At 33.7% G+C, this 230,686-nt stretch carries 211 protein-coding genes, 6 tRNA genes, 1 other RNA gene and 1 riboswitch (1 of these 219 cut by a window edge); of the genes, 100 read left to right on the top strand and 118 right to left on the bottom strand.

All coding sequences use genetic code 11. The features are described 5' to 3' along the window. A protein-coding gene (locus AC1EU5_RS08980) for a pyridoxal phosphate-dependent decarboxylase family protein (RefSeq protein ID WP_480192044.1) crosses the window boundary here: on the bottom strand, positions 1 to 12 show its 5' portion. The gene continues 1,449 nt to the left of window position 1, outside the view; 12 of the gene's 1,461 nt are visible here — the first part of the coding sequence; the start codon lies at positions 10 to 12; its stop codon lies off the left edge, out of view. Positions 13 to 329: 317 nt separating this feature from the next. Here AC1EU5_RS08980 and AC1EU5_RS08975 point away from each other — a divergent pair, with 317 nt between their 5' ends. The 3 genes from AC1EU5_RS08975 (at position 330) to AC1EU5_RS08965 (ending at position 3,708) form a co-directional block, all read left to right on the top strand. Further along, positions 330 to 1,304 (top strand): Gfo/Idh/MocA family protein, encoded by a 975-nt coding sequence (locus tag AC1EU5_RS08975; protein WP_480192043.1) that lies wholly within the window; start codon positions 330 to 332, stop codon positions 1,302 to 1,304. An 871-nt stretch (positions 1,305 to 2,175) separates the two neighbouring features. After that, positions 2,176 to 3,405 (top strand): hypothetical protein, encoded by a 1,230-nt coding sequence (locus AC1EU5_RS08970; RefSeq protein ID WP_480192042.1) that lies wholly within the window; start codon positions 2,176 to 2,178, stop codon positions 3,403 to 3,405. 111 nt (positions 3,406 to 3,516) lie between these two features. Next, the gene (locus AC1EU5_RS08965; protein WP_480192041.1) at positions 3,517 to 3,708 is read left to right on the top strand and encodes a hypothetical protein; all 192 of its coding nucleotides are present in this window, start codon (positions 3,517 to 3,519) and stop codon (positions 3,706 to 3,708) included. 5 nt (positions 3,709 to 3,713) lie between these two features. Here AC1EU5_RS08965 and AC1EU5_RS08960 read toward each other — a convergent pair whose 3' ends face one another. Next, complete coding sequence (locus AC1EU5_RS08960; RefSeq protein WP_480192040.1) at positions 3,714 to 4,415, bottom strand: crotonase/enoyl-CoA hydratase family protein; 702 nt, start codon at positions 4,413 to 4,415, stop codon at positions 3,714 to 3,716. A gap of 177 nt (positions 4,416 to 4,592) precedes the next feature. Between AC1EU5_RS08960 and AC1EU5_RS08955 the strand changes: the two genes are divergently transcribed. The 4 genes from AC1EU5_RS08955 (at position 4,593) to AC1EU5_RS08940 (ending at position 7,151) form a co-directional block, all read left to right on the top strand. Continuing rightward, on the top strand, positions 4,593 to 5,366 hold the full coding sequence (locus AC1EU5_RS08955; protein ID WP_480192039.1) for a sulfite exporter TauE/SafE family protein: 774 nt from the start codon (positions 4,593 to 4,595) through the stop codon (positions 5,364 to 5,366). A 310-nt stretch (positions 5,367 to 5,676) separates the two neighbouring features. Further along, on the top strand, positions 5,677 to 6,018 hold the full coding sequence (locus AC1EU5_RS08950; protein WP_480192038.1) for an ArsR/SmtB family transcription factor: 342 nt from the start codon (positions 5,677 to 5,679) through the stop codon (positions 6,016 to 6,018). Further along, on the top strand, positions 5,999 to 6,454 hold the full coding sequence (locus AC1EU5_RS08945) for an SRPBCC family protein (protein WP_480192037.1): 456 nt from the start codon (positions 5,999 to 6,001) through the stop codon (positions 6,452 to 6,454). The genes AC1EU5_RS08950 and AC1EU5_RS08945 overlap by 20 nt, the downstream gene beginning before the upstream one ends. 238 nt (positions 6,455 to 6,692) lie before the next feature. Next, positions 6,693 to 7,151 (top strand): GNAT family N-acetyltransferase, encoded by a 459-nt coding sequence (locus AC1EU5_RS08940; protein ID WP_480192036.1) that lies wholly within the window; start codon positions 6,693 to 6,695, stop codon positions 7,149 to 7,151. Here the strand turns inward: AC1EU5_RS08940 and AC1EU5_RS08935 are convergent. The 3 genes from AC1EU5_RS08935 to AC1EU5_RS08925 form a co-directional block, all read right to left on the bottom strand. Next, positions 7,148 to 7,735 (bottom strand): glutathione peroxidase, encoded by a 588-nt coding sequence (locus AC1EU5_RS08935; RefSeq protein WP_480192035.1) that lies wholly within the window; start codon positions 7,733 to 7,735, stop codon positions 7,148 to 7,150. The genes AC1EU5_RS08940 and AC1EU5_RS08935 overlap by 4 nt on opposite strands. A gap of 246 nt (positions 7,736 to 7,981) precedes the next feature. Then, positions 7,982 to 8,203 (bottom strand): GIY-YIG nuclease family protein, encoded by a 222-nt coding sequence (locus AC1EU5_RS08930; RefSeq protein WP_480192293.1) that lies wholly within the window; start codon positions 8,201 to 8,203, stop codon positions 7,982 to 7,984. 239 nt (positions 8,204 to 8,442) lie between these two features. Continuing rightward, positions 8,443 to 11,664: a cytochrome c biogenesis protein gene (locus tag AC1EU5_RS08925; protein ID WP_480192034.1), complete on the bottom strand. Its 3,222-nt coding sequence runs from the start codon at positions 11,662 to 11,664 to the stop codon at positions 8,443 to 8,445. A 51-nt stretch (positions 11,665 to 11,715) separates the two neighbouring features. On the opposite strand from AC1EU5_RS08925, the gene AC1EU5_RS08920 reads away from it, so the two are divergent. From AC1EU5_RS08920 to AC1EU5_RS08900, 5 genes are read left to right on the top strand one after another with little or no spacing between them, the layout of a single operon-like run. Further along, complete coding sequence (locus AC1EU5_RS08920) at positions 11,716 to 12,477, top strand: Rossmann-like and DUF2520 domain-containing protein (protein WP_480192033.1); 762 nt, start codon at positions 11,716 to 11,718, stop codon at positions 12,475 to 12,477. Next, on the top strand, positions 12,461 to 12,988 hold the full coding sequence (locus AC1EU5_RS08915; RefSeq protein WP_480192032.1) for a KdsC family phosphatase: 528 nt from the start codon (positions 12,461 to 12,463) through the stop codon (positions 12,986 to 12,988). The genes AC1EU5_RS08920 and AC1EU5_RS08915 overlap by 17 nt, the downstream gene beginning before the upstream one ends. A gap of 6 nt (positions 12,989 to 12,994) precedes the next feature. After that, positions 12,995 to 13,909, top strand: a complete 915-nt coding sequence (locus AC1EU5_RS08910; RefSeq protein ID WP_480192031.1) for a YihY/virulence factor BrkB family protein — start codon at positions 12,995 to 12,997, stop codon at positions 13,907 to 13,909. Further along, a complete protein-coding gene (locus tag AC1EU5_RS08905; protein WP_480192030.1) occupies positions 13,906 to 14,334 on the top strand; it encodes a DUF2147 domain-containing protein in 429 nt (142 codons plus the stop codon). Before AC1EU5_RS08910 ends, AC1EU5_RS08905 begins: the two co-directional genes overlap by 4 nt. 18 nt (positions 14,335 to 14,352) lie before the next feature. Beyond that, positions 14,353 to 14,826 carry a thioredoxin family protein gene (locus AC1EU5_RS08900; RefSeq protein WP_480192029.1) on the top strand — a complete coding sequence of 158 codons (474 nt, stop codon included), beginning with the start codon at positions 14,353 to 14,355 and terminating at the stop codon, positions 14,824 to 14,826. A gap of 96 nt (positions 14,827 to 14,922) precedes the next feature. Here the strand turns inward: AC1EU5_RS08900 and AC1EU5_RS08895 are convergent, their stop codons facing one another. Next, positions 14,923 to 16,833, bottom strand: coding sequence for a TonB-dependent receptor plug domain-containing protein (locus tag AC1EU5_RS08895; protein ID WP_480192028.1), 1,911 nt, complete (start codon positions 16,831 to 16,833; stop codon positions 14,923 to 14,925). A gap of 93 nt (positions 16,834 to 16,926) precedes the next feature. Then, positions 16,927 to 17,156, bottom strand: a riboswitch (cobalamin riboswitch). A gap of 50 nt (positions 17,157 to 17,206) precedes the next feature. Between AC1EU5_RS08895 and AC1EU5_RS08890 the strand changes: the two genes are divergently transcribed. Genes AC1EU5_RS08890 through AC1EU5_RS08855 form a run of 8 tightly spaced genes read left to right on the top strand, consistent with a single transcriptional unit; the run spans position 17,207 to position 26,155 of the window. After that, positions 17,207 to 18,334 (top strand): ABC transporter substrate-binding protein, encoded by a 1,128-nt coding sequence (locus AC1EU5_RS08890; protein WP_480192027.1) that lies wholly within the window; start codon positions 17,207 to 17,209, stop codon positions 18,332 to 18,334. A 1-nt stretch (position 18,335) separates the two neighbouring features. Beyond that, positions 18,336 to 19,367, top strand: a complete 1,032-nt coding sequence (locus tag AC1EU5_RS08885; RefSeq protein WP_480192026.1) for a FecCD family ABC transporter permease — start codon at positions 18,336 to 18,338, stop codon at positions 19,365 to 19,367. Further along, positions 19,368 to 20,159: an ABC transporter ATP-binding protein gene (locus AC1EU5_RS08880; protein ID WP_480192025.1), complete on the top strand. Its 792-nt coding sequence runs from the start codon at positions 19,368 to 19,370 to the stop codon at positions 20,157 to 20,159. 32 nt (positions 20,160 to 20,191) lie between these two features. After that, positions 20,192 to 21,223, top strand: coding sequence for a M28 family metallopeptidase (locus AC1EU5_RS08875; RefSeq protein WP_480192024.1), 1,032 nt, complete (start codon positions 20,192 to 20,194; stop codon positions 21,221 to 21,223). Then, positions 21,224 to 22,597: an exonuclease domain-containing protein gene (locus AC1EU5_RS08870; protein ID WP_480192023.1), complete on the top strand. Its 1,374-nt coding sequence runs from the start codon at positions 21,224 to 21,226 to the stop codon at positions 22,595 to 22,597. It begins immediately after the preceding gene. A gap of 7 nt (positions 22,598 to 22,604) precedes the next feature. Then, a complete protein-coding gene (locus AC1EU5_RS08865; protein WP_480192022.1) occupies positions 22,605 to 23,435 on the top strand; it encodes an ion transporter in 831 nt (276 codons plus the stop codon). After that, positions 23,425 to 24,354, top strand: coding sequence for a tRNA (adenosine(37)-N6)-dimethylallyltransferase MiaA (gene miaA, locus AC1EU5_RS08860; protein WP_480192021.1), 930 nt, complete (start codon positions 23,425 to 23,427; stop codon positions 24,352 to 24,354). The genes AC1EU5_RS08865 and miaA overlap by 11 nt, the downstream gene beginning before the upstream one ends. Beyond that, positions 24,344 to 26,155, top strand: a complete 1,812-nt coding sequence (locus AC1EU5_RS08855; RefSeq protein WP_480192020.1) for an acyl-CoA dehydrogenase family protein — start codon at positions 24,344 to 24,346, stop codon at positions 26,153 to 26,155. Before miaA ends, AC1EU5_RS08855 begins: the two co-directional genes overlap by 11 nt. A 194-nt stretch (positions 26,156 to 26,349) precedes the next feature. Here the strand turns inward: AC1EU5_RS08855 and AC1EU5_RS08850 are convergent, their stop codons facing one another. The 5 genes from AC1EU5_RS08850 to AC1EU5_RS08830 form a co-directional block, all read right to left on the bottom strand. Further along, positions 26,350 to 26,904: a 1-acyl-sn-glycerol-3-phosphate acyltransferase gene (locus tag AC1EU5_RS08850; protein WP_480192019.1), complete on the bottom strand. Its 555-nt coding sequence runs from the start codon at positions 26,902 to 26,904 to the stop codon at positions 26,350 to 26,352. A 78-nt stretch (positions 26,905 to 26,982) separates the two neighbouring features. Continuing rightward, on the bottom strand, positions 26,983 to 28,851 hold the full coding sequence (locus AC1EU5_RS08845) for a leucine-rich repeat domain-containing protein (RefSeq protein WP_480192018.1): 1,869 nt from the start codon (positions 28,849 to 28,851) through the stop codon (positions 26,983 to 26,985). 178 nt (positions 28,852 to 29,029) lie between these two features. Then, positions 29,030 to 29,431, bottom strand: a complete 402-nt coding sequence (locus AC1EU5_RS08840) for an ester cyclase (protein ID WP_480192017.1) — start codon at positions 29,429 to 29,431, stop codon at positions 29,030 to 29,032. A gap of 75 nt (positions 29,432 to 29,506) precedes the next feature. Next, entirely contained in the window at positions 29,507 to 30,370 is an 864-nt protein-coding gene (locus AC1EU5_RS08835) for a helix-turn-helix domain-containing protein (RefSeq protein WP_480192016.1), read from the bottom strand. A gap of 94 nt (positions 30,371 to 30,464) precedes the next feature. Continuing rightward, the gene (locus tag AC1EU5_RS08830) at positions 30,465 to 31,907 is read right to left on the bottom strand and encodes an ATP-dependent DNA helicase (RefSeq protein WP_480192015.1); all 1,443 of its coding nucleotides are present in this window, start codon (positions 31,905 to 31,907) and stop codon (positions 30,465 to 30,467) included. Between the two features lie 107 nt (positions 31,908 to 32,014). On the opposite strand from AC1EU5_RS08830, the gene AC1EU5_RS08825 reads away from it, so the two are divergent. The 3 genes from AC1EU5_RS08825 to rsmD are packed head-to-tail and all read left to right on the top strand — an operon-like array spanning position 32,015 to position 34,102. Continuing rightward, positions 32,015 to 32,752, top strand: coding sequence for a hypothetical protein (locus AC1EU5_RS08825; RefSeq protein ID WP_480192014.1), 738 nt, complete (start codon positions 32,015 to 32,017; stop codon positions 32,750 to 32,752). Continuing rightward, positions 32,721 to 33,566, top strand: coding sequence for a DUF3822 family protein (locus AC1EU5_RS08820; RefSeq protein WP_480192013.1), 846 nt, complete (start codon positions 32,721 to 32,723; stop codon positions 33,564 to 33,566). Before AC1EU5_RS08825 ends, AC1EU5_RS08820 begins: the two co-directional genes overlap by 32 nt. Next, positions 33,566 to 34,102: a 16S rRNA (guanine(966)-N(2))-methyltransferase RsmD gene (gene rsmD, locus AC1EU5_RS08815; protein ID WP_480192012.1), complete on the top strand. Its 537-nt coding sequence runs from the start codon at positions 33,566 to 33,568 to the stop codon at positions 34,100 to 34,102. The genes AC1EU5_RS08820 and rsmD overlap by 1 nt, the downstream gene beginning before the upstream one ends. A 20-nt stretch (positions 34,103 to 34,122) precedes the next feature. Here rsmD and AC1EU5_RS08810 read toward each other — a convergent pair whose 3' ends face one another. The 9 genes from AC1EU5_RS08810 to AC1EU5_RS08770 form a co-directional block, all read right to left on the bottom strand. Continuing rightward, the gene (locus tag AC1EU5_RS08810; RefSeq protein WP_480192011.1) at positions 34,123 to 34,500 is read right to left on the bottom strand and encodes a hypothetical protein; all 378 of its coding nucleotides are present in this window, start codon (positions 34,498 to 34,500) and stop codon (positions 34,123 to 34,125) included. A 75-nt stretch (positions 34,501 to 34,575) separates the two neighbouring features. Next, positions 34,576 to 35,331 carry a LytR/AlgR family response regulator transcription factor gene (locus AC1EU5_RS08805; RefSeq protein ID WP_480192010.1) on the bottom strand — a complete coding sequence of 252 codons (756 nt, stop codon included), beginning with the start codon at positions 35,329 to 35,331 and terminating at the stop codon, positions 34,576 to 34,578. Positions 35,332 to 35,348: 17 nt separating this feature from the next. After that, positions 35,349 to 35,669, bottom strand: a complete 321-nt coding sequence (locus AC1EU5_RS08800; RefSeq protein WP_480192009.1) for a 2TM domain-containing protein — start codon at positions 35,667 to 35,669, stop codon at positions 35,349 to 35,351. Positions 35,670 to 35,681: 12 nt separating this feature from the next. Beyond that, positions 35,682 to 36,020, bottom strand: a complete 339-nt coding sequence (locus AC1EU5_RS08795) for a 2TM domain-containing protein (RefSeq protein WP_480192008.1) — start codon at positions 36,018 to 36,020, stop codon at positions 35,682 to 35,684. 5 nt (positions 36,021 to 36,025) lie between these two features. After that, on the bottom strand, positions 36,026 to 36,385 hold the full coding sequence (locus AC1EU5_RS08790; protein WP_480192007.1) for a 2TM domain-containing protein: 360 nt from the start codon (positions 36,383 to 36,385) through the stop codon (positions 36,026 to 36,028). Between the two features lie 3 nt (positions 36,386 to 36,388). Continuing rightward, positions 36,389 to 36,703, bottom strand: a complete 315-nt coding sequence (locus AC1EU5_RS08785) for a 2TM domain-containing protein (RefSeq protein WP_480192006.1) — start codon at positions 36,701 to 36,703, stop codon at positions 36,389 to 36,391. Positions 36,704 to 36,705: 2 nt separating this feature from the next. Continuing rightward, the gene (locus tag AC1EU5_RS08780) at positions 36,706 to 38,055 is read right to left on the bottom strand and encodes a 2TM domain-containing protein (protein ID WP_480192005.1); all 1,350 of its coding nucleotides are present in this window, start codon (positions 38,053 to 38,055) and stop codon (positions 36,706 to 36,708) included. Then, a complete protein-coding gene (locus AC1EU5_RS08775; RefSeq protein ID WP_480192004.1) occupies positions 38,055 to 38,486 on the bottom strand; it encodes a DUF2141 domain-containing protein in 432 nt (143 codons plus the stop codon). The genes AC1EU5_RS08780 and AC1EU5_RS08775 overlap by 1 nt, the downstream gene beginning before the upstream one ends. Positions 38,487 to 38,524: 38 nt before the next feature. Next, on the bottom strand, positions 38,525 to 39,529 hold the full coding sequence (locus AC1EU5_RS08770; RefSeq protein ID WP_480192003.1) for a DUF2141 domain-containing protein: 1,005 nt from the start codon (positions 39,527 to 39,529) through the stop codon (positions 38,525 to 38,527). A gap of 199 nt (positions 39,530 to 39,728) precedes the next feature. On the opposite strand from AC1EU5_RS08770, the gene AC1EU5_RS08765 reads away from it, so the two are divergent. Further along, the gene (locus tag AC1EU5_RS08765) at positions 39,729 to 40,424 is read left to right on the top strand and encodes a heparan-alpha-glucosaminide N-acetyltransferase domain-containing protein (protein ID WP_480192002.1); all 696 of its coding nucleotides are present in this window, start codon (positions 39,729 to 39,731) and stop codon (positions 40,422 to 40,424) included. Positions 40,425 to 40,500: 76 nt separating this feature from the next. Further along, positions 40,501 to 41,049 (top strand): hypothetical protein, encoded by a 549-nt coding sequence (locus tag AC1EU5_RS08760; RefSeq protein WP_480192001.1) that lies wholly within the window; start codon positions 40,501 to 40,503, stop codon positions 41,047 to 41,049. A 62-nt stretch (positions 41,050 to 41,111) separates the two neighbouring features. Here the strand turns inward: AC1EU5_RS08760 and AC1EU5_RS08755 are convergent, their stop codons facing one another. After that, positions 41,112 to 43,265, bottom strand: a complete 2,154-nt coding sequence (locus tag AC1EU5_RS08755; protein ID WP_480192000.1) for a TonB-dependent receptor — start codon at positions 43,263 to 43,265, stop codon at positions 41,112 to 41,114. 467 nt (positions 43,266 to 43,732) lie between these two features. Here AC1EU5_RS08755 and AC1EU5_RS08750 point away from each other — a divergent pair, with 467 nt between their 5' ends. Together AC1EU5_RS08750 and AC1EU5_RS08745 are read left to right on the top strand one after the other, a co-directional pair. Further along, on the top strand, positions 43,733 to 44,179 hold the full coding sequence (locus AC1EU5_RS08750) for a GNAT family N-acetyltransferase (protein ID WP_480191999.1): 447 nt from the start codon (positions 43,733 to 43,735) through the stop codon (positions 44,177 to 44,179). 80 nt (positions 44,180 to 44,259) lie between these two features. Next, a complete protein-coding gene (locus AC1EU5_RS08745; protein ID WP_480191998.1) occupies positions 44,260 to 45,213 on the top strand; it encodes an SMP-30/gluconolactonase/LRE family protein in 954 nt (317 codons plus the stop codon). A 164-nt stretch (positions 45,214 to 45,377) separates the two neighbouring features. On the opposite strand, the gene AC1EU5_RS08740 is transcribed toward AC1EU5_RS08745, so the two are convergent. Together AC1EU5_RS08740 and AC1EU5_RS08735 are read right to left on the bottom strand one after the other, a co-directional pair. Further along, positions 45,378 to 45,758 carry a hypothetical protein gene (locus tag AC1EU5_RS08740; RefSeq protein ID WP_480191997.1) on the bottom strand — a complete coding sequence of 127 codons (381 nt, stop codon included), beginning with the start codon at positions 45,756 to 45,758 and terminating at the stop codon, positions 45,378 to 45,380. A gap of 136 nt (positions 45,759 to 45,894) precedes the next feature. Then, positions 45,895 to 47,412, bottom strand: a complete 1,518-nt coding sequence (locus tag AC1EU5_RS08735; protein ID WP_480191996.1) for a M20/M25/M40 family metallo-hydrolase — start codon at positions 47,410 to 47,412, stop codon at positions 45,895 to 45,897. Positions 47,413 to 47,476: 64 nt separating this feature from the next. Here AC1EU5_RS08735 and AC1EU5_RS08730 point away from each other — a divergent pair, with 64 nt between their 5' ends. Continuing rightward, entirely contained in the window at positions 47,477 to 47,818 is a 342-nt protein-coding gene (locus AC1EU5_RS08730) for a hypothetical protein (protein WP_480191995.1), read from the top strand. Between the two features lie 2 nt (positions 47,819 to 47,820). Here AC1EU5_RS08730 and AC1EU5_RS08725 read toward each other — a convergent pair whose 3' ends face one another. Further along, on the bottom strand, positions 47,821 to 48,951 hold the full coding sequence (locus AC1EU5_RS08725; RefSeq protein ID WP_480191994.1) for a cysteine desulfurase family protein: 1,131 nt from the start codon (positions 48,949 to 48,951) through the stop codon (positions 47,821 to 47,823). Between the two features lie 82 nt (positions 48,952 to 49,033). Here AC1EU5_RS08725 and AC1EU5_RS08720 point away from each other — a divergent pair, with 82 nt between their 5' ends. Beyond that, entirely contained in the window at positions 49,034 to 49,897 is an 864-nt protein-coding gene (locus AC1EU5_RS08720; protein WP_480191993.1) for a hypothetical protein, read from the top strand. Here the strand turns inward: AC1EU5_RS08720 and AC1EU5_RS08715 are convergent. The 8 genes from AC1EU5_RS08715 to cysS all read right to left on the bottom strand — a co-directional run bounded on the left by AC1EU5_RS08715 (position 49,894) and on the right by cysS (position 56,759). Next, positions 49,894 to 50,448 (bottom strand): Smr/MutS family protein, encoded by a 555-nt coding sequence (locus AC1EU5_RS08715; protein ID WP_480191992.1) that lies wholly within the window; start codon positions 50,446 to 50,448, stop codon positions 49,894 to 49,896. The two genes, AC1EU5_RS08720 and AC1EU5_RS08715, sit on opposite strands and share 4 nt — an antisense overlap. A gap of 9 nt (positions 50,449 to 50,457) precedes the next feature. Continuing rightward, a complete protein-coding gene (gene ppk2, locus AC1EU5_RS08710) occupies positions 50,458 to 51,252 on the bottom strand; it encodes a polyphosphate kinase 2 (protein WP_480191991.1) in 795 nt (264 codons plus the stop codon). Between the two features lies 1 nt (position 51,253). After that, positions 51,254 to 52,126 (bottom strand): polyphosphate kinase 2, encoded by an 873-nt coding sequence (gene ppk2 / locus AC1EU5_RS08705; protein ID WP_480191990.1) that lies wholly within the window; start codon positions 52,124 to 52,126, stop codon positions 51,254 to 51,256. Positions 52,127 to 52,129: 3 nt separating this feature from the next. Further along, positions 52,130 to 52,606, bottom strand: coding sequence for a nuclear transport factor 2 family protein (locus AC1EU5_RS08700; RefSeq protein ID WP_480191989.1), 477 nt, complete (start codon positions 52,604 to 52,606; stop codon positions 52,130 to 52,132). 4 nt (positions 52,607 to 52,610) lie between these two features. Beyond that, entirely contained in the window at positions 52,611 to 53,852 is a 1,242-nt protein-coding gene (gene rocD, locus AC1EU5_RS08695; protein WP_480191988.1) for an ornithine--oxo-acid transaminase, read from the bottom strand. Positions 53,853 to 53,986: 134 nt separating this feature from the next. Next, positions 53,987 to 54,907 carry a prolipoprotein diacylglyceryl transferase gene (gene lgt / locus AC1EU5_RS08690; RefSeq protein WP_480191987.1) on the bottom strand — a complete coding sequence of 307 codons (921 nt, stop codon included), beginning with the start codon at positions 54,905 to 54,907 and terminating at the stop codon, positions 53,987 to 53,989. 75 nt (positions 54,908 to 54,982) lie between these two features. After that, positions 54,983 to 55,228 carry a membrane protein insertion efficiency factor YidD gene (gene yidD, locus AC1EU5_RS08685; protein WP_480192292.1) on the bottom strand — a complete coding sequence of 82 codons (246 nt, stop codon included), beginning with the start codon at positions 55,226 to 55,228 and terminating at the stop codon, positions 54,983 to 54,985. A 52-nt stretch (positions 55,229 to 55,280) separates the two neighbouring features. Continuing rightward, on the bottom strand, positions 55,281 to 56,759 hold the full coding sequence (cysS, locus tag AC1EU5_RS08680; protein ID WP_480191986.1) for a cysteine--tRNA ligase: 1,479 nt from the start codon (positions 56,757 to 56,759) through the stop codon (positions 55,281 to 55,283). Between the two features lie 141 nt (positions 56,760 to 56,900). Between cysS and AC1EU5_RS08675 the strand changes: the two genes are divergently transcribed. The 5 genes from AC1EU5_RS08675 to AC1EU5_RS08655 are packed head-to-tail and all read left to right on the top strand — an operon-like array spanning position 56,901 to position 64,599. Continuing rightward, entirely contained in the window at positions 56,901 to 57,611 is a 711-nt protein-coding gene (locus AC1EU5_RS08675) for a hypothetical protein (RefSeq protein WP_480191985.1), read from the top strand. Continuing rightward, on the top strand, positions 57,604 to 60,387 hold the full coding sequence (locus AC1EU5_RS08670; protein WP_480191984.1) for a TonB-dependent receptor: 2,784 nt from the start codon (positions 57,604 to 57,606) through the stop codon (positions 60,385 to 60,387). The genes AC1EU5_RS08675 and AC1EU5_RS08670 overlap by 8 nt, the downstream gene beginning before the upstream one ends. A 60-nt stretch (positions 60,388 to 60,447) precedes the next feature. Further along, positions 60,448 to 61,605, top strand: a complete 1,158-nt coding sequence (locus tag AC1EU5_RS08665; RefSeq protein ID WP_480191983.1) for a DUF4249 domain-containing protein — start codon at positions 60,448 to 60,450, stop codon at positions 61,603 to 61,605. A gap of 59 nt (positions 61,606 to 61,664) precedes the next feature. After that, entirely contained in the window at positions 61,665 to 62,891 is a 1,227-nt protein-coding gene (locus AC1EU5_RS08660; protein ID WP_480191982.1) for a DUF4249 domain-containing protein, read from the top strand. Positions 62,892 to 62,898: 7 nt separating this feature from the next. Further along, positions 62,899 to 64,599 (top strand): hypothetical protein, encoded by a 1,701-nt coding sequence (locus AC1EU5_RS08655; RefSeq protein ID WP_480191981.1) that lies wholly within the window; start codon positions 62,899 to 62,901, stop codon positions 64,597 to 64,599. Between the two features lie 70 nt (positions 64,600 to 64,669). Here AC1EU5_RS08655 and AC1EU5_RS08650 read toward each other — a convergent pair whose 3' ends face one another. Genes AC1EU5_RS08650 through AC1EU5_RS08640 form a run of 3 tightly spaced genes read right to left on the bottom strand, consistent with a single transcriptional unit; the run spans position 64,670 to position 66,834 of the window. Next, positions 64,670 to 65,752 (bottom strand): hypothetical protein, encoded by a 1,083-nt coding sequence (locus AC1EU5_RS08650; protein ID WP_480191980.1) that lies wholly within the window; start codon positions 65,750 to 65,752, stop codon positions 64,670 to 64,672. Continuing rightward, positions 65,733 to 66,293, bottom strand: coding sequence for a hypothetical protein (locus tag AC1EU5_RS08645; RefSeq protein WP_480191979.1), 561 nt, complete (start codon positions 66,291 to 66,293; stop codon positions 65,733 to 65,735). Before AC1EU5_RS08645 ends, AC1EU5_RS08650 begins: the two co-directional genes overlap by 20 nt. After that, positions 66,286 to 66,834 carry an RNA polymerase sigma factor gene (locus AC1EU5_RS08640; protein ID WP_480191978.1) on the bottom strand — a complete coding sequence of 183 codons (549 nt, stop codon included), beginning with the start codon at positions 66,832 to 66,834 and terminating at the stop codon, positions 66,286 to 66,288. Before AC1EU5_RS08640 ends, AC1EU5_RS08645 begins: the two co-directional genes overlap by 8 nt. Before the next feature lie 101 nt (positions 66,835 to 66,935). On the opposite strand from AC1EU5_RS08640, the gene meaB reads away from it, so the two are divergent. Continuing rightward, positions 66,936 to 68,033 carry a methylmalonyl Co-A mutase-associated GTPase MeaB gene (gene meaB / locus AC1EU5_RS08635; protein ID WP_480191977.1) on the top strand — a complete coding sequence of 366 codons (1,098 nt, stop codon included), beginning with the start codon at positions 66,936 to 66,938 and terminating at the stop codon, positions 68,031 to 68,033. Between the two features lie 13 nt (positions 68,034 to 68,046). Here the strand turns inward: meaB and AC1EU5_RS08630 are convergent, their stop codons facing one another. Genes AC1EU5_RS08630 through AC1EU5_RS08620 form a run of 3 tightly spaced genes read right to left on the bottom strand, consistent with a single transcriptional unit; the run spans position 68,047 to position 70,719 of the window. Beyond that, complete coding sequence (locus AC1EU5_RS08630) at positions 68,047 to 69,165, bottom strand: peptidylprolyl isomerase (protein WP_480191976.1); 1,119 nt, start codon at positions 69,163 to 69,165, stop codon at positions 68,047 to 68,049. Then, positions 69,162 to 69,698 (bottom strand): gliding motility-associated peptidyl-prolyl isomerase GldI, encoded by a 537-nt coding sequence (gene gldI / locus AC1EU5_RS08625; protein ID WP_480191975.1) that lies wholly within the window; start codon positions 69,696 to 69,698, stop codon positions 69,162 to 69,164. The genes AC1EU5_RS08630 and gldI overlap by 4 nt, the downstream gene beginning before the upstream one ends. Then, positions 69,688 to 70,719: a DHH family phosphoesterase gene (locus AC1EU5_RS08620; protein ID WP_480191974.1), complete on the bottom strand. Its 1,032-nt coding sequence runs from the start codon at positions 70,717 to 70,719 to the stop codon at positions 69,688 to 69,690. Before AC1EU5_RS08620 ends, gldI begins: the two co-directional genes overlap by 11 nt. Before the next feature lie 161 nt (positions 70,720 to 70,880). Here AC1EU5_RS08620 and AC1EU5_RS08615 point away from each other — a divergent pair, with 161 nt between their 5' ends. Continuing rightward, entirely contained in the window at positions 70,881 to 71,297 is a 417-nt protein-coding gene (locus AC1EU5_RS08615) for a nucleoside-diphosphate kinase (RefSeq protein ID WP_480191973.1), read from the top strand. Between the two features lie 83 nt (positions 71,298 to 71,380). Here the strand turns inward: AC1EU5_RS08615 and AC1EU5_RS08610 are convergent, their stop codons facing one another. From AC1EU5_RS08610 to recF, 3 genes are all read right to left on the bottom strand, one after another. After that, positions 71,381 to 74,875, bottom strand: a complete 3,495-nt coding sequence (locus AC1EU5_RS08610; RefSeq protein ID WP_480191972.1) for a choice-of-anchor D domain-containing protein — start codon at positions 74,873 to 74,875, stop codon at positions 71,381 to 71,383. A gap of 73 nt (positions 74,876 to 74,948) precedes the next feature. After that, entirely contained in the window at positions 74,949 to 75,248 is a 300-nt protein-coding gene (locus AC1EU5_RS08605; RefSeq protein WP_480191971.1) for a DciA family protein, read from the bottom strand. After that, positions 75,245 to 76,327, bottom strand: coding sequence for a DNA replication/repair protein RecF (recF, locus tag AC1EU5_RS08600; RefSeq protein ID WP_480191970.1), 1,083 nt, complete (start codon positions 76,325 to 76,327; stop codon positions 75,245 to 75,247). Before recF ends, AC1EU5_RS08605 begins: the two co-directional genes overlap by 4 nt. Positions 76,328 to 76,431: 104 nt before the next feature. Here recF and AC1EU5_RS08595 point away from each other — a divergent pair, with 104 nt between their 5' ends. The 7 genes from AC1EU5_RS08595 to AC1EU5_RS08565 all read left to right on the top strand — a co-directional run bounded on the left by AC1EU5_RS08595 (position 76,432) and on the right by AC1EU5_RS08565 (position 82,400). Continuing rightward, positions 76,432 to 77,196 (top strand): tetratricopeptide repeat protein, encoded by a 765-nt coding sequence (locus AC1EU5_RS08595; protein WP_480191969.1) that lies wholly within the window; start codon positions 76,432 to 76,434, stop codon positions 77,194 to 77,196. An 8-nt stretch (positions 77,197 to 77,204) separates the two neighbouring features. Next, the gene (ribH, locus tag AC1EU5_RS08590) at positions 77,205 to 77,678 is read left to right on the top strand and encodes a 6,7-dimethyl-8-ribityllumazine synthase (protein WP_480191968.1); all 474 of its coding nucleotides are present in this window, start codon (positions 77,205 to 77,207) and stop codon (positions 77,676 to 77,678) included. A gap of 114 nt (positions 77,679 to 77,792) precedes the next feature. Next, complete coding sequence (locus AC1EU5_RS08585) at positions 77,793 to 78,068, top strand: riboflavin synthase subunit beta (protein ID WP_480191967.1); 276 nt, start codon at positions 77,793 to 77,795, stop codon at positions 78,066 to 78,068. Then, a complete protein-coding gene (gene mutL, locus AC1EU5_RS08580) occupies positions 78,068 to 79,897 on the top strand; it encodes a DNA mismatch repair endonuclease MutL (RefSeq protein WP_480191966.1) in 1,830 nt (609 codons plus the stop codon). The genes AC1EU5_RS08585 and mutL overlap by 1 nt, the downstream gene beginning before the upstream one ends. A 10-nt stretch (positions 79,898 to 79,907) precedes the next feature. Beyond that, positions 79,908 to 80,519: a rhomboid family intramembrane serine protease gene (locus AC1EU5_RS08575; RefSeq protein WP_480191965.1), complete on the top strand. Its 612-nt coding sequence runs from the start codon at positions 79,908 to 79,910 to the stop codon at positions 80,517 to 80,519. Positions 80,520 to 80,533: 14 nt separating this feature from the next. Beyond that, positions 80,534 to 81,382 carry a rhomboid family intramembrane serine protease gene (locus AC1EU5_RS08570; RefSeq protein WP_480191964.1) on the top strand — a complete coding sequence of 283 codons (849 nt, stop codon included), beginning with the start codon at positions 80,534 to 80,536 and terminating at the stop codon, positions 81,380 to 81,382. Between the two features lie 16 nt (positions 81,383 to 81,398). Then, positions 81,399 to 82,400, top strand: a complete 1,002-nt coding sequence (locus tag AC1EU5_RS08565; protein WP_480191963.1) for an endonuclease/exonuclease/phosphatase family protein — start codon at positions 81,399 to 81,401, stop codon at positions 82,398 to 82,400. Here AC1EU5_RS08565 and AC1EU5_RS08560 read toward each other — a convergent pair. Genes AC1EU5_RS08560 through AC1EU5_RS08545 form a run of 4 tightly spaced genes read right to left on the bottom strand, consistent with a single transcriptional unit; the run spans position 82,387 to position 85,425 of the window. Continuing rightward, complete coding sequence (locus AC1EU5_RS08560) at positions 82,387 to 83,979, bottom strand: ABC transporter substrate-binding protein (protein ID WP_480191962.1); 1,593 nt, start codon at positions 83,977 to 83,979, stop codon at positions 82,387 to 82,389. The two genes, AC1EU5_RS08565 and AC1EU5_RS08560, sit on opposite strands and share 14 nt — an antisense overlap. A gap of 52 nt (positions 83,980 to 84,031) precedes the next feature. Next, positions 84,032 to 84,553: a DUF4442 domain-containing protein gene (locus AC1EU5_RS08555; protein ID WP_480191961.1), complete on the bottom strand. Its 522-nt coding sequence runs from the start codon at positions 84,551 to 84,553 to the stop codon at positions 84,032 to 84,034. A gap of 3 nt (positions 84,554 to 84,556) precedes the next feature. Continuing rightward, complete coding sequence (locus AC1EU5_RS08550; RefSeq protein WP_480191960.1) at positions 84,557 to 84,874, bottom strand: antibiotic biosynthesis monooxygenase family protein; 318 nt, start codon at positions 84,872 to 84,874, stop codon at positions 84,557 to 84,559. Beyond that, a complete protein-coding gene (locus AC1EU5_RS08545; RefSeq protein ID WP_480191959.1) occupies positions 84,871 to 85,425 on the bottom strand; it encodes a GNAT family N-acetyltransferase in 555 nt (184 codons plus the stop codon). The genes AC1EU5_RS08550 and AC1EU5_RS08545 overlap by 4 nt, the downstream gene beginning before the upstream one ends. A 42-nt stretch (positions 85,426 to 85,467) precedes the next feature. On the opposite strand from AC1EU5_RS08545, the gene mtaB reads away from it, so the two are divergent. The 4 genes from mtaB to AC1EU5_RS08525 are packed head-to-tail and all read left to right on the top strand — an operon-like array spanning position 85,468 to position 88,950. Further along, positions 85,468 to 86,802: a tRNA (N(6)-L-threonylcarbamoyladenosine(37)-C(2))-methylthiotransferase MtaB gene (mtaB, locus tag AC1EU5_RS08540; protein ID WP_480191958.1), complete on the top strand. Its 1,335-nt coding sequence runs from the start codon at positions 85,468 to 85,470 to the stop codon at positions 86,800 to 86,802. Then, complete coding sequence (locus AC1EU5_RS08535) at positions 86,802 to 87,461, top strand: alpha/beta hydrolase family protein (RefSeq protein WP_480191957.1); 660 nt, start codon at positions 86,802 to 86,804, stop codon at positions 87,459 to 87,461. The genes mtaB and AC1EU5_RS08535 overlap by 1 nt, the downstream gene beginning before the upstream one ends. 9 nt (positions 87,462 to 87,470) lie before the next feature. Continuing rightward, the gene (gene rfbC, locus AC1EU5_RS08530; RefSeq protein WP_480191956.1) at positions 87,471 to 88,010 is read left to right on the top strand and encodes a dTDP-4-dehydrorhamnose 3,5-epimerase; all 540 of its coding nucleotides are present in this window, start codon (positions 87,471 to 87,473) and stop codon (positions 88,008 to 88,010) included. Between the two features lie 10 nt (positions 88,011 to 88,020). Then, on the top strand, positions 88,021 to 88,950 hold the full coding sequence (locus AC1EU5_RS08525; RefSeq protein WP_480191955.1) for a lytic transglycosylase domain-containing protein: 930 nt from the start codon (positions 88,021 to 88,023) through the stop codon (positions 88,948 to 88,950). Here the strand turns inward: AC1EU5_RS08525 and AC1EU5_RS08520 are convergent, their stop codons facing one another. The 4 genes from AC1EU5_RS08520 to AC1EU5_RS08505 all read right to left on the bottom strand — a co-directional run bounded on the left by AC1EU5_RS08520 (position 88,951) and on the right by AC1EU5_RS08505 (position 92,822). Beyond that, the gene (locus AC1EU5_RS08520) at positions 88,951 to 89,796 is read right to left on the bottom strand and encodes a GIN domain-containing protein (protein WP_480191954.1); all 846 of its coding nucleotides are present in this window, start codon (positions 89,794 to 89,796) and stop codon (positions 88,951 to 88,953) included. Continuing rightward, positions 89,793 to 90,734, bottom strand: coding sequence for an NAD(P)H-dependent flavin oxidoreductase (locus tag AC1EU5_RS08515; protein ID WP_480191953.1), 942 nt, complete (start codon positions 90,732 to 90,734; stop codon positions 89,793 to 89,795). The genes AC1EU5_RS08520 and AC1EU5_RS08515 overlap by 4 nt, the downstream gene beginning before the upstream one ends. A 79-nt stretch (positions 90,735 to 90,813) precedes the next feature. After that, positions 90,814 to 92,001: a tRNA 2-thiouridine(34) synthase MnmA gene (gene mnmA / locus AC1EU5_RS08510; protein ID WP_480191952.1), complete on the bottom strand. Its 1,188-nt coding sequence runs from the start codon at positions 91,999 to 92,001 to the stop codon at positions 90,814 to 90,816. Between the two features lie 110 nt (positions 92,002 to 92,111). Next, positions 92,112 to 92,822, bottom strand: coding sequence for a toxin-antitoxin system YwqK family antitoxin (locus AC1EU5_RS08505; RefSeq protein ID WP_480191951.1), 711 nt, complete (start codon positions 92,820 to 92,822; stop codon positions 92,112 to 92,114). A 174-nt stretch (positions 92,823 to 92,996) separates the two neighbouring features. On the opposite strand from AC1EU5_RS08505, the gene AC1EU5_RS08500 reads away from it, so the two are divergent. The 10 genes from AC1EU5_RS08500 (at position 92,997) to AC1EU5_RS08455 (ending at position 103,342) form a co-directional block, all read left to right on the top strand. Further along, positions 92,997 to 94,391: a fasciclin domain-containing protein gene (locus AC1EU5_RS08500; RefSeq protein WP_480191950.1), complete on the top strand. Its 1,395-nt coding sequence runs from the start codon at positions 92,997 to 92,999 to the stop codon at positions 94,389 to 94,391. A gap of 219 nt (positions 94,392 to 94,610) precedes the next feature. Beyond that, positions 94,611 to 95,192 (top strand): hypothetical protein, encoded by a 582-nt coding sequence (locus AC1EU5_RS08495; protein ID WP_480191949.1) that lies wholly within the window; start codon positions 94,611 to 94,613, stop codon positions 95,190 to 95,192. Positions 95,193 to 95,261: 69 nt separating this feature from the next. Beyond that, positions 95,262 to 96,602, top strand: coding sequence for an adenylosuccinate lyase (gene purB / locus AC1EU5_RS08490; protein WP_480191948.1), 1,341 nt, complete (start codon positions 95,262 to 95,264; stop codon positions 96,600 to 96,602). Further along, positions 96,603 to 96,971, top strand: a complete 369-nt coding sequence (locus AC1EU5_RS08485; RefSeq protein WP_480191947.1) for a DNA topoisomerase IV — start codon at positions 96,603 to 96,605, stop codon at positions 96,969 to 96,971. It abuts the gene before it with no gap. 3 nt (positions 96,972 to 96,974) lie between these two features. Next, a complete protein-coding gene (locus AC1EU5_RS08480) occupies positions 96,975 to 97,748 on the top strand; it encodes a TerC family protein (protein WP_480191946.1) in 774 nt (257 codons plus the stop codon). A gap of 17 nt (positions 97,749 to 97,765) precedes the next feature. Next, positions 97,766 to 98,095: a hypothetical protein gene (locus tag AC1EU5_RS08475; protein ID WP_480191945.1), complete on the top strand. Its 330-nt coding sequence runs from the start codon at positions 97,766 to 97,768 to the stop codon at positions 98,093 to 98,095. Between the two features lie 76 nt (positions 98,096 to 98,171). Beyond that, positions 98,172 to 100,529, top strand: a complete 2,358-nt coding sequence (locus AC1EU5_RS08470; protein WP_480191944.1) for a TonB-dependent receptor — start codon at positions 98,172 to 98,174, stop codon at positions 100,527 to 100,529. 19 nt (positions 100,530 to 100,548) lie between these two features. Next, positions 100,549 to 101,118 (top strand): type 1 periplasmic binding fold superfamily protein, encoded by a 570-nt coding sequence (locus AC1EU5_RS08465; protein WP_480191943.1) that lies wholly within the window; start codon positions 100,549 to 100,551, stop codon positions 101,116 to 101,118. A gap of 126 nt (positions 101,119 to 101,244) precedes the next feature. Further along, a complete protein-coding gene (locus AC1EU5_RS08460; protein ID WP_480191942.1) occupies positions 101,245 to 102,714 on the top strand; it encodes a M28 family peptidase in 1,470 nt (489 codons plus the stop codon). 1 nt (position 102,715) lies between these two features. Further along, positions 102,716 to 103,342, top strand: coding sequence for a chromophore lyase CpcT/CpeT (locus tag AC1EU5_RS08455; RefSeq protein WP_480191941.1), 627 nt, complete (start codon positions 102,716 to 102,718; stop codon positions 103,340 to 103,342). A gap of 9 nt (positions 103,343 to 103,351) precedes the next feature. Here AC1EU5_RS08455 and AC1EU5_RS08450 read toward each other — a convergent pair whose 3' ends face one another. Genes AC1EU5_RS08450 through AC1EU5_RS08440 form a run of 3 tightly spaced genes read right to left on the bottom strand, consistent with a single transcriptional unit; the run spans position 103,352 to position 105,695 of the window. Next, the gene (locus AC1EU5_RS08450) at positions 103,352 to 103,960 is read right to left on the bottom strand and encodes a fumarylacetoacetate hydrolase family protein (RefSeq protein ID WP_480191940.1); all 609 of its coding nucleotides are present in this window, start codon (positions 103,958 to 103,960) and stop codon (positions 103,352 to 103,354) included. A 12-nt stretch (positions 103,961 to 103,972) separates the two neighbouring features. Then, a complete protein-coding gene (gene purU, locus AC1EU5_RS08445; protein ID WP_480191939.1) occupies positions 103,973 to 104,845 on the bottom strand; it encodes a formyltetrahydrofolate deformylase in 873 nt (290 codons plus the stop codon). Positions 104,846 to 104,855: 10 nt separating this feature from the next. After that, positions 104,856 to 105,695, bottom strand: a complete 840-nt coding sequence (locus AC1EU5_RS08440; protein ID WP_480191938.1) for a 1,4-dihydroxy-2-naphthoyl-CoA synthase — start codon at positions 105,693 to 105,695, stop codon at positions 104,856 to 104,858. Positions 105,696 to 105,784: 89 nt separating this feature from the next. Between AC1EU5_RS08440 and AC1EU5_RS08435 the strand changes: the two genes are divergently transcribed. Further along, on the top strand, positions 105,785 to 107,029 hold the full coding sequence (locus tag AC1EU5_RS08435; protein ID WP_480191937.1) for an alpha/beta hydrolase: 1,245 nt from the start codon (positions 105,785 to 105,787) through the stop codon (positions 107,027 to 107,029). Positions 107,030 to 107,085: 56 nt separating this feature from the next. Here AC1EU5_RS08435 and AC1EU5_RS08430 read toward each other — a convergent pair whose 3' ends face one another. The 6 genes from AC1EU5_RS08430 to AC1EU5_RS08405 all read right to left on the bottom strand — a co-directional run bounded on the left by AC1EU5_RS08430 (position 107,086) and on the right by AC1EU5_RS08405 (position 112,033). Continuing rightward, positions 107,086 to 107,499 (bottom strand): S1 RNA-binding domain-containing protein, encoded by a 414-nt coding sequence (locus AC1EU5_RS08430; protein WP_480191936.1) that lies wholly within the window; start codon positions 107,497 to 107,499, stop codon positions 107,086 to 107,088. Positions 107,500 to 107,568: 69 nt separating this feature from the next. Next, positions 107,569 to 107,904: a DUF2853 family protein gene (locus tag AC1EU5_RS08425; protein WP_480191935.1), complete on the bottom strand. Its 336-nt coding sequence runs from the start codon at positions 107,902 to 107,904 to the stop codon at positions 107,569 to 107,571. Positions 107,905 to 108,007: 103 nt separating this feature from the next. Next, entirely contained in the window at positions 108,008 to 109,669 is a 1,662-nt protein-coding gene (menD, locus tag AC1EU5_RS08420) for a 2-succinyl-5-enolpyruvyl-6-hydroxy-3-cyclohexene-1-carboxylic-acid synthase (RefSeq protein ID WP_480191934.1), read from the bottom strand. A gap of 27 nt (positions 109,670 to 109,696) precedes the next feature. Further along, the gene (locus tag AC1EU5_RS08415; protein ID WP_480191933.1) at positions 109,697 to 110,701 is read right to left on the bottom strand and encodes a chorismate-binding protein; all 1,005 of its coding nucleotides are present in this window, start codon (positions 110,699 to 110,701) and stop codon (positions 109,697 to 109,699) included. Positions 110,702 to 110,753: 52 nt separating this feature from the next. Then, positions 110,754 to 111,614, bottom strand: a complete 861-nt coding sequence (locus tag AC1EU5_RS08410) for an alpha/beta fold hydrolase (protein WP_480191932.1) — start codon at positions 111,612 to 111,614, stop codon at positions 110,754 to 110,756. Positions 111,615 to 111,619: 5 nt separating this feature from the next. Then, entirely contained in the window at positions 111,620 to 112,033 is a 414-nt protein-coding gene (locus tag AC1EU5_RS08405) for a hotdog fold thioesterase (RefSeq protein ID WP_480191931.1), read from the bottom strand. An 88-nt stretch (positions 112,034 to 112,121) separates the two neighbouring features. On the opposite strand from AC1EU5_RS08405, the gene AC1EU5_RS08400 reads away from it, so the two are divergent. From AC1EU5_RS08400 to AC1EU5_RS08330, 15 genes are all read left to right on the top strand, one after another. Further along, positions 112,122 to 112,631, top strand: coding sequence for an IS1096 element passenger TnpR family protein (locus tag AC1EU5_RS08400; RefSeq protein WP_480191930.1), 510 nt, complete (start codon positions 112,122 to 112,124; stop codon positions 112,629 to 112,631). 85 nt (positions 112,632 to 112,716) lie between these two features. Continuing rightward, the gene (locus AC1EU5_RS08395) at positions 112,717 to 113,616 is read left to right on the top strand and encodes an ABC transporter ATP-binding protein (protein ID WP_480191929.1); all 900 of its coding nucleotides are present in this window, start codon (positions 112,717 to 112,719) and stop codon (positions 113,614 to 113,616) included. A 6-nt stretch (positions 113,617 to 113,622) separates the two neighbouring features. After that, complete coding sequence (locus AC1EU5_RS08390; RefSeq protein WP_480191928.1) at positions 113,623 to 114,474, top strand: ABC transporter permease; 852 nt, start codon at positions 113,623 to 113,625, stop codon at positions 114,472 to 114,474. Between the two features lie 106 nt (positions 114,475 to 114,580). After that, positions 114,581 to 116,569 carry an excinuclease ABC subunit UvrB gene (gene uvrB, locus AC1EU5_RS08385; protein WP_480191927.1) on the top strand — a complete coding sequence of 663 codons (1,989 nt, stop codon included), beginning with the start codon at positions 114,581 to 114,583 and terminating at the stop codon, positions 116,567 to 116,569. 250 nt (positions 116,570 to 116,819) lie between these two features. After that, the gene (locus AC1EU5_RS08380) at positions 116,820 to 119,330 is read left to right on the top strand and encodes an OmpA family protein (protein ID WP_480191926.1); all 2,511 of its coding nucleotides are present in this window, start codon (positions 116,820 to 116,822) and stop codon (positions 119,328 to 119,330) included. Further along, a complete protein-coding gene (locus AC1EU5_RS08375) occupies positions 119,327 to 119,884 on the top strand; it encodes an N-acetylmuramoyl-L-alanine amidase family protein (RefSeq protein ID WP_480191925.1) in 558 nt (185 codons plus the stop codon). Before AC1EU5_RS08380 ends, AC1EU5_RS08375 begins: the two co-directional genes overlap by 4 nt. 101 nt (positions 119,885 to 119,985) lie before the next feature. Continuing rightward, on the top strand, positions 119,986 to 120,885 hold the full coding sequence (locus AC1EU5_RS08370) for a helix-turn-helix domain-containing protein (protein WP_480191924.1): 900 nt from the start codon (positions 119,986 to 119,988) through the stop codon (positions 120,883 to 120,885). A gap of 84 nt (positions 120,886 to 120,969) precedes the next feature. Next, the gene (locus AC1EU5_RS08365) at positions 120,970 to 122,286 is read left to right on the top strand and encodes a vanadium-dependent haloperoxidase (protein WP_480191923.1); all 1,317 of its coding nucleotides are present in this window, start codon (positions 120,970 to 120,972) and stop codon (positions 122,284 to 122,286) included. Positions 122,287 to 122,310: 24 nt separating this feature from the next. Beyond that, positions 122,311 to 123,978 carry a tetratricopeptide repeat protein gene (locus AC1EU5_RS08360; RefSeq protein WP_480191922.1) on the top strand — a complete coding sequence of 556 codons (1,668 nt, stop codon included), beginning with the start codon at positions 122,311 to 122,313 and terminating at the stop codon, positions 123,976 to 123,978. A gap of 19 nt (positions 123,979 to 123,997) precedes the next feature. Further along, complete coding sequence (locus AC1EU5_RS08355; RefSeq protein ID WP_480191921.1) at positions 123,998 to 125,047, top strand: hypothetical protein; 1,050 nt, start codon at positions 123,998 to 124,000, stop codon at positions 125,045 to 125,047. A 20-nt stretch (positions 125,048 to 125,067) separates the two neighbouring features. Next, positions 125,068 to 125,541, top strand: coding sequence for a hypothetical protein (locus AC1EU5_RS08350; RefSeq protein WP_480191920.1), 474 nt, complete (start codon positions 125,068 to 125,070; stop codon positions 125,539 to 125,541). Between the two features lie 129 nt (positions 125,542 to 125,670). Beyond that, on the top strand, positions 125,671 to 127,248 hold the full coding sequence (locus AC1EU5_RS08345; protein ID WP_480191919.1) for a M28 family metallopeptidase: 1,578 nt from the start codon (positions 125,671 to 125,673) through the stop codon (positions 127,246 to 127,248). A gap of 273 nt (positions 127,249 to 127,521) precedes the next feature. Next, positions 127,522 to 127,797, top strand: a complete 276-nt coding sequence (locus tag AC1EU5_RS08340; protein WP_480191918.1) for a hypothetical protein — start codon at positions 127,522 to 127,524, stop codon at positions 127,795 to 127,797. 48 nt (positions 127,798 to 127,845) lie between these two features. After that, positions 127,846 to 128,970 (top strand): lactonase family protein, encoded by a 1,125-nt coding sequence (locus AC1EU5_RS08335; RefSeq protein ID WP_480191917.1) that lies wholly within the window; start codon positions 127,846 to 127,848, stop codon positions 128,968 to 128,970. A 9-nt stretch (positions 128,971 to 128,979) separates the two neighbouring features. Next, entirely contained in the window at positions 128,980 to 129,441 is a 462-nt protein-coding gene (locus AC1EU5_RS08330) for a methyltransferase family protein (RefSeq protein ID WP_480191916.1), read from the top strand. Positions 129,442 to 129,506: 65 nt separating this feature from the next. Here AC1EU5_RS08330 and fsa read toward each other — a convergent pair whose 3' ends face one another. The 3 genes from fsa to ffs all read right to left on the bottom strand — a co-directional run bounded on the left by fsa (position 129,507) and on the right by ffs (position 131,309). Next, positions 129,507 to 130,160, bottom strand: a complete 654-nt coding sequence (gene fsa / locus AC1EU5_RS08325; protein WP_480191915.1) for a fructose-6-phosphate aldolase — start codon at positions 130,158 to 130,160, stop codon at positions 129,507 to 129,509. Positions 130,161 to 130,302: 142 nt separating this feature from the next. After that, on the bottom strand, positions 130,303 to 131,106 hold the full coding sequence (locus AC1EU5_RS08320) for an SDR family oxidoreductase (RefSeq protein ID WP_480191914.1): 804 nt from the start codon (positions 131,104 to 131,106) through the stop codon (positions 130,303 to 130,305). A 104-nt stretch (positions 131,107 to 131,210) separates the two neighbouring features. Beyond that, positions 131,211 to 131,309, bottom strand: an RNA gene (ffs, locus tag AC1EU5_RS08315) — signal recognition particle sRNA small type. 127 nt (positions 131,310 to 131,436) lie between these two features. Here ffs and AC1EU5_RS08310 point away from each other — a divergent pair. The 10 genes from AC1EU5_RS08310 (at position 131,437) to AC1EU5_RS08265 (ending at position 141,560) form a co-directional block, all read left to right on the top strand. Next, complete coding sequence (locus AC1EU5_RS08310) at positions 131,437 to 131,943, top strand: DUF4199 domain-containing protein (protein WP_480191913.1); 507 nt, start codon at positions 131,437 to 131,439, stop codon at positions 131,941 to 131,943. A 14-nt stretch (positions 131,944 to 131,957) separates the two neighbouring features. Beyond that, positions 131,958 to 132,905: a glycosyltransferase family 2 protein gene (locus AC1EU5_RS08305; protein WP_480191912.1), complete on the top strand. Its 948-nt coding sequence runs from the start codon at positions 131,958 to 131,960 to the stop codon at positions 132,903 to 132,905. 56 nt (positions 132,906 to 132,961) lie between these two features. Continuing rightward, a complete protein-coding gene (locus tag AC1EU5_RS08300) occupies positions 132,962 to 134,683 on the top strand; it encodes a phospho-sugar mutase (protein WP_480191911.1) in 1,722 nt (573 codons plus the stop codon). After that, the gene (locus AC1EU5_RS08295) at positions 134,680 to 136,506 is read left to right on the top strand and encodes an ABC transporter ATP-binding protein (RefSeq protein WP_480191910.1); all 1,827 of its coding nucleotides are present in this window, start codon (positions 134,680 to 134,682) and stop codon (positions 136,504 to 136,506) included. Before AC1EU5_RS08300 ends, AC1EU5_RS08295 begins: the two co-directional genes overlap by 4 nt. 10 nt (positions 136,507 to 136,516) lie before the next feature. After that, on the top strand, positions 136,517 to 137,149 hold the full coding sequence (locus tag AC1EU5_RS08290) for an NAD(P)H-dependent oxidoreductase (RefSeq protein ID WP_480191909.1): 633 nt from the start codon (positions 136,517 to 136,519) through the stop codon (positions 137,147 to 137,149). 7 nt (positions 137,150 to 137,156) lie between these two features. Continuing rightward, positions 137,157 to 138,608 (top strand): aminoacyl-histidine dipeptidase, encoded by a 1,452-nt coding sequence (locus AC1EU5_RS08285; protein WP_480191908.1) that lies wholly within the window; start codon positions 137,157 to 137,159, stop codon positions 138,606 to 138,608. A 50-nt stretch (positions 138,609 to 138,658) separates the two neighbouring features. Further along, positions 138,659 to 139,222, top strand: coding sequence for a hypothetical protein (locus tag AC1EU5_RS08280; protein ID WP_480191907.1), 564 nt, complete (start codon positions 138,659 to 138,661; stop codon positions 139,220 to 139,222). A 5-nt stretch (positions 139,223 to 139,227) separates the two neighbouring features. Then, positions 139,228 to 139,617 (top strand): hypothetical protein, encoded by a 390-nt coding sequence (locus AC1EU5_RS08275; RefSeq protein ID WP_480191906.1) that lies wholly within the window; start codon positions 139,228 to 139,230, stop codon positions 139,615 to 139,617. Beyond that, positions 139,618 to 139,857 (top strand): hypothetical protein, encoded by a 240-nt coding sequence (locus AC1EU5_RS08270; RefSeq protein WP_480191905.1) that lies wholly within the window; start codon positions 139,618 to 139,620, stop codon positions 139,855 to 139,857. 92 nt (positions 139,858 to 139,949) lie between these two features. Beyond that, on the top strand, positions 139,950 to 141,560 hold the full coding sequence (locus tag AC1EU5_RS08265; RefSeq protein WP_480191904.1) for a CTP synthase: 1,611 nt from the start codon (positions 139,950 to 139,952) through the stop codon (positions 141,558 to 141,560). 36 nt (positions 141,561 to 141,596) lie between these two features. On the opposite strand, the gene AC1EU5_RS08260 is transcribed toward AC1EU5_RS08265, so the two are convergent. After that, entirely contained in the window at positions 141,597 to 142,181 is a 585-nt protein-coding gene (locus tag AC1EU5_RS08260; RefSeq protein ID WP_480191903.1) for a peroxiredoxin family protein, read from the bottom strand. A 92-nt stretch (positions 142,182 to 142,273) separates the two neighbouring features. On the opposite strand from AC1EU5_RS08260, the gene AC1EU5_RS08255 reads away from it, so the two are divergent. Then, complete coding sequence (locus AC1EU5_RS08255; protein ID WP_480191902.1) at positions 142,274 to 142,732, top strand: YciI family protein; 459 nt, start codon at positions 142,274 to 142,276, stop codon at positions 142,730 to 142,732. 47 nt (positions 142,733 to 142,779) lie between these two features. Here the strand turns inward: AC1EU5_RS08255 and bioB are convergent, their stop codons facing one another. From bioB to AC1EU5_RS08210, 9 genes are all read right to left on the bottom strand, one after another. Further along, positions 142,780 to 143,877 carry a biotin synthase BioB gene (gene bioB, locus AC1EU5_RS08250; RefSeq protein WP_480191901.1) on the bottom strand — a complete coding sequence of 366 codons (1,098 nt, stop codon included), beginning with the start codon at positions 143,875 to 143,877 and terminating at the stop codon, positions 142,780 to 142,782. Between the two features lie 66 nt (positions 143,878 to 143,943). Beyond that, positions 143,944 to 145,053 (bottom strand): serine hydrolase, encoded by a 1,110-nt coding sequence (locus AC1EU5_RS08245; protein ID WP_480191900.1) that lies wholly within the window; start codon positions 145,051 to 145,053, stop codon positions 143,944 to 143,946. A gap of 26 nt (positions 145,054 to 145,079) precedes the next feature. Next, entirely contained in the window at positions 145,080 to 146,261 is a 1,182-nt protein-coding gene (locus tag AC1EU5_RS08240; RefSeq protein ID WP_480191899.1) for a beta-ketoacyl synthase N-terminal-like domain-containing protein, read from the bottom strand. A gap of 27 nt (positions 146,262 to 146,288) precedes the next feature. Further along, on the bottom strand, positions 146,289 to 147,554 hold the full coding sequence (bioA, locus tag AC1EU5_RS08235) for an adenosylmethionine--8-amino-7-oxononanoate transaminase (RefSeq protein ID WP_480191898.1): 1,266 nt from the start codon (positions 147,552 to 147,554) through the stop codon (positions 146,289 to 146,291). Positions 147,555 to 147,651: 97 nt separating this feature from the next. Further along, entirely contained in the window at positions 147,652 to 148,272 is a 621-nt protein-coding gene (gene bioD / locus AC1EU5_RS08230; RefSeq protein ID WP_480191897.1) for a dethiobiotin synthase, read from the bottom strand. Positions 148,273 to 148,351: 79 nt separating this feature from the next. Continuing rightward, entirely contained in the window at positions 148,352 to 149,512 is a 1,161-nt protein-coding gene (locus tag AC1EU5_RS08225; protein ID WP_480191896.1) for an aminotransferase class I/II-fold pyridoxal phosphate-dependent enzyme, read from the bottom strand. A gap of 16 nt (positions 149,513 to 149,528) precedes the next feature. Further along, positions 149,529 to 149,873 (bottom strand): hypothetical protein, encoded by a 345-nt coding sequence (locus tag AC1EU5_RS08220; protein WP_480191895.1) that lies wholly within the window; start codon positions 149,871 to 149,873, stop codon positions 149,529 to 149,531. Positions 149,874 to 150,155: 282 nt separating this feature from the next. Next, entirely contained in the window at positions 150,156 to 151,373 is a 1,218-nt protein-coding gene (dinB, locus tag AC1EU5_RS08215) for a DNA polymerase IV (protein WP_480191894.1), read from the bottom strand. Then, positions 151,373 to 154,345: a DNA polymerase III subunit alpha gene (locus AC1EU5_RS08210; protein ID WP_480191893.1), complete on the bottom strand. Its 2,973-nt coding sequence runs from the start codon at positions 154,343 to 154,345 to the stop codon at positions 151,373 to 151,375. The genes dinB and AC1EU5_RS08210 overlap by 1 nt, the downstream gene beginning before the upstream one ends. A gap of 69 nt (positions 154,346 to 154,414) precedes the next feature. Here AC1EU5_RS08210 and AC1EU5_RS08205 point away from each other — a divergent pair, with 69 nt between their 5' ends. Continuing rightward, a complete protein-coding gene (locus AC1EU5_RS08205; RefSeq protein ID WP_480191892.1) occupies positions 154,415 to 155,185 on the top strand; it encodes an XRE family transcriptional regulator in 771 nt (256 codons plus the stop codon). 209 nt (positions 155,186 to 155,394) lie between these two features. Here the strand turns inward: AC1EU5_RS08205 and AC1EU5_RS08200 are convergent, their stop codons facing one another. The 18 genes from AC1EU5_RS08200 to rpsU all read right to left on the bottom strand — a co-directional run bounded on the left by AC1EU5_RS08200 (position 155,395) and on the right by rpsU (position 170,453). Next, on the bottom strand, positions 155,395 to 155,709 hold the full coding sequence (locus AC1EU5_RS08200) for a DUF3467 domain-containing protein (protein ID WP_480191891.1): 315 nt from the start codon (positions 155,707 to 155,709) through the stop codon (positions 155,395 to 155,397). 6 nt (positions 155,710 to 155,715) lie between these two features. After that, positions 155,716 to 159,984: a DNA-directed RNA polymerase subunit beta' gene (rpoC, locus tag AC1EU5_RS08195; protein WP_480191890.1), complete on the bottom strand. Its 4,269-nt coding sequence runs from the start codon at positions 159,982 to 159,984 to the stop codon at positions 155,716 to 155,718. A 73-nt stretch (positions 159,985 to 160,057) separates the two neighbouring features. Next, positions 160,058 to 163,873, bottom strand: a complete 3,816-nt coding sequence (rpoB, locus tag AC1EU5_RS08190; RefSeq protein WP_480191889.1) for a DNA-directed RNA polymerase subunit beta — start codon at positions 163,871 to 163,873, stop codon at positions 160,058 to 160,060. A gap of 147 nt (positions 163,874 to 164,020) precedes the next feature. Continuing rightward, on the bottom strand, positions 164,021 to 164,398 hold the full coding sequence (gene rplL / locus AC1EU5_RS08185) for a 50S ribosomal protein L7/L12 (protein ID WP_480191888.1): 378 nt from the start codon (positions 164,396 to 164,398) through the stop codon (positions 164,021 to 164,023). 42 nt (positions 164,399 to 164,440) lie between these two features. After that, positions 164,441 to 164,956, bottom strand: a complete 516-nt coding sequence (gene rplJ / locus AC1EU5_RS08180) for a 50S ribosomal protein L10 (RefSeq protein WP_480191887.1) — start codon at positions 164,954 to 164,956, stop codon at positions 164,441 to 164,443. A gap of 20 nt (positions 164,957 to 164,976) precedes the next feature. Further along, the gene (gene rplA, locus AC1EU5_RS08175) at positions 164,977 to 165,672 is read right to left on the bottom strand and encodes a 50S ribosomal protein L1 (protein ID WP_480191886.1); all 696 of its coding nucleotides are present in this window, start codon (positions 165,670 to 165,672) and stop codon (positions 164,977 to 164,979) included. Positions 165,673 to 165,692: 20 nt separating this feature from the next. Then, on the bottom strand, positions 165,693 to 166,130 hold the full coding sequence (rplK, locus tag AC1EU5_RS08170; RefSeq protein ID WP_480191885.1) for a 50S ribosomal protein L11: 438 nt from the start codon (positions 166,128 to 166,130) through the stop codon (positions 165,693 to 165,695). 69 nt (positions 166,131 to 166,199) lie between these two features. Continuing rightward, complete coding sequence (gene nusG / locus AC1EU5_RS08165) at positions 166,200 to 166,751, bottom strand: transcription termination/antitermination protein NusG (protein ID WP_480191884.1); 552 nt, start codon at positions 166,749 to 166,751, stop codon at positions 166,200 to 166,202. 14 nt (positions 166,752 to 166,765) lie between these two features. Then, entirely contained in the window at positions 166,766 to 166,954 is a 189-nt protein-coding gene (gene secE, locus AC1EU5_RS08160; protein ID WP_480191883.1) for a preprotein translocase subunit SecE, read from the bottom strand. 16 nt (positions 166,955 to 166,970) lie between these two features. Beyond that, a tRNA-Trp gene (locus AC1EU5_RS08155) sits at positions 166,971 to 167,043 on the bottom strand. Between the two features lie 174 nt (positions 167,044 to 167,217). Then, positions 167,218 to 168,402 carry an elongation factor Tu gene (gene tuf / locus AC1EU5_RS08150; protein WP_480191882.1) on the bottom strand — a complete coding sequence of 395 codons (1,185 nt, stop codon included), beginning with the start codon at positions 168,400 to 168,402 and terminating at the stop codon, positions 167,218 to 167,220. A gap of 54 nt (positions 168,403 to 168,456) precedes the next feature. Further along, positions 168,457 to 168,528, bottom strand: a tRNA-Thr gene (locus tag AC1EU5_RS08145). Between the two features lie 10 nt (positions 168,529 to 168,538). Further along, a tRNA-Gly gene (locus AC1EU5_RS08140) sits at positions 168,539 to 168,611 on the bottom strand. 37 nt (positions 168,612 to 168,648) lie between these two features. Beyond that, positions 168,649 to 168,731 (bottom strand) — tRNA-Tyr (locus AC1EU5_RS08135). A 61-nt stretch (positions 168,732 to 168,792) separates the two neighbouring features. Further along, positions 168,793 to 168,866: transfer RNA gene (locus AC1EU5_RS08130), tRNA-Thr, on the bottom strand. Between the two features lie 109 nt (positions 168,867 to 168,975). Beyond that, positions 168,976 to 169,281: a ribosome hibernation-promoting factor, HPF/YfiA family gene (hpf, locus tag AC1EU5_RS08125; RefSeq protein WP_480191881.1), complete on the bottom strand. Its 306-nt coding sequence runs from the start codon at positions 169,279 to 169,281 to the stop codon at positions 168,976 to 168,978. A 6-nt stretch (positions 169,282 to 169,287) separates the two neighbouring features. Next, complete coding sequence (locus tag AC1EU5_RS08120) at positions 169,288 to 170,175, bottom strand: tyrosine-type recombinase/integrase (RefSeq protein ID WP_480191880.1); 888 nt, start codon at positions 170,173 to 170,175, stop codon at positions 169,288 to 169,290. A gap of 83 nt (positions 170,176 to 170,258) precedes the next feature. Further along, entirely contained in the window at positions 170,259 to 170,453 is a 195-nt protein-coding gene (gene rpsU / locus AC1EU5_RS08115; protein ID WP_480191879.1) for a 30S ribosomal protein S21, read from the bottom strand. A 129-nt stretch (positions 170,454 to 170,582) separates the two neighbouring features. Between rpsU and AC1EU5_RS08110 the strand changes: the two genes are divergently transcribed. Further along, positions 170,583 to 171,560 carry an endonuclease/exonuclease/phosphatase family protein gene (locus AC1EU5_RS08110; RefSeq protein WP_480191878.1) on the top strand — a complete coding sequence of 326 codons (978 nt, stop codon included), beginning with the start codon at positions 170,583 to 170,585 and terminating at the stop codon, positions 171,558 to 171,560. 105 nt (positions 171,561 to 171,665) lie between these two features. Here AC1EU5_RS08110 and AC1EU5_RS08105 read toward each other — a convergent pair whose 3' ends face one another. From AC1EU5_RS08105 to AC1EU5_RS08060, 10 genes are all read right to left on the bottom strand, one after another. Next, positions 171,666 to 172,136: a DinB family protein gene (locus AC1EU5_RS08105; protein ID WP_480191877.1), complete on the bottom strand. Its 471-nt coding sequence runs from the start codon at positions 172,134 to 172,136 to the stop codon at positions 171,666 to 171,668. Positions 172,137 to 172,231: 95 nt separating this feature from the next. After that, positions 172,232 to 172,888 (bottom strand): hypothetical protein, encoded by a 657-nt coding sequence (locus AC1EU5_RS08100; RefSeq protein WP_480191876.1) that lies wholly within the window; start codon positions 172,886 to 172,888, stop codon positions 172,232 to 172,234. Positions 172,889 to 173,069: 181 nt separating this feature from the next. Beyond that, complete coding sequence (locus AC1EU5_RS08095; RefSeq protein WP_480191875.1) at positions 173,070 to 174,233, bottom strand: acyl-CoA dehydrogenase family protein; 1,164 nt, start codon at positions 174,231 to 174,233, stop codon at positions 173,070 to 173,072. Between the two features lie 123 nt (positions 174,234 to 174,356). Next, positions 174,357 to 176,858: a zinc-dependent metalloprotease gene (locus AC1EU5_RS08090; RefSeq protein ID WP_480191874.1), complete on the bottom strand. Its 2,502-nt coding sequence runs from the start codon at positions 176,856 to 176,858 to the stop codon at positions 174,357 to 174,359. Positions 176,859 to 177,012: 154 nt separating this feature from the next. Continuing rightward, the gene (locus AC1EU5_RS08085; protein WP_480191873.1) at positions 177,013 to 178,680 is read right to left on the bottom strand and encodes a hypothetical protein; all 1,668 of its coding nucleotides are present in this window, start codon (positions 178,678 to 178,680) and stop codon (positions 177,013 to 177,015) included. 186 nt (positions 178,681 to 178,866) lie between these two features. Then, the gene (locus AC1EU5_RS08080) at positions 178,867 to 179,436 is read right to left on the bottom strand and encodes a hypothetical protein (RefSeq protein ID WP_480191872.1); all 570 of its coding nucleotides are present in this window, start codon (positions 179,434 to 179,436) and stop codon (positions 178,867 to 178,869) included. 116 nt (positions 179,437 to 179,552) lie between these two features. After that, a complete protein-coding gene (locus AC1EU5_RS08075) occupies positions 179,553 to 180,983 on the bottom strand; it encodes an SLC13 family permease (RefSeq protein ID WP_480191871.1) in 1,431 nt (476 codons plus the stop codon). 93 nt (positions 180,984 to 181,076) lie between these two features. Next, positions 181,077 to 182,774 carry a lysine--tRNA ligase gene (lysS, locus tag AC1EU5_RS08070; protein WP_480191870.1) on the bottom strand — a complete coding sequence of 566 codons (1,698 nt, stop codon included), beginning with the start codon at positions 182,772 to 182,774 and terminating at the stop codon, positions 181,077 to 181,079. 40 nt (positions 182,775 to 182,814) lie between these two features. Further along, positions 182,815 to 183,711 carry a tetratricopeptide repeat protein gene (locus AC1EU5_RS08065; RefSeq protein ID WP_480191869.1) on the bottom strand — a complete coding sequence of 299 codons (897 nt, stop codon included), beginning with the start codon at positions 183,709 to 183,711 and terminating at the stop codon, positions 182,815 to 182,817. Positions 183,712 to 183,812: 101 nt separating this feature from the next. Further along, entirely contained in the window at positions 183,813 to 184,874 is a 1,062-nt protein-coding gene (locus tag AC1EU5_RS08060; protein ID WP_480191868.1) for a helix-turn-helix domain-containing protein, read from the bottom strand. Between the two features lie 118 nt (positions 184,875 to 184,992). Between AC1EU5_RS08060 and AC1EU5_RS08055 the strand changes: the two genes are divergently transcribed. Both AC1EU5_RS08055 and lipB read left to right on the top strand, forming a co-directional pair. Further along, positions 184,993 to 185,151: a YqaE/Pmp3 family membrane protein gene (locus AC1EU5_RS08055; RefSeq protein WP_480191867.1), complete on the top strand. Its 159-nt coding sequence runs from the start codon at positions 184,993 to 184,995 to the stop codon at positions 185,149 to 185,151. 1 nt (position 185,152) lies between these two features. Further along, positions 185,153 to 185,863, top strand: coding sequence for a lipoyl(octanoyl) transferase LipB (lipB, locus tag AC1EU5_RS08050; RefSeq protein ID WP_480191866.1), 711 nt, complete (start codon positions 185,153 to 185,155; stop codon positions 185,861 to 185,863). Positions 185,864 to 186,022: 159 nt separating this feature from the next. Here the strand turns inward: lipB and AC1EU5_RS08045 are convergent, their stop codons facing one another. Then, positions 186,023 to 187,072, bottom strand: coding sequence for a nucleoid-associated protein (locus AC1EU5_RS08045; RefSeq protein ID WP_480191865.1), 1,050 nt, complete (start codon positions 187,070 to 187,072; stop codon positions 186,023 to 186,025). Between the two features lie 426 nt (positions 187,073 to 187,498). Here AC1EU5_RS08045 and AC1EU5_RS08040 point away from each other — a divergent pair, with 426 nt between their 5' ends. After that, complete coding sequence (locus AC1EU5_RS08040) at positions 187,499 to 188,233, top strand: LytR/AlgR family response regulator transcription factor (protein ID WP_480191864.1); 735 nt, start codon at positions 187,499 to 187,501, stop codon at positions 188,231 to 188,233. A gap of 8 nt (positions 188,234 to 188,241) precedes the next feature. Then, the gene (locus AC1EU5_RS08035) at positions 188,242 to 190,167 is read left to right on the top strand and encodes a tetratricopeptide repeat-containing sensor histidine kinase (RefSeq protein ID WP_480191863.1); all 1,926 of its coding nucleotides are present in this window, start codon (positions 188,242 to 188,244) and stop codon (positions 190,165 to 190,167) included. Here the strand turns inward: AC1EU5_RS08035 and AC1EU5_RS08030 are convergent. Together AC1EU5_RS08030 and AC1EU5_RS08025 are read right to left on the bottom strand one after the other, a co-directional pair. Next, positions 190,164 to 190,358, bottom strand: coding sequence for a hypothetical protein (locus AC1EU5_RS08030; protein WP_480191862.1), 195 nt, complete (start codon positions 190,356 to 190,358; stop codon positions 190,164 to 190,166). The genes AC1EU5_RS08035 and AC1EU5_RS08030 overlap by 4 nt on opposite strands. A gap of 104 nt (positions 190,359 to 190,462) precedes the next feature. Beyond that, entirely contained in the window at positions 190,463 to 191,062 is a 600-nt protein-coding gene (locus AC1EU5_RS08025; protein WP_480191861.1) for a ribonuclease HII, read from the bottom strand. 110 nt (positions 191,063 to 191,172) lie between these two features. Here AC1EU5_RS08025 and AC1EU5_RS08020 point away from each other — a divergent pair, with 110 nt between their 5' ends. Further along, a complete protein-coding gene (locus AC1EU5_RS08020; RefSeq protein WP_480191860.1) occupies positions 191,173 to 193,149 on the top strand; it encodes a putative porin in 1,977 nt (658 codons plus the stop codon). Here the strand turns inward: AC1EU5_RS08020 and nhaC are convergent. Further along, the gene (gene nhaC, locus AC1EU5_RS08015) at positions 193,146 to 194,645 is read right to left on the bottom strand and encodes a Na+/H+ antiporter NhaC (protein ID WP_480191859.1); all 1,500 of its coding nucleotides are present in this window, start codon (positions 194,643 to 194,645) and stop codon (positions 193,146 to 193,148) included. The genes AC1EU5_RS08020 and nhaC overlap by 4 nt on opposite strands. Positions 194,646 to 194,787: 142 nt before the next feature. Between nhaC and AC1EU5_RS08010 the strand changes: the two genes are divergently transcribed. Then, positions 194,788 to 195,369 (top strand): DinB family protein, encoded by a 582-nt coding sequence (locus AC1EU5_RS08010; protein ID WP_480191858.1) that lies wholly within the window; start codon positions 194,788 to 194,790, stop codon positions 195,367 to 195,369. A 68-nt stretch (positions 195,370 to 195,437) separates the two neighbouring features. Here the strand turns inward: AC1EU5_RS08010 and AC1EU5_RS08005 are convergent, their stop codons facing one another. The 6 genes from AC1EU5_RS08005 to AC1EU5_RS07980 form a co-directional block, all read right to left on the bottom strand. Then, positions 195,438 to 198,728 (bottom strand): VCBS repeat-containing protein, encoded by a 3,291-nt coding sequence (locus AC1EU5_RS08005; RefSeq protein WP_480191857.1) that lies wholly within the window; start codon positions 198,726 to 198,728, stop codon positions 195,438 to 195,440. Between the two features lie 87 nt (positions 198,729 to 198,815). Continuing rightward, positions 198,816 to 200,552 carry a RagB/SusD family nutrient uptake outer membrane protein gene (locus AC1EU5_RS08000; RefSeq protein ID WP_480191856.1) on the bottom strand — a complete coding sequence of 579 codons (1,737 nt, stop codon included), beginning with the start codon at positions 200,550 to 200,552 and terminating at the stop codon, positions 198,816 to 198,818. 4 nt (positions 200,553 to 200,556) lie between these two features. Further along, positions 200,557 to 203,733: a SusC/RagA family TonB-linked outer membrane protein gene (locus AC1EU5_RS07995; protein WP_480191855.1), complete on the bottom strand. Its 3,177-nt coding sequence runs from the start codon at positions 203,731 to 203,733 to the stop codon at positions 200,557 to 200,559. A 425-nt stretch (positions 203,734 to 204,158) separates the two neighbouring features. Further along, a complete protein-coding gene (locus tag AC1EU5_RS07990) occupies positions 204,159 to 205,487 on the bottom strand; it encodes a sugar MFS transporter (RefSeq protein WP_480191854.1) in 1,329 nt (442 codons plus the stop codon). A gap of 136 nt (positions 205,488 to 205,623) precedes the next feature. Next, positions 205,624 to 206,334 (bottom strand): LytR/AlgR family response regulator transcription factor, encoded by a 711-nt coding sequence (locus tag AC1EU5_RS07985; RefSeq protein ID WP_480191853.1) that lies wholly within the window; start codon positions 206,332 to 206,334, stop codon positions 205,624 to 205,626. Beyond that, positions 206,334 to 207,374, bottom strand: coding sequence for a sensor histidine kinase (locus tag AC1EU5_RS07980; protein ID WP_480191852.1), 1,041 nt, complete (start codon positions 207,372 to 207,374; stop codon positions 206,334 to 206,336). The genes AC1EU5_RS07985 and AC1EU5_RS07980 overlap by 1 nt, the downstream gene beginning before the upstream one ends. Before the next feature lie 277 nt (positions 207,375 to 207,651). Between AC1EU5_RS07980 and nagB the strand changes: the two genes are divergently transcribed. Both nagB and AC1EU5_RS07970 read left to right on the top strand, forming a co-directional pair. Next, positions 207,652 to 209,577, top strand: coding sequence for a glucosamine-6-phosphate deaminase (gene nagB / locus AC1EU5_RS07975; RefSeq protein WP_480191851.1), 1,926 nt, complete (start codon positions 207,652 to 207,654; stop codon positions 209,575 to 209,577). A gap of 38 nt (positions 209,578 to 209,615) precedes the next feature. Next, complete coding sequence (locus tag AC1EU5_RS07970) at positions 209,616 to 211,526, top strand: beta-N-acetylhexosaminidase (RefSeq protein ID WP_480191850.1); 1,911 nt, start codon at positions 209,616 to 209,618, stop codon at positions 211,524 to 211,526. 277 nt (positions 211,527 to 211,803) lie between these two features. Here AC1EU5_RS07970 and AC1EU5_RS07965 read toward each other — a convergent pair. The 8 genes from AC1EU5_RS07965 to AC1EU5_RS07930 form a co-directional block, all read right to left on the bottom strand. Next, a tRNA-Val gene (locus AC1EU5_RS07965) sits at positions 211,804 to 211,878 on the bottom strand. A gap of 58 nt (positions 211,879 to 211,936) precedes the next feature. Then, positions 211,937 to 213,148, bottom strand: coding sequence for a bifunctional folylpolyglutamate synthase/dihydrofolate synthase (locus AC1EU5_RS07960; RefSeq protein ID WP_480191849.1), 1,212 nt, complete (start codon positions 213,146 to 213,148; stop codon positions 211,937 to 211,939). 1 nt (position 213,149) lies between these two features. Next, positions 213,150 to 214,028 carry an energy transducer TonB gene (locus tag AC1EU5_RS07955; protein WP_480191848.1) on the bottom strand — a complete coding sequence of 293 codons (879 nt, stop codon included), beginning with the start codon at positions 214,026 to 214,028 and terminating at the stop codon, positions 213,150 to 213,152. A gap of 1 nt (position 214,029) precedes the next feature. Next, positions 214,030 to 214,416 (bottom strand): ExbD/TolR family protein, encoded by a 387-nt coding sequence (locus tag AC1EU5_RS07950; protein WP_480191847.1) that lies wholly within the window; start codon positions 214,414 to 214,416, stop codon positions 214,030 to 214,032. A gap of 9 nt (positions 214,417 to 214,425) precedes the next feature. Next, positions 214,426 to 215,127, bottom strand: a complete 702-nt coding sequence (locus AC1EU5_RS07945; protein WP_480191846.1) for a MotA/TolQ/ExbB proton channel family protein — start codon at positions 215,125 to 215,127, stop codon at positions 214,426 to 214,428. Positions 215,128 to 215,226: 99 nt separating this feature from the next. Beyond that, positions 215,227 to 216,627, bottom strand: coding sequence for a sodium:proton antiporter NhaD (gene nhaD / locus AC1EU5_RS07940; protein ID WP_480191845.1), 1,401 nt, complete (start codon positions 216,625 to 216,627; stop codon positions 215,227 to 215,229). A gap of 32 nt (positions 216,628 to 216,659) precedes the next feature. Continuing rightward, positions 216,660 to 217,892 carry a Glu/Leu/Phe/Val dehydrogenase dimerization domain-containing protein gene (locus AC1EU5_RS07935; protein WP_480191844.1) on the bottom strand — a complete coding sequence of 411 codons (1,233 nt, stop codon included), beginning with the start codon at positions 217,890 to 217,892 and terminating at the stop codon, positions 216,660 to 216,662. A gap of 142 nt (positions 217,893 to 218,034) precedes the next feature. Further along, positions 218,035 to 219,105, bottom strand: coding sequence for an anhydro-N-acetylmuramic acid kinase (locus AC1EU5_RS07930; RefSeq protein ID WP_480191843.1), 1,071 nt, complete (start codon positions 219,103 to 219,105; stop codon positions 218,035 to 218,037). A gap of 93 nt (positions 219,106 to 219,198) precedes the next feature. Here AC1EU5_RS07930 and AC1EU5_RS07925 point away from each other — a divergent pair, with 93 nt between their 5' ends. The 6 genes from AC1EU5_RS07925 to AC1EU5_RS07900 all read left to right on the top strand — a co-directional run bounded on the left by AC1EU5_RS07925 (position 219,199) and on the right by AC1EU5_RS07900 (position 229,505). After that, positions 219,199 to 220,341, top strand: coding sequence for an acyl-CoA dehydrogenase (locus tag AC1EU5_RS07925; protein ID WP_480191842.1), 1,143 nt, complete (start codon positions 219,199 to 219,201; stop codon positions 220,339 to 220,341). Between the two features lie 300 nt (positions 220,342 to 220,641). Continuing rightward, positions 220,642 to 221,664: an outer membrane beta-barrel protein gene (locus AC1EU5_RS07920; protein ID WP_480191841.1), complete on the top strand. Its 1,023-nt coding sequence runs from the start codon at positions 220,642 to 220,644 to the stop codon at positions 221,662 to 221,664. Between the two features lie 21 nt (positions 221,665 to 221,685). Then, the gene (locus AC1EU5_RS07915) at positions 221,686 to 222,024 is read left to right on the top strand and encodes a P-II family nitrogen regulator (protein ID WP_480191840.1); all 339 of its coding nucleotides are present in this window, start codon (positions 221,686 to 221,688) and stop codon (positions 222,022 to 222,024) included. 20 nt (positions 222,025 to 222,044) lie between these two features. Continuing rightward, positions 222,045 to 223,286, top strand: a complete 1,242-nt coding sequence (locus AC1EU5_RS07910; RefSeq protein ID WP_480191839.1) for an ammonium transporter — start codon at positions 222,045 to 222,047, stop codon at positions 223,284 to 223,286. 238 nt (positions 223,287 to 223,524) lie between these two features. Next, on the top strand, positions 223,525 to 228,033 hold the full coding sequence (gene gltB / locus AC1EU5_RS07905) for a glutamate synthase large subunit (RefSeq protein WP_480191838.1): 4,509 nt from the start codon (positions 223,525 to 223,527) through the stop codon (positions 228,031 to 228,033). Positions 228,034 to 228,035: 2 nt separating this feature from the next. Next, positions 228,036 to 229,505 (top strand): glutamate synthase subunit beta, encoded by a 1,470-nt coding sequence (locus AC1EU5_RS07900; RefSeq protein ID WP_480191837.1) that lies wholly within the window; start codon positions 228,036 to 228,038, stop codon positions 229,503 to 229,505. Here the strand turns inward: AC1EU5_RS07900 and AC1EU5_RS07895 are convergent. After that, the gene (locus tag AC1EU5_RS07895; RefSeq protein ID WP_480191836.1) at positions 229,495 to 230,619 is read right to left on the bottom strand and encodes a glycerate kinase; all 1,125 of its coding nucleotides are present in this window, start codon (positions 230,617 to 230,619) and stop codon (positions 229,495 to 229,497) included. The two genes, AC1EU5_RS07900 and AC1EU5_RS07895, sit on opposite strands and share 11 nt — an antisense overlap. Positions 230,620 to 230,686: the final 67 nt, after the last annotated feature.

Genomic DNA, 230,686 nt, shown 5'->3' with positions numbered 1-230,686 from the left:
AGTAGGTTTCATAGTGCAAAGTTATTCAGCGGGGTTTAGACCTAAAAAGATTTGACAGTATGAAACTACTAATTTAGATTCTTTTAAAATCATATCACGGCCGGATATTTTTCTAAAAAATTGTACATTGATACCAGAGATATTTAATGAATAGGCTAATCAAAATGGTTTTCCTTTTTCGTAAAGATTCAAGATCAAAACCGTCAGTTCGAGTTTTTTCTTTAGAAAAAGTATCGAGAACAAGGTTTTGATCATTCTAAAATTCTATTCTCGATGCATCCGCCTAGACGGCCACTCGAATTGACGAATTTTTAAAACGACACATCAACATGAATACAAAAATCAAATGGGGCATATTAGGCTCTGGAAAAATAGCGCATAAGTTTGCAGCTGATCTGGTACGTTCAGAACATGCAGAACTCTATGCCATTGCTTCACGAAGTCTTGAAAAGGCCCAGGTTTTTAGCCAGCAATTTCAGGTTCCTCATTACTATGATTCGTATGAGGCTTTGGTACAAAACCCAGAGATAGCTATTATATATATAGCCACACCTCATAGTTTGCATTGTGAAAATACCCTGTTGTGCTTTGAGCATGACAAAGCAGTGCTGTGTGAAAAACCCATGGGCATTTCTTCTGCTGAAGTGCAATTAATGGTACAAAAAGCTCGGGATAAGCAATTGTTTTTAATGGAAGCTATCTGGACGCGCTTTATGCCTACCATAGAAAAATTGACAACGCTATTAGCGCAAAAAGTGATTGGCGATGTTTTAACAGTGAATGCTGATTTCGGATTTAAGACACCTGTAAATCCTGAAGGGCGACTTTTCAATAAACAATTAGGCGGCGGTGCTTTATTAGACATTGGCATCTACCCTATTTATTTAAGTTTACTAAGCTTAGGAGTTCCAGAAACTATCGAGGCAACCGCCAGAATGACAAGTACCGGAGTAGATAGTTATTGCGGAATGCTATTTGACTATACCAATGGTGCTAAGGCTCTATTAGAATGCACTTTAGAAGCAAACACACCTACGGAGGCCTTTATTTATGGCACCAAGGGCCATATAAAACTACATCATAGATTTCATGAAGCACAGCGGATTACAGTATGTCTTGATGATGCAAAACCGAAAACATTTGAGCTCCCCTATTCAGGTAAAGGGTATCTGCATGAAATTGAGGAAGTCAATCAGTGCCTCTTAAACCGGGAATTAGAAAGTACTAAGCTACCTCTGCAATTAAGTTTGGATTTAATGAAAATCATAGACCGTGTAAAAGAACAGATAGGTCTGCAGTATTAATAACCATCATTGCGATCCGCCTTTGGCGGAGAAGCAATCTGTCTGATGGTAACTCTAAATAAACAGATTACTTTGTATACCCGCGCGGCAGGCTGGCCAGTTCACTAAAAACATCTACAAGATGTTTTCCTTACGTTCCGTCCCGTAATGACGATGCGTGATATGTATAGTCAAAATTAAACTATCATTGCGAGTTCTGATGTATCTGAACGTGGCAATCTAACTCCCAATGAGCTAATTACTTCATCTAGCCTGTCTTGAACAACAGTCGAAAGGCTCGAAGTGACGATACATGATATGCAAGGTCTAAATTAGAACAGTCATTGCTAGACTGTATAAAAGGAACCGCCTTTGCGAGTTCTGATACATCAGAACGTGGCAATCTGTTTATTTAGAACTCCAATTCAAAAGATTACTTCGTCACACGAATACTCTTGTTCCTCGTAATGACAAAAAGAAACATTATTGTGGAGCCAAGCATAAAAAATAGTGAATGTCCCCTTGAGGGGACGAGAACACTTTAGTGATCTAGGGGTGTAAAAACAAAGTCTTTTGATAAAAACAGGAAAAACACCCTAAAAAAACAGGATTTTCCCCCTTGATTGTTAATTTTTTTTATGGTATGAGCTATTTTGAAGACAAGGTTTGATTGTTTAGTTTTGATTTTAACATTTAGAAAACAAACAGTCAACCAATATTATAAAACTTGTTTAGAGCGGCATCCTTCTCGCCAAGCCTCTTTAAGATATTAGGAATTAAATGCTAGAGAAGGATGCTTTTTTACATTTCTGGTTAATTTGATAGGTCTATATTCAAAACAGATATATGTAATAAGTATACACATATCATTTTTAGTAGTTGAAAATAATTTATGGAAGAAAAACCAAAATTTGATGCAGAAATAGAAAATTTCTTAAACAATATTGAAAGCTTAAGAAGCACGCTTCCTAATTTTCTAAAAATCATAAAAGAACAAAGTATAAACGCTGTTAAAGAACACTCTAATTTTTTGCTATCGGAATGTGAATATATTGCAGAAAAACAACATTATCTGATTCCACCAGATAAAAACCGAAAATTCGCCAAGTTAAAAAAAGCGTCTACAAATGCTGTCATAGCTGAAAAATTATTGATTAGAAATTTTGTAGTTTCCCTTATAAGCCAATTTGACACATACATTGGCGAATTAATGGGATGTATCTTCATAATAAAGCCCGAAATCATTGATAACTCAGAAAGACAACTTTCTTATTCACAGTTACGAGAATTTAGCAGTGTTGAAGACGCTAGAAAATTTATTGTAGAAAAAGAGGTTGAATCCGTTTTAAGAGATAGTCATTCTGAACAATTTGCTTGGTTTGAGAAAAAAATAAATATAAAATTAAGAAATGATTTACCAGCTTGGAAAGATTTCATTGAGCTAACACAAAGGAGAAACCTTTTTGTTCATAACAATGGTAAAATATCGAATCAATATATAAATGTATGTAAAGAGAATAAGGTGGAAATTAATGACAATATAAAAGCAGGAGATGAATTAGTTACAGATTTAAAATATTTTGAAAGAGCTTTTAATTGTCTATATGAAATTGGTGTTAAGCTTAATCAGGTTTTAAGAAGGAAACTTTTACCAAATGAACTTGAAAGCGCAGATAATTCATTTTTAAACATTTCATTTGAACTAATCCACAATAAGCAGTATGAACTTGCTAGAGAACTCTATGAATTTGCAGATAAATATATTAGAAAATACTCAAAACAAGACTTAGAATACAGAATATTACTAAATAGAGCGCAAACTCATAAATGGATTGGTAATGATGACAAATGTAAGGAAATAATAAAGTCAAAAGATTGGTCTGCCTGCGGTGAACTTTTTAAACTTGCTAGTAATGTTCTAATTGACGAATATGATGAAGCTTGCAAAGCTATGAAAGCAATAGGGGACAATGATAAAGTGCTAAATAAAGCTCATTATAATGATTGGCCTATTTTTAAAGAATTCAGAGAAACTAAACAATTTAAAGATACTTTTATTGAAATCTACGGTGCTGATTCGAAGGTAATTGAAAGTAAAAAAGTTACAGAACATGATTCATAAAACATAACCAATTAGGTATCAGATCAAAAAGTTTCTCCTTATTTGCAAGGAATTTGTTAAAACACTTTTCTATAATTTTTCTACCTTCGTTATCACCAATCCAACTAAACCATGAAATATATCAACTTGATCTTAGGTATTATTGGCGTATTAAACGTACTTTATAGTTTTGTCTATCCTTCAGAAAACGCGAGCATCTTAGGCTTTGAAGTTAATATTTGGGTGTATCGCCTTTTTTGGACAGCCCTGGCGGCCATTTTAATTTTTGATCATATCAGAAAAAGAAATTTAGAAAAGGAATAGGCTAGTTACCCTTGAATACTAATGTGCGCATTGGCATCAGCTTCAATTCCCGCTGCCAATCTCTCTAGTGCTTCTTTGCGTACTTTTACTTTAGTTTCAGCATGTGCCCGTAAGTTTAATTGGCTAAAGAGTCCAGCAATCTTATTAGCTGTGGTCTCCAAATGTGCTGGCGCTACTACCCTATCTAAAAAGCCAACTGTAATGGCTTCTTGAGGGTTAAACAATTCAGCATTATTCACACTTCTGTCTACAAACAAAGGTGCCAAACGTGCTTGTGCCATGGCAATACCGGCATGATGCATGGTCATCCCAATTTGTACTTCATTCAAGCCTATTTTAAACTCGCCTTCTACGCCTATTCTATAGTCACTACCTAATAATAAAAAGGCACCTTTAGCAATGGCATGCCCATTACAAGCTGCTACAATAGGCAACGGAAAGGAAAGCATACGGTGTACCAATTTTGAGCCTTTGGTTACCAGCTCTATAGCTGCATCTGGCCCAGCTGTCATGGTTTTTAAATCATAACCCGCAGAGAAAATACCTTCTTTACCGGTGAGTACTACTACTTTTTGTTCATTCTCCGCCTGATCAAAGGCAGCGTTGAGTCCGTCTAGCACATCGTGTGAAATGGCATTTACTTTTCCGTTATCAATTGCAATGACGGCGTGGGTATCTTGAGAGGTATAATGTACTACAGTATTCATTGGTTTTATTTTGCCTTAAAAATAAGAAAACCCCAACGACCCACCCTATAATTTTAATAAAGAATTTTCTGGATTCCGTCCCGATAATTATCGGGAGCACGGGAATGACAAATTTTTGGAAACCCCAATGAGTTGCATTGGGGAGTTATTTGTTAGAATTTAACGACCTTCGCAATTATGGAGCTTATTTTAATATCATTGGTAGCATTTTTAGCAGCTATTCTAACTTTTTTTTCCGGTTTTGGTTTGGGCACCATGCTCACCCCAGTCTTTATGCTTTTCTTTCCGGTGGAATTGGCCATTGCGCTGACAGGCGTAGTCCATTTTTTTAATAATCTCTATAAGATCATGCTGGTAGGTAAAAATGCAGACAAAAGTGTGCTGTGGCGTTTTGGAATTCCGGCAGTGTTTTTTGCCTTTTTAGGTGCCTGGGTATTATTGCGAATTCCGGATATTCAGCCTTTGTTTAGTTATGAACTATTTGGTAAAACTTTTGAGGTGTACCCAGTTAAATTTCTCATTTCGCTCCTACTTATATTCTTTGCGTTGATGGATCTATTGCCTTATTTTAAAAAATGGGAATTTGACAAGAGCAAACTACCTATAGGTGGTGCACTTAGCGGATTTTTTGGAGGCCTGTCCGGTAATCAGGGTGCACTGCGTAGTGCATTTTTGATTAAAGCCAGCTTGTCAAAAGAGGCTTTTATAGCTACTGCAGTAGTAGTATCTACTTTTGTAGATTTTACACGTTTGGGTGTGTATGCCTCTCGCTTTGCGAATTCCGGGCTACAAGAACATATCACTTTGATTTTATGTGCTACCCTATCGGCTATTTCAGGTGCGTATTTGGGAAATAAGCTGCTGAAGAAAGTCACTTTAAATTTTATTCAAACTACCGTAGCAGTTTTATTGATACTACTTTCTATTGCTTTAGGTGCCGGATTTATTTAAAATCAAACGTCATTACTTCTCCCGATAGCTATCGGGAGAAGTAATCTGTTTAACCTTTGTCATTGCGAGCAAAGCGCGGCAATCTGTTTAATCGGAACTCCTATTTGAAAGATTACTTCGCCTAGCCTGTCTCAAACGACAGTGAAAGGCTCGTAATGACAACTATTAATAGCATTCAAAAAAAGAATTCACTAGTTCTCTATACATCTGCCTATGGTGGACACTCGAACTGACGTGAGTTTTTCAAAATTAAATTTGCGTAACCAAAAAGTTACATATATATTTGTAACCAATTGGTTACTTAACAAATATGCGAAGAGATGTTTTTCAAGCCATAGCCGATCCCATTCGAAGAGATATTATAGAAATGATATCAAAAGATTCATTGCCTGTTAATGACATTGCCAAGAAATTTGAGATCAGTCGCCCCGCCATATCAAAACATTTAAAAATCTTAAAAGAGTGCGGTATTATTGATTTTGATCAGCGTGGACGCGAGCGTTATTGTTTTATACAACCGCAAAACCTCTTGCCTGCTTTTTTATGGATAGAACAGTATAAAAACCTGTGGGAATCAAGACTAGATAATTTTGAAGACTATTTAAATACATTACAAACAAAAACAACAAAGCATGGACAAAACAACAAATGAAAACTGTGTAGTTACTATAGAACGAACGTTTAATGCACCTATACATTTGGTATGGCAAGCATGGACACAACCTGAGCATATTGCCCAATGGTGGGGACCAAAAGGTATGGAAACGCGTGTGCTTGAACATGATTTTTCAGTGGGTAGTGTTTGGAAATTTGCCATGGCCATGCCAGATGGTAATGATTTTATTTCTAATGGTACCTATTTAGAAATTGTTGAACCTACACTCCTTAGAACCACAGCTGATTTTAAGCCCATGACAGAAGGTGTAGAATTGCAAGTGCATCTTGAAGAAGTTGATAGTCAAACAAAGTTTACCTTTAAAGTTATTCATGCCACTGAAGCCTATAAAATACAACAGGAAAAAATGGGTATCTACAACGGTTGGGGTGGTGCCTTTGATAGGTTGCAGGTGCATGTTGAAATTGTTTAAAACAAAAAGCTTCGTCATTGCGAGCAAAGCGCGGCAATCTGCTTAATTGGAACTCCTATTCTAAAGATTACTTCGCCTTACCTGTCATAAATGACGATTAAAGGCTCGTAATGACAACTATTAATCACATTCAAAAAAGAATTCGTCAGTTCGAGTGTCCGCCGGAGGCGGATGTATCGAGAACACGTGATTTTCATGTGTTATTAGCATTATCTTTAATTTTGAGATATAAAACCAAATGACTCAAATAGTACCTTATACAATAAATCATCAGCCAGGAATTGATGCTATGATGCAAGAAATTGCTTTAGAGTTTACAAACCCTATCCTAGCGAAACCATCTAAAAATACACCAGTAGTTCCTCAAAATTATTGGGTGGCCCTCAATAATGAAAAAGTAATAGGAACAATTGGAATTATTTATTTTGAAGACTATGCTGTTTTAAAGAAAATGATGCTTAAAAAGTCCTTTAGAGGAAGAGAATTGGGAGTATCAAAATTATTATTGAATACAGCATTAATGCACTGTAAAAAAAAGAAGGTTTCAAAGCTTTATCTGGGCACGATGCATCAGTTCAAAGCCGCTCAGCTATTTTATCAAAAAAATGGTTTTAGAAAAATTTTAGAAAATAAATTACCTGATGGTTTCCCAAATAATCCATTAGATAAAGTATTCTTTGTTAAAGAAATAACCTAGCTTTTAATCCAACTGATAACAGATTCATCCGTAGGTAAGGTCTTAGGCGTAATGATCTTTTCTACCTGACCACTTTCGTTCACCAGGTATTTCTGAAAATTCCATTTTACCTTAGAGTCTTGAAAGCCATTCTTTTCTTTTTCAGTCAAGAACTGATATACCGGATGTTTGTCTTTTCCTTTAACAGAGATCTTAGCCATCATAGGAAAACTAACACCATAGTTTTGTTTGCAAAATGCTGCTATCTCTTGATTAGACCCGGGTTCTTGCCATAAGAAGTTATTAGCAGGGAAGCCTACAATCACAAAATCTTTGTCTTTGTATTCTTCGTATAAAGCTTGTAACTGCTCATATTGGGGTGTCAAACCACACTTTGAAGCGGTATTTACCACCATGACTTTCTTTCCTTTAAGTGATGCTAAATCAAATTCAGAACCATCTAAGGCTTCTACTTTAAAATCATGCAGAGTTTGCTTTTGAGTTTGCGCTGCTGTTGTAGCTGCTTCGGCAACTACCTGCTCCTCTTTCTTAGTGTTTTGGCAGCTCAAAAAAGCTATTGCTATGAATAAAACTAAAATTCTCATGTTTTTAAATTTAGTAGGTATAAAAATACAAAACTTTGAAGCATTTATACTTCTCATTGGCAGATTACTTCGTTACACTCGTAATGACAAAATGATAGGTCATTGCGATCCGACTTTGGCGGAGAAGCAATCTGTTAATTTGAACTCCAGTCAAAATACCGTTATCAATTTCCAACGCGGCAATCTGGCCCGTTCGCTAAAAGGTACGCTGTGCCCTTTATATCGCTCCGTCCCCTAGTAATGATGTCATACATCAAAAAGCCAGCCATCAGAAAGATCTAACCACTCAGGATTCATTGTATTAATAAGATCCTCTTTACGTTTTCTATTACCTGACTTTATTTGTTTTTCTCTTGCAATAGCTTGATTGATATCATCAAATTCTTCATAATAAACTAATTTATCGCAGTTGTATTTATAAGTGAATCCTTTATAAGATTTTGTCTTGTGTTCATAAACTCGCTTGATAATATTACTAGTTACTCATGCATAAATCACCGTGTTATTTTTATTTGTCATAAAATACAGATATGATTTCTTCATGAATAAAGCGTTGTTTTTTGGCAGATTACTTCGTCGTTCCTCCTCGTAATGACTAAAGGATACGTCATTGCGATTCGCCTTTAGCGAAGAAGCAATCTGTTAGATTTTAACTCCAATTTAAAAGATTACTTCTCCCGATAGCTATTAGGATCGTAATGATGGAATTATTTTTTATAATACCGCTTATTCTTTACATAAGCAAGTGCACTTAAAACAATCCCAATTGCTAACCAGGTCCAAATTTGATACGGTATGGGTGCCGATTCACCAGCCGCATATGAGTGTAAACCAGACAGTAAGTGATTCACACCCAAATAGGTCATTAAAATGGATGCGAATGCAAAAAACGCCAATACATTAAAAGTAAACCGTCCTCGTAAGCCAGGTATTAAACGCATGTGCAGTATAAATGCGTATATCATAATACTAACGAGTGCCCAGGTTTCCTTTGGGTCCCAACCCCAGTAACGTCCCCAACTTTCATTGGCCCACATGGCACCTAAAAAGTTACCGATGGTCAACATTACCAAACCAACGGTCATAGACATCTCATTGATAATTGTAATCTCTTTGATCTGTAAATCAATTTTCTTTTTGTTATTCTTAGAAGTCAACCCAAAAAGAATTAAGGCTATCAGCCCTAAGATCATGCTTAATGTAAAAGGCCCGTAACTGGCTACTATAATTGATACATGTATCATCACCCAATAGGAATCCAACACAGGAACTAAATTGGCAATGGCAGGGTCCATCCAATTCATATGGGCAAACATCAAAATCATAGATACCACAAAAGCAGTTGCAGCGATTGTTAGGTTTGATTTTCTTCCAAATGCCAGTCCAAAGAACATGGTAGCCCAGGCTACATAGATCATAGATTCATAACCATTACTCCAAGGCACATGCCCAGAAATATACCATCTGATACCTAAACCTATTAAATGATATGTAAACAGTAAAATGATAATCCATTTAAAAATATTGATCAACATTCTAACAACCTTTCCATCATTAAAAATCTGAACAATTAAAAAGATGAGCATTAACACACCTGCTAGCATGTATTGCCAGAATAGGTTTCTAAAAATGTCATATTTATTATAAAAGATCTCAAGATCAACCTTACGTTGACTTGGCATTACGGCACTGCCATACTTTTCCTGAAACTTATGAACGCCTTCAAGTAGTTCATCTGGCAACTTATAATCGCCATTTTTGGTTGCCTCCGTGATTGACTGTGCATAATAAGGCAAGATATTTTTAACAAATGCCGAATCTTCCTTTTTCATAATATCAGGTTGCAAGTCGGTTCTGGCAATCCATTTATTATTTTCATCACCTTCTACAGGAAAAAACCGAAATACATTTCCAAAAATAACTCCATACAATAGACTGGCGCGTTCATGTACACTTACGATGCTTTGCTCATATTTATTTTTGATACGCTTTTTATAAGCCTTCTCTAAATCCTCAGAAAGTTTGTATTCACCTCTGGGCGTTAGTAGATCTGTTAAGCGTAAATATTTTTGATCTAAAGGAACTCCTAAAAATTCCCTAGCCTTTGTATTGTTCTTGGTCATATAAATGATAGGTGCCGAAAACCACAAACGTGGATTTGTAGCCATAGAAATCGCTACCTGATTTGCATCCAACCCTCTATACGTATCTTTTTTACTGACCTTTCTAAGTAACTCAGAAGCATAGGTATGCACTGGCTTCATACGTCCGCCTTCATCTTGAATAATCAGTTGACTAAAACGCTCAGCATGTTCAGGTGAAACTTTCGTAGCGTTGAGAATAGAATCTAACTGTGCTTCTGTTATATGATTGTGTTGTGCAAAGCTGAAAAATGAAAACAAAATAAGAACTACAGTCAGCGCTTCTTTCTTTTTCTTTACTTTATCAAGCATGTTATCCAAATCTGCAAAACGTGTAGTTTTTGAAAACAACACAAAAGTCATGGCAAAAAATAATAGCACGTAGCCTATATAGGTAATCGTAGTACCCGCCATATCATGATTTACTGATAGATGTGATTCTTCTACCGCTCCGGTATCATCATAACTTGCTTGAAAAAATCGGTAGCCTTTATGATCTAAAATATTGTTCATAAAGATCCTGAAGTCAAAGTTCTCATCTTGATCAATGACAGTAATTTCACTAGCATAAGATTTTGGACTGTTAGAACCCGGGTAGCGCTCTAATTGAAAATCTCGTAACTTGATTGAAAATGGTAATTCCAATTGCTTTGCACCATAGCTTAACCTAAAATTAAGCCCATTAAGTGTGAAAATATGAGGTGGATTAATAGCATATTTATAGCCATACAATGTGACATTTTCTTTCTGCCCGTCTACATCAACCTCAACTTCTAAGAGATCATCAGGGTGCTCATCTTTATCTCCTGAAACAGTAACTAATTTGCCTTTAGCAGGAAGTGTAGGTATTACAAACTGCGTATTCGCAATGCTATACAATGATCGTAGATTAAAAGGTTGTAATGAGTCCTTTTTAATCTCACCTCTATTCTGAGTAGCCATGACCATAAAATTGCCATCTTGAGGTGATTTGATAAAAAGACTGTCATTTTTGGTAAGTATATTAACCGCACCTTCTGTTTCTTTGTCAAAGGCCACCAACATATTATGAATATTAGCTACTTCTCCTTTCTTGATGTAATGGTCGTGTCGTGAACCCCCGCCTGATTCTACAAAATGTAAAAAATCTATTCCCGTTTCGTCTTCTTGAAATTCTTCATAAACATTGGGTATATAGTTTACATAATTAATAGCAACCTCTTTTCCTTTAAAATCTGTTTGAATAGAAAAATCATTGCCTCCTCGAAGAGCGTTTAAAAATCGCGATGCCAAAGGTATAAACCGGGCTTCAGATGAAATCTTAGGGCTAAACAGGTATTTTCTATCAATGGTCTTTTGTACTTCATTATTATCTATGGTAGCCGAAAAATAAGTAGCTTCAGAAAGCATAGTATTTGAAACCGCACCCTCTTCAATAGGCATAAGACCTTCAAAACTAATATATCGTGTTATACCTGCACCAATCAAAATAAGGATAAAAGCAAGATGAAAGATCAACACAGACCACTTTTCTTTTCTAAACAATCGATATCGGAAAATATTCCCAATAAAATTGATCACAAATAAAATGTGAATCAGCTCAAACCACCAAGTATTATAAACCAGTGCTTTAGAGGCTTGTGTTCCGTAGTCATTTTCTATAAAGGTAGCCACCCCCATGGAAGCTGCATAGAGTAAAAATAAAAATCCGGTAAGTCGTGTAGAAAAGAGAAGGTCTTTGAGTTTTTTCATCAATTGAAATGCCAAAAAATAATCAGCTGCAAAAATACTCAAAAAAAGCCTGTTCATTCTTGTAATTAACACTTTTTTAAATACTTAAAACTTCCTTAAATTCGCCTCATGATTCAAGTGGTTTTATTGGGTTCTGGTAATGTAGCATCACATCTGGCAAATGCTTTTTTTGATGCTAAAAATGTAGAACTGATTCAGGTATATGGCAGATCAAAAAAATCACTGAAATCATTTGAAAACCAGGTAGATACAACAACTAACCTGAATGAATTAAAAAAAGCTGATCTCTATATTATTGCCATAACAGATGATGCTGTTGCCGAATTCTCATCACAACTACCTTTAACCAATCAACTAGTGGTGCATACCTCCGGTGGTGTAGCTATGGAAATTATTGATGCTAAAAATAGAAAAGGTATTTTTTATCCGTTACAAACCTTCACTAAAGATAATCCTGTTGATTTTGACAAGTTACCTATATGCATTGAAGCTGAAAAGAATGAAGACCTGCTTTTATTAGACAAATTGGCTAATACAATCTCTAACAATATTTATTTTGTAGACTCATCACAACGTAAAAGTTTACATATAGCTGCAGTGTTTGTCAATAATTTTGTAAATCATTTATATCATGTAGGTCATGAACTATGTGAAAGCAATAAAGTTCCTTTTGAGATTTTAAAACCTTTGATTCAAGAAACTGCTAAGAAAATAAATGTTCTAGCACCTTTTGAAGCGCAAACTGGGCCTGCTAAGCGAAATGATCAGCAAACCATACAAATGCATTTGGCAATGCTGACCAAAAAACAACAGGATATCTATTCAATACTAACCAAATCAATTCAAGATACCTATGGAAAAGAGCTATAAAGAAATCATGCCACAGATCAATACATTTGTTTTTGATGTTGATGGCGTGCTCACTGATGGCACCGTAACTATTTTAACCAACGGTGAACTCCTCAGAAAAATGCATACCAAAGATGGTTATGCCATTAAAACAGCCATTGATAAAGGCTATAAGGTATGTATTATTTCAGGTGGTAACAATGAAGGGGTCCGTTCTCGCTTACGCGGATTGGGAGTGACCGATATCTATCTGGGTGCTCATAACAAAGTAGAACAGCTTTATGAGTATTTTGATATCTATTCAATCAAGCCAGAAAACGTACTTTATATGGGAGATGACATTCCTGACTATCAGGTGATGAAAATGGTAGCACTTCCTGCTTGCCCAAAAGATGCCGTGCCGGAAATTCAAGATATCTCACTCTATATTTCTCAAAAAAAAGGAGGTAATGGCTGTGTACGTGATGTTATTGAACAAGTTCTCAAAGTTCAAGACAAATGGAATGGGAGCTATGATGCCAACTATGATTAAGTAAGTATGACCCCAGAAGAACGTTTGCTTAAAATTCCGGTAATCAGCTGGTTTGTAAAAATCTTTAAAAAGATAAAAGTCCCAGGACTTGAAGGCATGTCATTATATGATGTGCTTGAAATGTACATTATTGGTATTGTACAGGGTGCTTTAACTTCAAGGGCTGGTGCCGTTGCTTTTAGTTTTTTTATGGCACTATTCCCTTTCGCACTATTTATCTTGACACTTATTCCGTTTGTACCTATTGAAAACTTCGATGCTATTTTTATGGAATTTGTTAATTCAGCGCTACCGCCAAAAACTTCAGGAGCAGTTGATTCTGTAGTTAATGATATTGCAAAGAACAGGTATGGAGGTTTATTATCATTCGGTTTTATTTTATCTATGTTTTTAATGACCAATGGTATAAACTCTCTATTTGGCGGATTTGAATATACCTATCATAAATTGCAAACACGATCTATTGTAAAGCAGTATATGGTTTCATTAATGGTAACATTGATATTGGCATCATTGTTGTTTGCTACTGTTGGGGTTATTGTATATTTTGAAATAGCAGTAAACAACCTAAAGAACCAAGGTTATGTATCTAATGATTTGTTTTGGATACAAACAGGCAGGTATATTATTATATTTTTAATGCTATTGGTTACAGTTGGTATGTTCTATTATTTGGGAACAAAGGAGGGAAAGAAAATATCCTTCTTTTCACCAGGTGCTATTTTAACAACCTTATTAATTATTATTAACTTTAGAATCTTTAGTATTTATGTAAAACGCTTTGCACAGTACAATGAATTGTACGGTTCCATCGGAACATTATTGGTGTTAATGCTATTTATATGGCTAAATTCCATAATTTTATTACTTGGTTTTGAATTAAATGCAGCCATGATACGTTTAAAAAATAGAAATTTATGAAACAATTAGTACTTGTTAGTTTTTTAGTTATGGGTTTCGCTTTCGCGGAATCGCAAACTATTTTCGGTAAATGGAAAACCGTTGATTCTGAAACAGGAAAGACAGAATCTATTGTAGAAGTCTACAAAAAAGGTGATAAAGCCTATGCCAAAATTGTAGACATCTTAAATCCTGAAAGGCGCAATAAAAAATGTACAGAATGTAAAGGCGCCAATAAAGACAAACCAATTTTAGGAATGAATATTCTGACAGGCTTAAAGAAAGATGGTGATGAATGGAGCGGTGGTAAAATATTGGATCCTAAAAATGGAAAAAATTATAAGTGCTATATCGCACTAGATAGTAAAGACAAACTAAAAATACGAGGCTATATAGGCTTTTCATTATTAGGAAGAACTGAATATTGGTATAGAGCTGATAACTAGTAGTAAGAAAGAATAAAAATGAAAAAGATAAGAGTCATAATAGTCTTTATGATATTGCTTGCTGGTATATTTTCATTTGGCCAAAAAAAAGGTTATGATCTCAATTGGCAAACCAACTTTGAGACCGCTAAACAATTGGCCGAAAGAGATGAAAGGCTCATTCTTTTATATTTTACAGGTTCAGATTGGAGTAAAGCCAGTGAAAATCTTAATAAGGATTTTTTCTATACAGAGAAGTTTAAGAGGTTGGCAGATGAACATTTGGTACTAATTCGTGTAGATGCTCCCAGAAGAAAGAATTTAATCTCTGAATTTCAGTCAAGTTCAAATGATTCGTTAAGTAAAAAATACCATCAAAAAGTCTATCCTACCGTAGTACTTACTGATGCCAAAGGAAAAGAGCTGGGCAAAGTAGAAAGTTATAATTACCTACATGATACCAGTGAGCACTATAAACTCATTGAAGAAGAAATAAAAAAGCGATCTAAATAGATCGCTTTTTTAATGTCACCTTGAGCGCAGTCGAAAGGTCTTTCCTTCAATTAGTCTCGATTCCTATAGAACCAGCACTCTTAAAAAATATTCAACCTAAAAATTAAGCTGCAAACCTACTTTATAGTTTCTGCCTCGGGTTGAGAATCCTGCTAATTCCTGATAATCTTCATTAAATACGTTGGCAATAGAAGCGAATAAAGTTAATCTATTATCAATCAATTTTTGATTGATAAATACGTCTAACAACCTATAGGATGGTAAGGATACGCCTCCAAAATCACTGGTAGCATCTACAAACTTACCATTGATAAATAATCGCGTATTAGAGCCAAGTTTATAGTCAGCTGAAATATTCACTTTGTGTTTTGGTATTTTTAATAATAAGCTTTCTTCTCTATTTATGTAGCCATAACTAGCATTGAAAAGTAGTGCTTCAGAAACTTTAAAGTTTGCCTCTGCTTCTATACCTCTTGCATAAAAGGTGCCTTCATCATTAATCGTTTGAAAAGTAGTGAAATCAAAGCCAATTTTGTCTGTTTCCTCACGATAGAAGTATACGGCGTTGAATGAGAAAGCGTCCGATACTATCCAATCAAATCCTCCTTCAATGGTTACATCCTTTTCAGGATTCAATTCATCAATTGTGGGTAATTTATTAAATATTTCTTGCAAGGTAGGTGTTACAAAAGCTGTACTTACTGAAGAAAATAGTTTTAAAGAAGAGTCATCAGAAATTTCAAAATTATAAGATGGATTGATGTTGTAGACCCAATTTGTACCATATTCATCATGAACATTTATGCGAGCACCAGCATTGAAGTTAAATCCACCTAAATTTTGAATATTAAAAGATACATAGGGGTCAAAAAACGACTGCTCAGCACTCCCCTCTTCAATGCTCGAAAAAGCCGTACGTTGAAACATATCCTGATTTTGAAAAGCCACACCTGTTAATAATGAGAAGTGATCAGAGAACTTATAATTATTATAGAAATCAAAACCATAAGAAGTACCTTCAAAAGTATCATCAGACGGTGCCACATGTCTATCAATGATGTTATAAAACGTATTGAGTTTTAACTCGCCCTTTTTGTAAGTATAGGTAGGTGTTAGTCCCATTCTTTTCTGAAACGTGCTTGATGAGTTTTCAGCGTCTACAGTTGTATTGGTGAAAAAATCAAAACCATCAAAATCTGTATGATATTCGTCATAACTAGAAAATAGGCCTATGTGCAATTTATCAGACGCTTTAAACCCTAGTTTTACCAAGGCATTTACTCTATTAAAAGTATCATCTTCAAACTGATTCGCCTCGTTTTCACTTTCGGCAGCTGATAATCCTTTTGATTGCGTGCCATTTAAACTTACCAAGTAATTGAATTTATTTAAAGAACCGTTAAAATTAAAATTGGTATTCAATTCATCTAAGTTTAACTCTTGTTCTTCCTGAGAATTATTGGTACTTATGGAAGTGCTGAAAGAACCTGTAAATGATTTCTTGGATGACTTCTTTAATATAATATTTATGACGCCCGTAGCGGCTCCTGTACCGTGCAATGTACTGGCTGCACCTTTAACTATTTCAATAGACTCCACCTGATCTAGCGCAATTTGGCGTAAGTCAAAATCACCATTGAAAGACGATGGGTCATTTACAGGTATACCGTCAATCAAAATAGCTACTTGTCGATTTCTACCTCCTCTAATATAGTACCCTAGGTTTGTACCTCGGTTACTATAATTACCATTAATTTCTACACCCGGTACGTCATTTATAGCATCAACTACTGATTTTCCAGTACTTCTTGATAAGACTTCAGGTGTAATTTTGTACACTAATTTTCCAAGATTCTTTTTATTCGTGGGAATCTTAGTAGCCGTTACAATGGCTTCATCTAATTGTTCAACTTTTGTTGAATCCCGATAGCTATCGGGATTTTGCTGTTGCGCATTTACTAAACATAGCGTTAGTAAAGCCCCAATCAACAATAACCTTTTTTTCATTTTAGAAAGTTTAAATGATTAAAAATGGCTATTCGTAAGAAATGAGGAGCATGATAGAATATCACGAGCCGATACTTTTCCTCCGAAAGCGTTTATTACTCTTTGAAATTGGCAGGTCTCCTGGCTCGCATTTATTGTATGCCTTCCCATCCCAATCCCGATAACTATCAGGACTATGGAGACAGTGGCAAAGTGTTACAATAAATGCCAAATCAAATTTGGCACATGCTTACAGTTGCGGGGACAGCTTAGGTCTTTCACCTAATTCCCTTTTAATGGGTATACATCTTAATGAATACCCAACCAACAACATGGCAAATGTAGACAAAATCTTTAAAACAAAATCGGTACTTTTGCTTGATTTTTATCGTCTATGAGGATACTATTTATACTTCTATTGTCATTGTTAATTTTTTCCTGCAAACTTGATAAAAAACAAGTTTTAAATATTGACAAGCACACTTCAATTGAATATGCTAAAGGCTTTGAAATTCAAGAAGTTGACAATTACACGAAACTGATTATCACATCTCCTTATCCTGACGCCGTAGAATCTCATGAATACTATTTGATTTCAAAAAACCAGAAAGTTCCCAAAGGCATTCCAAAAGAAAAAATTATTCAAATTCCTATAGAGAACATTGTTGTAACCTCTACCACACATATACCTATGTTAGAAGCTTTGGGCGTTGAAGAAAAACTCATTGGTTTCCCTAACACAAAGTACATTTCTTCAAAAAAAACAGTCGCTCTAATAAAGGATGGACTAATTAGGGAATTAGGAATGGAAGAGCAGATCAATACAGAAGTATTATTAGAATTACAACCGGAGGTAGTTGTAGGCTTTTCTATGAATAGCAATAACAGAATGTTTGATAATATTGAAAAAGCGGGTATTCCTGTTCTACTTAATGGCGATTGGCTTGAAGAAACTCCCTTAGGCAGAGCGGAATGGTTAAAGTTTTTTGGAGTTTTATTTGATAAAGAAGCAAAAGCCGATTCCATTTTTTCTACTATTGAACGAGAGTATCAAGAAGCTAAAAAAATTGCTTTAAAAGCTACCAAGAAGCCAACAATTTTATCAGGAGTTCAATTCAATGACGTCTGGAATCTTCCTGCTGGCAAAAGTTTCGTTGCACAGTTTCTAAAAGACGCCAATACAAATTATCTTTGGAGCGATTCCAAAGGAAAAGGTAGCTTACAACTTAGTTTTGAAACCGTTTTTGACAAAGCACAAGAAGCAGATTTTTGGTTAGCACCGGGGCATTATACAACATTTAAACAATTGACCGAGGTTAATACACACTATCAAGAGTTTAAAGCCTTTAAAGAGCAAAAGGTTTTTTCCTTTAACAACAAAACAGGTGAAGGAGGTGGCGTTATTTATTATGAAGAGGCACCAACAAAACCAGATGTAGTATTAAAGGATATAATTAAAGTTGTACATCCGGAATTATTACCCAATTATACCCCCTACTTTCTGGAAAAATTAAACGATTAAGTTGCAGCAAAAAAAAACATACACCTTTACATTTATTCTCTTACTGGTTTGCTTGCTATGCTGTTGGCTTCTTAATATTAGTTTAGGCTCTGTGCGTATTCCTTTTCGTAATATCATGGATACTTTAACTGGAGGAAATACGACTAAAGAATCATGGCAATATATTATACTAAACTTTAGACTGCCAAAATCCTTTACAGCAATATTAGTAGGTTCAGGTTTATCTATTAGCGGCTTGCTCATGCAAACCTTATTTAGAAATCCTTTAGCAGGGCCTTTTGTTCTCGGTATTAGCTCAGGTGCAAGCCTAGGGGTAGCAATACTTATATTAGGAGTTGCCCTTTTAGGAGGTAGTATGGCCACATTTGCATTCTCAAATTTCGGAATGGTCATAGCAGCATGTTTCGGTGCTTTCTTAGTGCTCTCAGCAGTCATGCTAGTAGCCAGAACACTTAAAAATACCATGTCTATATTAATCATAGGTTTAATGTTTGGTAGCTTGACAGCAGCGGTGATAAGTGTATTGAGTTATTTTAGTAATGCAGAATTATTACAACAGTTTATTTTTTGGGGTTTCGGTAACTTAGGCAATCTATCATGGAATGAACTGGGTATTTTTTTCCTTATATTTTGTATTGCAATCACACTTGTAATCCTAGTTATCAAACCATTAAATGCATTACTACTAGGTGAGAATTATGCGCAGAGTTTAGGTATTAATTTAAAATATACGCGTAATATGATTCTTATTGCAACAGGATTGTTAACTGGTATTATTACTGCATTTTCAGGCCCCATTGCATTTATTGGGTTGGCCATACCACACATTACAAAGTTAGTATTTAGCACTTCAAATCACAAAACATTACTGCCTGCTGTAGCCATTATTGGTGCTATTGCTATGCTTTTGGGGGATACCATTGCGCAACTACCCACAAGCGAATATACACTTCCAATTAACGCAATTACTTCTATTTTTGGAGCACCCATTGTTATTTGGCTACTGGTTAGAAAACGTAAAATCTATGTATAAATGAACGAAAAGGCAATATATAGTATACAAACCAAAAACCTGGCAATTGGATATCAAAGTAAAAAGCATCGGGCGGTTATAGCAGAGAATATCAATATTGATCTAAAAAAAGGAAATTTTGTATGTCTCTTAGGTAAGAATGGTATTGGCAAATCTACTTTACTTCGTACCCTTACCAAAGTACAACCAAAATTAAATGGCGAACTCAGAATTAACTCAAAAGATATAACAACCATTCCTATCAAGGAATTATCACAAAAAATGAGTGTGGTATTGACTGAGCGAATTCCGGAAAGTAATTTGTCTGTCTATGAACTAATTGCTTTAGGCAGGCAACCTTATACTAATTGGATAGGCACTTTAACGGATGTAGACAAAGAACATATTTCAAATGCCATTCAGCAAACAAATATAAAAGCATTCGTCGACCAAAGACACAACCTGTTGAGTGACGGGCAATTACAAAAAGTGATGATAGCCCGCGCATTAGCCCAAAACACCGACTTGATTATTCTTGACGAGCCAACTGCTCATTTGGACATTCATCATAAAATAGAAGTATTTCAGTTGTTAAAAAGGTTGGTTACCCAATTAAACAAAACGATAATTATATCAACGCATGAAATACAATTAGCCTTACAATTGGCATCAAAATTGTGGTTAATGCATGAAGATACATTTGTAAATGGCGCTCCTGACGAATTGATAAACAATGGTGAATTGGCAACCTTGTTTTCTAATGAATGGGTTACTTTTGATGCAACCAGCAAGCAATTTATCTTGAATCAGTAGTAATTAGTATTTTTGATAATAAATATGTGTTTATGGAACGTGTGATTTTGACTTATCTATTTTTCTTTCTTTCATTTTTTTATACAAATCAACTTAAGGCACAGGCTTCAAATGTAGAAGCATTGATAACCGATAAAGTTGATATGATTACCAATTATGCAAATACGATTACACAAGAAGATTTGAAAAAAATAGTCTACAAATTAGCATCCGAAGAATTTCAAGGTAGAAGAACAGGTGAGACAGGTCAAAAAATGGCCGCTGCGTATATTGCAGGTTATTATAAAAATTTAAATATTGAACCTGCCGGTGATAGTACATATTTTCAGCGTATTCCGAAAGAGTATTTTAGAGGTAGGTCAAAAGATGACTCAGAAAATGTTATCACTATGATTAAAGGAGCTGAATTACCCGATGAGTATTTAGTGATTTCTGCACATTATGATCATGAGGGCACAAAAGGAAAAAAAATATACTATGGTGCTGATGATGACGCTTCAGGAAATTCAGCCATCATGGAAATTGCAGATGCTTTTAAAAAAGCAGCAGAAGCTGGTCACGGACCAAAACGGTCTATCATCTTTCTGCATGTTACTGGTGAGGAAGAAGGCTTATTTGGTTCTAAATATTATACGGAACATCCTCTTTTTTCATTAGATAAAACTATCGTTAATCTAAACATTGATATGATTGGCAGGGTTGATGAAAATCATTCTAAGAATGCCGAATACGTATATCTTATTGGAACCAATAGATTAAGTTCTGAATTACATTCAGTATCAGAAAAAATGAACAAGAAGTATGTACAACTTGATTTGGATTATAGATATAACGATAAAGACGACCCTAACCGATTTTATTATCGTTCTGACCACTACAATTTTGCCAAAAATGGAATTCCGGTTATTTTTTATTTTAATGGTGTACATAGAGATTATCACAGACCTACTGATACGGCTGATAAAATAAACTACCCTTTACTTCAAAAACGCACACAACTTATTTTTTATACTGCCTGGGAAATAGCTAACAGAAAAAACCGTTTAGTAGTAGACAAAAAATAATTGTACGCAATCATAGACATAGAAACTACCGGTGGTAGGTATAATGAAGAAGGTATTACCGAAATTGCCATTCATAAACATGATGGGCATCAGGTGGTTGATACCTTTATTAGTTTAGTCAACCCTGAGCGTAAAATCCAACCTTTCGTTGTGAACTTAACGGGTATTAATAGCAATATGCTTAGAAATGCTCCTAAGTTTTATGAGGTTGCTAAACGTATTATTGAAATCACGAGCGAATGCATTGTTGTGGCTCATAATGCTAATTTTGATTATAGGATTCTTCGTACAGAATTTCGCCGTTTAGGCTATGAATATGAGCGTAATACACTTTGCACCGTTGAGCTTAGCAAACGCTTAATTCCAGGATTACAGTCCTATAGTTTAGGAAAGTTATGTAGGTCTATTGGAATTCCGGTTTCAGATAGACATCGGGCTAATGGTGATGCCATAGCAACCACAAAATTATTTCAAATCTTATTGGATAAGGACATTGAAAAAACCATTGTTAGTACTGCTGTAAAACAAGACTCAAGAAGGCAATTAGAACCTAAATTATTAGACATCATAGAACAAATGCCTTCAACCACTGGCATCTATTATATGCATGACAGAGATGGTAATATAATTTATATTGGCAAGAGCAAGAATATTAGAAAACGTATCATACAGCACTTTACCAATTCTTCACATAAATCAAAAAAAATGCAACAATTGGTGGCTTCAGTAAGTTATGAATTAACTGGAAGTGAGTTGGTTGCCTTACTCAAAGAGAGTGAAGAAATAAAGCGTAATAAACCTATTTTTAATCGCGCCTTACGCAGAACGATTTTTAGCCATGCATTGTATAGTTTTATAGATGAAAATGGATATACCAACTTAAAAATTGATATAGCAGATGGACGAAAAAAAGCAATTACCACATTTTCAAACAGACAAAGTGCTAAAAGTCTTTTATTCAGATTTACTGAGGAATATAAACTCTGCCAAAAATTAAACGGACTCTATCAAACCAAGAGTAACTGTTTTGATTATACTATTAAAGCCTGTAATGGAGCGTGTATTGAGAAAGAGTCAGCTCAAGAATACAACAAACGTGTTGAACAACTAATCAATAAGCACAGCTTTGATAATAAGAGTTTTGCCATTATTGATAAAGGAAGAGATTATGATGAACGCAGTGCAATTGTTATTGAAAATGGAGTTTTTAAGGGTTTAGGGCATTTTAACCTCAATTATCAAATCAATAATTCTGATATTATTCTATCGTTGATAACTCCAATGGAAGATAATAGAGATGCGCAACATATTATTAAGAATTACTTAAGAAAAAATAAGAATCTAAAAATTATTAATTTAGACCAACCAAACTAAACTTCATTTGACTAATAAAAAAAGCTCATCTAACTGGAGATTCAAACTTCATGAAATCATTTACGAGGCTGACACCCCAGCAGGTAAGTTTTTTGATGTTATTTTATTGATAGCTATTCTCGCCAGTATTGTGTTTGTAATGCTGGAAACCGTTGAAGAGTTTGATAATAAGTATCATAATTTTTTAAATGCCGCAGAGTGGATCATTACTATTCTATTTACTATAGAATATATTGCAAGAATCATAGCGGTTAAAAAACCATCAAAATACATATTTAGTTTTTACGGAATTATTGATCTATTATCCACTATCCCTAAATATCTCTCTTTACTTTTTGTAGGTACTCATGCATTGGCTGCTTTACGTGCTCTGCGATTACTAAGAGTGTTTAGAATTTTGAAGTTGGCTCGCTATGTTGGTGAGTCTAATCGTTTGTTGGTAGCCTTGCGAAATAGTAGGGCAAAGATATCGGTGTTTCTATTCTTTGTACTTATTTTATGTATTATTTTAGGTACTGTTATGTACCTTATTGAAGGTGGCTCTGATGGTGGGTTTACAAGTATACCACGTAGTGTTTACTGGGCAGTAGTTACACTAACAACAGTTGGTTATGGTGATATTGCTCCTGTAACTGCCTTAGGTCAATTTATCGCTGCATTTATAATGATTTTAGGTTATGGTATCATTGCTATTCCTACAGGGATTGTTACTGCCGAGTATACGCGCAATAGAGATATTCATACGAATACGCAAAATTGCCCAAATTGCACAGCAGGAAATCATCGTGATAATGCTGAGTTTTGTCATAAATGCGGCCATGTTTTAAATGAAGAATAAGTACCTTATTACTGTTATTGGGCCCACCGCAATTGGTAAGACTTCTCTAAGCATTCAAATTGCTCAACATTTTAAAACAGAGATTATCTCTTGTGATTCAAGACAGTTTTATAAGGAAATGTCTATTGGCACCGCCGTACCATCCAAAAGTGAATTAAGTGCTGCACCCCATCATTTTATTCAGAACCGTTCTATTTTTGAAGATTATAGTGTTGGCCAGTTTGAAAAGGACGCTATCAATAAACTCGATATACTATTCCAAAAGCATGATGTATTAGTTATGGTCGGTGGCAGCGGATTATATGTTGATGCGGTTTTAAAAGGATTGGATGATTTTCCAAACGTTGATCCTAATATCCGTTTGGATTTAAAAAATCAATTGGAAAAAGAGGGTATAGAATCATTACAAAAACAACTTCAAAAATTAGACAAGGAAACCTATCAGAAAATTGATTTAGAGAATCATCAACGTGTAATTAGAGCATTAGAAATCTGTATTGGTACCGGAAGATCATATGCATCCTTCTTAACTGATAAACAATCAAAGCGTAATTTCATCCCTATTAAAATAGGATTGACAGCAGATCGTGAATTAGTGTATGAGCGTATCAATAACCGTGTAGATGAAATGATACAACAAGGTTTGATGGAAGAAGCTAAAGAACTTAGAAAACATAAGAATTTAAATGCCTTACAAACAGTAGGATACAAAGAGTTATTTAATTATTTTGATGGTCTTTGGGAACTAGATTTTGCAATATCAGAAATTAAAAAAAATACACGACGTTTTGCAAAACGACAAGGCACTTGGTTTAGAAAAGACCAAGAAATTAAATGGTATGATTATCAAGATGATCATAACCATATTATTGAGTATATTAATCATCAACTATTGAATACCTCTAGAAATGAAAAATGAATATGTAGATATAGACACTCTAAAATTTTTATTGTTTGATGTTCATAAGACAGATGTGCTTTTAAGTAAAGAGCGCTTTAGTGAGTATGACAAAACCTCAATTGATATATTTTTAGATTCTGTAAAATCATTTTCAGATACTGCCTTATTTCCATTTATCAAAGAAATGGATGAAAAGCCAGCCTATTTTGAAGATGGTAAGATTATAGTGCATCCTCAGTTTGAAACCATATTAAAAGCTGCTGGTGAAATGGGATTAGTGGGTGCCTTGTATGATTTTGAAGATGGAGGTATGCAATTGCCTTCTTCCATATTTCATGCCGCCTATTTCATTATGGAAGCTGCCAATAATCATGTGCCTGGCTATCTAGGTTTAACTGCCGGGTCAGCGAATTTAATTTTATCCTTTGGGAATCAATATCTTAAAGACACGTTTGTGCCAAATATGTTAGACCTTTCTTGGGGAGGCACTATGTGTTTAACAGAACCGCAAGCAGGCAGTTCACTATCAGATATTACGACTTCTGCAACTCCAACAGATCAAGAACACTATTTAATAAAAGGTCAAAAGATCTTTATCTCCGCCGGCGATCATCAATTTGCTGACAATTTTGTGCATCTAGTGCTTGCGCGTATTGAAAGTGCTCCTTCTGGAACAAAAGGAGTGTCCTTATTCGTAGTTCCTAAAAGTAGGCCTCTTGAAAATGGAAATTTGGAATTTAATGATGTAGCTGTAGCTGGAGAATTTGAAAAAATGGGACAAAAGGGTTATTGCACTACACATCTTGTTTTTGGTGATACCAATGATTGCAAAGGATGGCTTGTAGGTGAAGCCAATAAAGGGCTATCCTATATGTTTCAAATGATGAATGAAGCAAGGATAGCTACAGGAAGAATGGGGGCTGCTATTGCTTCTGCTGCCTATTACAACTCTATAAAATATGCGAATGAACGCCCTCAAGGAAGAAAATTAAATAGTACCGGACAGAAAAATATTGAAGAAGAGCAAACACTTATTATCAATCATCCCGATGTGAAACGCATGCTGCTGACGCAAAAGGCAATTATTGAAGGCTCGATGTGTTTAATTGTAGAAACTGCTAATTATGTTGATAAAGAAATGGTTAGTGATTCCGCTGAAGAAAAGGAAAAGTATCATTTGCTTTTAGAGCTTTTAACGCCCATCACCAAAACATATCCGGCTGAGAAGGGTATTGAATCAACAAGTAACGCTGTCCAAATTTTAGGTGGCTACGGTTTTTGCACTGATTTTATGCCTCAGCAATATTTTAGAGATATACGTATCATTTCAATATACGAGGGTACCACAGGAATACAATCTTTAGACCTCTTAGGAAGAAAGGTCACCATGAAAAATGGAAAAGCAGTAGAATTATTAGCTCAAGAAATTCAGCAAACTATAAAAAAAGCAAATGAACACACTAATCTGCAACCTTTTGCTAATATGCTTTTAGAAAATCTCGGTTTGACTCAAAAAGTGATTGCTTCTTTAATGCCACATGCTATAAGTGGTAATTATGAACGCTTTTTAGCTGATGCAACTATTTTTATGGACTTTTTCAGTGCTATTGTCATTGGATGGCAATGGTTAAAAGCGGCCACAACGGCCCAATATATGCTTATTGAAGATAGTGGAGATCAAACACATGGATTTTATGAAAGTAAAATACATACTATGAAGTATTATTATACCTACGAAATGCCGAAAACGAAAAGTCTGGCAAAAATATTAATGAATGAGGAAGGGCTTACCATCAAAGCAACTAAAGAATTGTTTTAAAGAAAGTTAGACATAAATTGAAACATCATCAAAAACCGTCAAATTGAGTGATTTTTAGAAATGAAAATGAGAAAAATTGTATCGAAATTAGGTTTTTGGGTAAAAATCACTTGTTTTCGATACATTTTTACTATGCAAAAACACTCAAACTGACGTGATTTCTTAAAGCGAACTCACATTGTTTTTAGGAAATTTTAGAATATTTCTTTATTGTAGTTCTCGGGGTATTTACCTTCAATATCCTTATAAAAATCCTCAATTTTCTGCATATCTACTTCAAAATCACCTGTGAGCTGATATACATCTCCTACACCAGCAATTTTCTTTTTATAATCTAAATAACCTAAGGATACCGGTACATTTGCATTTTTGGCTATGTGATAAAATCCAGTTTTCCACTTCTCTACCCTTCTGCGTGTGCCTTCAGCAGGCACCATTAAAACCAAGCCTTCAGACTCATTAAATAATTGTACTGAATAATCAACTAGATTATTATTTTTACTTCTATCAACTCCAATGGCACCTAGCCATTTAAAGAAAAAACCCAAAAAGCTATTTGTATAACTGTTCTTAATTAAAAATTTGGCGTCAATACCTTCTAACCAGTAGACAGCCAAAGCAAAGACAATATCCCAATTGGTTGTATGTGGTGCTGCTAACATGACCGTCTTGGGTACTTTGAACTCAGACTTATAAACAGCCTTCCAACCGAAAATAAATAGTATGAACTTAGCTACACGTTTTTTCATTAAATAGATTCTAAAACAAATGTAACGAATCTATATAGAAGAAAAATCCACCATTTAAACAAAAGTATTTATTATCAATTATTGGCAAACATCGGCTGGGTAAACAGAATTATTCCCATTATCCAAACTTACTATATAGTCCACATCTGTGTTTAGGTCACAAATTACTTGTGGAATAATTGTTGCCGGGTTTCCATATAACGATAGTTTTATCAAAAAAGTTAATTGAGACAATTCTGGTGGAATTAAACCATTAGAAATTTGATTATTTGCAAAAGATAACTTTTCCAATTTAACTAAGTTGCTTATTTCAGATGGGATGGCAGTAATTTGATTATCAGCAAAAGATAATTCATATTTAAGATTTAATAACTGGCCTATTTCAATCGGAATTTTAGTTATTTTATTATTACTAAGTGTTAAAAAATCTAAATTGGTTAGTTTCCCTATATCCTTAGGTATCGAAGTAATTTGATTATAATCAAAAGACATAGAATAGAGCTTTGTTAATAAACCAATTTCAATTGGAATTTGTTCAATTTTATTACCAGACATATTTAGATGTTGAAGATTAGTTAAATCTCCTATTACTTTGGGAATTTCATGGATATTATTACTAGGAAGGTATAAAGAACTAAGGTTTGCTAACATACCTATCTCATTTGGGATATCTATTATTTGATTTAAACGTAAGTCTAAATATTTAAGATTAGATAAATGGCCTATTTCATTTGGGATAATATTTATATGGTTTTTACCTAATAGTAAATATATTAGACTGGATAAACTACCTATTTCTTTTGGAACATCTATTATTCTATTGTGTGCTAAATCTAATAATTGAAGATTACTTAACTGACTTATTTCAGTTGGAATAGTTGTTATTTGATTTTCTCTTAGATCTAGTTTTTCAAGAAGAGATAGTTGGCCTATTTCAGGCGGTAGCACATTTATTTGGTTTCTGTCTAAGCTTAAACTTTTAAGACAAATTAGTTGTCCTATTTCAGGAGGAATAGATGTTATCCGATTTTCCCATAATTCTAAATTCTCAAGACACTTTAGTTGCCCAATTTCTGGTGGTATAATCGTCAAATTAGATATACTCAAGTTCAAACCCACAATATTTCCATTAGCATTCAACTCAATCCCCGAAAAAGTTTGTAAGGTGGTATCATTAAAATCCCAATCAAGTGTATTATTAGGATTAGTGTCATAAAAGATTTTTAATACATCATAGTCACTCAAGGAAGTATCGGTTAAATTACAATCACAGCTTTCATTTGCAACTGGATCTATAGAAGAAGTTGTTAGTAAATTTATTGGATCTAAAAGTACAATATTAGTATTAAAACATTCCCCGCAAATGCTATCATTTTCAAGGGAAACTGGACTTGGATGATATATATCATGCACATCCAAAAAATTAATATCATCTTCAAACTGTTTTAATTGATTAAACCTAAAAGGCAAATCTCTTAATTGATATATATCTGGGGAGCATAATATATATTGGCAAATTTCTGGAGTAATATTTAAATTAGGGATTTGCTTCAACACATGCAATAAATTATACCGTGCTTTAATTTCTGAACTAATTGGTTTAATAGCTAGGTAATTTTTTGTTTTTGACAAATCAGCACTCAACCTTTTAGAATCAAATTTGATTTTTGAAGGAATTCTTTTAATACCTCCTTTTTTATCTATTTCGTAAATTAAAATCTTCGAGTTTTCGTTTAATGTATCGATTACATTAGAAAAATCAATTTTAGATGTATTATGACTAACTTTAAATGCTATAAGTTCGTTTTCAATAGACATGTATTTTTTTGACAAATTTTCATCAATCTCTGCTTTTTTGATCCCACAAGAGATGAGAAAGGAAAGAGTTATTACAAATAAATAGTTTAATAATTTAATTAGACTAAGGTATCTATTATAGACTTTCATTTTTTAATTGCGCTGATTGTAATTTGTCAAACCATGTTTGTTAAACTAGGTTTAGTTTGCTAAGCTATTACCTAATCATTAAATGGTCAAGAGGATTTTTCCTATTTCTTATAAGGAAAAATCCTATTTTTTCTAACTTCCAACAAACCTAGAGGGTAGGAATTCAATTATTTGCAGCCTATACCACTTGCTGTTCTTTTTCATTTGACTGATTTACACCAAGTTGCTCTAATAATAGCACTTGATCTGCTATTAGCCAATGATCAACAATTTTCCCATCTTTAATAGTATAACGTATCGCAAAAGGTAAATCTACTGTTTTACCCGTAGGGGGTATACCATTAAATTCTCCGGCATGAACACCATTCATACGTGCTCGTACCAAAACTTTTTCTTCTTCTCCAATGAGCTCATCAATAAATAATTCATATTTAGGGAATGCTCCTTCGAAAAAATTGATATGCTCTATTAAGTGCTCATCAGACATGTATTGTCTACTTAACTCTTCCGTTTTTACAACACCAGACATGGCATTAAAATACCTAATGATAAATTCTTTGTTTTCTTTGATCTTGTTCATTTTGATAGTATTTTGTTGACCAAAATTATAGGCAAATGATATATAGTTTTTGACTCTTTGTTGCGATTAGTTGCCTTATCGTTGCATCTTTTTATAAGAAGATGGAGAAACCCCAAATTGTTTTTGAAAAGAACGGCTAAAATGACTTTTACTCACAAACCCAACTTGATAGGCAGCTTCACTAACATTATATCCATTCCGTTTTGTTTTTAATAGATCTCTAGCTACAAGTAACCTGAAGTATAATAAATATGCACTTGGTGACATCTTAGTCAGCACTTTCATCCTTCTAAAGAGCTGCGCTCTACTTAAAGCCATAGCTGAAGCCAGTGCGTCCACTTTAAAAGCATTATCGCTCATGCGAGATTGAATCACGGCATTTACTTTTCTTAGAAACACGCCTTCCTTTACTCCTTTTTCATCAGCAGCTGTCTGTAGATTTTCTATTTCTTTAAAGTAGGCAGATAGTTTGGTTTCAATCTCCTTATAATATGGAGTATACCCCAGGTTATTCTCACTTGTGATCTTTTGAAGTCCTTTAATCTGAGTAAACTCTCCAAACGGAACCTTTACCCAATACGCTGTACCACCTTTTTCAGTACCCTGAACAGTAATATCATATGTAATATCATTAATGATTTGCCGCATTCTATGAAGATTGATTCCTGTATTTATAATTTCTACAGATAATACCTCGCTGTTAAGTTCATTAGAATTCAAACAAACAGAAACACTCTGTATTTGTGGTGTATAAGAGATGATTCTCTTTATCAAGGTTGAAAACTGATCAAAAATTTCTTGAGAATTAAATGCACCTTCCAGGCTATTTAACTCATTGTGAAATTCAAGGTTTATATGTTGCTGAGCTGCATAATTCTGTAAACTACAAACTAAATCTCTAAATAAGTCAATGAGATTTACAGTATCTTTTGAATCCATGAAGCTTTATACAATGGTTGATCATTTTAAAATTAGCTAAAAAGAAACAGAAATACAAAAATAGTAGGTAGTAGCAGTATCAGCTTATAACAAACTAACCCTCAAAACTCTCATTTTTAAACCCAATTAAATACAATTTTTCTTGTGCTCTGGTTACTGCTGTATACAACCATCTTAAATAGGAGATATCTTGACCATTAGGCAAATAAGGTTGCTCAATAAAAACTGTTTTCCATTGCCCTCCTTGAGATTTATGACAAGTCATAGCATATGAAAACTTGACTTGCAGGGCATTGAAGTATTTATTTTTCTTTACAGAGAGTAATCTTTTATACGATGACTTTTCATTCTCATAATCTTTTTTGACTTCTTCATATAAACGATTAGAATCTTCATAGGATAATGAAGGCGTTTCAGAAGCAAGTGTATCCAATAATAACACGGTATCAAATGGTTTTTGATTGGGGTAGTCAACCATACGTATTTTTACCTCTGCAAATTTAAATCCATACAATTCTTGATACTTTCTTATTTCAAGGATTTCGCAGATGTCTCCATTCGCAATAAAACCAGCTTCAGAAGAGTCTTTCAACCAGAAATAATTATTTTTTACTACCATCACATAATCGCCCGTAGCAATTTCACTTTCTAAACCTCGAATCTTTGTTCGGATTTGTTGATTGTATTGATTTGCTCGTTTGTTTGAACGAACAATAAATGCAGTTTCCTCTACACCTTCATCAGTATCATAAGCAGTTTGAATAGCGTCTTGTATATCATAACCATCCGTTAACCGAATTATGTCAGGAAAATTGACATTGAATTTGAATTCACCCCGATAGCTGTCGGGGCCGCCTTCAGCTAAGTTCATCCTTAAACGCGTAGCATTATTCAAAATACCCGAATCCTCAGTTTGGCGCATTACCTCATCTAACTCTAGCTCTATTACTTCTTTATGGTAATTAAGTTCTAAAACATTGGCATCTAAAGCGGGACTCAACTCCAATTTTACTGGTGGTAACTGCGCTGTATCGCCAATTAATACTAATTTACAGTTCTTCCCCGAGTAGATATAAAACAAAAGATCATCTAACAAAGATCCATTTTCAAAGAGTCGAGCATCTGCAGCTCTATCAGGAATCATAGAAGCCTCATCAACAATAAAAACAGTATTTGTATGCTTATTATTCTGTAAGACAAAAGATACGCTACCATTACTTTTTTTACGAGGATGATATATCTTTTTATGAATAGTAAATGCTTGCCTATTGGCATAACCACCAATAACTTTTGCCGCTCGTCCTGTTGGGGCAAGCAGTACTGATTTCCTTCCAGCTTTCCACAAGGTATTAACTACGGTACTAATTGTGGTAGTTTTACCAGTACCGGCATATCCCTTCAACAGAAAAAGTTGCTTGTCATTAGTATTAAAAACAAATTCAGAAAGTTGTTGTAGTAAGATGTTTTGATTGGTAGTTGGGGTAAAAGGAAATTTCTCTAATAATGCCCCATAAAAAGCTTTTGAATCCTTAATCATCTAGCATTTCTAATGAAGCCCAAAGGTACAAATTGATTTATGCTTAAAAGTTTTAACCATTAAAAAAATTTTGTAGATTTGCCTATAACCAACAAATAAATTATATAATGCTGACAATCTTAATTATTCTAGGTGCTATTTTTCTTACCGGAGTTTTGGCCTATGTTATTGCTAATAAGGTATCTCCTAAAGCCAGACCGGTAATCTCAATTATCTTATTGTTACTGGCCGTATTTTTAGGTTTTAAGATCTACAAAGGAATTATGGGGCCTATTGAATTTAATAAAGAGAAAGTAGAGCGCTATACACCTGTGATTGATAATTTAAAAACAATTAGAGATGCGATGATTGCTCATAAGGAAGTAACTGGTGATTTTACCAACAAACCTGAGAATTTAATTAAGTTTATTGATACGGCTAAGTTTGCTGTAACTGAGACTAAAAATATTGTAGTTGAAGAAAATAAAGGTACTGCTTTTCAACCATTAATGGTAGAAGTAGAAAAACGTGTGGTAGATACCATAGGTTATAAGGATGTGCGTGCTTCTTTTGCCGGAAGAGATTATAAAAGTATGTTTAACGTTCCTGGTACGGATGCAAAATTTGACCTAGAGACTGGTTATGTTGAAAAAGTTGCAGGTGTAAAATCACCTGTATTCTTAGTAAAAGTACCTAAGAAAGTTATATTAGAAGGATTGTCAAGACATTTAATAAAACAAGAAGTAGAGGCTATTGCACCTGAAGTAACTGGAGAGTTTATTTCTGTAGGTTCTTTAGATGACGTTAAAACAAATGGAAACTGGCCTCAAATATATGATACAGGAGAAGCTAAAGATAACGAATAGTTCAGACGAAAAATCTGAATTCAACCACTTATCCATCCAATTTAGTTTGGGTGGATTTTCTTTTTGTGTCTTAGATAAAGATGAAAAAAAGTATACTACTTTACATAATTACCATTTTAAAGAAGACAGTTATACCCCACAAAAACTTATTGATAATTTAAATAAAGTTTTTGCAGATAATGAACTACTAAAACAAAAGTACGACAGTGTTACAATCACCCATACTAATAATCTCTCTACTTTAATTCCTAAACCTTTATTTCAAGAAGACAAAATGAGTGCGTATCTTGCTTATAATAACAAGGTGCTAAAGCATGACTATTTTGTTTATGATGAGATAAAAAATCATGAAATGGTAAACGTTTATGTACCCTATGTAAATGTAAACAACTTTTTTATTGATCATTTCAGTGAGTTTGAGTACAAGCATTTTTCAACTGTGCTAGTAGAAAATCTGGTAGATATCTACAAGTATAGTTTGATACCCCACATGTTTGTAAACGTTGGTAGTAGACATTTTGAAGTGATTGTAATATTTGATAGAAAATTGCAGCTTTATAATACTTTTGAATACAAAACTAAAGAGGATTTTATTTACTATATCCTCTTTACAGCTGAGCAGCTAAATATGAATCCCGAAAAATTTGAATTACAATTTTTAGGAAATGTTGAAAAAGATGATGAACTATACAACATTACATATAAATACATTCGTAATGTAAGTATGCTTGAAAACCGTTCAAAGTATAAGTATTCAGATTCTTTTACGGAGGAAATAAAACGCCAATTTTTCACCTTACTTCACCAATATTAATGCGTATCATTTCTGGCAAACATAAAGGTAGGCGATTCAATGCGCCCAAAAACCTTCCTACGCGCCCAACAACTGATATGGCTAAAGAAGCCTTATTCAATATTTTAAATAATCAGTATTATTTTGAAGGTTTAAATATTTTAGATCTATTTGCAGGAATTGGTAGTATTAGTCTTGAGTTTGCTTCAAGAGGAGTTAATCAAGTTACTTGTGTTGACAGGCACCCAAAGTGTATTCACTTTATTAATAAGACTGCTAAAGAACTTAATCTGAATATTCATCCAATTAAAGCAGACGTATTTAAGTACCTCGAAAAGACAAAACTAACATCTGACATTATTTTTGTCGACCCTCCATATGCGCTTGAAGAAGATAAATTTAAATGGATAATTAATCAAATTTTTGAAAAAAATCTTTTGAATGATGATGGCTTATTAATTATAGAACATACCAAGGATACTGATTTATCTCATCTTGTTAAATACGCCTACTCAAAGAGGTATGGCGGCAGTATGTTTAGTTTTTTTGAAAATTAAATAGATTACTCTTAATTTTTCTAGTTTTCAATCATTGCAATAGAATTGTCTTCAGTTAATAGTGCCGGTAAACCTATGGAAACTTCTGAGGTAATAATAAACTTTCTAGTGAACAGACGTATATTGTAATTACCTTTTGAAATTTTAGAAGTATCTAAAGAACAATGTTTCCCTCTATTAAAAGAACTATAAATAGCTTCACCCGTAGTTTTATCTAAAATTTCATATTTGTAGAAATCTGATGCTGAATCAAGTAACAAAGTATTTGTTATTGAATTTTCAGTTATAGTTAACGCCTCAGAACCATCAGGCGCTGTAGTGATATATTTCACATTTTGAGATTGCACACTACAAAATATAAATAGACCAAAAATGAACGATAAAATGAGCTTTTTCAAATGAGAGAATTTAGGGAGTTTTTAAGTTGCGTAAATCAACAAATAAAAACTAAAGAAATTCTAAAGATTTTATGTCTACTCTAGCCAATCTTTAAAATCACGAACACGTTCACGGCTAACTATGACTTCTTGCTCCTTGTAACTATTTAATTTTAATTTCAGCCTCGAGTTGGTATAGGCAATGATATCTTTAATTCCATTAACATTTACATAAAACTTTCGGCTCACTCTGAAGAATGTCTGGGGTTCTAATTCATTTTCAAGTTGCTCTAAAGTCATATCAATTAGATAATCTCTATTTTCTTTGGTATGTATATATGTGCCTTTATTTTCACTATAAAAGCATTCAATTGTGTCAATAGGTATCATTTTAAGATGTTGACCCACTTTTACGGTAAATCGCTTTTTATACTCACGTTCAATTGGATTGGTCAATAGCTTTTTTATATCTTCAAAATTCACCTGTACATTTTGTGATTTAGGCACCAAATCCTTATACTTTTTTACCGCTCTTTCAAGATCATCCTGATCAATTGGCTTTAACAAGTAATCAATACTATTTAATTTAAATGCCTGTAAAGCATATTCATCATAAGCGGTAGTAAAAATAATTGAGCTACTGATCTTTATCTCGTCAAAAATTTCAAAAGAAAGTCCGTCTGATAACTGAATGTCTAAAAATATCAAATCAGGATGTTCATTGTTATGAAACCAGTTAATAGATTCTTCTACAGAATGTAACATAGTATCAATAATAACCTCTGCTTTTTCTAGCATACGTGATAAACGACGTGCTGCAGGTTTTTCATCTTCTATAATAATTACTTTCATTCGCTGTATGTTTGTTTTTAGTATTTATCCTTATCCATAAACTTCTTTATTCTTCTTTCTTCCCATTCTTTTCCAAACAGGAAATTAAATCCAAACACATTGATAGCATGAATACCCAGGCCAATACCCCAGGCTATCCAAACAAAATAAGTGCCTGTTTCAAAAAAGGCCTGCTCAAAAGTTTCACCATTAAATATATTTCGAATTACCTTACTTACAGTAATGAAAAGGTTTACAGCTACGTATATCAGAGCATGAATATAAAATCCTTTTAACTGCTCAACACGTTTCTTGGCTCGTATATAATTTTCATTTTCAATTCTATCTACCGGTTTCATAATTTTTAATTTTTATTCCCAACGACTCCTAGCCATTGAATCTTCGTTTTCTTCCTCTTCCATAAACTCTTGTATTTTTCGTTTTTCCCATTGTTTATTTTTAAAAGGGATAATCTCAAAAGCTCTTAAGCCATGAATAAGTAATCCAACTCCCCAAAATAGCCAAGTTGAATACGTACTAAAATGACCTAGTGCCTGAAAAAATGTTTTAGAGTTATTAATATCATGATTCAGCACCATGTTTAAGGTAGTAACAGTAACATTTATCAGTACATATATTAACAAATGCGTATAAAAACCTTTGATTCTTTTTACTCTATTAATTGCTCTATCATATGGTGTCTCTCTCATAACCTTTATTCCCAACGGTTTTTAATTACTAAATCTTCATTTTCTTCCTGATCCATAAACTCTTGAATCTTACGCTCTTCCCATTGTTTGTTCATAAACGGACTCAATTGAAAAGCTTTTAAAGCATGAAATACCAAGCCAATGCCCCAGCCAAAAGCTACCCATAGAAACCACATGTAGCCCCAACCATTAGTATAATAGTTTATCCAGGCTAAAAAACCTACAACTACAATATACCATATTAGGTCAGTATAAAACTTCTTTAATGCCTCTACGCGTTCTTTTGCACGTAGGTATCTGTTTTCTCTGTCAAAATTTCCTAATTCTTTCATATACTTAATTTCTCTACTTAAAAAAATTTGCATCTTTTATTCGTATAATTGTTTTTGGTGTACTTCTTCCTCTTCCATAAACTCCTGAATCTTTTGCTCTTCCCATTGTTGGCTAAAAAAAGAGCCTCGCTTAAACACTACAAACCAATGAATTGTTACGCCTAAACCCCACCCTAAAGCCGGAAAAATAACCCATGGAAAATCTGTTGTTAATAAATTAACTATTGCCAATAAAGGAATTACAAAAACATAGGTGAAGAGGTTCCAGTAAAATCCCTTCATTTCATCTATTCTCTTTCGAGCTCTTTTATAACGCTCCTCATTACTGTATTTACTTTCCAATCGTTTCATAACTAAAAATACTGTTGTTCTTGTTGCTCTTCATCTAATAATTCTTGTAATTTCTTTTGTTCCCAAGCTTTTCCTAAAAATGGGGTCTTACCATTTGCTTCAAACCAATGCGCCGTTAATCCAAACCCCCAGCCGAGTGCTGGAAAAACAGCCCAAGGGAAATCAGTTGTTTTGTAATTAATAAATATGAGAATCGGAATAACTATTACATATGAATACAAATGTGAGTAAAAATCCTTTAGCTTTTTTACACGTTCTTTGGCACGTGCATAGCGCTTATCTTCTATATAGTTGGCTTGTGTCTGCATAACAGATATTCTTTTTGTTAACATAGGTAAGGCAACCATGAAATTCAGCGGTGATTTTTCTATGCTTACAGTTCTTTTAGTCAATAAATCATAACGCTGTTTGATATTCACCAGGCCTACACCGCTACTCTTTTTTACAACTTCTTTTGGTTGTAAATTGTTTTCTACAATTAATGCATTGCCTTTTTCATAAATCTTAATATGTAGAGGCTTTGAAGTATTTACTACATTATGCTTTACAGCATTTTCTAATAACAATTGTAATGACAGAGGTACCACTCGTGCTTCTGGATTACTAGCCTTTTCAGGAATGTCAAATTTAATGCTATCCTCAAAGCGCATCTTCAGGAGACTTACGTAAGTTCTTGCAAATTGTAACTCTTCATCAACAGATACTAATTCTTTATTTTTTTGCTCTAAAACATATCGGTATACTTTTGATAAGGATGTGGTAAACTTTTGAGCAGCATCCGGGTTTTCATCAATCAGGCTCGTTAATACATTTAAGCTGTTAAATAAAAAGTGTGGATCAAGCTGGTTTTTCAACGCATCAAATTGTGCTGAAGCAGTTCCCGCTATAATCTTTTGTTCTTTTACCTTCTTCTTTTGAAGCTCCTGATAGAAATAAATAGCATGAAAGAATACAGATATCAAAATTGTTAGCAGCAGTGCTGTAAAATAAAAAGTGCCATTTAATCGCTCTTCTGTAATAAACTCAGCATAACTCTCTCCTTCAATGCCTATCTCTTGAATCATGCGAAGTATAAAAATGGCTATCATTGTTAACACAACACTTGCTAACGCTCCAATTGCTAATCTATATTTAGCATATTTTTCCCAGGTACGTTCGTTTAGGTAATCAAATAAATAGGCATTTACATAAGTTAGCGAAACGCAGTACATAACATTATAACCAAACATAATCAGCAGCTGTCTGTTTAATCCAAATGGTCTACCTGCAAAAAAATAGTATAGTACATTCATTGCGAAAATGGCAATGCTAATGCCAAAACCTATTACTAATGTCTTTCTAAACCTATTCATTACTTAAATTTAATACTAATGGTTTTATCTGAATTAATATTGAATTTTGCATCTTCATATTTAGGTGGTCCCATAAATCCTTTAGCATTATTACTTATTGCGATTGGTTCTTTGGGAATACCTAGAAAATTCATATCCAACTTTCCATTATTGTTTTTATCATAAAATGACGAAACTGCATATTCACCAATTGTGAGATTATCTAAATTCAATTTTGCATTGCCTTCTATAAGTACTACTTTATATCCTTTAAAAGGAGTTTTTAAAAAACTCTCTTTGCTGTTATACAGGGCTACATAAATTGTCCCGGTATTATAGTTCACTGACTCAAAATCTATAGTTAAAACTTTAGTGTCCTGAGCTTGTGTTAGAAGAGGCAAACACATAATAAAGAATAGGACAATATTTTTAATCATTTTGGTTGTTTTCACTTTTAAAAGGACTCTAAAGAAAGCTTTTCTAAATGTTATTAAAATCTAATTTCTAAAGTTACAGATTTGTTTTCAACTGTAAACTTTACATCTTCAAAATTTGGCGGCCCCATGCGCATTACATTATTTGAAGCACCATAATATTCTTTTGGCCTGCCGAACTCATCAAAGTCCATTTGTTTATTACCATTCATATCATGTAATACAATAATAGCATAAGTACCTGACTGTATGTTTTCAAAACTAGTTGTAGCTTTTCCTTTTTCAGCTTTGACACTTTTAGTAATAATTGGTTGTTTGTTATTAAAACTTTCAGCTGAATCATATAGGCCAAAAATAACATCTCCGCCTTCGCTTAATACATTCGTTACTATTGCTTCTATGGTCACACCAGAGCTATTTTCTTTTTTCATGGTCTTATCGCCACAACCTTTCAATACTTGCAACGTCCACTCCTTGCCCCAATTTGGATGAAACTTTCCTTTAGGCTCAAAAGTTTCATACAATGTGATAGTTTCTTGTAAGCGGTTACAATAAGGAGTTAAATCTTGCTTAAAAAAGCGAGCGCCTCCCATTTGAAATTCTATCAAGCCACTATGTGCTCTTGGGTTGCTTTGGTCTAGTTCAATAGCTTTTTTATATAGTTGCTCAGTTGGTGCTGATAATGAGGCACCGTATACCATAGGGTTTGAAGCTATCTTAGCTACGTTTACCATTCCTTTAACCACATATATTTCTGAATTATCAGGTGATAAAGCATCTGCAGTAGCGATTAAATCTTCAGCTACTTTTATTTGTGCTTCCTGCTTAGCTTTATCTTTCATTGTAAATGAAGTTCTAGCTTTTAGTAAAGCCAAATGATAGGCTGGTAGCCAATTGGTAGGTTCGGCAGCAGTAATTCGTTCTAAAACATTTGCTGCTTCATCATTTTTATTTTCTTGCATAAGACTAAAGGCCTTTTGCATGCCTTGGTCAAATTTACTTTGCGAATTGGCTAATTGTGATAATGCAATAATGATTAAAAGGGTGACAAGTCTGATCATGATTTTGATTTTTTAAATTATAGTTCAAAGATGAGATGATACTTACCATTTTAAAATTGCATCTGACTGAATTGTCATTTTTTAACGATGAATTGTAACTAAGATCGAAAAAAAGGGGAAAAACCTCTAAAGAAATAGGAAAAATCCTATTGTATTATTTCAAAATTATTCCGAAACTTACATATTGATTATAATAGGTATGGAAGCACTTTATGAAATTTCACAGACAGATTATAGGTTGCGAAAGTGTATTGGTATACTAGGAATATCTTTACCTACAATAATTTATTTTTTTCATGATCAACTGTTAGCATCTATAAGTCATTATTACTATACCAATGGTAGTGTGTTTTTCATTGGCATATTGTTTGCTTTTGGATTAGTCTTGCTTTCCTATAAAGGATATCGGCCGGAAAAAGGAGAAAAATTAAGCGATAACGCATTAACAAATATGGCTGGCTTCTTTGCCTTGGTTACAGTTATTATTCCAACTTCATGTTGTAATTCTGGAGATGAAACGCTTAAGTGTATTGATGACTATTTATTTGGACATCAAGATGGATTCTACAATACCATACACCTCATTTGTGCTGGTCTTTTTATATTTATTCTAGGCTGGATGTGTGTTTACAAGTTTACTAAAAGCACACAGCCAAAAAGAAGAAAATACAACAGGTTATATAAAATTTGTGGCTATATAGTTTGGGCTTGTGTTGTTACTATAGCTTTACTTTTTGCAGTTGACAAATGGACTGAACTTGATTTAGATGTACTAATACCAGGTTATACGTTTATACTAGAGAGTATTGCGCTCTATGCATTTGCAATTGCTTGGTTGGTAAAAGGGCATTTAAAAGAAGATTGGCTACAACTAAAAAAGCGTTTCCTTTCCTAATTAGGGAAATCTCCATTCAAAAAAATACACTTATAGTCTGCCAATTATTTTTGATAAAAAAGTGTACATTCACAAAATGAAAAGCGATTTTATAATCAATGAATTATGGCAGTTAGCAATAGCTGGAGCCTTTCAGCGAGCCGGAATTTATAAACCAAGTGCTAACGAAGCAGAAAAAAAAGCTTTTAAAAATGAATTAAAAATTGATTTAGAAAGTCTTATTCAAGCGCAGTATTTTAAAGAAATTACAGAAAAGGAACATTTGGAAAACATTCTTGCCTTGTCTGAGCATACCAAAAAATATGGAAGCCTTCTCAAAAAAGAACAATTAAATATAGGTGTAAGTCAAAAAGTACTGAATTTATTTTTGAAATATCTATGGTGCTTAAAATTAGTACCTACTCCTCCACACTTTCCGGTTGACCGTTTGATTCAGCAAATATTGCATAAAGAGGCAAAACAATTGAATATTACTCCTCCTCCTCTCTATGCATGGACCCAAATTGAAAAGTTAGAGAACTACCTTGAAGTTATTAACCTTGCAAGACAAGTAAAAGATCAAAAACCAGAATATCAAAGGCTATCATTGGCAGAATTGGAATTGACATTGTATAGTAGGAGATAATTACTCATTATGTACTTTTTGAAAAAGAAACTATTCTTTGTTACTATTACTTTGCTTTCAATCTACAGATTATCTAGTTGATTTGTTTTCTTATTATCGCTAAACGTCCAGAAAAAACCAACAAAAAAGAATTGCTTTGAACTCGGCACAATTGCTTGTCTTTGAAATATACCATTTGCATCCGGAGAGGTGGCATAATTATAACCGAATACATTATTAAAAGCTAAAATATTTTGAGCCGATACATAGAGTATTTTTTGTTGAGAAATCAGATAACTCCAATTAATACTTAAGTTGTGAAAATCCTTAGTTTTAGCATTCATAAATTGAGTACTATTTAAATTATTATAAGGTCTACCGCTAGCATAAAAATAAGTTAAGCCCAGTTGCGAGCGCCATTTAGGCACCCAACACTTACCTACTAAACTTGCATTGTGCTTAGTAGCAAAATCAGGTACGACCTTTGTGGGAAAATCCTGATACCGTCTTTGGGTATCTAAATATGAATACGAAGCCCAATACTGTAAATTTTTAATGCTTTGGGTGTCTTTAAAAAACAAGTCAATACCTTGGGCATATCCTGAGCCTTGCGAATTAAAATTTCCAGCAGGTCTTCCAAACTCTGTATCATATTGCCATAAACTATTATAATCCTTACGGAAAATTTCAGCCCTAAATAGTCTATTTCGTTTTTTATATTGATAGTTTAAAATATAATGTGTTGCTTTTTGACTTTCTAAATCTTGAAAAAGCTTGAGTTCATCATTTTGTCCACTTTGGTAAAAATCTCCATAAGCCAAAGATATTTGTGCATATTTATTGAACTTATACGCTAATGAAAATCTTGGTGCTAATGTATATTCGTTAAACAATTCATTGTAATTAGTCCTGATTCCAACCTTTGCTGCCAGGTCATTGGAAAAAAAGATATCTGTTTCGGCAAAAGCAGCAGCAACATTTTCAGTAAAATTATATGCAAATGATGTGAATTGTTCCACAAGGCCGTCTTCAGAAAAATTTTTTGAAAAGTATTCTGCCCCATAACTCAGCTTAAACCAGTTACTAAATGAATGTTTTAATTTGGCTTTGGCATGAAGTGCCTTTTCCGTATTTGATATATCAGTTGAATGTAGAATTACATCATTTCTGCTATTACTATAGCTGATTCCAGCTGTTAACTTCGTAATCTCTCCTAAAGAGCCATCATAAGATGTATTGGTGTACCAATTGTAATTTTTAAGATCTAGCCGTACTAACTCCTCAAAATTAATATCTTCTTGTGCAACATCAAAGTTGATATAATCAAATGCTGAGTAAAATTTAAATAATCCTTTAGCTGTTTTATGCCTGTATACAGCTTCTCCAGCAATGGTTTCTGGCAATTTACGCCATTCATTATTGTCTGGTACTAATTCATTATAGGGTGCTAAATTGACGTAAGAAGCATTCAACGTTAAAGCATCTTTTTTCCATTTTTTAGTATGGCCTACTCCCAAGCCAACGGACATTATTGATAGGTCTGTTCTATTTTCAGTAGGTTCATCGATGGTATTTAATAACAATACACTAGATAAAGCATTGCCAAATTCTGCAGAATAACCACCAGTACTGAATGTTATACCATCAAATAAAAATGGGGAATAACGACCTCTAGTGGGCATATTATTGGCTGTAGGAACAAATGGTTGAAATACTCGTAATCCATCAATAAAAACTTGCGTTTCTTCTGCGGTACCACCGCGAACAAAAAGTCGTCCATCTTCGCCTACAGATTGTGTTCCTGGCAAAGTCTGCAATGCAGAAATGAAATCGCCAGCAGCACCTGCTGTAGTAACTACATCTAATGGATTCATAACAGATATTTTAGAATTATCACCTGCCTGAAAAGAACCTGCAGATAACTCAACTGCATCCAAAGTATTTAATGCTTCTTTTAATGTTATTTTTAAATTGGTGAGTGTATTTACTTCACCGGTTTGTTTATACGTTTGATAAGTAATATTTGAAACTATTATGGTTTGCGTACCTGCTTCTTCAGTGCTAAAACTGAACATGCCTTGAGCATTGGTTGTAGCCCCATCATAGGTATTCTCTAAATACACATTGGCACCTTCAATTGGGTTTCCTTTTTTATCGTTTATTTTGCCGGAAATGATTATTTGACCAGATACTTGAACTACAAAAAAGAAAATTATGATTTTTAACAACTGTGACATTTAGGTTGATTTTATAATACAAATGTCTATGATCAAAAGGGTCTTGGATAATAATAATTACTGAATTGTAAAATTGGCGGGATGAATTGTGATTTTTAATAATGAGAATAAAAAAGTATCTTAGAAAAGTATTAAAAATAAGCTACAAAATGAATTTTATCAAAAAATTAGGTATCGGTTATGTCTTGATGTTGCTATTATGCTTTGTTATTATAATCGTTGCAGAATATACTTTCCTTTCAGGCAATCATCTTCATGGTATTTTTATTGGGTTATGGGCGCCTATGCTTATTGGCATAATGATTTTTTTAAAACTAGTAGGCAATGAGCGTAGATGATATAGTACTTTACTTTTCGATTTTCGTCATCATTTGCGTTGTTATATGGCTAGGCGCTATTTTTCTTCTTTACAATAAGCTCAACAAATAATATAAGGTTCTACAATTTCTTATTTTATTAAAAATGTCATGGAACTAATAAGAACGAATTCAACACATAAAGATTTTGTTTTACTGGTACAGCAGTTAGATGCCGATTTAGCACAGCGTGATGGCAATGAGCATGCTTTCTATCATCAATTTAATAACATTGATAGTTTAAAACATATATTAGTACTATATGAGAATGGCATTCCTGTTGGATGTGGAGCTATTAAACGATTTGATAAGGATAATATGGAAATAAAGCGTATGTATACTGTACCTGAACACCGTGGAAAAGGATATGCAACCAAAATTTTAATAGAGTTAGAAAACTGGGCAAAAGAATTAGGCTACAAAAAATGTGTGTTAGAAACTGGCAAGCGTCAACCTGAGGCCATAAAATTGTATGAAAGAAATGGTTATTTGCAAACAGGAAACTATGGGCAATATGTAGGTATAGAAAATAGTGTCTGTTTTGAAAAAAAGCTTTAATTATTGTAGTGTTAAATTAGGTTAAAATCAATGATCAATTTCACTTTTATCTATAACTTAAATGTCTAAACTCTAGGATCATGCATAGACCTTTAATCATAATTGTATTTCTCCTTTTTGCTGCTTGTGAAAAGAACAGTACAAGCAGACAATCTTACGAACTAACAGACATAGAAGTTGTACCTGAAGGCATTGCCTTTTCAGAAAAAACACAAAAGTATTATTTGACTAGTGTTGCCAAATCTAAGATCATAGAGGTAGATAAGAAAACGGGGGAACAAAAAGACTTCACTACTCAATTTCAAGATGGATATATGCCAGGTGTAGGTATTTATGTAGATGACCACAAAGAAATAATCTATGCAATTGGTGGCTATTTTTTTATAAAAGATTCTTTGAGTTCATTATTTGCATTTGATATTCATTCAAAAAAATTACTAAAACGATATGATGTTACTGATCAAGGAGAACATTTTCTAAATGACCTTATTCAAGATAAGAATGGGAATTTCTATCTTACTGACACCAAAGGCTCAGCAGTATATTATTTAGATATTCAAAAAGATTCATTGTATAATTTCTATGAATCAGAAGAGATTCAATATCCAAATGGAATAGCTATCTCTGATGATAACTCTAAATTATACATAGCAAGTTTTAATAAGGGAGTACGCATACTAGATTTAGAAAATAAAAAAGTGATTAATAAAGTTGACTCAATAGGAAAATCTAATGGCATTGATGGTTTAGAGTTTTATAAAGGTCACCTTTACGCCATTCAAAATGGTGTTCAAAAAAATGGTTTTAACTTTAGAAAACTAATTTTAAATGATGATCAATCAGAAATTATTGACGTTCAAGTAATTGATAATGATCAGAAAAAACTAAATGTACCACTTACCTTTTCAATTGACAATAACAAAGCTGTGGTTATAGGTAATTCAAATCTTGAATTTCTAGATCAAGTAAATTTAACTTTTCCTCAAAAGGATTCTTTAAGACCTACAGAACTTCATATTTATGATTTGGAGTAGTGAAAATTACACTTATACCATTAAAGTTAATCATTTAGTAACAATTAAAAAATGTGATCTAATAATTATCACAAATATTTTATAGTTTCATATCTATTGATAAAATTTTAATTACAACTAAAACAACGCGGGGTGAGTAACGATTGAGTCATCAATAAATCCTTCTATTCAGTAACTATAATAGTTATTTTAGTTTTGGTGTTTTTAACAAAGTTGTTACCACCTGAATTTGTAGAGACAGAACTATTAATTTCAACATAATCTTCTCCCACATAATCATCTAATGGCTCATACGTATATTGAGATTCATCAATTCTACTAGTTTTGAAGTTTTTGGCCTGAATAACTATATCTGCTCCTCCTGAATCTCCAAACTGTCCTAGATAGTAATTTACAACTCCAGAATTTTTAATTGTGAATTGTTTTTCTACAATTGTCCCTAAAAAATCATCAGGGCTTGTATCGTCAGATGAGCATGCAAATACAACCATCACAAACAAAATTCCAATAATTAACTTCAAACTTTTACTACTTCTTAGTCTCATATTATTTTAGTCAAATGAAGATGGACAAACATAATTGTTTTTTATCTAAAAAAAGAATTTAAGACGCTTATTCCTTTGCGAGCAGAAGAATTTTTATTTATGCTAAAAGGTCCAAAAATAAAATTTATCACAATTTTTATAATTTTTCTGACAAAATAGCGACCATAGTTTTAATACCATCAATATAATTACCCAACCTGATATTCTCATTGGGGCTATGCTGATTATTATCGGGATTTACTGTTGGTACACAAACTGCAGGAATACCCAATGTTGTTACAAATGGTGAAATGGGAATAGAGCCTCCCATTGTTCTAATTTGGATAGGGTCTTTATCAAAGCCTTTTCGCATGCCTTTCCTCAACCATTCACCTATCTCAGTATCAAATTCTGTTCTAAAAGCGCCATAAGAGACTTCTGAATTAAAACGAATAATATTTTGTTTTGTCATTCTTTCTTCTTCGGTTGGTTTTACATCTACCAAATAATATTCTTGATCTTTAATATGTTGCTTTACCAAGTTGACCATTCTTTCTCCGTCGGTTTCTTTTACCAAACGAATATTCAACTCTGCAATGGCTGTAGCAGGAATAATTGTTCGTCGTTCTTTGCCTACCCATGCGGCCTCTAATCCTAAAATTCCTAAGGCTGGATATTGAATTGCTTCCTGAAAGTTAGCTCCTATATTATCTTTATGAGAAATACCAAAGTCTTTTTGGATTTGTTTTTCATCATCCGGTACATCAGCCAGTATTTTCTTTACTTCGTCTGAAATAGAAATGCCCTCATACCATTTTTCGATAGCCACTCTCCCATCAGGATACCACATAGTAGCCAAAAGTTGTGATAATTTTACCGCAGGATTTGGGGCGTAATTACCGTAATTGCCACTATGTAATGGTTTTCTAGGACCAAAAACTTCCAAAGAAATAGTTGCAATACCACGAGCACCATAGGATAAGGTTGGTTGATTTGATAAATGTCTAGGACCATCAAAAATGACTAGCATATCAGCGGCCAATTTCTCTTTGAACTTACTTACGGCTTTAGGTAATTGAGGTGACCCTAGTTCTTCTTCAAAATCCATAATCACTTTCAAGTTAAAATTGGGCATTACCTTATGATCATTTAAGACATCCATTGCTTTTAAAAACATCATATCCGGCCCACGGGCATCAGATGCAGATCTAGAAAAAATACGCCAGTCCGGATTAATCTCACCTTTTAATTTTTCCCATGAGATAATTTGCCACACTCCATTTCCATTTTTCTCTTTTAACACAGGTTTATAAGGATCCGGCTGAAACCATTTTGTAGTGTCTACAGGCTGACCATCTATTTGTAAATAAACCAATACTGTCTTTTTTACTTTAGGATTTATCTTAGTAGCTAATAATAATGGTACGGTTTCGGTTTCTAACCGTTCGGTTTTAAATCCGCGCTTAGCAAATGCCTGTTCACACCATTGCACATTAGGTTCTATTTGTTCTGGATAATTAGCATCATTGGGAATACTAAAGAAATCAGCTAATTCATCAAATGAGGCTTTTGCATATTGCAATGAAAGTTTGTCTAGATTCTTCGATTTGATTTGCGAAAAGGAACTTAAAGCAATAAGAATAAAGATCAATATCAGTGGTGGATTTTTCTTCATATTCATAGTGTCGGATAAAATAAATTTAAAATATTTATAAATTTAAGGACAAATCATTAGAATTATGTGGGAAGAGAAATTAAAATTCTACGATAAACTTATAGCCACAAATGATAAATTTGAGCGTAAAGGAAAAACAATGCCCTATACCTCAGCCAATGGCTATATGTTTTCATTGTTCAATAAGGCTGGTGAAATTGGTATCCGTTTGTCAAAAGAATCACAAAAGGCATTTAAAGAAACGCACGATACCACCGAGTATAAATCGTATGGAGCTGTGATGCGCGATTATGTTTTAATACCAGAACATTTATATGATAATATGGAATTACTGGCTGCTACCTTAGATGAAAGTTATGAGTACATTATGTCATTACCACCTAACGCTCATAAGAAGAAAAAGTAAGATTAAATCATTTCCTTAAGATGATTGATAACATAGTTAATATCATCTTTTGAAGTATACTTACTCAAAGAAAAACGAACCGATGTTTTCATAGCCTCCATCTCTGGCAATATTGCATTTAATACATGTGACCCCTTATTACTTCCACTCTGGCAAGCACTTCCACCAGATACCGCAATACCTTTTAGATCTAAGTTAAATAGGAACATTGGATAGTCTTTGGGGAATCTGACATTTAAAATAATATAAGACGATTCTTTGCTTACTGATGCTCCATTAAATCTAATATTATCATCTAAACTTTTAAGTTTAGTTATAAAATAGTCTTTCAATTGGCTGATATGTCTCGCATCAGCTCCCATATCTGCGTAAGAAAGATCTATGGCTTTGTGCATCCCAGCTATATTATGCACATTTTCAGTACCTGCTCTCGCTCCTCGCTCTTGTTCACCACCTATCAATAATGGCTTGATACCAAAACCCTTTTTTATAATGGCAAACCCCACTCCCTTAGGGCCATGAAATTTATGTGCGCTGGCCACCATAAAATCTATGGGTGTCTTTTGTAAATCAATGGGGTAATGACCTATAGCCTGAACCGTGTCTGAATGAAACAGTGCACTGTATTCCTGGCAAAGCACACATACTTTTTCTAAATCAAGTATGTTACCTATTTCATTATTAATATACATCAGACTGACCAAAGTCCTTTCCTTACTATCCTCTAAAAGGGTTTCAAGGTGTTTATAATCTAAAGAACCATTTTCATCAAGGTTTACATAACTTACCTGTAGATTATGTTCTTCCTCCAACTGCTCAATTGTATGTAGTACTGCATGATGCTCTATTCTAGAACTAATTATATGTTTAACTCCTAAATTTTCAACGGCATTTCTTAAGATCAAATTATCGGCTTCACTACCACCTGCAGTAAAAACAACTTCTGGTGCACTAACATTAAAATGTTTAGCAATGCCTTTTCGAGCTTCTTCTACAATTGTTCTGGCTTTTCTACCAAACGAGTGCATAGATGAAGGGTTTCCAAAAGCCTCTTGCATCACCGTGGTAATCGTTTGTATTACCTCAGGATGAATTGGTGTAGTAGCTGCGTTATCTAAATATACTTGCTTCATTTTTGTTAAACTAGTGCAAAAATAGCCAAAATTAGCTTCAAGTATTTTTAAATAGTGTTGCAAAAGATTTACATTTGTCAAGATGAAGAAATTGCGTTTATTTTTAGTTTTACTATCATTTTTGGGATGTAGTGACGGTAACGTTGATGTGCCAAGTTTTGATTTTTCGATTACTTCAGTAGAAAAATGCGGCGAGATTGTATTGTACAAAATTAATAGCAATGAAATATTGGTTATTGATTTAACGACAGGTGAAGATTTTCTAACCACTGAAAGAACAACTCCTGAGACATTTCCTCTTTCCCTAACAGGAAATACTATTACATATAGAACCCTAGATGCTACACCAACCACAGATTATTTTTGCCAGAATGTACCGCCAATTTCCCCTACCATTTTAACCGAATGGAATGGAACGGGCACTTTAGAGGTATTAACCACAAAAACTTTAGACGACAATGATGGTATTGAATCTGATCTTGAGGATAGAAATAATGATGGAGATCTTACCAATGACAATACTGATGGTGATGCCTTTGCTGATTATATTGATCTTGATGATGATGATGATGGTATTCTAACCAGTTCTGAGGATGTTAATGGTGATGGCGATTTTACCAACGATGATACTGATGGCGATGGTACTCCTAATTATTTAGATAATGATGACGATGGCGATGGTACGCCAACCAGAAGTGAATCTACTCAAGATGGCAATGATAATGGAGTACCTGACTATTTAGATCCTGAGACTGTAACTCCTTTAGAAACAGAAAGAGTTGGGCCTACAAATCAATATCAGGAAAATTATGAGTCTGCATTTACCATCACTAATTTTGAATTAACCAATCAAAATGGGGAATTCGTTAGACGTTTTGATTCCTATGATTTTGGTACTGAGCCTGGAACTATTACAGTCAGCGAGGACGATACTAAAACAAACTAGTTGTTCTGATAGATATAGATTTCCGTAGCACCAAATCCATATTTTTGGAAGGAAGCAGGGTAAACATCAACATTATATTTAGCCAATAAGAACTCCAGTTCCTTTTTTAGTACTCCTTCGCCAACTCCATGTATAAAAATAACACGTTGAATTTTCTTTTTTATGGCAAACTCTAATTGTCTTCTGGCAGTTTCTATTTGCTTTGTTAGCATATCGTAATTGCTCATTCCTTTGTTAGATTTCACCACTTGATGAATATGTAAGTCTACTTCTAATGGTGGTTGTTTCTTTTGTTTGCTAGTCTTTTTGAATGATTTGAATTTTGAATTTTTCCGCTCTTTTTCTAAAAAGTCACCTTGTTTAATATTGGCATACTTTGATAATTCTTTCTGATCACTTTTATACAAGATCAATTCAGATATGCTATAATTCATTGAAAATCCATCTTCAGTTTCTATGGTGGCGACTGCTCCATCTATATGGATAATCTTTCCTTGAATGGTGTCATCCAATATTGCAACTATATCTCCAATTTTAAATTGAGCAGACATATAACAGTATTAAACTTCTAAATTCTTATCGTAAGGAATCGATTTTAAAATATGTTGAATGGCTGCAATTCTTGCTGAAGTTTTTCTGTTACCACGAATAATTTTGAATGGAAATCCATTCTCTTTAGTATTAGCAAACATTTTCTGCTTGTACTCTGTGTAAGTATCCCAAAGTTCTTGGGCTCTTTCATCAACGGATGTCATTTTCCATTGCTTCAAAGGATCATTTTTGATTTCTTCAAAGCGTTTGGCTTGTTCGCTTTTAGAAATAGATAAATAAAGCTTTACCACGCGAATTCCAGAATCAACTAGCATCCGTTCAAATTCATTCACCTGTTTCATAAAAATTTTATAGTCCTCTTGTGAACAAAATCCGTTTACAGGTTCAACCACAGCTCTATTGTACCAACTTCTATCAAAAAATACAATCTCACCTGCTTTTGGAAGTTGATTAACGTAGCGTTGAAAATACCATTGTGTTTTTTCTTCTTCAGTCGGTTTAGGCAAAGCTACTACTCTAAATTGCCTAGGATTCATACGCTCTGTAGTTCTTCTTATAGCCCCACCTTTTCCTGCTGCATCTCTTCCTTCAAAAATGATAATAATACGTTCATTGTTATTAATAGCCCAAGTCTGCAACCTTATCAATTCTACTTGCAGTTTTGACAGGCGCTTTTCATAATCTACATAACGTACTGCCCTTCTTGGGTTATATTTATCGGCAGACAATAAAGCTAATAATCCTTTTTTGGAATTTAGCTTTTTAATATCTTCTTCTGTAAGTTGATTAGGGTTTTCAGTCATATCAATCTATTTGATGCGATGAACGGTGATAACGCATTATTACATTTGGATCAGGATATAAAATAGTCTCAGCAGCATCACTACCATCATAATCAAAATGTGATAATACATAACGCATACTTTCCAATCGTGCCACGCGCTTGTCATTTGCCTTTACAATAATCCATGGACTATAGGTAGTATGTGTTCTACTGAACATTTGTTCTTTATAATGTGTATACTTATCCCATAATTCCTGTCCTTTTTTGTCCACAGGACTAAATTTCCATCGTTTTCTCGGATTTTTAATTCTAGATTCAAAGCGTTCTAGCTGCACATCTTTAGAAATGGAAAACCAAAATTTTATAACATCAATACCGTCTTCATAAAGCATGTGTTCAAAATCAGGCACTTGTAACATATATTTTTTATATTGTTGTTCTGTACAAAACCCCATTACGGGTTCAACCACAGCCCTATTATACCAACTTCTATCAAAAAATACAATCTCTCCGGGGTTTGGCAACTCCTTAATATACCTTCTAAAATACCACTGTCCTTGCTCTACTTCGGTTGGTTTTGTCAATGCCACTGTTCTAAACGCTCTTGGATTTAGATGCTCAGAAAAACGACGAATAGTTCCTCCTTTTCCTGCAGCATCTCTTCCTTCAAAAATTACCGCAACTCTTCTGTTAGCTTTTGCCACCCATTGTTGCAGCTTCACCAATTCTATTTGAAGTTTTCGCAGTTCTTCTTCATACCATAATCGCTTCTCAACCCACTCAATAGAAACGTTTTTCTCTTTAAGTTTTGCCAAAAGTTCTTTATTAGATTTGATTGATTCAAAATCTTCTAAATACAATTTTGGCTTTGCTATTTTTTGTTCTTGCTCCATATTTTATGATCCTTCTTTACACCCTTTTCTTCTTCTGGTATCAATTAAATAGATAATTTTCCATTTTTCACCATTGAAAAATAGTTGAAAAGAATTAACACCACAATGACTAAAATCATCATTTAGGTAAAACTCGTATGGCGTCCAAACATTGGCCATTGTTCCATCTATCTGTATAGAATATGACAATAGTTTTTCCTCCCATTTATCTTCTGGTTTTTTAGAAGCTATTGATTTCAATACTTTCAATAAATCATCAGTTTTTAAAACAGACTTTCCTTCTTTATTCTTAAACGTGGTCTGTAACAAAACATCATTTGCTAATGTTTCTTTTAAAGTAATGGTATCACCACTTTGCAGACCCTTAAAAAAGTGTGCAATTACTTTTTTAATCTCATCTTTATGATCGATCTGAGCATTCAACTTTCCAGTAAAGGAAAATAACAGTAAAACAAGAAAAATTGTTCTAAGTATGGACATTCAACTATTTATTAAAATTTGAAATGGTATCAATTATAATTGAGATACAATCTTCTAACTGCTCTTCATTCATAACCAATGGAGGGGCAAAACGAATGATATTACCATGCGTTGGCTTCGCCAAGAGTCCATTATCTCTTAACTTCATGCAAATATCCCAAGCCGTAGAGCTATCTTCTGAATCATTAATTACAATAGCATTCAACAAACCCTTACCTCGAACTAGGCGCACCAAATCATTCTTTTCAACAAACTCCTGCATACGTTGTCTGAAAATATTACCCAATCTTTCAGCATTTTCAGCTAGTCTTTCTTCTTCAACAACTTCTAACGCTGCTTTTGCAACGGCACAGGCCAATGGGTTTCCACCAAATGTAGAGCCATGATTACCAGGACGAATTACATCCATAATTTCGTTATTGGCCAACACAGCAGAAACAGGTAATACCCCACCCGAAATCGCTTTACCTAAGATTAATACATCAGGTTGAATTCCGGCATGATTTATAGCTAATAATTTTCCTGTTCTTGCAATACCTGTTTGTACCTCATCAGCAATAAACAAAACGTTTCTTTCTCTACATAAAGCATAGGCTTCTTTAATATAATTATCATCAGGAACATACACCCCTGCTTCACCTTGAATAGGCTCTACAAGAAATGCAGCCACATGATCATCTTTTAAAACTTCTCTTAAAGCTTCTGTATCGTCATATCTAATGGATATAATACCAGGTGTAAAAGGCCCAAAATTCTCTGTAGCTACCGGATCATTAGAAGCAGAAATAATTGTTACCGTTCTACCATGAAAATTGTTCTGGCATACTACAATTTTAGCCTGGTTTGAAGGAATTCCTTTCTTTTCATAACCCCATTTTCTCGCTAATTTAATAGCTGTTTCCACAGCTTCAGCACCAGTATTCATAGGTAATACCTTGTCAAAACCGAAATATTTAGTTATATACTTCTCATATTGACCTAATTGGTCATTATAAAAAGCCCTAGAAGTAAGCGTCAGGTTTTCTGCCTGACTTTTTAAGGCTTGAATAATTTTAGGGTGACAATGCCCCTGGTTTACTGCAGAATACGCGGACAAAAAATCGTAATAACGTTTGCCTTCTACATCCCAAACATACACACCTTCACCTCTACTTAATACTACTGGTAAAGGATGGTAGTTTTGGGCACCATACTTGTTCTCTAAATTAATTGCTTCTTGTGATGTTACACGTTCTAAAACAGCCATTTTAATAAAAATTTTAAATGAATAAAATAACCATTCCTACTGTACCTTTATTCTTTCGAACAGTGTTTCACAGTGAAGAAGAACTTCTGTGAAACTCGAAAAAGCAGCGTGGGAGAGAAATCATCCCTGATATTTTATGCTAATTTCGTATTTTTTCTAAACATAAAGAAAAAACCTAAAAGTATTAATGGAATACTTAATACCTGACCTGTATTTAATGCGTTAAATACCCAATCTTCTCTCCCATCAACCTGTGCTTCTTTAAAGAATTCAACAAAGAAGCGTATTGACCAAAGCATAACCATAAATACACCAAACAAGTAGCCTGTTTTTTCTTTTTTATCAGTTTTCCAGTATAAATACCATAATACTCCAAAGGTGATCAAATAGCCTACAGCTTCGTAAATTTGTGTGGGGTATCTATTTGGAATATCTTCTAAAACATGTTTGTATTTAGAACTATTGGCTATCAGATCATAAGCTTTATTAATATTTCGTTCACTTGTAATACTTACAGCTTCATACTGACTAATATCACTCCTTATAAATTTAAATCCTAAATCTGTACCTGTAGGCTTACCAACAATTTCTGAATTGAATAAGTTTCCTAAGCGCACAAAAGCAGCACCTGGAGCAGATGCTAAAACCATTCTATCTAATATCCATAATAATGGTTTTTTTAATACTTTCTTACCGTAGAAATACATAGCTATGATCATCCCAATGATTGCACCATGACTGGCTAAACCTCTAAAACCAGTATACTCAAAAGGGTTTAACTTAAAAGGTAGTAATACCTCAGTCCATGTATAATCTTCTTCATAAAACAGATAATGTCCCATTCTAGCACCTATTAACATGGCGATGATTGTATAAATAAAAAGTGGATCAAGCTTATTTAAAGAAACACTGTCTTTAATAAAAATTTTCTTCATGATTTGTAGGCCTAAGACAAAGGCCAACACATACATCAAACTATAATATTTTATGGGAAATGATCCTATGTTAAATAGATCAGGGTTAAAATTCCAATCAATTGCCAGCAGTATATTCATAATAGTATTTAAGCTTGTAAATATAATTTTTTATTCATGATCCAAACTCATAATCATGAAGATAATTAGTAAAATTCAAGGTTGTTTCTCTTCTTTTTCAGGAACCGGGTCATAGCCTTCTCCGCCCCAAGGATGACAGCTGCCTATCCTCTTGAGAGTTAACCAACCCCCTTTAAATAATCCATATTTTTGAAGTGCTTCAATAGTATAATGCGAGCAAGTTGGTGTATAACGACAACTAGGCGGAAATAATGGTGAGATAGCAGCTTGGTAAAAGCGTACCAAAAGAATAAATGGGTATGTGAGTATTTTTTTAATTATTTTTAGTGGATTTGTATATGTGAAAGGCTTTCGGCCGCAATCAAAGCGACAATTAATTTACGGAAAAAGTGGTGCCTTCTTTACCATCTTTTAACTGAATACCTAAAACTTGTAATTCATCTCTAATCTTATCAGACAGTACCCAATCTTTATTGGCCCGAGCCTCATTACGCATTTTGATGAGCATTTCCATGACACCTGTTAGTTTATCAGATGTGTCTTGTACTGAGACATTTTCTAAGCCTAAGACATCATAAATAAAAGCGAACATAGTATTTTTAAACTCATCTAAATCTGTATTATTTAAAGATGCCTTCTTTTCTTTAAGTTGATTGATATACTTAACTCCTTCAAATAAATGGGCAATTAAAATGGGGGAGTTAAAATCATCATTCATGGCATCATAGCACAACTGTTTCCAAGCAGCGATATTTAGGGTAGAGTTATCAGAACCTTGAAGTCTGTCTAAATCATTTATAGCATTCATTAATCTATAATATCCTTTTTCAGCTGCCTCAAGTGCATCATTAGAAAAATCTAATATGCTTCTATAGTGTGCTTGCAGCATAAAAAAACGCGAGACCGTAGCTGGAAATGGTTTACTTAAAATAGCATTCTCTCCAGAAATAATCTCACTTGGTAAAATATTATTCCCAGTAGATTTTGCCATTTTTTTACCATTTAAGGTGAGCATATTACCATGCAACCAATAACGAACAGGTGAATTACCAGTACTAGCTTGTGCCTGTGCAATTTCACATTCATGATGTGGGAATTTTAAATCCATACCACCTCCATGAATATCAAACTGTTCTCCTAAATATTTTGTGCTCATCGCTGTACATTCTAGGTGCCATCCTGGGAATCCTACTCCCCAAGGTGAAGGCCATCGCATAATATGTTCTGGTTGTGCTTCCTTCCACAAAGCAAAATCTTGAGGGTTTTTCTTTTCTGATTGCCCATCCAAAGTACGGGTATTATGAATGGCGTCCTCAATATTTCTGCCGCTAAGAATACCGTAGTGCTCATTCTCGTTGTATTTCAACACATCAAAATATACAGAACCATCAACTTCATAGGCTAGACCTTTATCAATAATAGTTTTTATGATCTCTATTTGTTCAACAATATGTCCGGTAGCAGTAGGTTCAATACTAGGTGGCAAAAAATTAAATTGTTGCAATACATTATGAAAGTCAACTGTATATTGCTGTACTACTTCCATAGGTTCTAGCTGCTCTAAACGTGCTTTTTTAGCTATTCTGTCCTCACCTGCATCAGCATCATTTTCCAAGTGTCCTGCATCAGTAATATTTCGTACATAGCGAACCTTATAACCTAAATGTCTAAAATATCTGAATATCATATCAAAAGACATAAAAGTTCTTACATTCCCTAAATGCACATTGCTATATACGGTAGGGCCACAAACATACATTCCTACATATCCCTCAATGAGCGGAATAAAATCTTCTTTTTTATTGGTTAAAGAATTGTAGACTTTTATTTTTTGACTTTTATATAAATTCATTCGATTAATAATACTTTGAGACAAATTTAGAAAGAAAAGTAGTGTTAAAAACTTAAATTTTGATATTAACCTTTTGAAATTTTAATTTGTTAATCCAATTAGGTCAAAAGAAGTTTAATCAAAATCACTTATATTGCGATTATGATATTAAAACCCACGTTAAATTTACTATTTATTGCTGTTCTACTTAATTGTAGTTTATTTTCACAAAATAGTATTAAAGAAAGAAATAGTTTTAAATGGTTTGATGCGCTTACAGATACGCAAAGCAATCAGCTGAGTAATGGAATTGCATATTTTGAAGAATATCTAACAAAAGAAGGACATCATCAGTATTACTTCTCTCCAGACTTTTTAAAAGGTGATTTAATCTATGACGGGCAACCATACTATGACATAAGTTTGCAATATAACTTGTATACAGATCAATTAATCCTTAGACTATATAAAGATGATAATTTAAGAACTATTCAACTAGTCAAAGACAAAGTAGAAAGATTCTTTATTAATGAAAAAGAGTTCACTCATATATTCAGCAAAGATTTAGAAAACTTAGGTTTTTATGAAGTAATTCTTAAAAATAAGATAATTCATCTTTACAAGAAGCACTACAAAACGAGGCAACGAAATTTGGAAAATGATCGAGTGTATTTTAGCTTCAAAAAAAAAGATTCATATTTAATTAATTATAAAGGTAAACTTCACCCTATCAATAAAAGAAAGGATTTTTTAAAGATTTTTCCTGAAAGGAAAAAACTAATTAATTCTTATTTTTTCTCAAGAAGCAAATTATATAATTCAGACAAAGAAAATTTTATGAAATCCCTCGTTCAAGAAATCGCTAATGAATAAATCTCTGCATTATTTCTTTTCAAAGAATAGGTTAGTAATTTTTACTGCATTTATTATACTTCAATCTTATTGTTTATTTGGCCAAGAAGATAAAATGACTATTAACTTTAATCATTTAAAGAAAATAGAGGCTATTGAGCTTATAGAAGCAAAATCTAATTACAGGTTTTATTTTATTGAGAAGTGGTTAGATACAATAAAAGTTTCAGGTAATTATAATCAAGCTAATATAGAAACTATACTTAATGATTTATTCAAAAACTCATTAATAAACTATTATATCTCAAATGATAACAAAATAATTCTTTCACAAAATAATGTTATCAGAAAAAAACTACCTCAAAATTTTTTTCAGATTGAATCTAATAGTGATATAGAAGAGAATGTAACTCCTATTTTTATAGTTGAAGAGGCTGAATCAAATAATCGTAATAAAATTGAGACTGTCAGAATAGGTAGAGAGAACCTTAGCTCTAAAAAGAAACGTTATAATTTATCTGGGGTTGTAAGAATTAATAATACAGGTAAACCAATTTCTAATTTAGTAATAAGTGTTAATAATAGAAACATTAATGTTGTGACAAATAATAAAGGGTTCTATTCATTAGAATTACCACCTGGATTAAATATTCTTGAAACTAAAGCTCTTGGTATAGAAAGTGTTAAAAAAAGAGTCATTTTATATAACGATGGAACGCTTAACTTTTACTTGTCAGAATCTGCTGAGTTACTAGATGAAACCGTAATAATAGCCAATCAGGATAGAAATGTTAAAGAAGCTATTACAGGTATATCGCAAATAAAAGTTGAAGAAATTAAAACAATCCCTCTAGTCTTAGGTGAGCGCGATATATTAAAAGTTGCAACTACATTACCAGGTATTAAAACTGCTGGTGAAGGTGCCTCTGGTTATAATGTTAGAGGTGGAAATACAGATCAAAATTTAATTCTCCTTGATGATGGTATTATATATAATCCTTCACATTTTTTTGGAATTTTTTCTGCTTTAAACCCTTTCACCACTGGTGACGTAAAGATATATAAAGGAAATATTCCCTCAGAATTTGGTAGTAGGTTATCTTCAGTTTTTGACATTAAAACTAAAAGTAGTAATACCGAAAAATTTTCTGGAGAAGCTTCAATAGGACCTGTCACAAGCAATTTAACATTAGAAATCCCTGTAAAAAAAGAGAAATCTTCACTGATGATTGGTGGTAGAGGTACCTATTCTAATTGGATATTAAGATCTTTAGACAATGAAGAATTAAAAAGGAGTAAAGCTTCTTTTTATGATTTCATTGCAAAATTTAATTCAGAAATAAATGAGAATAATTCGATTAATGCAACAAGTTATTTTAGTAAAGACGAATTTAGTATAACTTCTGATTCAATTTACAGTTACAGTAACAGATTAGTCTCTTTATCTTGGAAACATAAACTTAACAATAAAAACAACCTAAAGGTTCTATTAGCAAATAGTGAATATAAATTCAATATTGAGTTTGACGGAGAATTTGATGGAAATTTTGACTTAGGGTATAAGATCAATGAAACACAACTAAAGTTAAAGATGGATTATTTATATAATGATAAACATAAATTCGATTATGGACTTTCTAGCAAACTTTATTTGGTGAATCCAGGCAATAGAAGACCATTAGATGACCGTTCAATTGTTGAGTCATTAGAAATACCTGAAGAAAAAGCATTAGAATCGGCTATTTTTATCTCTGATCAATTTGACATTAATAAAAATTTATCTTTAAATTTAGGTTTAAGGTACTCCTTTTTTGCATTTTTAGGTAAATCAGCACAAAGAATATATTCAGAAGGACTGCCTAGAAATGAAGGTACTTTAGAAGGTATGGAGAGTTTTGGAAACAATGAAGTCGTTAAAACCTATGGAGGGCCTGAATTTAGAGCGTCTGCCAGATATTTTATAGGGGAAGATTTTTCAATAAAAGCTGGGTATAATAGTACTTATCAATACATTCATACGCTATCAAACAATACCACTGTATCTCCTACTGATACTTGGAAATTATCTGACATAAATATAAGACCACAAAGAGGGCAGCAATTGTCACTAGGGTTATTTAAAAATCTAGATAACAATAATTATGAGTTAAGCCTTGAAGGATATTATAAGAGATCAAAAAATATTTTGGATTATAAGGTAGGGGCTAATCTTCTTTTAAATGAGACCATTGAAACCGAAGTTTTACAAGGAGAAGGAAAAGCTTATGGCATTGAGTTCTTAGTTAAAAAAAATGAAGGCAGACTCAACGGATGGCTAGGTTATAGCTATTCCAGATCATTTAATAAACTTGATAGTCAGTTTACAGAAGAGCGAGTAAATAGCGGTGACTTTTTTCCTTCAAATTTTGACAAGCCTCATGATTTAAATTTAGTTGCAAACTATAAACTTACGAAACGTTTTAGTCTCTCAGCAAACTTTACATATCAAACAGGAAGACCAGTTACCTATCCCGTTGGTAACTTTATACTTAATGGAACGGAAAGAGTATTTTATTCAGACAGAAACAAATTTAGGATTCCAGATTATTACAGATTAGATATTGGATTAAACATAGAAGGGAATCATAAAATCAAAAAATTTGCACATAGTTTTTGGAACATTTCAGTATATAATGTGCTAGGACGCAATAACCCATATTCCGTATTTTTTGTTACAGAAAATAATGAAATAAAAGCATATAAAAGTTCAATTTTTGCAATACCCGTGCCAACTATTACTTATAATTTTAGATTTTAAAGTTTGATTAAAATAATTAGAAACATAGGTCTGGTCTTTTGTTTTCATATTCTCGGTTGTGTGGAAGAATTTATACCTGAAAATATCACTTTTGATGACCTTCTTGTTGTAGAAGCTTCACTTACTGATGAGTCTAAATTTCATATTATCAAATTATCTCGCACATTTGAATTTGATGAAAACCAAATATTTGAAGGCCAGGCAGATGTTAAGATTATAGATGAACTTAATAATGAGTATGTTTTTCATGAAAATGAGAACGGCACTTATCTATCTGAACAGCAATTTGCCATTCAACCTGATCTGGCCTACCAGCTTAAAATCATTACCAAGAATGGCAATTCTTATGAATCTTCTCCTACATTTTTACCAAGCAACTCAAGTGAAATTACAGAATTGTCGTACAGATTAGCAACTAATTCTAATAATGAAGAAGGTATTGAAATTCTTGTTAATAGTTTTGACCCATCGGGAGATGCTAGATATTATAGATATGAGTTTGAAGAGACAGATCGCATAACAGCTGGAAATTGGGGATCTCAAGAGATCGTAATTGTTTCAGATGTCCCGCCATTTGAGGTTACTGCTATACCCAATGCACGAAACAATCGAATTTGCTATCGAACAACCATAACAAATGATGAGCTTATTCAAACCCAAACAAATAACTTTTCGGAAGACAGAATAACAAATTTTCCAGTGAGATTTATATCAAAAACGAACCCTCTAATTAGAGATAGGTATAGTATTCTTGTCAAACAATATGTGCAGTCGTTAGAAGCTTATACGTATTTTCAAACGCTTAATGAGTTTAACAGTTCTGAAAGTATTTTTAGTGAAAATCAACCTGGTTTTTTAGATGGCAATATTTTTTCATCCACGAATTCTAATGAAAAAGTGATAGGTTTTTTTGAACTCAATGCAGTATCGGTTGATAGATTGTTTTTGAACTACGAAGATGTATTTCCAGGTACCAATCAATTAGGAAATTTTGCCAGCTGCTTAACCGGATTTTCGCCCGCTCTGGTTGATCCAAATAACCCCAATTTTTCACCTTTAATTGATTTATTGCAAAGAAACGAAGTTACTTTTTTTAGGCGAAATGAAGATTTTTTCGGCGAATTTATTGAAGACCCACCATTTGAAGTAGTGCCAAGGAGATGTGGTGACTGCACTTTTTGGGGCTCAAATATAAAACCTGATTTTTGGATTGATTAGAATCAATATTTTAAATACAACTTGAATTGAATATTTGTTTTTTACAATTATGGACTCTGATGATTAAAAAAATCAAATCGCTTTTAGGAAAAGCTGTTATATGTAATTTGTTTCTTTTAACGGGTTGTACCGAAGAGTTCATTCCTCAAAATATAACTTTCGAGGACCTTTTGGTAGTTGAGGCAACCATCACCAATGAGTTTAAATTTCATACAATAAATTTATCTCGCTCGTTTCAGTTTGAAGAAAATCAGGTACTGGAAACTCAAGCAGATATAAAAATTATTGACGATTTACAAAATGTTTATAGTTTTATTGAAACTAACCCTGGTACATATGGATCAATCAATGAATTTTCAATACAACCCAATATTAGCTATACACTAAATATCATTACGAAAGATAATTCAACGTTCGTTTCTTCGCCATCAATCTTACCAAGCATCACATCGGAGATCACTGAAGTTTCTATTTCTAATGCTAATAATGTTCACGGACAGTCAGGAATCGAAATTTTAGTAGACAGTTTTGACCCATCAGGCAATTCAAAATACTACCGTTATGAATATGAAGAAACATATAGAATAATAGCTCCTTTCTGGTCTCAATTCGAAATTATAATCATATCCGATACACCACCGTTTCAAGTGACTACCAAATTAAGAGAACAAGAAGAAAGGGTTTGCTATAATACTATACAAAGTAATGACATCATACAAACGCAAACAAGTAATCTCTTAGAAGATCGTATAACTCAATTTCCACTGAAGTTTATCCCTAATAACTCATCAGTCATTAGGGACCGTTATAGTGTTTTAGTTAAGCAATATGTGCAAACTTTTGAAGCATATACTTATTATAATGCATTGAATGAATTTTCGAATTCTGAAGGTATTTTTTCTGAAAATCAACCTGGTTTTTTAGATGGCAATATATTCTCTACCAACAATCAAAATGAAAAAGTAATCGGTTTTTTTGAATTGGCGTATGTAACAGAGAAAAGAATATTCTTTAATTTCTCAGATATTTTCCCTAACAATATAAGACCGGGTTATTTTGCAGAATGTCCATCTGATTTCGAAATACCTTTTTTAACGGATCCCACAAATCCAAATAGATCACCTTTAATTGAAAAGGTTAAAAATGGGGAAATTGAACATTTTGATGATAATACTGATTTTTTTGGTAATTTGAGAGAAAATGAACCATACTTAGTAACAAAAATAGAATGTGGCAACTGTACTGTTTTTGGAAATAATTTAAAACCTGAATTTTGGATTGATTAATAATAATATGAAAAAAAAGTTCCTTTTTATTCTTTTGCTTTTTGTAATAGTTGATGGTCATAGTCAACAAAAAATTGACTTCAGAAACATATCAAAAGAAAAGATATTTGTACATCTAAATACAAGCCTTTTGTTATCTGGAGAGACTATTTATTACAAATTGTATTGCATAAACGACCACAATAAGAAACTGAGTAACCTGAGTAAAATAGCTTATGTAGAAATTGTGGATGAAGATAAAAATCTCATAGATAACCAAAAAATTAAATTAACAAATGGTGTAGGGTATAGTGACTTTTTCATTCCTGCTTCAATTAAATCGGGAAATTATAAGTTAATTGCCTATACAAATTTAATGAGAAACAGTAACTATTACTTTACAAGTGATTTACTCATAGTTAACCCTTTTCATGAAGATCAATCTAGAATTATTGATACCACAATTGTCCGCCAAAACATAAAAGAAAATCTAAACAGAAATCAAAACAGCAAGCTCATTTCACTGGAGATAAAACCAAACAATTACAAAACTAGAGAAAGAGTGTTATTAAAGATAACTCCACTTTTAGAACAACTAATTGGAAATTTTTCTATCTCCGTAAAAAAGAAATACCCAATAGTAACAGCTGAATTGCCCTCAAGTGTGACTTATCAGAATACTTCTCATAAGGCAGAAAATATCTTGGGTAGCAGTTATTTCTTTATGCCTGAGTTTAGGGGTGAACTCATTAAAGGCAAAGTAATTGAGCGGAAAACAAATAACCCTGCGGAAAATTTAAAGGTAACGCTTTCTATACCTGAAACAGAACCAATATTCAAAATATCAAATACAAATAAAGATGGAACCTTTTACTTTAATATCCATAAAGGTTATGAGAACCCTTTTGCGATTATTGAAATAATTGGAGATACTTCGAATAAATTTGAGGTCGTAATACCTGAAAAAAAAGGAATAAATTATGACCAATTTAAGTTTGAAAAAAAATACTATTTGAATAAAAAACATGCCAATATCCTTCTCTCTAAAAGTATAAGTAATCAAATTGAAAACTCGTTTAAAAGTGTTAAACAAGATTCTACAAAAGCAATTAAGGCTAAAACCCAATTTTATGGATCTATAGGTAAAGATTACAATTTAGATGATTTTAAAAGATTTTCAACCCTTAAGGAGACTTTTGTAGAAGTTGTTGAGAATGCCTGGGTTGTGAAAAAAAATGGAAAAAATTATTTTAAAATAAGACGCAATCTCAACTCAATTGATTTTGAGTTGCCTACTTTGCTGCTTGTTGATGGTGTTTTAATTCAAGAACATGATGAAATTATGGATTTAGACCCTAAAAGGATAAAAAAAATAAGTATAGTAAGAGATCAATATATGTATGGCCCACATATATTTGAGGGAGTAATATCAATTGAGACGTTTAATGGTAATTTTCTAAGTTCTAAAGGCAAGAAAATAATTAAATTATTCAAACCATCTCCTGAGAAAGAATATTTCTCCCCTAATTATTCTGAAAATCAAAGTAGTAAAAGGATACCAGATTATAGAGATCAATTGCTTTGGAATCCAAACATAACTTTAAATAATGAGGGAATAACTGTTGAATTTTACACTTCAGATGAAAAAGGAAATTATGAAGTAAGCCTAGAAGGTTTCACAAGTAAAGGTGAACCTATTTCAATTAAACAAAATATAACTGTTAATTAAGAACAAGAGTATAATCATTAAAGATTAGCAGGGCCATTTCAAAAATAATGATCCTGCTAATTATTTAAAACTATTTCGGAAAACTCATTGAGCCATATCTTACGTTCATATTAAACTTTGCATCTTTTGGCGCTCTTATTACAATATGTCTCTTAATTTTTAGATTATCACGTTTTTTTAGAAATGATTGAATTTCTTTTCGGTTCCTATCTCTGGCTTCTTGGCGTTTAACTAATGCTAATTTACGTTGTTCAGCACGCTCTTTATTTCTTTCTTTCAATCTAGTTTTCAACTCTTTTTGACGTTCATCATGTCGCTTTTTCCGTTCTTCATAGCGTTTTTCTAATTCTTTCATTCTCTTCTCTCTAGCTTCGCGTGATCTTTCTAAAGCCTCTTCAACTCTTTCAGCAATCTGCTCTGCGCGTTCTTCGTCGTCATTTGTAAAACTCCAATTGTAAAAAGATTTATCACTTCCTTTTTTTGATTTTATAGAAATAGAATTCTTTCTAACAGTAACATCCGCATTTTTACCTATTAAATCTTCATTCTCTTTTTTCCAGCGATCTAGATACCCCTTATCTTTCTTATACTCTTCATAATCAAATTTTGATGGCATAGGGGGTAAATCTGGGATGACAATATTCAATTCAGGGAATTCCGGAAGTTCTGGCAACTCAGGGAGCTCCGGAATTTCGGGTATAACAAAGTCAATAGAGTCTAAAATATCCAAACTACGAATGGAAACATCTGGCATTACAAAAACAAAATCATTCCCACCATTAGAATCTCTGTGAAAAACTTCATAGTCAGGTGAATCAAAATTAAATGAATTAATATTTATAAAGCTATTTGATCTTGATTTAACATTAATCTTACTAGAATTTCCATAGGCCTCGAATTCCCATTTATCATAAAACTCATCACGCATTTTATTATCAATCTCCTCGCCTTCAACCTTCATAAAAGCTTCTACCACAACTTCATTTTTATCCCAGGTAATAATCTCAATATCTGTATGACGTGTATTAACATCTATAACTACATCAGGTTTTACTTTAAATTCTTCTTTAAAATCTTTTTTATTATTTTGAGCACTGGCAATCAACCCAAAAACTGCTATTAAAATTGCCAGTCTAAATCGTACTATCTTCATTTTTAATATTATTTCTTGTTTGTAATTCGTTTAACTGATCTTTTAATTGCAATAATAATTGCAAACGGAGTTGAAGATTGGTTATCAAAGCATTAATGGTCTTTTCATTGATTCCTTTTTCAGCCAGCTCTTTATTTAATCGTTCATAATCCCTATCTAGTTTACCTATTTTCTCCAAATAATCATCTAATAATTTTTGATTTCCTGGTGTCTCTTCTAAACCAGCCAATTCATAATTAATTGCCGATAAATAGTAGTTCTCAACCTTTTGCATTTCGGGTGATACATTTCCTAAACTAGTGAACTTCAATTGAGATACTTCAGTTGCTATAGTACCTGTTGGTTTTTCTGTGTTAAAAAAGTAATATCCCAAGCTCACCAGCACTAACAAGGAAGCCGCTATCTTTAAAAAGAAAAAATTACTTTTCCTTTTATTAGAAGATAGTTTACCTAATCTATCTTCAAAGCGCTTTCTATGATCTTTAGGAAGTTCATACTGCGAGTCTGTTTCCTTTAAAATCTGTCTAATATCTTTAGGCATAATTATATTGTTTTAATAATTCCTTTAATTTGTTTTTTCCACGATGCAATTGCGACCTTGAAGAAACTTCAGAAATACTTAGTATTTGTGAAATTTCCTGATGATCATAACCTTCTAATAAAAAAAGTTTTATAACCACTTGATATTTTTCAGGTAATTGCTCAATAGCATCTTTAACATGCTCAACTGTTGTGCCGTTATCAACTTCCCAATTATCTTCATCAGCAATTTGGATTTTCTGATTATTAATTGATACTATTGTCAACTTTCTTTTCTTTAACCAATCTAAAGAGCCATTAATTACAATTCGCTTTAGCCAAGCACCAAAAGTGACCTCACCACTGAAAGAATTCAAATTTTGAAATGCCTTAATAAAAGCTTCTTGCGTGATATCTTCAGCTATTGCAGATTCCTTCACAAAATTGAAAGCAGTATTATACATAGCTTTACAATACATATCATACAATTGTAACTGGGCTTTCCGGTTATTTTTTTTGCACCCAGAAATTAAACGTGATTGCAAAAATTTAGTTTGGCTCATTTTATCTTTTTGATTCTACTTTAAATACGATGAATTAGGTTAAGCGTTGCACTTTTCTACAAATTTTTATTCTAAATTTACATTTTATCGCTTATGCGGATATGGATAAACCAAAAAAACATACAAGTGCTTTACATGAACTTGAAGGTATTGAGGTACCAAAAGCAACTGATGCAGAGTCGATCAATAAGATAAAAGTTAGCAGAAATAAGCTCCCTAATACCAAAGAATTTGTTGAGCATATTTTAAAAGGCAATCGTACTTATTTGAGCAGGGCCATTACTTTAATTGAAAGTAATAATTCAAAACATCAACAACAGGCCTCAGAGCTTATTACTTCTTGCTTACCTCATGCCAATAAGTCCGTTAGAATAGGTGTTACTGGTGTTCCGGGAGTTGGAAAGAGTACTTTTATAGAAGCTTTTGGTAATTATTTAACTCAACTTGGAAAAAAAGTAGCTGTCTTGACCGTAGATCCAACGAGTTCAATTAACAAAGGAAGTATTTTGGGAGATAAAACAAGAATGGACACTTTGGTTACCAATGAAAATGCATATATCCGCCCTTCTCCTTCTGGAGAATCTCTTGGGGGAGTTGCTCAAAAAACACGAGAAACAATTATACTATGTGAAGCGGCAGGCTTTGATACAATTTTAATTGAGACTGTAGGTGTAGGTCAATCAGAAACTGCCGTTCACTCAATGGTAGATTTCTTTTTACTATTAAAACTGGCAGGTGCAGGTGATGAACTTCAAGGTATAAAACGAGGTATTATTGAATTAGCAGATGCTATTGTTATTAATAAAGCTGATGATGATAATATAAAAGCCGCCGAACTGGCTAAAACCGAATTTGCCCGAGCTCTACATTTGTATCCATTGAAGGAAAGTGCATGGCAACCAAAAGTGACTACCTGTAGTGCTTTAAATAATGTAGGTATTGATGTCATATGGAATAACATTGAAGAATATGTAACGCTTACTAAAGACAACAGTTTTTTTGAGCAAAAAAGAAATGCACAAAATAAATATTGGTTGTTAGAAACGATCAATCAGCAATTAAAAGATAAATTCTATGGTAATTCAGAAATTAAGAAAGAGCTAAAAGAGCAATTAAAAAAAATAGAAGAATCGAAAATCACTCCATTTGAAGCAGCAAATATTCTATTAAAGTGTTATCATAAAAAAAATGAGGCCTAAACATTCTTTTTTCTTATTCTATGTCCTGACTTTCATCAACAATCTCTACTTCAAAGATCAGGTCTGTATTAGGTGGTATTGGGCCTGAACCTTCTTTACCATAACCTAAATGCGAAGGAATAAATAGCATAGCTTTATCACCATAGTTCATATTAAGCATTCCTTCTCTGAATCCTGGCACTAAACCAGCTTCTGTACTATACACCATGGTAAACGGATTATAAGCACCCATTTTCTCTTTGCGGTCACTGTATTTATCAAACTTTTCAGCTAATTCTTTATAACTAGTATCAAATAAATTACCATCAGTAAAATAACCTGCATAATTTATTCTTACCATAGTACCCATTTTTGGTTTTATACCAGTCCCTTCTTTGGTAATATACATTTTTAAACCTGAAGAAAGCTCTTTTGCTTTTATTTTATTCTCTTTAACAGCTTTTAGAAAATCAGCTTTTGCTTTGGCAATTTGCGCCTGTCTTTTCTTCTCTTTTACTTCTAATTTCTTAAAATACTCACTAAAGACAAAAGGAGCATTAAACTCTTTAGCTTTCTTACCAACTCTTATAATTTTTACAGTATTTATTTTATCACCTACTGCAATACTATCAACAACATTTTGTCCTTTTTTTACTTGTCCAAAAATAGAATAACCACCATTTATACTGGGGTATTCAACATGAGTAATGAAAAACTGACTGCCATTTGTATCTCTACCTGCATTGGCCATTGCCAATACACCAGCTTTGTCGAAAGAATATAAGTGCGTACTGTCAGCCTTCAGAGGATGTTCATTTTCAAATTTATATCCCGGGCTTCCAGTCCCATTTGCATTAGGGTCACCGCCTTGAATCATAAAATCTGATACCACTCTATGAAATGTTAGACCATTATAAAATGGCTTTCCTTTAAACTTTTCTGAAACATACACATTTGTGCCTTCAGCGAGCGTAACAAAATTTGCTGTTGTAATAGGTACCTTCTCATAATCTAACGCCACTAAAATATCTCCCTTTACGGTTTCTACATCCGCATACAATCCATCTGTTAAATCTTTATATTTAGTTGTCTTGCAAGAACAAATGCTTATTAAAACAACAAAGAAAAGTATAGCTGTAATTGATCGGTTCATCTCTGCTTAATGATTTGTTTTAATTTAACTTTATAAATCAGTGGTTGGTTGCTTCCAATCTTTTTATAGCCTGAATAGCCATAGGCTTTGTGCGATGGAAAAAAAAAGGTTATTTCTTCTCCTTGCTTCATCAATTTTAAACCATCTTGCAAACCGGAAATTAACTCTTGTTTATCTACCAAGTAATTTCTAACACCTAACTCATCTTTTGAGTACAAAAGATTATTATTAATATCTCTTATTTCATAGCTATACATCACTTCATCACCTTTTACAGGAAATATAGTATTGGCAGAGTCTTTTGTATTATAATAATACCAAAATCCGTTTTCTGAAGGAATATAATTAATAGTAGTGTCTTTTTTCATTAAGTCTAAAAATGCTTGTTCCTCTGCTTCATTCATAACTCTGTTTCGTTCAATAGATTCATTTAAAAACGTTGAAGTCTTTTGTACTACAGGCTTTCTGGGTACTGGCTTGGCACAACCAATACACATAATCAGTACTAAAATTAAAAATACTTTATAATTCATAGGATGTATTTAATTCTTGTTTGTATTGAGGGAGTATTTTTAAAAATTTATCAATTGTATTTTTTAAAGAGTCTTCACTCCTTCCTCCAGCTGCATTGTTATGCCCCCCTCCATTAAAATGTGTTCTTGCAAATTTATTTACGGAAAATGTTCCTTTAGATCTTAATGACATCTTAATGATTCCTTGCTTTTGGTCCTCAATAAAAATAACTGAAAAGAACACCCCTTTTAATGACAATCCATAATTTACAAATCCTTCTGTATCTCCTTTTTTAAAATTTACTGAGTTCAGTTCTCGCTGTGATAAGGTAATGTAAGCAGTATTGCACTCGGCAACAACTTTTAAATTTTTTAAAGCTACTCCCAATAACTGCAGCCTGTCATAAGAATTGGTATCAAACAGATCATTATGTATCCTTGTATGATCAATGCCTATTTCCATTAGATCAGAAATAATTTGATGTGTAGCTTCAGAGGTGGCATGATATTTAAAGGAGCCCGTATCAGTTACAATACCAGCGTATAAGCAAGACGCCATATCTATGTCAATTAAACTAGAAGCATTTAGCACCTCTAGAAAATAATAAATCAATTCACTAGTTGAAGCTTTAGACGGATCAGAATATGTGAACTTAGCATATGCATCGGGTTGCTCATGATGATCTATCATTATATAATCTACATTAAGATCTTTAAGTACGTTGTACATTGCCTCACCTACTCTATGCAATGCATTAAAATCTAATGTAAAAATGAGTTGAGCATTTTGCAATACCTGCGAAGCTTTAGAAACATTTTCCTCAAAAATCAATATCTGATCTTCACCTGGCATCCATTTTAGAAATTCAGGACAGTCATTTGGAGATACCACAGAAACCTCATGATTTATTTTTTTAAGATAGTGGTATAAAGCTAAACTAGAACCATAAGCATCTCCATCAGGATTTCTGTGAGGTATAATAACAATCTTTTTTGGGGAAGCCAGTATAGCCTTAATTTCTTTAATCTCCTCTTTTTCCATTGCTTGCGAATATACAATTTAATACAATAGTCTCAATATTATTATCATGTTGTAACGTTTTGATCGAGTCGAAATCATAAAAGATCAATGAGTTAATCTTAGCTTGTAATTAACATTAAAAACTGTACTTTTGCGGCTCATTATTGAAAATTTAATTACGAATGGGAAATAGAACTTTTACAATGCTTAAACCTGATTCAGTAGAAAAAGGTAATATAGGAGCAATTTTAGAAAAAATAAACGCAGCAGGTTTTAGAATTGTGGCGATGAAATTAACGCAAATGACTCAAAGAGATGCAAAGGCTTTTTACGCTATTCATAGTGAAAGACCCTTTTTTGGTGAGCTTGTTCAATATATGACTAGAGGTCCTATTGTGGCCGCTGTTTTAGAAAAAGATAATGCTGTTGAAGATTTTAGAGCTTTAATAGGCGCTACGAATCCAGCTGAAGCTGCTGAAGGTACCATTAGAAAATTATACGCTGCTTCTATAGGTGAAAATGCAATTCATGGTTCAGATAGCGATGAGAATGCGGCTATAGAATGTGCTTTCCATTTTTCTGGCAGAGAAATGTTTTAGTACTTAACATGCTCATGCATTTATACAAAAACAAAAAAGCTCTTGAAATTTCAAGAGCTTTTTTGTTATATCAATTTTAGCTTCTAGTATCTTATTGCTTTTCTATTAATAATAACACCATCTTTTAGCTTTGCTTTAACAATAAGTATCGTTCCAGCTTTAATAGAATTTGGCAAGCTGAATTCAATAGCATTTGGTTCTATGTTAACTAACAATCTACCAGATACATCATATGCTTTTAATTCAATAACTTCTTGGTTAGACTTTACTTTTAAAGCATCCTGATCATTATACACAACGAAAGTTTCATTTATATCTATATCATCCGTACTTAACACTCCGCTATTAAATTTCAATACAAAACGTTCTTTTGAAGAATCTCCTGATTCTGCTACAAACTCATAATCACTTTCTTTCAGGTTATGAATAACTCCTAATTCATTATCAACAAGAAAAATATCCTGATTAGCTAACAAACCTTCAACATTATGTATTGAGATTTTTAATGGTCCATCAACTGAAGAATAAAACCCTAAAGCAACTTCTTTAGTATTATTAAATGGACCAAAACCTTGAATTGCAAGCGAGGTTTTGTCATCCATTAATGAGTAAAAACTAACACCTGAAAATCCATATTTTAATCCGTCATAACCAATATCAAAACCATCTGTTCCATCTTCCATAAAACCAATTAGTAATTGATTAAAATCTCCGTTGGAACTTGTCATATCTAACCAAACTCTATCTTTCTCAACAATATTCTTATTATTAGATTTAAAAAACTGCGTGTTATTCTGTCCATCTACAACTCTCATTTCATTTGTAAAATTAACACTACCAGCAATAAAAGCGCGTATTAAAAAACCTTGTCCTGAACCAACTATATTGGTAACATTTGGTGTACTACCACTACCAACCCCACCTACTAAATTATAAGTAACATAATCAGCACCATCAAAATTGCCGTTAGCATCAGGTGGTGTAGCATGTGTCCAAAACCAAACAGTAGCATCTGTTGTAACATCATTACCATTATTGATAGGTATATTTGCTTGACTCCTTAAAAATAAGTCTATATCTATAGCAGATGGATAAGGGTTTCCAACGATATTAAATCCGCCAAAATCACTTGCATTATCTAAGTTGGCACCAACAGGTACTGAAACAGTTCCATTATTAGGCGTACCTGCAAAATTCACTTGATATTGTTGTCCAGCAGTAATGGTATTAGGCGCTTGTGCAACATAGCCTCTACCTGCTTGCATAGAACCAGATGCTACCTGCCAAGAACCATTAGTACCATCATCTGGATTTCCCTGAACTCCTGTATCAGGTAATTCCCATTGAAAAATTCTATTTGGATCAACCCCTGGTGTAGGATTTACAAAAGCAGCTTCAATTGTTGTAGACACCGGAGATGACCAATATGTTAGATCTCTAAAATCATTTAAAGGTGTAGTTCTTTCTATTTTAGTAATTTGTCCTGAAGATACAATTGCCTCTTCGGTCATCACCAAGGCTTCGGTATCACCTATAGTCATTGAACCATTAATATTCAAATTTCCATCTACCAAAACAAAATTAGAACCAGATCCATTGCTATCTAAATTTACAGAAACACCTGCGTTTATTGTAAGATCACAGGCAGAAAGTGATCCATTTGCATTGGTATAAGAATCATCGATAAAAACTTGTCTTGTTCTATCAGCCGTGCCATTGCTCCATACTGCTGCAGCCCATGTAGTGCTTCCAGAAACTTGAGTCCCTATGGCGATATTCATCTCAGGTTCAGCATTATTTACCTCATCCAATGTTAAGTCAATAAATTGGTCTGCATCAAAATTTCTATTAGTTGGGTCATATACAGAAGCTGGTACTTCATCTGTACCACATCCTTTTACAAAGGAGATATTGGTTCCCCAATCAACTGTAGATGATTGACCAACAACACCAACGATATCAACTCTATTCACATATGTGGCACTCAACCCTCCTGTCGCCCTAGAGATTACAATAACATCATCTCCGTTAAATTGACATACATCAGAATCTATAATAGTTGCCGACCCAAGATTTGAACTTGAAGGTAATGAAGCGCTTGAATTTCTTCTGTAAACTAAAACTCCTCCTGCAGGAATTGAAGGAATCGACACCGCAACATCTGGTGGATCACTTTCAATATCGCCATCAATAGTGGCATTTGAATCTAAAAATACAGCTAAATTGTAAAAACCACCAATTGAGGCCTGCGTAGAAACATTTTTTATCTCTAACCAATTATCATTAACAGTAAGGCCTTCATAATATTGTGAAATAATTAACTGATTGTCTAAACCAACAGTAAAGTCAGTAGCTTCACCTTGTATAGTAAATGTATAAGGATCAGTTGCACTATTATTATCAATTTCTACAACCGCAGTTTTTGTACCTATAGTAGATGGATTAAATGTTATAGTAAACATATCGGATCCACCAGCTGGAATAGGTGTCGAAGGGTTAACGGTTACACTAAAATCAGCGGCATCAACTCCAGTAATTCTAATAATAGGACTTAAACTTGTCAAAATTAATTCATCAGTGCCCTGTTGGTTTGAAATCGTATATGTTCTTGTGCTACCTGAACCACTAATATCAGCATCTTCAAATATTGTAAAATCAGTCAAAGACGGCGTAACATCTCCACTTGAAATTAAATTACTATTACCAAATACCTCCATCAAAGGAGAAATAGGTACTCCAACACCAAGAACCTCAAAAAAGAAATCAACATCATTGTTACTAATTTGAATAAATTCATTAATGCTTGCTACAGATGTCGGACCAAATATTATGTCAAAATCAAAAGTAGAACCAGCAGGTATTGTAACAGGAAAAGAAAAACCAGTAGGTAATTGAACAGTGAAATCAGTTTGACTCAATAAACCAGTGATGCCGGTAACTATCAAATCTGAACTACCATTTTCATTTGAAATGGTAAAAGAACGTGCTAAATTATTACCTACAACAACGTCTCCATAATGTGTGTTATCTCCTGGAGAAGGTCCAAAAGTATTGTTAGGTATTTCAACACTATCATCACCAAAGACTTGTATACTAGGACTTGCAGCTCCAACTTCTCCTATGACTTCAAAAAAGTAAGATTCAGGTGCAGAAGGAGGAAAATTATTAACAATCAATTCAATAATTGCGGTTTTTGTGCCCCCTGAGGTAGGTATAAAATCAACAGTAAAAGTTGACGTTGCTCCCGCCGTTGCAGGGATAATGCTACTTGGATTTGCCGAACTAACAGAAAATTGATCTGCGTCAGTACCAGTAATATTTCCTAATCCAATCAATAAACCTGAATTTGTTACACTACTAGTAAAAACAAATGTATTGGTTGTAGTAGACCCTAAGGATTGAACACCAAAATCTGTACCCTCAGCAACAGAAGGTACATTTATTGTAGTTGAATTGTCTGATGCATCAATTTGATCAAGTGGGGTTCCGCCACTTAAAGTACCATATATTTGAGTTTGAGCCTGAACTAAACCTATTGAAACAATAGAAAATAGTAGCGTACATAGTAATTTTTTCATCATGTAAGTAGTTATATTATCCCTTTAATTTCCTTTTTCGTTAATATGCAAATATATAAATTCTAACTGTTTATCATAACAGTTTAATACTATTTATAACCGTTTTTTGAAGATGGTTATTGAGCATAGTAATGATCTTTTCTTTTCCATAACTTAACTCTTCTCGTAACGCAGAAGATGAAAGCTTTATTATAAGCGTATCTTTTTTTAATACAATTTCATTGGTATAACTCATTACTCCATTACCCATTACCTCCCCCCAAGCCTCTTTAACCAACACATTATCAATTCCTTGTCTTAACTTATAAGAATCTATCATTTCATTTAGGCTTTCACCTACAGATGTAAAATCATTCTTTCGCTTTTTCATCATGATAGCCTAAACAATTTGTATGTTTGATTTGTTTTCTTAACTACTCGCTCAGTTCTATCTGAATGTGTATCAGATATAAAAACTTGTCCAAAAGTATCTTCATTTACTAAATCAATCAACTTTTCAACTCTTGAAGCATCTAATTTATCAAAAATATCATCCAACAACAAGATTGGTTTCGTTTTTAACTGACTATTGATCAGGTCAAACTGTGCTAATTTCAATGCAATTAAATATGATTTTTGCTGTCCTTGTGAACCAAATTTCTTAATAACATGACTCTCTATAGTATATAACAAGTCATCTTTATGAATTCCCACCGATGTATACTGTAAAATTCTATCTTTTTCTAAACTATTTTTTAACAGCTCCTTAAAACTGCTTTCCTCAAGATGCGACTTATAGTTTATATTTACACTTTCGTTAGCGCCAGAGAGATGTGCATACTTTTTTTTAAAAATTGGAATAAAATCTTCTAAAAATTCTTTTCTTTTTTGATGTATTTGCAATCCATAAGCTACAAGCTTTTCATTGTAAATACTTAAATTAAGTGCATCAAAGGTATGATTTAAAGCAAAATATTTTAATAAAGAGTTTCGTTGTGAGAGTATTTTATTATAATTTAATAAATTTTGCAGGTATAATTTGTCCGACTGCGAAATTACACCATCCATAAATTTTCTGCGTACATCACTGCCCTCAGAAATCAAATTAGTGTCAGCTGGAGAGATAATTACTACAGGAATCAAACCAATATGCTCAGATATTTTTTCATATTGTTTACCATTTCTCTTTACAACCTTTTTTTGTCCTCGCTTCAGACTGCAACTAATATGCTCTTCCCTTTTTTCTTTTTCAAAAACGCCATCAACCAAGAAAAAATCTTTGTTATGTTTTATATTTTGTACGGCAATACTATTGAAGTAGCCTTTTGCATGTGCTAAATGATAAACAGCATCTAAAACATTGGTTTTACCTACTCCATTGTTACCAACAAGACAGTTAATATTTTGGTCAAATTCAAACTCAACTGAATCAAAATTCTTATAATTAACCAGAGCTATCTTTTTTAAATGCATATGCGGAGGGAGTAAGACTACAAAAAAACGAAATTTAGATCAAAATATAAGACCGCTTTTCAATAAAAAATTATAATTTTGCGCATCCAAAATTTAAAAGACGAATGGCAACTTATAAGAAGAAAGGAAAAGGCACGAAAAAACAGCAACAAACTGCTATTGAAGCTGAAAGTACTACTGCAGAAGTGTTTAACACTTTAGATGAAACTGCTTCTAAATCAGAACAATGGGTAGAAAAGAATAGTAAAATACTATTTGGTGGATTATTGATTGTTGCTGCAATCATTTTTGGTTATTTAGGTTATAATAAATACATAAAAGAGCCTAAAGAGATTGAAGCCGCTGATGAATTGGCATATCCGAAAAGGTTTTTTGATCAGGCTCAGGCTGCAACTGTCGCTCAGGATTCTTTATATAATTTAGCATTAAATGGCACAGATGGTAAATATGGTTTGTTAGATATTATTGATAACTACGGAAGTACAAATGCCGGAAATTTAGCAAAATATATGGCCGGAATTTCTTATTTAAGAATGAATGATTATGAAAGCGCTATTGAGTACCTTGGTAATTTTTCAACAGATGATGAGTTATTAGGAGGGTTAGCTTTAGGGAATATTGGTGATGCTTTTGCGGATATTAATCAACCAGAAGAAGCCTTAGAATATTATGAGAAAGCTGCAGCATTTAAAAGTAACGGATTTACAACGCCTCTATACCTATTAAAGGCAGGCAACACTGCACTTGACTTACAACAATTTGAAAAAGCCGAAAAGTTATTTACCAGAATTAAAGAAGAATATCCTAAGTCTGACGAAGCTACTGACATCTTGATGTACATCAACAAAGCTAAGTTAGCACAACAATAGAAGTCATAATGGCTACAACCAACCTATCAGAATACGATAAAGCTACAATCCCAAATGCGAAAGACCTTCGATTTGGGATAGTTGTTTCTGAATGGAATACTGACATTACCGAAAATCTATATAAAGGCGCTCATGAAACTTTAATAGCTTGTGGAGCTTTTGAAGATAAAATAGAGCGTATTAATGTGCCCGGCAGTTATGAATTAATTTATGGTTCAAAGCATCTCTTAAAAAGAGATAAATTTGATGCTATAATAGCTATTGGATGTGTTATTCAAGGAGAAACAAAACATTTCGATTTTGTTTGCGATGCTGTTTCACAAGGAATTAAAGACTTGAACATACTCTATGATTCTCCTACTATTTTCTGTGTACTTACAGACAATAATAAGCAACAATCAATAGAACGTTCTGGAGGAAAGCTAGGTAATAAAGGCGTAGAGTGTGCCATAGCTGCTATAAAAATGGCAACATTAAGATAGTTTTAACAAGCTACTTATACACAAAACTTGACTAAACTCCTTTATTTTGATACTTTTGAATTAGCATCAACATTGGTTTGATTATTGTGGATTTATCCATAAAAACTCTTTACTATGGGCATTTTTAAGCGAACACCAAAAAGATTTGAATACAAACCCAGATATTATAAAGGGGAAGGAAATCCGTTTGAGATCAAACATAAATTTGATGAGTTTAGAACCACAACACAAAAAAAGAATCTAAAAGGTAAATTTGTTGATGCCGTTGAAGATTTTAAGAAAAAAGATTCTGAAGGCACCAGTAAAAAAATATTTATTATTGCCATAATTCTTACCTTGATCTTCTTATACCTTATAGATTTTGACATTTCAATTTTCTTAAAAAAATAATGCCAGACATCATTCAACTGTTACCAGACCATGTTGCAAACCAGATTGCGGCAGGAGAAGTAGTTCAGCGTCCTTCTTCTGTTGTGAAGGAATTGTTAGAAAATGCCATTGACGCCAGAGCAACAGAAATAAAATTGCTTATTAAAGATGCTGGCAAATCGTTAATTCAAGTTATTGACAATGGTATTGGCATGAGCGAAACAGATGCTAGAATGGCTTTTGAACGTCATGCTACGTCAAAGATACAAACGGCTGAAGATCTATTTAATTTATCTACCAAAGGGTTCAGAGGTGAGGCTTTAGCTTCTATTGTTGCTATTTCTCATATAGAATTAAAAACCAAACCCGAAAATAATGAACTAGGGGTACAAATTAAACTGGAAGGAAGCAAGATCATTTCACAAAACCTTGTGAACACTCCTCCAGGAACAAGCATAGCAGTGAAGCACTTGTTCTATAATATTCCTGCTAGGCGTAATTTCTTAAAATCTAACACCATTGAAATGCGACATATCATTGATGAATTTCATCGTGTAGCCATGGCGCATCCTCAAATTACATTTGCTCTATACCATAATGATGGTGAGCTTTTTAATTTAAAAGAAGGTAATTTAAAACAACGTATTGTAGGTATTTTTGGATCAAAAGTCAATGAAAAATTGGTACCTATAGAAGAAGAAACAGATTTAGTTAAAATTTCTGGTTTTATCGGAAAACCAAACTATGCAAAGAAAAAAAGAGGCGAACAATTCTTTTTTACCAATAACCGTTTTATTAAGCATGGTTATTTTCATCATGCTGTGTTAAATGCCTATGATGGCCTAATTGCTCAAGGGTATCATCCTTCATATTTCTTATTTTTAGAAGTACCCAATAATACTATTGATATTAATATACATCCTACAAAAACAGAAGTTAAGTTTGAAAATGAAAAAGCAATCTATGCTATTTTACGCTCAACAGTAAAACATAGCTTAGGGCAGTATAATGTGGCTCCTGTATTAGATTTTAATAAAGATGCCAATTTAGATGTTCCTTATGATTTTAAGAATAAACAAGCTCCTACGCCAAAAGTATCAGTAGACCCTTCTTTCAATCCTTTTGAAGTAGAGAAAGGTCGGCATTCCATAAAAAGAAAACAACAAGAATCTAAGTGGGATTCTCTTTATGTAAATGTAAAAGATGATGCATTGGCTGTGGAACATATAGAAGTAGAAGCACAAGAAGTAACTAAGGAACTATTTGATGAACAGTCTTTAAGTGCTAATGCCAAGACATTTCAAATACATCAAAAATATATACTAAGTGTTATTAAATCTGGCTTTGTATTGATAGACCAGCATTTAGCACATCAACGTATTCTTTATGAAGAATTCTTGACCAAAATAACACTAGATGAATCGGCTAGTCAACAATTATTATTTCCAATAGAAGTTAATTTTACATCTCTTGAAACAGATTTAATCAAAAATATGAGGTCAGATCTTGAAAGTGTAGGTTTTCAATTTGACAGTATCGTTTCTGACAGTATAGTAATTAAAGGAATACCAATGCTAATTAAAGAGAATGAAATTAAAACCATTCTAGAAGAATTATTAGAAAATTTACGTCATGAAATTCCTGAGTCAAGTTTCAGTCAATTAGATATTCTGGCAAAAAGCCTGGCAAAAAGCCTGGCTATAAAAAACGGAGTTAAATTGTCAACCAGAGAACAGGAAGAACTCATTGAACAATTGTTTTCATGTAAAGAACCAAACCATTCTCCCTATGGTAAAAATACCTTTACCACCTTCTCAAGAGATGAAATTGAACTAAAATTTAATAATTAATCAAACCCATATGGGAAAATTAACCGAAGCTATAAAGCATTTATTGATTATTAATGTGCTGTTTTATGCAGCTACTTATTTTATTCCTGATATGCAGGATAAAATGTTTGAACTTTTTGCTTTGTTTTATCCAACTAGTGACTTTTTTAAACCCTGGCAGTATGTTTCGCATATGTTTATGCATGGTAGTACTATGCATATCATTTTTAACATGTACGCTTTATGGGCCTTTGGGTCTCCTTTAGAGCAAATGTGGGGACGCAATAAATTTTTCTTTTTCTATTTTTCAGCAGGTCTGGGAGCAGCTTTAATTTATACACTAGCTAACTATTATTTTCAAGATTATGAAGCTGTGGCCGTTGGTGCATCAGGAGCTGTATATGGCGTTTTAGTGGCTTTCGGCATGAATTTTCCGAATGCCAAATTGGCTTTGATTTTTTTCCCGGTACCCATAGCTGCTAAATATTTTATTCCATTAATTGTGTTTGGAGACTTATTTTTTGGTTTCACCAAATATTCTGTTGGCAATATCGCTCACTTTGCTCATATTGGTGGCGCATTAATTGGCTTTTTAATTATGCTCTACTGGAAACAAAATCAATTTCAGCGTTGGGATAAATAAAAAATAGGTTGCAATTGAGCTTTATAGATCAAATACAGTATAGATTAAAAACTGCAAATGTAGTACAACAAATTATTTACATTACCATTGCCGTTTTCTTAATTTCTTATACTATAGATGCTCTATCATTTTTAATGAATTCTGATAGCAGAGTACTATTTAACTGGTTTTCACTCCCTGCTAATTTTGGCGATTTTCTATCGCAACCATGGTCTATCATAACCTATGGTTTTTTACATGGTGGCTTTTGGCATATCTTATTTAATCTGTTACTGCTTTATTATGTTGGAATCATCTTCTTAGATTTCTTCTCTAAAGAGCAGTTTCTTACTTATTATTTTTTCGGAATTATTTCAGGAGGCATTGTTTTTATGTTGAGTTATAATTATTTTCCTGCGCTTAAAAACGATACTTCATATTTGGTTGGTGCTTCAGCTGGGGTAACAGCTATTTTAGTTGGACTCGCAACTAAAGTACCTAATTATGCCCTTAATTTTAGGTTTATTGGCTCAATAAAATTGTGGTATATAGCTGTAGGGTTCATAATATTAGACATAGTTCAAATACCTCTGGGTAACACTGGTGGTAGACTAGCTCATTTCGGGGGTGCATTAGTAGGCTTTCTGTTAACAAATCAATTTAATGATGGAAAAAGCCTAAGCTCAATATTTTCTAAATCTACAAAACTAAAAAGAGAAAAACCTTTAAGAACTGTTTATAAAAAAAGAAACCCTACACTTTCAAAAGATAAAAATGAGGAACAACGAAAAATTGACACTATCTTAGACAAGATTAGTAAATCTGGTTATGAAACATTAACACAAGAAGAAAAAGATTTCTTATTTTCAGTTGGAAAAAAATAATATCCTACAAATTTTTATGAAGAAACTATCTTTTTTTAATAAGATCATCTTCTTAATAAATAACCTTGCTGCCATATTATTGATAGCATCTTTAATTGTACCTAAACTAAAGCCAACAACATTCTCATTTCTACCTTTAGTTGGACTTGCTGTTCCACTTTTAATTATTGTAAATTTATTTTTTGCTTGTTACTGGATTGCTATAGGTTTCAAGAAGCAATTCTTATTATCTTTCATAGCCTTATTATTAGGTTATTTTTTTTCTTCACCTATATATAAGTTTGACTCAAATTCTAATGACGAAACTGCAGACCAGCTTTCTATTATGAGTTATAATGTGAGAAAGTTTAATATTTATGAGTGGATTAAAGATGAAAATATTACGCTCAAAATACAAGATTTTATTAATAAAGAAAATCCTGATATTTTAATGTTACAAGAGTTTAAGGAAGATGAAAATTTTAAAATAAAACTTCCATTTAGTTTTACTTCTACATCTAATGTAGCTATATTTTCAAAATATCCAATTATAAATTCAGGTAGTTTAAAATTAAAAAGGCATCCTAATAGATCTATTTTTGTTGACATTATTAAAAACAATGACACGCTTAGATTATATACTTTTCATTTAAAGTCCTTAGGAGTGGTGCCTGAAGAAGATTATTTTGGACATTCTAGTTCTAAAAATCTAATAAAGCGCTTAAATTATTCATTTGAAATGCAAGAGGTGCAAGTTAATGATCTTTTAACTGAAATTCAAAAGTGCAAACATAAAGTGATTCTTGCTGGTGATATGAATAACAATGCATATTCATGGTCATATAAAAATTTGAAGGGCAACATGAGTGATACTTTTTTAGAGGCTGGGAAAGGTTTTGGTAAAACCTATAGTTTTAAGGGATTTCCTATGCGGATAGATTATATTTTTGTTGATGAAAGATTAAAAGTGAATCAGCATAAAAATTATAAGGTGAAGTACTCAGATCATTACCCAATTATGGCTACTATTTCTCTTTAGTAACTCGTTTTAAATTCAATAAATTAATAGGATTAATACCTAAATCTTTTACGTTTTTCTGTGAAAACCGAACTACAGCATCATAATACAAAGGTACTACTGGAGCATCTGCTATAATTATGCTATCCATTTTCTGATATAATTCGTAACGCTTATTATTATCAACAGTTACGAAAGCTTCTTCATATAACATATCGAACTTTTCGTTTTTAAAATGCGTATAATTAGGACCATTAGGCGCAAAGTTCTTGCTGTAAAATAAGGATAGATAATTCTCGGCATCAGGATAATCAGCAATCCAGCTGGCTCTAAAAATAGGGAGTTTTCCTGTAGCCTTTGACTGGCGCAACGTAGAAGGCGGAATCACATCTACATTCACTTTCATTCCTAGCTTCTCTAACTCACGCTGAATATATTCGCAGAGATCTAAATATTGACTATTCGTTGTGATAGTAATTTCAGGATTTTGATTTCCAGTTTCCTGTTTGAATTGATCTACAAGCTCTTTCGCTTTAGCAGGATTGTAATCATATCCTTTTAATTTGTTAAAGGAAGGTAGACCTTTGGGTATAAAACCATTTATAGCCGGGGTGCCTATTCCGTTACGCATATACAATATCATTTTCTCACGATCAAATCCATAGTTAATAGCCTGTCTTAATAAATGATTTGAGGTAGGGTAACTTGGTTCTGTATCCATCATTAATCCTAAATATTCAGTATTTAAATAGGAGCCTGTTATTAAATCTAATTGATCTTTATATCTGTTTCTCAATTGCCCATCCGTTGTCAATACATCATCTTTATAAGATGCGTCTAATCCTGATAAAAAATCTATATTACCTTGTACTAATTGTAGGAACTCGCTTTGTTTATCCGGTAAAAAAGTGATAGCTACAGCTTCCAAAAAAGGCAACTTGTTTCCATTCACATCCTTTTCATAATAATAAGGATTCTTTCTGTATACTAACTTTGTATTCTCTACCCACATTTTAAATTGAAACGGACCTGTACCAATTGGATTTGACCGATACTCATTTCCGTAATGTTCAACGATTTCTTTTGGTACAACCGAACAATACTTCATAGATAGTAATCCCAAAAACGGTGGAAATGGTTTTTTTAAATTAATGGAAAACGTAGTATCATTTTCAGCCTTAAAATCAGCAACGTTTTGTAATACCCAACCTCCTGGTGAAGCCACATTTTTGTCTAAAAGCCTTTTAAAAGAATATTCAAAATCAGAAGCCTTAACCATTCTTGTAGAATCTTTACCGAACAAACGATGCTTATGAAACTGAACATTATTTCTTAATGTAAATGAATAGGTTTTTCCATCTTCAGAAATTTGCCAACTTTTGGCAATATCAGGCTGAACATGTAGACTATCATCTAGCTGAACCAATCCATTATATAATTGATTTACTGCCCATATATCTGCCTGTTTTTTGGCAAAGGCCGGGTCAAGTGAACTAATATTAGAGTGCTCATTATAACGAAAGACCTGAGAATCATCAAAAGAGGATTCCTTCTTAGAACAAGAAACAATGATTATCAATAAGTAAAATACAAATCCCAATATCAAACTCTTGCATTTGATCCTGATGATTATCGGGATTGAAATTTGAGATTTAAGAAGTTCGTTTATTTTTTCTTTTCTCTTTATAAAATGCCTTATCTGCAATGTATATTGTTTTTACAAGTTCACAGAACACTACAGAACCATCTTTGTTTGTAACATTCAATTCTTTTATGAGATCAATTTCACCCTTTTCAGCAACATCTTTTTTTATTTGTTGAATTTCATTTTGGGTAAAACTAAAATCAGCATATGCTGTTTCTTTAGCAGGTCGCTTATATTTAATTTCAGCAGCTTTATCCCAGACAACATATGCGCTCTCCAAAATGTTAATCAACTGTACCATATAAATAGGATCAGTAGCTGAAAATAAACTACCTCCAAAAATAGATCCTACATAATTTCGATTCTTGATACTCAACGGGATTCTAATTTTTACGGTTAAAAGATCATCAGACACAAAATATAGTTTACCTGTTGAGCGTCTATACATAGGTGAAATATTAAAACCATATCTAAATATGTCTTTTTTACTCAAAAAATTAGAAAGCATTTTACTCAATTGAGCGTACATACGTTATTTTTTAAAGTTGCAATCTCGTTCTACTTTACAAATGCGCAATTTATAGACTGCATACCATTTTTTTCTTCCCATTTCTCTTGCAATAGTATGCTCTGCATTGTTTTTCCATTTGGTGATTGCCTCTAAACTTGACCAATATGAAACTGTAATCCCCAATTCTTCTCTAACGGACTCAATTCCTAAATAGCCTTCTTGCAGTTTAGCCAGCTCTTCCATTCTATGAGCCGTCTCCAGATATCCTTCATCTATCTCTGTTCTCAGTGTAGAAAAAATAACAGCATAATAAGGTGGTTTTGGTGTATTTGCTATCATAGGTTCAAAATGAATTTTTCTTCGGATATTTTTAGTTCTTCATCAATATAATCGTTCACATATCTAAAACTCAATCGTTTTATAACTTTCATAGAAGCTATATTCTCTTTTGCAACGTAAGCAATCAATCTTGTAAATCCTAAGCCCTTACAAAAACTAACCAAACCTTTAGCTATCTCTTTAGCATAACCTCTACCCCAATATTTTTCTAATAATCTGTAGCCAATCTCACATTTATCAACCTGAATATTAAGAACCTCTTCTGTTGGTGGTTTAGCCTCATTATGATCTACTCCTTTAATCAAGGCAACCGTACCTACAAAAGTGTTGGTTTCTTTATGTTCAACAGCATAAATCCACAAAGAATTGTCGGCTTTTTCATATGAATTTATAAGCCTCTGCAATTCTTCTTTATCTTCCTCATAAGTCATAGCTTTTATTCTTACAAAACGCATAACATTCTCATTTCCCTGCATTTCATGAAAAGGCTCAAAGTCAGCTAATTCAAGCTTTCTTATAATAAAGTTTTCTGTTTCAAAAATTAGATTCATTTCTACTAAAACCGTACTTTTGTGTTCTGTAAATGTACAGTAATGAGTGCACAAAAAAAAGTTGCTTTTTACACTTTAGGATGCAAACTTAATTTCTCTGAAACCTCAACGATAGCTCGAAATTTTGAAAGTGAAGGCTTTAATCGTGTAGGTTTTGAAGAAAAGGCTGACATTTATGTAATTAATACATGTTCTGTTACTGATAATGCCGATAAACGTTTTAAAACTGTTGTGAAATCAGCTTTAAAACAGAACGAAAATTCATTTTTGATTGCCATAGGTTGTTATGCTCAACTAAAGCCGGAAGAGCTAGCTGCTATAGATGGTGTTGATTTGGTGCTAGGAGCCACAGAAAAATTTAATATTACCAGTTATTTAAATGACCTTACAAAGAATGATATTGGAGAAGTTCATTCATGTGAAATTTCTGAAGCCGATTTTTATGTAGGCTCTTACTCAATTGGAGACAGGACACGTGCATTTTTAAAAGTACAGGATGGTTGTGATTATAAATGTACCTATTGTACAATTCCTTTAGCTCGAGGCATCTCAAGAAGTGACACCTTAGAAAATGTTTTAAAAAATGCCAAAGAGATCTCAGAAAAAGGTATTAAAGAAATAGTATTGACAGGAGTGAATATTGGTGACTATGGTAAGGGAGAGTTTGGAAATAAAAAACATGAACATACCTTTTTTGAGTTGGTTCAAGCGTTAGATAAGGTAAAAGGTATACATAGACTACGAATTTCGTCTATTGAACCTAATCTTTTAAACAATGAAACTATCAATTTTGTAGCAGTCTCAAATAGTTTTGTACCTCATTTTCATATACCACTGCAAAGTGGAAGCGACGCGTTACTTAAAAAAATGAAGCGGCGTTACTTGCGGAAAGTATACACAGATCGTGTAGCTAAAATCAGAGAGGTAATGCCAAATGCATGTATTGGTGTTGATGTAATTGTGGGCTTTCCTGGTGAAACTGATGAATTATTTTTAGAGACTTACAATTATTTGAATGATCTTGACATTTCTTATTTACATGTGTTTACCTATTCTGAGCGTCCAAACACAGAAGCTATACATATGGATGGTGTAATACCAAAAAATATACGCCATAAGCGTAGTAAAATGCTACGTGGCTTATCTGTTAAAAAAAGGCGCGCATTTTATGAAAGTCAATTAGACAATGAATTGACTGTACTTTTTGAAGGAGAAAATAAAGAAGGATATATTCATGGTTTTACCGAAAATTACATCAAGGTAAAAGCACCATGGAATCCTGAATTAGTAAATACACTTCATAAAATAGAGCTTACAGAAATTGACACTGATGGTTTGGTACGATTTAACTTTGTAAAAGAGCCTGTTTTAGCCTAATGACAAATAAAATACCTATTTATTTCGTTCCTGGTTTAGGAGCCAGCATTAAAATTTTCGAATACTTAGAATTACCAGATGAGCTGTTTGAGATTCATTATTTAGATTGGCTCGTACCAGAATCAGTTAATGAGAATATTGAACATTACGCTCAACGTATGTGTAATAGGATTATACATGAAAATCCGGTATTGATCGGAGTTTCATTTGGGGGAATCATGGTACAAGAAATGAGCAAACTTATTAAAACAAGGAAAACCATTATTATATCTAGCTTTAAGTCATATGCAGAAATGCCAAAACGGATGAAAGTGACCCGAGCTACAAGAGCATACAAGTTATTTCCTACTAAATCAATCAATAGTCTTGAAAATTTTTCGAAATATGCTTTTGGTGACTTTGCAAAAAAACGAGTAGAACTTTATAAAATGTATATGTCCATGCGAGATGAAACTTATTTGCCCTGGGCTATCTACAATGTATTACATTGGAAACAAGAAAAACCTTTAGAAAATATTGTCCATATTCACGGAACAGATGATGGGGTTTTCCCTATAAAGCATATAAAGAATTGCATTACAATTCAAGGCGGAACTCATGTTATGATCTTGAATAAAGCAAAGCAAATTTCAAAACTACTAATAGAACATATTTCTTAACTTGCGCACATGAATGTGGAGAAAACCTTTATTGAAGGATTATTGATAATAACCCCAAAAGTTTTTGCTGATGACAGGGGTTATTTTTTAGAAAGTTATAACAAAAAAAATCTAGAAAACATTTTAGATGTCGAGTTTGTTCAGGATAATGAATCTTCTTCTCAAAAAGGAGTGCTTCGCGGCCTTCATTTTCAAAAACCTCCATTTGCACAAGGAAAATTGGTAAGGGTTATTAAAGGAAGTGTTCTAGACGTTGTGGTTGACCTAAGAAAAGATTCATCAACATATGGTAAACATTATAAGAATGTACTCTCAGGTGAGCATAAAGAACAATTATATATACCTAAAGGCTTTGCTCATGGTTTCTTGGTCTTAGAAGATAATACCATCTTCAGTTATAAGTGTACTGATTATTACAATAAAGATGCCGAAGTCTCTTTATTATGGAGCGATGAAACACTTAATATCAACTGGCAGGTTAATGATCCCGTTATATCCGAAAAAGATACACTGGGCTTGGCATTCGCTAATTACGAATCACCTTTTTAAAATTTTATCAATGCAGAAATCTTATAAAATTATCATATTCATAGCTATTATCATTACCTGTGGAGTTTTAATCAACGCAACCCAGCAATCCTCAAATGATGAAGTACCAGTTAATGACAAAAATGATATTACGTTTAAAAATACCAGTGATTCTTATACTATAAAAGCTGTTAAAATTCCTCAAAACCTTTCTTTTGCAGGAGAGCGAGTTCCATTGGAAAAACCAGATGTAAAAGAACGTATTGATCGTGAACTTTTGGTAAATACCTACTGGCAATCAAATGCATTATTATGGCTAAAAAGAACACACAAATATTTTCCAGTTATTGAGCCTATTTTAAAAGAGAAAGGTGTACCTGATGATTTTAAATATTTAGCAGTTATAGAAAGTGATTTACGTAATGTAACTTCACCTGCAGGTGCTAAAGGTATGTGGCAAATGTTACGCGCTGCTGCCCGTGAAAACGGACTGGAGGTAAATGATAATGTAGATGAACGGTACCATTTAGAAAAAGCAACCAGAGCTGCATGTGATTATTTGATAGCTGCTAAGAACAGGTTAGGTAATTGGACATTAGCTGCTGGAGCATATCATGCAGGTAACCATGGTATTGACAAACGACTAAAAGAGCAAAAAGTAGATAGATACTGGGAAGTCCTGGCGGGTGAAAATACAGAACGCTATGTACCTCGTATTCTTGCTGCAAAAGAAATCCTTTCAAACCCCAAAAAGTATGGGTTTGATTTTGACAAAGAAGATCTTTACATATTACCCGAAAGTTACGAAGTAAAAGTAGATACTCCAATTACCAATATTGCGGCTTTTGCTAAAAAATTTAATACTTACTACAAAGAGTTAAAGGTTCATAACCCGTGGTTGCGAGAGAATAAATTGAACAACAAATCAGGTAAGCTATACTATATTAAAATACCAAAGTAATTATAGGTTTTCTAATAATGTCATAGAATCACGTTTTAAAAGACTTGCATTATCTTCAAAAATTTTAATCATAATTTCTGGCTTATTAAATAGGTAAACTCTAGCCTTATCTTTTGCTTCAATTTCAATTGTTTCTTTAGCATTTACATACAGATCAGAACGATTTTGAGCATTTAACCGTACATAATCACTCGTAAATTCGGCACCTTTAAAAGTACTATTACCATCGGTACTTAAAACCATATTAGAGGTTTTACCTGAAACTTCAACAGAAGCACTACCTACATTATTAATTACAATACCCTCAGTATTAATACTTGCCTTTAACTTTGCTGACTCTTTAAGATCAAGGCTTATACTATCGGTTTTCACGGTAAGCTCTGCTTTAGAGCGGTCACTTCCTTCAAATTTAAAAAACTTCGTTTCAGCATTTAACTCTATATCAGCCTTATTGTTAAGCACCAAATTCAAGTTAAAAAAATCCATCTTATCAAGCGCAATTACTTTACTGTCTTCATTTAATTCAATAAAGTCTAAGTCTTCAACATAAAGTATTAAATCAAAGCGCTTAGAACGAGTTATTCTTCTATTTAATGATAAAACTAATGTTCCATCTTTAACATCAGAATCTAAAACATCGTGCAAATTCTCATCAGCCTCTATTTCTAGTTTATTCTGATTGCCTTGTTTTAAAGTCAATTTTATTTTATCATTCACTTCAAGTTGTGAGAAATATTTAAAGTTACGTTCATCTTTTGTTACAATTCTATTTCCTTTGATTTTCGTTTGGGATATTACGGATTGTCCAATCAATAAGATTGAAAAGAGGAGTAAAAATTTTTTCATACAGTTTCTAGATTTTGTTTGACTTGTTCGTATTCTGTAATTATATCTTTCAAAATTTGTGCCGCAGGCTTAATATCATGAATCAATCCCGCTATTTGTCCAATTTCGAGCTCACCCTCATCTAAATCTCCTTCAAACATTCCTCGTTTTGCCCTAGCTCGACCAAGAAGTTTTTTTAACTCTTCTTCGGTTGGACACTTTTCATAAAGTGTCTGTACATCATCATAAAACTTATTTTTCAATAATCTTACAGGCGCTAATTCTTTTAGTGTAAGCTGTGTATCTCCCTCTTTGGCTTTTATAACCTCCCGTTTGAAATTAATATGTGAAGACGCTTCATTACTTGCCACAAAACGACTTCCAACTTGAACACCGTCTGCCCCTAATATCATGGCTGCTAACATTCCTCTACCAGTTGCTATTCCTCCTGCTGCAATAATTGGGATATGGACTTTCTCTTTTACCATTGGTATCAGTGTAAAGGTAGTAGTTTCATCTCGGCCATTATGCCCTCCAGCCTCAAAACCTTCAGCAACCACAGCGTCTACACCTGCCTCTTGGGCCTTTAAAGCAAACTTTACACTACTTACTACGTGAACAACCTTAATCCCTTTTTCTTTAAGAAAAGATGTCCAAATTTTAGGATTACCTGCAGAGGTGAAAACAATTTTTACTTCTTCATCCACAATAATTTGCATTAATTTGTCAATATCAGGGTATAGCATCGGCACATTTACTCCAAATGGCTTGTTGGTAGTTTGTTTGCATTTTTGAATATGCTCTAATAAAACCTCAGGATACATGGAGCCCGCTCCTAATAACCCTAAACCACCTGCATTACTGACCGCAGATGCTAATCGCCATCCACTAGCCCAAATCATACCAGCTTGAATAACAGGATATTCAATATTGAATAAGGAGGTAATTCGGTTATGCATAAATGCTAAGGTATATATTTTATGCTAATAAATGAACATTTGATTGAGCATAGAAAGGTTCCGCTATTTTGGAATTAGCTTATGAAATAACTCCTGAACCAAGCAACTCATCCTCTTGATACCAAGCCACAAATTGTCCTTCGGTAATAGCAGATTGCTCATTCTCAAAATCCGCATATAATCCATTCTCTACCCTATACAAGGTTGCTTTTTCCAACGGTTGACGGTATCGTATCCTAGCTAACACATCCATAGATTCGCCGTTAGTAAGCATTAAGTCTTCCCGAACCCAATGAACCTCTTCTTCATTAACAAAAAGTGTACTTCTGTACAATCCTCTATGATCTTTACCTTCACCAGCGTAAATAACATTCTCTTCTACGTCAGTATCTATGACAAATAATGGTTCTTTGGTTCCGCCTACGGCTAAACCTTTGCGTTGTCCTTTAGTAAAGTAATGTGCCCCTTGATGCTTGCCAACTACAATACCATCTGTAGTAGAATATTCAATTTTTTTTGCTTTAAAAGCCAACTCTTCTTCCTTTGAATCAAAGCTAGAATTAACGGCTTCAAAAATTTCTGAATTTTCAGGAATTTTAACAATACTACCTTCTTTGGACTCAAGTTTTTGCTGTAAAAATTCCGGTAAACGAACCTTTCCTATAAAGCACAAACCTTGAGAATCTCTCTTTTCAGCAGTTACCAAATTTAGCTCTGTAGCTATTCTACGCACTTCAGGCTTTGTTAACTCACCAATAGGGAATAATGATTTAGCTAGTTGCTCTTGTGAGAGCTGACACAAAAAGTAGGATTGATCCTTGTTTAAATCTTTACCCGCCTTTAGCTGATAAATAATTTTTTTGTCCTTTACAAATTCATCCTTTCTACAGTAATGGCCAGTAGCCACAAAGTCAGCGCCTAGATCTAACGCTATCTTCATAAATACATCAAACTTAATTTCTCTGTTACAAAGTACATCAGGGTTTGGAGTACGCCCCATTTCATATTCTCGAAACATATAATCAACAATACGCTCTTTATATTGTTCGCTTAAATCAACAACTTGAAACGGAATACCTAATTTTTCAGCAACGAGCATGGCATCATTACTATCTTCTAACCAAGGACATTCATTAGAAATAGTTACAGATTCGTCATGCCAGTTTTTCATAAAAAGACCAATTACTTCGTAACCCTGCTCCTTTAATAAATATGCAGCAACACTAGAATCAACACCTCCTGAAAGTCCGACTATAACTCGTTTCATGTTTTTATATTGAGCTTGCAAAGATACTCAAAATGAGACATAAAAAAACCATAGCGACTGCTATGGTTTGGTTATAATTGAGGTATGTTTAGCGCACAAAACTCATTCTATTATTCTTTTACTTCTTTTTTCTTTTTAGGTCGAGGCTTCTTTTTATTAGGTTGCTCAGTACTTACCAATTCGCCATCAGCATAATTCTCCCAAGTACCAACGCGAACATCGTCTTTAAATTGCCCTTTGGTTGTTAATTCTCCTGTTTTTCTACTATAATAAGCTGCTGGCCCATTAAGCAAACCGTTTTTGTATGTAAAATCTTGATAAATATGTCCCTTAATAGCATATTTCTTATAGTTTCCATCAAGTTTTCCATCAACGTAATTAGTTATTTCTGTAGGCTTTCCATCTTTAAAAAACGTCTTATAAGGGCCATTTAATTTTCCATTCAAGTAATTCTCTTCTGACATTACCGTCTTGCCATCTTCATGAAAATAAATCCATTTACCAACTCGCTCTTTACCTTTCATTTTACCCTTACTTTCAATTAACCCTTCTTCAGTGTAGAACTTTACATCGGCCACATCATTACCCTTAGTATATTCTTTTACAACAACCGGATGATCTGAACTTGCAGCAGAGTAAAACTTAAAAGTTCCTACTTCTTTACCATGATCAAAGTTACCAACATAGCGAATACGTTTGTTTTTGTAGTATTTTTTCCAAACACCATGACGTTTTCCATTGGGATCAAATTGATTTTCCTGCGCAAAAACGCCACTAATAAAAAATAAACCACTCAGTAGAATTACAAATTGTTTTTTCATATCACCTATAACTATTAAATATAAAAATTGTTGTGTTTTTAATGAATTTTTTAATTGATAGACAACATGCATGCCAAATGTTAAAGAAATTATAAAAATCAATTTTGTTTAACTTTTATATATTTTTATTAAACAAAATATTTATCTTAGCAAAGAATTTAAACTTTAATTTTAATGAAAAACTTATCAAAATTATTTAAAGGATTAGCAATTCTATTCATGGCTATGACCATCACTTCATGTAGTGATGATGACGACGGTAATGTGGTTGAAACCACAAGTATTGCAGATTTTGTTGCAGCTGCTGGAGAAAATTACACTTCTTTATTAGCTGCCCTAGAAAAAGCAAATTTGGTATCTACTCTTGACGGTACAGGTCCTTATACTGTGTTTGCTCCAGATAATACTGCCTTTGCCAATTTCTTAAACGACAATGGCTTTGCAGATCTTGACGCAGTACCAACAGATGTACTGACAGAAGTACTTTTGAATCATGTAGTAAACGGAGCAGTTCAATCATCAGCATTATCTAATGGTTATATTAAAACTTTGGCTACCTCAAGTGCAGCTGGTGAGCCTATGGATATGTTTGTAGATATTACTTCGGGTGTTGTTTTAAACGGAGTTTCAACAGTAACAGGTGCAGACAATCTTGTTGACAATGGAATTATACATTTAGTTAATGAAGTTATTGGGTTACCTTCAATAGCAACTTTGGCTGGTGCAAATCCTAATTTTTCAAGTTTAGTAGCTGCATTAGGAGCAGCTGATTTGGTAACCACTGTTTCAACTGGTGGTCCATTCACAGTTTTAGCTCCAGATGACGCTGCCTTTACAGAATTTTTGGATGGTGCAGCTTTAGGCGATATTCCAGTTGCTACATTAACGCAAGTATTATTGAATCATGTATTAGACGGTTCAATTCTATCCTCAGTGTTAGTGGCTGCAGGTGCTGATTATGCTAATACAAAAGCATCAGGGCCGAATGATAATGCTTTGAGTATCTATTATAACACTTCAGATGGGGTAAAGTTCAATGGAATTTCAACAGTAACAACTGCAGATGTTATAGCTAATAATGGTGTAATACATGCAGTTGATAAGGTAATAGATTTACCAACCGTTGTAGATTTTGCGCTAGCGGATCCCACATTCAGTATTCTGGTACAGGCATTGACAAGAGAAGCTTCTTTCACATTTGTGGAAACTTTGTCAACACCAGATGGAACAGATCCTGCACCATTTACAGTATTTGCTCCTACGGATACCGCATTTGGTGATCTTCTTACTGAACTAGAAGTTGCAGGCTTGGCAGATATAGCCACAGAAACGTTAGAGACTACTTTAACATATCATGTAGTCGCTGGCGCGAATGTTTTAGATTCGGCACTGATGGATAATATGACCATTACTACTCTTGGAGGCGATATCACTGCCAATATAACAGGCGGAGCAAAACTTACAGATGCCAATGGAAGAGATAGTAATATAGTTGCTACAAATGTACAGGCAGCTAATGGAATTATTCATGTAATTGATAAAGTAATATTACCTCCTCTTGGTAAATAAAAAAGTACGTAGTACGTTTGGTTAATTAGGTTTGGTTAAAACTTCTGTCTTATGTTTCTTAAGGCAGAAGTTTTATTTTTTTAAAACATAACATACAAAAAATTAAATACTTACAATCAAGCACCAAAATAAGTCATTCAAATGGATACTAATTCTTTGAAAAAAGAGTTATAGTATAGAATTTACTAACTAATATCCTACATGGTTTCCGTTAAGAACATGACCAAATACTCTTTGATCAAGGAATTAAAGGCAAAAAAAATCTTGAGCAAGGCACAGCGTGATAAGATCAGCAAGCAAATCTTAAAAGATGAGCAGTTGTTTCAATCATTAGTTGAAATTACCTTTGATTATGATACAGAAGTTTCGGTGAAAGCATCATTGATTTTAGAAACTGTTTGTGAAGAACGTTTGGAGTGGATTGCTTATAACCTTTCTTATTTCACAGAAAATATTGCAGATATTAAAAATGAAAGTGCCATAAGACCTGCAGCTAAAATCTGCAATCTTATCGCTAAAGAAGTAAATTCTAAATTCGACTCGCCCATAAAAATTATCACAACTCAACAACAAATTGACCAGATGATAGAAACTTGTTTTTATTGGTTAATGAAAGGCGACACCAAAGTAGCTAGCAAAGCACACGCCATGGAAGCTTTATATCATTTAGGAGTTCAAATTCCTTGGATACACTATGAACTTAAAATGATCATAGATCAAAATACCGAAAATGAAAGCCCGGCATACGGTACCAGAGCTACAAAGATATTAGAGCTGATGGCTAAGCAAAATATGGCTTAAATCTTCCTTAAATAAATTCGATAACATCTTCTTAAATCATTATTTTTGTGGTTTTAACCGCAATATCTAATGACTTTAAACAGCTTAAATGCTATATCACCTATTGACGGTAGGTACCGAAACAAAGTTGAACAGTTAGCCAATTATTTTTCTGAAGAAGCGTTGATCAAATACCGCGTGAAGGTTGAGATTGATTATTTTATAGCTTTATGTGAAATTCCACTACCTCAATTACAGGGGTTTGACCATACTTTGTTTGACAGCTTACGAGAGATTTATCAAAATTTTTCGGCAAAAGATGCCCAAGCTATCAAGGATATTGAAAAAGTTACAAATCATGATGTAAAAGCTGTTGAATATTTTATCAAAGAAAAATTTGATGGCTTACAGCTTCAGAAGTTCAAAGAGTTCATCCATTTTGGATTAACCTCACAGGATATTAATAACACTGCCATTCCTCTTTCTATTAAAGATGCAATTGGTGATGTATATATTCCTGAATACTTTAATGTTCTTCATAAGCTAGAAGAACTTTCTAAAGAGTGGGCTGACATTCCTATGCTGGCAAGAACGCATGGACAACCAGCCTCACCTACTCGATTAGGTAAAGAAATTGAAGTTTTTATTGTTAGACTAAAAGAACAATTCAACTTATTAAACGATATACCTAGTGCTGCTAAATTTGGTGGGGCCACGGGTAATTTCAATGCACATAAAGTAGCCTACCCAGATATAGACTGGAAAGCTTTTGGAAATAGCTTTGTGCAAAGTTTAGGTTTACAACATTCTTTTCCCACTACACAAATTGAGCATTATGACCATATGGCTGCGTTATTTGATAATTTAAAGCGTATTAATACTATTATCATAGATTTGAACAGAGATATTTGGACCTATATTTCTATGGATTATTTCAAACAACAGATCAAAAAAGGAGAAATAGGCTCTTCTGCAATGCCGCACAAGGTAAATCCTATTGATTTTGAAAATTCTGAAGGTAATTTAGGTATAGCCAATGCCATTTTTGAACATTTAGCCGCAAAACTTCCTATTTCAAGATTACAACGAGACCTCACTGATTCAACAGTACTTAGAAATGTTGGTGTTCCTTTTGCACATACGATTATTGGGTTTAAATCTACGTTAAAAGGGTTAAGCAAACTATTGCTTAATAAAGATAAATTTGAGCAAGACCTAGAAGATAATTGGGCTGTAGTAGCTGAAGCCATTCAAACCATCCTACGGCGTGAAAATTACCCGAATCCTTATGAAGCATTAAAAGGTCTGACCCGAACAAATGAGATGATAAATGAGCAGTCAATAGGCAATTTTATTGATGGGCTTGATGTTTCAGAGGCTATCAAAACTGAGTTAAAAATAATCACTCCAAGTAATTATACAGGTATCTAAATGACACGATCTTTCATTTATATTGGCCTCATATCTTTTTTAATTTCCTGCCAAAGCAGTACAAATATAGATACATTTAAAACTGGTACGTATAAAACCTATTTAGATGAATCAGACGAAGTGTCTACAGCAGTAAGAAATGATTCTCTACAAATTGAAATATATAGAGGTAAAAAGGACACCTTTAGAATTACTTGGCTCTCTAATTTTGAGTATGAATTGAAAAAGCTAAACCCTAAAAAAGGGTTAGATAGTCTTCCTTTTTATGTAAAAATCACCGGAGTTAAAGACAGCACATATACATTTAGAGCTTATTATAAAGGCTCAAACTTTAAACAAAAAGGAAAAGCCGTAAAAATAAAGGAATAGATCATGGATATATTTTTACAACCAGATACCTGGGTAGCCTTGCTAACACTTACATTTCTTGAAGTAATATTAGGTATTGATAATATTATCTTCATTTCAATTACTGCAAATAAATTACCCGCCGAATCACAAAAAAGAGCAACGCGTATAGGGCTTTTACTGGCCATGATCTTTAGGATTCTATTGTTGTTAGGTGTCTCATACCTCATCGCTATGAAATCTGCATTATTTAGTTTTGACCTGAGTTGGATAAAGGCAGATATTTCAGGGCAGAGTTTAATACTATTTGCAGGAGGGCTTTTCTTGCTCTATAAGAGCACAAAAGAAATTCATCAAAAAGTTGAAGGTGCTGAACATGAAATTGGGGCAAAAACCAACGGCAGTGCCTCTTTTTTAAAAGTGATCATTCAAATTGTATTGATTGATATTGTCTTTTCATTTGATTCTGTGTTAACAGCCGTTGGTATGACCAATGGTATTCCTGGTGCATTACCTATTATGATCGTTGCCGTTGTCATTTCTATTTTAATTATGATGATTTTTGCTACTCCGGTAAGTAACTTTGTAAACACACACCCTACCATACAGATGTTAGCACTATCATTTTTAATATTAATTGGATTTATGCTAGTAACAGAGGGGGCACATCTTTCTCATGCTGAAATTTTTGGTAAGCAGGTAGGTGCCATTCCTAAAGGCTATTTGTATTTTGCAATTGCCTTTTCGTTAGGTGTGGAAGCATTAAATATGCGTATGCGAAAAAATGTTCCAGATTAACTATCTTTGGCAAATCAGTGACAAATAAAATACTACATAAAGCTTTTGGTGTATTTCTTACACTCGTCATACTATTTCCTGTTGGGGTACAAGCGGCGCATGCTTTTGAAAAACATGAACACAAAGTATGTAAAGCAGTAGACACACAACATTATCATAATCTTGAAATTGAGTGTAGTATTTGCCATTTTCAGGTAAAGCATGATACATTTCATGTACTTCCTGAGTTTGAATTAGAAGAATTTAATAACTATAATCCATTGGTTATTGGTGTAATTTCAAAAGAACTTACATCACATATAAACCAAAAATCTCCTAGAGGTCCTCCGTATTTTTTCTTTGTATAAATCATTATAAAGAAAAAATTCAAATCAAAAAATTTCAATGCGCCTAGTTTTGATGCTACTGCTTATATGCAGTTTTATGTCACATTCACAAGATTGCACATCCAATCTTTCTGGAAGTGTTTTAGACCTTCATGATGGAAAACCTCTTGAAGAAGCTACTTTAATTGTTGTAGGTACAAATAAAGTTGTTGTTACTGACTTTGAAGGAAAGTATAATATCAAAGGTTTATGTAATAGAAGCTACTCAATTCAAGTGGCTCATCCAAGTTGTTTGACTAGGATATTCTCTGTAAAGATAGAGGGAAAATCTACCAAAGTTTTTAGATTAGAGCATCATATTGAAGAGTTTAATGAAATCACCATCAAAGGAAAAGCTTTTGAAGATAAGGCAAGAACTATTGAAAATACTAAAATTTCAAGAGAGGAAATTGAGCAAAACAGTAGTGGAAACCTGGGTGACGTCTTAAATAATATAAGCGGTGTATCCTCATTAAATACGGGCAATGCTATTTTAAAGCCTTTAATTAATGGATTACATAGCAGTCGAGTAGTAATTATTAATAACGGGGTGCGTATGCAAGATCAAGAATGGGGTGCAGAACACGCACCTAATATTGATATTAATACAGCTGATAATATAACATTGATTAAAGGTGCAGGAGCATTACAATATGGCGGCGATGCTATTGGAGGAGTTATTATAGCAGAATCGTCAAATGCCCCTGTAAAAGATAGTTTATATGGTAAAACTATACTTTCTGGTATGACAAACGGCAGAGGTGGGTCATTAACTACCAGGCTTATTAAAAGTACTGAAAAAGGTTGGTCCTTTGGTATACAAGGAACATTAAAACGTTTTGGTGATTTTGAAACACCAGATTATGTATTAAGTAATACTGGCATATTTGAGAGGAATGCATCTGCTAAGATAGCTTTAAACAAATTTAACTATACCTTAGAAGGGTATTATTCCTTCTTTAAAAATGAAATTGGTATTCTTAGAGCTTCTCATTTAGGAGCTTCTAGTGATTTAGCCAGAGCTATAAACAATGGTGTTCCTTTACGAATTGATCCTTTTACATACGATATTAATCCGCCCAATCAAGATGTGACACATCATTTGGCTAGATTGAAAGCCACTAAATTATTTGATGGTATAGGAAGACTAAGTTTTCAATATGACTTTCAACTGAATAAAAGGTTAGAGTTTGATATACGAAGGGGGAGTCTAAAGGATGTTCCTTCGGTTGACATTGATCTGCTAACACATTCAATTAATTTAGATTTGGCAAGCGATCTTTCAGATAAGTTAGGTTTAAAAACAGGTATCACAGGAAGATTTCAAAAAAACACTCCTGATCCCAGAACAGAAGTAAGAAGGTTAATACCTGATTATGATCGTTATGACTTTGGGGTGTACACTATTTTTGATTATCAAGTCAATGATAAATTACTCTTAGAGCTTGGAGGTCGTTATGACTATACGCATTTAGATGTTTTTAAGTTTTATAGAACTTCTTTTTGGGAGTTCAGGAATTATGATCAATTATTTCCTGAAATTGTTATCGATGATTTGGGAACTCAGGTTCTAACGAATCCTAAGCTAAATTTCAATAACATCTCTGCAACTGCGGGTATTAACTATAGTTTCAATACTGATTATAAACTATTATTTAATTATTCATTAGCATCAAGGGCCCCTAACCCTTCTGAGCTATTTAGTGATGGATTGCATCACTCAGCTGCCAGATTTGAAATTGGCGACTTACGTTTTGACTCTGAAATAGCACATAAATTTGGTTTGACTTTAAAAAAGGAAAGTGATGTTTTCAATTTTAGTATAAATCCTTATTTGAATATTATAAATGATTTTATTCTTATTGAGCCTATAAATTTTGACGCTACGAGAAGAGGATCTTTTCCTTTTTGGGAATATCGTCAAACAAACGCTCGTATTTTTGGATTTGATATTGACGCATCATATGCATTTACAGAAAACATAAGTTTTACACATCAATTTTCATTCTTAAAAGGAAGAGATATAACACTTGATTTATCATTAATTAATATGCCTCCTGCTGAAACAAAGAATGAAATTGCATATAAAAACAAACGACTTAAAAATTTACAGATTGCTTTAGAGAGTCACTATGTTTTCCGTCAAAATGAATTTCCAAATAACAATTTTGAAGCTTTTATTGTGGAACTAGATAGAGATGTGCTTGTAGATATTAGCACACCTCCAAGTGCATATCACTTATTAAACTTTCGTTCAAACTTAGATTTTGAACTAACTAAAAAATCAAAGCTTACTGTGGGAGTTGGAATAAATAATCTATTAAACACCTCTTACAGAAACTATCTGAATCGTCTTCGTTATTACGCCGATGATTTAGGTAGAAATTTTTTTATAACACTAAAAATTAATTATTAATACTTTAAAAAATAAAAACATGAAAAATTTAAAATTAGCAAGTCTTTTATTCTTCTCACTTGTTCTGTTATCTGCTTGTTCTAGTGATGATGATACTCCAGAGCCGGTTAATGAACCAGAGCTTATTACAACAGTAAAAATAACTTTGACACCTAGTACTGCTGGACTTTCTACAGTAGTTTTAGAGAGTATAGATTCAGATGGTGACGAAGGACCTGCCCCAGCAATTAATACTGTTGATGGTGACCTTTTGGCTGGTGAAGCCTACACAGGAACTGTTGAGTTTTTTAATGACAATGAAACTCCACCAGAGAATATTACCGATGAAGTTGAAACAGAAGATGATGAGCATCAAGTATTTTTTACCGCTGGCAGTGCATTAGATGTTACTACTTCAAACCTAAATCAAGATGGCGATGGTAACGCACTGGGTACCGAATTTACGTTAACTGCAGGAGCTGTAAGTAACGGAACGCTCACAGTTACACTCCGTCATGAACCAACTAAACCAAATGGTGGTGATTTAACAGTAGCTGGAGGTGAAACAGACGCAGAACGTATTTTCAATCTTGAAGTAGTAGATTTATAAAATTTTATTAATTATTTAAAAAACACCCTTAGAATTTAATTCTAAGGGTGTTTTACTTTATATAGTATCATCAAAAAAATATAAATCATTTAAATTAATTACCTTTAGTTTCTTAATTACTTAAGTATGAAAAAAATTACACTATTCTTATTTGGATGTTTATTTTCACTTGGCTTATTCGCTCAAACAGAAGCTGAAAAAGTAACTTCTACTGTTACCAAAAATAATATTGAAGGACATATATACTTTCTCGCTTCTAACGAATTAAAAGGTAGAGAAACAGGCACTCTCGAAAATGACATAGCCGCTTCTTATTTAGCAAATAGCTTTAGACGTTATGGTGTAAAGCCTGCTGATAATGGTAGTTATTACCAAACTATAACTCTAGAGAAAGTTTCTGCGGCCGATAAAACCTCTATAAAATTAAACTCAATTTCTTCACAAAAATTAGCAACTGTAAAAGCGGGCAATACTAATTTCTTGGGAGAGGCTGTTTTTTTAAATTTTGGCTTGGAAGATGATTATAAAGGCAAAAATATTACCGGTAAATTAATTATTGCAAAAGCAGGTACACCAGACAATGAAACTTCAATGGGTGCATTCAATTCGGCTAAAGAAAAACGGAAATTAGCGCAGGAAAATGGTGCAGCTGGTTTAGTTGAACTTGCCAATGTAGATGATAAAGTGTGGGGGCAGTTCATGCACTATTTTAATGAGTCAAAGTTGACAGTTGCAAAAGAAGAAGAGGATAAAAGCATCCCCCATGTCTGGATGAAAAATTCTGGAGGAGCTATAGCAACAAAACTGGCTTCTGAGAAAAAAATTACTGCGTCTTTAATTATAGAAGGTATTAACAAATCAGAAATACGAGCTAAAAATGTGGTAGGTATGGTTGAAGGCACCGACGCAAAATTAAAAGACCAATATGTAATCTATTCGGCGCATTATGATCATATAGGTATTGGCAAACCAAATGCAGAAAAAGATTCTATTTATAATGGTGCAAGAGACAATGCTGTAGGTGTTGTTACTGTATTAAGTGCAGCTGAAAATATTGCAAAATATCCTACTAAGCGTTCGGCGCTCTTCATTTTATTTGATGCAGAAGAAAAAGGTTTATTAGGAAGCCAATATTATGTTGAAAATCCGGTAATTCCATTAAAACAAATGGTGTATTGCTTTAATAGTGATAATGGGGGGTATAATGATATCTCTAAAGCCACTATTATAGGTTTGGGAAGGACTACGGAAAAAGAGCATATTGTAAATGCCGCAAGGGAATTTGGTTTAGAAGCCATTGATGATCCGGCACCAGAACAAGGGTTGTTTGATCGGTCAGATAATGTGCATTTTGCCAAAAAGGGTGTTCCTGCTCCTACATATAGTATGGGCTTTACAGCTTTTGATGCAGAACTCATGAAATATTATCACCAAGCGGCTGACAATCCGGAAAGTATAGACTATAACTATTTAGATAAGTTTTTTAAATCATATGTATTGGCATGTAGACTCATTGCAAATGATATGGAGACACCTTTTTGGACAGAAGGGGATAAATACTATGATGCTGGTATGAAGCTCTATAATAAGAAATAAAATGAGATACCTGGTTTTATTTTTTACATTGATGTTCTTTACTGTTTCATGTAAAAAAGTTGAAAAAACTCCTGAAATTGATACCGAATTAAATGAACTTTTTGGTTTAATGCAAGGTTCTTTTAACTCTGAAAGTCAAGCTAAAGCAGACTCTACATATTACAATATTTCATTACATATGTACCCCATATGGAAAGATCAAGGTAATTTCTTATATGTAGAGCAGGCCATAAATAGTGCTCAAGATAGGCCTTACAGACAACGTATTTATGAAGTTACACGATTGAATGACAGTATTTTTAGTTCGGCTATTTATACAATACCTGCTGATTCACTTTGGATTGGTAAATGGAAAAATCCAGAAGATTTTAAAGCACTCACAAAAGAAGATCTTGCTATTAGAAATAGCTGCGAGGTACTCTTAAAAAGAATAGGTGAGAAGCATTTTAGAGGTCAAACAGGCAAAGCCACTTGTGAAAGCACATTGCGCGGTGCTTCTTATGCCACCAGTGAAGTAGAAATCTTAAAAGACCAAATTATTTCTTGGGATAGAGGTTTTGATGCTGAAGGTAAGCATGTATGGGGTGCTGAAAAAGGTGGTTATGTATTTGATAAGTTAGAAAATTAACGGAAATCGTTATTTCACCTTAATGTTAAATGCCTGCTGGTCTTCAATTTTACCAATTAAAACATCATTTTCTTCTACTTTACCAACACCAGCTGGTGTTCCGGTAAATATAATATCTCCTTTTTTCAACGTAAAAAATTGAGATATATAAGCTATCAATTCATCAACTTTCCAGAGCATAGCATTAGTATTGCCTTGTTGTACCACTATATCATTCTTCAACAGTTGAAAGTTAAGATTCTCTAAATCAAACTCCGTTTTACGGTAGAATTGACCAATAACTGCACTACCATCAAAAGCCTTTGCTTTCTCCCAGGGTAAACCTTTTTCTTTACATTCAGATTGTACATCTCTTGCCGTGAAATCAATACCTAAGCCTATTTCATCATAATATTTATGCGCAAATTTTTTATCAATATATTTACCCACTTTATTGATCTTGACCAATACCTCTACCTCATGATGCACATTATTCGTAAAGGGTGGAATAAAAAAGGGCATCTTCCTTGGTAAAACAGCAGAATCAGGTTTTAAGAAAACTACAGGATGTTCCGGTCGCTCATTGGCTAATTCTTCTATATGTTTGGCATAATTTCGACCTATACAAATGATCTTCATACTTCAGTAAAATTATTCAGATCCTGTTTCAGGAAAAACAACAGTTCTATTTTCATGAACAATGATCTGACGCTGCAAGTGATACTTTACTGCCTTTGCCAATACCAAACGTTCTACATCAGCACCTATCTTCTTTAAGCTTTCAGGAGTACTCTCATGGGTTACTCTTTCTATACCTTGCTCAATAATGGGCCCCTCATCTAGATCAGCAGTAGCATAGTGAGCTGTAGCGCCAATTAGCTTTACCCCTCTTTCATAGGCTCTTTTATAAGGGTTAGCCCCCTGAAAAGCTGGTAAAAATGAATGATGAATATTGATGATCCGTTGCGGGTATCTATTGATAAAGTCTTCAGATAATATTTGCATATATCTTGCCATAACGATCAAATCAATACCATGATTATCTAAAAGTTCCACGACCTGGGTTTCCTGTTGTTCTTTGGTATCTTTAGTTATGGGCAAGTGGTAATAATCAACCCCAAACATATCTGCTATAGGTTTTAACTTATTGTGATTACTAATAATCATTTTAATATCACAATCTAACTTTCCTTCTTTTTGCCGCTCTAACAAATCATATAAACAGTGACTTGTATGCGATACCATAATGGCAACTTTAGCTTTTTCTTCATCATAATAGGAAGACCAAAGGAATTCATTAGGTTCAGCAATCCTCAGAAATCGTTCTTCAAGAACTTCTTTTGAAATATTAATCCCTTCTGAATCAAGCCGAATGCGCATGTAATAGCCATTTTGAGCAACATTTACATATTGTTGGCAACTAACGATATTAAATCCTTCCTTATAAAAAAAGTTAGTAATTTCTGCCACTAAACCTTTCTTATCAGGGCATTTAATTAAAAAAGTAACTATTTGATTTTTCACTCCTACGCAGTTATGGTATCCACTTCTTTTGAAAATTAGGCTTCCGCTTTTCTAAAAAAGCATCTCTACCTTCTTTAGCCTCGTCGGTCATATATGCTAAACGAGTGGCTTCGCCGGCAAACACCTGTTGCCCTACCATACCATCGTCTGTTAAATTCATGGCAAACTTGAGCATTTTTATTGAAGTTGGTGACTTTGCCAGTATTTCTTGTGCCCATTGATACGCAGTACTTTCCAATTCATCATGAGGTATTACGGCATTCACCATGCCCATTTCATAAGCTTCCTGAGCAGAATAATTACGTCCTAAAAAGAAAATTTCACGTGCTTTTTTTTGACCCACCATTTTAGCCAGATAAGCCGAACCATAGCCGCCATCAAAACTGGTGACATCAGCATCAGTTTGCTTAAAAATAGCATGTTCTTTACTGGCCAAGGTCAAATCACATACCACATGCAAGCTGTGTCCTCCGCCAACAGCCCATCCGGGTACCACCGCAATCACAGCTTTGGGCATAAAACGAATCAAACGCTGCACTTCTAATATGTTTAACCTATGATAACCGTCTTCTCCTACATATCCTTGATGCCCTCTTGCCTTTTGGTCTCCCCCAGAGCAAAAGCTCCAAACCCCATCCTTAGTTGAAGGACCCTCTGCGGACAATAAAACCACTCCAATAGTGGTGTCTTCCTGCGCATCATAGAACGCTTCATATAATTCACTTGTAGTTTTTGGACGAAACGCATTACGCACATTTGGCCTGTTAAAGGCGATTCTTGCTACCCCTCCAGCCTTTTTATAGGTAATATCTTCAAACTTTTTTTCAACTTTCCAGTCTATCTGTATCATATTTTGGAAATTATTTCGTTTGTAAAGATATGATTAAGAAAAAGACTTTAAAAGCTAAGTCTTTTAAAAACATAATTAAAAGTAAAGCGATGAAAAAATTGTACTTTAAATTTTTCTTTTTATTGATTGCTACTAGTGCTTTCGCACAGGTACACATGGAGAAATTTTCATCTTCAGAGTTAGCTGGAGAGGAGTCAAACGAGCGAATTTTAAAAATATATGTACCAGAATCGTATAAAGCGGATTCAACAAAGGTATATCCTCTGGCCGTAGTGTTAGACGCGGAGCACTTATTTGATTTATATGTGGCCAATGCCAGATTGTTTGCATTAAAGGACAAAGCTCCTGAGCAAATAGTGGTTGGGATCTTTCAAAACCAAAATGGTGAACGCAAAAGAGATGCTGAGATAAGTATAGAGAATAGTATGCTTACTGAAAGTAGTTCTAAATTCTATAAGTTCATTAGAAATGAACTTATTAATTATATAGACGATAAATACAGAATTTCTCAGTTTAAGACCATTGTAGGTAATACTCTTACGGGGAACTTTATTAATTATTATTTAGTAGAGAAAGACCCTATTTTCAATGCGTTTATTAGCATCAATGCTTCTTTTCCTCAGGAAATAGCAGGTTTATTCAAATCTAAGGTTCCTTATGTAGAAAAGAAGATCTATTACTATCTAAATACAGGGGAGTATAATGGTGTAAAACGTGATGAAAACATCAAAAAAGTACATTATGTGCTTGATAATGTAGAAAATGAGAACTTCAGTTATAAGTTTGATGAGTTTAAAAACTCAACTAAAATTGCATCCATAGGACAGGCAATCTCTGGAGCATTAGCGCATATATTTGAAATGTACTCTTCTATTTCTAAGGAAGAATTCGATGAGCACATTGCTGAATTAAGTCCTGCTGAAGCCATTGAATATTTAGAGAAAAAATATGTTGAGATTCAATATCTATTTGGTGCAAACATGAAAATAAGACAGCGTGATATCTTTGCTGTTGAATCAATTGTATTAGATAAAGAGAATGGTGATTATTTAGAAGAATTTGGTAAAATGATCAACCGTTTATACCCTGAATCTCCAATAGGTGACTACTATATTGGTCAGTATTATGAAACAGGTAATGACTTTAAGAGAGCATTAAAATATTATAAGAATGGTTATGCTAAGATATCATCAGATGATCCACATGCTGATGGTTACTACCAAAATGTAGAACGTGTTTTAGCAAAGACAAAAGAATTAAAAGCGCCGGTGGAAGAAGAAATCATCGAGGAAGAAGAGGTGATTGAAGAAGAGAGCGGCGAAGGCCAAAAGTAAGAAAAGTTCGTTTACTTTACTATTCGGTAAGACTCAAGGTTTAAGTATCTTGGGTTTTACTTTTTTATAAGATAAATGGCTTCATCAGTAATCCTGATGATTTTCTTTTTATAAAGATTACCCACTGCTTTTTTAAAGTTCTTTTTGCTCATCTGCAAGCTTTCTCTAATATCTTCTGAAGGGCTTTTATCAGTTAGAAATAGTACTCCATCATTTTTTTGAATGGCTTCCAGCACTTTTGTACTTACCTGCTCAATAATATTCTTAAACTTTTGTGGTTGTAATACTACATCAATTTTATCATCCTCTCTTATTTTTTTAACAAAACCCTCTACAAACTGGCCTTCATGTATCTCCTGAAATATTTCATTATGATACAACAAACCTTCTATAGCCTCATTGATCAAAACTACATATCCTAATGGTGTTTTTTTACCAATAATTAAATCTACTTTGTCCCCTACTTGCATAATTAAAAGGATAAAAAAACCTCAAATCTCAGGGACTTGAGGCTTATATTGAATAAAAAAATGTACTTATTAATTATATACAGACTCTTTGTTAAAATGTTTTGTCAACAAATAATAAACTACCGCTCTATATTTTGTACGATTAGAACGTCCATATTTTTCCATAACCGCATCAATGGCTTCATCAGCGCCGCTGGTAACACCTAACTTTTTGCCTAAGAAGTTATTCTTTACAGTTTCTAATTCTTTTTCATCAGAACCAGATACGGTGGCAGAGTCTTTATTGTAAATTGATGGACCACAACCAATAGTTACTTTAGTCAGCAGATCCATATCGGGGTTTACACCACATTTATCTTTAAGATCAATGGCATATTTTGCAATAAGCTCATCTCTTTTACTCATAATTTTTTTGCTTTAATTGATTAATAATGAAAGTGTTAGTTAAACATCTCAAATATAATCAATTTTTTAACACGTTTAAAATATAATCCCTAAAACAAGTGCATTACTTGATAAACTCAAAATACTCTTTAAGTACCTGATCATTTAAATTAGAAGGTGTAAAGATTTCCAACAATTTTGGTTTTTCAGAGGCTGTATAAAAATCTAGTAAATGCATTTCTAACACATCTAATTTCTTGGCTGATTGATATTGAAAATTATACATTTTGCATAAATGAGAAGCATCTAATTGATGATTTGTCTCAAAATATTCATATGCGTTCGATTCTGATGGGCCTGGAATAATTCTAAAAATGCCTCCACCTGAATTGTTGATGAGAATGATCCTAAAATTTGAAGGGATGTAGTCATTCCATAATGCATTACTATCATAGAAAAAACTAAGGTCTCCTGTAACAAATATGACTTGTTTTTCATTTGCAACAGCCGCACCAATAGCTGTAGAGGTACTTCCATCAATACCGCTTGTCCCCCTATTACAAAAAACTTCTAATGTGCTTTTAAGATCAAATAATTGAGTATAGCGAATCACCGAACTATTTGAAAGTTGTAATTGTGAGTGTTCAGGCAGACTTTTTAAAATTATATCAAAAGCTTTAAAATCAGAATATGGTATATTTTCTAAATATGAGCTATGCTTTTGATTTCTCTTTTCTTTCAAAACAAGCCACTCATTTTTATAATTAGAAGGTGTACTTTCAAATTGATTGATTATGTGGCTAAAAAATATTTCAGAGTCGATCTCTATATGCTTACTTAGACAATGATAAGTATTTGGAGCATTCTTCACATCTACATGCCAATGCAGTTTTGGGGAGTACTTTCGTAAATATTGCTTAATCTTTTTAGAAACAATCATACCCCCAAAAGTGATCAATAAATCAGGCTGTAACACTTCAAACTCATCTGACTCAAGCGGAAAAATCAATTTATCAATTGAATTAACAAATTCTTCATGATAGAGATTAGAACTCGCTTCTGTCAGAATTATCAATGAGCTATCTTTTGCTAATTCATTAAGTAATTCTTGAATCTTCTTATTTGGAAATAACTCTCCTACCATGATCATCTTGCACTTTGAAGTCTTCCAAAGTTTTGAGCATTCCTCAAGACCAGCAGATGATAAATCTTTCTTCTTATAATTTAAAGAAGGAATTGCAGGTTTTGTTATGGTCAATTCATTGACAATATCATATAAGGGTTCATCAAAAGGTGTGTTGATATGCACAGGACCCTTTTGCGTCATGCAGGTATTTAATGCATTTTCTAGTACCCAACCATTTTTTTCTAAGTCATTTTCATAAAGATTAGCATTATACAAACTATGATTTGCAAAGACATTTTCTTGTCTGATAGTTTGTCCATCACCAACGTCAATCAAATGCTTAGGTCTATCTGCCGAAATGACTACTAAAGGAATATTACTATAAAATGCTTCCGCAACAGCAGGATAATAATTTAATAAGGCAGAACCTGAAGTGCAGACTACTGCTGTAGGCTTTCTAGTTTGTTGTGCAATTCCTAATGCAAAAAAGGCAGCGCAACGCTCATCTACAATGCTATAGTTTTTAATTTTAGGATGATTAACAAAGCCAATAGTAAGTGGGGCATTCCTAGAACCCGGAGAAATTACAACATGTTCAATACCATAAGAAGCACAATATTCAACAACCAATTGGGCTAGCTCTTTTTTGGGGTAGTTCATTCAGCTATTTTGTAGTACGAAAATACGCTAATTTGACAAAACCGACTTCATTACTTTACTCTTTTCAACGGTTTCCTGCCATTCATTTTCGGGGATGCTTTGGGTGGTAATTCCACCACCGATAAAAATTGAAATTCGAGACTTCTCTATTTTCATACAGCGTAGATTTACAAACAAAATTGATGTGTTTCTCACATTTAATTCGCCTAAAAATCCAGTATAAAACTCTCTCTCATAGCCTTCATTCTTTTGAATAAAATTTTTTGAGTTTTCTGTTGGAAATCCACAAACTGCAGGAGTTGGGTGTAACTGCTTAATCAATAATTCTAATTCATTCTTATTTGACAAATCTCCTCTGATATCACTTTTTAAATGTAATAAATCTCCAGCTTTTACAGTATATGGGTTTGATATGCTGATATTGTTGAACACATTAAGCTTCAAAGCTATATAATCAGTAACGATTTGTTGTTCATCCATTTCTTTTTGCCCCCAAGAAATATCTGAAGAGCCTCTAAAAACTTGCGTTCCTGCTAAAGAAACTGTAGAAAATTTACTACCCTTAACTTTTAAGAGTTTTTCAGGGGTTGCGCCCATCCATAATCCTACCTTTGGATGATACCATATATAAACAAAAGCTTTAGGATAATTCTTTAAAAGCTCTGTAAATGTATTTGGTAATGAAAATTTATTAAACGCTATGGTTTCCTTTCTGGATATGACAATTTTTTTAGCTTCTCCACTTTTAATATAGGTTATCGTGCGGTTAAGTAAATTTAAATATCCCTCTTTATCAGTTGGACTAGTTAAATCCAAATTTGATTTCTCATTAGCTATAAAACTTTCACTCAGTTCAGCCGTAAATGCATCACAATTGTTCTCAGAAAGAAGGACAGTCTTTTTATCCTTATCAAAAGGTGCAAATACAAATCCAGATTGATCATAACCTTCTAAATAATAGAGCTTATCATCTTTTTGAAAATAACCTTGCACCAATTCTTCTTCGGGTTTTCTAAAACAAACTAAAGGCATTTTTTGTAAAAATGCCTGATCTATTTTTTGAAGTAATTCATTAAAATCCAACCTAGTTAAGAGTTTTTAAAATTTCATTCTTTATTAAAGTAAAATTAGACCAAATTAGATCATGACCACCTTCAGGAATAGTAACCATTTCTATCTTTTCTTTATCCATGACTTCTTGAAGGAATTCAGAATTCTTATAAGGAACAATCCAGTCTTTATCTCCATGAATATTAATGATTTTTGAAGGACTCATATTCCATTTATCTTTATAACTTGGAAACTCTTCAACATGTGCATATTTTTCTTTTGCTGCCGCTTTTATAATGGAAGGTATTAGTGGTCGCGTCAATTTCCAATCATAAAAGCTTAGTGCTGCAAACATGGGTTCATATTCACCTACTACAGCAGCTGCCATAGCCACTTTATGCTTGTACTTTTTATCTGATGCTAATATTACAGGGCCTCCATAAGAATATCCTGCTAGAACAATTTTTTCAGCAGGAAAATCTTTAATAAGATCGTGTAAAACACCCAGTTCAAATTCCATTGAAGCGGCTACCTTTCCTGTATTTTTTGGACCATACCCTACTCGATCATAAGCTATTATATTGGCCTTTTCATTTAAAGTAGCATCTTTAAAGTATCGTTTAAAATCCATTGCAGATCCTGGTGACCCATGTACAAAAACAAGAACAGGCAGTGTGGTATCTATTTCCTGCTGCATATAAATAACACGATATTCAAAACCTTTATAAGTATTATATTCAATTTTAGGTGAGTTAACAGTCGTGGTTAATTCTTTTAATATCTTTTCATCAGATTTAGGTTTGATAAGAATATGAGCAGTAATCAACAAGGCAATAAAAAGGAATAGTATTACAATCCCTAAGATTTTTAAGATCTTCTTTAATCTTCTAACCATCAATTCTATTTAGAGATAATCATTGTAGTTAGTTTGCATAAAGATATTAGGCTTTCTGCTTCATCAGTTATTCTGATTTCCCATAATTGTGTAGTTTTTCCTTTATGGAGTGGTAAAGCAGTAGCTTTTACTATACCTCCTTTCACACTTTTTAGATGATTGGCTGAAATCTCAATACCCCGTACCATATGGGTTTCCATATTAATGGATAACGCTGCTGCAAAACTCCCAACAGTTTCTGCTAACGCAACGCTAGCACCACCGTGCAAAACACCATCTGGCTGATGCACTTTTGAGTTAACTGGCATAGTAGCCACCACTTTTTCCGGTGAAGCTTCTAAAAACTCAATACCCAAAGTTTCCATTAAGGTATTTTTAGAGGCATTGTTGACAATTTCTAGAAAAGGAGTGTTGCTCATAAGTAATCTTTAGCTGGGTAAAAGTAAGGAAATCTTGATACTATATAAAGCGAATTGGCTAACTTTGCCCAGAATATCAATTCATTGAATGGTTTATAAATTACGGATCATATTAGACACAGAAGAAGATGTTATCAGAGAGATTGCTATCTTAAATTCTGATTCTCTTGAGGACTTACACAATGCCATTACCAACGCTTTTGGTTTTGATGGATCAGAAATGGCTTCATTTTTTATGACCGATGATAATTGGAATCAAGGAGCTGAAATTCCTTTGTTTGACATGAGCGAAAATGGTGACTCTGTAACCATGCAACATTTTAAAGTTGAGGATGTATTAGATGAAGAAAAGAACAAGCTCATCTATGTATATGACTTCTTTTCAATGTGGTCTTTCTTTATTGAAATGGTTGATGTATTGGACGGTCTGAAAGAGCATGAATTACCTGCATTACTTTTTACATTAGGAAGAATTCCTGATGTAGCGCCTGAAAAAGAGTTCACTAGTGAATTAGTTCCAGATGCTCATACAAGCAATGATGTTGAGATAGACCTTGACGATTTTGACTTCGACAATTTTGAAGATTTGATGAATTAAAAGCTTCAACTTTTTTTTTAAGTTTATCTGTTACAAATGATTATTTTGGTCGTCATATTATACAACAACCAAACAATCATATCTTTTGGAAACAATCCTTTCACTTAAAAATTTAGATAAAAAATATGGCTCTGTACATGCTGTAAATAATCTTTCCTTTGACATTCAAAAAGGCAACGTATATGGCATTCTAGGGCCCAACGGTAGTGGTAAATCTACCACACTTGGCATCATCTTAAACGTTGTTAATAGAACGTCTGGTGAATTTAGCTGGTTTGATGGAGCAATTTCTACGCACGAAGCACTCAAAAAAGTTGGTGCTATTATAGAACGCCCCAATTTCTACCCTTATATGACAGCGGTTCAAAATTTAAAGCTGATCTGCAAGATTAAGGGCGTGTCTTATGAGAAGATTGATGAAAAGTTAAAAGTTGTAAACCTGTATGAACGCCGTAATAGTAAATTTAAAACCTATTCATTAGGAATGAAGCAGCGTTTAGCTATTGCTTCTGCCTTATTAAACGATCCTGAAATATTGATTTTAGATGAACCCACAAATGGTTTAGATCCTCAGGGTATTCATGAAATCAGACAAATTATCAAAGAAATTGCAAGTAATGGCACCACTATTCTTTTAGCCTCTCACTTATTAGATGAAGTAGAAAAAGTATGTACACATGTGGTTGTGATTCGTGAAGGGGTTAAATTATATTCTGGACGTGTGGATGAAATGACAGCATCTAACGGGCTTATTGAAATGAAAGTGGATACAGATGAAGACAAGTTGAAAGCTCTTTTGGAAAGCCACTCGGCTATAGGTTCCGTAAAAGAAGAAGATGGAAAGCTAATAGCTACACTTAAAGAAGAATTATCGGCTTCAGAAATGAATGCATATCTCTTCAAAAACGGAATTACACTATCGCATCTTATAAAACGTATGCCAACCTTAGAACAACAATTCTTAACCTTAACCAACAACAACTAAGCAACCATGTTACGACTTTTAGATATAGAATTTCATAAATTAAAACATAACCGCGCTAGCAGGGTTCTATCTATTATTTATTTTGCCTTGTTAACATCTATAGCATTGATTGCGGCTATCAAGTTTGATATCGGCCCTATAAAATTTCATCTGGCAGATCAGGGAATTTTTAATTTTCCATACATCTGGCACTTTAATACGTTTATGGCGGCTATTTTTAAATTCTTCTTGTTACTGGTGATTGTCTCTATGATGGCCAATGAGTATAGCAACAAAACTCTAAAGCAAAACCTAATTGATGGCTTAAGTAAAAAGGAATTTATCCTGTCAAAATTTTATACCGTTATTGCTTTTGCAGCAATTTCTACGGTTTTTGTATTTATAGTTTCCTTAATATTAGGCTATATCTACTCTGATTATAATGAGTTTGCCATTGTCTTTTCAGATCTTGAATATCTCTTAGCCTTTTTTATCAAATTGGTAGGTTTCTTCTCATTTGGTTTGTTCATGGGCATACTGGTAAAACGATCTGCTTTTGCTGTAGGTGGAATTATTGTATGGTTTATCATTGAAAGTATTGTTAAGGGATATCTTTTCTGGCAGTTCAGAGATCTCAATTTTGATTCAATTACCGAGAAAGTGAACAATGTCATGCAGTTCTTTCCTTTAGAAGCTATGGCGAACCTAATTAAAGAACCATTCACAAGACTAAATGCGGTACAAAGTGTTGCGAAGCAAGTAGGTGAAGATCTTTCTAAGGACTTTTCAGTTCAATTTTTAGATGTGATTATTGTATCATTTTGGGCATTTTTATTTATTTATTTATCGTATAGATTATTACAAAAAAGGGATTTGTAAATACTCAAATATATATACTATACCATGAGTATATATTAAGAATGGATTAGAGAAACATTAACTCTTTCATCGTTAAAATATGCGTTAGCTTCACTATTTTTGTTGAATGCAATTTACCCTTGAATCTGATTTTAAACCTACAGGAGATCAACCACAAGCCATAAATGAGCTTTGCAAGGGCATTGAAACTGGTGAAAAAGATCAAACCTTATTGGGTGTAACGGGTTCAGGAAAAACATTTACAGTTGCTAATGTTGTGCAGGAAATTCAACGACCAACCTTGGTATTAGCTCATAATAAGACCTTAGCTGCCCAATTATATTCTGAATTCAAACAGTTCTTTCCTAACAATGCTGTTGAATATTTTGTTTCATATTACGATTATTATCAACCAGAAGCCTATATTCCCGTAACAGGTTTGTATATAGAAAAAGATCTTTCTATCAATGATGATATTGAACGCTTGCGTCTAAGCACAACCTCTTCCCTACTTTCTGGAAGACGTGATGTGCTAGTAGTTGCATCTGTTTCATGTTTATATGGTATTGGTAACCCCATTGAGTTTAAAAAGAATGTCATTACCATTGAAGTTGATCAAAAAATAGCCAGAACTAAGTTCTTGCATCAGCTAGTTCAGAGCCTATATTCCAGAACTGATTTTGAGATTAAAAGTGGCACTTTTAAGGTGAAAGGTGATACGATTACTATTTTTCCCTCATATGGAGATCACGGGTATCGCGTTCACTTTTTTGGAGATGAAATTGAAGAGATAGAAAGTTTTGATATTGTCAACAATAAGATTATTGAACGCTATGATAAATTGAATATTTATCCTGCCAATCTTTTTGTCACTTCACCAGATGTTTTGCAAAATGCAATCCATTTGATCCAGGAAGATTTAGTCAAGCAAGTTGACTATTTTAACGAAATAGGAAAACATTTAGAAGCCAAACGCTTAAAAGAACGTACTGAGTTTGATTTAGAAATGATTCGTGAATTAGGCTACTGCTCTGGCATTGAAAATTATTCGCGTTATCTTGACGGAAGGGAAGCCGGCACACGCCCATTCTGTTTGTTGGATTATTTTCCTGATGATTACTTAATGGTAATAGATGAAAGCCATGTTACCATTCCCCAAGTGCACGCTATGTATGGTGGTGACCGTTCTCGCAAAGAGAATCTTGTGGAGTTTGGTTTTAGATTGCCTGCTGCCATGGACAACCGTCCGTTAAAATTTGAAGAATTTGAGGCCTTGCAAAATCAAGTTATTTATGTAAGTGCTACTCCGGCTGACTATGAACTACAAAAAACAGAAGGTGTTTTTGTAGAACAAGTCATTCGCCCTACAGGTTTATTAGATCCTGAAATTGAAGTGAGACCAAGCCTCAATCAAATTGATGATCTAATTGAAGAAATACAAGTGCGTGTTGAAAAAGACGAGCGCGTTTTAGTAACAACACTCACCAAAAGGATGGCTGAAGAATTGACCAAATACCTCACCAGAATTCAGGTACGTTGCCGTTATATTCATAGTGATGTTGATACACTAGAACGTGTGGAAATCATGCAAGATCTCCGTAAAGGATTATTTGATGTACTAATAGGTGTTAATCTTCTGCGGGAAGGGCTAGATTTACCAGAGGTATCTCTTGTTGCCATTTTAGATGCTGATAAAGAAGGGTTCTTACGTAGCCATCGTTCATTAACCCAAACAGTGGGGCGAGCCGCCCGGAATGTAAATGGTAGAGCTATTATGTATGCGGATAAAATCACCAATAGTATGCAATTAACTATTGATGAAACCAATAGAAGAAGAGAAAAACAAGTTGCTTATAATACAGCTAATAATATTACGCCTAAGCAGATCAAAAAGAATATTGATGATAGTCTAACTAAGAGTAATATCACTTCCTTTCATTATGATGCTGCAGCTACTATTGCGGCTGAACAAGATTTAGAATACTTACCAAAGCTTGAAATAGAAAAACGCATCAGAGAACGACAAAAACTGATGGAGCAAGCCGCTAAAGCCTTAGATTTTATTGCAGCTGCACAGTTGCGAGATGAAATTAAGGTGTTAAAAGAGCAGCTCTAATTTTACAGGAAAACCACTTACTAAAAAATAGGAAAAATCCTTTTAAAAATAGGAGTTTACCTCTTGATTTGCAACGCTTTATGGGTTTAATTTTGTACGAGAAAATTAAATTACTACTTAAAACGGGTGTCACAAATCAAAATTATACCCTGCTTTTAGAAGGTAATATAATGTGCTGCTATTAGAGCACTAAAAGTCCTTAACTACAAAAATCAAGTCATGTTTGAAATGAATCTTAAAAATCTTAATCATGATCAGCAGAAAAGAATTATCAGATTATGCTAAAACTAAGTGTAATCAAACAAAAAAAATAATTGAAGAACACGCACATGAAATAGAAGAAAGTGTTGAATTAAGTGATTTAAAAGTTAACTCAACACTTATAGTTAATATAATATTAAGTGTCATACTCTTTTTAATTGTATTTGCTATTGATCAAACGCGAGAAATTATTTCATTTTATATCAAAAATTTCAATGGTGATCCGTTTATAACCACTTCTTTACTCTGTCTTATTAGTCTTTCCTTTTATGCTCTCAGTAAGTTCGTGCAAATTCAAAAAGACAAGCTAAAAGAGAAAAAAATAATGAAATCTTCTTCTAATGATGGAGTATCAGATGTTAAAGTGTTACTCGCTAATAACTCTAATCCTGATAAAGACGGTTTTTGGATGATCTTTAGTTATATGATTATTCCCATTGGTCTTGTGACATATTTATTGATCTACTTTTTACTACATAAATATGAAAATGGGTTACCTCTGCTAAGCTTTCTATCATTAATTATCTATTGGGTAAGCATTGATTATTTAATCCTTAATAATAAGCATAGATCTCATAATCCAGATAAGTATAGACGCACTATAGAAAATGTGGTTAAAATTATAACCTTGTTGAATCTATTAATCATACTGGCCTATATATACGTAACACATCAACAAGGCTTTGAGAATAAGATTGGTGTAGGTTCTATAGATATACTATTGGTGTCAATAATAACTTTAAGAGGGCTTTTTGCATTAATCTTTTATTTATATGCCAAATCTCCAAATTTTGTAAATGTCTTTAGAAGAAAATCTTCATTTAACAAAAGGCAGTTAATTCCCTTAACCTTTTTAACGCTACTTTTCTTTTTCTTATTTGCCAATATTAACCCATTTATTAAAGGATATGAAGATTTTGTTGAAATAGAAACTCATGAATTAAAAGATCAAGACAGTATTAATAGAATGCATATATCAACTTATATTAAAGAATGGCTGTATAAAAGAAAAAATAACAATGAAAATATCTACTTGGTAGCAGGTCAAGGAGGGGGATCACGTGCCGGATTCTGGACATCTATTAGTCTAGCGAATTTAGATAGTTTAACATACAGTCAAAAAAAATCTTCTTTCTATGACAATTGTTTAGCTATTTCTACTGTTTCCGGTAGTTCAGTTGGGGCAGCTGTGTATTTAAATGCCAAGAAGAATAAATTATTAGAAAATACCTCAGCACCATTTGTGAATAAAGATTCATTGAAGAAATTTTTCAATCAAGATTACTTTAGTTCCAGCATAATGCGAATATTTTACATTAATCCATTTCAAAAAATTTACCCATTCAACATTAATAGAAATGAGCAGTTAATGAGAGAAGAAAACAATTATTTTACCAAATATTTTGGTGATCATTTTTCGTATAAAAGTAAGTTTCCAATTATTGATAAAAAGGATATTAAAAATGATTCAACCTATATGGCTCCCTTATTGATTCCTAATACGTACAATGTTACAAAACGGAAAAAAAGTATTATTTCTCCGGTAAAAATTTCAGGTGAAAATAGTCATTATGAAGAACTAGTAGAGAAATTAGCTAAAAAAAATAAGACGATCAGCACTGCACAAGCTGTTAATCTAAGCCAAATGTTTCCCGTTTTAAGTGCTAGTGCAACTTTCGACAGTTGTCAATATTACGATGGAGGAGTTTATGATAATTCAGGATTATCAACCATTAGAGATGTATATTCAACATTAGTACCTTATAGAGACCTAATAAGCCCTAATAAAAAAATTGTAATTATTTATCTTCAAAATAGTGAAGAAAGTAAGGGCGAAATTTCTAAAAATAGCCTTGGTACTTTAGTTACCGCGATTACGGGTAGTATATTTTCAGCAAATACTGAAAAGCATCAAAAAAAGCTTATTAAAAAAATGCGCAAATACGGAGACGTATTAGACACCTTAAAACAAGGTGAAAAAATCGTTTTAAACAGATGGATTAGTGAACAACATGCTGAATCTATGCTTGCAGAAAACAAGTATAAAACCAAAGGTTTTATTAGCAAACATACCGCCCAAAAATCTGAATATAAAAGAAACCGCCCGACTCTATTCAAAACTAATATATATTTCGGATTTAATGATGATAGTTTAAATCGAACTGGGAAAAGTGTTTTAGAAAATTTAATAGAAGAAATTAAACCACACCAAGTAATATTAAAGGGATTTACTGATTCAATTGGTACTTTAGATCAAAATAAGGTTATTGCTTCAAAAAGAATGAAAGCGGTTCAAAAATTTATTGAAAAGAAGATGGAAGAAATTGAACATCCAAACGTTAGTTTCGAAACTGTTTCTATGTTAATGCAAGGAAGCAGATATGATCCAGATGAAGTTAGACAACTCAACAGAAAAGTAGAAGTAATACTTAAATATTATGTACCAAAAGATGAAGATGGTTATTTCCCAGAACCAATACCTGAATTTAAAGTCTTATGAAAAAAATTGCAATAGTAGTTGGTCATAATCATAGACACCAAGGAGCTCAAGCTATAGAACCTATAAATAGATCAGAATTTGATTTTAATAATCAGTTAGCAGATTTGATGCTTCAAGAATCATCGAGCTCACCTTTTGAATTAAAGATATTTAGCAGAAAATTTAGAAACTCATATTCAAAAGAAATTAAAGAAGTCTACAACCAAGTAAATTTATGGAATGCAGATTACTCAATGGAATTACATTTTAACTCAGCAGTATTTACTGTTTCAGGGAGTGAAGTGCTTTCAAGCGGCAGTAGAAAGTCGAAAAAGTTTGCTGAACTTGTTCAACAGGAACAAGTACGACTATTTAATAGATCAAAAAAAGAAGATAGAGGAGTAAAAATTAGGAAGAAAGGCTCAAGAGGGTATTTATCTTTAGTTTCAGGGAAAGCACCTGCTATAATTGTTGAACCCTTCTTTGGTTCTAACAGAAAAGACAGCAATCTTATGGATAGTTTAGGGCTTCAAAAACTAGCGTTATCATACTTGAATGCTATAGACCAGCTTTAGCAAGCAACTTATAAACACTTCTCGCTTGGTCACATTTTACACTAAATTTTGTATATTTAGTACATCTAACTGTCTTTATTTCAACAATTAAACCTTTTCTTATGAGACGCAAAGACATGATACATTTCTATGAGTTTGTTGATGGAAATTTTCTATTCAAACAGTTTAAAGTAGATGACGTATTATTCACTGCTTACGATTGTCCTATAGAAGGTTCTCCTGTTGATTATTGGATCAAAACCAACTATTTCTGTTATGTCTTTGTGGGTGGTGGCCGTTGGAAAACACCACATGAAGAATATATTATAAAAGCAGGTGATGCAGCTTTCCTAAAAAAAGGAGCACATAGAGTTTATAAGATTTTAAACGGTGATTTTTGTGCTTTGCTTATCATGGTACCTGATGAGTTTATTGCTTCGGTGATGAAACATGAATGTGGAATGGGTTTTAATAGTGGTAAAACTAAGCATACTGATTCTGTCATTCCTCTAAATCTTAATAAATCTTTAAAAGATTATTTTGACACGCTTCTAGGCTATTTTTCATTAGAATCACCACCATCAAAGAGCTTGTTAACTATAAAATTCAAAGAATTAATTGTCAATATAGCCACAAGTGGCTATAATCCATTGGCAACAGGGTATTTTAAGGAATTAAGTGCTAGTAATAAACGAAATTTGAGAGCTATTATGGAAGAGCATTTTATGTTTAACCTAAAACTAAAAGAATTGGCTAAACTTAGCGGACGAAGCTTGGCTACTTTCAATAGGGATTTTATAAAGCTGTATAAAATGACTCCTGCCAAATGGTTAAAGAAGAAACGTGTAGAATATGCCAAGTTTTTATTGGAGACTACAGAGAAAAATATTAATGAAATTGCTCTAGATATTGGTTTTGAAAATACTTCACATTTCATTAAATGTTTTAAAGAATACTTTAACGATTCTCCACTTCGATATAAAAAAGCATTAAAAGAAAAAGAAACCTTAGTTGTTGTTTGAGTTTTTTAGAATATTTTTTGATTTTTCTAGCATAGAATTTCACAATACCTTCAACTAACTTGCAGCAGTTTTTAAATATAAGTTATGAAATTCAAACACCTTACTTTTATTAGTTTGGCTTGCATAGTTTTACTACAAAGCTGCAAATCACAGACACTTAAGATCGAAAATTATGATGCCTCTTTAGCATCATCATTTAATCAAAAAATCATTGAAACTGCTATTGCGGAAGATAACCTCCTTACTATGAAAGGAGTTCGTTCTGCATCAATGATGCATGTAGCTATGCATGATGCTTTAAATAGTATTGTACCTAAATACACACATTATGCTTATCATAGTAAATCTCCAAACGCTGATCCTGTTATCGCAGCAGCCTATGCCGCTTATGCAGTAGCAATTGATCAATATCCTGATAGAAAGGATACTTTCGAAAAAATTTTAAACAATTATATTTCTAATATTGAAGATTCAGAGAGTAAAGCAGCTGGTAAGGCCTTAGGAGAAGCTTCGGCTAAAGCTGTGTTAGAAAAGCGTAAAGGTGATAAATGGGATGGTGAAGCTGATTACACATGGCATCCTATGGCACCAGGCGTCTATGCAGAATTCAATGAGCATAGTGGTACTCCCGAAGGTTTTATATATGGAGCTGGACTTGCAGTAGTTAGACCTTTTTTATTACCTAGTTATGATTATTTTAGAGCTCCTCCGCCACCTAAGATTAATAGTGAAGCTTATACCAAAGCTTTTAATGAAGTGAAGGAATTAGGTAGATTTGATAGTAAAACAAGAACACCAGACCAAGCTCATTTGGCAATGTGGTGGAAAGAATTTGGAGAAAGCTCTTTTAATAATTTGCTTCGTGACCTAGTCAAAAAAGAAAAAACCAATCTTTGGGATGCTACACGTACTTTTGCATTATTGAACATGGTTATTTTTGATGGATATGTAAATGTATTTGACAATAAATTTCATTACAATCACTGGCGTCCTTATACTGCAATTCGCTGGGCAGCTAATGATGGAAATAAAAACACAAAGCCCGATTTAGAATGGGATAATTTACATAAGAATACATATCCGTTTCCCTCCTATCCTTCTGCACATGGCACCTCTAGTACAGCCGCCACAACTGTTCTAGCAAATACTTTTGGTAAAGGCGATAACTATAAATTTACTATGGTCCAAAAAGAAGTAGACAGCGCTGGTTTCTTTTCTGGAAAAATGAAAATGGACCCGCCTACTCGTTCATTCAATAGTTTTTCTGAAGCAGGAATGGAAGCATCTATGTCTAGAGTGTATTTGGGAATTCATTTTAGATACGATTCTGAAGAAGGCAATAAACTTGGAGCTAAAATTGGAAATTATGCTGCCGAAAACTTCTTAAAACCAATTGATTAGAAGCATTTTTGTAACTTTGGTTTTATGAAAAACCTGGTTAATTACATGCTGCTAATAAGTTTCATTACAATATTAGGATGTAAAAAAGAACAAAGGCAACTTCCTACGCTACAATCCTTGAATGTTGACTTATTAAAAGGCGATTTGATTTTGTGTAGTGGTGACTCTTTTGGCGATGTAGAGTTTTCTGACTTTTGCAGCTTTGAAGTACGTGATGATTTTAATCTGGCAGTATCACTATTACATTCGTTTGAATATGAGGAAGCTGAAAAGGTGTTTGCTAAAGTCATAGATAAATCTCCAGATTGTGCAATGGCATACTGGGGAGTAGCTATGAGTATTTATCACGCTGTTTGGTATCCTCCATCAGAAAAAGATCTCATCAAAGGCTCAAAAGTATTACAGATTGCAGATGCACTTCCAAAAAATGGAAAAGAAAAAGATTATCTAGATGCCATAGGCGCTTATTATAAAGATTGGCAGACAATTCCTCATACGACAAGAGCTAAGAATTTTGAAAAAAAGATGGAAGGATTGTATCTAAAGTACAAAGACGACACAGAGGCAGCCATCTTTTATGCCCTTGCTTTATATTCCACTAGAGACAAATCAAGCAAAGAATATATAAATGAGAAAAAAGCAGGTAAAATATTAGAAAACATCTTTCCCAATCAACCTAATCATCCTGGTATTGCGCATTATTTAATTCATAATTATGACAATCCTGATTTGGCACATTTAGCACTCGAAACTGCAAGAAGGTACGCGACCATTGCTCCTGCATCTGCTCATGCGCAGCACATGCCATCACATATTTTTACACGATTAGGCCTATGGGATGAATCAATTCAAGCAAATAAGAGTTCTGCTAATGCAGCGGTATGTTATGCGAATAGTGTGAATCCCGAATATAATTGGTTTGATGAACTACATGCACTAGACTATCAAGTTTATGCCTATCTTCAGCAGGGAAACAATGACAGCGCTTTTGCGAAGCATAAATACGTCAAAAATATCAAGAAAGTCTTTCCTAAAAATGATTTGGCTGCAACTTATGCTTTAATAGCAATTCCTTCGAGAGTTTATTTAGAGAATAAGTTATGGAAGGAAGCCTCAGAATTAACATTACCTAATATTGATTTTGATTGGGATAAACTTCCTTGGCAGAAGGCCATGCTACACTTTACAAAATCTTTGGCTTTTTCTAATTTAAAAGATACTGTTTCCGCATCGAGCGAAATAAAAAAAATAGATGTTATTAAAGATGAGTTGCAATCAAATGATGATCTATACAGATCACAACTGGTAGAAGTTCAACTGTTAAGTTCAAAAGCTTGGTTGGCTTTTGCCAATGGAAAAAAAGAAGAGGCAATCAATCTCATGGAGAAAGCCGCAAATCTAGAAAATGGCCTTGTAAAACATCCTGTAACACCTGGGCAATTATTACCTGCGTTAGAGTTATTAGGAGATTTATATATGGAACTCGACATATCAGAAAAAGCATTGAAGGCGTATGAAGCTAATCTTAAATTACATCCTAAACGATTTAATGGTGTATACGGAGCTGCAATGGCAGCCAAAAAAGCCGGGAATGCCCTAAAAGCTAGAACTTACTATAAAGAACTTCTTGAATTATCAAAAAATATTAATTCATCTAGACCTGAAATCCAAATTGTAAAAAGCTTACTTTAGTATTCTTAACAATTCTTGCATGAAGATTCTAAAAAGAATACTACTTCTAATAGTGTTAGCATTACTAGTATTCATTGCAAATATTCTAATCACTACCGGTTATTTTAGAAACATTGAAAACCATTTTGATGGAAGCATCATTAAAAAAATTAATATTCCCGGAGCCGAAGATATTACTATAAGTTATATAGATAGTTTTGCTATAATTTCTGCTACTGACAGGCAAAAGTTCCCTCCTCAAGAAGAAGAGAAAGGTGGTTTGTATTATTTGGACTTAAAGAACAAAGAATATCAACCCATTCATCTTACCCCAAATTTTAAAGGTGCGTTTGCCCCTCATGGTATTTCCATGCTTAAAGTAGATAATACTTATAAAATACTCGCTGTAAATCACACACCTAAAGGACATAGTATTGAAGTCTTTAAATTAAATGGTAAAACTCTAACACATATGGAAACATTAGAACATGCTTCAATGATAAGTCCAAATGATGTGGTACAATTAGATGAGCACCGTTTTTACTTTACCAATGATCATAAATATACCGAGGGTGTTGGCCGGTTTATTGAAGATTATGGTGGTAGATCCATCTCAAATGTTATTTATTTTAATGGTAAAAATTATACAGAAGTGGCTAATGGTATTGCATACGCCAATGGTATTAATTTAGATCTGAGTCGAAACTTAGTTTTTGTTGCATCTCCCCGAAAATTTTTAGTAAAAGTCTATAAAAGACAAGATAGTGGAAGTCTCGATTTTATTGAAAATATTGATTGCAATACTGGTGTTGATAATATTGAATTCGACTCAAATGGAAATCTTTGGATAGGTGCACACCCCAATCTATTACGTTTTGCCGCATATGCCAAAGGAAAGAAAGAAACCGCTCCATCTGAGATCATCAAAATAGACTATCGTTCAAAAGGTGATTATACAGTTAAACAAATTTATGTTGAAGATGGTACTGACATGTCTGCATCTACCGTGGCTGCTCCTTTCAGAAACCTCATACTTACTGGTAATGTAATGGATGAACATTTTCTAATTTTAGAAAGATCACCTAACTAACTGATTCTTAAATTCCTTTTATGAAAACTGCTACTGTTAAAGAGCTTAAAACCGAACTTCAGTATCTTTCTAAAGATGACATTACTGAACTATGCCTACGTTTATCTCGCTTTAAAAAAGAGAATAAAGAACTACTTACTTATTTACTTTTTGAAGCAGACAACGAAGAAGGTTATATAAAAAGTATTAAAGATGAAATTGACGAAGAGTTTAGTAATATAAATACAACCAGTTATTTCTATATAAAAAAAAGTGTTCGTAAAATACTTAGAATGGTAAAAAAATACATTCGTTACTCTAAAAACAAAGAAACTGAGGTGGAACTGCTCTTACATTTTTGTATTACTCTAAAAAATATGAACCCTTCTATTAAAAGAAATCAAACGTTGCAAAACATTTTAAACAGGCAGCTAATCTTGATAAAAAAATCCATTTTATCATTACATGAAGATTTGCATTATGACTATACCTTGGAACTTGAAACGTTTTATTAGAGAAGGATACATCTTACGGTTGTAATAACAAAAAATCTTGTTAAAAAGTAATTCCAATAAGTTTTTCCAAAAACTGTTACATCAATTTTTTGTAATATCGCGTACAATTAAAATAAACTACTAAAACAAATGAAACGAATAGTGTTTGTATTTGCAGCTTCAGTGTTGATTGCTGCATGTAGCTCTACCAAATCGGCTACAACTACTACCACAAAGGCTCCTGAGCCAAAACCTAAAAAAGAAGTGACTGCTTTTGCAGGTACTATTACTTCTGATGAATTGAAAGGGGCATTGTACACGTACGCTTCTGATGATTTTCAAGGGAGAGAAACCGGTGAGCTAGGACAAAAGAAAGCTGTTGAATATTTAAAGAATCATTATGTATCCTTAGGAATTCCTGCCGCTAAGTCTGATGGTGATTATTTTCAAAAAGTGCCTTTAATAAAGCAAGGTGCACCTGAAATAACACTGAGCATTAATGGTAAAGAATTTAAACCTGTTGATAATTTTGTTTCAGTTACTGATGGTGAAGATGGAGCAGCATCTGCTGAAGAAATTGCTTATGTTGGATACGGAATTGAAAGTGAAAACTACAATGATTATAATAATGCAGATATTTCTGGGAAGTTTGTATTGATTAAAGCTGGAGAGCCTCAAAATGAAGATGGTACTTTTAAAATTTCAGGAACCAAAGATGCATCTAAATGGGGAACAAATCAACAGTTTCGGGCTAAGCGCGAGTTGGCAAAAGCTAAAGGCGCTAAAGGTATTTTATTTTATGCTCCTCAAATCTATCCTTTTGTAGCGCAACAATACGATTCTGGAGGTGGTAATATTGCATTGAAAACAGATGCTCCTCAAGAGAAGATGTACTATTTATTTGTAAACGCTGATCTAGCAAAGGCGGTGGTTGAAGATATTGATACGAATACAATACCTAAAACAGTAAAGACTCCTGTAAAGCTCACATTTAAAAGTAATACAAAAGAATTAGATTCAGAAAATGTGGCTGCATTCTTGAAAGGATCAGAAAAACCGGATGAAATAATTGTTATCTCTGCACATTTAGATCATGAAGGTGTAAAAGGTGAGGACATATATAATGGTGCAGACGATGATGGTTCAGGAACCGTTGCTATTCTTGAAATAGCCGAGGCTTTTAAGGAAGCAGCTAACAACGGACAAACACCAAAGCGCTCTATTCTGTTCTTGCATGTTACAGGTGAAGAAAAAGGATTGTTAGGATCTCGTTATTATACAGATCAAGACCCCATTTTCCCTCTAGAGAATACAGTGGCAAACTTGAACATAGATATGATAGGGCGTACTGACCCCAAGCGTACTGAAGGTGACAGAAACTATATTTATTTAATAGGTAGTGATAAATTGAGTACTGAATTACATAACTTGTCTGAGGAGGTAAATAAAAAATATGCAAATGTAGAGTTAGACTATAAGTTTAATGATGAAAATGATCCTAATCGTTTTTATTACCGATCAGATCATTACAACTTTGCAAAGAACAACATTCCAGTAATCTTTTATTTTAATGGTACACATGCCGATTATCATAAACCTACCGATACTCCTGATAAAATTGAATATGATCTTCTAGAAAACAGAACACGTTTAATTTTCTATACTGCTTGGGAACTGGCTAATAGAGACAACAGAATTGTTGTTGATAAAGCCGAGGTTAAAAACTAGCAACAGTAAATCAAGTTTCGTATAATTTATAAGCCCGGCTGCGAGCCGGGTTTTCTTTTGCGCTATGATAATTTATTGTTAAATTCTAAAGAAAAGTATACTACATAACATCAAAATTACGTTCTTTATATCAGTAAAGTTTCTCCCTAAAAACTTCACTTACCTTTTGCATATATTCAATTTTGGATATGCGTAAAGTATTGCCAACCGAATATCAGCTCAACTAACCAATCAAATTGGTTAAATGAATTATTAATCTATAAATGATATTCAATGAAATACACTATTGTTATTACTGAAACTGCATCTAACACTACATCCACGCTTTCAGGAGAGCTTACTGAACAAGACCATTTACTACAAAAAGCATTGCTGCATCAAAAAAGATTGGTTTGTGTAAACCCAAAAGAGAATACCGGTTCAGAGTATAAGATCATTTTAGAAAAAAAGAATCGCGTAGTTAGAGAATTTTTATTTGATGATACTTCCATTGCCAACAATATTCAACAATTATTGACCAGAGCCAAGTCGAATTCAGTTGTTTCATAATATGCATTAATTCATAAAGCCTTAACTTCGTAGGATATACTAATTTCTATGAAACAATTAACTCTTTTAACTCTTTTGATCTTCTGTACAATAACCTGCAAAAAAGAACAACAACCTGAAAAAGAAAAAGATGAAAAAGGTTTTGTTTTTTATATAGGTACATATACCGGAAATAATAGTGAAGGTATTTATAAGTATACATTAAATCAAGATGGTTCTTTAAGCTCATTAGGACTAGCAGCTAAAACTGAAAATCCTTCTTATTTAACAAAGAGTAAAAATGGAAAATACCTTCTTGCAGTTAACGAAATTAGCAATCAAGATACTGTTGGAACAGTAAGTTCTTTTTTTATAAAGAAAGACACCTTACAATTCATTAATAAGAGTTCTTCAGGTGGGGCACATCCTTGTTTTGTAAGCATAAATGATCAAGGTTATGTATTAACTGCAAATTATACTGGTGGAAATGTTGGCTTACTAAAAATAGAAGAGAACGGACAACTTTCTGATCTACTTGATGTTCAGCAACATTGGGGAAAAGGCACCACTGACAGGCAAGATGCTCCTCATGCCCACTCTTCTTATTTTTCACCAGATACTGAAACTGTAATAGCAGCTGACCTAGGTACTAACGAACTCTGGATTTCTAAATTAGATGCCACGTCACAATCGTTAAAACCCTTAGATAGTCAAAAAATAAAAATGATTGAAGGTAGCGGCCCAAGGCATTTGGCGTTTCATGTAAACGGTAATTGGATTTATGTTTTAAATGAACTTAATAATACAATCTCGCAACTACAAAAAAATGAAAATGAAAACTATGAAATTGTTTCCTTAGCTCCTACCTTACCCAATGATTTTAAAGAATATAATACCTCTGCCGATATCCATATAACTTCTGATGGAAAATTTCTCTATACATCTAACAGAGGTCACAATAGTATTGCTATGTTTGAAGTAAATGAACAAAATGGTAACCTAATACCTATTGGTCATTCATCAACCAAAGGAAAAACACCAAGAAATTTTGCATTGAGTCCAGATGGGAATTTTTTATTAGTTGCTAATCAGGAAACTAATAATATTGTATCCTTCATGAGAAGTCATGAAAAAGGAACTTTAACTTTCGTTGATGAAATAGAAGCTCCTACTCCTGTTTGTATTCTATTCTAAATAAGAATAATGAAACTTATTCTGAAGAATATTTTTTATACCATTCTTCAACCAGGAGTCGTAGCTGGGTTAATACCTTATCTACTTTTAAACCGAAAAGTAACTTTTCAAATAAAAGAATCTAACCACCTCATCGGCTTAGGATTGTTTGCAATAGGTTTTATTGTTTTATGTATTTGCGTTTATGCATTTATAAAAGAAGGTAAGGGCACTATTTCTCCTGCCGACCCAACAAGGGAGTTAGTTACTAAAGGGCTTTACAAATATTCCAGAAACCCAATGTATGTAGGTATTATGGCTATTTTATTGAGTGAAACTATATATTTTCAGTCAAAACGACTTTTACTTTATAGTACATTAGTTTTTGTGCTTTTTCATCTCTTTATCAAATATATTGAAGAACCACGTTTAAAAAGAGATTTTGGCAAGCTGTACTTATTGTATAAAGAGGATGTGAGGAGATGGATATAAACAAAAGATCCTGCCTTATCAGCAGGATCTTTGAATACTTTTCCTTTTTCTATTAATTAGGTTGGTTAATTTCCTTTTTTATAATCCGCTAAAAATTTGGCTAAACCAATATCCGTTAAAGGATGTTTTAATAATCCATCTATAGCTTTTAATGGACCTGTCATTACATCTGCACCGATCTTAGCACAATCCATGATATGCATGGTATGGCGAATAGAAGCTGCTAATATTTGTGTGTCAAATCCATAGTTATCATAAATCAATCTAATTTCTTGAATCAACCCAAGTCCATCTGTAGAAACATCATCTAAGCGTCCAATAAAAGGTGACACATAAGTGGCACCAGCTTTAGCTGCCAACAAGGCCTGTCCTGCAGAAAATACTAGCGTACAATTGGTTTTAATTCCTTTGTCAGAAAAATACTTAATAGCCTTTACTCCTTCTTTGATCATAGGTACCTTTACCACTATTTGAGAATGCAAAGCTGCTAATGCTTCTCCTTCTTTAACAATACCATCAAAATCTGTAGAGATCACTTCAGCACTTACATCTCCATCAACTATTTCACAAATATTTTTATAATGGTTTATGATATTTTCATGCCCGGTAATTCCTTCCTTTGCCATTAATGAAGGGTTGGTAGTCACTCCATCAAGAATACCCATATCTTGAGCTTCTTTGATTTGGTCTAGGTTAGCTGTATCTATAAAGAATTTCATTTTTTGATTTTAAGTTTCGCAAATATACTTTAACGGTATTGCAGTACACAAATACATAACGTACAACTTATTAACATGTTATACCAATGTTGGATGAAAGATGTCAGCAGTAAGAATATTAATAACCTCATCAAGCATCAAGCTACAATTTATAGTGATTCATCAGTAACTTTTCGTAAAGAGTATCAGGTAATATTCGTTTGAGTATAATAGAAAACTTTTGCATAAATGTTCCTACCTTATAATGTACTTTAGGCTTTTTAGTATTTATAATTTTAAAAATAGCTTTTGCCATCACCTCTGGTGGCATACCAGAATCTACATGGTCATCCATCAACGCTAAGTTTTCTGAATATTTCTTTTTATAAGCTGAGTGCTCATAAACAGGAGTATGATATCTTCCTGAAGCAATATTTGTGGCAAAATCACCAGGTGCAACATTAGTAATATGAATACCGAATTCCTTGGTTTCCATTCTTATGGCCTCGGTAGCTATTTCTAGAGCGCCTTTGGTTGCCGAATAAATTCCTCTAAAAGGTAAACCCATATATCCAGCAATGGAAGTAACATTTACAATCAAACCTGATTGCTGTTTACGCATTTGTGGTAACACAGCTTTCATAACATCAATAGCCCCAAAAAAATTAGTGTTGAAAACTTTACGCATCTCATCAGTTGGTGTATCCTCAATAGGGCCTGTAATACCCATTCCTGCATTATTCACAAGTATATCTAACCCGTTTTCTTTTTCTATAATTGTTTGAATAGCTTTTCGAATAGAACTCACATCATTTACATCTAAAGACAGTAATTCAAACTTACTATTTTCTACTTTGTCTGGGTTTCTACTGGTGCCATACACTTTCATTCCCTTTTCTGAAAGAAACTCAGCAATACTTTTACCAATACCTGAAGAGGCGCCTGTAATTAAAACAACTTTAGACATGCAATAGATTTCAATAGGCACAAATGTAACAAAATGAATGTTTGTACTACTAATGAAATGGGAAATTGAATATGCAGTATTGGGTGCTAAATTTTGTGCACAAAAAATGGCAAGCGACCTACATCACACCGCTACGACCTAATACCTTTGCTGCATTCCTGCCCTGGAGGATTCAAAGGGAGCTGGTTGTGTAGGACTTGCCGCTGCAAAGTTACAACCTATTTCTAATTTTCCTACGGTTTTTGCACTTTTTTAAACACTGAAAAATATGTAAAAAATAAAGGGCTAATTCTTAAATAATTATATTTGTTTCACTCAAACTAACTAACAATGGAAAACTCAAAAAATAATTTACTGTCTGTTGCTTTTCAATTCGGTCTTATACTAGCTGTCTCGCGGGTTTTATTAGATTTTGGTTTAAAAATGATGGATGTCAGTGCAATGACCTATTATCTAGGTTTTTTAATAGGCTTTATTCTTGAGATAATTTTGGTTTTCTATGCAATTAAAATGTTTCGAGATAAATACAACAATGGATTATTGTCATTTTCTGAAGCTATAAAGTTAGGTATTGTTATGATGATCATAACCGGTATTTTTTTCTTTGTTTCTAGTGCTTTTATTGATCCTGATTTTCAAGGTAGAAAAGCTATTGAAATGGTTGAACAATATCAACCAGAAAAGCTTGACGAAACATTAGAGCAAATTGAAGAAGGTAAAAAGAATCCTAAGTACTTTGCATCATTTGGTTTATTCCTAGTATACTTTATATTTTTGGGTTTTGTAATTTCAGCTGTAGGTGGAGCTATATTTGGCAAAAAAGAAAACCCATATTAATAGATTAAAACAATATGAACATATCAGTAGTTATTCCACTACTTAACGAAGAGGAATCTTTAATAGAATTACACGATTGGATTGCACGCGTGATGCAGTCCAATCAATTTTTATATGAAATTATTTTTATTGATGATGGCAGTACTGATAATTCATGGGGTGTTATAGAACAGCTTTCAAAAATAAATACGAGTGTAAAAGGGATTCGTTTTCAAAAGAACTATGGAAAATCTCAAGCATTGCATGCTGGGTTTGAAAAAGTGAAAGGCGAAGTAGTTATTACTATGGATGCTGACTTACAAGACAGTCCTGATGAAATTCCTGAATTATACGAGCTCATTGCAAAAGATAATTATGACTTGATATCAGGTTGGAAAAAAAAGCGCTACGATTCAAAGATTAAAAAGAACTTACCATCAAAATTATTCAACGCGGCCGCTAGAAAGACTTCAGGTTTACATCTACATGATTTCAATTGTGGTTTAAAAGCCTATAAAAAAGAAGTCATAAAAAATATAGACGTTTATGGTGAAATGCACCGTTATATTCCTGTTTTAGCAAAGAATGAAGGATTTGACAAGATAGATGAGAAAATAGTACAGCATCAAGCAAGAAAGTACGGCGTTACAAAATTTGGAATAGATCGCTTCATTAATGGTTTTTTAGATCTTATTTCAATATGGTTTTTATCAAGATTCGGAAAAAGGCCTATGCATCTATTTGGTCTGTTAGGCAGTTTGATGTTTATTATTGGCTTTTTATTCGCCTTATATTTAGGCATAGACAAATTGTTTTTAGACCCTTCTGGAAGACTTATTACACAACGCCCTCAGTTTTATATTTCACTAGTAGCGATGCTATTGGGTACCCAACTATTTTTAGCTGGTTTTCTAGGAGAATTGATCTTGCGCAGTAGAAGAGATCACGACAGATATAAAATTAGCAACACACTCAATTTTTAAAGCGTAAAGCAAAGGCAAAATTAATACCTTTGTATAAAATTCTATTTTAGAAATTGATGGACGATAACCGAATCTTAGAGAAAGCTCAGCAGTGGCTTAGCAATACATTTGATGCTGCTACCCAACAAGAAATTCAAACTTTAATTTCAAATAATACGAGTGACTTATCTGATAGGTTTTATAAAGACCTTGAATTTGGTACCGGAGGCATGCGTGGTATTATGGGTGCAGGTACTAATAGAATTAACAAATATACACTGGGTAAATCAACACAAGGCTTATCTAATTATCTGCGTAAATGTTTTCCTGAAAAAGAATTAAAGGCAGTCATTGCTTATGATTGTCGTCATAATAGTAACACATTTGCAAAAGTGGTAGCTGACGTTTTCTCGGCTAACGGCATCAAGGTATTTTTATTTGAAGACTTGCGCCCTACTCCAGAACTTTCCTTTGCCGTACGTCATTTAGGATGCGATGTGGGTATTGTATTAACAGCATCTCATAACCCACCTGAGTATAATGGCTATAAAGTGTATTGGAATGATGGCGGACAAATAGTACCACCACAGGATGGTGAAATAATTGCAGAAGTAAATTCACTCAATTTTTCAGATATTAATTTTGACAACAATGAAAAGTTAATTGAAAAGATTGGTAAAAAAGTAGATCAGGCTTTTATAAAAGCTTCTGTTGAGAATGGTAGTTTTAATGTTCAAAATAGAAGTAAACTAAATATTGTTTTTACCCCCTTACATGGTACTTCAGTAATGTCAATACCTCAAGCCTTAAAAAAGGCTGGGTTTTCAGATGTATCCATTGTCAAAGAACAAAAAAAGCCTAATGGTGATTTTCCAACTGTAAAGTCTCCAAACCCTGAAGAGCCAGAAGCTTTAAAAATGGCATTGGATTTAGCAGACAAAATCAATGCTGATATTGTTATTGGTACAGATCCAGATTCTGACAGATTAGGTATTGCGGTTCGAGACTTAGATGGTAATATGATACTTTTAAATGGAAACCAAACTATGAGTGTCATGACTGATTTCTTATTGAAACAATGGTATGAAGATGGCAGACTTAATGGAAATCAATTTATTGGTTCAACTATAGTTTCTACTGATCTAGTTAAACAGATTGCCAAAAGTTATAATGTAGAAACCAAAGTTGGTTTGACTGGTTTTAAATGGATTGCAAAAATGATTCGTGATTTTGACCATATGGAGTTTATTGGCGGTGGTGAAGAAAGTTTTGGCTATATGGTAGGCGATTTTATTCGAGATAAAGATGCAGTAACTGCTACCCTATTAGCATGTGAAATTGCTGCAAACGCAAAGAACAATAATTCCTCATTTTACAAAGAGCTAGTTAACATTTATTTAAAGCATGGTTTTTATAAAGAACATTTAATTTCTTTTGTTAAAAAAGGAGCTGATGGCGCTAAAGAAATTCAAGAAAAAATGACCGAAATGCGTGCACACCCCATAACAGAAATTGATGGTTCGAAAGTTGAATTTTTATATGATTATCAAGCATCTATCTGCCAAAATTTACTCACTGGCGAAAAAACTGCCATAAACCTGCCAAAATCCAACGTGTTGATCTATCAAACACAGGATGGCACTAAAGTTGCCGCCAGACCTAGTGGAACGGAACCCAAAATAAAGTTTTATTTTAGTGTGAACCTCCAACTAGATGATATAGAGAGTATAATGCCAACTGAACGACTTTTAGATCAGAAGATTGAACGCATTATAAAAGAATTGAAGTTAGATTCATGAATTATTTTAAAAAGATTATCCGTTTTGCCTTGCCTTACAAAGCATACGGAATCTTAAACATTATTTGTAATGTTTTTTACGCACTTTTCAGTGCACTTTCTTTTATAGCATTAATACCAATGCTTGACATTTTATTTGAGAAAGATAAAGTTAAACCTACAGTAGAACCCGTCTATTCTGGTATTTCTAACCTTAAAGATTATTTCAAGGATTATCTTGCCTTTCAAGTAAATCAATACGCTCAAGATGATGCATCTAAAGCCTTATTATTAGTAATTGGCTTGGTAATTATTTTATTCTTACTAAAGAATATTTTTAACTATTTGGCTATGTATTTCATTACTTTTTTGCGTAATGGTGTATTAAAAGATTTAAGAAATGAATTGTATAAAAAAACAGTTGATTTACCTCTATCCTATTTCTCTGAGAAACGGAAAGGAGATATTATGGCACGAATAGGGACGGATGTGCTAGAAATTCAACATTCTTTCCTTTCTATTCTTGAGTTAATTGTCAGAGAGCCTTTGACGATTATTTTTACAATCATTATGATGCTTATAATTAGTGTTAAGCTAACCGTCTTTGTGTTCATTTTTATTCCACTTTCCGGATTTATTATTTCAGCAATTGGTAAAAGTTTGAAAAGAAAATCTGATCATGTACAGAAAGAACAAGGTACATTTCTATCTACATTAGAAGAGACATTAGGTGGGTTAAGAATTATCAAAGGATTTAATGCTGAAAATAAATTCAATCGAAAGTTTCAAGAGTCTACTGGGCGTTTTTATAAGTTCTCCAATAAATTATTGAATCGCCAAAATTTAGCTTCACCTACAAGTGAGTTTTTAGGTATTACAGTAATTGCCATATTGCTATGGTACGGAGGTAGAATGGTTTTAGTAGAAGAAACATTAGATGGTAGTTCATTTATTGCTTATATGGGCTTGGCTTATAATATTTTGACACCAGCTAAAGCAATTTCAAAAGCATCTTATGGAGTCAAAAGAGGTAATGCGGCAGCTGAACGAGTATTGGAGATTATTGAAACCGAGAATCCTTTAAAAGATAAACCTAATGCGATAGATAAAGAAAATTTTGACTCAGAAATAAAATTTGAAGATGTCACTTTTAGATATGAGGAAGAAGATGTCTTAAAAAACTTTTCTTTAAGTATTCCTAAAGGAAAGACTGTAGCCCTTGTTGGGCAATCTGGTAGTGGAAAATCAACCTTAGCAAATCTTATTACACGCTTTTATGATGTAAATGAAGGAAAGATTACCATAGACGGGGTTGATATCAAAGATTTGAAAATACAATCCTTACGAAGGCAATTGGGTATTGTTACTCAAGATGCCATCCTATTCAATGATACTGTTAAAAATAATTTATTATTAGGAGTAGAAAGTGGGACCGAAGATGATGTTATAGAAGCTCTAAAGATTGCAAATGCATGGGAATTTGTAAAAGACCTCCCTAATGGAATTGACACTAATATTGGTGACGGCGGCAATAAACTCTCTGGCGGGCAAAAACAGCGACTAAGTATAGCAAGGGCGGTTCTTAAAAACCCACCTATTATGGTCTTAGACGAAGCCACTTCTGCTCTAGATACTGAATCAGAGCGGTTAGTACAAGATGCTCTTGAAAAAATGATGCAAAACAGAACTTCCATTGTTATTGCACATCGATTATCCACAATTCAAAATGCTGATAATATTGTAGTCATGCAAAAAGGCAATATAGTGGAACAAGGTAAACATAAAGAATTGCTTGGTCAAAACGGTGTTTACAAAAAATTAGTAGAAATGCAATCACTTGCATAAAAAGAAATCTATGAATATTATAGAAAGTCTCGAATGGCGTTATGCTTGTAAAAAATTTGATGAGCAACAAATCGTTTCCGATGAAAAAATAACCACATTAGCTGAAGCTTTTAATTTGACAGCTACTTCTTTTGGTTTACAACCCATTAAAATGTTGATAATAAAAAATAAAGAGCTTCAAAAAGAATTGGTTCAGCACTCATTCGATCAGAAACAAGTGTACAGTGCTTCTCACCTACTTGTAATTTGCATTCATGATTATTTTACCTTAGATGATATTGATGCTTATTTTGATAGAGAAAAAGATATACGAGGAACTTCAGAAGAAATATTAAAACCCTACAGAGAACAATTAAAAGGTATTTTTGCCAATAAGTCTACTAATGAAAAGCAAAAATCAGCTATTAATCAGGCCTATATAGCTTTAGGTAATTTAATGACAGTTTGCGCTACCGAAAAAATTGATGCCTGCCCAATGGAAGGTTTCAATGCACAGCAATATGACCGTATTCTTAATCTTAGAGAGCAGAATTTAAAATCGGTTCTTTTGCTTCCTGTAGGGTATAGAGCTGAAGATGATTTTATGAGTACCCTTAAAAAAGTAAGAAAACCAATTCAAGAAACCATAATAAAAATAGTATAATCAAGATATGAGTCAAGAAGTAAGAGCTTTAGAACCATTTAGTCTATGGAATCATTTTGCCGACTTGAATGCTGTACCTCGCGCCTCCAAAAAAGAAGAGCGAATCATACAATTCATGGTTGATTTTGGTAAAAAGTTAAATCTAGATACTCAAGTAGATGCCGTAGGGAATGTTATCATAAAAAAACCTGCTACAATAGGTATGGAAGATCGTAAAACTATCGTGATGCAATCGCATTTAGATATGGTACATCAAAAGAATAATGATACCATTTTTGATTTTGACACCCAAGGTATTGAAATGCTTGTGGATGGAGATTGGGTGAAAGCTAACGGTACCACACTGGGTGCAGATAATGGTTTAGGCGTTGCCACTATCATGGCCATTTTAGAATCAAAAAGCATAGTTCACCCAGCCATAGAAGCATTGTTTACCATTGATGAAGAAACTGGCATGACGGGTGCCATGGGATTGGAAGGCGGTTTGCTTGAAGGAGAAATACTATTGAATTTAGATACTGAAGATGATGATGAAATTGGTGTGGGTTGTGCAGGTGGTGTTGATATAACCGCTACAAAGTCTTATGCTCCTCAAAAAACTCCTGTAAATACCTCAACGTATTGCATAACAGTTAAAGGATTACAAGGAGGTCATTCTGGGATGGATATCCATAAAGGTTTTGGAAATGCCAATAAGTTAATGAACAGAATTTTATTTGACCTTAACAATCTTATTGCTATATCAGAAATTGATGGTGGTGGATTGCGTAATGCAATTCCTAGAGAGAGTAATGCTATAGTAATTACGGAGAATCCTGAGGTTTTTGAAGAAAAATTCTATGAGATTGCTAAAGATATTATCAATGAATATGACGCTATAGAAGGAGATATTGAAATTTTATTGGAGGAATGCTTTACTCCCGAAACTGTAGTACCTAAAGAAACTCAAAGATCTTTACTGCAAGTAATTTATGCTGTTCACAATGGTGTATATAGAATGAGTCCTGATATCCCAGATTTGGTAGAAACATCAAACAATGTAGCCCGTGTTTTAGTAAAAAATGGTGAAATAAAAATTTTATGCCTTACAAGAAGTTCAGTTGAAAGTGGTAAAGAAGACTTGGCTAATGCTATTGCCTCTAGCTTTGAATTAGCCGGTTTCACCGTTGAACTTTCAGGAGCCTATCCAGGATGGAAACCAAACCCAAATTCAGGAATCTTAAAAGTAATGAAGAAACTATATATCGATCTTTTTGACGAAGAACCAAATGTCATGGCTTGCCATGCTGGTCTAGAATGCGGTATTCTAGGCACAAATTATCCTGAAATGGATATGATCTCATTTGGCCCTACCATAAAAGGGGCACATTCTCCTGACGAGCGTGCAAGTATTAGCTCTTCACAGAAATATTGGAAATATGTCTTAGAAATCTTAAAAAATATCCCTAAAAAAGACTAAATAAAACTTTCTTTTTTTCGTTACTAAGTAGAATCCAAAAATCAAAAAAAATGAAGATCAGAAAAATTTTAACCATTTTCACTTTTGTATTATTGCTAATATCATGTAGTGAAGATGATAGTTTACCTATTGATACTGGTGCGCAGCAAAGTGACTTAATTGGCAACTGGAATCTTACTGAGGTTCTTCATGATGGAACAGCAACAGCTACAGTTCAAAGCATTCCTGTAACTGGTAATGTTGATGCTTTTGGTAAAAATATAAACGCTCAGGTTACATTTTCAGAAAATCCAAATAACCTAACTGCCAGCGGTGGATATACGGCAGAGACCACCGTATCAATAGCAACAGAAAATTTTACTTTTGATTTACCTCTTGTCTTAAATGAAGTTTTAAGTCAGAATTCATGGACACTTGATAACGGTGTTATAACGCTTACAAATAGGGAAGAAACCTTAGACTTGAATATTACTGAATTGAATGAATCATCGCTTAAAATAGAATTTGACTTAATTTTAGAGGTTCAAGTTCCTGCAGGATTAAATATTTCTTTATTACCTGAAGGTACTCCAATAGAACTAGACATTAAGGTAAATATGTCATTCACAAAATAAAGAATTTGAAAAAGTTCTATTCCCTATTTCTATTTTTAGTTACTGGGTTGACTATATCTTACGCACAACCAGTAAAATTCAACAAGAAAACCTTAAAATTTTTAGACTCAGCAAAAGTAATTTTTGTTGCGTTTGATTTTTCAGATTTGACTTTTGAATCTGACAAAAAATCGGAAAAAGTTTATTTAGAAAACAGAAAGATAAGATTGAATAAATATGAAGAAGGTAAAGGAGATTATTGGGTGAAAAACGGATATTATAATGCGAAAAATAAATGGTGGCAAGAAAAATTTGTAAACGAATTTAATAAGCATTTAGAAAAATCCAAGAAGAAAGCTAGGCTTACTTTAAACATGGCAAATGCAGATTACAAAATGTCAGTTAATACTAAGTGAATGTATTTAGGTTATGATGTTGGGGTATTTGATGAACCCGCCAAAATTAGACTTGACATAAACTTCTATAACCAAAGTGATCCGGAAAAACTGCTTTCTAATTTATTCATTAAAAGTGCTCATGGTACAAATAGAAATATAGATAATGATCATGAGTTCCCCTATTTAATGCGAGTTGGTAATGCATACAGAAGAAGTGCTTTTATGCTTTTTTTGGTATTAAAACGGCACATAAACTAAATAAGTTTCTAAAAACGAGCACTCTATAACGTTTTTAATTTTTTCATTTGCCAAATCTTTTAGAGTTTGTACTTTTGGCAAAACCAACAGGAATGAAAAAAACGAAATATGTTTTCGTTACCGGAGGCGTAACTTCATCACTCGGAAAAGGCATTATAGCTGCTTCATTGGCTAAACTTTTGCAAGAAAGAGGATACTCGGTCACCATTCAAAAACTAGACCCTTACATCAATATAGATCCTGGTACATTAAACCCATATGAACATGGCGAATGTTATGTTACTGATGATGGTGCCGAAACCGATCTTGATCTTGGACATTATGAGCGATTTTTAAACATTCCCACTTCTCAAGCCAACAATGTCACCACCGGTAGAATTTATCAAACTGTTATTGACAAAGAAAGAAGAGGTGATTATTTAGGGAAGACTGTTCAAGTTATTCCACATATTACAGATGAAATAAAACGACGCATTCAGCTTATTGGCAACACCAATGAATATGATATTGTCATCACCGAAATTGGCGGTACCGTTGGTGACATTGAGTCATTACCTTACGTAGAATCTGTACGTCAATTACTGTGGGAAATGGGTGAAGAGAACGCTATCGTAGTTCACCTAACCTTAGTACCATATTTAGCAGCAGCTGGTGAATTAAAAACCAAACCTACACAGCATTCAGTAAAAATGTTAATGCAAAGTGGTGTAAACCCAGATATATTGGTATGCAGAACTGAGCATCATATTTCTGATGATATTAAACGAAAACTGGCACTTTTCTGTAATGTAAAAAAAGAAGATGTAATTCAGTCGCTTGACGCAGAAACTATTTATGATGTACCAAATTTAATGTATGAGGAAGGTTTGGATACGGTTGTGCTTAAAAAATTAAAGCTTTCATCAGAAGATAAGCCGGTTTTAAATAAATGGAATGATTTTTTAAGGCGTCATAAAAATCCAAAGGATACTATTGAAATAGGTCTTATTGGTAAATATGTTGAATTACACGATTCTTACAAATCTATTTCTGAAGCCTTTATACATGCAGGAGCTACTAATGAGGTAAAAGTAAATCTTCATTGGATACACTCAGAAAATTTAACAACAGACCAGCTAAAAGATTTACATGGTGTTCTGGTGGCACCCGGATTTGGGAATCGAGGAATAGAGGGAAAAATTGATGCTATTCAATACATAAGAGAACATAATATTCCATTTTTAGGAATCTGTTTAGGCATGCAAATGGCAGTAATAGAGTTTGCACGTAATGTTTTAGGATTACAAGATGCAAACTCAACAGAGATGGTTGAGGAAACATCTCATCCTGTAATCAATCTTATGGAAGAACAAAAAAGTATCACCAATATGGGCGGTACTATGCGTTTAGGTGCATGGGAATGTAAATTAGATGAAAACTCAAAAGTTTATGATGCTTATAAAACTGATATGATTAGTGAGCGTCATAGGCATCGTTATGAATTCAATAATGAATATTTAGAACAGCTCACCAAAGCAGGTATAAAAATAACAGGTGTAAACCCAAAAACCGGTTTGGTAGAAATCATTGAGTTGCCTGATCATCCTTGGTTTGTAGGCGTACAATACCATCCTGAATATAAAAGTACCGTCCTAAATCCACACCCGCTATTTGTAGCATTTATAGAAGCAACATTCAAGTATAAAAAAAGCCTTGATTCATAAAATCAAAGCTCTTTTGTAAAACAAAAAATTAAAACTCTATAGTTCTAAAATATCTTCAACACTAAATCGCTTTGAGTAATCAGGATCATAGTGTACAAATGTTATTTTACCATTTTTATCAATAATATATGTGGCTGGAACCGGTAATACATTATTATCTTCTTGATTATACTTTGCTATTTTATTTTGTGTGAAATTTAAATAGCTTGTTACTGATTTATCATTCACTTCAAATGCCACTTTATAAGCATTCATAATATCATTATCTGCATCATGAATGATAGAAAAATTAGCCTTTATCTTATCAGATGTTTCTTTAGTCTTTTCTGGTTTCTCAGGAGAAACTACTAAAACAGTATATCCTTTTTCAGTAAGCGCTTCTAGATTTTCCTGTAAAGACTTTAAATGTTTTTTACAATATGGACACCAATTTCCTCTATAAAACATTAAAACGATCTTTTGAGTTTTTAAAATTTCTTCGGAATTGATTTTCTTTCCAAACTGATCTACTGCCAAAATCAAGGGAGCTTCTTCCCCAACTTTTAAATGCTCATTATTAATTTGTGAAACTCCATAAACAGATATAAGCAGAAGTGTGAATAATAAAATATTTTTTTTCATTTTTAAGTTTATTTAATATGGCTAGGTAGTCGAAAGTTTAACAAAAACTTACACTAATAAAATTTTATATTTGTGTACCTAATTCACAAATCATGAAAAAAATTTTAAGCTTAACACTTGTTTTCGGATGTTTATGTATAGGACTATCTCAAGAAGTAAAAGAAGCAAATTATGATGAAGCTTTGGCTAAAGAAATGCAAGCAGATGATTTTGGCATGCGTAAATATGTAATGGCATTCTTAAAGAAAGGACCTAATAGGCCTACCGATAAAGACGAAGCTGCAAAATTACAGGCAGCACATATGCAAAACATAGGTCGTTTAGCCAAAGAAGGTAAACTAGCATTGGCAGGCCCGTTTTTAGATAATGGCGATTTAAGAGGTATCTATATTTTTAATGTAGAGTCTGTTGAAGAAGCTAAAGCTTTGACAGAAACTGATCCAGCCATAAAAGCTGGTAGCTTAGTCATGGAATTGCATCCTTGGTATGGTTCTGCATCTCTGGGATTCGTGAATAAATATCATGAGAAGCTAGCTAAGAAGAAAATGTAATTTTTTCATCAAGACCATCCATAAAGCTTTCGGAATCAGAATAGCACTTATTTTGTTAATTCTTTTGCTCTTAATTTTGCTTCCTCATTTCGATCTATCTTATGCTCAGGGCGTGTCCATTTTGGTTTTTCACCTAAGTCTTGATATTGTGAATCTTCGGCCTCCACAGTTTGAGGTTGCATTTTTTTAATAAAAGGTTTTTGAGGATTTAAGCCTAATAACTTGAACATCTCCATATCTTCATTTACATCAGGATTTGGAGTCGTTAGTAGCTTATCACCTGCAAAAATAGAATTTGCCCCAGCAAAGAAACACATAGCTTGTCCTTCTCTACTCATGGTTGTTCTTCCTGCACTTAAACGCACTTGCGTTTCTGGCATCACAATACGCGTTGTAGCCACCATTCTTATCATTTCCCAAATAGACACAGGTTCTTGTTCTTCTAATGGCGTACCATCAACAGCCACCAGCGCATTTATTGGTACTGATTCTGGTTGTGGATTCAATGTTGACAATGCCACCAACATACCAGCTCTGTCCTCTACTTTTTCACCCATTCCAATAATACCACCTGAACAAACAGTTACATTTGTTTTTCGAACATTATCAATAGTATCTAAACGATCTTGATAACCACGAGTAGAAATTACTTCTTTGTAATACTCTTCAGATGAATCTAAGTTATGATTGTAGGCATACAAGCCTGCTTCTGCCAAACGTTTCGCTTGATTTTCAGTAACCATTCCTAGGGTACAGCAAACTTCCATATCAAGCTTATTAATAGTGCGTACCATTTCTAATACTTGATCAAATTCAGGACCATCCTTTACATTACGCCACGCCGCTCCCATACAAACACGAGAACTTCCAGAAGCTTTAGCACGCAATGCTTGTGCTTTCACTTGAGGGACAGACATCAAATCATTTCCTTCAATATCAGTATGATAGCGGGCTGCCTGAGGGCAATAACCACAATCTTCAGGGCAACCTCCAGTTTTTATGGAAAGTAATGTAGATACCTGAACTGTATTAGGGTCATGATGTTTTCTATGAATCGTAGCAGCATCGTATAACAATTCCATAAAAGGTTTATTATAAATTGCTAAAATTTCTTCTTTGGTCCAGTTATGTCGGATCTCACTCATAAAATAAGTCATTTAACAAATCAAAAATAGTAAAAAGCACATGGCTACAAAGCAAATGTTATGCTTTTATTTTAACACTAACTGCCTACCTAATTCAGCCAAAAAAGGAATGCCAATTGAATCGTATTCGTAATTGTCATCATTAAAAATCTGATTTTCATTAACATGAATGATAGCAGAAATGATATACTCTTTATTTGTTTTAGTGTTTTTTATATAAGCACAATCAGTCAGATAGCCATAAGCATAACCAACTTTATTATAGACTTCAATATGGCTAGGAATAGTTTCTTTTGTATCACCATATAATAAGAATTTTACATAACCATCGTAATATTCAGTAGAGTCATAACCCGCTTGTCTTGGTAGAATTTTCATCGTCTCTAACAAGAATTCTCTATCAGCTTCGGATAAGCTAAATTGTTGTTCTTTGAGGAATTTCTCAGGAAAAATAACACGTTTCATTAAACCGTGAAGTGAAGAAAGTGGCAGATAGTTTTTCTGTGAAAAATCCTTAGGTTCTTTTATCAAACTATCTCCCTCCATATACCCAATGCCTTTTGAAATTTTACTAAGCTGCAACCTTTTGATTGGTGAATTGATTATCTCTTGAGTTGTAGTGCTTGTACTATCGTTTAGATAAAAGATCAATGGTTTCGTGGTTAATGCTCCTGAATTCTCAGTAGATAAACGATGTGAAATTCGTGATTTAATTCCCTTTTCGTTAAGACGCTTATTAATATCATCCTTTCCTAAATATTCAAACAATCTATTATAAGCATCATTATCGCTTACTGCAAATATCTTTTTTATTTCCTCAGCAAAAGTGGTTTCTACAGAATCTCCTTCAATATAAAATTTAGAGTTTCTGGTGAGCTCTTTTTGTTCATTTAGCTTTTCTAATGCTAAGACAGCAATTGGAAATTTTACCGAACTGGCTGGATAAAAATAGATACTATCATTTACTTGGAAATCATAATCTTTAAAGGTAATATCACCTCCGGTGTTACGAATCACTTCAGTAAACAACGCTTGAACTTCACGCTCTCCAAGATTATCTATTACAGCTTTGATTTTTGGGTTCTCAGAATTTAATGCCTGTTCCAGAGAATCTGTATTTTCATCTTTTGTGCAATTAGCAAAAAGGATAATAAGAGTGAAGAAGAAGGCTCGCATGGAATTAATTTTTCTAAAGATAGACCTTAGTCCCTAGAAATCAAAACACTCACAGCATTACCACCAAAGCCCACTGCATTGATTAATACTTTTTTAATTTTATTTGGCTTTTTTCGATTATTTAAGTATGGAATATTAATAAAGTACTGATGTTGTAGCATCAAAATTGCTAACTCTACACTTAGCATACCCGATGCTCCAAAAGTATGCCCTAATTTCCATTTATTTGTAGTCAATAGTGGTGTAGAATTACCAAACACCTTTTCAATAGCATTGAATTCTGCCAAATCGCCCTTTATGGTTCCTGGGGTATGCGTAACAATTACGTCAACTTCTTCTAATCGTGAATTTGCTAAAGCCATTTTCATGGAATCTTGAAAACAAATTGCTTCAGCTGATAAAGATGCGTTGTGCTCCAATAGCTCGGTTGCATAACCTATACCTTCAATAAATGCTAATGCATTTTCTTTTTTACCTACTTCTAAACAAGCCACAGACGCACCCTCTCCTAATACCATAGTATTCTTTGTTTTCTTTAGGTCAAGTGCTTGGCAAGGGTATTGAGACCTTTCAACTGGGATCAATTTAGCTGATGTTTTAGCGTATATTTTTAGGGCTTTCATTTGAGCAACCGTAAATGGAGTTAATGGTGCTTCACTTCCTCCAACTAAAAACTTATCGGTCATACCTGAATTTAACCAGGCAACGCCATTCAATAAGGCATGTAATGCTGTTGAGCAAGTAATTGAATGTGAAATATCTGGCCCCTTGGTTTGCAAGTCATGTGCTACCCATGAGGAAATGTTTCCTAAGGTAGTTGTAGGTGAACTTAAAGTAGATGATTTTTTCTTTTCTAAATACTCTTGATGGTACTTTTCAAAAAGTCCTGTAGCTCCGCGAGAAGAACCAATATTGATACCAAAATTAGATGATGAATCCCACTGTGCTTGCTTCACAGCTTGTCTAGAAGCAGCTATTGCAAAGAGTACAGAATCATCCAAGTCTGTATACTTGTCATCTGATTTTCTAAGTATTTCAACCTTCTCTTTTGCTACTTCAGTTAAAGAAGCTATCAATACACTCTGATCTCCTATTTCTTTCACTTGTATGGAATGATCAGGTTGCAAGTATTTTTCCCAGGTTTCGTGTAAAGAAATTCCTAAGGGAGAAATAGATGCAATTGAAGTTATAGATATTGGTTGCTTCATATCCTTTTAAAATAGAAGGTCACAAAACTACACTATTTCAAGAGCCTCTTCAATAGTTTTGTAGACTTTTTCTAGTTGGTTTTTGTTAATGACATACGGAGGTTGTATATAAATAGTATTGCCAAGTGGGCGTAGAAACACACCCTTATCCATAAAGAATTTTAACAATTGATCACGCAAGGTTCCATAGCGTTCCATTTTGGTATTCAAGTCCAATGCTAAAATGACACCTATACTTCTGGCTGATTTAACTTTTGGATTTTTTTTAAGCCGCTCTTCAAAACTCTTGTGACTACTAAAAACTCTTTGAATACTATTTTGAATTTCATTTGTCTGTAATAATTCGATACTAGTTAATGCCGCAGTACAAGCCAATGGATTGGCCGAATAGGTATGACAATGAAATAAACCTTTAGCTATATCATTACTCAAAAAAGCCTCATAAATATTTTGGGTACAGGTTGTAATAGCCATAGGCATCAAGCCCCCAGTCAGAGCTTTACTTAAACAAATAATATCTGGTTTAGTTTTGATATGATCAGAGGCAAAATTTTTACCAGTTTTACCAAAACCTGTCATTACCTCATCTGCAATGGTTAAAATGTTATTTGATTTACATAACAGTAAAATATTATTGAGCCCATCTTGATCATACATCTTCATTCCGGCCGCTCCTTGAATTAATGGTTCATAGATAAATCCGGCTACATTACCTTTTGATGCAATCTTTCTTAATTGCTCTAGAACTTCATCATTATTATCTCCCGTTGGAACAGGAATACGTTGTACCTCAATTAAAAAATCCTCAAATGGGCCATTATAAACTGACAGACCTGAAACAGACATTGCTCCGAACGTATCACCGTGAAACCCGTTTTCAAAAGCAATTAATACATTACGCTTTTCACCTTTATTAAAATGATATTGCAAGGTCATTTTAATACCTACCTCAATACTTGTTGAGCCATTGTCACTAAAAAACACTTTTTCTTGCCCAACAGGCAGTATTTTGATGAGCTCTTCAGAGAGCTTTACGGCAGGTTCATGGGTAAAATCACTAAACATAATTTGATCCAGTTGCTGCATTTGCTTATAAACTCGACTAGTAATATACTCATTGCAATGCCCAAACATACATGTATACCATGATGCAATAGCATCTATATATTCTCTACCATTCTCATCAGTTAAAATACAACCTTTTGCTTTTACGATGCCTAAACTTTCGGGGTGTGTTTGATGTTGCTTTAATGGGTGCCAAATGTATTTTTTATCTCGCTCTTGTAAGGTCATTTTATTATTTTGTCATCCTGAACTCGATTCAGGATCTACTTTTAATTAAAACTTTAACTGGATTCCGCATTCCCGAGTACTCGGGACGGAATGACAGCTACAAACTTTCTAACTTAATCTTAAGCAAATCAGCATAGGCTCTCACTACATTTTGATCAAAATACGGTTCTTCTTCTATGCGGCCAATAACAGGAACTTTTGTCATTTTTTGTATGATAGATTCTGTGGTAGAATGTTTATTTCCAGAAAATATGATAGATATATCAAATCCTCTTTCTTTGAGAAGGCTTATTGTCAACAGGGTATGGTTGATGCTTCCCAAATAATGACGTGATACCACAATTACTTTATAATCAGGTTTTATAATATCTAATATAGTATGTTTATCATTTAATGGAACAAGTAAACCTCCTGCGCCTTCAATTACTAAATGATTCTTTGTGCTAGGTTCTTTTATTTTTTTCAGGTCTATTTTTATATTGTCGATTTCAGCAGCAGCATGCGGACTCATGGGTGTATTCAATGCATAGCTATTCGTAAAGAATTTTGAGTTCGTATTTGAAACCAATCGTTCAACTTTTTTTGTATCGCAATTATCAAGATCTCCTGCTTGTACTGGTTTCCAATAATCTGCTTCTAAAGCTTTAGTAAGAATAGCTGCTGCAATAGTTTTTCCAACATCAGTTCCAATTCCTGTGACAAAGTATTTTTTTTGCATATTAATTGTCATCCTGAACTTGATTCAGGATCCATTTTTTTATTTATTATGGATTCCTGCTTTTGCAGGAATGACAAAACTAGTGAATATACCTATTAAGAAGCTCTAAAACATTTGTGATTTCTTTGGTAGAATTATATGCGTGCAAACAAAAACGCAAACGTTCTTTACCTGCCGGTACTGTTGGAGAGAGAATAGGTTTTACATTAAATCCATTTTCTTGAACCTCTGAAGCTACCCGCTTAATTCGTTCATTACCTGAAATGACGCAACAATGAATAGCTGAATTACTTTCAATGAAGTTTAAGTGTAATCTTCTTATTTCCGATTTAAAGTGTTGGATGTTCGCTATTAACTCGCTTAATGAAGATCTTTCGACTGTACTTAAGTTGACAAGATGCTCATAAGTAATTATGATAGTAGCTAGTGAATGGGGTGGCAACGCAGTGGTATAAATAAAACTTCTAGCAAAATTGACTAAATATTGTTTCAAGTTTTGGCTCCCTAAGACGGCTGCACCATGACACCCTAGGGCTTTTCCAAATGTTATCAATCTTGCAAAGATTTCTTTTTCTAAACCTAATTTTTGAATTAATCCAACACCTCCCTTACCTAAAACGCCCGCTGCATGTGCTTCGTCTACAATAAGACGCGTCTCATATTCCTTACAAATAGATACCATTTTGGCTAAGTTAGGGGAATCTCCATCCATTGAAAAAACAGATTCTGTTATTACATAAATTTCGGTGTCATTAAGGTTTCGACTGCGCTCAACCAGACATTTCTTTTTTAAGTCTTCTATATTATTATGCTTGAATTTATATGATTTTGCATGACTCATTATAATTCCATCTCGTATGGACGCATGGATCAACTCATCATATAAAATAATGTCACCACGCTGTGGCACCGATGAAAAAAAACCAATATTGGCATCATAACCTGAATTAAAGACCAAAGCGGCTTCACTCTTATGAAAATCGCAAAGTATTCTTTCAAGTTTATTGTACAAAGAATGATTTCCTGAAAGTAATCGTGAACCAGTTGAGCCGTTTTCTCTAATATTATTCTCTAAAAGATATTGATGTACTTTTTCAAAAATTGATACTGATTTAGCATAACCCAAATAATCGTTAGAAGAAAAGTCAATTAGATTCAGCTCTTGTCTAAGATTTCTTAGAGCCTTTTTCGTTGATCTTTCATGCAATTTTTGGTCTAATCTTTTGGGAAGTTCCTGCATAAATTGATTTCAAAAATTAATCTAAGTATTCAATTTTTCCTGTTTCTTTATAAATATCTATATTCACACGCTTGTGATATCCTCGCTCTCTCGCATCTACTAGGTCAATGTTCAATTTATCAGAAAAGAAAAGTGCTTTTTTAAATACTTGATCAAAATCCTCTAAAACAAATAAGTTTACTATATTATTTTTTTTATACCGTAGATTTACTTCATATCCGTTTTCAGTATTAAAAACTGAAATATATTCAAGATCGGTTAAATCTTGCCACCTCTCATTAAACTTGAATAAGCCAATAGAATAACTATGCTGTATTTTTCTCTTCGAAAAATTAAAGTGAATATACTTTCTTATTACCATTGGTAGAAGAAATATTACAAATGCAAAAAAAAATACAATTGCATGGACACTTGTGTATGCTGCATCTTGAATGGTCATTTTTTTTATGAAATTGTTTTTGGTAGCATAAAAAATTAATGTGAAAAGTAAAGAAAAGGTAAACGCAAATATTATTCTATTTACCCAAGATATTTTAGGATCTCTAATTACAAATTCACATTCAATCATAGTTCGAAGATACAAAGGCTATATTAAATTTTTTAAAAATTTTTTTGGCTCAGGTAACTTATACTCAATTAATCATTACCTCCTCCTATTAGCCAATAAAGGTGGCGGTTCTCCTGTAAAAGGGTTCCACCTACTAATACTTTTTGCTTCCATGCCTGCAGCTGAAATAACTGAACGATCACCATAACGTTCACGCATTTTATCTATAGCCTGACTAAGGTTTATTAGTTTTTCATCATCTTCAAATAAATTGATTTGATGCCCTCCCTCTACCAAATGACTAAACTTGACCCCTACTAATCGTACTAATAAGCGCCTATTATATTGTTTTTTGAACAAATCTAAGACTACTGGTGTAATAGAACTATCTATAGAACTATAAGGTATTCGTCTTTGTATAGTATATGTTTGAAAATCAGAATAGCGAATTTTAAAAGTAATACAAGCCGTTAGTTTATTACCCCGTCTTAGTTGGTATGCCAAATTTTCTGTCATTGCTATAATAATACCTTTTAGTTTCTCTGCATCAGTAGTATCTCTATCAAAAGTACGTTCTGTAGAAATAGACTTTCGCTCATGGTATTGTACTACCGGAGAATTATCAATACCATTGGCTTTTTTCCAAATAGTAATACCATTTTTACCAAGTACTTTATGCATTAATTTCAAGGGCATTTGCTGTATAGTACTAATACGCTTAACACCTAAATCACATAATGATTTATAAGTAACTTCACCTACCATAGGTATTTTTCTAACAGAAAGTGGTGCTAAAAATGGTTTTTCTGTTCCTTTTAGGATACGAATTTGATTATTGGGTTTAGCCTCACCAGTAGCAACTTTTGAGACTGTTTTATTAATTGATAAACCAAAGGAAATAGGTAAGCCAGTTTCTTTAATAATACGTTGCCGTAACTCTGAAGCCAACTTATGACAACCAAAGAACTTATCCATTCCGGTTAAGTCTATATAGAATTCATCAACTGAAGTTTTTTCATATAACGGAACACTCTCTTTAACAATTTCTGTCACATTATCTGAAAACTTAGAATATACCCCTGAATTACCTCTCAGTACAATAGCTTCAGGACACAATTTTTTAGCCATACGCATGGGCATAGCAGAGTGAATACCAAATTTACGTGCTTCATAACTACATGAAGCTACTACACCTCTATCTGAGGTTCCTCCTATTAATACAGGTTTGCCTATAAGTTTACTATCTAAAAGTCGTTCGCAAGACACAAAAAAAGTATCTAAATCCATATGTACTATAGCTCTATTGTTAGACATTACACTGCCGCTTTTTTCTTTTCATCAGCATATCTGGGATCTTCAATAATAGCTTTTCTACACATTGAAATAACCTCAATATTAACGCAGTCAAATTCTTCTATTACTTTCCCCTTAATACTATAAATTCCTTTTCCCCTAAAGGGATACTTGGCTGCTACCGGCGGAAAGTGTACTGTATCAATAAAATCTCCATCTCTATCTAAAAAAGTACCAAAATGCATCGCTTTTCCTGTAGAAGTTGATGTGTTTTTAGTAGTAACCAAATATCCTTCAATGGTAACTACTTTATTCTTATGATGAGGCAATTCTTTAGCTTTCAAAAAATTCTGTTGAGGTTTTGCCAGTAATTCAAATGGATTACATAATGGAAACCCCAACAGCTCATATTCATCAAAAGCATTTTCTAAAACTGTGCTTTTTAATTTAGGTATCTCATAAGAAACATGCTCCGCTTTAAATAAGGTTATAATATCTTCTTGTAGAGATACTTTACTAATCTTTAAATGTGCATTCCACAACAATTCACGCTTATTGATTTTTGTAAATCGAAACGCGTTGATCTTTATTAAAATAGCTATTTGTTCTACTGAAATAGAAACGCGATCAATAAAATCATCTAAACTTAAAAAAACACCGTTCTGTTTTCTTGCTATAAGAATTTTTTGAATTGTATTTGACTCTAATGAGTGCAAAAAAGCAAATCCTAAATAAATAGTTTTTCTATGAATAACTGTTAAATGATGACTATTATTGATGCAAGGAGCTTCTATCTGAGCACCATGCATTCTTGCCTCATGTACATAGAGTTCTGCTCTATAAAAGCCACCCCCATTATTAAGTGTTGCCACCATATATTCTAAAGGATAATATGCTTTTAAGAAAAGGCTTTGATAGCTCTCTACCGCATATGAAGCTGAATGCCCTTTAGCAAATGCATAGCCAGCGAAACTTTCTATTTGTCGCCATATATCAGCTGTCAATACTTCTGACTTTCCTGTTGCTTTACAGTTGTCAAAAAATTGTTGCTTTACTTTTAAGAATTCATCACGCGAACGAAATTTACCTGACATACCACGACGTAGCATATCTGCTTCTCCTAAATTTAAACCTCCAAAATAGTGCGCTACTTTAATCACATCTTCCTGATAGACCATCACTCCATAGGTTTCAGGCATAATATTTAATAATACTGAATGTGCATCTTTACGTCTTTTAGGATTTCGATATCGTAAAATATATTCACGCATCATTCCTGATTTAGCAACTCCAGGACGAATAACTGAACTAGCTGCTACCAGCCCTAAATAATTATCTACCTGCAACTTTTTGAGTAGCATACGCATTGCTGGAGATTCAACATAAAAACACCCTATGGCTTTTGCATTTTTAAGCAAATACTTAATCTTTTCATCTTTCTTAAATCGCTTAATATCATGAATATCTATAGGCTTTTTTTCTGGACGATTGTATTTAACTATTTCAACAGTATCTTTTATTTTTCCTAAGCCTCGTTGACTCAAAATATCGAATTTATACAGCCCGATATCTTCTGCTACAACCATATCTATCTGAGTAGTGGTAAATCCCTTAGGAGGTAAAAAGGTGGCACAATAATAATGAATAGGTTTCTCTGAAATTAAAATACCGCCAGCATGAATACCCAAGTAATTAGGAAATCCTTGAATATACTGACTGTATCTAATTACCAATTGAGAAAGTTTATCTAGATGATTAAAATTATACTTTCCTCTTGTCAATACATCCATTTCAGATTTTGGAAGCCCAAATACCTTACCCAATTCACGAACTGAAGCCCTGAACTTAAAGGTGTTGTAAACAGTAATAAGTGCTGTGTTCTTAAATCTTCTAAAAATAAAATCAGTAATATCATCTCTATCTGCCCATGAGAAATCTATATCAAAATCAGGAGGATTTTTACGGTACAGGTTTATAAATCTTTCAAAGTACAGATCCAACTCTACTGGGTCAACATCTGTGATTCGTAACAGATAAGCTATAATGCTATTTGCACCACTACCCCTACCTACATAAAAATAACCCTTACTACGTGCATATTTTAGAATTTTCCAATTAATTAGAAAGTAAGAAACAAACCCTTTCTCTTTAATAATATTCAATTCTTTTTCAATACGTTTATAAATATCTTCATCAGGATCATTATATCGGTAAGTCAATCCTTTATAGGTTAATTTCTCTAGCAATCTATAATCTAATACTTCATTACCTGTGTAAGATCGTTGGTTGTTGGGTGTTTTTTGAGAAAAATCAAATTTAATACAACAATCATCTAAAATATGCTGTGTGTTTGCAATCAGTTCAGGATAATCAGCATAAATAATTTTTAGTTTCTCTATAGATAAGAATTGATGAGTCTCACAACCTTGTTCACTTTCAGGTAATTTACTCAACAATGTATTATTATCAATAGCACGTAAAAGTCTATGCGTATTAAATCCCCTCTTATTTTGAAAAGAAACTGTTCTTAAAATGACTAACTTATTAAGTTGATCATTCCATTTAGAAAATTTTAATCTATTTATATCTTCAGGAGTAACACCTAGGTATTCATTTGCTCTTAATTCATAATCAATGCCTTTTTTAAAAGGATAAATTACATAACTATTTTCTATATCAATAGGCCTTTCTGGTACTCTTAGAGAAGCGTCGTGAAGAAAAATAGATAGATAGGTATTGATCTGTTGAAATCCGCTATTGTTTTTAGCCAGTAATACAAATTGTTGATTGGCTCCATTTCTAAAATCAATACCTATAAGAGGTTTAATACCATATTTTGAAGACATTCTCACAAAATCAAGACATGCTGAAGTAGTATTAATATCTGTCAATGCTAATGTATTAATACCATTTTCTGCTGCTAGTTTCAACAGCTCTTTAGGTTTTATTGTACCGTATCGAAGACTAAAGTATGTATGGCAGTTTAAATACAATTTTAGAATTTAAATTTTTATCAAAGTTAGTTTCATTTTAACACAATTATTGTTTAATTTTGAAACATCATGAACTATATAGCAACAAACATTCGTCACTTAAGAGAGTTAAAAAGTTTTTCTCAGGAGTATTTTGCTGAAGAGTTGAAATGGAGTAGAGCCATGATTGCTTCCTTTGAGTCCGGAAGAACAGAACCTTCTATTGATAAGCTTATTGACTTATCAAAATACATGAATATTTCAATAGATATCTTAATTAAAATTGACTTAAGAAAATCAAAAAATCAATCTTTTATTGAAGTTGGCAATAAGCGGGTTTTGTTTCCAATTACTATTAATAATCAAGATGAAGAATATATTGAAATAATTCAAAATGAAGCTTCTGCGGGGTACTTAAAAGGGTATGCTGATCCTGAATATATAGAACAATTACAAAAAATAAAATTACCGTTTTTACCTACAGGAACGCACAGAGCTTTCCCTATAAAAGGAGATTCTATGTTGCCCGTAAAGGATGGCTCTTTTATTGTAGCTAGATTTTTAGAAGATATTAAGGATGTCAAAGACGGAAGAACTTATATTGTACTAACCAAAGAAGATGGTTTAGTTTATAAACGTATCTACAATCGTATTAAAGATCGAAAAAGTCTCTTACTCTATTCTGATAATAAATCTTATGCACCATACGAAGTGAAAATAGAGGATATATTAGAAGTTTGGGAATTTACTTGTTGTATTAATACTCAAGAATATGATAAAGATGAATTAAAACTCAGTAGCATTGTAACCATGTTTCAAGAATTAAAAGTTGAATTGAAAGCAATAGGTGGTACGGTTTAACCAAAAAAAATACCTTAGCATTGCTAAGGCATTTCCCCTCTTTTAATTGTTTTTTTCGTTTATAGGCTAATTCTAATTTTACGTTAATAATTTTACTATTCGTATATAAAACAATCAACATTTAAAAATTCCCGAAATTTTAGAAAATAAATTAAAATTATTTTTTACAAATGAAAAACGCCGAACATTTTGTTCGGCGTTTTTCTTATTTATGCTTGTCCTGTCGGCCCAAAATTCAAAGGTATAGGAGGTTGCTCGTAATCCTTAATCTCACCATGAGCACTTTCAAACTTAGTTACATTATCTGCCAATGCTTTTGTTAAGCGTTTTGCATGTTGTGGCGTTAATATAATTCTAGATTTTACTTTTGCTTTTGGTGTTCCAGGCATTACATTAATAAAGTCTACAACAAATTCAGATACTGAATGATTGATAATGGCCAAATTAGCATAGGTGCCTTCAGCTACCTGCTCATCTAACTCAATATTTAATTGATTTTGTTGTTTTTTATCTTGCTTTGCCATGATTACTTAGCTATCTATTTCTTCTTTTGAACCTACAATTAAGTGGTCATATTCACGCATACCTGTACCTGCTGGAATCTTCTTACCTACAATTACATTTTCCTTAAGACCTTCTAAATAATCAATCTTACCATTTACGGCAGCTTGATTCAATACTTTAGTTGTCTCTTGGAACGATGCAGCTGAAATAAATGATTTCGTTTGTAATGACGCTCTTGTAATACCTTGTAATACAGGCTCTGCTGTTGCAGGAACCGCATCTCTGGCTTCTACCAAGGCTTTATCAGCTCTACGTAATATAGAATTCTCATCTCTTAATTTACGTGCAGAAATAATCTGACCCGCTTTTAAGTTTTCAGAATCACCAGGGTTTTCAACCACTTTCATTCCGTAGATATTATCATTCTCTTCCATGAAATCATTACTATGTACCAACTGACTCTCTAAGAACATAGTATCACCTGAATCAACAATTTTTACTTTACGCATCATTTGACGTACAACTACTTCAAAGTGCTTATCATTGATCTTTACACCTTGTAAACGATACACTTCCTGAATTTCATTTACCAAATACTGCTGAACGGCAGATGGTCCTTTAATTTTCAAGATATCTGTTGGTGTAGTTGCACCATCAGATAAAGGCATACCAGCTTTTACAAAGTCATTTTCCTGTACAAGAATCTGATTAGAAAGCTTTACTAGATACTTCTTAATATCACCAGTTTTAGACTCAACGATGATCTCACGATTACCACGTTTAATCTTACCAAACGTTACTACACCATCAATTTCTGATGTAACAGCAGGGTTTGATGGATCACGTGCTTCAAATAACTCCGTTACACGTGGTAAACCACCAGTAATATCTCCTGCTTTACCAGATTTTCTTGGTATTTTTACAAGTACCTTACCGGCATCAATCTTTTCACCTTCTTCAACCATTAAGTGCGCTCCTACAGGTAAACTGTAAGATCTTAGTACTTCTCCTTTGGTGTCCTGAACAATTAAAGTAGGTACTACTTTCTTGTTCTTGGATTCAGAGATTACTTTTTCTTGGAAACCGGTTTGTTCATCAATTTCAACTTGATAAGTTATTCCTTGCTCAATATTTTCAAAAGCTACCTTACCTTGGAATTCAGAAACGATTACACCATTGTATGGATCCCATTTACAAATAACATCACCTTTCTTAACTTTAGCTTTATCTTTAATAGATATGAAAGAACCGTAAGGAATATTATTTGTACTTAAAGTAATACCTGTATTCTTATCAATTATTTTTACTTCAGATGTTCTTGAAATTACAATATCAGCTTCATTACCATCATTATCAAGACCCTTTACAGTACGTAACTCATCAATTTCAGCAACTCCATCAAACTTAACAGTTAATGAATTCTCTTCAGAAATGTTACCTGCAATACCACCTACGTGGAATGTACGTAATGTCAACTGCGTACCTGGCTCACCAATTGACTGAGCAGCAATTACACCAACGGCCTCACCTTTTTGAACCATTTTCTTTGTAGAAAGACTATGACCATAACATTTACCACAGATACCTCTAGAAGATTCGCAAGTCAATGCAGAACGTACTTCAACCATATCTATTGGAGAAACCTCAATCTTCTTAACTATATCTTCTGTAATTTCTTGACCAGCTTCTACTAAAACTTCTTCATCTAATGGGTTAATCACATCATTTAACGATACACGTCCTAGAATACGCTCTCCTAATGTTTCAACCACTTCCTCATTCTTCTTTAAGGCTTTAACTTCTAAACCTCTTAATGTACCACAATCTTCTTCATTAATGATCACATCTTGAGAAACATCAACCAAACGACGTGTTAAATAACCTGCATCTGCAGTTTTTAATGCTGTATCTGCAAGACCTTTACGAGCACCGTGAGTAGAGATAAAGTATTCAAGAATTGAAAGTCCTTCTTTAAAGTTAGAAAGAATTGGGTTTTCAATAATTTCACCACCGCCAGCAGTAGACTTCTTAGGCTTAGCCATCAATCCACGCATACCAGTTAACTGACGAATTTGCTCTTTTGATCCCCTCGCTCCAGAATCTAACATCATATAAACTGAGTTAAACCCTTGTTGGTCTTCACGAAGACGTTTCATAGACAATTCTGTCAATTTATTATTGGTAGATCCCCAAATATCAATTACCTGATTGTAACGTTCTTTATTAGTTAACATACCCATGTTATAACTAGCTATGATGGTATCAACTTGATCGTTAGCGTCAGCAATCATTTTGTGCTTTTCTTCTGGTATGATAATATCGCCTAAACTAAATGATAACCCTCCTTGGAAAGCGAACTTATAACCCATATCCTTGATTGAATCAAGGAACTGACCTGTTCTTGGAACATCTGTTACTCTTAAAATATTACCAATAATATCTCTTAAAGATTTTTTGGTTAATACTTCATTGATATAACCTGCTTCTTCAGGAACAACTTCATTAAATAAAACTCTACCTACAGTAGTTTCAATGATTTGCGTTGTTAGTTCTCCTTCTTCATTAAAGTCTTTTGTACGTACTTTAATCCCTGCATTTAGGTCAACTTTCTTTTCATTAAAAGCAATAGTTACCTCTTCAGGAGAATAAAATGTACTTCCTTCACCTTTTACCACATGATCCTTAGTTGATTTACGCTCTTTGGTCATATAATAAAGACCAAGAACCATATCTTGAGAAGGTACTGTAATTGGTGAACCGTTAGCCGGATTCAAAATACTATGCGAAGCCAACATTAATAATTGTGCTTCAAGAATAGCTTCTGGTCCTAATGGTAAGTGCACTGCCATTTGGTCACCATCAAAGTCAGCATTAAATGCCGTACATACTAATGGGTGCAATTGGATTGCTTTACCTTCAATTAATTTAGGCTGGAATGCCTGAATACCTAAACGGTGAAGCGTTGGAGCACGGTTTAATAATACAGGATGTCCTTTCAATACATTCTCTAAGATATCCCATACTACAGGCTCACGCTTATCTATAATCTTCTTAGCAGATTTTACAGTCTTAACAATACCTCTTTCTATTAACTTTCTGATAATAAAAGGCTTGTATAATTCTGCTGCCATATCTTTTGGCAATCCACACTCATATAATTTCAATTCAGGACCTACAACAATTACTGAACGTGCAGAATAATCAACACGCTTACCCAATAGGTTTTGACGGAAACGTCCTTGTTTACCTTTAAGTGAATCTGATAATGACTTTAAAGGTCTATTAGATTCAGTTTTTACCGCTGAAGACTTACGCGTATTATCAAATAAAGAATCAACGGATTCTTGCAACATACGTTTTTCATTACGTAAGATTACTTCAGGAGCTTTGATCTCCATTAATCTTTTTAAACGATTGTTACGAATAATCACACGACGGTATAGATCGTTCAAATCAGAGGTAGCAAAACGACCACCATCTAACGGCACTAACGGACGTAATTCTGGAGGCGTAACAGGTACAACCTTCATGATCATCCACTCAGGTTTATTTTCTCTGTTTCTATTTGCTTCACGGAAAGCTTCTACAACGTTTAAACGCTTCAATGCTTCCATTTTACGCTGCTTAGACGTTTCTGTATTTGCTTTATGTCTTAATTGGTATGATAATTCATCAAGATCGATACGCGCCAATAAGTCAATAAGACATTCTGCACCCATCTTAGCAATGAATTTTTCAGGATCAGAATCATCTAAATATTGGTTCTCAATTGGGAATGTCTCAAGAATATCTAAATATTCTTCTTCCGTTAAGAAATCCATTTTTTGCAATGGTTCTCCTTCAGCATTTTTAGCACCGGCTGGTTGAATTACTACATAACGCTCGTAGTAGATAATCATATCTAACTTCTTAGATGGTAAGCCTAGAAGGTATCCCATCTTGTTAGGTAATGATCTGAAATACCAGATGTGTGCTACTGGTACTACTAGATTAATATGACCTACTCTATCTCTTCTAACTTTCTTTTCAGTTACTTCAACACCACAACGGTCACAGATAATCCCTTTATAACGAATACGTTTGTACTTACCACAAGCACACTCATAATCTTTTATAGGACCAAAAATACGCTCACAAAACAAACCATCTCTTTCTGGTTTGTGTGTACGATAATTTATGGTTTCAGGTTTTAAAACTTCACCTTGTGATTTCTCTAAGATAGACTCAGGAGAAGCCAAACCGATAGAAATTTTATTAAATTTTTTTACAGTATATTTTTCTTTTTGTTTTGCCATGATAGTGCAATCGAATTAAATGTAAAAATGATATGGTAAAAGTAGCAGGAATTTTTCCTGCTACTTTCTAAATTTATTCTTCTAATCTAACGTCTAAGCCAAGTCCTTTTAACTCGTGCATTAATACGTTAAATGACTCTGGTAATCCAGGTTCTGGCATAGGTTCACCTTTTACGATAGACTCATATGTTTTAGCCCTACCTAGTACGTCATCAGACTTCACTGTTAAGATCTCTCTTAATGTACTAGAAGCACCATATGCTTCTAATGCCCAAACTTCCATCTCACCAAAACGTTGACCACCAAACTGTGCTTTACCACCTAATGGTTGTTGCGTAATTAATGAGTAAGGGCCTATAGAACGTGCATGCATCTTATCTTCAATCATGTGACCTAGTTTGATCATATAAATCACACCTACAGTTGCAGGTTGATCAAAACGCTCACCAGTTCCACCATCATATAAATAAGTATGACCGAATTCAGGGACACCAGCATTATTTGTAAGATCAGTAATCTCATTAATAGAAGCGCCATCAAAAATTGGTGTTGCGTATTTCTGATCTAATTTCTGACCTGCCCAACCAAGAACAGTCTCATAAATCTGACCAATATTCATACGTGATGGTACACCTAATGGATTCAATACGATATCTACAGGAGTTCCATCTTCTAAGAATGGCATATCTTCCTGACGCACAATACGCGCAACGATACCTTTATTACCATGACGACCCGCCATCTTATCACCAACTTTAAGCTTACGCTTTTTAGCAATGTAAATTTTCGCTAATTTTACGATACCTGCTGGCAATTCATCACCAACTGTAATTGTAAACTTCTGACGACGCAATGCTCCTTGTAAGTCACTAACTTTGATCTTATAATTGTGAATTAATTCACTGATCAACTTATTTGTATTCTTATCAGTAGTCCAAGTACCTTTCGTTAAGTGCTCAAAATCATTTACAGCATTTAACATTTTTAAGGTGAACTTCTTACCTTTTGGTAAAATTTCTTCACCCAAGTCATTTTGAACACCTTGAGCAGTTTTTCCGTTTACTAACGCAAAAAGCTTTTCAACAAGTCTATCTTTTAGAACGCCAAATTTATTTGTAAAATCAGCATCTAATCTCTCAAGTTCTTCCTTATCATGACTTCTCTTCGCCTTATCTTTTATTGTTCTTTGGAACAATTTCTTGTCTATTACCACACCTTTTAATGATGGTGATGCTTTTAATGAAGCATCTTTCACATCACCTGCATTATCACCAAAGATTGCACGCAGTAACTTCTCTTCAGGTGTAGGATCTGATTCACCTTTAGGAGTGATCTTTCCGATAAGGATATCACCAGGTTTTACTTCAGCACCAATACGAATCATTCCGTTTTCATCTAAGTCTTTAGTGGCCTCTTCAGAAACGTTTGGAATATCAGCTGTCAGTTCTTCCGCTCCTAATTTGGTATCGCGAACATCTAATGAATACTCATCAATGTGAATAGAAGTGAATACATCTTCACGAACAACTCTTTCAGAGATTACAATCGCATCCTCAAAGTTATATCCTTTCCAAGGCATAAAGGCAACTTTCATATTTCTACCCAATGCCAATTCACCTTTTTCAGTAGCATATCCTTCACAAAGTACCTGACCTTTCTTAACCTTATCTCCTTTTTGAACAATAGGATGGAGGTTAATACAAGTACCTTGATTTGTCTTTCTGAATTTAATTAGCTCATATGTCTTTTCATCTTCATCAAAACTTACTAATTTTTGCTCATCAGAACGATCATATTTAATTGTAACCTTATCAGAATCTACATACTCTACAACACCATTTCCTTCTGCGTTGATCAAAATTCTCGAGTCAGTCGCCACTCTACGCTCTAAACCAGTACCAACAATTGGAGACTCAGGACGCATTAAAGGCACTGCCTGACGCATCATGTTAGACCCCATTAAAGCACGGTTTGCATCATCATGTTCTAAGAAAGGAATTAATGATGCAGATATTGAAGAAATTTGGTTTGGCGCTACGTCCATATAATCAACTTCTTCAGGAGCTACTAATGGGAAGTCACCTTCCTCACGAGCAACAACTTTATCTAAAGTAATCTTACCGTCACTATCTAAATCTAAATTAGACTGCGCTATTTTCTTACCTTCTTCTTCTTCAGCACTTAAATATATTGGCTCCTTTTTAACATCAATTTTTCCTTCAGTAGCCTCACGGTAAGGTGTCTCAATAAATCCAAGATTATTTACCTTAGCATATACTGCCAATGAAGATATCAAACCAATGTTTGGGCCTTCAGGAGTTTCAATTGGACATAAGCGACCATAGTGTGTAAAGTGAACATCACGAACCTCAAAACCAGCACGCTCTCTTGATAAACCACCAGGACCTAATGCCGATAAACGACGTTTGTGTGTAATCTCTGCCAATGGATTGGTTTGATCCATAAACTGAGATAATTGGTTTGTACCAAAAAATGAGTTAATTACAGATGATAATGTCTTTGCATTGATCAAATCAATTGGTGTAAACACCTCATTATCACGCACATTCATACGTTCACGAATAGTACGGGCCATACGAGATAGACCAACACCAAATTGGCCTGCTAACTGCTCACCTACCGTACGCACACGACGATTTGATAAGTGGTCAATATCATCAACTTCAGCTTTTGAATTTACCAGTCTTATCAAGTTCTTGATAATGGTAATAATATCTTGCTGTGTTAATACTTTTTGATCAATATCAATATCAAGCTCTAGCTTTTTATTCATTCTGTAACGACCAACCTCTCCTAAGTTATATCGTTGATCAGAAAAGAATAATTTATTGATAATACCTTTTGCAGTTTCATAATCTGGTGGTTCAGCATTACGCAACTGACGATATATATGTTCTACAGCCTCTTTTTCAGAGTTTGTAGGGTCTTTTTGCAATGTATTATGAATGATAGCATAGTCACCCATGTTATCATCTTCTTTGTGCAATAAAATAGTCTTGGTACCTGACTCTAAAATCTGCTCAACATGCTCCTTTTCAAGAATCGTATCACGATCTAAAATGATTTCATTACGCTCAATTGACACTACTTCTCCAGTATCTTCATCAACAAAATCTTCATGCCATGTTTTCAATACTCTTGCTGCCAGTTTACGACCTAGATATCTTTTTAGACCAGACTTAGATACTTTTACTTCATCAGCAAGGTCAAAAATTTCAAGAATATCTTTATCACGCTCAAAACCAATAGCTCTAAACAAAGTAGTTACAGGTAACTTTTTCTTTCTATCAATATATGCATACATTACACTATTGATATCAGTAGCAAATTCTATCCAAGAACCTTTAAAAGGAATTACTCTTGCAGAATATAATTTAGTACCATTTGCATGGAAAGATTGACCAAAGAATACACCCGGAGATCTGTGTAATTGTGATACAACCACTCGTTCAGCACCATTGATCACAAAAGTACCACTATGGGTCATATAAGGAATTACGCCTAAATACACATCTTGAACGATGGTCTCAAAATCTTCGTGCTCTGGGTCAGTACAATATAATTTTAAACGTGCCTTTAATGGTACGCTATACGTTAATCCTCTTTCAATACATTCTTGAATTGAATATCTTGGCGGATCAACAAAGTAGTCTAAAAACTCTAATACAAATTGGTTTCTAGTATCTGTTATTGGGAAATTATCTGAAAATGTTTTAAATAAACCTTCATCCCCTCTTTCATCGGCCTTCGTTTCTAATTGGAAGAAATCTTGGAATGATTTAATCTGAATATCTAAAAAGTCTGGATAGTCAGTTACATTTTTGGCTGATGCGAAGTTTACTCTTTCAGTACTCTTGTGTGTTGACAATGGAGAAAATTTTTAATTAAAAAACTATTCTTTAACTAAGAACGACTATATACACAAAATGGTTTAGGCCATTGAACATCTTCAAATGACCTAAACCTTTATTGGTTTTCCCTATCCCGCTTTGTGAACAACAGGATGGGATTGAGATTATTTTAACTCAACCTCAGCTCCAGCTTCTTCTAAAGATTTTTTAAGACCTTCAGCCTCATCTTTAGATACACCTTCTTTTATAGGTGCAGGTGCGCTATCTACAATCCCTTTAGCTTCTTTAAGACCTAAACCAGTTAATTCTTTAACCAATTTAACTACAGCTAACTTAGAACCACCTGGTGCAGTTAAGATTACGTCAAATTCTGACTTCTCTTCACCAGCTGCTTCACCACCACCAGCTGCAGGACCAGCCACAGCAACAGCTGCAGCAGCAGGCTCAATGCCGTACTCCTCTTTTAAAATATCTGCTAATTCATTAACTTCTTTTACAGTTAAGTTAACCAATTGTTCTGCGAATTCTTTTAACTCTGCCATTTTAGTTTGTTTTAATTTTATTTTAGTTATTGTGCGTGTTTATTATTTTTCTGATAAGGTTTGTAAAATTCCTGACAATTTACCACCACCTGATTGTAATGCAGAAATAACATTCTTAGCAGGAGACTGTAATATTGTAATGATTTCACCTATCAATTCTTCTTTAGACTTAATATTTACTAATGAATCTAATTGGTCATCACCAACATATACAGATTCTTCAATATAAGCTCCTTTAAGTATAGGCCTATCAGATTTCTTACGGAATTCTTTAATTACTTTAGCCGGTGCATTACCAGTTTCAGAAACCATTAAAGAAGTATTTCCTTTTAATGTCTCAGGTAAATCACCAAAGTCCTTATCAACTTTTTCCATTGCTTTAGAAAGCAATGTATTTTTAACAACTGCCAATTTAACGTCAGCCTTAAAACAGGCTCTACGTAAATTTGTAGTACTTAAAGCATCTAATCCTGAAATATCAGCAAGATAAATTGCGCTACTATCAGTTAATTGGCTTGTTAAATTATCTATTACTTGTGCTTTTTCTTGTCTAGTCATAATTCAAAAATTTAACTTGCTTATACAACAACTGATTTGGCATCTATCTCAATGCCAGGACTCATAGTACTTGACATATAGATACTTTTAATATATGTACCTTTAGCAGTATTAGGCTTCAATTTGATAATAGTTTGAAGTAACTCATTGGCATTGCCTTGAATTTTGTCAGCGTCAAAAGACGACTTACCAATTGCAGCATGTATTATACCAGTTTTATCAACCTTAAAATCAATTTTACCACCTTTTACATCTTTAACAGCCTTTGCAACATCCATTGTAACTGTACCTGTCTTTGGGTTAGGCATTAAACCTCTAGGACCTAAAATTCTTCCTAATGGTCCTAACTTACCCATTACACTAGGCATTGTTACAATAACATCAACATCTGTCCAACCTCCTTTAATTTTTTGAAGGTATTCATCTAAGCCAACATAGTCAGCTCCAGCTTCTTTAGCTTCTGCTTCTTTATCTGGAGTAACCAATGCTAAAACTTTTACTTCTTTACCGGTACCATGTGGCAATGTTACAACACCACGTACCATCTGATCAGCTTTCCTAGGATCTACCCCTAATCTTACAGCCAGGTCAACAGAAGCATCAAATTTTACATTTGTTACCTCTTTTACTAAAGCAGAGGCTTCAGTTAAAGAATATGCCTTATTAGCATCTACTTTAGCTTTTGCTTCCTTTCGCTTTTTAGTTAATTTTGCCATTTTCTATAAAATTATAAAATTTAAACGGGAGCGTTTCCTTTAACCTTAATACCCATTGATCTTGCAGTACCAGCCATCATTTTCATTGCTGACTCTACGGTAAATGCATTCAAATCAGGCATTTTGTCTTCGGCAATCACTCTCAATTGATCCCAAGTTACAGTAGCAACCTTGTTACGGTTAGGCTCACCAGAACCTTTCTTTACTTTAGCAGCTTCTAAGATTTGAACAGCAGCAGGTGGTGTTTTAATAACAAAGTCAAAAGACTTATCTGTATACACTGTAATTGCTACTGGCAATACTTTACCAGGCTTATCTTGAGTTCTCGCATTAAATTGCTTACAGAACTCCATGATATTTACTCCGGCAGCACCTAAAGCAGGTCCAACAGGTGGTGAAGGGTTTGCAGCACCTCCACGAACTTGTAATTTTACAACCTTACTAACTTCTTTTGCCATTTTTTAAACTTTAATGTTATGATTTGTATAAATTTTGGAAGCTTTTATACCAATCTAAATATGTAACATTTATGAAATTTTCTCTACTTGCATATAGCTTAATTCTAATGGTGTTTTTCTTCCGAAAATCTTTACCATTACTTCAAGCTTACGTTTTTCTTCGTTTATCTTTTCTATAGTACCATCAAATCCGTTAAACGGACCATCAATTACCTTTACTGTTTCTCCTATGATATAAGGAATGGCTACATTTTCATTCTGTACTGCCAATTCATCAACCTTACCTAACATTCTATTTACCTCAGACTTTCGTAAAGGCACAGGATCACCACCTTTGGTTTCTCCTAAAAATCCGATAACACCAGTTACCGATTTTATAACGTGAGGCAATTCACCACTTAGGTTTGCCTCAACCATAATATATCCAGGAAAGTAAACACGTTCTTTATTTACTTTCTTACCATTTCTAATTTGAATAACTTTTTCTGTAGGTACTAATACTTGAGCCACTTGATCAGCAAGCCCAACACGAGCCACTTCATTTTCAATATAGGTCTTTACTTTATTTTCTTGACCTCCTATAGCTCTCACTACGTACCATTTCATTACAGAATCAGTCATAATCATAATTTAAATTAAAATAGATTAAAATATTGCTCTAATCCTAATTGAAACACTTTGTCAACACCAAATACAGCTAAAGCGAATAGTACAGAGAAAATAGCTACTACCACTGTACTTTTTTGAGCTTCAGACATAGGCAACCAAGTTACTTTTGTATTCAACTCTTTAAATGATTCTCTAAAATATTCTACAATATTCATTACTCTTTTACTTTTGCACGGGTTGAGAGACTCGAACTCCCGACACCTGGTTTTGGAGACCAGTGCTCTACCAACTGAGCTAAACCCGTATTTAAGTTTTGCTATACCTCCCGATAGCTATCGGGATGAGCTAAACCCGTTTATGGGGTTTTACCTACTTGAAAAAAACTATCAAAATGAGTTACACCCGTATAGAATATAAGGTGCTTCCCTTTTCAAAGAAGCACCTATTCTATATATAAACTAAAACCTTTTTAGGCGTTTTATAAAATCTCAGTAACCTGACCAGCACCTACAGTTCTACCACCTTCACGGATAGCAAAACGTAAACCAACATTCATTGCGATTGGCTGGTGTAAGTCTACTTCAATTGTCAAGTTATCACCTGGCATTACCATTTCTACACCGCTAGGTAAGTTAATAGTACCAGTTACGTCAGTTGTTCTTACATAGAACTGTGGACGATAGTTATTATGGAATGGTGTGTGACGACCACCTTCTTCTTTCTTAAGGATATAAACCTCAGCTTTGAACTTATCATGTGGAGTTACAGAACCTGGCTTACAGATTACCATACCTCTTTTGATATCAGTCTTCTCAATACCTCTTAATAAGATACCTACGTTATCACCAGCTTCACCTCTATCTAATATCTTTCGGAACATTTCAACACCTGTAATAGTAGAAGCTAACTTTTCAGCCCCCATACCAATGATATCTACAGCATCACCAGTATTAGCAACACCAGTTTCAATTCTACCAGTAGCAACAGTACCACGACCAGTAATTGAGAATACATCTTCAATTGGCATTAAGAAATCTTTCTCAACTTCACGAGTTGGCTCTTCAATCCAAGTATCAACAGCATCCATTAATTCAACAACTGTTTCCACCCACTTGTCTTCACCATTCAAAGCACCTAAAGCAGAACCTTGAATTACAGGAGTGTTATCTCCATCATACTCATAGAAAGAAAGTAATTCTCTTACTTCCATGTCTACTAATTCTAAAAGTTCTTCGTCATCAACCATATCAACTTTGTTTAAGAAAACAACGATACGAGGAATACCTACCTGACGACCTAATAAGATGTGTTCACGAGTTTGAGGCATTGGGCCATCAGTAGCAGCAACCACCAAGATAGCACCGTCCATTTGAGCAGCACCAGTTACCATGTTCTTTACATAATCCGCGTGACCAGGACAGTCAACGTGTGCATAGTGACGGTTAGCTGTTTGATACTCAACGTGAGATGTATTAATTGTAATACCTCTTTCTTTCTCTTCAGGAGCATTATCAATTTGATCAAAGTCTCTTACTTCAGAAAGACCTTTCTCAGCTAATACTTTAGTGATAGCCGCGGTTAAAGTAGTTTTACCGTGATCTACGTGACCGATAGTACCAATATTTAAGTGTGGTTTGGAACGATCAAAAGTTTCTTTTGCCATGATTATTTAATTTAAATCTTAGTTATATATAATTTGTAATTTAATTTGTTTTTGAGCCAATGACGGGATTTGAACCCGTGACCTCTTCCTTACCAAGGAAACGCTCTACCCCTGAGCTACACCGGCTTAAAAAAAGAGCGGGAGACCGGGTTCGAACCGGCGACATTCAGCTTGGAAGGCTGACGCTCTACCAACTGAGCTACTCCCGCAATAATTTTTAATATATCCTGTCAATAAAAAATAATGTGGGGAGAGCAGGATTCGAACCTACGAAGTCGAAAGACAGCGGAGTTACAGTCCGCCCCAGTTGGCCGCTTTGGTATCTCCCCAACAAAAATTTTCTTCAAAGAACATGTTTACTTTTTAGGGTAAACCTTTTACTTGTTTTTGAGCCGATAGAGGGACTCGAACCCACGACCTGCTGATTACAAATCAGCTGCTCTAGCCAGCTGAGCTATATCGGCATTTTTTCGTTTTTTTACATAAAAAAACAAACCGCTTTTTCTAACGGTTTGCAAATGTATAAAGTTTTATTTTTTCTACAAAACTTTTTAAAGTTATTTTAAAGAATTTTTACAAATGGTGCGCCCTTTGTTTTTCCTTCTTTTTATTCAATTGTCTTCGCAATGAATCTGCAGCTAAATCTACGCCTTCCTCAAAGCTTTTACATTGCTTTTTTACAATCAATTCATCACCAGGTATACTTACTTTAATTTCTGTAATCTTATTTTCTTTTTCACTAGTATTCTGAACTTTTAAATACACATCAGAACCTATAATTCTGTCATAATATTTATCTAAGTTTTGAATCTTACTTTCAATAAATTTTACCAGTTTTCCATCTACCGAAAAATTTACTGACTGAACATTTACTCTCATAGGCATTTAGTTTTTAGAGCTCCACGGATGAGCTTGGTTATACACTTTTTTTAATTCATTCAAGCTAGTATTAACGTATACCTGTGTAGAAGCCAAACTTGAATGACCGAGTAATTCTTTGACTGAATTTAAGTCTGCCCCTTCATTTAATAAATGTGTAGCAAAAGAGTGTCTTATAACATGCGGACTCTTTTTTACCTTTGAAGAGACCGTACTAAAATAACTATTAATTATTCTATAAACAAGCGTTCCGTAAATTTTATTTCCTTTTTCAGTAATGAGTAAGCTATCATGTCTGGTGTCAAAACCCTTTCTTAAATCAAGATATGATCTGATACTTTGCTCAACAGAAATCAGTAAAGGAATGATACGTTCCTTGTTTCTCTTACCTAAAACCTTTAGGGAATTATTTGCTAAATCAATATCGCTAATAGTTAGATTAATAAGTTCAGTTCTTCGCATGCCTGTTGAATAAAATAATTCAACAATTAATCTATTTCTTAGTGAAACAAAATCATTGCCTTCTTTAAGACTTGAAATGACTTCATCTATCTCTTTTTGAGTAAAAGGTACCTGAACTCGTTTTCCAACTTTTAATGCCTTATGTTTTACCAGCGGATCGTGATCTATTTGCTGTGTCTTCAACAAGAATTTATAATAAGCTTTTAAGGAGCTTATCTTTCTATTGATACTTCTATTAGATATTCCTTGGTCAACCAGAAGAACAATCCACGAACGTATTTGATTATAATTTATGGAAATAAGGTTAGTATCATCAAAAACCTCTTGACAAAAACCTTGAAATGATTTCAAATCATCTTCATATGCCTTCACGGTATGTGTAGCGTATTTTTTTTCTAGAGAAATATATTCAACAAACTGAGGTATGGGCATAAAAAAACCGTTAGCGAAACAAAGCTACAAATTGTCTTTGTGAATTGCTAACGGTATATATTTGGCTCAGCCTAAATTTTAGACTATAAATCTTCTTTAGACTGCAGTCCTTGAACGTACTGAGCTTTTAATAACTGCTGACGCTTAGATATTGAAGGCTTCGTAAAATGCTTGCGCTCACGTAACTGCTTCATTGTTTGAGTTCTCTGAAATTTACGCTTAAAACGCTTTAGCGCTCTATCTATGTTTTCTCCATCTTTTACCGGAATTATTAACATACTTTAGCACCTCCTTTCATGTCGTCTATCTATTTGTTTTTTTAAGTTTTGGGCTGCAAAGATAAAAAGAATTTAAACACCAACAATCTATAAGGCACTTTTTTGCAGTAAAAATGTATCTTCGTACGCATGAAAAAACTAGTCAGATTTACTGCTTCTTTTTTATTGATATTACTACTCTTTTCAGCAATCTTTTTTTTCTGGGCCTCTTCGCCAAAATACGCAGAAAAAGACTATAGCAAGCTTATTGTTAATGAGCATCAAAAAGAAATTGCTATAGACTCTGTGTTTAGCATTGTCACCTATAACATAGGCTACCTTAGCGGGATGACAAATAATAAAGCTATTGAAAAACCAAAATCATTATTTGATACTAATCTTAAAAAAGTAAAACAATTGTTCGATTCGTTAAATGCAGATATTTTAGCGTTTCAGGAAATAGATTATAAGTCTGCAAGGTCTTATGAGGTAAATCAGCAGAATGAAATTGCTTCTTTAGGATACAATTATATAGCAGAAGCCGTAAATTGGGATGAGACCTATGTACCCTTTCCTTACTGGCCACCATCCATGCATTTCGGTGAAATGCTATCAGGACAATCTATTTTAAGTAAGTACCCTTTGCTAGATCATGAGCGCATTGTGTTGGAACGTGTTGAAGATTCCCCTTTTTACAGAGACGCTCTCTATCTAGAACGTTTAGCCCAAGTAGCAAAAGTAAGGTTAGATAGTAAAGAAGCTATTCTTATTAACATTCACCTAGAAGCTTTTGACAAACCAACTCGTGTAAAGCAGTTTCACTATGTACTAGAACTCTTTAAAAAATATGCTGCAAACCATCCAACAATTTTATTAGGTGATTTTAATAGTGAAGCCAGAAATGAAGATGCTGTAATTCAGGAATTATTGAATATGTCGGAGGTTGGCAATGCAGCATTTAACAAAAACAATATTGCAAACACCTTTAATACCAAAGATCCGTTTAAACGAATAGACTATATCTTCTACACTAAAAACTCTATTGAATATATTGATGGCAGTGTGCTTCATGAATTTGGTGAAGCTTCAGATCACTTACCTGTAATGATGAAATTCCGATTAAAGTAATTTATTTCGTCATTACGAGTGAGGCACCAGTGAAGTAATCTCAATATTTAAAAGACAGATTGCTTCTCCGCAAGGGCGGGTCGCAATGACGAAATACTGTTCATTTTATTGCTCTAAAACCATCTTCCTAATCAAAACGATTTGCCCTAAGTGGTAGTAAGCATGCTCTATCATCATATTTATATTACTAGTATAACTACCGTATTTCTCATCTACAAAAATGGAGCTCAATTGCTCGTCATCCATGTTCTCGATGTGCTGCGCAAACTCTTCTGCATTGCTTAGTAAGCTATTGACCAAATCTTCCCAATCTTTTTCTGAAGTAAGTGCAGGAGCATCAAAACTATACTTATCTCGTATCTCTAGATTTCCACCATTCAAAACATTAAGTACACCATCTAAATAATAATTAATATGAAAGGTCAATAAGGCAATGGTATTTAATGATAATACTCTTTGAGTAGCTTGCTGCCAACTAATATTGGTAAGTTGATCTTTATAATTGGTAAAAGCAACCATTTTACCATTTAAAAAGACTTCTTTAAAACGTTTTGCTAATTGATTTGATGCTTTCATACTGTTATTTCGCTTGTTGGTTTGTGTATGATTCCTTGTACGGAAATTCATTAGAATTTCCCATAGGGGATTATACACCGTATGTAATGCGTATTCTACTCCTTCCTCTGCGCTATTAATTCCATTGGCCCAGATGGAATAGCATATAGTTTTAAAAATTCTCTACTAACTTCCTTAATCGGAATCGATCCGCTTCTTTTTCCGTTATGATACATTGAAACAAAATATGTCGAATCAATTTTTTCGATTATTCTTTTATCTCCTTCTTTTCTTTTAAACATTTTTAACATTTCATCATCCCAAAGTTCCTTGTTAAAATTCAGTTCAGATTCCATTCCATTTTCATTTACAGTGAATGTCATATTTTCTATTTCCTCTTTCTTCAGCGATGTAACTGTTGGTCGTAGTCGATAAAAATCACACTCAAAAACTACATCTTTATCATTAGATTTTCCATTCATAAATAATTTCAAATGGTTCTCACCAATAACTTCATATTCTGCAAATTTTTCATTTATTGTAGTCAAGAATTCGTTGTTTTCAATTTTAAACTTTAGTGCTTCTTTTTTTAATGTGAAATCGGTAAAAAAGTTAGCGATTGAATCTTTTATATCCAATAGTTGGAACCCAGGAGAGCCTCTACGTCCATCGCCAGATCCAATATCTTTCAACAACCATTTCCCATTAAGGTTTTGTCCATTAGCTGAGCTAAAAATCATCATTGTCAAAATTATAATTAATATTCTTTTCATATGCATCGTAACAATTAAGCTAAGAAGAGTTTTTAATACTGAAACCATCACGATAACTATCGGGACAGCACAAGTTCCATTTAGCGACCGATACTGAAGCGACCCTTCGACTCCGCTCAGGTTGACATCTTCAGCACAGATAAGCGAAGTTCGAAGAAATTCCATTAAAAAGCAAACTAAATTACTCCAAAGTTTGCTCTCCAAAATAATCTTTGATATCTATGTTAGCCATAGGTTGCAAGACGCCAAAGACTATTTCTTTATAAATTTTGTTGGTGATGGAGCCAGGAGCCAAGAAAGAGGTCCCCATCAAGTGACGTGTTTTCATAACTATTTCTTCAGCAGTGTGTGTGGCATTGTATTTTGCTAGTACCGTAGCTTCAAACAATTGCTCTAACAATTGAGCATTATCCTTTTTAAACGTATTGAATTTTGCAGCAGCATTCTCACACAATTGCATAACAGTCTTATATTGAATAAAAAGTTCGCCCAATTGCCTTCTAAAATCTTCTGATTCAGAAAGTTTTATGTCGTTCTTTATCTTTTGTTCACTGAACGCTATTAGTTCCTCAAGAACCCGTTTACTTGCACCTAAATAAGGAGCTGGCACCAGGCTTTGAAACCAAGAACGTTGGTATACTAAAATTTCACAACGTTCATCTTCTGCATTGTCTAATTTGATTACATTTCCATTATCAACCTTTACATTTTCAAATCGTACTGACTTGGTAAAAGAGCCTTGCATCGTATCACCAAAAGCAGCATCAGAAAATTTTATATTCTTATCCTTAGCTGAGATAAAAAAGATAGCCTTTCGAGCTGCGTCACCCTCTGGTAATTCGGTAGTAAACACCAAATAATCAGCCACGCCTGCCAAAGACATATAAGGTGCTTCCCCATTGATATAGTAATAATCTTTATCTTTTTTGGCGAGTATCACTTTTTCACCGGATACATCTTTAAAGGTTCGCACCGACCCCGTATTGGCAATAAGTAATTTCTCCTTTTTAATTTTTTGCAGTAACATCTCTCGCTTCCAATACTCCTTACTTGTTTTTGAAAACGGATATGTCGCCATTGACGCCAACACATAATAATGCATAGACAAGGCCACAGAAACAGGAATGGAAATAGAACCCAACTCATGAAGAATTTGAAAGGTATCCTCATATACCTTTTTGGCATTCTTCTCATAACAAGGAATAAATGGAAGCTTCGTTGATTTGAACTGCTCATAAAACGTATGATAATCCTTCGATTCTTCTGCTTCTTTTAATTGCGTTAATAGCAGTGATAGATCACCAACATTTTCATTTGAAGTGTCACTCTTAAGCAGATTATACATACCGAATAGTTTACAATCTATTCGACGAGTTGAAAAAGAAAATGTTACAAACAAAAAAGCCTCAAATAAATTTGAGGCTTCATGACCTTTCGACTGCGCTCAAGGTTACATTTTATATAATTTTTATTTCGGATCTAAAATCAGATCAATTCTTTCTAGAGCATCTTGTAAATGATACCTACTCATTCTATCTCTCGTGATTGCAATAGAAGCCCTAATATCTCTTTTTAATATTTCTAGTTCTGCCCTAGCCACCGAACGAATATCAGACTGACTAATATTTACCCGTGTAGGCTTAAAGTATGGACTATTAAAATTAGGTAAATTCTGCTTCTCAGCAGTCATTAAATGTTTTAATCTGTCTATATAAACGCGTTGTAAATTTCTTCTATAAGTATCAATCTTTCTACCTGTTCTTAACTCACTCCAAACCCCTCTTCTTAAATCATTCATCATATTGATCAAGGTATAGGCTTCATTACCATTTAAAGTTTCATTCTCAACAATACGCGCCATTCTACCAAAATCTAATAAATTATTCAAGGTACGTTCTTGCAATCTCCTGATGCGCTCAACTGTACCTGTATATTCCGTCTTATCAATAATGTCTTTATCAATCATCCACATGGGCGTGGTAAACAGCTGCTCATTTAAGAATTTCATGGCATCCATCTGATGGCTTTTTGGAACATGCGTATACACTACTCCATCTTGATCTGCAGTCTTGTAATATTCATAAACACCACCAATGTTATTTGCTACATGACCCATATAGCGATTGAATTGAGCCAATACCTGACCATGCATGGTCTTCAAATCGGCATAGGTTTCACCATCCTTAGTTGTCCATTTTTCTAAATTAGGAACGATGCGTTTTAAATTAGCAATTCCATATAGACTGGCTTTGATAGCATCATCACCTAAATCTTCTGTTTGAGAGCTAGGATCAACTACACTAATTACCTGCTGATGCCCAAAACGATACATAGGGTCTCCTGCGTGATCGGTAATCCACTTATCTAAGGTTTTCTTCTCATCTCCAGCTGTTTCTGCATCTAAGATTGGACGGTAGCCCCAACGAATGGCATGCTTATCATACACTCCAATATTAGGCATTAAAGCTACACCTTCATCACCAGGTTGTGCTACATAATTAAACCGTGCATAGTCCATGATTGATGGCGCTGTACCATATTTCTGGGTAAATGATGCTGAACGTAGTGAATCAACAGGGTAGGCTACACTACTCCCCATATTATGTGGCAAACCTATGGTATGCCCTACTTCATGCGCAGATACAAACCGAATTAATCTACCCATCACCTCATCTTTAAATTCCGTAGTTTGTGCCTCTGGGTTTATGGCTGCAGTCTGCACAAAAAACCAGTTACGGAGCAAGGTCATAACATTGTGATACCAGTTGATATCAGATTCTAAAATCTCGCCAGAGCGAGGGTCACTTACATGCGGACCATTGGCATTAGGAATAGGAGAAGCTAAATAACGTACCACTGAATAACGTACATCCTCAGGACTCCAGTCAGGATCTTCTTCTTTAGATGGAGGGTCTTTAGCGATAATGGCATTTTTAAATCCGGCTGCTTCAAAAGCTACTTGCCAATCTTCAATACCTTGTTTGATATACTTTCTCCATTTCTCAGGAGTTGCTCTATCAATATAATAGACAATTGGCTTTTTGGGTTCTACCAATTCACCACGCTTAAACTTTTCAATATCCTCAGGTTTCACTTCCAATCGCCATCTATCTAAATAGCGAACCGTTTTACTTTTTTGAGCTTCATCTCCATAATCTACCTGGCCTCTAGCAAACCAGCCTACACGTTCATCAAAAAGCCTACGTTTCATAGGTTCTTTTGGCAGTAAGATCATAGAATTGTTCATCTCAATCGAAACCGTACCAGTACTTGTATTTGAAGGTGGTGATCCTGCGTTATATGTTTTTACATGACGTGCTTCAATATTTAAAGGGTAACTCTTTACGCTTTCAATAAAAGATTTATTGGCGTCTAAACGAGAAATTTTGTATTGTTTTCTTCTAAATTCTGGCATTCCTAAAGCCTTCACATCCTTGTTGAAAAGATCAGTCACATCAATAACTGATGCCGTTGAATCTTTACTAAATGCTTTAATAGGAAACGTATATAAAACAGGTTCAAAATTAGAATTCACTACTGCCTCATGTACAGGTAAAGAATCAGCTGCCACTACTTGATGTGATACTACTCTCAAGACAATTTTTTTTCCTTTTTTCTGCCAACGCAGTACTTGTGTATTAGCTTTACCTCCACCAAAACCAATACCCGATGCTGTTTTGGCAATTCGCATAACCATGAGCATTTCACGTTCTAATAATGAATCAGGTATCTCATACAAGAACTTGTCATCTACCTGATGTACTTTGAAAAGACCTTCGTCTGTCTTTGCGTCTTTGGTGACCACTTTACCATAAGGTTGAATTGCCCCTTTTTTTGGCTTAGGTTTAGGAACGGAAGCTTCTGTTTTTCCTTTCTTTTTCTTCTTTTTTGATTTTTTTTGCGCTATTCCATCGGTTGAAAAACCAAAAAGCAATAACAAAATTGCGAATTGAGTAAGTCTTTTAATCATATGATAAGTTTATTAGTTGTTAGTCAGTACTTTCATCAAAAAGTTACTGATGCCGAAATTATAAAAGTACCTGCGATTATTTCTTAACAAAATGTTAAAGAAAAAGCCGGCACTAAGGCCGGCTTTTAACAAAATAAAATAACAAATTACATTTTTAATTGGTTCCACTTGCACAAGCTTTATCATATTCTTGTACAAAAGCCAATAAGCTATCTTCATCATTGGTAAATGAGCCTTCTTTGGCCAGCTGCGCTAACTCAGGACAGTCAGCTACCAGTTTAGCTAATTTCTTTTTAAACCCTATAGTATATGACAATGAGGACGTTGACTGTCCTTTTTTATCACCAACTTTCTTGATCACCAATTCTTTTTTATATCTGTATAGGTTCAATCTTTTCCCTTTATGGATGACTTTACAAAATAAATATCTGGCACCATCTAAGCTTACTACATTACCTTGAGATTGCTCATCAATGGCAGAATTAAATTTCACAGCTTCATAGGTAGATCCATTTGCTTTGAAGTATGCATTCTCCCTGGCAAAATATCCTTTATTTTTTGCTTCACCTTCATCATCTAAATAATACATTCTTACAATATTTTTGTGATAGTTTGTAAGATCTAAACCATTAATATCAACACCTTCTTCAAGTTTTAATTTTAGCTTGCCTTCAACCACAGTACCCTCTCCTTTGTTATAAATTGCGTCAACGAAAACTTCTTTTTTTTCAGGGCCTGCAGCAACCTCTTGAACCGTACTTGCAACTCCATCAGAGTTGATTCCGGTAATATCTGTAGTTTCAACGGCAAAGTGTCTTGTCTTCGTTTGATTCGACTCAAATTTCTTCGTTAAATCTTCAACATTTTTGATATAGCTTTTTCCATCTCCTTTATCATAATCATTTTCAATAATTTTATTGGCATATTCCAACACTTTCTCTGGCATTTCTGCATAATAATACATCTTAGCTATATTATAGTAAGAGGCGAAACGCATTTTTCTATGCTTACGCTTTTTTACTTCACTATACTTAGGAATAATGCTTTCAAAATAAGCAACAATTGGTTTCATTTCTTCTTTTATGAAGTCAACCGGTTCATCATATTTCATTTTAGAAAACATGGCCTTCATATCTTTAAAAGCCTTTTGATGACCTTCATAGTCGCTGTTCTTTTTAGAATCTAAAATCCACATTTCTGTGTTATGATTCTTCACAACATAACCATACTTACTGTTTATCTTGCCATTAATATTACTTATCACATTTTTAACGAATTCGTCGGCAAAATTATCACGAAGTTCATACCTATTATTATTGTAATAATCTTGTGCTGCTCTTCTTGATGTATATTCACTACCTTTAAAAACATTGTCTTTCTTTCCAACTGCAATATATCTTACATTTTGCTGTCCGTTTTTACCTATTTTATAACCTCCTGAGGTGATATAAGTAACAACAGGTCTGTAATAATATTTTCTTGAAGTTACATTGCCCTCTTTGTCTTTTTTAACCTCTTCTCTTTTAACAATATCAACCTTATCTATTATTATTTTGTCAATTCTAGCAGAAATAAGAACGGTACCATTATCATTTACTTTTTCGAAGCCTTCAAGCACAACATTATCTTCTATATTTCTTACATGAGCATAACTATTTGTTGCACTAACTGAATAGGTTCTCATAGATGCATCTAAAATTGGAGCATAAGGTAGTCGTACATAAGATACCTTTACATACTCTCTATCTAAATCAACTTTTTGAGCTATGCTTGAAATCGCGCTCAAACACAACACGACTATTAGTAGGGATTTTTTGATCATTTTTCGGTTACTTTTTGGTTTATAATTTTTAACTAGGAACTCAAACGACTAAAAAATTATATTATTACAATAGAACTAATTTTTGTTAAAATTGTAGTGCTTGGGGTTAGTTTCCTCAAAGTACATAAAAAAAGCATCTGAAATTTCAGATGCTTTAAGTAAAAACCTATAAACCTAATCAACCTTTTATCTTCTGATTTTTCTGTTAGCTCTTTTGGCCTTTTTAAAATTTTTCTTTGCTCCTTTTTGTGCCTTTTTAGCCCCTTTAGGCTTTCCGTTAATTATTACTCCTTTCTTATTACCATTAGCATCTTTAACTCCATATGCCCTTCGTTTGGTGCCATCTGCTTTGTTCACTCCTACAGCTCGTTTCTTTGTTCCATCAGGTTTATTAACACCAGCAGCTCTATACTTATCACCATCTACTTGATTAACACCTACCGCTCTTTTTTTAGTGCCATCAGCCTTATTCACACCAGCTGCACGTTTCTTGGTTCCATCTGCTTTGTTGACACCAGCTGCTCTGTATTTATCACCATCAATCTGATTCACACCCTTAAATTTCTTTACATCACCATCTGCTTCCTTACGCTTTACGGAAAGATGTTTATTTCCTTCAGCATCCACACCTTTTTTAACAACTGTAGTGTTACCATTTTTCTTAACTACTTTTGTCTTTTTCTTTTGTGCCATGCTTTCTACTGAAAATAAGAAAGTAACAGCTGCAACAAATAGCATTATTTTTTTAGTCTTCATAATTTCAATTTTTTGGTTGTACGGTTCTAAGACTAAACACTTTTGAAAAGGTTTAATATCCCAATAAAAAAAATTTAGTTATCAGATTTTAATTTGTTAGAAATGAAAAGGAATATTTAAAACAATAATGGAATTACAAACTGAAATAAAAGAATCAAAAATGCTACAGATATCAAATTCAGAATAACCCCTGCGCGAGCCATTTGATGTACCTTAATATAGCCACTGGCAAAGACAATGGCATTAGGAGGTGTAGCCATAGGCAGCATAAAAGCACAGCTACTTGCAATAGTTACAGGGATGAGCAAATGTACTACTGGAATACCTAACCCAATAGCGATACCGGCTACTACAGCAGCTAGGACAGCAATTAGAGCTACATTACTCATCAACTCCGTCATAAAAAGCATTAGTAAAATCAAAAAAGATGCTGTCAATAGAATACTTATGTTGCTTGATGCGATAGCACTAGAAACCATATCAACTATTCCACTGGCAGACATGCCTTTGGCAAGTGCTAAACCACCGCCAAAAAGAATCAAGATGCCCCAAGCCAATTTTTCGGTGTCTTTCCATTCTAAAATAAATTCACCTCTTTTAAAATTAAATGGAATTGCAAAAATGGCAATGGCTCCTGTCATACTTATAATAGTGTCAGACAATTTTAAACCAGGGAAAATGTTATTGATCACAGTTCTAAAAATCCATAGAAAAACAGTAATACCAAAAATTAGCAATACCATTTTTTCTTTAGCAGAAATTTTACCCAATTTATTTAATTCCATATCAATAACCTCCGTAGATGCATTAAATTGTAAATCCCTATTGGGGAACATCCATTTAGTCAACACAAAATAAATGATAGTAATCATGATAATAGAAAATGGCAACCCTAAGACCATCCATTTCAGAAAGGATATTTCTATGTTGTATTCATTCTCTAGTAAACCAATCAACACCGAATTTGGCGGTGTACCAATAACTGTAGCAACACCACCTGCATTAGCTGAAAAGGCAATACCGAGCATTACAGCTAGGGCAAAATTCTGATCATTTTTAGTAAATCCATCTTCATCGTCTATCAATAATTGAATTACAGAAAGCGCTATTGGTAACATCACAACAGTACTTGCCGTATTACTAATCCACATACTTAGTAAACCCGTAGCAATCATAAAACCAAGAATGACTTTGTTTGGAGTGGTTCCAGTTAGTTTTATAATATTTAGTGCTATGCGTCTATGCAGATTGACTTTTTCTAATGCCAATGCCAATACAAATCCGCCAAAAAACAGGAAAACTATAGGACTACCATAATTTGCTCCCACATCAGCTAAAGGCATTATTTTTAGCAAGGGAAACAATACTAAAGGTAATAGTGCTGTTACAGAAATAGAGACGGTCTCGCTAATCCACCAAGTAACCATCCAAAGGGCGACCCCTATAACAGCATCACCATTTTTAGAAACTAATTCAAAAGGTAAATTAACGAGTATAAAAAAAAGTAGTGGCCCCAAAAGAAGACCTATCTTTTTTGAGTTTGGCATGAGCGAATATAAGTAGATTTCAAATAAAAAAAGGAATCACAAAATTGTAATTCCTTTTCTTTTATCTAGATTCCTGCCTCCGCAGGAATGACATTACTCTACAACCTCAACAAATAGACCTTCTTCCGTTTTATTCACTTTTGCCAAATTGTTTTTTGTTAAGTGCTTAATGGTTTTATCCCATTTTTTATTACTTAAACCAGATTGCGATTTTAAAGTAGTCAAATCAATTTTTTCTTCTTTTTGAAGAATTTGAAAAACATTTTTTTCTTCATCATTTAATTCTACTGAAGGGGTTTTCTTTTCCGGTTTCATTTGCGGAAAGAACAATACCTCTTGAATTGATTCATTATTGGTCATAAACATGGTTAAACGATCAATACCAATACCAATACCAGAAGTTGGAGGCATACCATATTCTAAAGCACGTAAGAAGTCCTGATCAATAAACATAGCTTCATCATCACCTTTTTCAGATAACTTTAATTGATCTTCAAAGCGCTCACGTTGATCTATAGGGTCATTTAACTCAGAATATGCATTGGCCAATTCCTTACCATTTACCATTAATTCAAAACGTTCTGTCAAGCCTTCTTTTGAACGGTGCTTTTTTGTTAATGGGCTCATCTCAACAGGATAATCAATAATAAAAGTTGGTTGTACATAATGCGGTTCGCACTTTTCGCCAAATATCTCATCAATCATTTTACCAATTCCCATTGTTTCATCAACTTCAAGTCCTAATTTTTTGCAAACATCACGAACTTCACCCTCGCTCTTTTGATATAAATCATAACCTGTATGTTCTTTAATAGCATCCAGAATACCAATTCTTTGGTATGGCGCTTTATAATCAATTACATTTTCACCAAACTGAACTTTAGTTGTACCATGAAGCTCTAACGCAATCTTTTCTAGAAGTTGTTCGGTAACATCCATCATCCAATTATAGTCTTTGTATGCTGCATACATTTCCATAACTGTAAACTCCGGATTATGGGTTCTATCCATTCCCTCATTTCTAAAATCTTTAGAAAATTCATAAACGCCATCAAAACCGCCAACGATTAATCGCTTTAAATATAATTCATTGGCAATACGCAGATATAATGGCATATCTAAGGTATTGTGATGCGTAATGAAGGGGCGTGCTGCAGCACCTCCAGGAATTGGCTGAAGAATTGGTGTTTCAACCTCTAAAAACCCCATATCATTGTAAAATTGACGAATGACATTGGTAATCTTTGTACGCTTTACGAAAGTATCTTTAACCCTTGGGTTAACTATTAAGTCAGCATACCGCTGACGATAACGCAATTCCGGGTCATTAAACTCATCATATACGTTACCATCTTTATCAGTTTTAGGTAGTGGTAACGGACGTAATGCTTTTGTAAGTACAGTAAAATCCTTCACCATCACTGTAGTCTCACCCACCTGTGTTTTGAATAGTTCACCTTCAATACCAATAATATCACCTATATCAAGCAATTTTTTATACACTTCATTGTATTTGGCTTTGTCTTCACCAGTACAAATTTCATCACGATTAAAATATACCTGAATACGTCCTTCGGCATCCTGTAATTCAGCAAATGAAGCTTTCCCTTGAATTCTGCGACTCATCAATCTACCAGCTATGACCACACGTTTCCCTTCAATATAAGCGCTCTTGATCTCCTTCGAAAAATTCTTTACCGGATATAAATCTGCAGGATATGGGTCAATACCTAACTCTCTTAATTTAGCGAGCTTTTCACGTCTTACGATTTCTTGTTCTGACAATTGCATTCGTGTAATTTTTAAGATTGCAAAATTACACTATTTATGCTTAATTGCTACTACCTGAAAGTGCACTTTTTAATTGTTCTATTTTAGAACTAAGCCTTGAATTATCTGGATTTATTTTTAATGCTTCTTCATAATATGATAAGGCCTTTTTTTTATCATCTAACTTTAAATAAGTATTTGCTAAACTCATATGGGTTTTAGGATCATTAGGAAATAACATCATATTTAATCGTAATACATCTAGAGCCTTATCTTGCCTATCGGTTGTTGCTAGAATTCTTGAGTAAGTATTCAAGGCATACATGTTTTTTGCCTTCATTTTATAAGCCTCAACTTGACTCAATGCTTTTTCATAGAAATCTTCATTCTCAATAATGGCATTCAACTCATCAACAATACTATAGTTGGGCACATAATTATTTCTAAGAATTTGTAATGTATCATCTTCTAGAGAGGTCACCGGATGCTCTACAATTCTGTTCGCTTCTTTTCCATTTTTATAAAAAATAAATGTAGGCACCCTATGGATATTCAATCCTTTTTCTTCATGCCCAGGGCTCTGTTTATACATATCTTTTTCACTGCTCACCGCAACCATAGTTAATTTATCATTAGGGAAATTGAGTGCATCAAGCACCTTTAAAAATTGAGGAACCTCTCTCCTGCTGTCACCGCACCAGGTGCCCATAAACAGCAGTATGGAATATGCATTCAGGGTATTTGAAATTTGATCAATAACAGTTGAATCAGGTTTGTATTCATTATAACCACTTAAAAACCAATCTTTATAATTTTCTGAAGAAAGCCCTTCTATATTTATTTTACCTAAGAGGTATGGTTTTTTACCTTCTTTACTAGTTTCTTGATTCAAGGTTTGTGAACTTGAGTTGCAGGACCATAAGATTCCTACTACAATGCATAACATAATTCGCTTCATGATTTAGATTATTTTAGATTACTAAAATCAAAAATTCTTTTGCTGATACCTTAAATCTTGGGTTTGAAACTGGTACTAGACCCTAGGTGGAAATTTAACAATTAGTTGTTTAGCAACACCTTAACATCCTCTCGTGAAGATATCTTGAGCTTCTTATAGATGTTGTTAATGTGGGTTTTCACGGTGCTCACACTCACAAAAATCTCTTGAGCAATTTCTTTATTGGTCTTATCCTGTAGGATAAGATCAACTATCTTCTGCTCTTGTTTGGTCAATTGTTCTTTAAATTTCGATTTGCGCTGCTGTTTTAATCCTTTCCATTTTGACCAAAAGAAGAAATTAAGTAGTAAAGATAAAATCAGCAAGCTTCCTAATACATATTTCCAAGGAAAATGAATGGAATGTTCAGTATTTGAAGTAGCAAATTTATCAGACGCTAATTCTATTTCATACTGTTTTTCGTAAGATGTTTCGGGGTATTCTGTTTTTAATCGTTCTAATAGTGACTCATAATACGTATTTGACTGCACATCTTCTATGTAATATGAATGTAGGTCTGTTGATCTATCTGATAAGTAATTATAAACATAAAGCTCTGCAAGGGGCTCATTTAAATCTTCCCCAAACTCCTGTAGTTTACCAAACCACTTTTTGTTATTCAACTTTTTATTGGCCTCACTTCTAAAATTGCTATAATCATAATTCATCAATTCCTTTAAAGAATCAATTTTAAATACAGACTTTGCATGCGCACTTTTTGATGAAATACTGCAAAACATCTGATCGTCAAAAGAAGATGGAAAACCAATCGTATCTTTATTATTCGCAATAAAAACAATATGACTGCTAAACTCGCAGCTACCGTTAAAGTGATTCTTATTAATTTCTCCATCAGAACAACTATCAATATGAATACGATAAAGCCTATTCTGTTTATCTAAATTATCACCCCTAAACTCAAAATAGTTATCCTCAATATTTACTTTATTGATTACTTGTTCCTCAAAGATGCCGTCCATCTTTCTATAATCGTCAATTAATGAAAGGTATGCCGTTCCATGAGCATTTTCATCTTCAACATAGCCACTAAACATATATTGAGCTTCTAATTCTGATAAAAACAGCATTAGTAAAAGAAGTATAAAGAGTAATTTCTCTTTCATAAGCACGAAGCTACTATAAAAAATTTGTTTTAAAAAGAAATAGCAAAAACCGTAACATTCATAGGGTTTTTACTACCAATATAATGAAGTCTAATTAACGTATATTTGTAGTTTATTTATGGGATGTTTTAGAGTGTTGTTATCCATTGTGTGTCCACCACTAGCAGTTGTTGATAAAGGATGTGGATCAATAGTCATTGTATTTTTATTGACACTTTTAGGATGGATACCGGGAGTTTTGGCAGCGCTTATTATTTTAAACAATCCTGACCGATAATATGCAACAGATATATTTAAAAGATTTAGGAAGTAAAGACTATAAAGAAACCTGGGATTATCAGGAAACCTTATTTGATGGTATTATTCAAATAAAACGTAGCAACAGAAATGAAAATCTCAATCTTCAAACACCCAATTATTTTCTATTTGTAGAGCATCCTCATGTATATACATTAGGTAAAAGTGGTGATTATGGTAATTTACTACTTCAAGAAAAGCAACTAGAAGAAAAAAGCATTTCTTTTTATAAGATCAATCGTGGTGGGGACATCACCTACCATGGCCCAGGACAGATAGTAGGATATCCTATTTTAGATCTTGACAATTTCTTTAATGATATAGGCAAGTATATGCGTTCATTAGAGGAAGTCATTATTAGAGTTTTAGCCTATTATGGGCTGAAAGGTGAGCGAAGTAAAGGTGAAACAGGAGTTTGGCTGGATGTAGGCACTCCATTTGCAAGAAAAATATGTGCCTTAGGCGTGCGAAGTAGCAGATGGGTGACAATGCATGGTTTTGCCTTAAATGTAAATACCAACCTTGGGTATTTTGATCATATTATTCCTTGCGGTATTAAAGGAAAAGCAGTTACTTCATTACAGGCTGAACTTAACAAAGAATTAGATCTTGATGAGGTAAAGCAAAAAATAACGAGTTACTTTAAGGAAGTTTTTGAAGTTGAATTTATTAAAGAGAAGGTACAGATTTAATATAGTGGTCATTGCGAACGAAGTGAAGTAATCTTCTCATAAATATGAGATTGCTTCGGTAAATCAAAATTCACCTCGCAATGACGACACCCCTAAAGTCCCCTCAAGAGGACAATTCTATTTTATAAACTTCTCTTTGGGAAGGGTTAGGGATGGGATTTAATCTTCCTCATTAAAGTACACCTTGTAATATTTCATTTTCTTTTCTTCATCATAGCCTTTTTCTAAATATTCTTCGGCAGCATCTGGTGCATCAACATCTAATTTAATTTGAATGTTAGTATCGAGTTTGATCTCTGTTTTAAAAGCTCTTTTTTGTTTTTTTAGAACCGCCTCTGCTACTGAAAATTGATTTAATACTACAAGATTATTAGTGTCTTGAAATTGTGTTTTATAGTCGTCAAATAAATGTTTATGTTTTTCTTCATCAAAAACAGAATCTTTAAAATCATGAACATTAACCGTTTCATTTTCTTTAAAGAAATCAACTGTTCTAGCCAAAAACTGATTTTGCTCTTGATTCCCAAATTCTTCTTTAACTATTTCTTCAGAAAAATCCTTACAAAGCTCTAAATAAACTTGTGTATGTCTGTTATTGTCATTTGCATATTTAATGTTCAAAAAATTTTGAATCCAATATTGGGCATCATAATTATTGGTGTCAATAGACAAAACGGTATTTCCTTCATCATCAGATGAGTTTAAGATCAAACAACCTTTGTCAAGTTTCTTGGTACTGATGCCCTTTTGTACAAAAACATCAAAACTATTATTCTCTAAGTAGGTTTGAAAGAAATCAAGCTTGTTTTCAATCTTGAAAATTCCAAGAGCTTGTGTAGTAGTATCACGATATTCAATATCCTCAAACAAAGCCACAATAACATCTCCTGTTTTAATCTGCGCAGAATTAGATTGTTCATACAAGTGTTGGACGATATTCTTGGAGACTTCAACAAAAATGTTATCATCTTCAAACACTTGTTTTGAATAGCTATTCAATTCATTCAGACTAATATCAGCATGATGATGAAATCTATAACTTTCAACCACATTTACAAAAGACTTCAATAAAAAAGGCAGCATGATGTTGTAGCTGTTTTCATCAAATGTTACTTCATTTTCGGAAAGTACATTGGTAGCCTCATTAAACTTATTGCCAACTTTATGAATGATGAATTTTGAAATTTCAGCTTTACTCTTTTTGATCATGGTTAACAGAATTAAGCTGCGAAAATAGATGTTTAGAAGCGTACTAGAATTTTAGAAACAAAGTTGTTTTTAACAATTCAACATTTTAACATGTCATTTATGGTTCAAATACAACTAATAAAAAAAGGGGAAATACTTTCCCCTAATCACGATAATAAATTCTTTTTCATAACAATTCAAGTGTCTTAGTCATAGCTGTATTCTTTTCATAGCACGCTTGATAATTGTTACACAAATCTCTGCAAATACACCCTTCTGCGCAAGCTACTTTGTATAAATGGTATAAATTTCTGTATAATCTTCACTTTCTTGACAATAATTTCAATCCTTTACAATTAATGACCATTTATACTTAATTTAGTGCAAACTATACATGCTTTTTAGATAATAAGCAAGCATTCATTAAATTTGATTAAACCTACCCAAATGCTTAAAGCAGTAATTATTGATGACGAACCTAAGGCCATTCAAGGTTTATCTTGGGAACTATCCAATTTTAGTCAAGAACTAGAAGTGATTGCTACATTTACCGAGCCTGAAAAGGCATTACATTATTTAGATAACACCTCTATAGATTGTTTGTTTTTAGATGTGGAAATGCCTACCATGGATGGGTTTCAATTTTTAGAAAAAATTGATAAAAAAGACTTTGCAGTTATTATCACAACGGCCTATAATGAATACGCTATTAAAGCACTAAAAAAGGAAGCAGTAGATTACTTGCTAAAACCTATTGATCCTGATGATCTAAAAGAAGCTGTTACTAAGATCAAAAAGTATAATTCAAGAATTGTTAGTGCTGATAAGTTTGAACGTATTTTGTTAAACTTTAATGAAAAACTGAATCACAAAAAAATTACCTTCAATACTGATGGAAAGCTTATTTTTTTAGAACCCGACGATATTATTTATGCTGAGTCTGATGGTAACTATTCCACACTTTTTTTAAAAAACGGCAAAGATATTCTCTTAACAAAAAAATTAAAAGAGGTGGGCGAACTCCTACCGGAAGATTCTTTTTTTAGAATTCATAATTCATTTATTATTAACCTCCACAAGATCAAAGAATATTTAAAGACTGATGGCTATGTGGTATTAGATAATGGCAAAAAAATACCCGTTTCGAGACAACGAAAATCTGATTTTCTTGGTAAATTCTGAAAAAATTAATGAAAAAAATTATTTACATAGCTATTGTATTACTTTTTTCTTTTCATTTTGTTTATGCGCAAAAGAAAAGACCTTCTCTTGAAAAAAGAATAGACAGCATTCTTAAAATAAGACCGGAAACTTATAAAGAAATCAATGATATTGTACGACCATTTAGAAAGGATACTACCCAGCTACGTACTATTATCCAACGATTTGACCAAGCCAATTACCTTATAGGTAAAACCTATGCTTTAAACATTCTTGGTACTAGCTATCGAAATTTTTCTGAACCTCGTAAAGCTATAAAAATTCATAGAGAAGCATTAAAAGTAGCTGAAGAAGCAAACAGTGTTGAATTTAGGGTGTTTAGTTTAAACATGCTAGGAGTTGACTATAGAAAAGTAGATGCTAATAGAACTGCTTTAGACTACAATCAAGAAGCATTGGCCTTGGCTGAAACTGTCAAAAATCCAGGGTTAGGTTTACGAAGAAGTATTGCTGTATCTCATAACAGTATGGGTAATATTTATCTACTCTTAAAACAGTATGATCTAGCCATACAGCAGTTTCTTCAATCACAGAAAATTGAACAGAGCATTAATAACACTTTAGGTTTAGCCATCAACAATCAAAATATTGGTTATGCAAAGGAACAGAGTGGCCTCCTTGACGAAGCCTTAGAACATTACCGAAGCTCTCAGGTTATTAATAATTCTATTAACAATAGAATTGGTCAGGTTATTTGTAACGGTAGTATGGCAAGAGTACTCATCAAACAAAAGAAACCTAAAGAAGCAATTGCAATTATTGAGGAAAATCTTCCAAAGGCTATAGATCTCAACAACAAAGATTACTTATCTACACAATATATTTACTTAGGATGGGCTAACACAGAGACTGGCAATTTTGCTGAAGCGGAAAGAAATCTATTAAAAGGCTTAAAAATAGCTCAAGAGTACGGTATTTCGCCAGCTATTTCAGAAGGTTTTACTCATTTATCAGAGCTATCTTCTAAGAAAAGGGACTATCAAAGTAGTTTAAAGTATTACAAATTAGCCGAAGAATTTGATGAAAAAATATCCGATGAACGGACTACACAATATGTAAATGATCTTATCATTAAATATGACAGTGAGAAAAAGAATAATCAAATTGAAGTATTAGCCAAAGAAAATGAGATAGCGCGTTTAAATCTTAAAAAAAATAGGAACATATGGTTGATTAGTTTAATTGCTCTTACACTTTTAGGTGTGGTACTCTACTTTTTATATAGGCAGCGTCTTTTAGGAAATGAAAAACGAATCTTAACACTAGAACAAGATTTGTTGCGTATTCAAATGAATCCTCATTTTCTATTTAATGCCTTAAATTCAATAAAGTTATATATCATTAACAATGAGCAAAAGAATGCAGTACACTACTTGAATAAGTTTTCTAAACTGATTAGAAAAATATTGGATGCATCAAATGTTAAAGAAACTTCTTTAGCAGAAGAGCTGGAAACTATGAATCTATATCTTAGTATAGAAAATATACGATTTGGCAATGAAATACAATATGATTTTCATGTAGATCCATCAATTCAAACAGATACAATTAAAGTCCCTCCATTGGTATTACAGCCCTTTTTAGAAAATGCTATTTGGCATGGACTATCTTCAAAAAAAGGTGATAAAAAAGTCGAAATATTTGTGAAACAACCTAATAAAAGATTTATCGAAATTGATATTGAAGATAACGGTATAGGCAGAAAAGAATCAGCAAAAATTAAAGCAAAAAAGGTGATTCATAGAAAGTCAATTGGTATTAAACTGACCACGGAGCGATTGAATAATTTTGTAAAGAATTTTCAAAATACTTTTTCATTATCTTATAAGGATCTCGTTGATGAAAATGACCAAGCCTTAGGTACCAAACTAACTTTACAATTACCTTTGTATTAAGCGCTTCTTTTTTTGAACATATTAGATTTTAATTTCTTGATATCTAATGTAGCCTTTCTATTCGTCTTTTTTAATATGGCTTGAAAACAGTAAATTACTAATACTATACGCTTTATAAGTGCAGTAGCACCAGCACTCACAACTTTTAAAAAAGAAGATAGAGATTCCATCATTGTAATAGAAATATTCATAGCAAAATTTTGAAGCTAAATTAGGTGTAACTTACTTTCGGGTCAACAGGAAAAACACTAATTATTTAAGAGAATTTCCTAACAACAAAAAGGGGTTTTCCTATTCAAAAATCAAAGTGCAATTGCTTAGGCAACAATCTAAACGACTTTCTATGGTAATCTGTTATTCCAAACTCCTTAATTGCTTGCCGATGTTGCTTTGTAGGATACCCTTTATTCTGTTTCCAGTTATAAGAAGGGAATTCATCGTGAATTCCTTCCATATAAGTGTCTCGATAGGTCTTGGCCAAAATTGAAGCTGCAGCAATGCTTAAATACTTACCATCTCCTTTAACAATAGTTTCATATGGAATATCTTTTAACGGCTTAAATTTATTTCCGTCAACTATAATAAACTCAGGAACTTGATCTAAATTTACAATAGCTCGATGCATTGCGGTTATAGATGCATTTAAGATATTGATCTCATCTATCTCTTGTTGCCAAACAAAATTCACCGAATAAGACACAGCATATTTCTCAATAAAAGGTTTGAGCTTAAAGCGTTGTTTTTCCGTTAATTGTTTTGAATCGTTTAGCAGTTCGTGTTCAAAATCACTTGGTAATATAACTGCAGCAGCTACCACAGGACCAGCTAAACATCCTCTACCTGCTTCATCTGTACCTACTTCTAATTTATATCCTGAAAAATTTTTTAAAAGCATTACTTAAAAAATAAGCTTAAAAATACCTTATAATGTTAAAACTCTTAGCTAAATTTTAGGAAAACTTTTTTACTCAATTATATTACCTTTGCCTTCTATTTCATTTTTGAATGGCCAAAAAAAGTATCATTACTTTTCTATTTTTACTAGCGCTTACGTCTTATGCACAAATTATTCCAGATAGAGGAATACAGGGTGTAAATAATCAATATGGTCAAGACCAGCAAGATTCTACTCGTTTTAATAAATCATTAAAAATAAAACTTAGTGGTAAAACTAAGTTTACAGATTACAAGGTAATATCTTATAAAAATGATACTATTTATATAGATACTACATTATCAATGGCTAAGTACCATAAATTCAATTTCATACGCAAAGACGATTTTGAATTGCTCCCTTTTCATAATCAAGGGCAAACCTTTAATAATTTAGGATATGTTTTTGATGATAACTCGTTATTTCCCACAATGGGAGCCAGGGCAATGCATTATAACTTCTATGAAGTAAACGATATTTATTACTTTCATGTACCTACACCTACTACCGAATTGATGTACAGAACTGGGCTTGAACAAGGACAAGTGCTTGATGCTATGTTTACTCTAAACACCTCCAAACGATTCAATGCTTCTATAGCTTATAAAGGGTTACGTTCATTGGGTAAATACATCAATGCTCTCAACAGTAATGGCGCTATGCGCTTTACATTTAATTATGTAACAAAAAACAATGCTTACGATGCAAAAGGGCATGTAGTTGCTCAGGATTTAACCAGTGAACAAAATGGTGGATTAACGGAGTCTTCAGTGGTCAGTTTTGAGACTGATGACGGTAATTTTTCAGACAGGGCACGGCTGGCAACAAATTTTAATGATGCTGAAAGTTTATTAAGAGGCAATAGGTATTACTTGGACCATGGTTATAAGTTATGGCAACGAAGAGACACTTTAAGTAATGTTAAAACTTATCTTAAAATAGGAAATGTTTTAAGTTATCAACGAAAGCATTACACTTACAATCAGACAAGCGCAAATAGTCTATTTGGAGATTCTTTTACAAGCTCCATAAACGATGCTTCTAGACATTTTACTTTTGATGCTCAAGCGTATTTAGCCTTAAAATCACCTATAGTGTTAGGAGAGCTAAAATTCAAAGCCGGATATTATGATTTTGAATACGGGTATAACTCCGTTACGGATGTTGGTAACGAATCCGTGCCACCTACATTTACCGGAAATGTTATTACCGTTGGTGGTGAATGGAAAACGCAATTAAAACGAATTAATATAGATGCGGAGGTTAAGACCATATTAACTGGAGATATTAGCGGTAATTCCATCAAAGCAACTGCCAGTTACAAACAAGACAGTTTATTTACATTTAAAGGCACGTTCTTAAACAATAGCAAATCACCTAATTTAAATTTTCTATTGAATCAGAGTAGCTATTTAGCTTATAACTGGAGACGTAATTTAAGAAATGAAATTACTAGAAGTCTAATTTTCGATTTGAAGTCAGACAAACTTTTAAATGCACATGCTCAAATCACGCAATTGGACAACTACACATATTTTAGTGATACTACAGCTACTCAAACGCAACCGTTACCATTGCAAAGTGATGAAACCATTAACTACTTAAAAATTAAAGTTTCAAAAGATCTTAGAATTGGAAAATTTGGTTTTGATAATGCGGTGATGTACCAGAAAGTAACCAACGGAGCTTCTGTTTTAAGAGTGCCCGAATTTGTAACAAGAAACTCAATATATTTTGCTGATTACTTATTTAAAGGAGATCCTCTATTCTTGCAGACAGGTGTTACCTTAAAATACTTTACCAAATATTATGCAAATGCTTACAACCCAGTGCTATCTGAGTTTAATTTGCAAAATGAAACTGAAATTGGCGGGTATCCCGTGCTAGATTTCTTTATCAATGCTCAAATACAACGTACACGATTATATTTTAAACTAGAGCATTTTAACTATGATTTTGGTAGCACTAACAATCATTTTTCGGCGCCTAATTATCCGTACCGAGATTTTGTAATCCGTTTTGGGTTGGTTTGGAATTTCTTTATCTAGGCAACTTCAACCTTATTGGTTAACTGCTTTATTTTTATATGAAAAGCGGCAAACACTAATGTCATAAACGGGCTCAACCAATTAAAAACAGCATAAAAAGCATAGTCAACAACAGGTACTCCTAATACACCACTGTGATACGCTCCACAGGTATTCCATGGTACCAACACTGAAGTTACTGTGCCTGAATCTTCTAGAGTTCTACTTAAATTTTCCGGAGCTAAGTTTTTATCTTCATAAGCTTGTTTAAACATTTTACCAGGTACTACAATTGCCAAATACTGATCAGAAGCCGTGGCATTTAATGCTAAACAACTAGCTACAGTGCTTGCAAACAATCCAAAGGTGGTGGTAGCTAATTTTAATAGAGCATCGGTAATCCTGGCCAAAGCTCCAATAGCATCCATCACTCCACCAAAAACCATAGCACATATAATCAACCATATAGTTCCTAACATTCCACTCATGCCTCCAGCAGTGAAAAGATCATTCAATTCAGTGCTAGATGTTTCAACGGCCGAATCAACAGTCATAGCATTCATTACACCTTTATACGCCGATTGAAATGTTAGCGAATCGGCTCCGGCCACCTTCGTTACAATATCTGGTTGCACAATAATTGCTGCAGCCCCTCCCAATAAAGTACCTATAAGCAATGCAATTAAAGGGGGAGTCTTTTTTACAATCATAATAATTACAAACACCGGAACAATAAATAACCAAGGAGTAATATTAAAAGCTGATTTAATAGCGAGTAACTTATCGGAAACATCAGGCGAGCCTACAGTATCTATATTCAAACCAATAATAATAAATACCAATAATGCCACTGTAATTGTTGGTATGGTAGTATAGGTCATATACTTAATATGATCAAACAATTCACCCCCTGCCATAGCTGGTGCCAAATTAGTAGTATCACTCAGAGGTGAGAGCTTATCTCCAAAATAAGCACCAGAAAGTACTGCTCCAGCTGTCATACCTGCTGAAATCCCTAAAGACTTACTGATACCTATTAAAGCAATTCCAACAGTAGCTGCGGTCGTCCAAGAACTTCCGGTTGCTATAGAAATAATAGCACATATAATAACACAGGCAGCTAGAAAAATTGTAGGATTCAATATTTGCAAACCATAGTAAATCATAGAAGGAATAATTCCACTGATCAGCCATGTTCCGGCCAAGGCACCGACCATCAGTAATATCAACAAAGCTCCTGAAGTAGATTTTACATTCTCGGCAACTTCAGCCAACATCCTTTTATAAGTTACTTTATTTCTAAAACCTACAATAGCAGCTACGGCAGCTCCTAATAATAAAATAAACTGGTTACTACCACTTAAAGCATCATCACCATACACAAAAAACACATTAAAAAAGAGCATTCCCACTAAAGCAAAAACAGGAATTAAGGCCTCCCAAATACTGAGTTCTGTATTTTTAATGACCGTTTGATCTTCTATTTTGATTTCAGAAATATTGTCTTTGTCAGCCATTCACCTTGTAGTTTAAGAGTTGTAATGATACAAAGAAATCTAATACTTTGCAATTTGAATTAACTTCACACAATTTATATTGTTCTCAATATTTATTTAGAATATTATGCTTATTTTTAAGCATAACTTAAACTATCAAACAATGAAAAAACTATCATTTTACTTTATGCTTGCTTTTATAGCTGTGGGAACTTTAGCTTTTGTAAACTCAAAAAACACTCCAGAAACCATTGACCGATCCAATGATGCTTTTATCAAATTTCTAGAGGAATCAAAATCATATACTATAGAATTGGCAGAAACTATGCCAGCTGATAAGTATACATTTAGACCTCATGATTCTATTCGAAGTTTTGGTGAGCAAATGGCACATATTGGTATGTCATCTAAATTCTTATTAGACATGTTTGTAAAAGGTGGTGCTATGCCAAGCCAAGAGGATTTTGCTAAAGCCGCCCAAATGGAAAAAGAGATGGGTGCAGACAAAGAAAAAGTAATTGCTACAATTACTGCAACTTTTAAGAATATTAAAGATACTTACAAGGGGATGACCGAAGAGCAAATGAAAGAAACCTTCGTAGTTCCTTTTGATCCGAATAAGCCTGAGTTTTCGAAGAAAAGGGCGTTTGACTTTATTAAAGATCATATGATCCACCATCGTGGGCAAGCATTAGTATCTTTGCGAATGCAAGGCATTGAAGCCCCTCGTTATAGGTTGTATTAAGAGTTTATCATTATCCAATAAAAAACTCCTCACAAATGAGGAGTTTTTTTATTTTAGTTAGAACGTTTTTAATTATTCACCTTTATGAAATTCACATGATCATTATTCTTAGCAACCACTATAAAATTTTGCCCTTGAAGAGAGATCATCGCTAAGTCCTTTACATCACCAGAAGCAAACAAACCACTCCTTTCTGCAGTTACAGGAACAAAACTTCCCTGACCATCTCCCTTTAAGAATAATCCAATACTTGCATCATTTCTAGGGGTTTCAACTTCTGATCCATATAAGTTTCCAGCCACAACAACGTCTAAATTAGAATCTTTATCAAAATCGTCAACCAAAATTTGATTAATGCTTGAAAGTTGTGCCAGATTTGGGAGTTTATGCGCTACAAAACTTCCATTTTTATTCTCCAAATAAATGCTAGCAAAAGATTTCACCTGATAATGCAAGGACTTTTCAAGGTCTTTTTCTGTATATATATCTACTAAAGTAGCATTAGCAAACGACTCATAATTTTCATATTTTCTCTTTATTGCAGGAATTTGTTGTGAAGAACATTCTCTTCCTCTTACTGGGAACTTCTCACCCTCATTAAAATAGCTTAATACGATATCGCTTTTTTGATTCTTATCAAAATCATTAAAATAAACATCAAAGGTTTCATTTTCGTTTGCTTGATACTTATAATTTAAACCTAGGTTACCAACAATATAATCCATATCGCCATCTTTATCAAAATCGCCTTCATTAATACTGAACCACCATCCAGAAGAATTCTCCAAATTAAGCTCTTCCGTTACATTCTTGAAGGTACCTTTTGTATTCTTAAAAACAGTGATTGGCATCCATTCGCCCACAACAATTAAATCTGTCCAACCATCATTATCATAGTCCGTCCAAGTTGCGCTCGTTACCATTCCAAGATTATTTAATCCAGGCGCTACTTTCTCTGTTATATTTTTAAATTTAGGTTTTCCATTAGCACTTACATTCTCTAGAATATAACTATTAGCCGGTGAAGGATAACTACCCGGAACTAATCTACCTCCTATAAATAAATCAAGGTCGCCATCTTTATCAAAATCAAACTCGTATACCCTTGACCCACTAGTAATCATTTTAGGTAAGGCATTCGCAGCTTTACTAAAATTTCCCTTTCCGTCATTAACATATAATCTATCTTGTAGTAGTTTTGAGTCATATTCAAACTCGTTTCCGCCACTTACCACATAAATATCATTAGCACCATCTCCGTCAGCATCAAAAATTAAACTACCAAGATCTTCATGATCAAGATCATTCTTTACATCAAAAAATTCTTTTTTTTCAAAACCCTCTGAAGTTTGAAAATAAATACCCGTTTCACCCTGAGCTGCACCGCTAACAACTAGGTCATCTAATTGATCTCCGTTCAAATCTCCAATAGATATATGTGGACCAAATGTTGAAGTCTGGTGCGGTAATAATACTTCTAGCTTGAAATCATCATAATAATTTTCTACATGCTTTATTTGATTATTCAAGTCTGAATGCGTCATGAACAAATAATCATTTTCAGGCTCCTCTGAGGACTTTCCTTCAACAGCATCATTATGATTAACAGTTAAAAACTGATTCTTATCAATATCTTTTAACGTTTGATATTTTCCATCAGGCCAGCGGATATGCATGCTGTCAACCTTTTCAAACTTCCCGAGTCCAAAGTGCAGCTTAGGAGCTATTGATGACTGAAAGCCTCTAGTCAACGTCATTTCTTGAAATTGGGTTAAACTATCTGTAGTAACAGTAACCTTTACACCTAAACCAAACTTATTCATTTCAGTACCTTTGAAATTTAGTACCAAATAATTGTTTTCATCAGCACTAGTATTTTCAAAAATCGTTGCATAATCATCAATATTATTGGTTACAATTTCCAGGTCACCGTCATTGTCAAGATCAACATATACACATCCATTTGAAAAGCCCTCATAAATCAATCCCCAATCTTCATTGGTTTTACTAAATGTCAAATCTGCATTATTTTTAAACACGAAATTATCTATTTTCTCAGATGGTATCTCCATAGTTTTAACCAGAAAGCTATCTTTAGGAATGCCTTTCTTTTCAATCTTTCGAAAAAAATCTCTGTTGTTTATCTCTCTTCTGGTTCCATTGGAAATAAAAATATCTTTCCAACCATCATTATCTAAGTCAGCAAACAATGGCCCCCAACTCCAATCTGTTGAAGAAACCCCTGCTAATCTTGAAACATTACTAAAACCAGGTAAAGAATCATTGACAATTCCAGTATTCATCTGCAATACATTTTGCATGTATTGGTAATGAAACCCTGCATTTACGGTACTCCAAAACAATAAAGGATTCATACTAGCCATATTCGCTTTGGCCCTTCGGTTATTCTGAGCCATCATATCTACCTGTAGGATATCCAGTAACTGATCGTTATTAAAGTCAGCTATATCTACTCCCATTCCATAGAATGATGTCTGTTTTGTAGTATTCTTTATCTGTTCTTTAAAAGTTCCATCTTTACTATTTATAAATAAATAGTCAGGTGTACTAAAATCATTAGACACATAAATATCAGGCCAGCCATCTTTATTAACATCTCCAATTGTTGCACTTAAAGTTAATCCAAAGGTTTTAAGTCCCGATTTATTTGTAACATTTTTAAATATGTCACCATCATTTCTATATAGCTTGTCAGTTTCAATAGCTTTTGCATTTCCCATTTTAAACTTATAATAGGCATTAGGTGCGTTAAAACTTGTTGGCGGATAATTGGCAACATAGAGGTCAAGATCTCCATCTAGATCGTAATCAAAAAAAGTAGCTTGCACACTATTTCCTAAATCGGCAATTCCATATTCTTTAGCTTTTTCAGTAAATGTAAGATCCCCATTGTTAATATATAGTAGGTTTTCTTTAATACCAAACTTCCCACCTACGGAACAGTAAATATCTAAATAACCATCTCCATTGACATCAGCCATTGTCACACCGGTAAACCACCTATTGTCTCCAGGTATACTAGCCGCATCTGAAATATCTTCAAACTTTAGATTTCCTTTATTTAAGTACAATTTATTAGGCACCATGTTACCTGTAAAAAAGAGATCATCTAAGCCATCATTATTGATATCACCAGCCGCAACACCGCCACCCATATAGATATAGGCATATGAGAAATAATTTAATGAATCATTTTCTATTAGATTGTTTTTAAAAGTAATACCAGATTCATTAGGATTAACTTGTCTAAATCTTTTTTCAGTACCATTTTCTCTTTTTGAATCGGAGCATGAATAACAGAGGAAAACTAATATAGCAAGAATAAAAACTTTCTTCATTTTTAAGATAAATTATTGAACGTAATGTACAAAAAAGCAGAGCATTTTTTACATGCTCTGCTAACTAATTCAAATTGATTTATTAAATTAAAAGCCGGGATTTTGCTCTAAAGTACCTCCACTTAAATCAATAGCAGTGATAGGTATCGGTAACAAATCGTGCTTTGACTCATATGGTCTAGGGTCATCTGAAAATGACGTAATAACCCTTGCTTCATTTCCAAAATATTCATTCATAACTTGAACCCCATTTCCCCATCTTCTTAAATCAAATAAACGGTGCCCTTCCATTCCTAGCTCTAAACGACGTTCATGACGAACAGCTTTTATTGCTTCTTCTTGGCTTGAAAATTCATCATAAGGTTCAACTTCATAATTTGCAGCATCAGCCGTGCCTTCTTCGTTTTGCAAGTAAGTCATATTTTTTGCGCGCTCTCTTACTTGATTTACATAATCTAAAGCCGTACCTAGTTCATTTAGTTCAGCAGCAGCTTCAGCAGCCATTAACAGCACATCCGCATAACGTATAACATGGTAATTAATCCCGGAATGTTGTTGTCCCCAAGCGCCAGTCCCAACGTTACCATCTTCACTTTTTTGATAAATATTTTTCTTTGGCAAGTATGGACCAGAAATATCAGAAAAATTGGCGCGAATCCAGTCTTTACCAACCATAATACCATAACCGTTGTATTCAATACCTCTTCTTCCTACGGTATAATCTAATCTTGGGTCTAGAGGGCCAGTATGTGGTGTAAAAGGAGTAGGTATAGGGTTCCCTTCAGCATCTTCAATAACATTTCCTTCAGCATCAACTTCAAAAGAAATTAATCCATAATCATTTGTTACATCGTTCTGATTAAAAGTATCTAATAGCGGTAAACCGTCTTCTGTTTGAAAAGCATTTACCAAATCTTGTGATGGTTGATAAAATCCACAACAAAATCCAAAAGCATTTGGAAAATTCAACGTTCCCCCCTGATTCCCATTAAATGATGAACCATCATCTGCAGTATATTGAATAGCAAAAAGCGATTCAGAACTATTATCTCCTGCTAGGCGAAAATTATCAGCAAATTCCGAAATTAGTGCGTAACCACCATTTGTGATTACATCATCAAATAGGGTTAGTGCTTGGCTCCATTCAGATTGGTATAAGTGTACTTTACCTAGATAAGCTTTTGCTGTAAATGATGAAGGTTTGCCTACATCTCCTTTTGCATCAGGTAAATTGTCAATAGCGAATTGAAAGTCAGCTTCAATTTGATCCCAAATTGGTCCTGAATTGGATTGGTTAAACTCTTGATTATCAAAATTTTCAACAGATATAAATGGAACATTTCCAAATGCTCTTTGTAATTCAAAATTATAATGTCCTCTTAAAAACCTCGCTTCAGCAGCTTGTTGTGTAAAATCTCCTTCCGTGACTTTTCCAATTACTGATAACACATTATTTGCTCTATTAACTCCAGAAAACAACCCTGTCCATTTACCTAATAGATATGGATTTCCAGTCGCCCAGTCGAATGTTTCTAAAGAATAGAGGTCGGCTTGGTCACCGTCTGTACTTCCTTTATGAGCATCATCAGAAAGTGCATCCATCCACCAATTATCTCCACTAGAAGTCCAAACAGCTCCGGAAGAATTTTGCCTTACACCATCTAAAGCTGAGTAAGCTCCAACCAATAAAAGGTTTATTCCCGTTTCATTTTGTAAAGCTTCATCACTTAGCGCTCCAACTTCTACTGTTTCGGTAAAAGAATCATTACACGCTAGCACTGTAACTAGCATTAATGCAATTAAATAAACTACTTTTTTTCTCATTTTTTTAAAATTTAATATTTACACCTAATGAAAATAATCGTGATACTGGGATAGTCTGAAAATCAACACCTAACGTTAAATTTCCTCCATTAGACGCGACAAGCGAGTCATCAAACCCTCTCAATTCAGGGTCAAATCCTTCATAATCAGTAATTGTAAATAAATTCGTTCCTTGTAAATATACTCTCACAGAATTCATACTAATTTTATCTGTTATATTGCTCGGTAATGTATAACCAATTTGCAAGTTCTTTAACCTTAAATACGAACCGTCTTCAATAAAGAAAGAATTTGGTGCCGTTTCATTATTTGTAATATTAGAACTTAGTGCTGGCACATTAGAATTGGGGTTCGTTACCGGATCAAAGGCGTTTAATACACGCGTACTTTGATTTGTGTTAAAGAAGGTTGGGAAATCAGTAAAAATTCTTTCATAATTATAGATATCATTACCTTGAGACCCTTGAAAAAATGCAGCTAAATCAAACCCTTTATAAGCAGCATTTAAATTTACACCATACGTAAAGTCCGGATGGGGTGAGCCAATAAAAGTACGATCATCATCATCTATATCGTTATCACCATCAAGATTGGCATATCTCAATCTTCCAACACCGTCAGCAGGTGTAGCAAAGCCTTGATCAGGCGCAGCTGCAACCTCAGCTTCCGTTTGAAAAACTCCAATAACCTGGCGACCATAAAACTCAGATATTGATCGACCAATTTGCGATCTTGTTACTGCTCCTCCTCTAAAAACCGTGTTCCCTGATATAAAAGGGGTAATTAAATCAGTGATTTCGTTATCATATGTAGAAAGATTTGCACTAATTCCATAAGAGAACCCTGAGTTAGTTTCATTATTATATGCAATAGTAAAGTCTAAACCTTTGTTCTCAACAGAACCTACATTTACCAAAGGAGGGTTTGCATCAGGTCCTGTTGTTGGTATCGCTGAGAAATCCGCAGTGATTAAATCATCTGTTTCAATTTTAAAATATTCAATACCAATTGAAAGTGCATTGTTAAACATACCCAAATCTAGACCAATATTTGTAGATTTACTAGTTTCCCATTTTAAATCTGGATTACCCACAGAATTTAAAAATGCTCCGGTGGTTAACGAACTACCATTTATTGCATAATTTGCAAGGCCTTCAGAAAATACTGAAATATTTGACGTTGGATTTGCAACTGCCAAGGATTGATTTCCTATTTCACCATATGAGGCACTTAACTTTAATGTATTTACCATAGCATCCTGAGGAAAGAAATCTTCTTTACTAATAACCCATCCAGCACTAAATGACGGGAAAGTATCACTCTGGTTGTCACCTTTAAAACGCGAAGTTTTATCATTACGCAGTGTTACCGTAGCTAAATATTTACTTTGGTAGGAATAATTAACCGTTCCAAAAATTGAAAATAATGTAGAATTATTATCCAATGCAAAATCAACTTGTGGTGCGCCTCCACCATTATTCAACAAATAAAAATCTGGTGTTTCAAATAAGAAATCCGTACGACTAACACCTTTACCTTTTATTCTTTCCTCAAGGGCTTCAATACCAACTAATGCATTAATAGAGTGATCACCAAATACCTTATTATATGCTAAAGTATTCGTCCAGGTCCAAGAGTAATTATTTAAATCTCCATCTCTCAATAAATTTACGGAAATAGGCTCTGCCGACTCAGGATCTAATGCTGTAAAACGTATACTATTAAATGATTCCATACCACCACTTATTGTAGTTTTAAAATTCAATCCGTCATATAATTCTAAGTTAGCATAAAGGTCACCAAAAACACGGAATCTTTTTACATAATCATTTTCTCCTCTAAGCAGTGCGGCTACAGGGTTATTAGTATTACTCAATCCGGTAGAGTTACTATTAGGCCCCGCAAATACACCATCATCATCATAAACAGGTAGAATCGGACTTGATCTTAAGGCTCTATTTACTTGTGTTCCTGCATTACCAAGACCATCTATTCTAGAGCCTGAATTACTTAAACCAGCCTGTCTAGCAAACGAAGCATTTAAATGTTGGCCTATGGTCACTTTCTTTGCAATTTTAAACTCAGAATTTAATCTTGTAACACCACGCTTAAAGCCTGTACCGAGCAAAACACCTTCTCGATTTAAATATCCAACCGACATAAAATATTTACCATTTTCGCCACCATTTTCAAGAGAGAGTGATAAATTTTGTGTTTGTGCACTCTGCGTAATTTCTTCAAGCCAGTTTGTACCTCCAACAGGTACTGTGGTTGTTCCATTTCTCGACAAACCATTTAATGTGGTAGGCACCGTAAAAGTACCAGAGCCGCTTGGATCATATTGAGGATGGGTAATATCAGCACCATCATTTACTAAACTTTGAAAAATTACATCTCTATGCTGTTCAGGATTTAGCATATCCGGAAAATCGTATACTTCAGCAACACCAGTGTAAAAATCAACTGAAATTTTAGCTCTTTCTTGGTTGTAGCCACCACTTTTAGTTGTAACGATTACAACTCCATTTGCAGCTCTTGCTCCATAAATAGCCGCAGCAGCATCTTTTAACACATTTAATTGTGCAATATCATTTGGGTTTATACTATTAAAAATATTTGAATCATTAGTTTGAACACCATCTATTATAAATAAAGGATCAGTATTGTTAATTGTACCAAATCCTCGAATATTTATTTTTGGAGCATCTCCAGGATTACCACTATTAATAACGGTTACACCAGATGCCCTACCTTGAAGTAATTCAGCAGCATTCACAACCGGAGTTTTTGTTGCCTCTTCAACGTCGACAGATGCAACCGAACCCGTTAAATCTCCTCTAGTTTGTGTTGTATAACCAACTACAACAACTTCGCTTAGCTGATTAGCATCTTCAACAAGTGTAACATTAATAGTTGATTGACCATTCACTGCAACTTCTTGAGTCTTGTAGCCTACAAAACTCACCACTAAGGTTCCGTCTGAAGGTACATTATCTAATGAATAGTTTCCTTCAAAATCGGTTGTAGTTCCATTGCTAGTACCTTTTACAACAACTGTTGCTCCTGGCATTGGACCACTAGAATCTGATACTACACCAGAAACAGTTGTTTGAGCTACAACATAGCTCATAGACAACAACATACTGAATAGCATCAATCGTTTAAGTAATTTGATTTTCATAATATAATTAGTTAGAATTAGTTTTGGGATTCATAGTTTAAAACTATACTTTTTAACTTAATTGATAAATGTACTTTTTGAGTTAAACTGAATAAAATTTAATATACAAACAACATTAAATAAACAATGAACGACATTTTTAATACAATGAAATTATAACACTCATTACCTACTTCTTTTTTCAAAAACAATTGTTAATAACCTGACAACTCGGATAATATTTTTATTTTCAATATTCTCACAATATCTTAGATAACAATAATATAAACCTAGTTTAAAGAGTGAATTATTACTATTTTGATAAATTTTGGTTAAAAATATTGAAAATACCTAAGCGTAAAAAATGTTGAAGTGCAAAAATACGAAAACGTTTGCGTAATTAAACATTAAGGAGCTCTTTAACTCTTGTTTTTAAGTAAAGTGTACTATTTTTTCAACCCTAATTTATGACCTGCCAAGGCATAATACAAAATGATTGCGTAGCAGGGTAACAATATCCAATAACTTGAAGTAGCGGACTGTGCCAAAGCACTTGCTTCATTAATACCTTCGTGGATCAAACTCTCCTTTCCAGCATCAACTAACCTACCGTATAAAGGAGGAATAATAGCGCCTCCAGCAATTGCCATAATTAACAATGCAGAAGCCGTCTTAGTAAATTTACCCAGGCCTTTTAAAGTTAGTGGCCAAACCGCTGGCCAAACCAAAGCATTGGCAATTCCTAAAGCAGCAACAAAAAGTACAGAGGTAAATTCTGTAGTCATTAAAATACAAATAGTAAATACAATTCCTAAAGCTGCACTTACTTTCAGCGCAGTTCCTTGGCTAATATATTTCGGAATTAAAAAAACACCTAATGCATAAGTAGCCACCATAGCCATTAACGTAAATGTTGTAAAAAACTTGGCTTCATCTGCAGAAATACCTAATGAAATTCCGTAGGCAATGATGGTGTCACCAGCAATTACTTCTGCTCCCACATAAACAAATAAGGTCAATACACCCAGCCATAAATGTGGAAATTGAAAAATACTGGTTTTAACGGTACTACCCTCTTTAGTTTCATCCATTGGTGAAGGTTCAACATGTGGCAGTGGCGCCTTACGAATTAAAATTCCTAATATTACTAAAACAGCAGCCATCACAAGATAAGGAGTTATTACACTATCTGCCATAGTATCTAGCAATTGTGAACGCTCAGATGCATCAACTACTTCTAATTTTTCTTTTACTTGGTCTATTCCAGAAAGTAATATCGCCCCAAAAATAAGTGAGCCTAAAGCCCCAGCTACTTTATTGGCAATACCCATAATTGCAATTCTTTTCGCACCACTTTCAATGGGGCCTAAAATCGTGATATATGGATTCGCAGCAGTTTGCAAAATAGTCATCCCTAAACCTTGAATAAAGATTCCGGTAAGAAACATCCAGTAGGTTCTGGCATTAGCAGCTGGAATAAAAACCAAAGCTCCCAATGCCATAATCAGTAAACCAAGTGACATGCCTTTTTGATAGCCAATCTTATTTAAAATATAAGAAGCAGGTAAAGCCATAACCACAAACGAAATATAAGATGCCGATGCTACCAAATAAGATTGCGCCTCAGTCAACTCATTAATTGTTTTCATAAATGGAATCAGCGCCCCATTTATCCAGGTGACAAAGCCAAAAATGAAAAATAGACCTGCTATAATAATAATTGGTATGGTGTAATTGGTTGCACTTGTCGGAGCAGCATTAGTAGTTTGGGACATCTCGTTATGATTTAAAATCGGATGAATGTAGTAATTTTTTGATTTATCAAATAAATTATTTCTGCCAGTTTCATCCTTTTAATGCTAAACGTATTATAAAAAGCTATACACAGCAACTATTAAGAATAATTTATAATTAGGAGTCTAGTCCTAGAATAATATGCTTGGCATGATTGACATACTTCCTGCCAATGGGTATTCTTTTTGATGCTATTTCAATCAAATTACCTTCTATACTCTTTACTTTATCAAGCGCTATGGTATATGACCTGTGTACACGAATAAATTTATCTGAGGGTAATTCTTCGGTAATTCCAGTAAGTGATTTATGCACTAAATAACTACCTTCAATCGTGAAAATTTTAATATAATCCTTTAGGCTTTCTATGTAAAGTATCTCATCAAATTTTACTTTAATTAGTTTTTTATCTACTTTTAAAAATAAGTACGGGTCTTCCTCAGATTGTTCTCGTTTATGCCCTTTAAGCATATGTATTTTCTGTGTGATCTTATTAATGGTCTTTAAAAATCTATTGAACGGTATAGGTTTTACCAAATAATCCAATACATCTAAATCAAAACCGTCTACTGCATATTCCCTATAAGCCGTTGTTATAACAACCTCTGGTTTAATTTTAAGATTTCTAATAAATTCAAGTCCACTTATTTTTGGCATATTAATATCAAGAAAAATAACATCTATATCATTATCTTCTATGACTTCCAAAGCCTTAATGGGGTTATTAAAGGAACCTACTATTTTAAAATTGTGAAATTCTTGTAAAAAACCACTTACCACCTTTATTGCTAAAGGTTCATCATCAATGATAACACATTTTATTTCCATTATATAGGAATTTTTAGCACCACAATATATTCATTCTTTTCTATCTTAGTGTTAAGATCGTAGGCATCTTCATAAAGTAATTTCAACCTACGCTTTACATTGGCAATTCCAATACCATGTTTTGTAATTGCTTTTGAACTAGCATTTAAACTATTTACAACTGTAAAAACTAAAGTTTCTTGCTTTCTGGTAAAATTAATTGACAATGACATGTTATCATTTTCTTTAGTGCCATGTTTAAAACAATTCTCAATAAATGATATAAATAATAAAGGAGGTACGCTTACATCATTTAAGCCACCATCAATGGTTAAATCATATTGAATGGAGTCTCCAAACCTCAGTTTTTCCAACTCCAGATAATTATGTGTATAATTAATTTCCTTAAGTAAGCTAATTGACCGTTCCTTAGCATCGTATAAAACATACTCCATAATTTCCGAGAGTTTAAGTATCATCTCGGGTGCTTTTTTAGACTTTTCGATAGTCAGTGCATATAAATTATTTAATGTATTGAAAAAAAAGTGCGGTTGAATTTGAGATTTTAAGAAGTTTAGCTCAGTTAACAATTGCATCTTTTTTAAGTGATCATTTCTTCTTCTTTCAGCTATCCAATCAATGGTGAATTTTATGGCAGATACGAGGGCAATTACATATATTTCTCCTAAAACAACAGCCACAATGTGGTTAAAGCTAAAAGCTTTTTGAATACCTTCAGCCTCTGGCCAAATATTTTTACTTACTAAAATGTAATTTAATCCTGTTCTAAAAACATATAATAATGCTAGAGTTAGTAGAAAATAAAATAGAAACTTGGCATATTTTTTTTTTAGGATAAATTTTGGCACCAAATAATAAATGGTGAAATAAACTACTGGTAAATGCAATGAGAATTCAACAATATTTGATTTTAATGAGTACCAATAATCATCAAAATAACTACCCCATCTTATAAAGTTGAATATGAAATAACCAAACCAAAATATTAGATGATATTTTAAGGGAATCTGATAACTATTTTTTTTTAAAGTGTGTATCAAAAGAGTAAAATAGGGTTACAAAAGGAATGCGTAAATATATCAAAATATACATTCATCAAATATTCTTTGTCTTTTAATGAGTGTCATTTATTATCCATTTAATGTTGTTTGCCTATTAAATTTTTAAATCATGCTATTACTAGATTAATTTTGCTCTATAAGAACTGTTAAACTTAAATTTCATAAAAGTTGAATTTCATTAATGTTTATATGTTTTTAGTTAATTGTATAGATAAACGGGATGTATATTCCCGTTTATTTTTCTAAAAAAATTCTAATGCAAAGTACTTTAGAAAAACCCAAATTAAACTACTCTCCTCCTGGGCAGTTTGAGGAAACAAGATTTGAAAAGATTCACAACGTAATTTTTAATGACTCTCAATTAGCTTCTATTAATGTTGCTCATGAAATAGCAGATCTCATTAGAGAGAAACGAACAAAAAATGAAAACTGCGTTTTAGGTCTAGCCACAGGCTCTTCGCCAATAAAAGTTTATGAAGAACTTGTAAGAATGCATCAAGAAGAAGGTTTGAGCTTTGAAAATGTAATCACCTTCAACTTAGATGAATATTATCCAATGACCAAGGAAAATATTCAAAGTTATCACCATTTCATGCATGAACATCTCTTTGATCATATAGATATTCATCCAGATAATGTTCATGTTCCAGACGGTACTATTGCCAGTGATGATGTATACCAATACTGTATAGATTACGAATTCAAAATTAAAGAAGCCGGAGGTCTTGACTTTCAATTATTGGGCATAGGTAGAACTGGTCATATCGGTTTTAACGAACCAGGTTCTCATTTAAATTCGAGCACTCGTAGTATAACTTTAGACCACATAACTCGAGTAGACGCTGCACCTGCATTTCTAGGAATTGAAAATGTTCCTAGAAAAGCTATTACCATGGGTATTAGTACAATTAAAAAAGCTAAAAGAATTGTTCTCCTTGCTTGGGGTATTAATAAAGCATCCGTAATTAAAGAAACTATAGAAGGAGATATTTCACCATCTGTACCTGCTACGTACCTTCAAGAGCATCTTAATACAACTTTCGTTCTTGATAAAGAAGCCTCTTCAGAACTCACTAGAGTAAAAACACCATGGTTAGTATCCTCATGTTTATGGGATGAAGAATTAAAAAGAAGGGCAGTCGTGTGGTTGAGTGATAGACTACAAAAATCTGTTTTAAAACTTACGGATAAAGATTATAACGATCATGGAATGTCAGGATTACTTGTTGAAGAAGGTACAGCCTATGATCTAAACATAAAAATGTTCAATGTACTTCAACACACCATAACAGGATGGCCAGGAGGTAAGCCGAATGCTGATGACTCTAAACGACCTGAACGGTCTGAACCATCTAAAAAACGAGTTATTATTTTTAGCCCTCACCCTGATGATGATGTTATATCAATGGGAGGTACTTTTGATAGATTGGTTGAACAAGGGCACCAAGTGCATATAGCCTATCAAACATCTGGTAATATAGCCGTTTCAGATGAGGAAGCTTTAAAATTTGCAGAAGTCATAAAAACCGTAAACCAATCTAGTAATGAAATAGATACAATTATCTCGTTTCTAAAAAATAAAAAAGATCACAGTGTAGATGCTCTGGAAGTCAGAAAACTAAAAGGTCTTATTAGAAGGAGTGAATCTTTAGCCGCTACGCGTTATTTGGGTCTACCTGATGAAAATGTGCATTTTCTTGACTTACCTTTTTATGAAACAGGAACTGTCAAAAAGAAAAAACTGTCTAACGAGGATATTAACATAATGTGCTCTATTATAGAAGAAGTTAAACCCCATCAAATATATGCTGCAGGAGATCTGGCAGATCCTCATGGCACTCATAGAGTTTGCTTGAACTCGTTATTTGGAGCCTTAGAAATTTTAAAGCCCAAAAAATTTATGGATGACTGCTGGGTATGGCTCTACCGAGGCGCATGGCATGAATGGGAAATAGATGAAATTGATATGGCCGTGCCTATGAGTCCAGATCAAGTTTTAAAGAAAAGACATGCTATTTTTTACCATCAATCACAAAAAGATGGTGTTATGTTTCAAGGCGATGACTCAAGAGAATTTTGGGTACGTGCGGAAGACAGAAACAGATTGACTGCAAAAAAATATAACGATTTGGGCTTGGCTGATTATGCTGCCATGGAAGCTTTCAAAAGATACTATTACTAATTTAAAGTAAGTCTAAAGGCTTTAAAAATTTATTACTCATGAAAAAAATTATTTCTCTTTTTGTAGCCATATTGCTAATTTCTTGTGTGCAGCAAAAAAAAGCAGAAGATATTACGCCATATCAATCTCATATTATCCCTACACCTGTTAGCGATGAAAAAACAGGTAACCCTTTTATTGTTGACCGGCAAATTAGCTTTAGCGTAAATAGCGATAATGAGAATGTACAAAAACACAGTAAACAATTTCAGGATTTTTTGAAATCTATAAATATTGAAATTTCTGAGAATAGTAAGAATAGTATTTCTGTTAGCCTAAATACAGATCAGGATAGTGAATTGGGAAAAGAAGGTTATACATTAGAAGTTAATGAAAATGGAATAAACATTACATCCAATGAGTCGGCTGGAATATTCAATGCATTTCAAACCTTAAGACAGCTTTTTCCCGTAAAGCCTGTTGATGAGTTTCCAATTGCTATTCAATCGTGCTCCATAAAAGATTATCCTCGTTTTGGTTGGCGAGGATTAATGCTAGATGTTAGTAGGCATTTCTTTAGTGTTGATGATGTGAAAGCATATATAGATAAAATGTCTCAATATAAATTCAATGTGTTTCATTGGCATTTAACTGATGATCAAGGCTGGAGAATTGAAATTAAATCATTGCCAAAACTAACAGAAGTAGGTGCTTGGCGCGTTGAAAGACATGGAAGATTTGGATCTTCTAGACCACATCCAAAGCCAGGTGAAGAAGCCTCTTATGGTGGGTTTTATTCGCAAGAAGAAATTAAAGATATCGTACAATATGCTTTAGATAGAAACATCACAATTGTTCCTGAAATTGATATGCCGGGTCATATGATGGCTGCTTTAGCAGCTTACCCTGAGTTATCTACTAAGAAAGAACCTAAGTTTGTTGCCCCAGGCTCTAAATTTTCTGAATGGTATGGCAATGGAAGATTCAAAATGCTGATTGAAAATACCTTGAACCCGGCAGATGAAAAAGTCTATGAATTCGTTGACAAAGTATTTACTGAAATCGCTGAGTTGTTCCCCGGAGAATACATTCATATGGGAGGTGATGAAGCTTATCATGGTTATTGGGATGCAGATCTATCAGTCAGAAAATTCATGAGAGAAAATAACATTGAAGACTCTCATAAATTACAGAGTTATTTTGTAGAACGTGTTCAAAAAATCATCAACAGTAAAGGAAAGAAAATGATAGGATGGGATGAGATTCTTGAAGGCGGATTAGCCGAAGGTGCTGCAGTAATGAGCTGGCGAGGAATGAATGGTGGCATAGAAGCGGCAAAATTAGGACATAAAGTAGTCATGAGCCCAACTACTTTTGCTTATTTAGACTACACTCAAGGTGACCATACAGTTGAAAATAAAATTTATGCTGATCTGAGTTTAGAAAAGACCTATTCTTTTGAACCTATACCTGAAGAAATAGAAGCTAGTTATATATTAGGCGGTCAAGGTAATTTATGGACAGAGGTCATTCCTAATCTTCAATATGCTTATTACATGACCTACCCTAGAGCATTTGCTTTAGCTGAAACACTTTGGAGCCCTAAAGAAGCTAAAAACTGGGATAGTTTTATAGATAGAACTGAAGCACATTTTTCAAGATTCGACAATGCAAATACAAATATTTCTAAAGCTGTGTTAGATCCTATTGTTCAAACCTATTTAGAAGATGGAAAACTTATGTGTAAATTAACAAACAATGTTTTAGGTACAGATATCTATTATACTATTGATAATACATACCCGGTAAACTTTGGTGAAAAATATACCAAACCTTTTGTGGTTCCTGAAGGAAATTTGAGTTTGCGAACTCAAACCTTTAGGGATGACAAACCTATTGGAAGACAATTGCAAATAAAGCGAGAAGACTTGCTCAAGAGAGTCAATAAAAAAGAGCGTGAGTTGTTTTAATTTCATCCGCTAATCACGATAAAATTATTCTGTAATTCCTATCTCTATGTTATCTTAACTCATGTTAAGGTATGGATACAGGAATGACAGAATCACGAAATTAATCTAGCATCAACTAAGGATTAACTCCGTTGATCCAGAATAAACCCACTGCTGCAAATAGAAAAATCTTATGCTCTCGCATAAATATTTTATTTCTAAAAATTACAAAAACAAGTTTTCAAATTTCTCGAAATAAAAAATCCACTCAATTTGAGTGGATTTTTCTATTTAGATGTGGGCGCAGAGGGATTCGAACCCCCGACCCCTTGGGTGTAAACCAAGTGCTCTGAACCAACTGAGCTATGCGCCCTAAGCGGATGCAAATATAATCTAGTTTTTATTTCCAGCAAAGATTTTAGAAAAAAATATTATACCACTTCAGCCACTACAAAAGTGCTACCTCCTACAAAGACCATATCATTGTCACCAGTCTTTTTCAAAGCACTTTTAAATGCCTTTTTTACAGAGGAATACACTTTACCTTTTAAGTTAAATTGATTTGCCTTTTTCTTCAATTCTTTAGCATCTAAACCTCGTGGAATATTTGGTCTACAAAAATAATAAGTGGCATTTTTGGGAAACATAGGCATAATAATATCTAAGTTTTTATCATTTACCACCCCTAATACTATATGCAGCTTGTCAAATTCTTCTTCTTGTAGCTGCTTTAAAACATAGGCCAAGCCTTCCCTATTATGGGCAGTATCACAGATCACTAAAGGTTGTTCTTGTAATTTTTGATAACGACCTAACAAAGCAGTATTTTTCACTACATTCAATAATCCATTTTCAATATGCTTTTCTACTACTTCTAATTCACTCAACGTATTGATTGTAGTCACCGCAGCCTTTATATTTTTTAACTGATAAGTCCCTAAAAGATCCGTTTCAAAATTCTTATGAATCATATCTTCTGCAAAAACCAAAAACGTTTTTCTCTCTGATGCTATACTTTCAAACACCTCCGCTGTTTCTTCTTGTCTTTCACCTATGACAACAGGAATACCCTCCTTGATAATACCAGCCTTTTCAAAAGCAATTTCTGGCAGTGTTTCGCCCAAAAATTGTGTATGGTCATACCCAATATTGGTAATTACGGAAACTTCAGGAATGATAATATTCGTCGAATCCAATCGACCACCGAGTCCAACCTCAATAATTGCAATATCTACTTTCTTCTTAGCAAAATAATGAAAAGCTAAACCCACAGTCATTTCAAAAAAAGACAACCCTTGTTTTTCTAAAAAAGCTTTATTATTCTCAATAAACTGAATAACATTTTTTTTAGAAATCTTCTTTCCATTGATCTTGATACGTTCTCTAAAGTCTTTTAAGTGAGGGGAAGTATACAAACCAACTTTATATCCTGCTTCCTGTAGCATAGAGGCCAACATATGACTTGTAGAACCTTTTCCATTGGTACCTGCTACATGTATACTTTTAAATTGTTTATGTGGATTCCCAAGATATTCCGCTAAAGCGATTGTATTGGTTAAGTCTTTTTTAAATGCAGTTTTTCCCTGGCGTTGATACATTGGAAGTTTGGAAAACATCCAATCTAAAGTTTCTTTGTAGTTCAATCTAGTTGAAGTTTACGATAATAAACCCAATTTGTTTTATAGGAGCACGAGAGTCCGTATTCCATTTATAAGATAAAGCAGACCTTTTAGCAGGTGCCAATAAGCATGGTGCTGTATTTGTTGAGCCTTTAACTCCGGGAGTAGCTTTGATTACTTTACCTGACTTATCTACTTCAATTTTAACCACTACTCTTCCATATTCATTACATTCTTGTCTATAGGCGGTTCCTTTTCTTACTAGATTTCTACCATTTAAACCATAACCTCCACTTCCACTACCATTACCATAATAGCTATTGGCATAAGGATCTCCGCTTAATGATCCTTTATCACCTGCTTGATTGTCATTCCCTTCTCCTCCAGAAGCTGTACCGTCAGATTTATTTAAACCGCCCATTAAAGCATCTAACTTCTTTTTCTTAGCTTCTTGTTCTTTACGCTTGCGCTCCGCAGCTTCCTTACGCTCTCTTTCAATACGTTCTTCCTCCAATCTCTTTTTACGCTCTGCTTCTTCAGCTCTTCTTTTTGCTTCCTGTTCCTGTTTCATCTTAATAGACTCTGCTGACTCTTGCGTTACTACTTTCTCCGTAACAGGAGTCTCAGGTGCTGATTCTTCCACTGGAGTTTCCTCCACTACCTCTTCCTCTACTTCAGTTTCTTCAACAGGTTCTTCTTCTATAGGTTCAGACTTAATAGGTTCTAAGGGTTGCACATCACCACTACCCACATCAGTGGTACCAAAATTTACGGCAATACCCAGTTCCTCAGGAGGGTCTAAATATTTTAATCCAAACGAAAAGATCAAAAACAACAAAACCGCCATAATAATGGTGGTAATGATTGCTGACTTTCTTTTATGTGGTGTATCTAAATAGCTCATGTTATTTTGGGCGTACTGCCAAAATTACTTTAAATTTATTTCTATTTGCAATGTCCATAACCGTCACTGCTTTTTCTATAGGAACACTTTCTTCTACACGTAGCAGTACCGTAGGGTTATCTCTATCACTAAGCAAATTCCTTAGGGTGTTTTCCATTTTTTCAATAGAAACCTGATTATTATTTACATAATAATTCTCATTCTTTTTTATACTCACGGCTATGTGCTGTGTATTTGTAGACTTTCCTTTAGCCTTAGGCAAAATTAAATCAAGTGCATTAGGTGTGCTGGCTGTTAGCATAAAAAAAATCAATAACAAGAAAACAATATCGGTCATTGATGACATACTAAATTCCGGGCTTATCTTATTTCTATCTTTAAATTTCATAACTGCCTATTAAGCCGGTTCGTTTAGTAAATCTAGAAATTCAACAGCTTTCGCTTCCATTTGATGCACTACTTTATTTGTTCGCACAACTAAATGGTTATAAGCTATATAAGCTATAATACCCACAACTAGTCCAGCAACAGTCGTAGTCATGGCGGTATAAATACCTGATGCTAAAGAGCCCATTTCAGCCTGACCTCCACTAGTTGCCATTTCATGAAAGGCAAGAATCATACCAACCACAGTTCCTAAAAATCCTATCATTGGTGCAGCACCTGCAATTGTAGCCAAAATACTTACATTCTTTTCAAGCTTATAAATTTCTAAGCTTCCCGCATTTTCAATGGCCGTATTAATATCCTCTAGAGGTTTACCTATACGTGTAATGCCCTTTTCTATTAATCGTGCAGCTGGTGAGGTAGCTTGTGCACATAATACCTGAGCGGCTTCTAATTTTCCGTTAGAAACATGATCTCTAATTTGATTCATAAAATTCTTATCTGTTTTAGAGGCTGCCTTAATGGCGAAAAAACGCTCAAAGTAAATATATAAACCTACTACTAAAAGAACAGCTAACACTAGGATAACTATCTGGCCTCCAAGACCGCCGTCCATAATAAGTTGATAAATTGAGAGGGTTTTTTCTTCCTGAAGCGCTTCATCTAGATTCTCTTGTGCAGCAGTGGCTGCATCCTGAATGGCTAATAACATAAAATTAGGTATTAAGGGGATAAAACTATCTAACGAAAATACGAGCTCAAAATTGTTTTGTTACAATAAAAAAGCCGAGAAATTTCTCGGCTCTGTTTTTTATAATATAGATCGCATTCCAATGAAGACAATTGCACCAGCTATAAAGCCAACAAAGGCCAGCCAACTTATCTTTTTTAAATACCAGAAAAAGTCTATTTTTTCCATCCCCATAGCAACAACACCAGCAGCCGAGCCAATAATCAACATACTACCACCAGTACCAGCCGAGTAAGCTATGAAATGCCATAACGGATTATCAAGTGGTTCAGAGAACATACCCAAACTAGCGGCAACTAATGGTACATTATCAATAACAGCAGACCCCACTCCTAATAAAATAACCACAAGATCAGAAACTCTAGTTCCAGCTAATTCAGTACCCATATTTGGCATAGAATCCTGCAACCAATTGGCAAAACCAAATAATAATCCTAAAGATTCTAAAGCAGCAACGGCCAACAATATACCTAAGAAAAATAAAATACTAGGCATTTCTATTTTAGATAAAGCTCCATGCACAGGACTGTGATGTGCGTGCTCTGCGTGCTCATCAAAACTTTCTCCTTCAGCAGAAGAAATACTGAACTTTGTATTACTATATATCTCTGCAAAAGTAGCAACTACAGCTAATGATAACATCATACCTACATAAGGAGGTAAATGGGTTACCGTTTTAAAAATGGGAACAAATACGATAGCGCTTAACCCTAGGTAAAACATAATTTTACCATATTTATTTGCTTCTTCACCTGTATCCTCTACGTCTTCAATATATCCTTTAAAAGCTTTCATTCTAGATGCCAAAAATGAAGGAATAATCATACATACAAGTGATGGTATCAACAAATACATAATCAATTTACCTGTAGAAACCTTTTTCCCTATCCATAACATGGTGGTGGTTACATCTCCAATTGGTGACCAAGCACCACCAGCATTGGCTGCTATGATAATCAAACCAGCAAACCAAATTCTGTCTTCCCTCTTCAAGACGATCTTCCTCAAGATAGTAACTAGTACAATGGTAGCAGTTAAATTATCGATGATAGCAGATAAAATAAAAGCTAGGAAACTGAATATCCAAAGTAATTTTGCTTTACTCTTTGTTCTAACAAAACTTTTAATAGTAGCAAACCCATTAAAGTAATCAATGATCTCCACAATGGTCATAGCACCTAATAGAAATACTAAGATTTCTGCAGTTTTACCCAAATGGTGGAGCAGTGTCTCCTCCATATAGTGCATTTTATCTTCATGAGATAAAGACTGAAAACCTTCTACTAAAGCCGCTTTGGCCGAATCAAACCAACTTGGGAAAGCATCAATACCAAATGCAATCATTGCCCAACAAATAGCCATCATAGCCAATGCCGGGATTAGCTTATCAATTTTTAAATTATGCTCAAGAGTAATAGCTAAATAGCCTAAAACGAAGACTAAAATGATAAAAGATTCCATATGGTTAGTTTTGTTGGACTAAATATAGCAAATTATATCAATTGCTTTAATGCTATTTCAAATCCGGTTTTACAAATATCTGTTTTGCTTTCATTTTTCTCATAGATTTTTTGCAAAGCCTTTCTAATAGTTTCAGATGTATCATTAAAAATGGCTTCATCTTTCATAGGTAAAGGCACCTTGCTTTCCATAAGATAAGCAAATACACGTGCTATTCCACAATTAGAGACAAAATCTGGTAGTAAGCTGGTTTTCTTATCCGTCATTTCCATAATAGGACCAAAAAATATCTCTTTATCTGCAAACGGCACGTTAGCACCCGGGGAAATTACTTCCAAACCTGTTTCTATCATGGTATTAATTTGTGATTCAGTGATTAATCTAGAAGCTGCTGCTGGAATAAAAATCTCTGTTGGTAATGACCATATGCGTTTATTCATTTCGTCAAAAGGGATCATATTTTCAGAAACTAACTGATTTCCTTTCTTATTTAAAAACATTGATCGCACCTCTTCATTTGAAAAACCTTCTTTATTGATAACACCCCCAGATCGATCAATAATACCTACTATTTTAGCACCTAATCTTGCAAGGTATATTGCCGCTGCTGAGCCTACATTTCCAAACCCTTGTACAATAGCTCGTTTTCCTTCAATAGAACCACCAAAGATATTATAGTAGTGCTTTACTGCTTCAGCTACTCCATAGCCAGTCAACATATCTGCCACTGTGTATTTTCTGGTTACTTCAGGGCTAAATCTTGGGTCTTCGATAACTTTAATAACACCATGCCTTAACTGCCCTATCCTATTGATCTTTTCTGCTTCAGTGGGCTTAAAATGTCCGTTAAATACGCCTTCTTGTGGATGCCATACGCCTGATTCTTCAGTAAGTGGTATGACGTCATGAATTTCGTCTACATTCAAATCTCCACCGGTACCATAGTAATGCTTTAACAAGGGAGTTACGGCCTTATACCAACGCTCTAAGACACCTCTTCGTCTAGGGTCATTAGGATCAAAATTAATACCTGACTTTGCTCCACCAATGGCAGGACCAGATACTGTAAATTTCACCTCCATAGTTTTTGCGAGTGACAGTACCTCATTCATATCCAACCCTTTACGCATTCTAGTTCCTCCACCAGCTGCACCTCCACGCAGGGAATTTATAACTGTCCAACCTTCTGCATTCGTTTCTTTATCTCGCCAATGAAATACAATCTCAGGAGCTTTCTCCTCATATTTTTTAAGTAAATCTTTCATTAAATTATATAATAATGTTTAACTTTAGTAGTAATCTCTTTTGAAGAATGTTTAAAAAAGTAAAATGTATAAATCCCCATAAGGGGAGCTAAAGTTGATCCATTATAAAAGATTTATTTCAAGTAGCGCAAAGATAAAATTTTTAAGAAAGCTTAGGTATAAAAATCTTACCTGAGCAATGATCTTTTTGTGCTCCAGTTACTGAATTTAAAACATTCGTTTTTTTCTGAAGTTTCAGCAATCCTAAGAGTGCAAAAACTAGCGCTTCCTTATAGTTAATAATTTCTCTATCAGGAATAATAACCTTCGCCTTAGTCTTCGTTTGAATTTGCGTAATTAAGAAATCATTAAAAGCGCCCCCTCCCGTAACCAAAAGTCGTTTGTTTGTTTCATTGCATACATTAGCTATTTGAATAGCTATGTGCTCAACAAAAGTTCGCAATATATCTTTGGCTTCAGCATGAAAACTATCTATTAAAGGAATAATTTGAGATTCAATCCATTCAAAACCTAAAGATTTTGGTGGCTGTTTCTTATAAAAATCAAGTGAATTCAAGGCATCCAAAAGCTCTTGAATTACAACTCCCTGTGAAGCCATTTGTCCTTTGTCATCATAGTTAAATCCTATTTTTTTGACATAATGATTCATTAAAATATTTACAGGGCAAATATCAAAAGCTATTCGATCACCATCCTTTGAATAAGAAATATTGGCAAAGCCTCCTAAATTTAGACAATAGTCATAATCAGAAAATAACAACTGATCTCCAATAGGAACCAATGGTGCTCCTTGCCCACCCAATTGGACATCCTGTGTTCTAAAATCACAAATGGTTTTTAGTCTGGTAAGATTTGCAATTGTTTGTCCATCACCAATCTGAAGTGTATAGCCCTCCTCAGGTTTATGAAAGATGGTATGACCATGTGACGCTATAAAATCAACATTCTCTATGTCATGAGTTCTCATAAAATTATTAACCAAATGACCTAATAAGTTGCCATAATCAATAGACAATTCACCAAGCTCGCTAGGCTCTTTAAAGAAAGCATTTTTTAATTTTTGTTGCCATTCTTTTGAATACTCAATGGTCTCAGCATTTAAAATTTGAAAAGTATATCCATTTGAAATATCAAATTGTACATATACCAAATCTACTCCATCTAATGATGTACCAGACATTAAACCTAGAGTGTAAAAAGAGTCTTGTTCCATACTTGTAAAAATAGAAAAAGTCTATGGAAAATACCCTTTAATGAAGTATCTTTGAGGACTTTTTATTCAACCAATTTAATACATTAAAAACGAATGGATTTTAATCTTACCGAAGAACATTTAATGATACGTGATGCTGCTCGTGATTTTGCTCAAACTGAGTTATTGCCTGGAGTTATAGAAAGAGATGACAAACAGCAATTCCCTGACGAATTGGTTCGTAAAATGGGTGAGCTTGGTTTTATGGGAGTCATGGTAGACCCTAAATATGGAGGAAGCGGTATGGATGCCATATCATATGTTTTAATTATGGAGGAACTATCGAAGATAGATGCTTCAGCTTCGGTAATGGTATCTGTTAACAATTCTTTGGTGTGTTATGGTCTTGAAGCTTATGGAACTGAAGAGCAAAAACAGCAATATTTAACAAAGTTGGCTACTGGTGAACAACTAGGTGCTTTTTGCTTAAGCGAACCTGAAGCGGGTTCTGATGCCACATCACAAGCAACAACTGCTTTAGATAATGGCGACCATTATATTATTAATGGAACAAAGAACTGGATTACTAATGGTGGGCGAGCTGATATCTATTTAGTGGTTGCTCAAACAGATAGAGCAAAAGGGCACAGAGGTATTAATGCCTTTATAGTTGAAAAAGGTACTCCTGGGTTTGATATCGGTCCTAAGGAGGATAAGTTAGGAATTAGAGGTAGTGATACACACACCCTGCAATTTAATGATGTAAAAGTTCCTAAAGAAAATAGAATTGGTGAAGATGGATTTGGGTTTAAGTTTGCTATGAAAACCTTGTCAGGAGGAAGAATTGGTATTGCAGCCCAAGCCTTAGGAATTGCTTCAGGTGCTTATGAATTAGCTCTTAAGTATTCCAAAGAGCGTAAAGCTTTTGGTACTGAAATTTGTAATCACCAAGCTATCGCCTTTAAGTTAGCCGATATGTATACTGAAATTGAAGCAGCACGTCATTTAGTAATGAAAGCTGCTTGGGATAAGGATCAAGGAAATAATTATGATCGCTCCAGTGCCATGGCCAAATTATATGCATCAAAAGTGGCTATGGAACAGACTGTAGAGGCAGTACAAATACATGGTGGCAATGGTTTTGTAAAGGAATATCATGTAGAGCGTTTAATGCGTGACGCCAAGATCACGCAGATTTATGAAGGAACTTCAGAAATTCAAAAGATTGTTATCTCAAGATCACTTATAAAAGAGTAAAGTAAAATCCTTTCAATTATAGTTTTTGACAAAAATCTGGTCATAGACCAGATTTTTTTTATGCTTTTTTTTAAAAAAGTGCATTTTTATGAATATCCCAAAATAAGCATGTTATTTTTATTTACCCCCACTTTTTAAAAGCCTTCAAAAACTACATTTTATTATATAATAATTTTAACCCCTATTTTTTTGAGGGTATTAAATTAAAATATTACATTTTTTAACACTACACCCCTTTAAAAATTTGGTTAAACCATATTTTGTACAAATATTTGCGCCTTAATTGCTAAAAATTAAGTTATGATCAAAACAAGATTACCCCTAATTGCATTAGTATTATTAATTAATGTAACGCTTTTTGCTCAAGAAGAGCAGAAAGAAAAAGAAAAAAAGAAATTATCATTTAGCGGAAGCGTTGATGCCTATTACCAAACATACTTAACAGGTTCTGATGATACTGGACAATCATTTGGAACTGCTTTTGCAGATCAAACAGGTTTTGCCTTTGGTATGGGTAACCTTATTGCTACTTATGAAGGAGAAAAAGTAGGTGCTGTTCTTGATCTAGTAGTTGGCCCAAGAGGTGAAAGTGCCACTTTCAACAGTGATATTGTTGATGGTATCGTAAATCAAGCCTATGTTTATTGGAATGTATCTGAAAAGACAAAATTAACATTTGGTAGATGGAATACTTTTTTAGGTTATGAAGTTATTGCTCCTGCAGCAAACTTTAACTACAGTACCTCTTATTTATTTTCTAACGGACCATTTTCACACTTAGGTTTAAAAGCTGATTTTGCTTTATCTGATGACTTCAGCTTGATGCTAGCAGTTATGAACCCTTGGGACACAAATGACACCTCTACAACTGGAGAATACTCATTTGGAGCTCAATTAGGATATGCTGGCCAATTCTTAAACCTTTACTATGATAGTGGCAACAATGGTGGTTTAGGATTTGAAATTGATTATACAGGAGGATTTGATTTATCTGACAGCTTCTTCTTAGGAATCAATGCTGCATATAATGATAATGATGGCGCTGGTTTTTATGGAGCCGCTTTATACCCACAGTTAGCAGCTTCTGATAATTTTTCAATAGGACTAAGAGGCGAATATTTTGCCCGTCATGATGACGATATTGACGATTTACCAAGTGTATTTGCTACAACATTAACGGGTAGTTATACAGTAAATAACTTAATCATTAAACCAGAAATACGATTAGACTCTTGGTCTAATGATGAACCATATCTAGATAGCGATGGTGATGCAACTGATAATTTATCAGCATTTACACTTGCTGCTATCTACACATTTTAAGAACTCAACAATAACTATATAATGAAAAAAGTAGAAGCAATTATTAGAAAATCCAAATTCAGTGCGGTGAAAGAAGCATTGCATGATGTTGGTGTTAACTTTTTCTCGTATTGGGATGTAACAGGTCTCGGCAACGAAAAAGAAGGGCATGTATACAGAGGTGTAACCTATAGCACCAGTGATATACAACGTAGGTATTTATCTATCGTAGTCAATAATGATTTTGAAGAAGTAACCATTAATGCCATTTTAACTGCCGGTGCTACCGGAGAAGTAGGTGATGGTAAAATATTTGTGTCAGAAATCGAAGATTGTTATAGAATAAGAACAGGAGAAAAAGGTGGTGATACCTTAAAATAAAAAACTATTAAATAAAAATTATGGAATTATTAACTACAAATAACGTATGGATGATGGTCTGTACGGCACTCGTTTTCTTTATGCACATGGGCTTTGCCTTTCTAGAAATTGGGTTAACGAGACAGAAGAATACTATTAATATTTTATTTAAGAACATTTTTATTATTACCGTTGGCTTATTATTGTATTGTTTAGTAGGCTTCAATTTGATGTATCCTGGTTTTGCAGAAGGGTCTTCAGGTTTCTTTGGCTTTGCGGGATTTGGATTGGATTCACCACTAACAGCAGAAGGCGGTTTAGACCTTGCTTATAATGAAGGCTATACCTATTGGACTGATTTCCTTTTTCAAGGGATGTTCGCGGCAACCGCAGCTACTATAGTTTCTGGTGCTGTTGCTGAACGCATGAAGATTGGTCCGTTTATGATCTTTACTGTATTATATGTAGGTATCATTTACCCATTAGCCGGTTCTTGGAAATGGGGTGGTGGTTTCTTAGATATGAGAGAAACTCCTTTTTATGATTTTGCAGGTTCTACTTTGGTACACTCTGTTGGAGGATGGGCAGCATTGGTAGCTGTTTGGTTACTGGGTTCTAGAATAGGTAAATTTAAAGATGGAAAACCACAGGCTTTACCTGGGCATAATATTCCATTAGCCACCGCAGGTGTATTAATTTTATGGCTAGGATGGTTTGGATTTAATGGTGGTTCTGTTTTATCAGCAGACCCTGGGTTAACATCACTTACATTGGTTACTACCTGTTTAGCTGCTGCTGCAGGAGGTGTTGTGGCATTCATAGTATCTACTGCAATGTTTAAAAACCTAGACTTAACCATGTTCTTAAATGGTATCCTTGGTGGGTTAGTGGGCATTACTGCAGGTGCAGATCAAATGAGTCCTACAGATGCAATACTTATTGGAGGAATTGCTGGTGCAATTATTGTTTTAGGAGTAAGTTTTATTGATAGGCTACGCTTAGATGACCCTGTAGGTGCTATTGCAGTACATTTAATTTGTGGTATCTGGGGTACATTAGCCGTTGGTATTTTTGGTAACCTTGCCGGAGGAGCTCAATTTATGAGTCAGCTAGTAGGTGTACTATCATACGCTGCAATATGTATCGTAAGTTCGTTCATTATCATATTCGCCTTAAAGAAAACAATAGGCATACGAGTATCTGAAAAAGAAGAGCTAGAAGGATTAGACAAATATGAACATGGAATGAATGCGTACCCGGATTTCAGAATGAATGAGCATTAAGATTTAATTGGTTATATAAATTTTGATTATTGGTCAACATGGTCTTGCTTCTACAAGACTGTGCTGGCCTTTTATTGTTTAGATTTTACTGATATTACATTTTTTACTGCCTCAAAATAAAGATATTGAAAAATTAATATGTCTTATTTTGTATTATAACATTTCTTACATCTAAACCTTTATTTCTTTGAGTTTTTAATAACAAAATACATAATTTTGTCAACTTAATTCAAGAAATATGGAGCAACAAGGTTTGTACTTACCTGAATTTGAGAGAGACAATTGTGGCGCAGGATTTATATGTAATCTACACGGAGAAAAGTCAAATGAAATTATTCATAATGCTTTAGAGATCTTAGTAAAGTTAGAGCATCGTGGTGCTGTAAGTTCAGATGGCAAAACTGGAGATGGAGCAGGTATTTTAATTGATATTCCTCATGATTATTTTAAACGGGTTTGCGATTTTGACTTACCGGATGCCGGTGAATATGCTGTTGGAATGGTATTTCTTCCAAAAAGCTATAATCAACAAAACTATTGTATTTCTGAGTTTGAGAAAGAACTAAAAAATCAAGGCCTAACAATATTAGGATGGCGTGATGTGCCAGTTGATGCCAGTACTTTAGGAAAAATAGCGGCGAAAACAGAACCGAAAGCAAAACAAATTTTTGTTACCAAGGGTTCAGAAAAACTTACTGAACTTCAATTTAATGCCAAGCTTTTTGCTGCTAGAAAAATAGCTGAGCATACCATTGAAAAATCGAAGATTTCAGAGCGAAAATATTTCTATTTACCAAGTTTTTCAACAACTACAATTATCTATAAAGGGCTTCTAATGCCAGAAGATATTGGTAGATATTATATTGACTTGAGAGAGCCTGATGTAGTTACAAGGTTAGCATTAGTACACCAGCGTTTTTCTACCAATACCTTCCCTTCATGGGATTTGGCACAACCTTTCAGATATATGTGCCATAATGGTGAGATCAATACGCTTCGTGGAAATGTAAGCAGAATGAAGGCGCGTCAAGAGTTAATGGACAGTAATCTTTTTGGTGATGATATTAAAAAGATATTCCCCATAGTGTTAGAGGGTAAATCAGACTCCGCCTGTATGGATATGGCTTTGGAGTTATTACTTATGACTGGACGCTCTTTACCAGAGGTGATGATGATGATGGTACCTGAAGCATGGGAAAAACATCAGACTATGAATGAAGACAAAAAGGCCTTTTACGAATACAATTCTTGTATTATGGAACCTTGGGATGGTCCGGCATCTGTACCATTTACTGATGGTAATTATATTGGTGCCTTATTAGATAGAAATGGTTTACGCCCTTCAAGATATACGGTTACCAAAAGTGGAAATGTGGTGATGTCTTCTGAAATTGGTATACTTAATATCAAACCAGAAAATGTGGTACAGCATGGTCGACTAGAACCAGGTAAAATGTTTCTGGTTGATATGAATGCAGGACGCATTATTGAAGATGAAGAGATAAAAAAAGAAATTGTTTCAAGAAATCCTTATAAAAAATGGGTAAAAGAACATACATTACCTCTGGCTGATGTTCCTTATACAGGAAATAAATGCTCAATTGAAGCTTTAGATTATAAGACAAGACTAAGGTTATTTGGTTATACTTCTGAAGATATAACAACCATTATTAACCCTATGGCCAAAAAGGCGAAGGAAGCTATTGGTTCAATGGGAACTGATACACCAATAGCAGTTCTTTCAGACAGGCCCCAGTTACTTTATAATTATTTCAAACAGTTATTTGCTCAAGTAACAAATCCTCCATTAGACGGTATTCGTGAGGAAATTATTACCGATATAAGTTTGGCTATCGGTGAAGATAGAAATGTATTTGAGGTAATTCCTGAACAAGCAAAAAAGCTTCGCATCCAAAACCCTGTAATATCTAACGATGATCTTGACAAAATAAAAAATGTAGCACATCCTGATTTTAAAGCAGCATCCATTCCAATTTTGTACCCCATTGAAAAAGGTGTAAATGGACTAGAAAAAGCCTTAGATGATATTCTAATTCAAACAGAAAAAGCAGTTACCAAAGGAGCTAATATTATCATTTTATCTGATAGAGGTGTAACCAAAGATGAAGCACCTATTCCGGCTTTATTAGCTTGTTCGTACGTACATCATTCATTAAATAGATTAAGTAAGCGTTCAAAATTTGGTATCGTTTTAGAAACGGCAGAACCAAGAGAACCACATCATTTCGCAACCCTTTTTGGTTATGGAGCAAGTGCTATCAATCCTTATTTAGTTAATGAGATTATTCGTAATCAGGTAAATGAAGGTGTAATTCAAGGTCTAGATGCCGAAGAAGCGGTTCAAAATTTCAATAAAGCCATTGGAAAAGGACTCTTGAAAATAATGAATAAGATTGGTATTTCTACGTTGCATTCCTATAGAGCCTCACAAATTTTTGAAATCTTAGGTCTTAAAAAAGCATTTACAGAAAAATACTTTCCAAACACACCTTCTAGAATTGGTGGAATTGGTCTATATGTACTTGATAAAGATTTGACCAAACGTTACGAAAAAGCATTTCCAAAAACAGACGTAAAAGATGTATTGCCATTAGAGATTGGTGGTGATTACAGATGGCGTAGAAACGGAGAGAAACATATGTTCAATCCCACAACCGTTTCTAAGTTGCATCAAGCTGTTCGTAGTAAGAATAAAGATAGTTATAAAATATATTCGCAAACCATCAATGAACAAAGTAAGAACTTAATGACCTTACGCGGTTTGTTTGAATTTAATAATTTAGATCCTATACCAATAGATGATGTAGAACCCTGGACTGAGATTGTAAAACGTTTCAAAACAGGAGCCATGTCTTATGGTTCTATAAGCCAGGAAGCGCATGAAAACTTGGCAATTGCTATGAACCGTATTGGCGGTAAAAGTAATTCTGGTGAAGGCGGTGAAGACAGAAATAGGTTTAAGAAGCTTCCCAATGGTGATTGGAAGAACAGTGCAATCAAGCAAGTGGCCTCCGGTAGATTTGGTGTAACCAGTAACTACTTAACAAATGCTCAGGAAATTCAAATAAAGATGGCACAAGGTGCTAAACCTGGTGAAGGTGGGCAGTTGCCTGGTGAAAAAGTGTTACCGTGGATTGCTGAAGTACGAAATTCTACACCTTATGTTGGTTTGATTTCACCACCCCCGCATCATGATATATATTCTATTGAAGATTTAGCACAACTTATTTTTGATCTAAAAAATGCCAATAGAGAAGCAAGAATAAATGTAAAGTTGGTATCTAAAGTAGGCGTTGGTACTATTGCTGCCGGCGTGGCAAAGGCCAAAGCCGATGTTATTCTTATTTCAGGATATGACGGAGGTACGGGTGCATCACCATTGACCTCACTAAAGCATGCCGGTTTACCATGGGAACTTGGAATTGCTGAAGCACAGCAAACATTGGTATTAAATAATTTAAGAGGTCGTGTGGTTTTAGAATGTGATGGTCAATTAAAAACAGGTAGAGATGTAGCTATTGCAGCTTTACTAGGTGCAGAAGAATTTGGTTTTGCCACAGCGCCATTAGTAGCTTCAGGGTGCATTATGATGCGTGCTTGTCATTTGAATACATGCCCTGTTGGTATTGCAACTCAAGATCCTGAGTTGCGTAAAAATTTCAAGGGTACGCCTGAACACGTGATCAATTTTATGTATTTCGTTGCTGAAGAACTTAGAGAGATTATGGCTCAATTAGGTTTTAGAACCATGAATGAAATGATTGGCCAAGTACATAAGATCAATGCAAATCCTGCAATTGACCACTACAAAGCCAAAGGTCTAGATCTGTCAGCTATTTTACATCAACCAAGAATTGAAGGACGTCCACCATTATTTAATACAGAAAAACAAAATCACAATCTTGATAATGTGTTAGATATGCGCATTTTACATGATGCAAAACTAGCCATCAATTATAAAACAGAGACCGATTTAAACTATAGAATTCATAATACAGATAGAGCCGTTGGTGCCATTATTAGTAATGAAATATCTAAAATTCATGGTGAAGATGGCTTACCCGAAGACACCTTAAGTTTAAACTTTAAAGGATCTGCCGGACAGAGCTTCGGTGCTTTTGCAACTAGTGGAATCACACTAAAAGTAGATGGTGAAACCAATGATTATCTGGGCAAAGGACTTTCTGGAGCTAAGATCATTGTTAAAAAACCAGACGAAGCTGATTTTATGGCAGAAGACAATATTATTGTTGGTAATGTATGTTTCTATGGTGCAGTGTCAGGTGAAGCTTATATTAATGGTATTGCAGGTGAACGTTTTGCAGTAAGAAATTCAGGGATTTCAGCAGTAGTCGAAGGTGTTGGTGACCATGGTTGTGAATATATGACAGGAGGAAAAGTTGTTGTGCTTGGCAAAACAGGAAGAAATTTTGCAGCCGGTATGAGTGGTGGTATTGCTTATATCTATGATAAAGACAAAACGTTTAGCAACGGACTTTGTAATATGGAAATGGTAGAACTAGAAACTCCCACAGAAGTGGATAAAAAAGAGTTGAAAGGATTGATTGAAAATCATGCGGCATATACAAATAGTAATTTGGCTGATCAACTTTTAAGCAATTGGGAAACAAACGTGAAGCATTTTGTGAAGGTATTTCCTGTAGATTATAAAAGAGCATTAGAAAGATTAGCAAATGAAGCTAAAGTTGAACAATTAACAGCGTAGTTATGGGTGAGTTAGGAGGATTTAAAAATTACAAAAGACAAGATGAAACCAATATAGCTGTCAAAGAGCGTGTGGGCAACTATAAAGAATTTACCATTCCGTTAAAGGAGGAAGAAATTAGAAAACAAGGTTCACGTTGTATGGATTGTGGTATCCCATTTTGCCATAGTGGCTGTCCTTTGGGCAATTTGATACCAGATTTTAATGATATGGTGCACAAAGGTGAATGGAAAGCCGCTTCAGAGATTTTACACTCCACAAATAATTTTCCCGAATTCACAGGTAGATTATGTCCTGCTCCTTGTGAAAAAGCATGTGTATTGGGTATTATTGACAACCCAGTTTCTATAGAAAATATTGAAAAGCAAATTGTAGAGCGCGCTTTCGCGGAAGGTTGGATCTTACCACAACCTCCAAAAGAACGTACTGGTAAAACAGCTGTAGTAGTAGGATCAGGTCCTGCGGGACTTGCAGCTGCTCAACAACTCAACAGAGCTGGTCATACCGTAACAGTTTTAGAGAGAGATGACGCTATTGGAGGACTGTTACGTTATGGAATTCCAAATTTTAAGCTAGAAAAAGAGATTATTGATAGGAGAATAGCTATCCTTGAAGAAGAAGGCATTGTATTTAAAACCAATGTTAATGTTGGTACTAACTATGATGTTTCGAATCTTAATGAATTTGATGCGGTGGTGTTATGTGGTGGTGCAACCGTAAAAAGAAGTCTTCCTGTTAAAGGTATTGATAGTAAAGGTGTAGTTCAGGCTATGGATTTTCTTACTCAACAAACCAAGTCATTATTCGACGCATCATATAATGGAGAATTGATCAGCGCCAAAGACAAGGATGTTATTGTTATTGGAGGTGGTGACACGGGTTCTGATTGTATAGGTACTTCCAACCGTCACGGAGCTAAATCAGTTACTAATTTTGAGATCATGCCTAAACCACCTGTTGGCAGAAGCGAAACAACGCCTTGGCCCTTTTGGCCCTTGCAGTTAAAGACAAGTTCTTCGCATGAAGAGGGCTGTGATCGAAACTGGTTGATAAATACCAAAGAATTTATTACAAATGAAAAAGGTGAACTTACAGGATTAAAAACTGTAGAAGTAGAATGGAAAATGAAACCTGGTGAAAGACCACAGCTTATTGAAAAACCGGATACTGAAAAAGTATGGCCTTGTAATTTAGCATTGTTAGCTTTAGGGTTTACAGGTCCTGAAAATACCTTAGCCGTTAAGTTAGGTATTGAAACTGATAACCGATCTAATTATAAAGCAGCATATGGAAAATATCAAACAAATATTCCGCATATTTTCACTGCTGGCGATATGAGAAGAGGACAATCATTGATTGTTTGGGCTATTTCTGAAGGTAGAGAGGCTGCAAGACAAGTTGATATTTTTTTGATGGGAGATTCCAGTCTTCCAACAAAAGGGAATGGAGACTTATTGAATGCTAATAATTAGTCTTAAAATAATTGAAAATCGCTTTTTCAATTAATGAAGAAGCATATTGCATATTGTAATCAAGTGATTTCGTTTGATCAGCTATTTCAATAATTGCGTTTAGACCTAGAGTCTCCTTAGTAGTCTTTTTTAAATCTAACTTTCCACAGATGGCAATTACAGGAATAGCGAATTTGTTGGCAAGGGTGGCTATCCCATTAATTAATTTTCCTTGAGCCGTTTGATCATCAATTTTACCTTCTCCGGTTATGATGAGATCAAATCTTTCATTTTTAAGTCTGTCTTCAAGATTTACCTGTTCAAAAATAAAATGTGCTCCTTCAATAAATTGAGCATTACAAAATACTTTTAGTCCATAAGCCGTTCCCCCAGCAGCACCTGCTCCTTTAGTTAAAGCCACATTCTTTTTTAATTGATTATTAACTACATTATGTATATTCCGCAATCCCTGATCTAGTTCTTCTATAGTTTTTTGATTCGCCCCCTTCTGCGCTGCATAAACATGAGCTGCACCATTAACACCAAATAATTCATTTTCAACATCATTCACAGCATAAAAGAAAACATTTTTAATTTCTTTATCTGAATAAACTATCTTCTCAATTTTAGACAGACTTGACCCAATAGAAGGAAGTTCTTTATTGTTTTTATCTAAAAATTTATGTCCAAGGGCAGTAGCAATCCCTATGCCTGCATCGTTGGTAGCACTCCCTCCCAGCCCTATATATATCTTTGTAGCACCATTTTGAATGGCATCCTTAATCTGAAGACCGGTTCCATAAGTAGATGTATATAATGGATTTTTCTCAACATCTTTTAATAAGGCAATTCCGGAAGCATTGGCCAATTCAATATAAGCTGTTGAAGTCTCTTTGTACAAACCATAAGTAGTATTCAACGGCCTCCCGAGTGGGTCAACTGATAGAACATTAATAAATTCTATAGGAATGCTCTCTGCTACAGCATGTAGAAATCCATCACCTCCATCTGAAGCGATAACGCTTTCAAACCTGTTTTTAAGATGATACTTTTGAATCCCATTTTTTAAAGCAGTAATGACTTCTTTTGCAGTGAGCGAACCCTTAAATTTATCTGGAATGAGTAAGATGTTCATGTGAATCTAAATACGTTACTAAAATACAGAAAACAAAAAAATCCTCATCACAATTGTAATGAGGATT

The sequence above is a fragment of the Maritimimonas sp. 2405UD52-3 genome, from assembly GCF_056591715.1.
The sequence above is the reverse complement of the archived record's forward strand: the minus strand, read 5'-3'. Positions and strand labels throughout refer to the sequence as shown.

What these genes read in the sequence shown, in the direction of transcription:
- AC1EU5_RS08975 (WP_480192043.1), top strand. Translation starts at nt 330, where the DNA reads ATGAATACAAAAATCAAATGGGGCATATTAGGCTCTGGAAAAATAGCG.
- AC1EU5_RS08970 (WP_480192042.1), top strand. Translation starts at nt 2,176, where the DNA reads ATGGAAGAAAAACCAAAATTTGATGCAGAAATAGAAAATTTCTTAAAC.
- AC1EU5_RS08965 (WP_480192041.1), top strand. Translation starts at nt 3,517, where the DNA reads ATGAAATATATCAACTTGATCTTAGGTATTATTGGCGTATTAAACGTA.
- AC1EU5_RS08960 (WP_480192040.1), bottom strand. Translation starts at nt 4,415, where the DNA reads ATGAATACTGTAGTACATTATACCTCTCAAGATACCCACGCCGTCATT.
- AC1EU5_RS08955 (WP_480192039.1), top strand. Translation starts at nt 4,593, where the DNA reads ATGGAGCTTATTTTAATATCATTGGTAGCATTTTTAGCAGCTATTCTA.
- AC1EU5_RS08950 (WP_480192038.1), top strand. Translation starts at nt 5,677, where the DNA reads ATGCGAAGAGATGTTTTTCAAGCCATAGCCGATCCCATTCGAAGAGAT.
- AC1EU5_RS08945 (WP_480192037.1), top strand. Translation starts at nt 5,999, where the DNA reads ATGGACAAAACAACAAATGAAAACTGTGTAGTTACTATAGAACGAACG.
- AC1EU5_RS08940 (WP_480192036.1), top strand. Translation starts at nt 6,693, where the DNA reads ATGACTCAAATAGTACCTTATACAATAAATCATCAGCCAGGAATTGAT.
- AC1EU5_RS08935 (WP_480192035.1), bottom strand. Translation starts at nt 7,735, where the DNA reads ATGAGAATTTTAGTTTTATTCATAGCAATAGCTTTTTTGAGCTGCCAA.
- AC1EU5_RS08925 (WP_480192034.1), bottom strand. Translation starts at nt 11,664, where the DNA reads ATGAACAGGCTTTTTTTGAGTATTTTTGCAGCTGATTATTTTTTGGCA.
- AC1EU5_RS08920 (WP_480192033.1), top strand. Translation starts at nt 11,716, where the DNA reads ATGATTCAAGTGGTTTTATTGGGTTCTGGTAATGTAGCATCACATCTG.
- AC1EU5_RS08915 (WP_480192032.1), top strand. Translation starts at nt 12,461, where the DNA reads ATGGAAAAGAGCTATAAAGAAATCATGCCACAGATCAATACATTTGTT.
- AC1EU5_RS08910 (WP_480192031.1), top strand. Translation starts at nt 12,995, where the DNA reads ATGACCCCAGAAGAACGTTTGCTTAAAATTCCGGTAATCAGCTGGTTT.
- AC1EU5_RS08905 (WP_480192030.1), top strand. Translation starts at nt 13,906, where the DNA reads ATGAAACAATTAGTACTTGTTAGTTTTTTAGTTATGGGTTTCGCTTTC.
- AC1EU5_RS08900 (WP_480192029.1), top strand. Translation starts at nt 14,353, where the DNA reads ATGAAAAAGATAAGAGTCATAATAGTCTTTATGATATTGCTTGCTGGT.
- AC1EU5_RS08895 (WP_480192028.1), bottom strand. Translation starts at nt 16,833, where the DNA reads ATGAAAAAAAGGTTATTGTTGATTGGGGCTTTACTAACGCTATGTTTA.
- AC1EU5_RS08890 (WP_480192027.1), top strand. Translation starts at nt 17,207, where the DNA reads ATGAGGATACTATTTATACTTCTATTGTCATTGTTAATTTTTTCCTGC.
- AC1EU5_RS08880 (WP_480192025.1), top strand. Translation starts at nt 19,368, where the DNA reads ATGAACGAAAAGGCAATATATAGTATACAAACCAAAAACCTGGCAATT.
- AC1EU5_RS08875 (WP_480192024.1), top strand. Translation starts at nt 20,192, where the DNA reads ATGGAACGTGTGATTTTGACTTATCTATTTTTCTTTCTTTCATTTTTT.
- miaA (WP_480192021.1), top strand. Translation starts at nt 23,425, where the DNA reads ATGAAGAATAAGTACCTTATTACTGTTATTGGGCCCACCGCAATTGGT.
- AC1EU5_RS08855 (WP_480192020.1), top strand. Translation starts at nt 24,344, where the DNA reads ATGAAAAATGAATATGTAGATATAGACACTCTAAAATTTTTATTGTTT.
- AC1EU5_RS08850 (WP_480192019.1), bottom strand. Translation starts at nt 26,904, where the DNA reads ATGAAAAAACGTGTAGCTAAGTTCATACTATTTATTTTCGGTTGGAAG.
- AC1EU5_RS08845 (WP_480192018.1), bottom strand. Translation starts at nt 28,851, where the DNA reads ATGAAAGTCTATAATAGATACCTTAGTCTAATTAAATTATTAAACTAT.
- AC1EU5_RS08840 (WP_480192017.1), bottom strand. Translation starts at nt 29,431, where the DNA reads ATGAACAAGATCAAAGAAAACAAAGAATTTATCATTAGGTATTTTAAT.
- AC1EU5_RS08835 (WP_480192016.1), bottom strand. Translation starts at nt 30,370, where the DNA reads ATGGATTCAAAAGATACTGTAAATCTCATTGACTTATTTAGAGATTTA.
- AC1EU5_RS08830 (WP_480192015.1), bottom strand. Translation starts at nt 31,907, where the DNA reads ATGATTAAGGATTCAAAAGCTTTTTATGGGGCATTATTAGAGAAATTT.
- AC1EU5_RS08825 (WP_480192014.1), top strand. Translation starts at nt 32,015, where the DNA reads ATGCTGACAATCTTAATTATTCTAGGTGCTATTTTTCTTACCGGAGTT.
- AC1EU5_RS08820 (WP_480192013.1), top strand. Translation starts at nt 32,721, where the DNA reads ATGATACAGGAGAAGCTAAAGATAACGAATAGTTCAGACGAAAAATCT.
- rsmD (WP_480192012.1), top strand. Translation starts at nt 33,566, where the DNA reads ATGCGTATCATTTCTGGCAAACATAAAGGTAGGCGATTCAATGCGCCC.
- AC1EU5_RS08805 (WP_480192010.1), bottom strand. Translation starts at nt 35,331, where the DNA reads ATGAAAGTAATTATTATAGAAGATGAAAAACCTGCAGCACGTCGTTTA.
- AC1EU5_RS08800 (WP_480192009.1), bottom strand. Translation starts at nt 35,669, where the DNA reads ATGAAACCGGTAGATAGAATTGAAAATGAAAATTATATACGAGCCAAG.
- AC1EU5_RS08795 (WP_480192008.1), bottom strand. Translation starts at nt 36,020, where the DNA reads ATGAGAGAGACACCATATGATAGAGCAATTAATAGAGTAAAAAGAATC.
- AC1EU5_RS08790 (WP_480192007.1), bottom strand. Translation starts at nt 36,385, where the DNA reads ATGCAAATTTTTTTAAGTAGAGAAATTAAGTATATGAAAGAATTAGGA.
- AC1EU5_RS08785 (WP_480192006.1), bottom strand. Translation starts at nt 36,703, where the DNA reads ATGAAACGATTGGAAAGTAAATACAGTAATGAGGAGCGTTATAAAAGA.
- AC1EU5_RS08780 (WP_480192005.1), bottom strand. Translation starts at nt 38,055, where the DNA reads ATGAATAGGTTTAGAAAGACATTAGTAATAGGTTTTGGCATTAGCATT.
- AC1EU5_RS08770 (WP_480192003.1), bottom strand. Translation starts at nt 39,529, where the DNA reads ATGATCAGACTTGTCACCCTTTTAATCATTATTGCATTATCACAATTA.
- AC1EU5_RS08765 (WP_480192002.1), top strand. Translation starts at nt 39,729, where the DNA reads ATGGAAGCACTTTATGAAATTTCACAGACAGATTATAGGTTGCGAAAG.
- AC1EU5_RS08760 (WP_480192001.1), top strand. Translation starts at nt 40,501, where the DNA reads ATGAAAAGCGATTTTATAATCAATGAATTATGGCAGTTAGCAATAGCT.
- AC1EU5_RS08755 (WP_480192000.1), bottom strand. Translation starts at nt 43,265, where the DNA reads ATGTCACAGTTGTTAAAAATCATAATTTTCTTTTTTGTAGTTCAAGTA.
- AC1EU5_RS08750 (WP_480191999.1), top strand. Translation starts at nt 43,733, where the DNA reads ATGGAACTAATAAGAACGAATTCAACACATAAAGATTTTGTTTTACTG.
- AC1EU5_RS08745 (WP_480191998.1), top strand. Translation starts at nt 44,260, where the DNA reads ATGCATAGACCTTTAATCATAATTGTATTTCTCCTTTTTGCTGCTTGT.
- AC1EU5_RS08740 (WP_480191997.1), bottom strand. Translation starts at nt 45,758, where the DNA reads ATGAGACTAAGAAGTAGTAAAAGTTTGAAGTTAATTATTGGAATTTTG.
- AC1EU5_RS08735 (WP_480191996.1), bottom strand. Translation starts at nt 47,412, where the DNA reads ATGAAGAAAAATCCACCACTGATATTGATCTTTATTCTTATTGCTTTA.
- AC1EU5_RS08730 (WP_480191995.1), top strand. Translation starts at nt 47,477, where the DNA reads ATGTGGGAAGAGAAATTAAAATTCTACGATAAACTTATAGCCACAAAT.
- AC1EU5_RS08725 (WP_480191994.1), bottom strand. Translation starts at nt 48,951, where the DNA reads ATGAAGCAAGTATATTTAGATAACGCAGCTACTACACCAATTCATCCT.
- AC1EU5_RS08720 (WP_480191993.1), top strand. Translation starts at nt 49,034, where the DNA reads ATGAAGAAATTGCGTTTATTTTTAGTTTTACTATCATTTTTGGGATGT.
- AC1EU5_RS08715 (WP_480191992.1), bottom strand. Translation starts at nt 50,448, where the DNA reads ATGTCTGCTCAATTTAAAATTGGAGATATAGTTGCAATATTGGATGAC.
- ppk2 (WP_480191991.1), bottom strand. Translation starts at nt 51,252, where the DNA reads ATGACTGAAAACCCTAATCAACTTACAGAAGAAGATATTAAAAAGCTA.
- ppk2 (WP_480191990.1), bottom strand. Translation starts at nt 52,126, where the DNA reads ATGGAGCAAGAACAAAAAATAGCAAAGCCAAAATTGTATTTAGAAGAT.
- AC1EU5_RS08700 (WP_480191989.1), bottom strand. Translation starts at nt 52,606, where the DNA reads ATGTCCATACTTAGAACAATTTTTCTTGTTTTACTGTTATTTTCCTTT.
- rocD (WP_480191988.1), bottom strand. Translation starts at nt 53,852, where the DNA reads ATGGCTGTTTTAGAACGTGTAACATCACAAGAAGCAATTAATTTAGAG.
- lgt (WP_480191987.1), bottom strand. Translation starts at nt 54,907, where the DNA reads ATGAATATACTGCTGGCAATTGATTGGAATTTTAACCCTGATCTATTT.
- cysS (WP_480191986.1), bottom strand. Translation starts at nt 56,759, where the DNA reads ATGAATTTATATAAAAGTCAAAAAATAAAAGTCTACAATTCTTTAACC.
- AC1EU5_RS08675 (WP_480191985.1), top strand. Translation starts at nt 56,901, where the DNA reads ATGATATTAAAACCCACGTTAAATTTACTATTTATTGCTGTTCTACTT.
- AC1EU5_RS08670 (WP_480191984.1), top strand. Translation starts at nt 57,604, where the DNA reads ATGAATAAATCTCTGCATTATTTCTTTTCAAAGAATAGGTTAGTAATT.
- AC1EU5_RS08660 (WP_480191982.1), top strand. Translation starts at nt 61,665, where the DNA reads ATGATTAAAAAAATCAAATCGCTTTTAGGAAAAGCTGTTATATGTAAT.
- AC1EU5_RS08655 (WP_480191981.1), top strand. Translation starts at nt 62,899, where the DNA reads ATGAAAAAAAAGTTCCTTTTTATTCTTTTGCTTTTTGTAATAGTTGAT.
- AC1EU5_RS08650 (WP_480191980.1), bottom strand. Translation starts at nt 65,752, where the DNA reads ATGAAGATAGTACGATTTAGACTGGCAATTTTAATAGCAGTTTTTGGG.
- AC1EU5_RS08645 (WP_480191979.1), bottom strand. Translation starts at nt 66,293, where the DNA reads ATGCCTAAAGATATTAGACAGATTTTAAAGGAAACAGACTCGCAGTAT.
- AC1EU5_RS08640 (WP_480191978.1), bottom strand. Translation starts at nt 66,834, where the DNA reads ATGAGCCAAACTAAATTTTTGCAATCACGTTTAATTTCTGGGTGCAAA.
- meaB (WP_480191977.1), top strand. Translation starts at nt 66,936, where the DNA reads ATGGATAAACCAAAAAAACATACAAGTGCTTTACATGAACTTGAAGGT.
- AC1EU5_RS08630 (WP_480191976.1), bottom strand. Translation starts at nt 69,165, where the DNA reads ATGAACCGATCAATTACAGCTATACTTTTCTTTGTTGTTTTAATAAGC.
- gldI (WP_480191975.1), bottom strand. Translation starts at nt 69,698, where the DNA reads ATGAATTATAAAGTATTTTTAATTTTAGTACTGATTATGTGTATTGGT.
- AC1EU5_RS08620 (WP_480191974.1), bottom strand. Translation starts at nt 70,719, where the DNA reads ATGGAAAAAGAGGAGATTAAAGAAATTAAGGCTATACTGGCTTCCCCA.
- AC1EU5_RS08615 (WP_480191973.1), top strand. Translation starts at nt 70,881, where the DNA reads ATGGGAAATAGAACTTTTACAATGCTTAAACCTGATTCAGTAGAAAAA.
- AC1EU5_RS08610 (WP_480191972.1), bottom strand. Translation starts at nt 74,875, where the DNA reads ATGAAAAAATTACTATGTACGCTACTATTTTCTATTGTTTCAATAGGT.
- AC1EU5_RS08605 (WP_480191971.1), bottom strand. Translation starts at nt 75,248, where the DNA reads ATGATGAAAAAGCGAAAGAATGATTTTACATCTGTAGGTGAAAGCCTA.
- recF (WP_480191970.1), bottom strand. Translation starts at nt 76,327, where the DNA reads ATGCATTTAAAAAAGATAGCTCTGGTTAATTATAAGAATTTTGATTCA.
- AC1EU5_RS08595 (WP_480191969.1), top strand. Translation starts at nt 76,432, where the DNA reads ATGGCAACTTATAAGAAGAAAGGAAAAGGCACGAAAAAACAGCAACAA.
- ribH (WP_480191968.1), top strand. Translation starts at nt 77,205, where the DNA reads ATGGCTACAACCAACCTATCAGAATACGATAAAGCTACAATCCCAAAT.
- AC1EU5_RS08585 (WP_480191967.1), top strand. Translation starts at nt 77,793, where the DNA reads ATGGGCATTTTTAAGCGAACACCAAAAAGATTTGAATACAAACCCAGA.
- mutL (WP_480191966.1), top strand. Translation starts at nt 78,068, where the DNA reads ATGCCAGACATCATTCAACTGTTACCAGACCATGTTGCAAACCAGATT.
- AC1EU5_RS08575 (WP_480191965.1), top strand. Translation starts at nt 79,908, where the DNA reads ATGGGAAAATTAACCGAAGCTATAAAGCATTTATTGATTATTAATGTG.
- AC1EU5_RS08565 (WP_480191963.1), top strand. Translation starts at nt 81,399, where the DNA reads ATGAAGAAACTATCTTTTTTTAATAAGATCATCTTCTTAATAAATAAC.
- AC1EU5_RS08555 (WP_480191961.1), bottom strand. Translation starts at nt 84,553, where the DNA reads ATGTACGCTCAATTGAGTAAAATGCTTTCTAATTTTTTGAGTAAAAAA.
- AC1EU5_RS08550 (WP_480191960.1), bottom strand. Translation starts at nt 84,874, where the DNA reads ATGATAGCAAATACACCAAAACCACCTTATTATGCTGTTATTTTTTCT.
- AC1EU5_RS08545 (WP_480191959.1), bottom strand. Translation starts at nt 85,425, where the DNA reads ATGAATCTAATTTTTGAAACAGAAAACTTTATTATAAGAAAGCTTGAA.
- mtaB (WP_480191958.1), top strand. Translation starts at nt 85,468, where the DNA reads ATGAGTGCACAAAAAAAAGTTGCTTTTTACACTTTAGGATGCAAACTT.
- AC1EU5_RS08535 (WP_480191957.1), top strand. Translation starts at nt 86,802, where the DNA reads ATGACAAATAAAATACCTATTTATTTCGTTCCTGGTTTAGGAGCCAGC.
- rfbC (WP_480191956.1), top strand. Translation starts at nt 87,471, where the DNA reads ATGAATGTGGAGAAAACCTTTATTGAAGGATTATTGATAATAACCCCA.
- AC1EU5_RS08525 (WP_480191955.1), top strand. Translation starts at nt 88,021, where the DNA reads ATGCAGAAATCTTATAAAATTATCATATTCATAGCTATTATCATTACC.
- AC1EU5_RS08520 (WP_480191954.1), bottom strand. Translation starts at nt 89,796, where the DNA reads ATGAAAAAATTTTTACTCCTCTTTTCAATCTTATTGATTGGACAATCC.
- AC1EU5_RS08515 (WP_480191953.1), bottom strand. Translation starts at nt 90,734, where the DNA reads ATGCATAACCGAATTACCTCCTTATTCAATATTGAATATCCTGTTATT.
- mnmA (WP_480191952.1), bottom strand. Translation starts at nt 92,001, where the DNA reads ATGAAACGAGTTATAGTCGGACTTTCAGGAGGTGTTGATTCTAGTGTT.
- AC1EU5_RS08505 (WP_480191951.1), bottom strand. Translation starts at nt 92,822, where the DNA reads ATGAAAAAACAATTTGTAATTCTACTGAGTGGTTTATTTTTTATTAGT.
- AC1EU5_RS08500 (WP_480191950.1), top strand. Translation starts at nt 92,997, where the DNA reads ATGAAAAACTTATCAAAATTATTTAAAGGATTAGCAATTCTATTCATG.
- AC1EU5_RS08495 (WP_480191949.1), top strand. Translation starts at nt 94,611, where the DNA reads ATGACCAAATACTCTTTGATCAAGGAATTAAAGGCAAAAAAAATCTTG.
- purB (WP_480191948.1), top strand. Translation starts at nt 95,262, where the DNA reads ATGACTTTAAACAGCTTAAATGCTATATCACCTATTGACGGTAGGTAC.
- AC1EU5_RS08485 (WP_480191947.1), top strand. Translation starts at nt 96,603, where the DNA reads ATGACACGATCTTTCATTTATATTGGCCTCATATCTTTTTTAATTTCC.
- AC1EU5_RS08480 (WP_480191946.1), top strand. Translation starts at nt 96,975, where the DNA reads ATGGATATATTTTTACAACCAGATACCTGGGTAGCCTTGCTAACACTT.
- AC1EU5_RS08470 (WP_480191944.1), top strand. Translation starts at nt 98,172, where the DNA reads ATGTCACATTCACAAGATTGCACATCCAATCTTTCTGGAAGTGTTTTA.
- AC1EU5_RS08465 (WP_480191943.1), top strand. Translation starts at nt 100,549, where the DNA reads ATGAAAAATTTAAAATTAGCAAGTCTTTTATTCTTCTCACTTGTTCTG.
- AC1EU5_RS08460 (WP_480191942.1), top strand. Translation starts at nt 101,245, where the DNA reads ATGAAAAAAATTACACTATTCTTATTTGGATGTTTATTTTCACTTGGC.
- AC1EU5_RS08455 (WP_480191941.1), top strand. Translation starts at nt 102,716, where the DNA reads ATGAGATACCTGGTTTTATTTTTTACATTGATGTTCTTTACTGTTTCA.
- AC1EU5_RS08450 (WP_480191940.1), bottom strand. Translation starts at nt 103,960, where the DNA reads ATGAAGATCATTTGTATAGGTCGAAATTATGCCAAACATATAGAAGAA.
- AC1EU5_RS08440 (WP_480191938.1), bottom strand. Translation starts at nt 105,695, where the DNA reads ATGATACAGATAGACTGGAAAGTTGAAAAAAAGTTTGAAGATATTACC.
- AC1EU5_RS08435 (WP_480191937.1), top strand. Translation starts at nt 105,785, where the DNA reads ATGAAAAAATTGTACTTTAAATTTTTCTTTTTATTGATTGCTACTAGT.
- AC1EU5_RS08430 (WP_480191936.1), bottom strand. Translation starts at nt 107,499, where the DNA reads ATGCAAGTAGGGGACAAAGTAGATTTAATTATTGGTAAAAAAACACCA.
- AC1EU5_RS08425 (WP_480191935.1), bottom strand. Translation starts at nt 107,904, where the DNA reads ATGAGTAAAAGAGATGAGCTTATTGCAAAATATGCCATTGATCTTAAA.
- menD (WP_480191934.1), bottom strand. Translation starts at nt 109,669, where the DNA reads ATGAACTACCCCAAAAAAGAGCTAGCCCAATTGGTTGTTGAATATTGT.
- AC1EU5_RS08415 (WP_480191933.1), bottom strand. Translation starts at nt 110,701, where the DNA reads ATGCCTTTAGTTTGTTTTAGAAAACCCGAAGAAGAATTGGTGCAAGGT.
- AC1EU5_RS08410 (WP_480191932.1), bottom strand. Translation starts at nt 111,614, where the DNA reads ATGGTTAGAAGATTAAAGAAGATCTTAAAAATCTTAGGGATTGTAATA.
- AC1EU5_RS08405 (WP_480191931.1), bottom strand. Translation starts at nt 112,033, where the DNA reads ATGAGCAACACTCCTTTTCTAGAAATTGTCAACAATGCCTCTAAAAAT.
- AC1EU5_RS08400 (WP_480191930.1), top strand. Translation starts at nt 112,122, where the DNA reads ATGGTTTATAAATTACGGATCATATTAGACACAGAAGAAGATGTTATC.
- AC1EU5_RS08390 (WP_480191928.1), top strand. Translation starts at nt 113,623, where the DNA reads ATGTTACGACTTTTAGATATAGAATTTCATAAATTAAAACATAACCGC.
- uvrB (WP_480191927.1), top strand. Translation starts at nt 114,581, where the DNA reads ATGCAATTTACCCTTGAATCTGATTTTAAACCTACAGGAGATCAACCA.
- AC1EU5_RS08380 (WP_480191926.1), top strand. Translation starts at nt 116,820, where the DNA reads ATGATCAGCAGAAAAGAATTATCAGATTATGCTAAAACTAAGTGTAAT.
- AC1EU5_RS08375 (WP_480191925.1), top strand. Translation starts at nt 119,327, where the DNA reads ATGAAAAAAATTGCAATAGTAGTTGGTCATAATCATAGACACCAAGGA.
- AC1EU5_RS08370 (WP_480191924.1), top strand. Translation starts at nt 119,986, where the DNA reads ATGAGACGCAAAGACATGATACATTTCTATGAGTTTGTTGATGGAAAT.
- AC1EU5_RS08365 (WP_480191923.1), top strand. Translation starts at nt 120,970, where the DNA reads ATGAAATTCAAACACCTTACTTTTATTAGTTTGGCTTGCATAGTTTTA.
- AC1EU5_RS08360 (WP_480191922.1), top strand. Translation starts at nt 122,311, where the DNA reads ATGAAAAACCTGGTTAATTACATGCTGCTAATAAGTTTCATTACAATA.
- AC1EU5_RS08355 (WP_480191921.1), top strand. Translation starts at nt 123,998, where the DNA reads ATGAAGATTCTAAAAAGAATACTACTTCTAATAGTGTTAGCATTACTA.
- AC1EU5_RS08350 (WP_480191920.1), top strand. Translation starts at nt 125,068, where the DNA reads ATGAAAACTGCTACTGTTAAAGAGCTTAAAACCGAACTTCAGTATCTT.
- AC1EU5_RS08345 (WP_480191919.1), top strand. Translation starts at nt 125,671, where the DNA reads ATGAAACGAATAGTGTTTGTATTTGCAGCTTCAGTGTTGATTGCTGCA.
- AC1EU5_RS08340 (WP_480191918.1), top strand. Translation starts at nt 127,522, where the DNA reads ATGAAATACACTATTGTTATTACTGAAACTGCATCTAACACTACATCC.
- AC1EU5_RS08335 (WP_480191917.1), top strand. Translation starts at nt 127,846, where the DNA reads ATGAAACAATTAACTCTTTTAACTCTTTTGATCTTCTGTACAATAACC.
- AC1EU5_RS08330 (WP_480191916.1), top strand. Translation starts at nt 128,980, where the DNA reads ATGAAACTTATTCTGAAGAATATTTTTTATACCATTCTTCAACCAGGA.
- fsa (WP_480191915.1), bottom strand. Translation starts at nt 130,160, where the DNA reads ATGAAATTCTTTATAGATACAGCTAACCTAGACCAAATCAAAGAAGCT.
- AC1EU5_RS08320 (WP_480191914.1), bottom strand. Translation starts at nt 131,106, where the DNA reads ATGTCTAAAGTTGTTTTAATTACAGGCGCCTCTTCAGGTATTGGTAAA.
- AC1EU5_RS08310 (WP_480191913.1), top strand. Translation starts at nt 131,437, where the DNA reads ATGGAAAACTCAAAAAATAATTTACTGTCTGTTGCTTTTCAATTCGGT.
- AC1EU5_RS08305 (WP_480191912.1), top strand. Translation starts at nt 131,958, where the DNA reads ATGAACATATCAGTAGTTATTCCACTACTTAACGAAGAGGAATCTTTA.
- AC1EU5_RS08300 (WP_480191911.1), top strand. Translation starts at nt 132,962, where the DNA reads ATGGACGATAACCGAATCTTAGAGAAAGCTCAGCAGTGGCTTAGCAAT.
- AC1EU5_RS08295 (WP_480191910.1), top strand. Translation starts at nt 134,680, where the DNA reads ATGAATTATTTTAAAAAGATTATCCGTTTTGCCTTGCCTTACAAAGCA.
- AC1EU5_RS08290 (WP_480191909.1), top strand. Translation starts at nt 136,517, where the DNA reads ATGAATATTATAGAAAGTCTCGAATGGCGTTATGCTTGTAAAAAATTT.
- AC1EU5_RS08285 (WP_480191908.1), top strand. Translation starts at nt 137,157, where the DNA reads ATGAGTCAAGAAGTAAGAGCTTTAGAACCATTTAGTCTATGGAATCAT.
- AC1EU5_RS08280 (WP_480191907.1), top strand. Translation starts at nt 138,659, where the DNA reads ATGAAGATCAGAAAAATTTTAACCATTTTCACTTTTGTATTATTGCTA.
- AC1EU5_RS08270 (WP_480191905.1), top strand. Translation starts at nt 139,618, where the DNA reads ATGTATTTAGGTTATGATGTTGGGGTATTTGATGAACCCGCCAAAATT.
- AC1EU5_RS08265 (WP_480191904.1), top strand. Translation starts at nt 139,950, where the DNA reads ATGAAAAAAACGAAATATGTTTTCGTTACCGGAGGCGTAACTTCATCA.
- AC1EU5_RS08260 (WP_480191903.1), bottom strand. Translation starts at nt 142,181, where the DNA reads ATGAAAAAAAATATTTTATTATTCACACTTCTGCTTATATCTGTTTAT.
- AC1EU5_RS08255 (WP_480191902.1), top strand. Translation starts at nt 142,274, where the DNA reads ATGAAAAAAATTTTAAGCTTAACACTTGTTTTCGGATGTTTATGTATA.
- bioB (WP_480191901.1), bottom strand. Translation starts at nt 143,877, where the DNA reads ATGAGTGAGATCCGACATAACTGGACCAAAGAAGAAATTTTAGCAATT.
- AC1EU5_RS08245 (WP_480191900.1), bottom strand. Translation starts at nt 145,053, where the DNA reads ATGCGAGCCTTCTTCTTCACTCTTATTATCCTTTTTGCTAATTGCACA.
- AC1EU5_RS08240 (WP_480191899.1), bottom strand. Translation starts at nt 146,261, where the DNA reads ATGAAGCAACCAATATCTATAACTTCAATTGCATCTATTTCTCCCTTA.
- bioA (WP_480191898.1), bottom strand. Translation starts at nt 147,554, where the DNA reads ATGACCTTACAAGAGCGAGATAAAAAATACATTTGGCACCCATTAAAG.
- bioD (WP_480191897.1), bottom strand. Translation starts at nt 148,272, where the DNA reads ATGCAAAAAAAATACTTTGTCACAGGAATTGGAACTGATGTTGGAAAA.
- AC1EU5_RS08225 (WP_480191896.1), bottom strand. Translation starts at nt 149,512, where the DNA reads ATGCAGGAACTTCCCAAAAGATTAGACCAAAAATTGCATGAAAGATCA.
- AC1EU5_RS08220 (WP_480191895.1), bottom strand. Translation starts at nt 149,873, where the DNA reads ATGGTAATAAGAAAGTATATTCACTTTAATTTTTCGAAGAGAAAAATA.
- dinB (WP_480191894.1), bottom strand. Translation starts at nt 151,373, where the DNA reads ATGTCTAACAATAGAGCTATAGTACATATGGATTTAGATACTTTTTTT.
- AC1EU5_RS08205 (WP_480191892.1), top strand. Translation starts at nt 154,415, where the DNA reads ATGAACTATATAGCAACAAACATTCGTCACTTAAGAGAGTTAAAAAGT.
- AC1EU5_RS08200 (WP_480191891.1), bottom strand. Translation starts at nt 155,709, where the DNA reads ATGGCAAAGCAAGATAAAAAACAACAAAATCAATTAAATATTGAGTTA.
- rpoC (WP_480191890.1), bottom strand. Translation starts at nt 159,984, where the DNA reads ATGGCAAAACAAAAAGAAAAATATACTGTAAAAAAATTTAATAAAATT.
- rplL (WP_480191888.1), bottom strand. Translation starts at nt 164,398, where the DNA reads ATGGCAGAGTTAAAAGAATTCGCAGAACAATTGGTTAACTTAACTGTA.
- rplJ (WP_480191887.1), bottom strand. Translation starts at nt 164,956, where the DNA reads ATGACTAGACAAGAAAAAGCACAAGTAATAGATAATTTAACAAGCCAA.
- rplA (WP_480191886.1), bottom strand. Translation starts at nt 165,672, where the DNA reads ATGGCAAAATTAACTAAAAAGCGAAAGGAAGCAAAAGCTAAAGTAGAT.
- rplK (WP_480191885.1), bottom strand. Translation starts at nt 166,130, where the DNA reads ATGGCAAAAGAAGTTAGTAAGGTTGTAAAATTACAAGTTCGTGGAGGT.
- nusG (WP_480191884.1), bottom strand. Translation starts at nt 166,751, where the DNA reads ATGACTGATTCTGTAATGAAATGGTACGTAGTGAGAGCTATAGGAGGT.
- secE (WP_480191883.1), bottom strand. Translation starts at nt 166,954, where the DNA reads ATGAATATTGTAGAATATTTTAGAGAATCATTTAAAGAGTTGAATACA.
- tuf (WP_480191882.1), bottom strand. Translation starts at nt 168,402, where the DNA reads ATGGCAAAAGAAACTTTTGATCGTTCCAAACCACACTTAAATATTGGT.
- hpf (WP_480191881.1), bottom strand. Translation starts at nt 169,281, where the DNA reads ATGAGAGTAAATGTTCAGTCAGTAAATTTTTCGGTAGATGGAAAACTG.
- AC1EU5_RS08120 (WP_480191880.1), bottom strand. Translation starts at nt 170,175, where the DNA reads ATGCCCATACCTCAGTTTGTTGAATATATTTCTCTAGAAAAAAAATAC.
- rpsU (WP_480191879.1), bottom strand. Translation starts at nt 170,453, where the DNA reads ATGTTAATAATTCCGGTAAAAGATGGAGAAAACATAGATAGAGCGCTA.
- AC1EU5_RS08110 (WP_480191878.1), top strand. Translation starts at nt 170,583, where the DNA reads ATGAAAAAACTAGTCAGATTTACTGCTTCTTTTTTATTGATATTACTA.
- AC1EU5_RS08105 (WP_480191877.1), bottom strand. Translation starts at nt 172,136, where the DNA reads ATGAAAGCATCAAATCAATTAGCAAAACGTTTTAAAGAAGTCTTTTTA.
- AC1EU5_RS08100 (WP_480191876.1), bottom strand. Translation starts at nt 172,888, where the DNA reads ATGAAAAGAATATTAATTATAATTTTGACAATGATGATTTTTAGCTCA.
- AC1EU5_RS08095 (WP_480191875.1), bottom strand. Translation starts at nt 174,233, where the DNA reads ATGTATAATCTGCTTAAGAGTGACACTTCAAATGAAAATGTTGGTGAT.
- AC1EU5_RS08090 (WP_480191874.1), bottom strand. Translation starts at nt 176,858, where the DNA reads ATGATTAAAAGACTTACTCAATTCGCAATTTTGTTATTGCTTTTTGGT.
- AC1EU5_RS08085 (WP_480191873.1), bottom strand. Translation starts at nt 178,680, where the DNA reads ATGATCAAAAAATCCCTACTAATAGTCGTGTTGTGTTTGAGCGCGATT.
- AC1EU5_RS08080 (WP_480191872.1), bottom strand. Translation starts at nt 179,436, where the DNA reads ATGAAGACTAAAAAAATAATGCTATTTGTTGCAGCTGTTACTTTCTTA.
- AC1EU5_RS08075 (WP_480191871.1), bottom strand. Translation starts at nt 180,983, where the DNA reads ATGCCAAACTCAAAAAAGATAGGTCTTCTTTTGGGGCCACTACTTTTT.
- lysS (WP_480191870.1), bottom strand. Translation starts at nt 182,774, where the DNA reads ATGCAATTGTCAGAACAAGAAATCGTAAGACGTGAAAAGCTCGCTAAA.
- AC1EU5_RS08065 (WP_480191869.1), bottom strand. Translation starts at nt 183,711, where the DNA reads ATGAAGCGAATTATGTTATGCATTGTAGTAGGAATCTTATGGTCCTGC.
- AC1EU5_RS08060 (WP_480191868.1), bottom strand. Translation starts at nt 184,874, where the DNA reads ATGAAAGAGAAATTACTCTTTATACTTCTTTTACTAATGCTGTTTTTA.
- AC1EU5_RS08055 (WP_480191867.1), top strand. Translation starts at nt 184,993, where the DNA reads ATGGGATGTTTTAGAGTGTTGTTATCCATTGTGTGTCCACCACTAGCA.
- lipB (WP_480191866.1), top strand. Translation starts at nt 185,153, where the DNA reads ATGCAACAGATATATTTAAAAGATTTAGGAAGTAAAGACTATAAAGAA.
- AC1EU5_RS08045 (WP_480191865.1), bottom strand. Translation starts at nt 187,072, where the DNA reads ATGATCAAAAAGAGTAAAGCTGAAATTTCAAAATTCATCATTCATAAA.
- AC1EU5_RS08040 (WP_480191864.1), top strand. Translation starts at nt 187,499, where the DNA reads ATGCTTAAAGCAGTAATTATTGATGACGAACCTAAGGCCATTCAAGGT.
- AC1EU5_RS08035 (WP_480191863.1), top strand. Translation starts at nt 188,242, where the DNA reads ATGAAAAAAATTATTTACATAGCTATTGTATTACTTTTTTCTTTTCAT.
- AC1EU5_RS08030 (WP_480191862.1), bottom strand. Translation starts at nt 190,358, where the DNA reads ATGAATATTTCTATTACAATGATGGAATCTCTATCTTCTTTTTTAAAA.
- AC1EU5_RS08025 (WP_480191861.1), bottom strand. Translation starts at nt 191,062, where the DNA reads ATGCTTTTAAAAAATTTTTCAGGATATAAATTAGAAGTAGGTACAGAT.
- AC1EU5_RS08020 (WP_480191860.1), top strand. Translation starts at nt 191,173, where the DNA reads ATGGCCAAAAAAAGTATCATTACTTTTCTATTTTTACTAGCGCTTACG.
- nhaC (WP_480191859.1), bottom strand. Translation starts at nt 194,645, where the DNA reads ATGGCTGACAAAGACAATATTTCTGAAATCAAAATAGAAGATCAAACG.
- AC1EU5_RS08010 (WP_480191858.1), top strand. Translation starts at nt 194,788, where the DNA reads ATGAAAAAACTATCATTTTACTTTATGCTTGCTTTTATAGCTGTGGGA.
- AC1EU5_RS08005 (WP_480191857.1), bottom strand. Translation starts at nt 198,728, where the DNA reads ATGAAGAAAGTTTTTATTCTTGCTATATTAGTTTTCCTCTGTTATTCA.
- AC1EU5_RS08000 (WP_480191856.1), bottom strand. Translation starts at nt 200,552, where the DNA reads ATGAGAAAAAAAGTAGTTTATTTAATTGCATTAATGCTAGTTACAGTG.
- AC1EU5_RS07995 (WP_480191855.1), bottom strand. Translation starts at nt 203,733, where the DNA reads ATGAAAATCAAATTACTTAAACGATTGATGCTATTCAGTATGTTGTTG.
- AC1EU5_RS07990 (WP_480191854.1), bottom strand. Translation starts at nt 205,487, where the DNA reads ATGTCCCAAACTACTAATGCTGCTCCGACAAGTGCAACCAATTACACC.
- AC1EU5_RS07985 (WP_480191853.1), bottom strand. Translation starts at nt 206,334, where the DNA reads ATGGAAATAAAATGTGTTATCATTGATGATGAACCTTTAGCAATAAAG.
- nagB (WP_480191851.1), top strand. Translation starts at nt 207,652, where the DNA reads ATGCAAAGTACTTTAGAAAAACCCAAATTAAACTACTCTCCTCCTGGG.
- AC1EU5_RS07970 (WP_480191850.1), top strand. Translation starts at nt 209,616, where the DNA reads ATGAAAAAAATTATTTCTCTTTTTGTAGCCATATTGCTAATTTCTTGT.
- AC1EU5_RS07955 (WP_480191848.1), bottom strand. Translation starts at nt 214,028, where the DNA reads ATGAGCTATTTAGATACACCACATAAAAGAAAGTCAGCAATCATTACC.
- AC1EU5_RS07950 (WP_480191847.1), bottom strand. Translation starts at nt 214,416, where the DNA reads ATGAAATTTAAAGATAGAAATAAGATAAGCCCGGAATTTAGTATGTCA.
- AC1EU5_RS07945 (WP_480191846.1), bottom strand. Translation starts at nt 215,127, where the DNA reads ATGTTATTAGCCATTCAGGATGCAGCCACTGCTGCACAAGAGAATCTA.
- nhaD (WP_480191845.1), bottom strand. Translation starts at nt 216,627, where the DNA reads ATGGAATCTTTTATCATTTTAGTCTTCGTTTTAGGCTATTTAGCTATT.
- AC1EU5_RS07935 (WP_480191844.1), bottom strand. Translation starts at nt 217,892, where the DNA reads ATGAAAGATTTACTTAAAAAATATGAGGAGAAAGCTCCTGAGATTGTA.
- AC1EU5_RS07930 (WP_480191843.1), bottom strand. Translation starts at nt 219,105, where the DNA reads ATGGAACAAGACTCTTTTTACACTCTAGGTTTAATGTCTGGTACATCA.
- AC1EU5_RS07925 (WP_480191842.1), top strand. Translation starts at nt 219,199, where the DNA reads ATGGATTTTAATCTTACCGAAGAACATTTAATGATACGTGATGCTGCT.
- AC1EU5_RS07920 (WP_480191841.1), top strand. Translation starts at nt 220,642, where the DNA reads ATGATCAAAACAAGATTACCCCTAATTGCATTAGTATTATTAATTAAT.
- AC1EU5_RS07915 (WP_480191840.1), top strand. Translation starts at nt 221,686, where the DNA reads ATGAAAAAAGTAGAAGCAATTATTAGAAAATCCAAATTCAGTGCGGTG.
- AC1EU5_RS07910 (WP_480191839.1), top strand. Translation starts at nt 222,045, where the DNA reads ATGGAATTATTAACTACAAATAACGTATGGATGATGGTCTGTACGGCA.
- gltB (WP_480191838.1), top strand. Translation starts at nt 223,525, where the DNA reads ATGGAGCAACAAGGTTTGTACTTACCTGAATTTGAGAGAGACAATTGT.
- AC1EU5_RS07900 (WP_480191837.1), top strand. Translation starts at nt 228,036, where the DNA reads ATGGGTGAGTTAGGAGGATTTAAAAATTACAAAAGACAAGATGAAACC.
- AC1EU5_RS07895 (WP_480191836.1), bottom strand. Translation starts at nt 230,619, where the DNA reads ATGAACATCTTACTCATTCCAGATAAATTTAAGGGTTCGCTCACTGCA.